General features: G+C 53.8%; 229 protein-coding genes, 1 tRNA gene, 1 other RNA gene, 1 pseudogene, 1 riboswitch and 1 other annotated feature (2 of these 234 cut by a window edge). Of the genes and pseudogenes, 104 read left to right on the forward strand and 128 right to left on the reverse strand.

All coding sequences use genetic code 11. The features are described 5' to 3' along the window. Positions 1–167, reverse strand: partial view of a cysteine--tRNA ligase gene (gene cysS / locus FY046_RS08585; protein WP_167864083.1) — the 5' end (the start) only. The gene continues 1,222 nt to the left of window position 1, outside the view; the window shows 167 of its 1,389 coding nt (coding positions 1–167); it begins with the start codon at positions 165–167; its stop codon lies beyond the left edge, outside the window. A 343-nt stretch (positions 168–510) separates the two neighbouring features. Between cysS and ppiB the strand changes: the two genes are divergently transcribed. The 5 genes from ppiB to FY046_RS08610 all read left to right on the forward strand — a co-directional run bounded on the left by ppiB (position 511) and on the right by FY046_RS08610 (position 4,567). Then, entirely contained in the window at positions 511–1,002 is a 492-nt protein-coding gene (gene ppiB, locus FY046_RS08590; protein WP_133845705.1) for a peptidylprolyl isomerase B, read from the forward strand. 2 nt (positions 1,003–1,004) lie between these two features. Continuing rightward, positions 1,005–1,721, forward strand: a complete 717-nt coding sequence (gene lpxH, locus FY046_RS08595) for a UDP-2,3-diacylglucosamine diphosphatase (RefSeq protein ID WP_133845706.1) — start codon at positions 1,005–1,007, stop codon at positions 1,719–1,721. A 148-nt stretch (positions 1,722–1,869) separates the two neighbouring features. Further along, complete coding sequence (gene purE, locus FY046_RS08600) at positions 1,870–2,379, forward strand: 5-(carboxyamino)imidazole ribonucleotide mutase (RefSeq protein ID WP_159337488.1); 510 nt, start codon at positions 1,870–1,872, stop codon at positions 2,377–2,379. Then, entirely contained in the window at positions 2,376–3,443 is a 1,068-nt protein-coding gene (gene purK, locus FY046_RS08605; protein WP_446185968.1) for a 5-(carboxyamino)imidazole ribonucleotide synthase, read from the forward strand. The genes purE and purK overlap by 4 nt, the downstream gene beginning before the upstream one ends. 371 nt (positions 3,444–3,814) lie before the next feature. Further along, positions 3,815–4,567, forward strand: a complete 753-nt coding sequence (locus FY046_RS08610; protein WP_446185969.1) for a helix-turn-helix transcriptional regulator — start codon at positions 3,815–3,817, stop codon at positions 4,565–4,567. Positions 4,568–4,608: 41 nt separating this feature from the next. On the opposite strand, the gene ybbP is transcribed toward FY046_RS08610, so the two are convergent. Then, positions 4,609–7,026: a putative ABC transporter permease subunit YbbP gene (gene ybbP / locus FY046_RS08615; protein ID WP_446185970.1), complete on the reverse strand. Its 2,418-nt coding sequence runs from the start codon at positions 7,024–7,026 to the stop codon at positions 4,609–4,611. Further along, a complete protein-coding gene (gene ybbA / locus FY046_RS08620) occupies positions 7,023–7,709 on the reverse strand; it encodes a putative ABC transporter ATP-binding protein YbbA (protein WP_133845711.1) in 687 nt (228 codons plus the stop codon). Before ybbA ends, ybbP begins: the two co-directional genes overlap by 4 nt. Between ybbA and tesA the strand changes: the two genes are divergently transcribed. The 9 genes from tesA to FY046_RS08665 all read left to right on the forward strand — a co-directional run bounded on the left by tesA (position 7,680) and on the right by FY046_RS08665 (position 14,734). Then, positions 7,680–8,303, forward strand: a complete 624-nt coding sequence (gene tesA / locus FY046_RS08625; protein ID WP_133845712.1) for a multifunctional acyl-CoA thioesterase I/protease I/lysophospholipase L1 — start codon at positions 7,680–7,682, stop codon at positions 8,301–8,303. The genes ybbA and tesA overlap by 30 nt on opposite strands. A gap of 31 nt (positions 8,304–8,334) precedes the next feature. Then, positions 8,335–9,105, forward strand: coding sequence for an SDR family oxidoreductase (locus FY046_RS08630; protein ID WP_159337495.1), 771 nt, complete (start codon positions 8,335–8,337; stop codon positions 9,103–9,105). A 69-nt stretch (positions 9,106–9,174) separates the two neighbouring features. Continuing rightward, positions 9,175–10,032: a co-chaperone YbbN gene (locus FY046_RS08635; RefSeq protein WP_133845714.1), complete on the forward strand. Its 858-nt coding sequence runs from the start codon at positions 9,175–9,177 to the stop codon at positions 10,030–10,032. 513 nt (positions 10,033–10,545) lie between these two features. After that, entirely contained in the window at positions 10,546–11,619 is a 1,074-nt protein-coding gene (locus FY046_RS08640) for a hypothetical protein (RefSeq protein WP_446185971.1), read from the forward strand. Positions 11,620–11,692: 73 nt separating this feature from the next. Beyond that, positions 11,693–11,962: a hypothetical protein gene (locus FY046_RS08645; RefSeq protein ID WP_159337498.1), complete on the forward strand. Its 270-nt coding sequence runs from the start codon at positions 11,693–11,695 to the stop codon at positions 11,960–11,962. After that, positions 11,959–12,204 carry a hypothetical protein gene (locus FY046_RS08650; protein ID WP_133845717.1) on the forward strand — a complete coding sequence of 82 codons (246 nt, stop codon included), beginning with the start codon at positions 11,959–11,961 and terminating at the stop codon, positions 12,202–12,204. The genes FY046_RS08645 and FY046_RS08650 overlap by 4 nt, the downstream gene beginning before the upstream one ends. Before the next feature lie 122 nt (positions 12,205–12,326). After that, positions 12,327–13,190: a hypothetical protein gene (locus FY046_RS08655; protein WP_133845718.1), complete on the forward strand. Its 864-nt coding sequence runs from the start codon at positions 12,327–12,329 to the stop codon at positions 13,188–13,190. 177 nt (positions 13,191–13,367) lie between these two features. Further along, entirely contained in the window at positions 13,368–14,285 is a 918-nt protein-coding gene (locus tag FY046_RS08660; RefSeq protein ID WP_133845719.1) for an SPFH domain-containing protein, read from the forward strand. Further along, complete coding sequence (locus tag FY046_RS08665) at positions 14,282–14,734, forward strand: NfeD family protein (protein WP_133845720.1); 453 nt, start codon at positions 14,282–14,284, stop codon at positions 14,732–14,734. Before FY046_RS08660 ends, FY046_RS08665 begins: the two co-directional genes overlap by 4 nt. Here FY046_RS08665 and cueR read toward each other — a convergent pair. Beyond that, positions 14,731–15,141 (reverse strand): Cu(I)-responsive transcriptional regulator, encoded by a 411-nt coding sequence (gene cueR / locus FY046_RS08670; RefSeq protein ID WP_133845721.1) that lies wholly within the window; start codon positions 15,139–15,141, stop codon positions 14,731–14,733. The genes FY046_RS08665 and cueR overlap by 4 nt on opposite strands. A gap of 186 nt (positions 15,142–15,327) precedes the next feature. Between cueR and FY046_RS08675 the strand changes: the two genes are divergently transcribed. Further along, a complete protein-coding gene (locus FY046_RS08675; RefSeq protein WP_238337077.1) occupies positions 15,328–15,807 on the forward strand; it encodes a DUF2938 domain-containing protein in 480 nt (159 codons plus the stop codon). Between the two features lie 34 nt (positions 15,808–15,841). Here the strand turns inward: FY046_RS08675 and FY046_RS08680 are convergent, their stop codons facing one another. Further along, a complete protein-coding gene (locus FY046_RS08680; RefSeq protein WP_446185972.1) occupies positions 15,842–17,620 on the reverse strand; it encodes a flotillin family protein in 1,779 nt (592 codons plus the stop codon). Between the two features lie 38 nt (positions 17,621–17,658). Beyond that, positions 17,659–18,294 (reverse strand): OB-fold-containig protein, encoded by a 636-nt coding sequence (locus FY046_RS08685; protein WP_446185973.1) that lies wholly within the window; start codon positions 18,292–18,294, stop codon positions 17,659–17,661. A 219-nt stretch (positions 18,295–18,513) separates the two neighbouring features. Between FY046_RS08685 and copA the strand changes: the two genes are divergently transcribed. The 3 genes from copA to ybaK all read left to right on the forward strand — a co-directional run bounded on the left by copA (position 18,514) and on the right by ybaK (position 22,588). After that, positions 18,514–21,036 carry a copper-exporting P-type ATPase CopA gene (gene copA, locus FY046_RS08690; RefSeq protein ID WP_446185974.1) on the forward strand — a complete coding sequence of 841 codons (2,523 nt, stop codon included), beginning with the start codon at positions 18,514–18,516 and terminating at the stop codon, positions 21,034–21,036. Positions 21,037–21,123: 87 nt separating this feature from the next. Beyond that, on the forward strand, positions 21,124–21,927 hold the full coding sequence (locus FY046_RS08695) for a TraB/GumN family protein (RefSeq protein ID WP_133845726.1): 804 nt from the start codon (positions 21,124–21,126) through the stop codon (positions 21,925–21,927). A 178-nt stretch (positions 21,928–22,105) separates the two neighbouring features. After that, entirely contained in the window at positions 22,106–22,588 is a 483-nt protein-coding gene (gene ybaK / locus FY046_RS08700; protein ID WP_133845727.1) for a Cys-tRNA(Pro)/Cys-tRNA(Cys) deacylase YbaK, read from the forward strand. A gap of 7 nt (positions 22,589–22,595) precedes the next feature. Here the strand turns inward: ybaK and FY046_RS08705 are convergent, their stop codons facing one another. Continuing rightward, positions 22,596–23,462 carry a LysR family transcriptional regulator gene (locus tag FY046_RS08705; protein WP_159337502.1) on the reverse strand — a complete coding sequence of 289 codons (867 nt, stop codon included), beginning with the start codon at positions 23,460–23,462 and terminating at the stop codon, positions 22,596–22,598. 88 nt (positions 23,463–23,550) lie between these two features. Here FY046_RS08705 and FY046_RS08710 point away from each other — a divergent pair, with 88 nt between their 5' ends. Continuing rightward, entirely contained in the window at positions 23,551–24,000 is a 450-nt protein-coding gene (locus FY046_RS08710; RefSeq protein ID WP_159337503.1) for a multidrug/biocide efflux PACE transporter, read from the forward strand. Between the two features lie 87 nt (positions 24,001–24,087). Here FY046_RS08710 and ushA read toward each other — a convergent pair whose 3' ends face one another. Next, positions 24,088–25,863 carry a bifunctional UDP-sugar hydrolase/5'-nucleotidase UshA gene (gene ushA / locus FY046_RS08715; protein ID WP_446186063.1) on the reverse strand — a complete coding sequence of 592 codons (1,776 nt, stop codon included), beginning with the start codon at positions 25,861–25,863 and terminating at the stop codon, positions 24,088–24,090. Positions 25,864–26,054: 191 nt separating this feature from the next. Between ushA and FY046_RS08720 the strand changes: the two genes are divergently transcribed. Together FY046_RS08720 and ybaL are read left to right on the forward strand one after the other, a co-directional pair. Continuing rightward, the gene (locus FY046_RS08720; RefSeq protein ID WP_446185975.1) at positions 26,055–27,254 is read left to right on the forward strand and encodes an MFS transporter; all 1,200 of its coding nucleotides are present in this window, start codon (positions 26,055–26,057) and stop codon (positions 27,252–27,254) included. A gap of 335 nt (positions 27,255–27,589) precedes the next feature. Next, complete coding sequence (gene ybaL, locus FY046_RS08725) at positions 27,590–29,272, forward strand: YbaL family putative K(+) efflux transporter (protein ID WP_133845732.1); 1,683 nt, start codon at positions 27,590–27,592, stop codon at positions 29,270–29,272. 134 nt (positions 29,273–29,406) lie between these two features. Here ybaL and FY046_RS08730 read toward each other — a convergent pair whose 3' ends face one another. The 7 genes from FY046_RS08730 to FY046_RS08760 form a co-directional block, all read right to left on the reverse strand. Further along, positions 29,407–30,711, reverse strand: coding sequence for an inosine/guanosine kinase (locus tag FY046_RS08730; protein ID WP_133845784.1), 1,305 nt, complete (start codon positions 30,709–30,711; stop codon positions 29,407–29,409). Between the two features lie 89 nt (positions 30,712–30,800). Then, positions 30,801–31,760: a ferrochelatase gene (gene hemH, locus FY046_RS08735; protein WP_133845733.1), complete on the reverse strand. Its 960-nt coding sequence runs from the start codon at positions 31,758–31,760 to the stop codon at positions 30,801–30,803. Positions 31,761–31,876: 116 nt separating this feature from the next. Beyond that, positions 31,877–32,521, reverse strand: coding sequence for an adenylate kinase (gene adk, locus FY046_RS08740; protein WP_133845734.1), 645 nt, complete (start codon positions 32,519–32,521; stop codon positions 31,877–31,879). A gap of 93 nt (positions 32,522–32,614) precedes the next feature. Beyond that, positions 32,615–33,517, reverse strand: coding sequence for a DMT family transporter (locus FY046_RS08745; RefSeq protein WP_133845735.1), 903 nt, complete (start codon positions 33,515–33,517; stop codon positions 32,615–32,617). Continuing rightward, entirely contained in the window at positions 33,514–34,389 is an 876-nt protein-coding gene (locus tag FY046_RS08750; RefSeq protein ID WP_133845736.1) for a DUF6024 family protein, read from the reverse strand. Before FY046_RS08750 ends, FY046_RS08745 begins: the two co-directional genes overlap by 4 nt. Next, positions 34,389–34,787 carry an NUDIX hydrolase gene (locus tag FY046_RS08755; RefSeq protein ID WP_212815877.1) on the reverse strand — a complete coding sequence of 133 codons (399 nt, stop codon included), beginning with the start codon at positions 34,785–34,787 and terminating at the stop codon, positions 34,389–34,391. The genes FY046_RS08750 and FY046_RS08755 overlap by 1 nt, the downstream gene beginning before the upstream one ends. A gap of 53 nt (positions 34,788–34,840) precedes the next feature. Then, a complete protein-coding gene (locus FY046_RS08760; protein WP_159337506.1) occupies positions 34,841–35,545 on the reverse strand; it encodes a hypothetical protein in 705 nt (234 codons plus the stop codon). Between the two features lie 207 nt (positions 35,546–35,752). Between FY046_RS08760 and FY046_RS08765 the strand changes: the two genes are divergently transcribed. Then, positions 35,753–36,628 carry a LysR substrate-binding domain-containing protein gene (locus FY046_RS08765; protein WP_133845739.1) on the forward strand — a complete coding sequence of 292 codons (876 nt, stop codon included), beginning with the start codon at positions 35,753–35,755 and terminating at the stop codon, positions 36,626–36,628. A gap of 238 nt (positions 36,629–36,866) precedes the next feature. Then, positions 36,867–37,313 (forward strand): transposase, encoded by a 447-nt coding sequence (locus tag FY046_RS08770; RefSeq protein WP_446185976.1) that lies wholly within the window; start codon positions 36,867–36,869, stop codon positions 37,311–37,313. Between the two features lie 157 nt (positions 37,314–37,470). Here the strand turns inward: FY046_RS08770 and htpG are convergent, their stop codons facing one another. The 4 genes from htpG to dnaX form a co-directional block, all read right to left on the reverse strand. After that, on the reverse strand, positions 37,471–39,345 hold the full coding sequence (gene htpG / locus FY046_RS08775) for a molecular chaperone HtpG (protein ID WP_171148777.1): 1,875 nt from the start codon (positions 39,343–39,345) through the stop codon (positions 37,471–37,473). Between the two features lie 101 nt (positions 39,346–39,446). Then, positions 39,447–40,052 (reverse strand): recombination mediator RecR, encoded by a 606-nt coding sequence (recR, locus tag FY046_RS08780; RefSeq protein WP_133845742.1) that lies wholly within the window; start codon positions 40,050–40,052, stop codon positions 39,447–39,449. Beyond that, the gene (locus FY046_RS08785) at positions 40,052–40,381 is read right to left on the reverse strand and encodes a YbaB/EbfC family nucleoid-associated protein (RefSeq protein ID WP_017799391.1); all 330 of its coding nucleotides are present in this window, start codon (positions 40,379–40,381) and stop codon (positions 40,052–40,054) included. The genes recR and FY046_RS08785 overlap by 1 nt, the downstream gene beginning before the upstream one ends. 52 nt (positions 40,382–40,433) lie before the next feature. Next, positions 40,434–42,362 carry a DNA polymerase III subunit gamma/tau gene (gene dnaX / locus FY046_RS08790; protein WP_446185977.1) on the reverse strand — a complete coding sequence of 643 codons (1,929 nt, stop codon included), beginning with the start codon at positions 42,360–42,362 and terminating at the stop codon, positions 40,434–40,436. Further along, positions 41,034–41,095, reverse strand: a sequence feature (DnaX frameshifting element). Its footprint overlaps the gene before it by 62 nt. Before the next feature lie 489 nt (positions 42,363–42,851). Here dnaX and FY046_RS08795 point away from each other — a divergent pair. Beyond that, positions 42,852–46,301 (forward strand): autotransporter outer membrane beta-barrel domain-containing protein, encoded by a 3,450-nt coding sequence (locus FY046_RS08795; protein WP_446185978.1) that lies wholly within the window; start codon positions 42,852–42,854, stop codon positions 46,299–46,301. Positions 46,302–46,349: 48 nt separating this feature from the next. Here FY046_RS08795 and FY046_RS08800 read toward each other — a convergent pair whose 3' ends face one another. The 3 genes from FY046_RS08800 to FY046_RS08810 form a co-directional block, all read right to left on the reverse strand. Next, complete coding sequence (locus tag FY046_RS08800; RefSeq protein ID WP_133845745.1) at positions 46,350–46,952, reverse strand: Ail/Lom family outer membrane beta-barrel protein; 603 nt, start codon at positions 46,950–46,952, stop codon at positions 46,350–46,352. 198 nt (positions 46,953–47,150) lie between these two features. Then, the gene (gene apt / locus FY046_RS08805) at positions 47,151–47,702 is read right to left on the reverse strand and encodes an adenine phosphoribosyltransferase (RefSeq protein WP_133845746.1); all 552 of its coding nucleotides are present in this window, start codon (positions 47,700–47,702) and stop codon (positions 47,151–47,153) included. Positions 47,703–47,858: 156 nt separating this feature from the next. Beyond that, complete coding sequence (locus FY046_RS08810) at positions 47,859–48,236, reverse strand: DUF454 family protein (protein WP_446185979.1); 378 nt, start codon at positions 48,234–48,236, stop codon at positions 47,859–47,861. A gap of 66 nt (positions 48,237–48,302) precedes the next feature. On the opposite strand from FY046_RS08810, the gene priC reads away from it, so the two are divergent. The 3 genes from priC (at position 48,303) to rsmS (ending at position 49,338) form a co-directional block, all read left to right on the forward strand. Continuing rightward, the gene (priC, locus tag FY046_RS08815) at positions 48,303–48,839 is read left to right on the forward strand and encodes a primosomal replication protein PriC (RefSeq protein ID WP_133845748.1); all 537 of its coding nucleotides are present in this window, start codon (positions 48,303–48,305) and stop codon (positions 48,837–48,839) included. Between the two features lie 67 nt (positions 48,840–48,906). Beyond that, positions 48,907–49,152 carry a GlsB/YeaQ/YmgE family stress response membrane protein gene (locus FY046_RS08820; protein WP_133845749.1) on the forward strand — a complete coding sequence of 82 codons (246 nt, stop codon included), beginning with the start codon at positions 48,907–48,909 and terminating at the stop codon, positions 49,150–49,152. Between the two features lie 36 nt (positions 49,153–49,188). Beyond that, on the forward strand, positions 49,189–49,338 hold the full coding sequence (rsmS, locus tag FY046_RS08825; protein WP_133845750.1) for a pleiotropic regulatory protein RsmS: 150 nt from the start codon (positions 49,189–49,191) through the stop codon (positions 49,336–49,338). A 7-nt stretch (positions 49,339–49,345) separates the two neighbouring features. On the opposite strand, the gene acrR is transcribed toward rsmS, so the two are convergent. Further along, a complete protein-coding gene (acrR, locus tag FY046_RS08830; RefSeq protein ID WP_133845751.1) occupies positions 49,346–49,984 on the reverse strand; it encodes a multidrug efflux transporter transcriptional repressor AcrR in 639 nt (212 codons plus the stop codon). 141 nt (positions 49,985–50,125) lie between these two features. Between acrR and FY046_RS08835 the strand changes: the two genes are divergently transcribed. From FY046_RS08835 to ykgO, 4 genes are all read left to right on the forward strand, one after another. Further along, positions 50,126–51,328, forward strand: a complete 1,203-nt coding sequence (locus tag FY046_RS08835; protein WP_133845752.1) for an efflux RND transporter periplasmic adaptor subunit — start codon at positions 50,126–50,128, stop codon at positions 51,326–51,328. A gap of 16 nt (positions 51,329–51,344) precedes the next feature. Then, a complete protein-coding gene (gene acrB / locus FY046_RS08840) occupies positions 51,345–54,497 on the forward strand; it encodes a multidrug efflux RND transporter permease subunit AcrB (protein WP_133845753.1) in 3,153 nt (1,050 codons plus the stop codon). A gap of 140 nt (positions 54,498–54,637) precedes the next feature. Beyond that, positions 54,638–54,898, forward strand: a complete 261-nt coding sequence (locus FY046_RS08845) for a type B 50S ribosomal protein L31 (protein ID WP_133845754.1) — start codon at positions 54,638–54,640, stop codon at positions 54,896–54,898. A gap of 9 nt (positions 54,899–54,907) precedes the next feature. Continuing rightward, positions 54,908–55,051, forward strand: a complete 144-nt coding sequence (gene ykgO, locus FY046_RS08850; protein ID WP_012442195.1) for a type B 50S ribosomal protein L36 — start codon at positions 54,908–54,910, stop codon at positions 55,049–55,051. A gap of 114 nt (positions 55,052–55,165) precedes the next feature. On the opposite strand, the gene FY046_RS08855 is transcribed toward ykgO, so the two are convergent. Genes FY046_RS08855 through FY046_RS08870 form a run of 4 tightly spaced genes read right to left on the reverse strand, consistent with a single transcriptional unit; the run spans position 55,166 to position 57,721 of the window. Further along, complete coding sequence (locus FY046_RS08855; protein ID WP_133845755.1) at positions 55,166–56,044, reverse strand: metal ABC transporter substrate-binding protein; 879 nt, start codon at positions 56,042–56,044, stop codon at positions 55,166–55,168. A 2-nt stretch (positions 56,045–56,046) separates the two neighbouring features. Then, positions 56,047–56,910, reverse strand: coding sequence for a metal ABC transporter permease (locus tag FY046_RS08860; protein ID WP_133845756.1), 864 nt, complete (start codon positions 56,908–56,910; stop codon positions 56,047–56,049). Next, on the reverse strand, positions 56,907–57,596 hold the full coding sequence (locus FY046_RS08865; protein WP_133845757.1) for a metal ABC transporter ATP-binding protein: 690 nt from the start codon (positions 57,594–57,596) through the stop codon (positions 56,907–56,909). Before FY046_RS08865 ends, FY046_RS08860 begins: the two co-directional genes overlap by 4 nt. Further along, positions 57,596–57,721, reverse strand: a complete 126-nt coding sequence (locus tag FY046_RS08870; protein WP_259151068.1) for a hypothetical protein — start codon at positions 57,719–57,721, stop codon at positions 57,596–57,598. Before FY046_RS08870 ends, FY046_RS08865 begins: the two co-directional genes overlap by 1 nt. A 286-nt stretch (positions 57,722–58,007) precedes the next feature. Between FY046_RS08870 and FY046_RS08875 the strand changes: the two genes are divergently transcribed. From FY046_RS08875 to FY046_RS08885, 3 genes are all read left to right on the forward strand, one after another. Continuing rightward, positions 58,008–58,361, forward strand: coding sequence for a hypothetical protein (locus FY046_RS08875; RefSeq protein WP_133845758.1), 354 nt, complete (start codon positions 58,008–58,010; stop codon positions 58,359–58,361). A gap of 147 nt (positions 58,362–58,508) precedes the next feature. After that, positions 58,509–58,889, forward strand: coding sequence for an Hha toxicity modulator TomB (gene tomB, locus FY046_RS08880; protein WP_133845759.1), 381 nt, complete (start codon positions 58,509–58,511; stop codon positions 58,887–58,889). A gap of 29 nt (positions 58,890–58,918) precedes the next feature. Continuing rightward, complete coding sequence (locus FY046_RS08885) at positions 58,919–59,137, forward strand: HHA domain-containing protein (protein WP_133845760.1); 219 nt, start codon at positions 58,919–58,921, stop codon at positions 59,135–59,137. Positions 59,138–59,196: 59 nt separating this feature from the next. Here FY046_RS08885 and ffs read toward each other — a convergent pair. Then, positions 59,197–59,293, reverse strand: an RNA gene (gene ffs / locus FY046_RS08890) — signal recognition particle sRNA small type. Positions 59,294–59,426: 133 nt separating this feature from the next. Here ffs and FY046_RS08895 point away from each other — a divergent pair. Beyond that, positions 59,427–59,741 carry an MGMT family protein gene (locus FY046_RS08895; protein WP_133845785.1) on the forward strand — a complete coding sequence of 105 codons (315 nt, stop codon included), beginning with the start codon at positions 59,427–59,429 and terminating at the stop codon, positions 59,739–59,741. 29 nt (positions 59,742–59,770) lie between these two features. Here FY046_RS08895 and FY046_RS08900 read toward each other — a convergent pair whose 3' ends face one another. After that, positions 59,771–60,328 (reverse strand): YbaY family lipoprotein, encoded by a 558-nt coding sequence (locus FY046_RS08900; RefSeq protein WP_133845761.1) that lies wholly within the window; start codon positions 60,326–60,328, stop codon positions 59,771–59,773. A 225-nt stretch (positions 60,329–60,553) separates the two neighbouring features. On the opposite strand from FY046_RS08900, the gene tesB reads away from it, so the two are divergent. Next, on the forward strand, positions 60,554–61,414 hold the full coding sequence (tesB, locus tag FY046_RS08905; protein ID WP_133845762.1) for an acyl-CoA thioesterase II: 861 nt from the start codon (positions 60,554–60,556) through the stop codon (positions 61,412–61,414). A gap of 94 nt (positions 61,415–61,508) precedes the next feature. On the opposite strand, the gene amtB is transcribed toward tesB, so the two are convergent. The 5 genes from amtB to FY046_RS08930 form a co-directional block, all read right to left on the reverse strand. Continuing rightward, entirely contained in the window at positions 61,509–62,810 is a 1,302-nt protein-coding gene (gene amtB / locus FY046_RS08910) for an ammonium transporter AmtB (protein WP_171148780.1), read from the reverse strand. Positions 62,811–62,829: 19 nt separating this feature from the next. Beyond that, positions 62,830–63,168 carry a P-II family nitrogen regulator gene (gene glnK / locus FY046_RS08915; protein ID WP_007886947.1) on the reverse strand — a complete coding sequence of 113 codons (339 nt, stop codon included), beginning with the start codon at positions 63,166–63,168 and terminating at the stop codon, positions 62,830–62,832. A 272-nt stretch (positions 63,169–63,440) separates the two neighbouring features. Continuing rightward, positions 63,441–65,204, reverse strand: coding sequence for a SmdB family multidrug efflux ABC transporter permease/ATP-binding protein (locus FY046_RS08920; protein ID WP_133845764.1), 1,764 nt, complete (start codon positions 65,202–65,204; stop codon positions 63,441–63,443). Continuing rightward, the gene (locus FY046_RS08925; RefSeq protein ID WP_167864069.1) at positions 65,197–66,972 is read right to left on the reverse strand and encodes a SmdA family multidrug ABC transporter permease/ATP-binding protein; all 1,776 of its coding nucleotides are present in this window, start codon (positions 66,970–66,972) and stop codon (positions 65,197–65,199) included. The genes FY046_RS08920 and FY046_RS08925 overlap by 8 nt, the downstream gene beginning before the upstream one ends. A gap of 24 nt (positions 66,973–66,996) precedes the next feature. Continuing rightward, a complete protein-coding gene (locus FY046_RS08930; RefSeq protein WP_133845766.1) occupies positions 66,997–67,470 on the reverse strand; it encodes an Lrp/AsnC family transcriptional regulator in 474 nt (157 codons plus the stop codon). A 105-nt stretch (positions 67,471–67,575) separates the two neighbouring features. On the opposite strand from FY046_RS08930, the gene FY046_RS08935 reads away from it, so the two are divergent. Further along, positions 67,576–68,505 (forward strand): DMT family transporter, encoded by a 930-nt coding sequence (locus FY046_RS08935; RefSeq protein WP_374760139.1) that lies wholly within the window; start codon positions 67,576–67,578, stop codon positions 68,503–68,505. 49 nt (positions 68,506–68,554) lie between these two features. Here FY046_RS08935 and cof read toward each other — a convergent pair whose 3' ends face one another. After that, positions 68,555–69,373, reverse strand: coding sequence for an HMP-PP phosphatase (cof, locus tag FY046_RS08940; RefSeq protein WP_171148931.1), 819 nt, complete (start codon positions 69,371–69,373; stop codon positions 68,555–68,557). A gap of 103 nt (positions 69,374–69,476) precedes the next feature. On the opposite strand from cof, the gene FY046_RS08945 reads away from it, so the two are divergent. Both FY046_RS08945 and queC read left to right on the forward strand, forming a co-directional pair. Continuing rightward, positions 69,477–71,177: an SgrR family transcriptional regulator gene (locus tag FY046_RS08945; protein WP_133845768.1), complete on the forward strand. Its 1,701-nt coding sequence runs from the start codon at positions 69,477–69,479 to the stop codon at positions 71,175–71,177. Positions 71,178–71,246: 69 nt separating this feature from the next. Continuing rightward, complete coding sequence (gene queC / locus FY046_RS08950) at positions 71,247–71,942, forward strand: 7-cyano-7-deazaguanine synthase QueC (RefSeq protein ID WP_133845769.1); 696 nt, start codon at positions 71,247–71,249, stop codon at positions 71,940–71,942. A 30-nt stretch (positions 71,943–71,972) separates the two neighbouring features. Here the strand turns inward: queC and FY046_RS08955 are convergent, their stop codons facing one another. The 6 genes from FY046_RS08955 to clpX (FY046_RS08980) form a co-directional block, all read right to left on the reverse strand. Continuing rightward, positions 71,973–72,371, reverse strand: coding sequence for an acyl-CoA thioesterase (locus tag FY046_RS08955; RefSeq protein ID WP_337707281.1), 399 nt, complete (start codon positions 72,369–72,371; stop codon positions 71,973–71,975). A 111-nt stretch (positions 72,372–72,482) separates the two neighbouring features. Further along, positions 72,483–72,812 (reverse strand): ComEA family DNA-binding protein, encoded by a 330-nt coding sequence (locus FY046_RS08960; protein ID WP_133845771.1) that lies wholly within the window; start codon positions 72,810–72,812, stop codon positions 72,483–72,485. Between the two features lie 139 nt (positions 72,813–72,951). Next, a complete protein-coding gene (gene ppiD, locus FY046_RS08965) occupies positions 72,952–74,823 on the reverse strand; it encodes a peptidylprolyl isomerase (RefSeq protein WP_133845772.1) in 1,872 nt (623 codons plus the stop codon). Positions 74,824–75,045: 222 nt separating this feature from the next. Beyond that, on the reverse strand, positions 75,046–75,318 hold the full coding sequence (gene hupB / locus FY046_RS08970) for a nucleoid-associated protein HU-beta (RefSeq protein WP_062744954.1): 273 nt from the start codon (positions 75,316–75,318) through the stop codon (positions 75,046–75,048). A 224-nt stretch (positions 75,319–75,542) separates the two neighbouring features. Next, the gene (lon, locus tag FY046_RS08975; RefSeq protein ID WP_133845773.1) at positions 75,543–77,897 is read right to left on the reverse strand and encodes an endopeptidase La; all 2,355 of its coding nucleotides are present in this window, start codon (positions 77,895–77,897) and stop codon (positions 75,543–75,545) included. Positions 77,898–78,086: 189 nt separating this feature from the next. Continuing rightward, entirely contained in the window at positions 78,087–79,361 is a 1,275-nt protein-coding gene (gene clpX / locus FY046_RS08980; protein WP_167864066.1) for an ATP-dependent protease ATP-binding subunit ClpX, read from the reverse strand. Positions 79,362–79,646: 285 nt separating this feature from the next. Between clpX (FY046_RS08980) and FY046_RS08985 the strand changes: the two genes are divergently transcribed. Then, positions 79,647–80,240 (forward strand): ATP-dependent Clp protease proteolytic subunit, encoded by a 594-nt coding sequence (locus FY046_RS08985; protein WP_133847037.1) that lies wholly within the window; start codon positions 79,647–79,649, stop codon positions 80,238–80,240. Positions 80,241–80,304: 64 nt separating this feature from the next. On the opposite strand, the gene clpX (FY046_RS08990) is transcribed toward FY046_RS08985, so the two are convergent. The 4 genes from clpX (FY046_RS08990) to bolA all read right to left on the reverse strand — a co-directional run bounded on the left by clpX (FY046_RS08990) (position 80,305) and on the right by bolA (position 84,584). Next, positions 80,305–81,579, reverse strand: coding sequence for an ATP-dependent protease ATP-binding subunit ClpX (clpX, locus tag FY046_RS08990; protein WP_159337676.1), 1,275 nt, complete (start codon positions 81,577–81,579; stop codon positions 80,305–80,307). A 106-nt stretch (positions 81,580–81,685) separates the two neighbouring features. Continuing rightward, positions 81,686–82,309 carry an ATP-dependent Clp endopeptidase proteolytic subunit ClpP gene (clpP, locus tag FY046_RS08995; protein ID WP_133846319.1) on the reverse strand — a complete coding sequence of 208 codons (624 nt, stop codon included), beginning with the start codon at positions 82,307–82,309 and terminating at the stop codon, positions 81,686–81,688. A gap of 332 nt (positions 82,310–82,641) precedes the next feature. Next, on the reverse strand, positions 82,642–83,946 hold the full coding sequence (gene tig, locus FY046_RS09000; protein ID WP_446185980.1) for a trigger factor: 1,305 nt from the start codon (positions 83,944–83,946) through the stop codon (positions 82,642–82,644). 323 nt (positions 83,947–84,269) lie between these two features. Continuing rightward, a complete protein-coding gene (gene bolA / locus FY046_RS09005; protein WP_133846317.1) occupies positions 84,270–84,584 on the reverse strand; it encodes a transcriptional regulator BolA in 315 nt (104 codons plus the stop codon). A 288-nt stretch (positions 84,585–84,872) separates the two neighbouring features. Between bolA and FY046_RS09010 the strand changes: the two genes are divergently transcribed. From FY046_RS09010 to FY046_RS09045, 8 genes are all read left to right on the forward strand, one after another. After that, complete coding sequence (locus tag FY046_RS09010; protein ID WP_133846316.1) at positions 84,873–85,451, forward strand: lipoprotein; 579 nt, start codon at positions 84,873–84,875, stop codon at positions 85,449–85,451. A gap of 43 nt (positions 85,452–85,494) precedes the next feature. Then, on the forward strand, positions 85,495–86,988 hold the full coding sequence (ampG, locus tag FY046_RS09015; protein WP_446185981.1) for a muropeptide MFS transporter AmpG: 1,494 nt from the start codon (positions 85,495–85,497) through the stop codon (positions 86,986–86,988). A 520-nt stretch (positions 86,989–87,508) separates the two neighbouring features. Next, complete coding sequence (cyoA, locus tag FY046_RS09020; RefSeq protein ID WP_133846314.1) at positions 87,509–88,447, forward strand: cytochrome o ubiquinol oxidase subunit II; 939 nt, start codon at positions 87,509–87,511, stop codon at positions 88,445–88,447. A 4-nt stretch (positions 88,448–88,451) separates the two neighbouring features. Then, positions 88,452–90,443 (forward strand): cytochrome o ubiquinol oxidase subunit I, encoded by a 1,992-nt coding sequence (cyoB, locus tag FY046_RS09025; protein ID WP_133846313.1) that lies wholly within the window; start codon positions 88,452–88,454, stop codon positions 90,441–90,443. Further along, positions 90,433–91,053 carry a cytochrome o ubiquinol oxidase subunit III gene (locus FY046_RS09030; protein WP_133846312.1) on the forward strand — a complete coding sequence of 207 codons (621 nt, stop codon included), beginning with the start codon at positions 90,433–90,435 and terminating at the stop codon, positions 91,051–91,053. Before cyoB ends, FY046_RS09030 begins: the two co-directional genes overlap by 11 nt. Then, positions 91,053–91,382, forward strand: a complete 330-nt coding sequence (locus tag FY046_RS09035; protein WP_133846311.1) for a cytochrome o ubiquinol oxidase subunit IV — start codon at positions 91,053–91,055, stop codon at positions 91,380–91,382. The genes FY046_RS09030 and FY046_RS09035 overlap by 1 nt, the downstream gene beginning before the upstream one ends. 13 nt (positions 91,383–91,395) lie before the next feature. Next, the gene (gene cyoE / locus FY046_RS09040; RefSeq protein WP_133846310.1) at positions 91,396–92,283 is read left to right on the forward strand and encodes a heme o synthase; all 888 of its coding nucleotides are present in this window, start codon (positions 91,396–91,398) and stop codon (positions 92,281–92,283) included. Between the two features lie 129 nt (positions 92,284–92,412). Continuing rightward, positions 92,413–93,780: an MFS transporter gene (locus FY046_RS09045; RefSeq protein ID WP_446185982.1), complete on the forward strand. Its 1,368-nt coding sequence runs from the start codon at positions 92,413–92,415 to the stop codon at positions 93,778–93,780. 134 nt (positions 93,781–93,914) lie between these two features. Here the strand turns inward: FY046_RS09045 and FY046_RS09050 are convergent, their stop codons facing one another. Further along, positions 93,915–94,406: a YajQ family cyclic di-GMP-binding protein gene (locus FY046_RS09050; protein WP_133846308.1), complete on the reverse strand. Its 492-nt coding sequence runs from the start codon at positions 94,404–94,406 to the stop codon at positions 93,915–93,917. A gap of 127 nt (positions 94,407–94,533) precedes the next feature. Here FY046_RS09050 and panE point away from each other — a divergent pair, with 127 nt between their 5' ends. After that, positions 94,534–95,454 (forward strand): 2-dehydropantoate 2-reductase, encoded by a 921-nt coding sequence (panE, locus tag FY046_RS09055; protein ID WP_133846307.1) that lies wholly within the window; start codon positions 94,534–94,536, stop codon positions 95,452–95,454. Then, a complete protein-coding gene (yajL, locus tag FY046_RS09060) occupies positions 95,408–96,004 on the forward strand; it encodes a protein deglycase YajL (RefSeq protein WP_133846306.1) in 597 nt (198 codons plus the stop codon). The genes panE and yajL overlap by 47 nt, the downstream gene beginning before the upstream one ends. Positions 96,005–96,157: 153 nt before the next feature. On the opposite strand, the gene thiI is transcribed toward yajL, so the two are convergent. Next, positions 96,158–97,606, reverse strand: a complete 1,449-nt coding sequence (thiI, locus tag FY046_RS09065) for a tRNA uracil 4-sulfurtransferase ThiI (protein WP_133846304.1) — start codon at positions 97,604–97,606, stop codon at positions 96,158–96,160. 255 nt (positions 97,607–97,861) lie between these two features. Here thiI and xseB point away from each other — a divergent pair, with 255 nt between their 5' ends. The 4 genes from xseB to FY046_RS09085 all read left to right on the forward strand — a co-directional run bounded on the left by xseB (position 97,862) and on the right by FY046_RS09085 (position 101,949). Next, positions 97,862–98,104, forward strand: coding sequence for an exodeoxyribonuclease VII small subunit (xseB, locus tag FY046_RS09070; RefSeq protein ID WP_133846303.1), 243 nt, complete (start codon positions 97,862–97,864; stop codon positions 98,102–98,104). Continuing rightward, positions 98,104–99,003 carry a (2E,6E)-farnesyl diphosphate synthase gene (gene ispA / locus FY046_RS09075; protein WP_133846302.1) on the forward strand — a complete coding sequence of 300 codons (900 nt, stop codon included), beginning with the start codon at positions 98,104–98,106 and terminating at the stop codon, positions 99,001–99,003. Before xseB ends, ispA begins: the two co-directional genes overlap by 1 nt. Positions 99,004–99,020: 17 nt before the next feature. Next, positions 99,021–100,886: a 1-deoxy-D-xylulose-5-phosphate synthase gene (gene dxs, locus FY046_RS09080; RefSeq protein ID WP_133846301.1), complete on the forward strand. Its 1,866-nt coding sequence runs from the start codon at positions 99,021–99,023 to the stop codon at positions 100,884–100,886. A gap of 88 nt (positions 100,887–100,974) precedes the next feature. After that, on the forward strand, positions 100,975–101,949 hold the full coding sequence (locus tag FY046_RS09085) for an aldo/keto reductase (RefSeq protein ID WP_446185983.1): 975 nt from the start codon (positions 100,975–100,977) through the stop codon (positions 101,947–101,949). Positions 101,950–101,992: 43 nt separating this feature from the next. Here FY046_RS09085 and pgpA read toward each other — a convergent pair whose 3' ends face one another. The 6 genes from pgpA to nrdR form a co-directional block, all read right to left on the reverse strand. Beyond that, complete coding sequence (gene pgpA, locus FY046_RS09090) at positions 101,993–102,499, reverse strand: phosphatidylglycerophosphatase A (RefSeq protein ID WP_166653760.1); 507 nt, start codon at positions 102,497–102,499, stop codon at positions 101,993–101,995. Continuing rightward, positions 102,477–103,454 carry a thiamine-phosphate kinase gene (gene thiL, locus FY046_RS09095; RefSeq protein WP_133846298.1) on the reverse strand — a complete coding sequence of 326 codons (978 nt, stop codon included), beginning with the start codon at positions 103,452–103,454 and terminating at the stop codon, positions 102,477–102,479. Before thiL ends, pgpA begins: the two co-directional genes overlap by 23 nt. A gap of 50 nt (positions 103,455–103,504) precedes the next feature. Next, the gene (nusB, locus tag FY046_RS09100) at positions 103,505–103,924 is read right to left on the reverse strand and encodes a transcription antitermination factor NusB (RefSeq protein ID WP_133846297.1); all 420 of its coding nucleotides are present in this window, start codon (positions 103,922–103,924) and stop codon (positions 103,505–103,507) included. Between the two features lie 16 nt (positions 103,925–103,940). Then, the gene (gene ribH, locus FY046_RS09105; protein ID WP_133846296.1) at positions 103,941–104,411 is read right to left on the reverse strand and encodes a 6,7-dimethyl-8-ribityllumazine synthase; all 471 of its coding nucleotides are present in this window, start codon (positions 104,409–104,411) and stop codon (positions 103,941–103,943) included. 87 nt (positions 104,412–104,498) lie between these two features. Then, positions 104,499–105,602 (reverse strand): bifunctional diaminohydroxyphosphoribosylaminopyrimidine deaminase/5-amino-6-(5-phosphoribosylamino)uracil reductase RibD, encoded by a 1,104-nt coding sequence (gene ribD / locus FY046_RS09110; protein ID WP_446185984.1) that lies wholly within the window; start codon positions 105,600–105,602, stop codon positions 104,499–104,501. A gap of 4 nt (positions 105,603–105,606) precedes the next feature. Further along, complete coding sequence (nrdR, locus tag FY046_RS09115) at positions 105,607–106,056, reverse strand: transcriptional regulator NrdR (RefSeq protein ID WP_133846294.1); 450 nt, start codon at positions 106,054–106,056, stop codon at positions 105,607–105,609. A 190-nt stretch (positions 106,057–106,246) separates the two neighbouring features. Here nrdR and FY046_RS09120 point away from each other — a divergent pair, with 190 nt between their 5' ends. Then, entirely contained in the window at positions 106,247–106,813 is a 567-nt protein-coding gene (locus FY046_RS09120) for a DUF3251 domain-containing protein (RefSeq protein WP_446185985.1), read from the forward strand. 70 nt (positions 106,814–106,883) lie between these two features. On the opposite strand, the gene secF is transcribed toward FY046_RS09120, so the two are convergent. The 5 genes from secF to queA all read right to left on the reverse strand — a co-directional run bounded on the left by secF (position 106,884) and on the right by queA (position 112,359). Further along, a complete protein-coding gene (gene secF / locus FY046_RS09125) occupies positions 106,884–107,795 on the reverse strand; it encodes a protein translocase subunit SecF (protein WP_234472242.1) in 912 nt (303 codons plus the stop codon). Positions 107,796–107,862: 67 nt separating this feature from the next. Continuing rightward, on the reverse strand, positions 107,863–109,710 hold the full coding sequence (secD, locus tag FY046_RS09130; protein WP_133846291.1) for a protein translocase subunit SecD: 1,848 nt from the start codon (positions 109,708–109,710) through the stop codon (positions 107,863–107,865). A 26-nt stretch (positions 109,711–109,736) separates the two neighbouring features. Continuing rightward, positions 109,737–110,066 (reverse strand): preprotein translocase subunit YajC, encoded by a 330-nt coding sequence (gene yajC, locus FY046_RS09135; RefSeq protein WP_062747803.1) that lies wholly within the window; start codon positions 110,064–110,066, stop codon positions 109,737–109,739. Between the two features lie 17 nt (positions 110,067–110,083). Then, complete coding sequence (gene tgt / locus FY046_RS09140; protein ID WP_133846290.1) at positions 110,084–111,214, reverse strand: tRNA guanosine(34) transglycosylase Tgt; 1,131 nt, start codon at positions 111,212–111,214, stop codon at positions 110,084–110,086. Between the two features lie 74 nt (positions 111,215–111,288). Next, the gene (gene queA, locus FY046_RS09145) at positions 111,289–112,359 is read right to left on the reverse strand and encodes a tRNA preQ1(34) S-adenosylmethionine ribosyltransferase-isomerase QueA (protein ID WP_159337695.1); all 1,071 of its coding nucleotides are present in this window, start codon (positions 112,357–112,359) and stop codon (positions 111,289–111,291) included. Positions 112,360–112,462: 103 nt separating this feature from the next. On the opposite strand from queA, the gene FY046_RS09150 reads away from it, so the two are divergent. The 5 genes from FY046_RS09150 to FY046_RS09170 all read left to right on the forward strand — a co-directional run bounded on the left by FY046_RS09150 (position 112,463) and on the right by FY046_RS09170 (position 117,732). Further along, a complete protein-coding gene (locus FY046_RS09150) occupies positions 112,463–113,044 on the forward strand; it encodes an ACP phosphodiesterase (protein WP_133846289.1) in 582 nt (193 codons plus the stop codon). 196 nt (positions 113,045–113,240) lie between these two features. Further along, a complete protein-coding gene (locus FY046_RS09155; protein ID WP_133846288.1) occupies positions 113,241–113,843 on the forward strand; it encodes a peroxiredoxin C in 603 nt (200 codons plus the stop codon). A gap of 134 nt (positions 113,844–113,977) precedes the next feature. Continuing rightward, on the forward strand, positions 113,978–115,276 hold the full coding sequence (locus FY046_RS09160; RefSeq protein WP_446186064.1) for a histidine-type phosphatase: 1,299 nt from the start codon (positions 113,978–113,980) through the stop codon (positions 115,274–115,276). Between the two features lie 63 nt (positions 115,277–115,339). Further along, positions 115,340–116,323, forward strand: coding sequence for a LacI family DNA-binding transcriptional regulator (locus FY046_RS09165; RefSeq protein WP_133846287.1), 984 nt, complete (start codon positions 115,340–115,342; stop codon positions 116,321–116,323). A 128-nt stretch (positions 116,324–116,451) separates the two neighbouring features. Continuing rightward, the gene (locus FY046_RS09170; protein ID WP_446185986.1) at positions 116,452–117,732 is read left to right on the forward strand and encodes a histidine-type phosphatase; all 1,281 of its coding nucleotides are present in this window, start codon (positions 116,452–116,454) and stop codon (positions 117,730–117,732) included. Positions 117,733–117,865: 133 nt separating this feature from the next. Here FY046_RS09170 and FY046_RS09175 read toward each other — a convergent pair whose 3' ends face one another. Further along, a complete protein-coding gene (locus FY046_RS09175; protein ID WP_238337089.1) occupies positions 117,866–118,462 on the reverse strand; it encodes a helix-turn-helix transcriptional regulator in 597 nt (198 codons plus the stop codon). A 180-nt stretch (positions 118,463–118,642) separates the two neighbouring features. Between FY046_RS09175 and FY046_RS09180 the strand changes: the two genes are divergently transcribed. Beyond that, a complete protein-coding gene (locus tag FY046_RS09180; RefSeq protein ID WP_212815870.1) occupies positions 118,643–120,040 on the forward strand; it encodes an MFS transporter in 1,398 nt (465 codons plus the stop codon). 66 nt (positions 120,041–120,106) lie between these two features. On the opposite strand, the gene proY is transcribed toward FY046_RS09180, so the two are convergent. From proY to phoB, 6 genes are all read right to left on the reverse strand, one after another. Further along, positions 120,107–121,459: a proline-specific permease ProY gene (gene proY / locus FY046_RS09185; protein ID WP_133846283.1), complete on the reverse strand. Its 1,353-nt coding sequence runs from the start codon at positions 121,457–121,459 to the stop codon at positions 120,107–120,109. Positions 121,460–121,514: 55 nt separating this feature from the next. Then, the gene (brnQ, locus tag FY046_RS09190; RefSeq protein WP_133846282.1) at positions 121,515–122,837 is read right to left on the reverse strand and encodes a branched-chain amino acid transporter carrier protein BrnQ; all 1,323 of its coding nucleotides are present in this window, start codon (positions 122,835–122,837) and stop codon (positions 121,515–121,517) included. Between the two features lie 416 nt (positions 122,838–123,253). Beyond that, a complete protein-coding gene (locus FY046_RS09195; RefSeq protein ID WP_446185987.1) occupies positions 123,254–124,354 on the reverse strand; it encodes a cobalamin-independent methionine synthase II family protein in 1,101 nt (366 codons plus the stop codon). A 385-nt stretch (positions 124,355–124,739) separates the two neighbouring features. Further along, on the reverse strand, positions 124,740–125,663 hold the full coding sequence (locus FY046_RS09200) for a PstS family phosphate ABC transporter substrate-binding protein (protein WP_446185988.1): 924 nt from the start codon (positions 125,661–125,663) through the stop codon (positions 124,740–124,742). A gap of 19 nt (positions 125,664–125,682) precedes the next feature. After that, positions 125,683–126,996: a phosphate regulon sensor histidine kinase PhoR gene (gene phoR / locus FY046_RS09205; protein ID WP_133846279.1), complete on the reverse strand. Its 1,314-nt coding sequence runs from the start codon at positions 126,994–126,996 to the stop codon at positions 125,683–125,685. 23 nt (positions 126,997–127,019) lie between these two features. Next, positions 127,020–127,709: a phosphate response regulator transcription factor PhoB gene (gene phoB, locus FY046_RS09210; RefSeq protein ID WP_133846278.1), complete on the reverse strand. Its 690-nt coding sequence runs from the start codon at positions 127,707–127,709 to the stop codon at positions 127,020–127,022. A gap of 212 nt (positions 127,710–127,921) precedes the next feature. Between phoB and sbcD the strand changes: the two genes are divergently transcribed. Both sbcD and FY046_RS09220 read left to right on the forward strand, forming a co-directional pair. After that, positions 127,922–129,145: an exonuclease subunit SbcD gene (gene sbcD, locus FY046_RS09215; RefSeq protein ID WP_167864059.1), complete on the forward strand. Its 1,224-nt coding sequence runs from the start codon at positions 127,922–127,924 to the stop codon at positions 129,143–129,145. After that, complete coding sequence (locus tag FY046_RS09220) at positions 129,142–132,501, forward strand: AAA family ATPase (RefSeq protein ID WP_446185989.1); 3,360 nt, start codon at positions 129,142–129,144, stop codon at positions 132,499–132,501. Before sbcD ends, FY046_RS09220 begins: the two co-directional genes overlap by 4 nt. Before the next feature lie 47 nt (positions 132,502–132,548). Here the strand turns inward: FY046_RS09220 and FY046_RS09225 are convergent, their stop codons facing one another. From FY046_RS09225 to FY046_RS09245, 5 genes are all read right to left on the reverse strand, one after another. Then, entirely contained in the window at positions 132,549–133,196 is a 648-nt protein-coding gene (locus tag FY046_RS09225) for a DUF799 domain-containing protein (RefSeq protein ID WP_446185990.1), read from the reverse strand. Continuing rightward, positions 133,196–133,540, reverse strand: a complete 345-nt coding sequence (locus FY046_RS09230; RefSeq protein ID WP_205945446.1) for a DUF4810 domain-containing protein — start codon at positions 133,538–133,540, stop codon at positions 133,196–133,198. The genes FY046_RS09225 and FY046_RS09230 overlap by 1 nt, the downstream gene beginning before the upstream one ends. A 24-nt stretch (positions 133,541–133,564) precedes the next feature. Continuing rightward, positions 133,565–134,239 carry a CsgG/HfaB family protein gene (locus tag FY046_RS09235; protein WP_133846273.1) on the reverse strand — a complete coding sequence of 225 codons (675 nt, stop codon included), beginning with the start codon at positions 134,237–134,239 and terminating at the stop codon, positions 133,565–133,567. A 301-nt stretch (positions 134,240–134,540) separates the two neighbouring features. Further along, entirely contained in the window at positions 134,541–135,608 is a 1,068-nt protein-coding gene (qhpR, locus tag FY046_RS09240; RefSeq protein ID WP_446185991.1) for an AraC-like transcriptional regulator QhpR, read from the reverse strand. 164 nt (positions 135,609–135,772) lie between these two features. Then, a complete protein-coding gene (locus FY046_RS09245; protein WP_159337647.1) occupies positions 135,773–136,777 on the reverse strand; it encodes a phosphotransferase enzyme family protein in 1,005 nt (334 codons plus the stop codon). A 284-nt stretch (positions 136,778–137,061) separates the two neighbouring features. Here FY046_RS09245 and eat point away from each other — a divergent pair, with 284 nt between their 5' ends. Both eat and FY046_RS09255 read left to right on the forward strand, forming a co-directional pair. Beyond that, positions 137,062–138,426 (forward strand): ethanolamine permease, encoded by a 1,365-nt coding sequence (gene eat, locus FY046_RS09250; protein ID WP_133846270.1) that lies wholly within the window; start codon positions 137,062–137,064, stop codon positions 138,424–138,426. Between the two features lie 126 nt (positions 138,427–138,552). Next, positions 138,553–138,807: a hypothetical protein gene (locus FY046_RS09255; RefSeq protein WP_431022498.1), complete on the forward strand. Its 255-nt coding sequence runs from the start codon at positions 138,553–138,555 to the stop codon at positions 138,805–138,807. Between the two features lie 84 nt (positions 138,808–138,891). Here the strand turns inward: FY046_RS09255 and FY046_RS09260 are convergent. The 4 genes and pseudogenes from FY046_RS09260 to FY046_RS09275 all read right to left on the reverse strand — a co-directional run. After that, positions 138,892–139,184: pseudogene (locus FY046_RS09260) on the reverse strand (DNA methyltransferase); the annotation flags it as partial. Between the two features lie 377 nt (positions 139,185–139,561). Next, entirely contained in the window at positions 139,562–140,545 is a 984-nt protein-coding gene (locus tag FY046_RS09265) for a saccharopine dehydrogenase family protein (protein ID WP_446185992.1), read from the reverse strand. A gap of 69 nt (positions 140,546–140,614) precedes the next feature. Continuing rightward, positions 140,615–141,016 (reverse strand): VOC family protein, encoded by a 402-nt coding sequence (locus FY046_RS09270; RefSeq protein ID WP_058691281.1) that lies wholly within the window; start codon positions 141,014–141,016, stop codon positions 140,615–140,617. Positions 141,017–141,031: 15 nt separating this feature from the next. Continuing rightward, positions 141,032–141,775, reverse strand: coding sequence for an SDR family NAD(P)-dependent oxidoreductase (locus FY046_RS09275; protein WP_119825947.1), 744 nt, complete (start codon positions 141,773–141,775; stop codon positions 141,032–141,034). 138 nt (positions 141,776–141,913) lie between these two features. Between FY046_RS09275 and FY046_RS09280 the strand changes: the two genes are divergently transcribed. Continuing rightward, on the forward strand, positions 141,914–142,804 hold the full coding sequence (locus FY046_RS09280) for an AraC family transcriptional regulator (RefSeq protein WP_431022496.1): 891 nt from the start codon (positions 141,914–141,916) through the stop codon (positions 142,802–142,804). 28 nt (positions 142,805–142,832) lie between these two features. On the opposite strand, the gene FY046_RS09285 is transcribed toward FY046_RS09280, so the two are convergent. Then, positions 142,833–143,234, reverse strand: coding sequence for a winged helix-turn-helix transcriptional regulator (locus FY046_RS09285; protein ID WP_431022495.1), 402 nt, complete (start codon positions 143,232–143,234; stop codon positions 142,833–142,835). A 97-nt stretch (positions 143,235–143,331) separates the two neighbouring features. Between FY046_RS09285 and FY046_RS09290 the strand changes: the two genes are divergently transcribed. Next, on the forward strand, positions 143,332–143,796 hold the full coding sequence (locus FY046_RS09290; protein ID WP_227535778.1) for a nuclear transport factor 2 family protein: 465 nt from the start codon (positions 143,332–143,334) through the stop codon (positions 143,794–143,796). A 279-nt stretch (positions 143,797–144,075) separates the two neighbouring features. On the opposite strand, the gene FY046_RS09295 is transcribed toward FY046_RS09290, so the two are convergent. Then, complete coding sequence (locus FY046_RS09295; RefSeq protein ID WP_431022494.1) at positions 144,076–144,939, reverse strand: IS110 family transposase; 864 nt, start codon at positions 144,937–144,939, stop codon at positions 144,076–144,078. 680 nt (positions 144,940–145,619) lie between these two features. Here FY046_RS09295 and FY046_RS09300 point away from each other — a divergent pair. Then, positions 145,620–146,843 (forward strand): colicin-like pore-forming protein, encoded by a 1,224-nt coding sequence (locus FY046_RS09300; protein ID WP_227535775.1) that lies wholly within the window; start codon positions 145,620–145,622, stop codon positions 146,841–146,843. Positions 146,844–146,858: 15 nt separating this feature from the next. Here the strand turns inward: FY046_RS09300 and FY046_RS09305 are convergent, their stop codons facing one another. Together FY046_RS09305 and mak are read right to left on the reverse strand one after the other, a co-directional pair. Continuing rightward, a complete protein-coding gene (locus FY046_RS09305) occupies positions 146,859–147,164 on the reverse strand; it encodes a hypothetical protein (protein WP_227535774.1) in 306 nt (101 codons plus the stop codon). 523 nt (positions 147,165–147,687) lie between these two features. After that, positions 147,688–148,593 (reverse strand): fructokinase, encoded by a 906-nt coding sequence (gene mak, locus FY046_RS09310; protein WP_446185993.1) that lies wholly within the window; start codon positions 148,591–148,593, stop codon positions 147,688–147,690. Between the two features lie 145 nt (positions 148,594–148,738). On the opposite strand from mak, the gene rdgC reads away from it, so the two are divergent. Then, positions 148,739–149,650 carry a recombination-associated protein RdgC gene (rdgC, locus tag FY046_RS09315; RefSeq protein WP_133846268.1) on the forward strand — a complete coding sequence of 304 codons (912 nt, stop codon included), beginning with the start codon at positions 148,739–148,741 and terminating at the stop codon, positions 149,648–149,650. Positions 149,651–149,717: 67 nt separating this feature from the next. Here the strand turns inward: rdgC and ppnP are convergent, their stop codons facing one another. From ppnP to aroL, 5 genes are all read right to left on the reverse strand, one after another. Continuing rightward, positions 149,718–150,008 carry a pyrimidine/purine nucleoside phosphorylase gene (gene ppnP, locus FY046_RS09320; protein WP_133846267.1) on the reverse strand — a complete coding sequence of 97 codons (291 nt, stop codon included), beginning with the start codon at positions 150,006–150,008 and terminating at the stop codon, positions 149,718–149,720. Between the two features lie 100 nt (positions 150,009–150,108). Continuing rightward, the gene (locus FY046_RS09325) at positions 150,109–150,786 is read right to left on the reverse strand and encodes an AroM family protein (RefSeq protein ID WP_227535772.1); all 678 of its coding nucleotides are present in this window, start codon (positions 150,784–150,786) and stop codon (positions 150,109–150,111) included. A 373-nt stretch (positions 150,787–151,159) separates the two neighbouring features. Beyond that, positions 151,160–151,951 (reverse strand): IclR family transcriptional regulator, encoded by a 792-nt coding sequence (locus tag FY046_RS09330; RefSeq protein ID WP_133846265.1) that lies wholly within the window; start codon positions 151,949–151,951, stop codon positions 151,160–151,162. A 316-nt stretch (positions 151,952–152,267) separates the two neighbouring features. After that, positions 152,268–152,459 (reverse strand): YaiA family protein, encoded by a 192-nt coding sequence (locus FY046_RS09335; RefSeq protein ID WP_133846264.1) that lies wholly within the window; start codon positions 152,457–152,459, stop codon positions 152,268–152,270. A 141-nt stretch (positions 152,460–152,600) separates the two neighbouring features. Beyond that, positions 152,601–153,125: a shikimate kinase AroL gene (aroL, locus tag FY046_RS09340; RefSeq protein WP_133846263.1), complete on the reverse strand. Its 525-nt coding sequence runs from the start codon at positions 153,123–153,125 to the stop codon at positions 152,601–152,603. A 306-nt stretch (positions 153,126–153,431) separates the two neighbouring features. Between aroL and FY046_RS09345 the strand changes: the two genes are divergently transcribed. Next, positions 153,432–154,118, forward strand: a complete 687-nt coding sequence (locus tag FY046_RS09345; protein ID WP_133846262.1) for a DUF2076 domain-containing protein — start codon at positions 153,432–153,434, stop codon at positions 154,116–154,118. Positions 154,119–154,160: 42 nt separating this feature from the next. Here FY046_RS09345 and FY046_RS09350 read toward each other — a convergent pair whose 3' ends face one another. Continuing rightward, on the reverse strand, positions 154,161–154,610 hold the full coding sequence (locus FY046_RS09350; protein WP_133846261.1) for a YaiI/YqxD family protein: 450 nt from the start codon (positions 154,608–154,610) through the stop codon (positions 154,161–154,163). 173 nt (positions 154,611–154,783) lie between these two features. On the opposite strand from FY046_RS09350, the gene proC reads away from it, so the two are divergent. Then, the gene (proC, locus tag FY046_RS09355; RefSeq protein WP_227535771.1) at positions 154,784–155,593 is read left to right on the forward strand and encodes a pyrroline-5-carboxylate reductase; all 810 of its coding nucleotides are present in this window, start codon (positions 154,784–154,786) and stop codon (positions 155,591–155,593) included. A gap of 40 nt (positions 155,594–155,633) precedes the next feature. On the opposite strand, the gene lpxO is transcribed toward proC, so the two are convergent. The 4 genes from lpxO to FY046_RS09375 all read right to left on the reverse strand — a co-directional run bounded on the left by lpxO (position 155,634) and on the right by FY046_RS09375 (position 157,825). After that, positions 155,634–156,545, reverse strand: coding sequence for a lipid A hydroxylase LpxO (lpxO, locus tag FY046_RS09360; protein WP_133846259.1), 912 nt, complete (start codon positions 156,543–156,545; stop codon positions 155,634–155,636). 187 nt (positions 156,546–156,732) lie between these two features. After that, complete coding sequence (locus FY046_RS09365) at positions 156,733–157,038, reverse strand: PsiF family protein (protein ID WP_133846258.1); 306 nt, start codon at positions 157,036–157,038, stop codon at positions 156,733–156,735. Positions 157,039–157,196: 158 nt separating this feature from the next. After that, positions 157,197–157,460 carry an anti-adapter protein IraP gene (gene iraP / locus FY046_RS09370; RefSeq protein WP_133846257.1) on the reverse strand — a complete coding sequence of 88 codons (264 nt, stop codon included), beginning with the start codon at positions 157,458–157,460 and terminating at the stop codon, positions 157,197–157,199. A 203-nt stretch (positions 157,461–157,663) separates the two neighbouring features. Next, complete coding sequence (locus FY046_RS09375; protein ID WP_166653759.1) at positions 157,664–157,825, reverse strand: hypothetical protein; 162 nt, start codon at positions 157,823–157,825, stop codon at positions 157,664–157,666. Positions 157,826–158,109: 284 nt separating this feature from the next. Here FY046_RS09375 and FY046_RS09380 point away from each other — a divergent pair, with 284 nt between their 5' ends. After that, positions 158,110–161,193 (forward strand): beta-galactosidase, encoded by a 3,084-nt coding sequence (locus tag FY046_RS09380; protein WP_446185994.1) that lies wholly within the window; start codon positions 158,110–158,112, stop codon positions 161,191–161,193. Here the strand turns inward: FY046_RS09380 and FY046_RS09385 are convergent. Both FY046_RS09385 and cspE read right to left on the reverse strand, forming a co-directional pair. Continuing rightward, positions 161,190–162,410, reverse strand: coding sequence for a multidrug efflux MFS transporter (locus FY046_RS09385; RefSeq protein ID WP_171148802.1), 1,221 nt, complete (start codon positions 162,408–162,410; stop codon positions 161,190–161,192). The two genes, FY046_RS09380 and FY046_RS09385, sit on opposite strands and share 4 nt — an antisense overlap. 219 nt (positions 162,411–162,629) lie before the next feature. Continuing rightward, positions 162,630–162,836, reverse strand: coding sequence for a transcription antiterminator/RNA stability regulator CspE (gene cspE / locus FY046_RS09390; RefSeq protein ID WP_133846254.1), 207 nt, complete (start codon positions 162,834–162,836; stop codon positions 162,630–162,632). 439 nt (positions 162,837–163,275) lie between these two features. Between cspE and FY046_RS09395 the strand changes: the two genes are divergently transcribed. The 3 genes from FY046_RS09395 to FY046_RS09405 all read left to right on the forward strand — a co-directional run bounded on the left by FY046_RS09395 (position 163,276) and on the right by FY046_RS09405 (position 165,187). Continuing rightward, positions 163,276–163,956: a MarC family NAAT transporter gene (locus tag FY046_RS09395; protein ID WP_133846253.1), complete on the forward strand. Its 681-nt coding sequence runs from the start codon at positions 163,276–163,278 to the stop codon at positions 163,954–163,956. A gap of 196 nt (positions 163,957–164,152) precedes the next feature. Then, entirely contained in the window at positions 164,153–164,398 is a 246-nt protein-coding gene (locus FY046_RS09400) for a biofilm development regulator YmgB/AriR family protein (protein ID WP_133846252.1), read from the forward strand. A 255-nt stretch (positions 164,399–164,653) separates the two neighbouring features. After that, on the forward strand, positions 164,654–165,187 hold the full coding sequence (locus tag FY046_RS09405) for a redoxin family protein (protein ID WP_238337086.1): 534 nt from the start codon (positions 164,654–164,656) through the stop codon (positions 165,185–165,187). A 60-nt stretch (positions 165,188–165,247) separates the two neighbouring features. On the opposite strand, the gene FY046_RS09410 is transcribed toward FY046_RS09405, so the two are convergent. Together FY046_RS09410 and FY046_RS09415 are read right to left on the reverse strand one after the other, a co-directional pair. After that, a complete protein-coding gene (locus tag FY046_RS09410; protein ID WP_133846251.1) occupies positions 165,248–165,544 on the reverse strand; it encodes an I78 family peptidase inhibitor in 297 nt (98 codons plus the stop codon). A gap of 281 nt (positions 165,545–165,825) precedes the next feature. After that, positions 165,826–168,450: a bifunctional diguanylate cyclase/phosphodiesterase gene (locus FY046_RS09415; protein WP_446185995.1), complete on the reverse strand. Its 2,625-nt coding sequence runs from the start codon at positions 168,448–168,450 to the stop codon at positions 165,826–165,828. A 235-nt stretch (positions 168,451–168,685) separates the two neighbouring features. Here FY046_RS09415 and FY046_RS09420 point away from each other — a divergent pair, with 235 nt between their 5' ends. The 7 genes from FY046_RS09420 (at position 168,686) to FY046_RS09450 (ending at position 176,137) form a co-directional block, all read left to right on the forward strand. Continuing rightward, entirely contained in the window at positions 168,686–169,345 is a 660-nt protein-coding gene (locus FY046_RS09420) for a CPBP family intramembrane glutamic endopeptidase (RefSeq protein ID WP_133846250.1), read from the forward strand. A gap of 134 nt (positions 169,346–169,479) precedes the next feature. Next, positions 169,480–171,048, forward strand: a complete 1,569-nt coding sequence (locus FY046_RS09425) for an ABC transporter substrate-binding protein (RefSeq protein ID WP_133846249.1) — start codon at positions 169,480–169,482, stop codon at positions 171,046–171,048. Further along, positions 171,048–172,103: an ABC transporter permease gene (locus FY046_RS09430; protein ID WP_133846248.1), complete on the forward strand. Its 1,056-nt coding sequence runs from the start codon at positions 171,048–171,050 to the stop codon at positions 172,101–172,103. The genes FY046_RS09425 and FY046_RS09430 overlap by 1 nt, the downstream gene beginning before the upstream one ends. After that, the gene (locus FY046_RS09435; RefSeq protein WP_133846247.1) at positions 172,100–172,960 is read left to right on the forward strand and encodes an ABC transporter permease; all 861 of its coding nucleotides are present in this window, start codon (positions 172,100–172,102) and stop codon (positions 172,958–172,960) included. The genes FY046_RS09430 and FY046_RS09435 overlap by 4 nt, the downstream gene beginning before the upstream one ends. Continuing rightward, positions 172,950–173,798, forward strand: a complete 849-nt coding sequence (locus tag FY046_RS09440) for an ABC transporter ATP-binding protein (RefSeq protein ID WP_133846246.1) — start codon at positions 172,950–172,952, stop codon at positions 173,796–173,798. The genes FY046_RS09435 and FY046_RS09440 overlap by 11 nt, the downstream gene beginning before the upstream one ends. After that, positions 173,791–174,456: an ABC transporter ATP-binding protein gene (locus FY046_RS09445; protein ID WP_133846245.1), complete on the forward strand. Its 666-nt coding sequence runs from the start codon at positions 173,791–173,793 to the stop codon at positions 174,454–174,456. The genes FY046_RS09440 and FY046_RS09445 overlap by 8 nt, the downstream gene beginning before the upstream one ends. A 103-nt stretch (positions 174,457–174,559) precedes the next feature. Next, entirely contained in the window at positions 174,560–176,137 is a 1,578-nt protein-coding gene (locus FY046_RS09450; protein ID WP_133846244.1) for an ABC transporter substrate-binding protein, read from the forward strand. Positions 176,138–176,194: 57 nt separating this feature from the next. Here FY046_RS09450 and FY046_RS09455 read toward each other — a convergent pair whose 3' ends face one another. Then, the gene (locus tag FY046_RS09455) at positions 176,195–176,389 is read right to left on the reverse strand and encodes a hypothetical protein (protein ID WP_133846243.1); all 195 of its coding nucleotides are present in this window, start codon (positions 176,387–176,389) and stop codon (positions 176,195–176,197) included. A gap of 348 nt (positions 176,390–176,737) precedes the next feature. Here FY046_RS09455 and FY046_RS09460 point away from each other — a divergent pair, with 348 nt between their 5' ends. From FY046_RS09460 to FY046_RS09470, 3 genes are all read left to right on the forward strand, one after another. Beyond that, the gene (locus FY046_RS09460) at positions 176,738–176,941 is read left to right on the forward strand and encodes a KTSC domain-containing protein (RefSeq protein ID WP_133846242.1); all 204 of its coding nucleotides are present in this window, start codon (positions 176,738–176,740) and stop codon (positions 176,939–176,941) included. Between the two features lie 202 nt (positions 176,942–177,143). After that, entirely contained in the window at positions 177,144–177,392 is a 249-nt protein-coding gene (locus tag FY046_RS09465; protein WP_133846241.1) for a hypothetical protein, read from the forward strand. 117 nt (positions 177,393–177,509) lie between these two features. Next, positions 177,510–178,523: an acyltransferase gene (locus FY046_RS09470; RefSeq protein WP_167864048.1), complete on the forward strand. Its 1,014-nt coding sequence runs from the start codon at positions 177,510–177,512 to the stop codon at positions 178,521–178,523. A 74-nt stretch (positions 178,524–178,597) separates the two neighbouring features. Here FY046_RS09470 and FY046_RS09475 read toward each other — a convergent pair whose 3' ends face one another. Together FY046_RS09475 and FY046_RS09480 are read right to left on the reverse strand one after the other, a co-directional pair. After that, entirely contained in the window at positions 178,598–178,828 is a 231-nt protein-coding gene (locus tag FY046_RS09475; protein WP_133846239.1) for a hypothetical protein, read from the reverse strand. A gap of 76 nt (positions 178,829–178,904) precedes the next feature. Next, the gene (locus FY046_RS09480) at positions 178,905–179,486 is read right to left on the reverse strand and encodes a class I SAM-dependent methyltransferase (RefSeq protein ID WP_133846329.1); all 582 of its coding nucleotides are present in this window, start codon (positions 179,484–179,486) and stop codon (positions 178,905–178,907) included. A 429-nt stretch (positions 179,487–179,915) separates the two neighbouring features. Here FY046_RS09480 and yjbE point away from each other — a divergent pair, with 429 nt between their 5' ends. Then, positions 179,916–180,158, forward strand: a complete 243-nt coding sequence (gene yjbE, locus FY046_RS09485) for an exopolysaccharide production protein YjbE (RefSeq protein ID WP_133846238.1) — start codon at positions 179,916–179,918, stop codon at positions 180,156–180,158. An 83-nt stretch (positions 180,159–180,241) separates the two neighbouring features. Here yjbE and FY046_RS09490 read toward each other — a convergent pair whose 3' ends face one another. Further along, entirely contained in the window at positions 180,242–181,132 is an 891-nt protein-coding gene (locus tag FY046_RS09490; RefSeq protein ID WP_133846237.1) for a dihydrodipicolinate synthase family protein, read from the reverse strand. Between the two features lie 299 nt (positions 181,133–181,431). Then, a complete protein-coding gene (gene iraP / locus FY046_RS09495; protein WP_133846236.1) occupies positions 181,432–181,725 on the reverse strand; it encodes an anti-adapter protein IraP in 294 nt (97 codons plus the stop codon). Positions 181,726–181,916: 191 nt separating this feature from the next. Here iraP (FY046_RS09495) and FY046_RS09500 point away from each other — a divergent pair, with 191 nt between their 5' ends. Both FY046_RS09500 and FY046_RS09505 read left to right on the forward strand, forming a co-directional pair. After that, entirely contained in the window at positions 181,917–182,114 is a 198-nt protein-coding gene (locus FY046_RS09500; RefSeq protein ID WP_133846235.1) for a hypothetical protein, read from the forward strand. Between the two features lies 1 nt (position 182,115). After that, positions 182,116–182,865: a hypothetical protein gene (locus tag FY046_RS09505; RefSeq protein WP_167864047.1), complete on the forward strand. Its 750-nt coding sequence runs from the start codon at positions 182,116–182,118 to the stop codon at positions 182,863–182,865. A 1-nt stretch (position 182,866) separates the two neighbouring features. On the opposite strand, the gene crcB is transcribed toward FY046_RS09505, so the two are convergent. Further along, a complete protein-coding gene (gene crcB, locus FY046_RS09510) occupies positions 182,867–183,244 on the reverse strand; it encodes a fluoride efflux transporter CrcB (RefSeq protein ID WP_133846233.1) in 378 nt (125 codons plus the stop codon). 83 nt (positions 183,245–183,327) lie between these two features. Further along, positions 183,328–183,399: riboswitch (Fluoride riboswitch) on the reverse strand. A 137-nt stretch (positions 183,400–183,536) separates the two neighbouring features. Between crcB and FY046_RS09515 the strand changes: the two genes are divergently transcribed. Beyond that, a complete protein-coding gene (locus FY046_RS09515; protein WP_133846232.1) occupies positions 183,537–184,244 on the forward strand; it encodes a helix-turn-helix transcriptional regulator in 708 nt (235 codons plus the stop codon). Next, entirely contained in the window at positions 184,241–185,164 is a 924-nt protein-coding gene (locus FY046_RS09520) for a pyridoxal-phosphate dependent enzyme (RefSeq protein ID WP_133846231.1), read from the forward strand. The genes FY046_RS09515 and FY046_RS09520 overlap by 4 nt, the downstream gene beginning before the upstream one ends. 3 nt (positions 185,165–185,167) lie before the next feature. Here the strand turns inward: FY046_RS09520 and FY046_RS09525 are convergent, their stop codons facing one another. Next, positions 185,168–185,800, reverse strand: a complete 633-nt coding sequence (locus FY046_RS09525; RefSeq protein WP_171148806.1) for an alanyl-tRNA editing protein — start codon at positions 185,798–185,800, stop codon at positions 185,168–185,170. A gap of 238 nt (positions 185,801–186,038) precedes the next feature. On the opposite strand from FY046_RS09525, the gene FY046_RS09530 reads away from it, so the two are divergent. Next, complete coding sequence (locus tag FY046_RS09530; RefSeq protein ID WP_159337626.1) at positions 186,039–186,860, forward strand: shikimate 5-dehydrogenase; 822 nt, start codon at positions 186,039–186,041, stop codon at positions 186,858–186,860. Between the two features lie 33 nt (positions 186,861–186,893). Here the strand turns inward: FY046_RS09530 and FY046_RS09535 are convergent, their stop codons facing one another. Genes FY046_RS09535 through proB form a run of 3 tightly spaced genes read right to left on the reverse strand, consistent with a single transcriptional unit; the run spans position 186,894 to position 189,909 of the window. After that, positions 186,894–187,520 carry a LysE family translocator gene (locus FY046_RS09535; protein WP_167864045.1) on the reverse strand — a complete coding sequence of 209 codons (627 nt, stop codon included), beginning with the start codon at positions 187,518–187,520 and terminating at the stop codon, positions 186,894–186,896. A 22-nt stretch (positions 187,521–187,542) separates the two neighbouring features. Further along, entirely contained in the window at positions 187,543–188,796 is a 1,254-nt protein-coding gene (gene proA, locus FY046_RS09540; RefSeq protein WP_159337624.1) for a glutamate-5-semialdehyde dehydrogenase, read from the reverse strand. A gap of 9 nt (positions 188,797–188,805) precedes the next feature. After that, positions 188,806–189,909 (reverse strand): glutamate 5-kinase, encoded by a 1,104-nt coding sequence (gene proB / locus FY046_RS09545; protein WP_133846226.1) that lies wholly within the window; start codon positions 189,907–189,909, stop codon positions 188,806–188,808. Positions 189,910–190,155: 246 nt separating this feature from the next. Here proB and FY046_RS09550 point away from each other — a divergent pair, with 246 nt between their 5' ends. Continuing rightward, complete coding sequence (locus FY046_RS09550; protein ID WP_272952614.1) at positions 190,156–191,310, forward strand: porin; 1,155 nt, start codon at positions 190,156–190,158, stop codon at positions 191,308–191,310. Between the two features lie 125 nt (positions 191,311–191,435). Here FY046_RS09550 and crl read toward each other — a convergent pair whose 3' ends face one another. The 3 genes from crl to gpt form a co-directional block, all read right to left on the reverse strand. Further along, on the reverse strand, positions 191,436–191,837 hold the full coding sequence (gene crl / locus FY046_RS09555; protein WP_133846225.1) for a sigma factor-binding protein Crl: 402 nt from the start codon (positions 191,835–191,837) through the stop codon (positions 191,436–191,438). Positions 191,838–191,894: 57 nt separating this feature from the next. After that, on the reverse strand, positions 191,895–193,145 hold the full coding sequence (gene frsA, locus FY046_RS09560; protein WP_133846224.1) for an esterase FrsA: 1,251 nt from the start codon (positions 193,143–193,145) through the stop codon (positions 191,895–191,897). A 146-nt stretch (positions 193,146–193,291) separates the two neighbouring features. Then, positions 193,292–193,750, reverse strand: a complete 459-nt coding sequence (gene gpt, locus FY046_RS09565) for a xanthine phosphoribosyltransferase (RefSeq protein WP_133846223.1) — start codon at positions 193,748–193,750, stop codon at positions 193,292–193,294. A 264-nt stretch (positions 193,751–194,014) separates the two neighbouring features. Here gpt and pepD point away from each other — a divergent pair, with 264 nt between their 5' ends. Beyond that, the gene (gene pepD, locus FY046_RS09570; RefSeq protein ID WP_446185996.1) at positions 194,015–195,472 is read left to right on the forward strand and encodes a beta-Ala-His dipeptidase; all 1,458 of its coding nucleotides are present in this window, start codon (positions 194,015–194,017) and stop codon (positions 195,470–195,472) included. Positions 195,473–195,591: 119 nt separating this feature from the next. Here pepD and dinB read toward each other — a convergent pair whose 3' ends face one another. Then, positions 195,592–196,647 (reverse strand): DNA polymerase IV, encoded by a 1,056-nt coding sequence (gene dinB / locus FY046_RS09575; protein ID WP_159337620.1) that lies wholly within the window; start codon positions 196,645–196,647, stop codon positions 195,592–195,594. Positions 196,648–196,860: 213 nt separating this feature from the next. Here dinB and dpaA point away from each other — a divergent pair, with 213 nt between their 5' ends. Beyond that, complete coding sequence (gene dpaA / locus FY046_RS09580) at positions 196,861–197,595, forward strand: peptidoglycan meso-diaminopimelic acid protein amidase (RefSeq protein ID WP_133846220.1); 735 nt, start codon at positions 196,861–196,863, stop codon at positions 197,593–197,595. Here dpaA and FY046_RS09585 read toward each other — a convergent pair. Continuing rightward, the gene (locus tag FY046_RS09585) at positions 197,566–198,333 is read right to left on the reverse strand and encodes a class II glutamine amidotransferase (RefSeq protein ID WP_133846219.1); all 768 of its coding nucleotides are present in this window, start codon (positions 198,331–198,333) and stop codon (positions 197,566–197,568) included. The two genes, dpaA and FY046_RS09585, sit on opposite strands and share 30 nt — an antisense overlap. Positions 198,334–198,483: 150 nt before the next feature. After that, positions 198,484–199,062 carry a D-sedoheptulose 7-phosphate isomerase gene (gene lpcA / locus FY046_RS09590; protein ID WP_133846218.1) on the reverse strand — a complete coding sequence of 193 codons (579 nt, stop codon included), beginning with the start codon at positions 199,060–199,062 and terminating at the stop codon, positions 198,484–198,486. Positions 199,063–199,278: 216 nt separating this feature from the next. Between lpcA and fadE the strand changes: the two genes are divergently transcribed. Both fadE and FY046_RS09600 read left to right on the forward strand, forming a co-directional pair. Beyond that, positions 199,279–201,726 (forward strand): acyl-CoA dehydrogenase FadE, encoded by a 2,448-nt coding sequence (gene fadE / locus FY046_RS09595; protein WP_446185997.1) that lies wholly within the window; start codon positions 199,279–199,281, stop codon positions 201,724–201,726. Between the two features lie 185 nt (positions 201,727–201,911). Then, the gene (locus tag FY046_RS09600) at positions 201,912–202,670 is read left to right on the forward strand and encodes a COG4705 family protein (RefSeq protein ID WP_446185998.1); all 759 of its coding nucleotides are present in this window, start codon (positions 201,912–201,914) and stop codon (positions 202,668–202,670) included. A gap of 76 nt (positions 202,671–202,746) precedes the next feature. Here the strand turns inward: FY046_RS09600 and mtnK are convergent, their stop codons facing one another. Beyond that, complete coding sequence (mtnK, locus tag FY046_RS09605; RefSeq protein ID WP_133846216.1) at positions 202,747–203,946, reverse strand: S-methyl-5-thioribose kinase; 1,200 nt, start codon at positions 203,944–203,946, stop codon at positions 202,747–202,749. A 115-nt stretch (positions 203,947–204,061) separates the two neighbouring features. On the opposite strand from mtnK, the gene mtnA reads away from it, so the two are divergent. Beyond that, positions 204,062–205,087, forward strand: coding sequence for an S-methyl-5-thioribose-1-phosphate isomerase (mtnA, locus tag FY046_RS09610; protein WP_133846215.1), 1,026 nt, complete (start codon positions 204,062–204,064; stop codon positions 205,085–205,087). Positions 205,088–205,220: 133 nt separating this feature from the next. Here mtnA and FY046_RS09615 read toward each other — a convergent pair whose 3' ends face one another. The 3 genes from FY046_RS09615 to FY046_RS09625 are packed head-to-tail and all read right to left on the reverse strand — an operon-like array spanning position 205,221 to position 207,060. Continuing rightward, a complete protein-coding gene (locus FY046_RS09615) occupies positions 205,221–205,763 on the reverse strand; it encodes a 1,2-dihydroxy-3-keto-5-methylthiopentene dioxygenase (protein WP_133846214.1) in 543 nt (180 codons plus the stop codon). Continuing rightward, complete coding sequence (mtnC, locus tag FY046_RS09620) at positions 205,760–206,449, reverse strand: acireductone synthase (RefSeq protein WP_133846213.1); 690 nt, start codon at positions 206,447–206,449, stop codon at positions 205,760–205,762. Before mtnC ends, FY046_RS09615 begins: the two co-directional genes overlap by 4 nt. Then, on the reverse strand, positions 206,446–207,060 hold the full coding sequence (locus FY046_RS09625) for a methylthioribulose 1-phosphate dehydratase (protein WP_167864041.1): 615 nt from the start codon (positions 207,058–207,060) through the stop codon (positions 206,446–206,448). The genes mtnC and FY046_RS09625 overlap by 4 nt, the downstream gene beginning before the upstream one ends. 140 nt (positions 207,061–207,200) lie before the next feature. Here FY046_RS09625 and FY046_RS09630 point away from each other — a divergent pair, with 140 nt between their 5' ends. Continuing rightward, positions 207,201–208,361 (forward strand): pyridoxal phosphate-dependent aminotransferase, encoded by a 1,161-nt coding sequence (locus FY046_RS09630; RefSeq protein WP_259150978.1) that lies wholly within the window; start codon positions 207,201–207,203, stop codon positions 208,359–208,361. After that, on the forward strand, positions 208,349–209,116 hold the full coding sequence (locus tag FY046_RS09635; RefSeq protein WP_212813771.1) for an amidohydrolase: 768 nt from the start codon (positions 208,349–208,351) through the stop codon (positions 209,114–209,116). Before FY046_RS09630 ends, FY046_RS09635 begins: the two co-directional genes overlap by 13 nt. A gap of 55 nt (positions 209,117–209,171) precedes the next feature. On the opposite strand, the gene uraH is transcribed toward FY046_RS09635, so the two are convergent. The 9 genes from uraH to hpxU all read right to left on the reverse strand — a co-directional run bounded on the left by uraH (position 209,172) and on the right by hpxU (position 216,848). Continuing rightward, entirely contained in the window at positions 209,172–209,504 is a 333-nt protein-coding gene (gene uraH, locus FY046_RS09640) for a hydroxyisourate hydrolase (protein WP_133846209.1), read from the reverse strand. Further along, positions 209,501–209,995: a 2-oxo-4-hydroxy-4-carboxy-5-ureidoimidazoline decarboxylase gene (uraD, locus tag FY046_RS09645; protein WP_133846208.1), complete on the reverse strand. Its 495-nt coding sequence runs from the start codon at positions 209,993–209,995 to the stop codon at positions 209,501–209,503. Before uraD ends, uraH begins: the two co-directional genes overlap by 4 nt. A gap of 245 nt (positions 209,996–210,240) precedes the next feature. After that, positions 210,241–211,512, reverse strand: a complete 1,272-nt coding sequence (hpxK, locus tag FY046_RS09650; protein WP_159337608.1) for an allantoate amidohydrolase — start codon at positions 211,510–211,512, stop codon at positions 210,241–210,243. Then, the gene (locus tag FY046_RS09655; RefSeq protein WP_339506334.1) at positions 211,509–212,747 is read right to left on the reverse strand and encodes a pyridoxal-phosphate-dependent aminotransferase family protein; all 1,239 of its coding nucleotides are present in this window, start codon (positions 212,745–212,747) and stop codon (positions 211,509–211,511) included. The genes hpxK and FY046_RS09655 overlap by 4 nt, the downstream gene beginning before the upstream one ends. A 143-nt stretch (positions 212,748–212,890) precedes the next feature. Further along, entirely contained in the window at positions 212,891–213,625 is a 735-nt protein-coding gene (locus FY046_RS09660; RefSeq protein ID WP_133846206.1) for an amino acid ABC transporter ATP-binding protein, read from the reverse strand. After that, positions 213,606–214,262 (reverse strand): amino acid ABC transporter permease, encoded by a 657-nt coding sequence (locus FY046_RS09665; RefSeq protein ID WP_133846326.1) that lies wholly within the window; start codon positions 214,260–214,262, stop codon positions 213,606–213,608. The genes FY046_RS09660 and FY046_RS09665 overlap by 20 nt, the downstream gene beginning before the upstream one ends. Further along, positions 214,262–214,927 carry an amino acid ABC transporter permease gene (locus FY046_RS09670; RefSeq protein ID WP_133846205.1) on the reverse strand — a complete coding sequence of 222 codons (666 nt, stop codon included), beginning with the start codon at positions 214,925–214,927 and terminating at the stop codon, positions 214,262–214,264. Before FY046_RS09670 ends, FY046_RS09665 begins: the two co-directional genes overlap by 1 nt. Before the next feature lie 13 nt (positions 214,928–214,940). After that, complete coding sequence (locus tag FY046_RS09675) at positions 214,941–215,723, reverse strand: transporter substrate-binding domain-containing protein (RefSeq protein ID WP_159337607.1); 783 nt, start codon at positions 215,721–215,723, stop codon at positions 214,941–214,943. A 285-nt stretch (positions 215,724–216,008) separates the two neighbouring features. Further along, complete coding sequence (hpxU, locus tag FY046_RS09680) at positions 216,009–216,848, reverse strand: MurR/RpiR family transcriptional regulator HpxU (RefSeq protein ID WP_159337606.1); 840 nt, start codon at positions 216,846–216,848, stop codon at positions 216,009–216,011. 216 nt (positions 216,849–217,064) lie between these two features. On the opposite strand from hpxU, the gene FY046_RS09685 reads away from it, so the two are divergent. The 4 genes from FY046_RS09685 to hpxZ are packed head-to-tail and all read left to right on the forward strand — an operon-like array spanning position 217,065 to position 220,643. Beyond that, a complete protein-coding gene (locus FY046_RS09685) occupies positions 217,065–218,651 on the forward strand; it encodes a gamma-glutamyltransferase family protein (RefSeq protein ID WP_446185999.1) in 1,587 nt (528 codons plus the stop codon). Positions 218,652–218,668: 17 nt separating this feature from the next. Next, positions 218,669–218,863 (forward strand): oxalurate catabolism protein HpxX, encoded by a 195-nt coding sequence (gene hpxX / locus FY046_RS09690; RefSeq protein WP_171148814.1) that lies wholly within the window; start codon positions 218,669–218,671, stop codon positions 218,861–218,863. After that, complete coding sequence (locus FY046_RS09695; RefSeq protein ID WP_446186000.1) at positions 218,860–220,257, forward strand: AtzE family amidohydrolase; 1,398 nt, start codon at positions 218,860–218,862, stop codon at positions 220,255–220,257. The genes hpxX and FY046_RS09695 overlap by 4 nt, the downstream gene beginning before the upstream one ends. Before the next feature lie 2 nt (positions 220,258–220,259). Next, complete coding sequence (gene hpxZ / locus FY046_RS09700; protein WP_133846200.1) at positions 220,260–220,643, forward strand: oxalurate catabolism protein HpxZ; 384 nt, start codon at positions 220,260–220,262, stop codon at positions 220,641–220,643. A gap of 78 nt (positions 220,644–220,721) precedes the next feature. On the opposite strand, the gene puuE is transcribed toward hpxZ, so the two are convergent. Genes puuE through FY046_RS09715 form a run of 3 tightly spaced genes read right to left on the reverse strand, consistent with a single transcriptional unit; the run spans position 220,722 to position 223,182 of the window. Next, a complete protein-coding gene (gene puuE / locus FY046_RS09705; protein ID WP_133846199.1) occupies positions 220,722–221,681 on the reverse strand; it encodes an allantoinase PuuE in 960 nt (319 codons plus the stop codon). A gap of 44 nt (positions 221,682–221,725) precedes the next feature. Further along, the gene (gene hpxA / locus FY046_RS09710) at positions 221,726–222,466 is read right to left on the reverse strand and encodes an allantoin racemase (protein WP_133846198.1); all 741 of its coding nucleotides are present in this window, start codon (positions 222,464–222,466) and stop codon (positions 221,726–221,728) included. A 2-nt stretch (positions 222,467–222,468) separates the two neighbouring features. Continuing rightward, positions 222,469–223,182 carry a GntR family transcriptional regulator gene (locus FY046_RS09715; protein WP_133846197.1) on the reverse strand — a complete coding sequence of 238 codons (714 nt, stop codon included), beginning with the start codon at positions 223,180–223,182 and terminating at the stop codon, positions 222,469–222,471. A 146-nt stretch (positions 223,183–223,328) separates the two neighbouring features. Here FY046_RS09715 and FY046_RS09720 point away from each other — a divergent pair, with 146 nt between their 5' ends. Next, positions 223,329–224,825 carry an NCS1 family nucleobase:cation symporter-1 gene (locus tag FY046_RS09720; RefSeq protein ID WP_133846196.1) on the forward strand — a complete coding sequence of 499 codons (1,497 nt, stop codon included), beginning with the start codon at positions 223,329–223,331 and terminating at the stop codon, positions 224,823–224,825. A 66-nt stretch (positions 224,826–224,891) separates the two neighbouring features. On the opposite strand, the gene FY046_RS09725 is transcribed toward FY046_RS09720, so the two are convergent. The 4 genes from FY046_RS09725 to dnaQ all read right to left on the reverse strand — a co-directional run. After that, a complete protein-coding gene (locus tag FY046_RS09725; RefSeq protein WP_167864036.1) occupies positions 224,892–225,446 on the reverse strand; it encodes a hypothetical protein in 555 nt (184 codons plus the stop codon). Next, positions 225,443–225,922 carry a hypothetical protein gene (locus FY046_RS09730; RefSeq protein ID WP_159337604.1) on the reverse strand — a complete coding sequence of 160 codons (480 nt, stop codon included), beginning with the start codon at positions 225,920–225,922 and terminating at the stop codon, positions 225,443–225,445. Before FY046_RS09730 ends, FY046_RS09725 begins: the two co-directional genes overlap by 4 nt. A gap of 241 nt (positions 225,923–226,163) precedes the next feature. Beyond that, a tRNA-Asp gene (locus FY046_RS09735) sits at positions 226,164–226,240 on the reverse strand. 131 nt (positions 226,241–226,371) lie between these two features. Next, positions 226,372–226,382, reverse strand: partial view of a DNA polymerase III subunit epsilon gene (dnaQ, locus tag FY046_RS09740; RefSeq protein ID WP_272952613.1) — the final stretch only. 745 nt of this gene lie beyond the right edge of the window; only the last 11 of its 756 coding nucleotides appear in the window; the start codon falls outside the window, past its right edge; it ends in the stop codon at positions 226,372–226,374.

Genomic DNA, 226,382 nt, shown 5'->3' on the forward strand with positions numbered 1-226,382 from the left:
TAACGCAGGTAACGAGCGACCACATCAAATGCCGCAAAGGTTCTGCCGTGTCCGATATGACAGAGGTCGTAAACGGTAATGCCACACACGTACATACCGATTTTACCGGCATGGATAGGTTTAAATTCCTCTTTTTGACGACTCAGGGTATTGAAAATCTTTAGCATTGAGACATTCCGTTTTAGCGTGTGCGGGATTAGCGATGAAGAGTTAATGCTTTATTCTGCCGTATTCTTCACGTTAGCGCCACGCTAATGCCAATGAGAGTGAGCCCCCCAAAATAATTCATGTTGCAGGAAGGCGGCAAGGACGCTTATCCCCGGGAACATAGATAACTTTGTGACCGGGGTAAGTGGATGCAGCCAACGCATCTGCAACGTGAAGAATGAAGGGGGAGGCTGACGAGCCATCACATTTTGTGATATAAGAGCCGTCTGTCGCACGGAACAGACGTGAGTCTCAGCTTCCGGCGCCCAATGTTAAATACTCCAACCCTGACAGGATGAGAATATGGTCACTTTCCAGACTAATCATGGCGATATCGTCATCAAGACTTTCGATGATAAAGCACCGGCTACCGTTAAAAACTTCCTTGAATATTGCAGCGAAGGTTTTTACGACAACACCATCTTCCACCGTGTGATCAACGGTTTTATGATCCAGGGCGGTGGTTTTGAACCGGGCATGAAGCAGAAAGACACCAAAGACGAGATCCGCAACGAAGCCAGCAATGGCCTGAAGAACACCAAAGGCACCTTGGCAATGGCTCGTACCCAGGCGCCACACTCTGCTACTGCCCAGTTCTTCATCAACGTGGCTGACAACGACTTCCTGAACTTCCGTGATGAAAGCCTGCAGGGCTTCGGTTACTGCGTTTTCGCTGAAGTGGTTGAAGGTATGGACGTTGTTGAGAAAATCAAAGCCGTATCTACCGGCCGCAGCGGCATGCACCAGGACGTACCAAAAGACGACGTGATCATCCAGAAAGTCACCGTCAGCTAATAATGTCGCACACGCTGTTTATCGCAGATCTCCATCTGTGTACTGAAGAACCGGCAATCACTGCCGGTTTTCTGCATTTTTTACGCCGTGAAGCACAGCATGCTGATGCGCTGTACATTCTCGGTGACCTGTTTGAAGCCTGGATTGGCGATGACGACCCGAATCCGCTGCATGCGGAGGTCGCGACGGCTCTGCGCCAGTTGGCTATCCCTTGCTACTTTATTCACGGCAATCGTGACTTCCTGGTGGGCAAGCGCTTTGCAACAGCCTGCGGTATGACGCTGCTGCCGGAAGAGCAGGTGCTGGATCTGTATGGCAGACAGGTGCTGATAATGCACGGTGACACGCTGTGTACTGATGACGAAGGCTATCTGCGCTTTCGTGCCAAAGTACAACAACGTTGGTTACAGACGCTGTTCCTCGCCCTTCCCCTGTTTGTGCGCCAGCGTATCGCGCTGAAAATGCGCGCCGGAAGCCGCGAAGCTAACAGCAGTAAATCCCAGTCGATCATGGATGTGAATCCCCAGGCTGTTGTGAACGTGATGGCCCGCCATCAGGTTCAGTGGCTGATCCACGGTCATACTCATCGCCCTGCAGTGCATCCTCTGCTGATCAACGGGAAAGCGGCTGAACGCCTGGTTCTGGGGGCCTGGCATGAAGAAGGCTCGATGATCAAAGTCAGTAGCGATGAAATAAGCCTGATTTCCTTCCCGTTCTGATTCAAAAACCTGGCGAAACCCGCCGCTATTTCGCGCCACGCAACCGTTTTCCTTGCCGCTCAGTCGTGATATTCTCTGTGCCCTTCCCACCTGGTAAGCCTACAGCGCCATTCAGGTGAAGTATCACAATCACAGGAGTCAGACCCGCATGTCATCCAACGCCGCACCGGCCCGCATTGCTATTGTTATGGGTTCCAAAAGTGACTGGGCAACCATGCAATTTACCGCGGAAATTCTCACCAGCCTTGATGTTCCGTTTCACTGCGAAGTGGTGTCTGCACACCGCACGCCGGACAAACTGTTCAGTTTTGCCGAACAGGCAGCGGATAATGGCTATCAGGTGATTATCGCAGGTGCAGGCGGCGCGGCGCACTTGCCGGGTATGCTGGCAGCAAAAACGCTGGTTCCGGTACTGGGCGTGCCCGTGCAGAGTGCCGCACTGAGCGGTGTCGACAGCCTGTATTCTATTGTGCAGATGCCACGCGGCATTCCTGTGGGCACGCTGGCGATTGGCAAAGCCGGTGCCGCCAATGCCGCCCTGCTGGCCGCACAGATCCTCGCGCTGCATGATGCCGAACTGGCAGGCCGCCTGAATCACTGGCGCCAGACCCAGACCGATGAAGTGCTGAATAACCCGGACCCACGGGTGGATGCATGAAGCCGGTCTGTGTATTAGGTAACGGTCAGCTGGGACGGATGCTGCGCCAGGCGGGTGAGCCGCTGGGCATTGCCGTCTATCCGGTGGGCCTGGATGCGGAACCCGACTCCCTGCCCATTGCGCAGAGCGTGATCACTGCCGAAATCGAGCGCTGGCCTGAAACGGCATTAACCCGTGAACTGGCCAGCCATAACGCCTTTGTGAACCGCGATATCTTCCCGCTGCTTGCCGACCGTCTGACCCAGAAGCAACTGCTGGACCGACTGGGTCTGGCAACCGCGCCGTGGCAGTTGCTCTCCAGTGCAGATGAGTGGGCGCAGGTGTTCACCACACTCGGTTCCATTGCCATCGTTAAGCGCCGCACCGGCGGCTATGACGGACGTGGCCAGTGGCGCCTGCGTGCAGATGAAACCGCATCACTGCCTGCTGATTGCTACGGCGAGTGTATTGTTGAGCAGGGAATTAACTTCTCTGGTGAAATGTCGCTGGTCGGCGCACGTGGCCACGATGGCCGCACGGTGTTCTATCCGCTGACGCACAACCTGCATCAGGACGGTATTCTGCGCACCAGCGTAGTATTGCCGGATGTGGATGCGCAGCATCAGCAGCAGGCCGAGCGTATGCTCTCCGCCATCATGAACGAACTGAACTACATCGGCGTGATGGCGATGGAGTGTTTCGTGGTACCGGAGGGTTTGCTGATCAACGAGCTGGCACCACGCGTACACAACAGCGGTCACTGGACGCAGAACGGCGCATCGATCAGCCAGTTTGAGCTGCATCTGCGGGCTATTCTGGACCTTCCACTGCCAACGCCTGTCGTCAACACACCCTCGGTGATGGTCAACCTGATTGGCACCGACGTCAATCTGGCATGGCTGGAGCAGCCGCTGGTGCACCTGCACTGGTATGAGAAGGAAGTGCGTGCCGGGCGTAAAGTGGGCCACCTGAACCTGTCTGACGTCAGCCCACTGGCCCTCAGCCATGCGCTGAACGCGCTGGTGCCGCTGCTGCCGGAAGAGTACGCCAGTGGGATTGCCTGGGCGGTTGAGAAGCTGGATTAATCCCTTTACCTTGCGGGCTGACCGAAACAGAAGGTCAGCCCCTACAGCCGCCTGCCCCATTAATGAATGCTAAATTCTGAAAATGGCGAGTGCCTGACTGTACTAAAGTACAGCTACATTCTCGGCACTTATGGTCTATGCTCCCTGCTATAAAAAATAGTACACATCTAGTCCCTTTTCAGTCTTTAGCCGCATACTTTGTCCACACCAGGGAACCCGTTTACAGGGTTTCCTTTACTTTTTGTTATACCTTTCACCTTCAATGAAGATCTCACTCTTCTTAATACTCCCCAGATTAGCCGGATAACAACAACCATGGTAATATCTTTACAGTAAATTAAGGATAAGGAATTTTACAGGGAGAGTATAATATGCGTGCTGATTTTTTTAACAATTCAACTATCAATTCCATTATAAAGCGTCATATTGAAAAAGAGCTATCGAGCTTCAATAAAATAAAATATGTTTACGCGATCATGAGCAAAAGCAATCCTGCCGATGTTTCTATTATTTCTAATCGACAAGAATGGTTCCGCATCTATAAACAAAACAACTTTCAGTTCATTGATCCGGTTGTCATCACCGCATTACACCGCATTACACCTTTTTCATGGGATGAAAATTTCCTACTCAGTCAGGGCATCAAGTCACTCAGCTTTTTTGACATGGCCCGAAATCATGACATTATCAATGGTTACACTTTTGTTCTCCACGATCAATACAACAACCTGGTTATGCTTTCGCTTTTTTCAGAAAATGAATATGACAATGACATCGAAGATATTGTCCTGGAAAATAAAAGTAAACTTCAGCTTCTGTTGATATTAACCCACGAGAAAACAACATACCTGTATCAGAAACTACAGATTGACAGTGATTTCGAAAAGATGAATAACAGAAATATATTTTCTCATCGTGAAAATGAGATCATATATTGGGTCAGCATAGGGAAGTCCTATCAAGAAATAGCGATTATTACCGGGGTGAAACTGACAACAGTGAAATATCATATTGCCAACGCTGTGAAAAAATTAGGCGTTAACAACGCAAAGCATGCCATCCGTCTTGGCGTAGAGATGAAACTTATTCGCCCTGTATTCCCTGACAAAGAGGATAATAACTAAGGTCCGCAGTAAACAGGCCGGCTTTCACCGGCCTCCTTTCACTATCCTGCGTAATACCCTCTGAACAGCGCTTTCCCTTTCAGCAAGCGCACACCCAACCAGCCGCCGCACAATGAGAGCAGCAGCGCGCCGGTCAGCGGCAGCACCAGCCACAGCACGAAATCAGGCTGCCACGGGAAGTCGAACACTTTGCGTTGCAGCCCCCACAGCGCCACTTCGGCACCAATAGCCGCTGCAATACCGGACACCACACCAAGTAGCGCAAACTCGCACCACAGCGTACCGCGCAGCAGCTTCTTACTGGCACCCAGCGTACGGTAGACCACCAGCTCCTGACGTCGCTGACGCATGCCCACCTGGATTTGCGCCAGTAACAGCAGCACGCCGCAGGCGGTCACCAGGATCACCATAATCTCCAGCGCCTGGCTGACCTGCGCCAGCACCTGCCCTATCTGCTTCAGGATACTGCCAATGTCCAGCAGACTGAGCGTCGGGAACTGACGATTAAGCTGTGCCAGCGTGGCATTGTCATTATCCATACGGAAGCTGGTCAGCCACGTTTGCGGCTGTCCATCAAGCGCGCCCGGAGGGAAGATAAAGAAGAAATTCGGCTTCAGGCTTTCCCAGTCGACTTTGCGCATACTGCTGATTTTCGCGCTGAACTCCTGAGTATCACCGGTAAAGGTCAGCGTATCTCCGAGCTTCACGCCCAGACGGTTTGCCAGCTCCTGCTCAATGGACACCTCCCCATTTTTTGGCGGCCAGCTCCCCGCTGTCATCGGGTTGTGATCCGGCAGATCCTTCAGCCAGGTCAGGTTCAGCTCGCGGTTCAGGGATTCATCCTGCGCCGGATCGGCAGGCTGCTGATTGATCCCGGTCAGGCGTACTCGCGCTACAGGATAGAAGGTTTCTGCCTTCACCTGATGCTGTTGCAGGAAGGCCTGCACCTGCGGCACCTGCGGCTCGGTAATATTTAACAGGAAGTAATTCGGGCTACCCGGCGGCAGTTGCTGCTGCCAGCGATCCAGCAGATCGCCACGCATCACCAGTAGCAATGCCAGCAGCATAAACGACAGCGAAAACGCCGCCAGCTGGCTGAGCGTGGTCCAGGGCTGACGCAGCAGTCGGTTCACCGCCAGACGAAAGGCCAGATTACGCAACGTCAGACGGCGCAGCAGCAGCAGGCCGCCCCAGCCAATGGCACCCAGCAGCAGCGACAACAGCACAATACCTGCCACCAGCGCCCACAACAGTTTGCTGCCCCCCACCAGCAGAGCCAGCAGGCCAATCACCACCACCGCCATCGCAGGCAGATACAGCTTCAGCGGCCAGATATTCGCCACGGCATCGCGGCGCAGGACGCGCAGCGGTTGGGTCGCCAGCAGTAAGCGATAAGGGCGTAACCCGACCAGCAGGGAGATGACAAACAGCGATCCCACCGCCCACAGCCACGGCCAGGCACTGGCGGCAGGAAGCTCACCCGGCAACACCGGACGCAGCATCCGCAGCAGCAGTGCTTCAAAACCCAGCCCAATGGCACTGCCCACCACCGCCGCCAGCAGCAGCACTGCCAGCCACTGGCCGATAATCAATTTACGCAGTGCCGTGCGGTTAGCCCCGAGCGTTTTCAGTACCGCCACCAGATCGTAGCGGCTGCGACAGTAATGGCTCATCGCCACGGCCACGGCGGCAATCGCCAGCATCAGCGTCAGCAGTGCTGACAGCAGCAGGAATTGCTGGGCGCGCTGCATGGATTTCCCCAGCGCATCCTCACTGTTTTCCACGCTGATCCAGCGCTGGTCGGGCGTCAGCCGCGCTTCAATATAACGGTCATAACGCGCCAGTTGCGCCGGAGTGCCGGAGAATTTATAGCGCCAGGTGATGCGGCTGCCGGGCTGGATAGCCCCGGTTTTCTCCACATCGGCCAGGTTCATCAGCAGACGCGGTGCGGTCTGGAACGGGTTAAAGCCCGCATCCGGCTCCTGGATCACTTCCCCCCCAATACGCAGAGTGGTATCCCCCACGTCGAGTTGGTCCCCGGCTTTACGCTCCAGCAATGCCAGCAGGCGTGGTGCGGCCAGCACGGTACCCGCTGCGGGTTTCAGCCCGACGGGTGCGGTCGTCAGCTGGCCGAACATCGGATAGAGATCGTCCACCGCCTTTACCGACGCCAGCTGCGGGGTCTCTCCGGCAAACGTCATGGTCATAAAGCTGAGCTGACGCCCTACCTGCAATCCGTCAGCACGCGCCTGCGCCAGCCATTCATCAGGCACGGCTTTGCTGCTGCGCAGCGTGCGGTCACCCGCCATAAAGTCACGGCTCTGTTGGCTTAAGCCTTTTTCCATACGGTCACTGAGTGAGCCCAACGCCAGCACGCAGGCCACCGCCAGCGTTAACGCCAGCCAGACAATCAGCAGCGAGGGCGATTTCCACTCACGCCAGAACCAGCGCCAAATCATGCTTCCTCCCACAGCTTGCCATCACGCAGCCGCAGCCGACGATCGCAGCGCGCCGCCAGCTGTTCATCATGAGTGACGAGGATCAGCGTGGTGGCATAATCACGGTTCATCGAAAAAAGCAGATCGGCAATACGGTCACCCGTTTTGCGATCAAGGTTACCGGTCGGTTCATCGGCAAACAGCAGCGCCGGGCGGCCGTTAAAGGCGCGGGCCAGCGCCACGCGCTGCTGCTCTCCGCCAGAAAGCTGAGCAGGAAGATGGCTGAGACGCTCGCCCAGCCCAAGTTGCGCCAGCAGTGCGGCTGCCTGCTCACGGCTCTGACGATCGCTTTCACCACGCAGCAGTGCCGGAAGCTGGACATTTTCCTGAGCATTCAGGGTCGGCACCAGCATGAACGACTGGAAAACAAAGCCGACATTCTTCGCCCGTAATTCAGCCCGCTGCTCCTCGTTCATCTTGTGCAGCGGCTGGCCGAGCATCATCACCTCTCCTTCGCTGCCGTCGTCCAGCCCGGCCAAAATTCCGAGCAGCGTCGACTTACCCGATCCCGATTCACCGATCAGGGCGAGGGTCTCAGCCGGTTTGACAACCAGCTCAACTCCGGTAAGGATGGAAAGCTGATGCTCACCCTGACCGACGGACTTACTAAGACGATGAACTTCAAGAATGTTTTCCGCTGGCATTACCCTTTCCTGTTCTTATTGGCTTTTATGACGCTGCGCGCAACGGCGGCAGATACGCTGCTGGTACTCGGCGACAGTCTGAGCGCCGGTTACCGCATGTCTGCCAGTGCTGCATGGCCTGCGTTACTCAATGATAAATGGAAAAAATCCCCCACCATTATTAACGGTAGCATAAGCGGTGACACCGCGACGCAGGGGCTGGCTCGTCTTCCTGCACTGCTGAAACAACATCAGCCGCGCTGGGTACTGATTGAACTGGGTGGTAATGATGCATTACGCGGTTTTGCCCCACAGCAGGTGGAGCAGGACCTGGATCAGGCGATTAAACTGGCGCTGGCCGCCAAAGCGCAGCCGATTCTGATGCAAATACGTATACCGCCAAACTACGGCAAGCGTTATACCGAATCCTTTGCGGCTATCTACCCCAAACTGGCTCAGGAACACGCCATTCCGCTGCTGCCGTTCTTTATGGAACAGGTTTATCTGAAACCGGAATGGATGCAGGACGATGGCATTCATCCTAACCCTGCGGCCCAACCGTTTATTGCCGACCTGATGGCTAAAAACCTGGCTCCCCTAGTTAAGCATGAGTGACCCGGCTCTGAGTGCCGTGACAGGTAAAGTTATGCAAAAAAGTATTGTTATTACGGGCAGTTCCAGCGGGATTGGCCTGGTGGCAGCCAACGATCTGCTGCGCCGTGGCTACCATGTTATCGCGGCCTGCCGTAAACCGCAGGATGTCGAACGCATGAACGAACTGGGTTTTAGCGGTGTCTTGCTGGACCTGGATGACGCCACCAGCGTCGAGCATGCTGCCGGGGAGATCCTTGCGCTGTGTGATGGCCGCCTGGCAGGCCTGTTTAATAACGGGGGCTTCGGCGTTTATGGTCCCTTGCAGTCGGTATCGCGTCAGCAGCTAGAACAGCAGTTCGCCACCAATCTGTTCGGTACCCACCAGCTCACTATCCTGCTGCTGCCTGCGCTGATCGCCGCCAGCGGGCGCATTGTGAATACCAGTTCGGTGATGGGACTGATCTCAACACCAGGGCGTGGTGCCTATGCCGCAAGTAAATACGCGCTGGAGGCCTGGTCTGATGCCCTGCGGATGGAGCTGCACAGCAGCGGTGTGCGCGTCAGCCTGATTGAACCAGGGCCAATTCATACCCGCTTTACCGATAACGTCCGGCAGGCGCAGCAGGATAAACCGGTGAAAAATCCCGGGATCGCCGCCCGCTTTACGCTGCCGCCGGAGGCGATTCTGCCGAAGCTGCGGCATGCGCTGGAGAGCCGCCACCCACGTTTGCGCTATCCTGTGACGATGGTGACCCATGTCATTACGCTGTTGCGCCGTTTGCTGCCAGGCTGGATGATGGATCGGTTTTTACGCCAGAATTAGTCGCCGGGCCTTGAAGCATCGCCCCTCGCCCCAATACAGTAAGAAACTTACGTGAAAAGAGACGAATTCATGTCACCACAAGCCGCTATTGTCGAAATTAATGAAGCCAACCTGCAACAGACGCTGGAACAGTCGATGCAGATCCCGGTGCTGTTTTACTTCTGGTCAGAACGCAGCCAGCACTGTCAGCATCTGACGCCGCTGCTGGATCGTCTGGCGCAGGAGTATGCCGGGCAGTTTGTTCTGGCAAGGCTGGACTGTGACGCGGAACCAGCGGTTGCGCAGCAGTTTGGACTGCGTTCCATCCCGACGGTCTACCTGTTCCAGAATGGTCAGCCGGTCGACGGTTTCCAGGGTCCGCAGCCGGAAGAAGCCGTGCGTGCCCTTTTAGAGAAAGTGCTGCCGAAAGAAGAGGAGCTGAAAGCCCAGCAGGCGATGCAGCTGATGGACGAAGGCAAACTGATTGAGGCTCTGCCGCTGCTGAAAGATGCGTGGGCACTGAGCAACCAGCGCAGCGACATCGGTTTCCTGCTGGCCGAAGTGCTGATCGGGCTGACCCGCAGCGAAGAGGCCGAAGCGGTACTGAAAGTGGTGCCTTTGCAGGATCAGGATACGCGCTACCAGGGTCTGGTAGCACAGATCGAGCTGCTGAAGCAGGCGGCGGACACACCCGAAATCCAGCAACTGCAACAGCAGATCGACGCTGATCCGGACAATGCCGAACTGGCTACCCAGCTGGCATTACAATACCACCAGGTCGGGCGCAACGAAGAAGCGCTGGAACTGCTGTTCTCTCATCTGAAGAAAGATCTCGCCGCGGCCAACGGTCAGGCGCGTAAAATTTTGCAGGACATTCTCGCCGCGTTGGGTACCGGCGATGCGCTGGCGGCGAAATACCGTCGTCAGCTCTACTCTCTGCTCTACTAAAACACAGCAGGCCGGTGGCACACCCATCGGCCTGCCGTATATCAATAACATCCCGGCTCCCCTTCCCTCTGCTCGTACTCTGTAGCACTCCCCACCATCATTAGTCTTAATCCAGTCTGAAAGAAAATATATCTCTGTTAAAACGGATACCTGGGCCTGATTTTTGAGTCACGCTATTTACCCTGCCATGAACTGACCTTGACTCACCTTCCCCGTGAAGAATGGCCTGCACCGCTGACGCCCACAAGACTAACTAAAGACTAATAAAATCAAACACTCACTATAAAGACTTATGGGCAATAAAAAATACCGTCAAAATATTGACTAAAGTCAATTAACAGAGACAACAACAAGACTAGCATTACTCACATAGCGAAGTCACAACAAGTGACACGCCACAGAAAAAAAAGCCACAACAAAGTCAAAAGGATAATGACAGTTAAATCTGCGTGGTCAGTATCAGAATTCTGATATCGCAACGTTATTAACCCTTCATATCTACTGGAAAAAATCATGAAACGCACGATGATCGCGCTTACTGCCCTGGCCGTTCTCTCCTCTTTTAATACATCTGCTGAAGATCAGTCCCACGCCTTTAATGATGCAGTATCAACTCTGCATCAGTTGCAGGAGCAAGAAAAAGACAATCTGGCACATTACAACGAAACGGACAGCCGGGACGGAACAGGTCGCTTTAACGCCGATGGATCTTTCAATAAAAAATTAGCGATGGACAGTGACAAGACCACCGCCGATCGTCGAGCTGCACAGAGACAAGTCAACGGAACAACGTATCGCAATCAGGTACAACGGCAGCAAGACAACGCTGAGGGCGCAGCACGAACCAAAATGAATCAACAGCGCACACGTCAGCAGGTGATCGCGGGCGGAGTGGCGGAAGTGTCCGCACAGATCCAGCAGCAGAAGGCTGCCGCCTTCGCAGCCGATCTTGCGAACAAGGCTGCCCGGCGTAATGAACGCGTCAACCATGATGACCGTTTACTGGGCGCAATGGCCCGCCAGCCAATGGCGACCCTGACCCCTTCTTTAGCGGCCATTGGCCCGAACCAGCGGAAAAACTCAGATATGGCAGTGGCGCTGGCGGATGCCCGTCAGGCTGATGCAGACAGAAGAGCCAAAGAGGCGACAGCCTATAACCGCAATGCCACTGCTGATAAACTGGGTCAGCAGATGCAGCAGCAGAAAATGGTGGATCACGCCCGGATTGCGCGTGATGCCGCCATTGCTAACTTCGATGCGCAGCAGGCGGTACGGGATCAGCAGGCCATTAAAATGTCCGGAATGGCCCGCCAGCCAATGGCGCCCCTGAGCCCGGCAGTGAACATCGGTGTCAAAACACCCGTCCAGTCGATGCCCTCAGTCATCTTAAATAAACCCGTCTCCGTCTCGAAAATCACGTTCGCTACCGGCAAAGGTAACGCCGGAGGTCAGGGCGGCCATGCTTCACACGGTGGTTCTGGCAATCGCGGTGGCGATAATGCGCACAGTGCCGCTTTTGGTGGTCACGGTTACGGCCATGACAACTCGCGCTCCGAAGGTTTCGGTGGTCATTCGCACTTCCACTAAAAGTGCACAGGCTTTTCCAATGGGTCAGGTCATCACCTGACCCCTTTCGAAACGACAATGGAGAGTGACTCAAATGATACCGGAACACCTGGCGCTGATTGCAGAAGCGCGTTCGATCTTGCTTAAGGCGCTCTCGGACAGCGAACAGTATCGAAAAGAACATCTTTCAGCCTGCCTGCAACTTTCACAGGCAGCGAGCCACGCACTCTCGCTTACGATAAAACTGGAGCGAGGGTCTGCTGCAGAACAGATTAATTATGCGGAACTGCTTGAACGACAGATGGTCTCTGTTCGGGCCTGTCAGGCAACATTAACGAAATTATCCCATGGGGTAACGCAATGACCCGATTTTCACAGCCGATTGAAGACAAGGTAAACGTTGAGAAACATCACCGGATGATGGATCACATCTCATCAGAGTTCGGGGATGAAATGTTAAGGACGATTCTGTTGCTGAATGCCCGTCTGATGACGTTGAGTATGGATGATCTGAAGTCAGTGGTGGTCAGCGTTGTTGCCCGGGATGATGCAAAGCTCACGATGAAACGTGACAGCACCGGAATTGACCTTAAAATCGGATTTTAACGAAGGTAGTCTGTTAAAAAGTCTCTGCATTGCGTTGCCCTGTTCTTCGCTCACAGGCCGCTGACTTTCACACTAGAAGATATGATATTATGACTTCCCCCGGGAAACAGGAAGTTAATAATATGTCACATATTTTCTTTGAGTTTGATCTTGAGCCTGGCGTGAAGTCAGTGGCCGATTTGAACTATGTCCTTCGTGATAGTGACAAAAAAACAGCATTTGTGATGAGTGCCGAGGTGGCAAAATTTGTCAAAGATGCGCTGATCATTAATGACACGATTATCAGTTTTAAACATTGCTGCTTCGCCTTCGATAAAGGCGCAGAGTTCGTCGAATTTGACCGCAAAGGTCAGTCGGTACGTTTCTCTGAACCTGTCCCCGCCTGGTTTATTAAGCCAGCCCTGTTTGCGCGGTCCGACTGGCTGGATAATCATGCGCTGGCCGATCTGCCTGCTCCTGAGTTCATCAAAGCCTTCAATGAGAAGTTCCCGGATCTGCAGGAGCGCAGAAAGCACGCGGATTACCTTTTTGACCTTCAACTGCACAAGATAACCTCGCCTCATCAGGAAGCCACCAGAACGGTGGGAAACACCAGCGGTAAATCAACCAAACCCAAAGTCACCGATCTGGGGTCATTCCAGCTGTTTCAGCAATTCTTTGACAGGCTTAAGTCTGCGGTAATGGCAGATGAGTTCCCCACCCTCAACGTTTTGACGGCATCTGAGAATGTGAATAACGTGCCAGGCAGCTATCGCCAGGCACTGCGTACCGCGATGAAAGCAGTGACCAACGAGTTGCCCGTCAACAATAAGCGCCAGGCCGCAGGCAATCCGGCCCTGTTCTGCGCCCCTATTCGCGACAAAATTGCCGAGATTGAAGCGATTGGGCTTGAGCCCTATTACCAGGCATTGTCAAAAGCGATCGCACAGGCCGAAGGCAGCTACATTGCTGATTTCTCTTTCCAGTTCGCCAGACAAAAGAGTTAAGCGCTAACAATACCAACAACAGCGGGATGGCGCTGTCATGGGTGTTACAATATCATCAGATAAGGTGCAACCCGGTAGCGCTGTGCTCTGGTGGACGGATTCGAGTGTCGAAAGGGCGTTCGGGCTAAAGGGTCGCCCAGTAAAGTGATGAATAATAACAATCTGGAGGTTATTTTTATGTTGGCTGTGATTCCCGTCATTATCATTCTGGCCCTGATCCTCGTCTGGTCAGGTATCAAAATCGTCCCACAAGGTTTTCAGTGGACCGTTGAACGCTTCGGCCGCTATACCAACACACTCCAGCCCGGCCTGAATCTGGTGATCCCGTTTATGGATCGCGTGGGCCGTAAAATCAATATGATGGAACAAGTGCTGGATATCCCCTCGCAGGAGATCATCTCTAAAGATAACGCCAGCGTCACCATTGATGCCGTGTGCTTTATTCAGGTGGTTGACCCGGCACGCGCCGCCTATGAGGTCAGCAATCTTGAGCTGGCAATCATCAACCTGACGATGACCAACATGCGTACCGTGCTGGGATCGATGGAACTGGATGAAATGCTGTCGCAACGTGACAACATCAATACCCGCCTGCTGCATATTGTCGATGAAGCGACCAACCCATGGGGCATCAAAATTACCCGTATTGAGATCCGCGATGTTCGCCCACCGGCTGAACTGATCGCCTCGATGAACGCCCAGATGAAAGCCGAACGAACCAAGCGTGCCGATATTCTGGAAGCGGAAGGGGTTCGCCAGGCCGCGATCCTGCGTGCTGAAGGGGAAAAACAGTCGCAGATCCTGAAAGCAGAAGGTGAACGTCAGTCTGCATTCCTTGCTGCGGAAGCGCGCGAACGTAGTGCTGAAGCCGAAGCGCAGGCAACAAAAATGGTATCTGAAGCCATTGCCGCCGGGGATATTCAGGCGATTAACTACTTTGTAGCGCAGAAATATACCGATGCCCTGCAAAACATCGGCTCCTCCAGCAACAGTAAAGTGGTGATGATGCCGCTGGAAGCCAGCAGCCTGATGGGATCCATTGCCGGGATCAGCGAACTGCTGGGCGAAAGCAAAGCGGAGCGTAACCGCCGATGATCGATGAACTGCTCGCTAACCCGTGGTGGCTATGGCTGACCTTCGGCGGCCTGCTGCTGGCGGCGGAGATGCTGGGTGCCAGTGGTTATCTGCTGTGGAGCGGCGTTGCTGCCGTGCTGGTCAGCCTGCTGGTATGGCTGGTGCCCATGCCATGGGAGTGGCAGGGGCTGAGTTTTGCAGTACTGACCATTCTCGCTGCACTGTGGTGGTATCGCTGGCTTAAGCACCGCGACCGCCGAAATCCTCCTTCGACGTTGAATCAGCGGGGTCAGCAGATGATTGGCCGCCAGCTGACGCTGGATGCCGGGCTGGTCAATGGCTTCGGGCATGTGCGTATTGGTGATGGTAACTGGCGCGTCCAGGCAGAGGAAGATTTGCCCGCCGGAACCCAGATCACCGTGGTAGCGGTCGAAGGGATCACGCTACGCGTTGTCCGTCGTGGGGTTTAACCCTGCTTAGCGCTGTGACAGCATCCGGCCAGGTGATTAATGATCGGGCACTCGGCGCTGTCATCGCCCGGGCAACTGGCGGCGAGATCGAGCAACTTCTGGCGCATTAGCTGGAGTTCACTGATATGAACTTCGATCTCCCGCACTTTGCTGAGCGTCCTCGCCTTCACATCGGCGCTGTGGCGTTCAGGATCGTTAAACAGGCCGACCATCTCGCGGCACTCATCCAGATTAAATCCGACCTGGCGGGCCTGGCGCAGCAGCGTCAGCTCCTCCAGGTGTTTGGCACTGTAGCTGCGATAGCCATTTTCCGTGCGCAGCGGCGGCGTCACCAGCCCTTTCTCTTCATAAAAACGGATCGCTTTGCTGGTTAATCCGGTTTTCTTTGCCACGTCGCTGATATTCATTATTCCTCCGGGCGGCTTAAGCAGGATCCATAACTAATCCAATTTTCTGTCTCAGTCAAACAACAGGTCTTCGTCCCCTCTACTTTGGTACAGGTTGCTGCCGTTTACTTTGACATCCTGCATGCCAATCACAGACAGTCGACAAAATAAACACGTGAAGAGGACGGCACGATGCAGGAGAGTTTAATGCTGGCAGGGCAAGCTGTTTTGTTGGGAACCGGCGCAACACTGGTAATGGATCTCTGGGCATTACTGCAAAAGCAGTTATTCAAAATCCCCTCTCTGGACTATCGGCTGGTCGGGCGCTGGCTGGGGCATATGCGTCATGGGACGTTTAGCCACTGCACCATTTTGCAAGCCACTCTGGTCAGGGGTGAAGTGGCCGTCGGCTGGGGAGCACACTACTTGACGGGGATAATGTTCTCTGTGCTGCTGATTGTCCTCGTCGGCCCACAATGGCTGTCGGCACCAACATTCCTGCCCGCGTTGCTGATGGGGATAGTCAGCGTAGTCGCACCGTATTGCCTGATGCAGCCTGCGTTTGGCTTCGGCTTTGCGGCGGCCAACACCCCTGCCCCCTGGACCGTACGCTGGCGCAGCCTGGTCGCCCATACCTCCTTTGGCATTGGCATCTGGCTGACAGCATTACTAATGAGTCAGAGTTAACAATCCCCCTGGTGGGTGACCAGGAGGATTGAGGTCAGATAAGGGGGGTAAATTTCGCGGATGTCAGTGATTCGACGGGAGGTGAAGAAGCCAAAGGAACGGCAACCTCCGCACTGGCAGGCGAAGAAGGTGCCTCATCGTTTGCTGCGGGTTGATCGCTGTCACTCGCCTGGGCCGCCACTAGTTCCGCCGTCAGATCGTTGAGCGATCCTCCTGCCAGACCCACTTCCTTCAGCAATGAGTCCAGAATGGGCGCATGGGCACGATAAGAGAGTGCAGCAGACAGCGCCTGTTCCGCCAGATTTCCCCCGGCCATCGTGGCAGTCCCCGAGGAAGCCCCACCGGAGGTGCGATTTAAACCATCCACCTGGATGATTTTAATGCCTTCTATGGCTTTCATCGGCTCCACGGATTTTTCAATAACCGCTGGCAGCGCCTGTAGGAGAGCAAGTTTAAATTTCAGGCTGGTCTGGTCGCTGGAGAGCATATTAACGGCATCATTCAGCGCACGCTGGGCTTCCGCTTCCGCCAGGCCTTTTCTGCGCGTTGCTTCTGCCAGCTGAATAATGGCCGCCGCCTGCAATTCTGCGGCTTCCTTCTCTGCCCGGGCACTCAGGGTTAACTGTACCGCTTTGGTTTCAGCGTCCTGAGTGGCCTCGATCAGGGCAACCTGTTTGGCACGATCGGCCTCCGCGGTTTCACGGGTGGTCACCACGTTTTGTTCGGCTTTCACGGCTTCTGACAGCGCAAGGTTAGCCTGCGCCTGGGCCTGAGATTGCTGTTCAGATTTTGCCGCAATCGCAATGGCTTTATCCTGCTGTGCAATTTCAGTGACACGGGTTTGTTCAATCTCTTTGACCTGAACGTCCCGGCTGGCTTCCACTTCGCGGGTTTTCAGCACCTGCTTACTTTCAATTTCCGCTTCCTGGATCTGACGTTCGGACATGATCCGGCTCTGCTCTGCTTCGCGGCGACGTTCGGCCTCATAGGTCGCAATTTTCGAGGACTGTTCGGCGCTGCGTGTCTTGATCTGCTGTTCCTGATCTAAAGACATGAAAGATTCCTGCTGTTCAATTTCCAGCTTGCGCGCCAGGGCATCACGGTTTTTTTCACGCACGGCAACTTCAACATCCTGCTCAACTTCGTTGCGTTCCCGGCGTCTGCGCTCCGTTTCCTGCGTCAGCTTGGTCAGACCCTCGGCGTCAAAGGCGTTATTCGGATCGAAAAACTCCTTCGAGGTCTGGTTAAAATTGGTCAGAGAAACGCTTTCCAGCTCAAGACCATTTTTGCTCAGATCTTCCGCCACCGTGTTTTGTACCCCCTGGACAAATTTTTCACGGGTATCCTGCAAATCCTGCATCGTCATCTGTGACGCGGTCGAACGCAGCGCATCAACAAATTTATCTTCCACCAGGATGCGCAGATCCTCAGGGGATAACGTCCGTTGCCCCAGCGTCTGAGCCGCGGTTGAAATACCTTCCACCGTCGGTTTTACCCGCACAAAAAAAGCGACAACGACATCAACACGCATACGATCTTTGGTGATCAGGCTGTCCACTTTAGAACGGCTCACCTCCAGTTTTAGCGTATTCATGTTAATCAGAATAATTTCATGAAATACCGGCAGAACAATGGAACCGCCGCTAAGAACCACTTTTAGTCCTCCCAGACCAGTTCTGACAAAGGATTGTTCCGCAGAGGCTTTTTTATACAGCCGGGAGAATATAATCCCCACAATAATAAGGACGACAAAAACGGCTAATGCAATTTCACCCCAGAAATACCAACTATCAATGTTTGTCACTTCTTCCATTACAATCCCTTAGTTAAAAATAGACGTGTGAGGCAGTGTTACCGATGTTCAGACCAGGGATGAGACATCCCTTCGAATAAAGATGAGGTGAGACGCGCCGTAATGATAATGGTCTCGCCAGGGGAGAAAATGTCATCCTCGCTGTCTGGCTGTACGCGTAAATAATGCGTTTGCTGAAACTTATCGACCAGCCGACACTGGGCAGGATGCCCCATGCTAGCCGTTCCTCCCACCACGGTCGCCATACAGCCAATAAAACTCTCTTCAGACAGTGCGCTGCTTTCGTATTGTGGTAAAAAACGCGCAAGGACGGCGCTTATTTTTCGCACGAAAAGCACAGAGATTACGCCCGCTGGTAACGCCACCAGCCCGCCAGGAAGAGGTTTGCCCAGCGCGTACAGCAGTGCCCACTGTAAAACCATTCCGCTGATAGAAAAGCAGGACAGCAAGAGAATAAACAGAATGAATAAAGGGACTTTGCCAATATTTAACCAGTCCAGCCCCTGAGAAAATAAAGACTCACCGGCATGAATATGCGGCGACAGCAGGGTGTCAGCATGTGAGAAAACACTCATGCCAAATATCATGGCAAGAATTTCCACCAGACCAAATAACAGGATCAACGCGAAGGTGATAAGAAAAAGGGCATTTTCAGGTAATAATATAAAATTCATTGCAGACGCCTCCCTGTCTGATAATACCCGGCTAAAGGTGACGCTGCGCCTAAGTAATAAGCTGAAACAGTTTACGTCCTCGGGATAGGCAGATCCAGATGTAAATCCGGTTATTTATGCCCTCAGGCCTGGGGATAAATATCGTTACACTGGCTTGACCTTACCCTTGCGGGAAGGTTTAACCTGAGCTTCGGTGACATATTCACTCAGGAGAAAATCATGACACACACGACTTTACTGGCGCTGGACGGACTGACCTGTGGCCACTGTGTTAAACGGGTTAAAGAAGCGCTGGAGCAGCGTGACGACGTGGAGCAGGCGGACGTCACGGTGACGGAAGCGCGCATTACCGGTGACGCCAGCGCCGATGCGCTGATTGCCGCCGTCGAACAGGCGGGTTATCACGCCAGCCTGCCAGAAGGGGCTTCTCACCCAAAGCCTGATACGCTGACAGAATCAGAACCTCAGCCGGAAGCGCTGACAGCGTCCCTGCCAGAGCTTCCGGCAACGACTCCCGCTTCCGATCCCGACAGCTACCAGCTGTTGATTGACGGCATGAGCTGCGCCAGCTGCGTTAGCCGCGTACAGAGTGCGCTGCAAAATGTCGCTGGCGTCAGCCAGGCGCGGGTTAACCTTGCCGAACGCAGCGCGCTGGTGCTGGGTTCGGCTTCCCCCGCCGCACTCATCGACGCCGTGAGCCGTGCAGGATATGGTGCGGAAATCATTGAAGATGACGTGAAACGTCGGGAAAAACAGCAGCAAACCGCGCAGTCTGCGGTAAAACGTTTTCGCTGGCAGGCGATCCTGGCGCTGGCGCTGGGTATCCCGCTGATGGGATGGGGAATGATCGGCGACAATATGATGCTGACCGCCGACAACCGCAGTGGATGGCTGGTGGTGGGCGTACTGACCCTGCTGGTCATGATCATCGCCGGGGGGCATTTTTACCGCAGCGCATGGCGCAGCCTGCTGAACCTTAGCGCCACCATGGATACGCTGGTCGCACTGGGTACTGCCGCCGCCTGGCTTTACTCCATCACCGTGAATCTGTGGCCCGATCTGTTTCCGATGGCGGCACGCCATCTTTATTACGAAGCCAGTGCGATGATTATCGGTCTGATTAATCTCGGCCATATGCTGGAGCAGCGCGCTCGCCAGCGCTCGTCAAAAGCACTGGAAAAATTGCTGGATCTGACCCCGCCCACAGCGCGTGTTGTCACGGAAAACGGTGAGCAGATCCTGCCGCTGAGTGACGTGCAGTTGGGGATGACGCTGCGCGTCACCACCGGCGATCGGGTACCGGTCGACGGCACGATCCTGCGCGGTGAAGCCTGGATGGATGAAGCCATGCTGACCGGCGAAGCCATCCCTCAGCAGAAGTCATCGGGTGATGCGCTGCATGCCGGGACGGTATTGCAGGACGGCAGCGTGCTGTTCAGTGCCACCGCCATCGGCAAGAACACCACCCTGTCGCGTATTATTCAGTTAGTCCGCCAGGCGCAAAGCAGTAAGCCGGAAATCGGCCAACTGGCGGATAAAATTTCAGCGGTGTTTGTCCCGCTGGTGGTGGCGATAGCCCTGTTCAGCGCTGCTGTCTGGTATCTGGTCGGCCCCGCACCGCAGATGGTCTACACCCTGGTGATTGCCACTACCGTACTGATCATCGCCTGCCCTTGCGCACTGGGGCTGGCTACGCCGATGTCGATTATTGCTGGCGTTGGTCGTGCCGCCGAGTTTGGTGTCCTGGTGCGTGATGCCGATGCCCTGCAACGTGCCAGCACCCTGAGCACCTTAGTCTTTGATAAAACAGGCACCCTGACCGAAGGTGCGCCGCGTGTCGTTGAAGTCCTGCTGTTTAACGGGGCTGACCGGCAGACCGTGCTGCGCCAGGCTGCGGCCCTGGAGCAGGGTTCGAGCCATCCGCTGGCACGCGCCATCATTGAGTACGCCGCTCTGGCGACGCTGCCCGAGATTGAGCAATTTCGTACAATACCGGGGCTGGGGGTCAGCGGCATACTCGCTGGCACTCCGCTGCTGCTGGGTAATCCACCGCTGATGGCGCAGCAGCAAATCGCGACCGGGGCGATCACCGGGCAGGTGGAACAGCAGGCAGCAAGCGGCGCTACCCCAGTACTGCTCGCAGCCGGAGGGGAAATTGTCGCCCTGTTTGCCATCCGTGATCCTCTGCGTAAAGAGAGCGTCAGTGCGCTACAAAGACTGCATAAACGCGGTTATCAGCTGGTGATGCTGACAGGCGATAACGCCATTACGGCCAATGCCATTGCGCGTGAAGCAGGTATCGATCGTGTGATTGCCGGGGTGTTGCCGGAAGGCAAAGCCGATGCGATCCGCGCCCTGCAACAACAGGGCCAGCAGGTGGCGATGATTGGTGATGGCATCAATGATGCTCCGGCCCTTGCGCAGGCTGATGTGGGGATCGCAATGGGTGGCGGCAGCGATGTGGCCATCGAGACAGCGGCGATTACGTTGATGCGTCAGGACCTGAATGCGGTGGCCGATGCTCTGGCGATTTCCCAGGCGACGCTTCGCAATATGAAACAAAATCTGCTTGGGGCATTTATTTATAACGCCTGTGGCATCCCGATTGCGGCCGGGGTGCTGTATCCCCTGACGGGGACCCTGCTCAGTCCCGTGGTGGCGGGCGCGGCGATGGCGCTTTCATCCATTACCGTGGTGAGTAATGCTAATCGTCTGATCCGCTTCCGCCCGCCGCAATCGTAAGTCGGCTAATGAGTGCTGCGTTTTGCCCTGTCCGTCAGCGACTTATCACGCTAGCATAGTGTGATTGACAGCATGAGGCAGAAAACGATGGCAAATCTTTTGCACAGATTTCAGATGTTGTGGCGCAGGCTGTGGTCGGTAAGTTACCGCTACCCGGCCCTCGATATCACGTTGGGTCAGCGACATCTGCATCTGGTGGGCAGCATTCATATGGGTACCCGCAATATGATGCCCCTGCCAGCGGTGCTGTATGAACGGCTACAGCAGGCCGATGCTCTGATTGTTGAAGCGGATATCACCGGCGGGGCATCCCCCTTCAGTGAAAGTGAGAGTTGTCCGCCGCTGGCTGAACGCCTCTCTGCAGAGCAGTGGCCACAACTGCAACGCCGCTGTGAAGAGTTAAGCATCGACCCGGAGCGCGTCGATACGCTGCCCGCCTGGCAGGTGGCGCTCATGCTTCAGGCGCAACAGGCGCAACGTCTTGGGCTACGCGCCGACTGCGGTATCGACTATCAACTGCTCCAGGCGGCGCGTGAACGGCAGAAAAAAGTGATTGAGCTGGAAGGGCCGGAAACCCAGCTGGCACTGCTGAAATCGCTGCCGGACAACGGCCTGCCGTTACTCGAAGATACGCTACAGCACTGGCAAACCAATGCACGCCTGCTGCAAACCATGGTGAGCTGGTGGCTGGAAGCCCCACCGGGCAGCATCGGAAAACTGGCCTTGCCCAGCACGTTCAGCAGCAGTCTGAATGACCTGTTAATGCATCAGCGTAATCAACAGTGGTGCCAGTTTTTACGCCAGCTGCCACCCGGGCGCTATGTGGTTGCGGTGGGTGCCCTGCACCTTTACGGCGAGGGAAATCTGCCAGGTCTGCTGATTCAGCGATAAAAAAAAGGCCGATATCTCTATCGGCCCGTCAATAAGGACATATTTATGATTTTTGTTATCGTCTCAGCGGTTACGCTGACGCGGGCAAGATTGTCGCTCAAAGCGTAATATTTCGCCAGCATTTTTGTTCATCAATTGTTCACTCGTTCATGGAAAATACGACAGAAGGTTAGTGACTATGACACCTGCGGTAAAACTGCTGGAAAAGCAAAAAGTCGCCTTTACGCTGCATTCTTATGAGCATGACAGCAGCGAAACCCACTTCGGAGACGAAGCAGTACGCAAGCTGAATCTCGATGCGGATCAGGTGTATAAAACCCTGCTGGTCGCGCTGAATGGCGATAATAAAACGCTGGCCGTGGCGGTGACGCCGGTGGCCGGGCAGCTCGATTTAAAGAAAGTCGCCAAAGCGCTGGGAGCGAAAAAGGTCGAGATGGCTGACCCATTGTTTGCCCAGCGCAGCACGGGTTATTTACTTGGCGGCATCAGTCCTTTAGGGCAAAAAAAGCGCCTGCCAACGGTGATTGACCACCTTGCGCAGCCGTTTGCTACGATCTTCGTCTCCGGCGGCAAGCGCGGGCTGGATATTGAACTGAAGCCGCAGGATCTGGCGCAACTGCTTAATGCCAGCTTTGCCGATATCGCCAAACGCGGCGATTAACACGGCTTTACGCAGAGCGCTGGGCCAGCAACTGATCGATCATCCAGCGCCCTGCAGGGCCGGGTGGCGTACGGCGTGACCAGATCACATCAACCTGAATACTCTGCGGCCAGCCGTCCACCGGCAGTTCACGCAGTGTCTGGTGACCAAACTGCTGGGTCAGCCAGCGCGGCAGAATACTCCAGCCGAATCCCTGCTCAGCCATTTCCAGCAGTAACAGATAAGACTGCGCCAGCCACACTTTTCCCGTCGGTGCAGGCGTGCGCTCCACCCACGTATTTAGCCGAAGCTGACGCAGCGCTTTCAGCTCCTCTTCAGTCACCTTGTCCTGCTGCGCCAGCGGGTGATCCTGATGGAGGAAAATCGCCATTTGTGCCTCCACTTGCAGGCGCTTCACGCAGATATCAGACGGATAATGATCCTGTACCCGCACCACGCCAATGTGGGCTCGCTGGCTATGTAACAGGTCAATCACGTCGGCATCTTCGGCGATCATGCATTCAAATTCAATATCCGGATAGCGACGATCAAAGCGTTGTAGCAGTGACTCATGATAATCAGCCTGCCAGAAATCGGAGATCGCCAGCCGCAGACAAGGTTCGATCTCACCGGAAAGCCGAATAGCCAGCTCGTCCAATTTTGCTGATGCATTGAGGATCTCTTTGACCTGCGCCAGCGCACGCTGCCCGTTTTCAGTCAATACCGGGTTACGTAGCTCACGGCTGAACAGTGTAAAGCCCAGATCGTTTTCAAGATTCGCTATCGCCGTACTGATGGTTGACTGGCTTTTGCGCAGCGCACGCGCCGCCGCCGAGAAGGATCCGCTTTCCACGGTTTGCACAAAAGCTTCCAGTGATTCCGGTGAGTAACGCAAAGATGTATCGCTTTTATCGATGGATAGTCATTTTATCTTAGCAAATAAAACGTGGAAAATAGCGTCCATAGAAAATTAAGGAGGATGTATGTCTGGTCGTACGCTAAAAGAACGTTTTTTCCATGCCGCAGGTTTCGAAGTGCTGGCGATTGCACTGGTGTCACCTTTAGCCGCGTGGATTATGGATAAACCCCTGTTTCAGATGGGTGCGCTGGCCATCATGCTGTCGACGGTAGCCATGATATGGAACATGATTTATAACGCCGGATTTGACCGTCTGTGGCCGCGCGAAAAAGTGACTCGCGGTATCGGACTGCGTATTCTGCATGCACTGGGCTTTGAGGGCGGCTTTATTCTGATCGGTCTGCCACTGGCAGCCTGGATGTTGGGTATCAGTCTGTGGCAGGCGTTGATCATTGAAATCGCCTTCTTCCTGTTCTTCCTGCCGTACACCATGGCGTATAACTGGGTCTATGACAAAGTCCGTGAGCGCATAGTGAACTCACACCAGCCACAGCCAGTGAACAAACATGGTTAATGGCACTGTGCAGGCGTTGTTGCTGGGGTCGATCGGAAAAGTTGCTGGGGTCGACCAGAAAAATAGTCGACCCCATGGGTAACACCGTTATTGCTTCGCCGTATCCAGTTTCGCCGGACGCCACTGTTTAGGGTCTGCCGGTTTCTCGCTTTCTGCTGCTTTCTCCGGTGCCTTCTCTTCTGATTTCGCTTCTGCTTTAGCTTCTGCTTTAGCTTCTGCTTTCTGATAGACAATTTCCCCGGCAGGCTGATACTTTGCCACATCGAGCGGAGAGTGACTCTGGATGTACTGTTTCAGCACTTCGGCATCCACAAAACCGGTATTCACATAGCCAGGCAGCTTATCCACCAGCGGATAACCATCACCGCCCGTGGCATTAAAACTCAGGGTGGCCATGCGATAGGTTTTATCCGCTTCCAGCGGTTTACCGTTGATGAGGATGTTACTGACGCCGGTGCCGTCTGCCGTCAGGCTGACGCGCGCAAACTGTGCATAGGCACCTGAATCAACCTGTTTATTGGCCACTACTGCGAGATACTTCTCAACTTCGCTGCCTTTCATATCGACATACACCAGCGTATTACCAAAAGGCTGCACTTTCAGGACATCTTTATAAGTGATGGCACCGCCCTCAATCGAGTCACGCACACCGCCGCCGCTCATGATGGCAAAGTCAGCTTTGGTCCGTTCGATCTGTCCTTCCAGAATCAGACGCGCCATGCTGGTCTGCACAAAACGCACTTTGCTGCGATCGCCCTCCAGCCGTCCGTTAACACTGCCGATTTTCACGCCCAGTTGCGCCTCACCCTTTTTCTGGAACGGAGTCAGCAGTTTTTGCATGGCCGGGTTTTTCGCGATCTCGGGGGTGTAATTGACCCAGGTGGTGCTGCCGTCAGCATTCTTCACTTTATGCTTCAGGTTAATCGGCACCAGCTCATAGTGATCCAGCGTCAGCTTGCCGTTCAGGAAGGTGAAGTCCGCACGGCCGATGTATTTCCCCCACTCGTGAGCCTGGACAATCCAGGTACCGTTCTGGCGATCGGGCGTACAGGGTGTTCCGGGCACATAGTCAGCCTGCTTCACATTCTCTTTCGCCATGCACACCGGATCCTGCGAGTGCCCTCCCACGATCATATCGAGGTAACCGGCTGGCAGTTCACGCGCCATTTCCACATCACCCGGCGCATTCGATCCGTGATGACCGTTGTCGTAATGGCCCATATGTGTGGCCGCGATAATCACATCGGGCTTCTCTTTCGCCCGCAGCTGTTCGACCACCGCTTTTGCTTCGGTTGCCGGTTTATGGAACAGGATGTCGGTAAAGTTTTCCGGGTTGCCGATTTTCGCCGTATCGTCGGTGGTGAGGCCAATAACGGCAATTTTCAGCCCCATACGGTTAAACAGGGCGTAAGGCTGGAACAGCCGCTTTCCGGTGCTTTTCTGATAAATATTGGCGGAGAGCAGCGGGAATTTAGCCCATTTCTGCTGCTGACGCAGCACGGAGAGCGGATTATCGAACTCATGGTTTCCAATCGCCATTGCGTCATAGCCAATCAGATTCATCCCGCGAAAATCGGGTTCCGCGTCCTGCAAATCAGATTCCGGCACGCCGGTATTAATGTCACCGCCCGAGAGGATCAGGACAGCACCGCCGTGCGCCTGCACGTCATAACGGATCTGGTCCATCATGGTTTTTTGCGCCGCCAGGCCATATTCGCCCTGTTCGTTATTCCAGAAACGCCCGTGATGATCGTTGGTGTGAAGCACCGTGAACTTATAAGTCCGGTCTTTCACCCACGCCTGGGCCATCAATGGGGTGCTTAATAACGCCACCGTCAGAACGCTGGCGAAACTTCTTTTCAATAATGGCACTGTGACCCTCCTTGTTGAACAACTCTGACAACAGAAAATGAATGGCTGATACCCAAAATATTTGACGGGTATGATTATGCCGCAGGCTTAACGCTAAAAGATAATTACTGTACCTTATGTTATTAGCAAGCTAAGGGCTTTCTGCACCCTATAAAAACACAAGACAATGACAGGTTAACTTAATGGCAAGCGAACACACCCTTTCCTCTTCAAAGACGCCGGTCCGGCGTACCTCATTTGGCATACTTGGCGCGATCAGCGTTGCCCATTTGCTTAATGATATGATTCAGTCGTTGATTCTGGCGATTTATCCTCTGTTACGCGAAGACTTTTCGCTGAGTTTTGTGCAGATCGGTATGATCACCCTGACCTATCAGATGACAGCCTCGCTGCTACAGCCACTGATTGGCCACTTTACCGATAAACACCCGCAACCCTGGTCGTTGCCTGTGGGTATGGGATTCACCCTTTGTGGGCTGGTGCTGCTGTCGATGGCCAGTACTTTCCCGATGATCCTGGTGGCAGCAGCGCTGGTTGGCACTGGCTCCTCGGTGTTCCATCCAGAATCTTCGCGCGTGGCAAGAATGGCCTCCGGTGGACGCCATGGGCTTGCACAGTCACTGTTTCAGGTAGGCGGTAACTTTGGCAGTTCTCTTGGGCCGCTGCTGGCTGCATTGATTATCGCCCCTTATGGTCGCGGTAATATCGCCTGGTTCTCGCTGGCCGCCCTGCTGGGGATTGTCGTACTGTTGCAGATCAGCCGCTGGTATCAGAACCAGAACCGCGTTGCCAAAAATCAGACTGCCCCGGCAGTGAGCCTGCTGCCTCGTCGTCAGGTGGCCTTTGCCATCACGATTTTGCTGGTGCTGGTTTTCTCAAAATATTTCTATCTCACCAGCCTGAGCAGCTACTACACCTTCTATCTGATGCATAAATTCGGGCTTTCCGTGCAGAATGCCCAGCTACATCTGTTTATCTTCCTGTTTGCCGTCGCGGCGGGCACGTTCATTGGCGGCCCGATTGGCGATAAAATCGGTCGAAAAAGAGTGATTTGGGTGTCTATTCTTGGCGTTGCCCCCTTCACGTTGATGTTACCTTATGCCAACTTGTGGTGGACCGGTGCGCTGTCAGTCGTGATTGGCTTTGTACTGGCGTCGGCGTTTTCCGCCATTCTGGTCTACGCCCAGGAATTGATGCCGGGCCGTATCGGTATGGTTTCAGGGCTATTTTTCGGTTTTTCCTTTGGCATGGGTGGGCTGGGTGCCGCCGTATTGGGTGTGGTCGCCGATCATCAGGGCATTGAACTGGTCTATCAAATCTGCGCTTATCTGCCACTTCTTGGCATTCTGACGGCTTTCCTGCCTGATAACCGACATAAATAGTCCCATCCCGGTGCGAATCAATGCAATTGGCACCGGGTCACCGGCTTGTAACGTCTGACCTGCACACTGATAACTGTCTAAAATCGCACTCTGTGCGAACTTTCTCTCAATGATTCAGATTTTTTGCCGTTATAACCAATAATGACAAGCGTCATCCTGTAATATGCCATACACTGAAAACTTACAACTGGACACATTTACACTCTGGATAATTTAAGTTGCTGAAAAACGGCAAGCCTGCGGGTCTCCTGGAGCATAGTCAGTCCTGTGAGCCGGCACTGCCAACGTCGTTACAACTTGAAGTCTCTTGAGTATGCACACAAAAGGAGACAGGCATGCACCACACCACCCCGCTTATCACCACCATTGTAGGAGGCTTAGTTCTGGCCTTCCTCTTCGGTATGCTGGCTAATCGCCTGCGCATCTCTCCTCTTGTCGGTTATCTGTTAGCTGGCGTGCTCGCCGGGCCCTTTACCCCAGGTTTTGTTGCTGATACCAATCTGGCACCGGAACTGGCCGAACTGGGTGTGATCCTGCTGATGTTCGGTGTGGGTCTGCACTTCTCCCTGAAAGATCTGATGGCTGTAAAGTCCATCGCCATCCCGGGTGCCATTGCACAAATCGCCGCTGCCACACTGTTAGGCATGGGGCTGTCGTGGGCACTGGGGTGGCCAATGATGACGGGTCTGGTATTCGGACTCTGCCTTTCAACCGCCAGTACCGTGGTGCTGCTGCGTGCGTTGGAAGAGCGACAGTTAATTGACAGTCAGCGCGGACAGATTGCTATCGGCTGGCTGATCGTGGAAGACCTGATGATGGTGCTGGCACTGGTGCTGCTGCCTGCGATTGCCGGGCTGTTTGAAGAAGGTAAAGCCAGCGTCACGATGGTGCTGTTCGACCTGCTGATTACCATCGGCAAGGTGGCGGCGTTTATGGTGCTGATGATGGTGGTGGGAAAACGCGTGGTGCCGTGGATCCTTGCGCGCAGTGCTGCGACCGGTTCACGCGAACTGTTCACTCTTTCCGTGCTGGCGCTGGCGCTGGGTATTGCCTTCGGTGCCGTCGAGTTCTTTGATGTCTCCTTTGCACTTGGGGCTTTCTTTGCCGGTATGGTGCTGAACGAATCGGAGCTGAGCCACCGGGCCGCGCACGATACGTTGCCGCTGCGTGATGCTTTCGCCGTGCTGTTCTTCGTGTCCGTTGGCATGTTGTTTGACCCAATGATCCTGATCCAGCAGCCACTGGCGGTGCTGGGTGCGCTGGCGATTATCGTCTTAGGCAAGTCATTAGTGGCGCTGTTCCTGGTGATGCTGTTCGGTCACTCCAAGCGCACCGCGCTGACCATCTCCGTCAGCCTGGCGCAGATCGGTGAATTCGCCTTTATTCTTGCCGGCCTGGGTATCTCCCTGAATCTGCTGCCGGACAGCGGGCGCAATCTGGTGCTGGCAGGGGCAATTCTGTCGATTATGCTGAATCCGATTCTGTTTGTGCTGCTGGAACGCTACCTGAAAAAGACTGAGACCATTGAAGAACAGACGATGGAAGAAGCCATCGAAGAAGAGAAGCAGATCCCGGTGGATTTGTGCAATCACGCGGTGATTGTCGGTTTTGGTCGCGTAGGCAGCCTGCTGGGCAGCCGCCTGATGGAAGCCGGTATTCCGATTGTGGTAGTGGAGAACAGCCGTCCACGCGTCGAGGCGTTGCGTGAGCAAGGGATCAAAGCGGTACTGGGCAATGCCGCGCGTGGCGATATTATGGAGCTGGCGCGTCTGGACTGTGCACGCTGGCTGTTGCTGACCATTCCTAACGGTTATGAAGCCGGAGAGATTGTCATTGCTGCTCGCGAAACGCGCCCGAATATTGAGATTATCGCCCGTGCGCATTATGACGACGAGGTGGATTATATTATGGAGCGTGGCGCAGACCGTGTGGTGATGGGCGAGCGGGAAATTGCCAACAGTATGCTGAATTTGCTGCTGTTGAGCCCGGTGGAAACCCCGGCTGAGTGCCCTATTTAAATACTACGGGCCGATCGATGTAGAAGATCGGCCCCTACAGAGTATTGTCGGGTGCGACCCTTTTTTCCGGTCGCCCCCTGCCAATGATTGGCATCCGACGAAATGCGTTTTCAGCCGTTTGGTTTTTCCCTGCCCTATCGTTCCCAGTATGACTCTTCCAGACTGTCTTCCCGCTCCGGCAACCCACGGGTTAAGCGCGGTGCATGCTGGTTCAGCACCTGATAGCTTACCCGGTTAGCGTATTTACATACCTGTGCCAGCGAGGAGTAGGTGAGGTAACTCCGTCCATGCTTGCTGGAGTTCGGCACATTCGAACGGTGGAAGTTGTTGGCGGTAATATCGTGCAGCAGCGCCGCCAGTGCGCCATCCCCGGCACCATTGGTATTCATGATCTTTTCCGGCCCACCCATATAAGGTGCGATATGGGAAAAAATACGCAGCGGCTGTGTGCAGTCCTGATGGCGCATGGCGCGGCTGAACTCATACTGGTTAAACTCCGGGATCGCCCCCGGCAACAGCGGATGCTGCGTGGTACGCTTACCAGATTCCTCAGTAAAGGCCGCCATATACAGGCCGTTTGGTCCGGCAGTACACAGCACCAGATCCACCCAGTCGAGGGCACTATTCGCCGCCTGCAACGGATCGCGTTCACCGGTCAGCTCGAAAGCTTCATCTTCATTCATGGCCACCACAGAGACATGATCACGCAGGAAATCACGCCAGAACTGCGGATTATCGGCAATCACATACTTGGTTCCCAACGTCAGCACCACCGGGACGTTATGTTTCTTTGCCCAGTGGATGGCCTGCATGGTCGCTTCCGGCATCGGCTCGCCAGGCTTGCAGCGCACCAGATAAGAGGTCAGCACCAGTGCAGATGCTCCGGCAATCACCTCTTCGGGAATGCTTTGTGGGCGCAACTGGTTCATCATCCCCGGGCTGATGGCGAAGGTACGCTCACCGTTATCGCCGATAAGCGTGAAACAACGGCCGATCGCCCCGTCCACACCCTGCAAATAGTTCAAATCGGTTCGGCTGGAGGTATTACACAGATAACGGTAAGCGTAACCGCCAATCTGCACGTTATTACACATCACGCCCAGCAGTACCGAGCGGTCATCCGCCAGTACCGAATAGTTGTGCAGCGTATTGCCAATCGTGCCACCGGCAAACTGATGGGTGATCAGGTTATTATCAACCAACTCGGCATACAGCGCCTCGGCCACATCATCCTCAATCACCAGCGAATGCCCAAGGCTCAGGCCATAACGCGCCACAAAGCCATCATCCACTTTGGCTTCAATATCGACGAGAATCTGATCAATACCTACAATCCAGCTGTTGGCCGCATCGTTTTCCGGCTGAACCGGCTGTAGTAAGGGATCACGCGCACTGACGGGGAAATAATGTTTGGATTTACGTTTACCGGGGAATTTCATCATTGCAGGCTACAGAAGGGGCTCAGAGCGCAATCATAGCACAATTGCGCTCTGTGACGATCACAGAGGAGGACATGGCCTCCCCTGTTTTAGCGGTACTGGTTGACCAGCTCCAGCATCATGGTGATATGAGCTTCATCATCATTCAGCGCCGGAATGTATTCAAAACGCGTCCCCCCCGCATGGAGGAAGATCTCACGGTTCTCACCGTTAATCTCCTCCAGCGTCTCCAGGCAGTCAGATGAAAAGCCCGGGCTCATAATCTGCACATGCTTCACGCCTTTGGCGGGCAGGGATTTCATGGTTTCATCGGTATAAGGCATCAGCCACGGCTCACGTCCAAAACGTGACTGGAACGTCAGCATCGCTTCGCTGCTGCCCAGCCCCAGTGAGGCCGTAAGCGCGTTAAAGGTGTCATAGCAACGCTCGGGATAATCATCACCTTCATCGGCGAAGCGTTGCGGGATACCGTGGAACGAGGTGACCAGCAGGTCAGGCTTGCCGTGCTGGGCAAAAGAGCGTTCTACCGAGGCTTTCAAGGCAGCAATATAGGCCGGATGTTCCGCATAATCACGGATAAACTGCACGGTTGGCAGGCTGCGGTAACCGGCGAACACGTCGGTAATACCATCCCATACCGCCGCGACGGTCGAGCAGGAGAACTGCGGATAGAGCGGAAGGACAATAAGGCGATTCACCCCTTGCTGCATCAGGCTATCGATAGCACTTTTCAGGCTCGGATTGCCATAGCTCATCCCCAGCTCCACCGGCATATCCAACCGCGCGGCCAGTGCTGCTTTCTGACGCTGACTGTAAACCATCAGCGGAGAACCTTCGTCCATCCAGACGGAAGCATACAGTTTTGCTACTCGCGGAGAGCGCAGCGGCAGAATGCCAATATTCAGGATCGGCCACCACAACCAGCGCGGGGTATCGACCACTCGTCTATCGCTAAGGAACTGTTTAAGATAACGTTTTACGGCAGGTGTCGTTGGGGCATCAGGTGTGCCTAAGTTAACCAGTAATACGCCAGGCTTATCTTGCCTCATTGTTATTCCTTTTTACGGCATCGTCGGAGATGAAAACGAGACTTATTCTAGCGGAAAAAAGCGGGGGATAAACCAATTGCTGTCATTGAGCCAGGTTATCCCTGGCTCAAAAAGCACTAACCGAGGATTTTGGCCAGCTCTGCGCTAACTTCAGCCACTTTACGGGTGCCATCGATCTTGTGGTAAGCCGTGTTACCTTCGGCCGCTTCTTTGCTGTAGTAAGCAATCAGCGGAGCCGTCATCTCATGGTATTCCACCAGACGTTTACGTACGGTCGCTTCCTGGTCATCTTTACGGATGGTCAGTTCTTCGCCGGTCACATCGTCTTTACCTTCCACTTTTGGCGGATTGTAGGTGACGTGGTAGACACGACCAGACGGCGCATGGACACGGCGACCGACGATGCGATCAACGATCAGTTCGTCAGGGACGGCGAATTCCAGCACGTTGTCAACTTTAATGCCCGCTTCCTTCATGGCATCAGCCTGAGGAATGGTGCGTGGGAAGCCATCCAGCAGGAAACCATTACGGCAGTCTTCCTGAGCAATACGCTCTTTGACCAGCGCGATAACCAGTTCGTCAGTCACCAGTTTACCGTCGTCCATAATCTGTTTGGCTTTCTGACCCAACTCCGAGCCCGCTTTAACAGCGGCGCGTAGCATGTCACCCGTAGAGATCTGCGGAATACCGTATTTCTCCATAATGAACTGAGCCTGAGTCCCTTTACCTGCACCCGGAGCTCCGAGCAGAATAATACGCATTGCGTAAATCCCCTTGCGAATCGCTTAATTGATCACTTTATCTGAGGGCAAGAACATACCATTTTGGCCCGCTATCCACAAGGAAGGGCGCGGTTATCCTGCATCCGCGTAACGTTGTAGCGATACCTGTCGGCGGGCATACAGCGTTTGAGAAATCACCGCAACGATAATAATTGCACCACCAATAACTGCCTGAATTGTTGGGATTTCGTCCATAAATAGAAACATCCACAATGGCGCCAGCGCAGTTTCAAGCAGTAAAAACAGCCCGGCATTGGCCGGAGAGACAAAACGCGTGGATAACGTGATTAACCCCATCGCCAGCGGCATAATTAACGCCCCTTCCGCGATCACCCACCCATATTGCGCAGCCGACAACACTTTCAGACTATCGACCATGTTTGAGTCCGGCCACAGCACAATCAACACCGATGCCAGCACCGCCCCCAATGACGGTAAACCCGCCGAGCCACCACTAACGCGTGAGGTAAAGATAAACGCCAGTGCCATAGAGACTGCCGTGCCCAGCGCATAAACATTGGCGATGCCATTATGGCCCAGACCACGGCCTGACATCACAATCACCACGCCAACAATGCCCGCCAGTGATGCCAGCATCACGCTGCGATCGATAGCCACTTTGAAGAACAGCCGGGTAATCAGGGCCGAAATAAACGGCGTTGAAGAGATAATCACCAGTACCGTGGCCACATTGCCCCGGTTCAGTGCATTAACGAAGCAGGCGGAAGCGATGCAAAAAAACAGCGCCGACAGCACATTGTCTTTGGTCAGCCACGGCGTGCCAAGAGTGGAGCGGCTCTGGCGCCAAAAGGCCCACATCAGCAGGCAGACACCCCACATGCAAAGGCCGCGCAGGGCCACAATCAGCCAGGAATTTTCAATGCCCATCATGCGGATAAACACCGAATCCGTACTGAGAATCACACCGCCCATGATGCCAATCATATTGCCATTCACGGCAAAGGTACTTTTCATTTTGCCTCCCACAGGGTGCTCAGTTTGTTTTCTACCTGTTCCGTCATATCGACAGGCTCACTGCCGTCACCCCTTACCCAGCACGACAAACGCAGGGTTTTGGCATGAGGGAAATAGCTGGCCCCTGCTGCTTTCACCTGCTGTTGCAGACTCTCGCTGAGCGCAGGTACCGGGAAACAGCTAAAGGGCAAATCCGGTGCACTGATTGAGGTGAAATCCATACCTGCGACATCGTTCAGCTGCACAGGCCCAACCTGCGCCACGTTATACGGCTGCCATTGGGTGCTACGGATGTTTTGCAGTGCTTCTTCCAGTGGTTTTGCCGACGAGGTGGACTCTTCAAACAAACGCAACTCACTGCGCATCAGGGTACTAAAGTCCTCGGGACGCAGGGCAATAATCGCCAGACCGATAGTTAACGAGGCATGTTTATGGAGAGGGGCGACAAAAATGGAACTGTCCGCAATCAGCTCACCGTGGCGGTTGGTGGCAAAACTGTGCGAGGCATCCACTACGCCTTTACCTTTACTGTTTTTCAGACTGTTGAGTTCACCGGTATACGGATTGACGTGAGTAATGATACGCACGCTGCCAGGCTCGGTAAAATGTGAGGCCGGAGGGCTGAACAGCTCAGTGATGGGCTGATAGTGCGCATGTTTGGCCAGGCACAGCGTGGTTTCCTGCTTATGAAACAGATGCGATAAGATCACCAGTCCAACGCGAACCGACTGAACAAAAAACAGATCGTACTCTTGCAGCTGATATATGCGGGTTAACTCTTCCCGGAGTTCATCTTTCAGCATAGAAACTCGCTTATAAAACCGATCGCCATGGATCTGCTGTAACTGAGGGGAAAGTGAGGATGCGTCCATTAATTTATCAACTCTTGCTGGAAAAGCAGTGGCATAACGTTGTCACGGAAGATCGATCCAACCGCGATTTCACAGGGGGGCCTGCGATAATTCACCCAGGCAATCTCTTCGATTTCGTTGCCTGCGCGCGGCTGCCCGTCGATTTCAACGTGGTAGACATGGTTCTCTATCGCCATGGCTTCAAATTCGGCCTGACCATGAAACAGGCCAAAAGGCCGGAAGCCTTTAATCTGCACACCCAGCTCTTCCTGAAGCTCACGCTTCAGGCAACTCAGATGGTCTTCTCCCGCATGTGGCTTACCGCCGGGGGAGATAAAAATCTCGGTGCCGCGTTTACGGGTCAATAACAGCGAACGCTGATAAATAATAATGGCCGCGCATTTAACGATTATTTTCATCTCAGACTCCGGGTGACGTAACCCGCAGGCTACGCCACCTCTGACGTTCAGATTCAGGCAGCAGCGCTGGTTTTCAGCACAGGCGTCATCAGGGTTTCACCTGACAGGAAACGGACGATGTTGTGTGCCAGTGGCGCTTTGTCATGCAGATATGCGAGGATCACCTCATCATTCGGCGTCGAGAAGCTGTCGGCGAAAATGCTGATCCCTTCCAGCGATTTGGTCGAAATCCCCAGCTGCAGCAGGCGGTATTTCACGTCATCCGCTGACTGAGCAAACTCATAAATCGGCGACTGATAGTTGATGTCGTACTGCGCCATCATCTCCATCAGGAAGGTTTTCGCTACCTGACGCTGCTCCGGGAATTCCATCTGATAATGGGTGATGCCATCATTAATGGTGTTAATGTCGTTGCGGTGGCAGAAATCGACCAGATGGGCATGGATTGCCAGTTTCTCTCCCAGCAGCACCAGGTTTTTACGATATTTCAGAATGTCACTTTCCAGGTGTTCAATCGCAATTGAACGGAAAGCACCGCTGATATCGGCAATGGTATGGGCGACGACTAAGTCGCCAAACCGGCTTTTCAATTCATCAACACGGTGCGACAAAATGCCACGATGCAGTGAACATCCGCTGTTTCCTGACCAGAGGTGTACAGGGATACCCTGTAACATCAGATAACACGCTGCCAGGGTGCTATCACGACCGCCGGTAAACATGACGAGCTGTGTTTTTACAGAATGCTGATTTGTCATTTTCCTTTCCTTCGCATTGATGATGAATGTAATCGTGGGCTGACAAGGGGAAAATACGGCTGTGTAACGAGAGAAACCAGAAGGGGGCGTTTGCTGGTGGCTGACAGGACAGCACCCCGACCTGGAAGCCAGAGTAGGGAAATTATGCTGGACTTGAAAATGATATAAACAGACACTCCTTGTTAGTTTTTCTAACAAGGTATGATTATGTCTGGCCTTCCTTCACTGCGTGCCCTGCGCTACTTTCATCAGGCAGCACAGCATCAAAGCTTCAGCCTGGCGGCGCAATCGCTAAACGTGACGCACAGCGCTGTTAGCCACCAAATCAAACAGTTAGAAGAGTGGCTAGGCAAACCGTTATTTTTACGGGTGAACGGACGGGTGCAGTTGACCCCGGATGGCGAACGGCTAAAAGTGTGTTGCATACAGACCTTTCGCGAGATCGAATTGACCTGTGAGAAAATTCGCGCACGCAATTTGCACAGCCTGACCATCTCCTGTGCCCCCAGCTTTCTGGCACAGTGGCTGATCCCGCGTATCAGTCGTTTCTCAGAACGGCACAGCGATATTGCCCTCACCTTTCAGACCCATGTTGATATTGAGCGGGTGCGCAGCGAGCATACCGATGTGCTGATTGTCAGCCACGAGCAGCCGTTGCAGGAGGATATTACCGCCACGCTGATTACCGTCGACTATATTGGTCCGGTATGCGCCCCGAAGTTCAGTCATCGCTTTACCTACGAGACAGATTTTTCCACTCTGCCACTGCTACATGCCGATACCAAACTGCATGCCTGGGCGGAGTGGGCAAAGAAAACCGGGGCAAGAGGCGATTTTTGGGCGGGACGTCATTTCGATAATCTGACGCTGGCGATTCAGGCGGCACGTAACGGAATGGGAATTATTATGACCCCGCAGATTCTGGTCAAAAAAGAGATACGTGACGGGTCTTTGATTGCTCCGCTGGGGTTTGCAGAGGTGGATCGCGCGACATGGATGATGGTCAAAACCGCCCGTAAAGAAGAAGCTGAGATTGAGTTGTTTCGGCGGTGGTTGTTAGAAGAGGCGTCGATCGCGGGATAAAACGGGTCAGGCATGCCTGACCCCTACAAAAATCATCAACAACATCCGGCCGGGTCGGGCATGCCCGACCCCTACAGATTATTGCGGCTTAACGCACGCCTCGCCCGAGACAACATCGCAGCATAGCGTAGGGGTGAGGCACGCCTCGCCCGTTTTTTTGCGAGCCGTGCTGACGATATTTACTCCGAAAATACGCAATATATCCGGTACTGATATGCTCCCCAAAAAGGAGGATGTCATGCAACAAAGGAAATCTCTGCGCCTTAAACACTACGATTATCGCCAGCCCGGATACTACTATCTGACACTGTGCTGTCAGCAAAGAAGGCCACTGTTCGGCCACTGCTTAGAGTACCGCAGCTATCTTAATCCATACGGTATCATCGCCCGAGACTATCTTTACGCATTACCTCACCATTTTCCCGGTTGCCAGATCGACAGCAGTATCATTATGCCCGACCATCTGCACTGTATCTTAGTGATACCGGAAAGGTATCAGTTTTCGGTGGCGACACTCGTGGGCAGCTATAAATCGGCAGTGACGAATAGAGTACGTCGAATACATGTGGGGTTAACGGTATGGCAGCGAGGATATTGGGATCGGGTGATTCGCGACAAGGATGAGTTGTCTAACGTGCGGGAGTATATGTTGAATAACCCATTGCGTTGGTGTTTACGGGAATAAAACAGGGTCGGGCATGCCCGACCCCTACAGATTATTGCGGCATAACGCACGCCTCGCCCGAGACAATATCGCAGCATAGCGTAGAGGTGAGGCACGCCTCGCCCGATACAGCATCACGGCATAGCGTAGGGGCGAGGCATGCCTCGCCCGTGGCTCGTTATCCCAGCAGCAGCTGATTCATACGGCGGATAAACTGGTTAGGATCCTCCAGCGATCCCTTCTCTGCCAGCAGTGCCTGCTCCAGCAGCAGCTCAATCCACTCGGCAAAGCGAGCTTCGTCCTGAGTATCGGCAGCACGTTTCACCAGCGCATGGTCTGGATTCAGCTCAAACAGATATTTCACCTCAGGCACGTCCTGACCCGCAGCAGCAAACAGTTTTGCCATCTGAGTGGTCATTTCGTTAGCTTCAGTGGTGACGATGGCCGGAGTATCGGTCAGACGGTGTGTCAGACGCACCTCCTTGACGCGCTCACCCAGCAGCGTTTTCACACGTTCTACGAACGGCTCCAGCGCTTTTTCCGCCTCTTTCTGCTCTTCGGTTTCTTCATCAGCCAGTTTGCTTAACGCGTCATCCGCTTTGCTCACTGACTGGAAGGTTTTCCCGTCAAACTCAGTCAGGTAGCTCATCATCCATTCGTCGATACGATCGGAGAGTAACAAAACCTCGATACCTTTCTTACGGAACAGCTCCAGGTGCGGGCTGCTTTTCGCGGCGGCATAGCTGTCGGCAGTGATGTAGTAAATCTTCTCCTGCCCTTCCACCATGCGGCTGACATAGTCTTCCAGCGACACGGTTTGCGCCGGGCCTTCGCTGCTGGTGCTGGCAAAGCGCAGCAGTTTCGCGATGGTTTCAGCATTGCTGCTGTCTTCTGCCGGGCCTTCTTTCAGGACCAGACCAAACTGCTGCCAGAATGACTGATATTTTTCCTCGTCATCCTTCGCCACTTTTTCCAGCATTTGCAAGGAACGCTTGGTCAGCGCACCGCGCAAGCTCTGAGTTATGCGGCTGTCCTGCAGGATTTCACGCGAGACGTTCAGCGGCAGATCGTTAGAGTCAATCAGCCCTTTGACGAAGCGCAGATAGTTCGGCATAAACTGTTCGGCATCGTCCATGATGAACACGCGCTGCACGTACAGTTTCAGCCCATGTTTGTGGTCACGGTTCCACATATCCCACGGCGCCTGGGCAGGGATATAGAGCAGGCTGGTGTACTCCTGCTTGCCTTCTACCCGGTTGTGGCTCCACGTCAGCGGATCGGTGAAGTCATGGGCGACATGTTTGTAGAACTCTTTGTATTCGTCAGCACTGATCTCAGACTTGTTGCGCGTCCACAGCGCCTGCGCCTTGTTGATTTTTTCCCACGTGGTGGTGTTGTCTTCTTCATTGTGGGTTTCGATCTCAACCGGCAGTGCAATGTGGTCTGAGTATTTGCTGATGATGCTGCGCACGCGCCAGGCATCGAGGAACTCATCTTCGCCTTCGCGCAGATGCAGAGTGATTTCGGTGCCGCGATCGGCTTTTTCAATGTCGGCGATGGTGTATTCACCTTCACCGGCTGACTCCCAGAACACACCTTCTGACGCGGCAGCGCCTGCGGCGCGAGTCCGTACGGAGACTTTATCGGCGACAATAAACGCAGAATAGAAGCCAACACCGAACTGACCGATCAACTGGCTGTCTTTCGCCTGGTCAGAACCCAGCGATTCAAGGAAAGATTTGGTGCCAGATTTCGCAATGGTACCGAGATTTTCAATGACTTCATCACGACGCATACCGATGCCGTTATCACTCAGCGTCAGCGTACGATTTTCCTTGTCGACAGAGACGCGTACACGCAGTTCGCCATCACCTTCATAGAGATCCGGGGTGGATAACGCGCGGAAGCGCAGCTTATCAGCAGCATCTGAAGCGTTAGAGATTAACTCACGCAGGAAGATTTCTTTGTTTGAATAGAGTGAATGGATCATCAGGTGCAGAAGCTGTTTTACCTCTGACTGGAAGCCACGTGTCTCTTGTCCTTTCATGGTCATTGCTACCCTCAACTAAAAAACAGATGATGAACGTTGAGGTATTAAATGGGGGTGACATAAAGGATTTCAAGACGGCACGAAGGACTCGTGCCGTTGATTGCTCAGAATTTAAACTTTTGACGCCCGGCCAGTGAGTGCGAAAGCGTCGTACCGTCAACCATTTCCAGCTCTCCGCCCACGGGAACACCGTGAGCAATACGGCTGGCTTCCACGCCATACTGTTCACACAGGCTGGCAATGTAGTTAGCGGTCGCCTCCCCTTCCACCGTTGGGTTGGTGGCGAGGATAACTTCAACAATCGTCTCTTTTTCCAGACGCTGTTCCAGGCGGTCGAGGCCAATATCATTCGGCCCGATGCCATCCAGCGGTGACAGATGCCCCATCAGCACAAAGTAACGCCCGGCAAACTGCCCGGTCTGTTCAATGGCATGGATATCCGCCGGGCTTTCCACCACACAGATCAATCCATTCTGCTGCCGTCGTGGGTTGGCGCAGATGGTGCAGATTTCCTGCTCGGTGAAAGTACGGCAATCAGAACAATGGCCGATTTCCGACATCGCCCGCGTCAGCGCCTGTGCCAGACGCATGCCACCGCTGCGGTCACGCTGTAACAGCTGGAACGCCATGCGCTGCGCCGACTTCGGCCCAACGCCTGGCAGGCAACGCAGCGACTCCATTAATGTTTCAAGGAGTGGGCTGGTTTGCATCAGAATGGCATCTTGAAGCCAGGTGGCAACTGCATACCGCTTGATACCGCCGCCATTTTCTCTTTCTGGGTTTCAGCAACGCGGCGCGCCGCATCGTTGAAGGCCGCAGCCACCAGGTCTTCCAGCATGTCTTTGTCATCTTCCAGCAGGCTTGGGTCTACTTCCACACGACGGCAATTGTGAGCGCCGTTGATGGTGACTTTCACCAGGCCTGCGCCTGATTCACCGGTCACTTCCATGGCAGCAATCTCTTCCTGCACCTGGGCCATTTTATCCTGCATTTGCTGGGCCTGCTTCATCAGGTTGCCCAATCCGGCTTTACCAAACATAAGTTCTCTCTCTTCAGCTCAGGCCGCATCAACGTAACTGCGATGCGGCGGGTTAAACAGGTCGGATACTTTCTTCATCCACATCGGCATCGAAAAACCGACGCAGCGTCTGAATATGAGTATCAGTGATAATCGACTGACGCGCCTGCGCCAGCTTCTCTTCATAAATTTTTTGCCGCCATTCCAACGGTGTCAGCACCGAAGGATTATCATCTTCCACCACGGTTAATTCAATGGGGTGCCCGGCAGCAGCATTCAAGGCATCATTTAGCGCTTTTTGCGCAGAAGGGGAATTCAGGTGACGCTGGCTGGAGCGCAAATGCAGGCAAATACCACTCTCGGTCTGCTCTTTCCAGGCATTTAACGCAAGCTGTTGAACCAGTTTTGGTATGACCAGCACCGCAATTTCGCCAGCCCACGGGTCGCGTTCTAGCGATTCCGCCACCAGCTTCACCATCAGCTCAGGATTCTTCTCATGTTCCAGTGCCGTACGAAGCGCCTTTGGCGTTGCAACCGCTTCTGCCTTCACTTCCGTTGGGTTTTGCGCTTTCCAGCGATACGCCTCTTCTTTTACAGGAACCGCTTCTGCCGCTGCCTGTTGCAGACGTTGCTGCCCGCGTTCGGTAACCGCAGCAAGACGCTCCAGTGCCGAACTTGCCGGCCGCGCACCCTGCGCTGCCGGCTCAGTCTTTTTTGGCTTACTCGCCCCCTGATGGCGCAGCAGTTGCGTTCGCGCCTGTAGGAGCTGGCTGGTAGAGTCAGATAATCCCTGGTGAGGTGGTGGCGCGTCCTGAATCGGGGACGCCGATGCCGTATGGGGTACAGGCTCTGCTGAGGGTGCTGCCGGGGTCTGTAATGCCATGGTTGGGCGTGCAACCGGGTCAGCGATCACGGCTTTGGGGTGAAAAGCCAGTGCGCGCAGCAGCGTCATTTCCACACCCATACGGCGGTCCGGTGCCAGCGACAACTCTTTGCGGCCAACTAGCAGCGTCTGGTAATAAAGCTGAACATCTGCGGGCGGAAGTACCCGTGCCAGTTCACGCAACCGCTGTTCAATGGCGGCCATATCGTCGCCCAGCGCAGAAGGCAGTAGTTGAATCATTGCCACACGATGCAGCAGCGTAAGCATTTCTACCAGCAGCGCTTCCCACTCCACACCCCGCGCAGCGGCCTGGTTGAGCAACGCCATGACTTCTGCACCATCGGCATGGACCAATGCTTCGATCAACGCCAGTGGCTGTTCATCGTCTAGCGTGCCCAGCATGTCATTAACCGTGGAGGTCGTTACCTGCCCCTGCCCCATCGCAATTGCCTGATCGGTCAGGCTCAGCGCATCACGCATACTGCCGTCAGCAGCGCGTGCCAGTAATTGCAATGCGCGGGTTTCAGCACTGATCTGCTCAGCTTGCAATACATGCTCAAGCTGACCACGGATCTGCTCCTGATCCAGCGCTTTCAAATGGAATTGCAGACAGCGCGATAAAATCGTTACCGGCAGTTTTTGCGGGTCGGTGGTCGCCAGCAAAAATTTTACATGTTCTGGTGGCTCTTCCAGCGTTTTCAACAGCGCGTTAAAGCTGTGACGCGAGAGCATGTGGACTTCATCGATCAGGTAAACTTTAAAGCGGCCACGTGCCGGAGCGTACTGCACGTTATCCAGCAGATCGCGCGTATCTTCCACTTTAGTTCGGGAAGCTGCGTCAATTTCAATCAAGTCGACAAAACGGCCCTGCTCAATTTCACGGCAGTTATCACACTTCCCACAAGGGGTAGCGGTAATGCCTGTTTCACAGTTCAGTCCTTTTGCCAGTAGACGGGCGATGGTGGTTTTTCCGACGCCACGGGTGCCAGAAAAAAGATAAGCGTGATGGATGCGGCCAAGGGACAAACCATTAGCCAGCGCGGTCAGAACATGTTGCTGACCGACAACCTCAGTAAACGCTTGCGGACGCCACTTGCGGGCCAGTACCTGATAGCTCATTAAGACTTCATCATTTTTTAAAAAATTACTTACCCAAACCGTGATAAACCGCAGTTTAGCCTGTTGACGAGTATCGGCAAGATCAACCGTGTTCACGGCCAATAAGCGGATTAAGGGAAGGTACTATAACAGAAGGTCTACCTGTCGCCATGCTGTTACACGCTTATTTTGCCACGCAGACTTGCTCTTTTTCGATGAAAACGGGTGAATAAAACCCATCAATTCATAAAATATCCAAAAATCGTTTTACCGCTACACGTAACACGAAATGCTAATTTCCCCCTCCGAAGTATGTGGCAAATTGCCCATGTTTTCCGCAAAAGCACAGGATGTGCTTTCTCCCAGCATTAAAGGAATAACAGTGCAAAAACGTTCACCACGCCTCTGATACGCAATCATCCGGGTTTCCATTTTCCGGCGAATTGGTGCCGCCTTTTTTTCAAAAAATTGCAGCGCCACAAGGATCTCCACTGATTAACGGATTAATTTATGAAACATACAACAGCTAAACAGCTCGTGGATCTTCCGCTTAAAAAGCACCGTCTGCGTTCTTCCATTTCTACACTGGCCTTGCTCTCACTGCCGATATTCAGCGCCGTCCCTCTTGCATCGGCTGCCGCTGCACCTGGCACGAACGAAACCCAGCCCCTCAGCGAGATGACAGGACGTCACACTATTACGCAAGGAGATAAAGGTGGTAACGGCAGTGATGGCGCCGATGCAGGCCAGAGCGGCAGTGCAGGTAATGGAAGTAACGGGGGCAACGGTGGTGATGGCTACGATGGCCAGAACGGTAGCTCCTCTGCCGGTGGCAATGGCAACCCGGGATCACCAGCCGGACTGGCAACGAATGGCACCAGTGGCACTAGCGGCCCCCAGGGAAGTGATGGTTCTTCGGGTCAGGCGGGGGGATCAGGAACACTGATCGTCGAGGGTGATGATGCCTCCTTGGGTTCAGTCACTCTGGGGGGGAATGGCGGAGATGGCGGTGTGGCGGGTCAGGCCTCCGCGGGAAGTGCTGGAGGAATGGGCGGCAAAGGGGGGAGCGGCGGCAACGCTGGCGATGGCGGACAGGGCGGCGCAGGGAGCAACACCGATATCGACGGCTATGGTGGTAACGGCGGCAGAGGTGGCGATGGAGCAGCGGGTGCTGCAGGCGGCCTCGGTGCCGCAGGTGCGTCAGGATCACTCGGTGGCCAAGGCGCTCAGGCTGCAAGCGGGGGGAACGCAGAACTCACGCTGACTAACGGTAATTTTTATGCTGACACGATCCTACTTGGCGGCACGGGTGGAAAGGCAGGCGCTGCCAGTAACGGGTCTGCGGGGGGCCGGGGTGGCGACGGTGGCAGCGCGGGCTCCCGGGGCCAGGATGGCATTCAAGGTGAGAACGGCTCTGACGGACTGGCCAGCAGCGGTGGCCTGGGTGGTCAGGGCGGCACCGGGGGGACCGCAGGTCGCGGTGGCAACGGCGGAGACGGGGGTGCCGGTGCCGCGGGAAGCAACGGCGGCAACGGAGCGCAAGGTGGCTATGCTGAACTGAGCCTGAACAATGCCGATTTAACAGTCAAAAACAACCTGCAGGCAGGGGGGGCTGGCGGCCAGGGTTCTCGCGGCGGTAATGGCGGAGAAACCGGCCTCAATGGCGCATCATTGTCCGGTATCGGTGGTATTGGCGGCGCAGGAGGGGATGGTGGTACAGGTGCCATTGGTGGTGATGGCGGAAACGCAACCATCAACATCGCTACCAGCCACCTTTCTATTCATTCGATAACGCTTGGGGCTGATGGAGAACGTGGTGGGGCTGGTGGTAATAGCGCATCCGATGCTATCGGTGGCCAGGGAGGTGCAGGCGGTCACGGGGGCAGCGGCACCTTGAATGTTGAGGATAGTCATATCACCAATAGCAGCTTCCTCCAGCTGGGGGGGAACGGCAGCCAGGCAGGAACCAGCGGCACCACTTCTGGCGGCACTGGTCCAGGTCTCGGTGGCAAGGGTGGCAATGGGGGCACCGGTTCTGCTCTGTTTAAAAACAGTCGTGGCCATATCGCTACTGATATCGTGCTCGGCGGCAACGATGGCGGACAGGAGAATGAATCAGGCCTGGCGGGCAATGGGCAGCTCACCATCGAAAGCGGTAACTACACCGCAGACAGCTTAACCATCGGCCAGGCAGACACCCGCTACGGTAGTGAAAACCAGTACCTGCAAACTGGCGGCATCTTCACGGCCGACAATACCGGGTTGCGCTCCGGTGCACTACGCGTTAACGGTGGAATGTTTGCCAGTACGCACCTTGATGCCTCACGAGGGCAGATGGATGTCATGGGCAAAGGCACCGCGATTATCGGAACACGTGAACTGAACGCTGAACTCTGGCAGCAAGGCGCCGGATGGATGACACAGCAGCAGTCTGAACCGTTTGCCGGAACGCTGGCTATTGCAGCAGGTGAAACCGTCGATTTGTCCAGCCCGGATCTGCACTGGAGTATTGGTAGCGACAGACATCTCAATCGATTCGATGATGCATCACTGACGATCGTTTCCGCAAAAACCTACGTGGACCAGGGTTCATCCGCCCTGCTGATCGGGGACGGGAGCGTGGCCCTGACGGCGAAAATGCTGGTCATCACCGATGACAATCTCAAAACGGGGGAACGCTTCATCGCCAGCGAAGGAGGCAATACGACGGAGGGTTTCTGGCAGCAGCAGAATATTACCAGCAGTAGCCGTCTGTTTAAGATGGGCAGCAGCGTGGAGGGCAATGCCCATCATCTGACCGCTGCACAGACCAGCCAGCCGCTTTTGCCACCGGACACACAGGACCTGATGGCCAATATGGCTAAAACGCAGGGTGTTAATACTCACTCTGACGATGCAGGCCAGCGCTTTATTTCGCAGTCGATGGATATTCGTTATATCCGCGAAGAGGTTCTCGCCAGTAAAGTCGTGCAGTCAGCATTACATATCGCCTCTGTGGTGGGTGTCCAGCACAGCACCTTTATGGCGCTGTCAGCGGCTCGTCATGCGGTTGAGCATCATCTCTCTGGCATTGCATCAATGCCCGGGGCACAGGCTGCGACAGGCGTTAATCTATGGGCGACGCTGCTGTCTGATAACAGCCGTTCTCATGGGTTTTCTTCAGGACGTTGGCAGGCTCGCTCTTCTGCAAATCTCGGTGGACTGGCATTAGGGAGTGATTTCCGTTTTGATGCCGGCGACTTCGGCATGATGACTACCGGTATGGCGCTGAATACGGGCGGGGGCAAAAGTACCAGCCATGGAAACGTGAGCCCAACGCGTAATGACTTCAACTTTTGGGGAAGCTCACTCTACAGCAGTTGGCAACGGGGCGCGCTGAATGTGATGGCAGATGTCAGTTACACCGGCAGCCGTAACAGAATGAAACAGCAAAGTCCGGCTGAGATTGAGGGTGGGTCGCTGCGGGCCAGAATGAACAGCTGGGCGCTGAGCAGTGGTATCACGGCCAGTTACCAGTGGAATAACAAACTGGCCGATGTGACGCCACATGCAGGAATACATTATACGCGACTGAAAAGCGAGGCCTTTACGACGCATAACGAGCTGGGAACGATGTTTGAAACAGCGGGTGACTCACAGAAAATCTGGTCATTCCCGCTGGGCGTTTCGCTGTCCAGGACGTTCACAGCCAGTAAAGGCTACCAGGTTAAGCCTTTACTGGACCTGACGTGGACCGGCAACAGCGGGGACGTCAAAGCGAAAAGCCGTAGCTGGCTTCCGGGCGAGGAAGCCAGCTACTCAATGACCGATTCAAGTATTACCGATCATTCCGTGTTCACCAGTAACATTGGCATTGAGCTGTCGCACGACGCATTGTCTTACAGTCTTAACTATCAGTTGAATGCGTCATCGCACATCACCGACAACACCATTTATGCCGGGATCAGGTTCGCGTTCTAATGATTATCAGGGGCAGCTTCGCTGCCCTTTCTACTCTTCGTATCCCCATCAGAATCGATAACCTATCCCAACATTAAACCCGTTGCTGGACGTTTTCTGCACGTGCCCGGCCTGGTAGCCAACATCCACCGCTACGTTATCAATCAGGTTGAACTGCACCCCTGCTCCCCAGGCAAAACGCGCATCAAATATTTTATAGCGCCCGGTACTGTCCCGGCCTGGGTTATGGTAGTCAGTCTGGTTGCTGCTGCTTTCCCAGCCCGCCCCTCCCAGCAAGTAAAGGCTGGCCCAGCTCGTCGCCCGCCAGGCAGGCCCGACCATCAGGCTATAGTAACGCACGCGGTGGTGCTTCACTTCTCGGGCATCGCTTCCTCCGACACTCTGGCTACCCCTGCCGCTCATGCCGCTGAAAGAGACCATCGCGCTCAGAGGTAATTCCGGGATTTCATAGCGATACTTCGCATTGACCCCTTTCATGGCTTTGAAATGTGAGATGTGGCTTTCAGTGTAACCCAGCGTGAAAGTATGCCGCCCGCTAAAGCTTTCCGGTGGGTAGGCCTGCTGTAACGGCTTTTGTGTGGTGCTGGCAACAACGTCTTCAGCCCCGGCAAGCAGAGGAAAAAACAGCAATACAGTCATGGTTTTTTTCATTTCACTCTTCCCTGACGCCTGTGAAATCACAGCTTGATGTTGGCTGTCGTATTTTAGAGCAGAGAATCAACCGTTCGCCGCGAATCGTGCCGAACAGCGGGCGAGCGCATTTTTAGTATTGATAAAGGGGCGGGAAGCGAAAAGCGGGAAAAAGAAGAGAGTCGTAACAAGGCCGGGGTTAACCCGGCCTGATCAAGCTTAGTGACCGGGGAAGTTCACCAGGCTGTAGCTTTCAATACCCTGCGCTTTCAGGCGAGATTCGCCGGTCAAATCAAACAGGTTAATGATAAATGCAGCGTCTTTTACGCTGCCACCTGCACGGCGAATCAGCTTCACCGTTGCTTCAATAGTGCCACCGGTTGCCAGCAAGTCATCGATCACCAGAACAATATCACCCGGCTGAATCGCATCACAGTGCAGTTCCAGCGTGTCTGTGCCGTATTCCAGCTCATAGGTTTCAGCAAAGGTTTTACGTGGCAGTTTGCCTGGCTTACGTACCGGCACAAAACCTACTCCCAGTCCTAGCGCAACCGGTGCACCGAACAAAAACCCTCGCGCTTCAGTGCCCACTACTTTGGTGATGCCAGCGTCACGATAGCGTTCAACCAACAGTTCAATGCTCAATGCAAACGCTTTCGGATCTTCCAGCAGGCTGGTCACGTCACGAAAGAGAATACCCGGCTTTGGGTAATCCGGGATGCTTTTGATACTGTTTTTAATCAATTCAAGCTGCTGCGCAGTCGCGGTCATAATGTTATGCCTGGTAAATACAAATCTGACTCGCGCAGCTTCATTCCACTCTGCGGCAGGGTTGCCGGGTGAAATTCAGACGTTGAGGGGAAGCCGCGCACGAAAACGACCAAATCTATGCAAACCGCCGGACAATTGCAACCGTGTTAAGCAAAATCACCGCTTTTCTTGCCCTTCATCAACCACGGGTATACGAATCATAAAGACCAGCAGCGCGCAGAGGATCGCCAACAGTAACAGACGCACCCAAAGGAGCTTGACCATCCACAGCGAAAAAGCAAAAGTGATCAGAATAAACAGGATCGCCCTGCCCTTAGCACCTGGAGGCATCGCCCGGTGTTGCTGCCAGTGACGCAAATATCGACCAAATACCGAGCGGTGCAGCAGCCAGTAATGAAAACGCGGTGAAGAACGGGCAAAACACCAGGCGGCCAGCAGTAAGAATGGCGTGGTGGGCAGCAACGGCAACACCACTCCCAACGTCGCTAACACCACAGCAAGCCAGCCTAAAACAATAAGAATATAACGTTGCATGGCACACCCGGAAAAATGTCTCAGAATCAGGGTATCATACAGAGCATTACCGCCACGGAGAATAAGATGAAAAGCGCAGGTTTACTGCAACAACTCGATATGCAACTCGAACAACTTGCGCACGCCGTGGAACCTCATGCCAATAATCGCACTGCACAGGCACGCTTCGATATTAAATTGTTTCACTGCCACACCACCCGACTGGGCGATTATTTACTGGAAGTTCGCCAGACGATGGCACAGCTGAAACAAAGCGTACGTGATAACCGTATGGAGAGCGTGGCCTGGATGGCTGAACGGGTAGTGATGCAGATGAGCGCCCTGCAACGTGAGCTGGCAACGCAGAAAATGCGTCGCAGTGAGTCTCGCCCTGTTCCGGTCAAAGAGAATTTATATGAGAAACTGGCCGAGCATCAGGATTTCGAACGTCGCTTACGTGCCATGATTATCGACCGGGAGAGTTTGCTGGCCGTGCAGGAAACCCTGGCACAACAGCAACAGTTGCAACGGGAAGTCGCTGCTCTGGAAGGACGGTTACAGCGATGTTTGCAAGCCCTCAAGCGAATTGAACGCGCCATTGAAAATCGCGAACGTAGCAGCTAGCCTCGTCTCATCCCCTGCCGAATCGGGGACTATAATAGTCACATTGCCCTGTAACTGGAGAGCGAAAATGGGTCTGATTTCCTGGATAATCATCGGTCTTCTGGTGGGTTTTATTGCACGCTATTTTTTTCCTGGCCGCCCGGGCGGGCTGGTGCCCACATTAGTACTTGCCGCCGTGGGAGCGTTGATTGGCGGCTATATCAGTACCTATATGAATAACGGCACGCTGGCCACCCTCGACCCACATACGATGCTGACTTCACTTATAGGTGCACTGGTGATGACGGGTATCGTCAAAATTTTACGTATCTGACCGCTGATTGTCTGCATTCAGAAATAAGGAGCAAGTATGTCACTGGAAACCGCGCCGGAAGAAATCAAACTCGCCGTCGATTTGATTATGCTGTTGGAAGAAAATCATGTTGCACCAGAAACCGTTCTGGCTGCGCTGGCGATCGTACAGCGGGATTTTGAACAGAAAGTCGCCAGCCAGTCATAATCGGCGGTTAAACTGACTGACGTAACGTCGGACAGAGCGCCAGCATATCAATGAGCGTTTCCACTAATTGCGGCGCATCACCGGCTAAATCAAAACTGCCCGGCATAAATAACCAGTTTTCCATGATGCCACTGATGTAGCCACGCATCACAACGGCAGCACGCCGGGTATCCAGATTTTCGGGGAGTTGTTTTGCATCAATGCACTGCGATAAAACCTCTTCTATCTTTTCATAACATTCAAGATAGAGATTTTGTTGCATCAGTTGTAGGGTAGTCATTTCTCCAACAAACTCACATTTGTGGTAAATAATTTCCATAAGTGCACGCCTTCTTGGGTCACTGGCTGCTGCGTCAAGGACATACAACAACATTGCGCGCATTACAGATAGTGGATCAGAAGGATATTTTGATTGATACTCAAGCTCCAGGTCCGCCATTCCGGATTCGGATTGCGCCCAGATTTCATTCAGCAAATCAGTTTTATTTTTGAAATGCCAGTAAATAGCACCCCGCGTCACGCCAGCACTTGAGGCAATATCCGCCAGTGACGTTTTGGATACGCCATGTTCAGAGAAGCGCTTAATTGCGGCATCAATGATGTGATTGCGCGTTTCCTGCGCCTGTTGTTTGGTATTTCGTGCCATGAGGGTGTGATTTACAAAGAGTTAGACTTACATACATTTCCGAATGTATGTACCATATCACGACCATAATTTAAACGCAGCAATGGGTTTATGGGTTTGTAATCCATTGAACAATCGATATCGGACACTCGAGGTTTATTTATGAACAAAAACAGAGGGTTAACGCCTCTGGCGGCCGTTCTGATGCTCTCAGGCAGCTTAGTGCTAACGGGTTGTGACAACAAAGAATCTCAGCAAGCCGGACAGCAACAGCAGGCACCTGAAGTGGGTATCACAACGTTGAAAAGCGCCCCGCTTAAAATTACTACCGACCTGCCAGGTCGAACCTCATCGTTCCGTATTGCAGAAGTTCGCCCACAGGTATCTGGCATTATTCTGAAACGCAACTTCGTTGAGGGTAGCGATATCAAGGCTGGCGAGTCTTTATATCAAATTGACCCCGCCACATATCAAGCTGCTTATAGCAGTGCGAAAGGTGATCTGGCACAGGCACAAGCCAATGCACAGATTGCCGCATTGACGGTAAAACGCTACAAGCCCCTGTTGGGTACTAAGTACATCAGCCAGCAGGACTACGACCAGGCAATGGCAACGCAAAGCCAGACCGCCGCTGCCGTTCAGGCTGCTCAGGCCACTGTAGAAACAGCACGCATCAACCTCGCCTATACTCGAGTGACCTCACCTATCAGCGGTCGCATCGGTAAATCGTCGGTGACGGAAGGCGCTTTAGTTGCCAGTGCGCAAACCACTGCGTTGGCAACCGTACAGCAACTTGACCCTATCTATGTTGATGTGACCCAATCCAGCGAAGATTTCATGCGCCTGCGTGATGAACTGAATTCCGGCAAACTTCAGCAGACCAATGGTAAAGCTGAAGTCAAACTACTGATGCAAAATGGTAGCGAATACGCGCAGAGCGGAACATTAGAATTCTCTGATGTCACTGTGGATGAAACCACAGGTTCGATCACATTACGTGCCGTGTTCCCTAACCCTGATCATAGTCTGCTGCCGGGTATGTTTGTGCGTGCCCGTCTGGATGAAGGCACCAACCCGAATGCACTGTTGGTTCCTCAACAGGGTGTGACCCGTACGCCAACCGGTCAGGCAACTGCCATGGTTGTGGGCGCGGACAATAAGGTTGAAGTCCGTAATCTGACTGCCGACCAGGCATTTGGTGATAAGTGGCTGGTGTCTGCCGGTCTGAAAGATGGCGATCGTGTGATTGTGACCGGTCTGCAACGCGTGAAACCTGGTGCAGCGGTAACGCCTCAGGAAGTCAGCGATGACAGCGCCAAAGCAGGTTCCGAGTCTCAGGCGAAGTCTGAACAACCGAAGTCTTAACAGGAGCCACTGAGACATGGCTAAGTTTTTTATCGATCGCCCCATCTTTGCCTGGGTAATCGCCATCATTATTATGTTGGCGGGTGCGCTGTCGATTCTTAAACTACCGATCGAGCAATATCCAAACGTTGCTCCAACGGCAATTGAGATCACAGCAACCTACCCTGGCGCTGATGCGAAAACACTGCAAGACTCCGTCACGCAGGTTATCGAACAAAACATGAACGGCATCGACGGCCTGATGTATATGGGCTCCAGCAGTGACTCCTCCGGGACGCTGCAGCTGACGCTGACCTTTGAATCAGGGACTAATGCTGACATCGCTCAGGTACAGGTGCAGAACAAACTGCAACTGGCGATGCCGCTACTGCCGCAGGAAGTGCAACAACAGGGGATTAAGGTTCAGAAATCCTCGAGCAGCTTCCTGATGGTCGCCGGTTTCATCAATGACAACGGCACCATGACCCAGAACGATCTCTCCGACTATGTCGGGTCGAACATTAAAGACCCTATCAGTCGAGTGTCAGGCGTGGGTGATACACAGCTGTTCGGTGCACAGTACGCCATGCGCATCTGGATGGATCCTCACAAGCTCAACAACTACTCGCTCACGCCCGTTGATGTCATTAGCGCCATCAATACCCAGAACGCCCAGGTGGCGGCGGGTCAGCTCGGCGGTTCTCCGCCTGTTGCCGGCCAGCAGCTTAACGCGTCTATTATTGCGCAGACACGCCTGACCTCGGCGGAAGAGTTCGGCAAAATTCTGCTGAAGGTGAATACCGACGGTTCGCGTGTTCGTCTGAGTGATGTCGCGCATATTGAGCTGGGTGGTGAAAACTACGAGATTATTGCCCGTTATAATGGACAACCGGCTTCCGGTCTGGGGATCAAGCTGGCAACCGGCGCTAACGCACTGGATACCGCCGCCGCCGTTAAGGCAGAACTCACCAAGCTGGAGCCTTTCTTCCCTGCCGGGATGAAGGTGGTTTATCCGTATGACACCACGCCATTCGTTAAGATTTCGATTAACGAAGTGGTGAAGACGCTGGTCGAAGCTATCGTGCTGGTATTCCTGGTCATGTATCTGTTCCTGCAAAACTTCCGCGCAACGCTGATCCCAACGATCGCCGTGCCAGTCGTACTGCTGGGAACGTTTGCCATTATCAGCGCCTTCGGATACTCGATAAACACGCTAACGATGTTCGGGATGGTGCTGGCCATCGGCCTGCTGGTGGATGACGCCATTGTGGTGGTGGAAAACGTCGAGCGCGTCATGGCCGAAGAGGGCCTGCCACCGAAAGAAGCCACACGTAAGTCAATGGATCAGATCCAGGGGGCGTTGGTTGGTATTGCCCTTGTACTGTCGGCTGTATTTATCCCGATGGCATTCTTCGGCGGCTCTACCGGCGTTATCTACCGTCAGTTCTCAATTACCATTGTTTCTGCGATGGTGTTGTCGGTAGTGGTGGCGTTGATCCTGACCCCGGCACTCTGTGCAACGATGCTGAAACCGATTGCGAAAGGCGATCACGGTAAGACGACTGGATTCTTCGGCTGGTTTAACCGCCTGTTCGACAAGAGTACCAATCATTATACCGAAAGTGTTGGCCACATCGTTCGCAGTACCGGTCGTTATCTGGTGATTTACCTGCTGATTTTCGTGGGCATGGCTTTCCTGTTCCTGCGTCTGCCGACCTCCTTCCTACCGGAAGAAGATCAGGGTGTGTTCCTGACGATGGCCCAGCTCCCTGCTGGTGCGACTCAGGAGCGTACTCAGAAAGTGCTGGACCAGGTGACGGATTACTACCTGAATAAAGAAAAAGCTACGGTTAACTCTGTGTTTACTGTTAACGGCTTTGGCTTTGCAGGTCGTGGTCAGAACACCGGCCTCGCCTTTGTCAGTCTGAAGCCGTGGGATGAACGTCCAGGTGCCGACAATAAGGTTCCTGCAATTGCCGGGCGGGCAATGGGCGCACTTTCCGTCATTAAAGATGCGATGGTGATTCCTTTCAACCTGCCAGCCATTGTTGAACTGGGTCAGGCAACAGGCTTCGACTTCCAGCTAATCGATCAGGGCGGTTTAGGCCATGAAAAACTGACTGCCGCACGTAACCAGCTGCTGGGTATGATTGCCCAACATCCGGATGTACTGGTGGGTGTGCGTCCTAACGGACTGGAAGACACCCCGCAGTACAAACTGACTATCGACCAGGAAAAAGCACAGGCGCTGGGGGTATCGCTGTCTGATATCAACACCACACTGGCAGCCGCCTGGGGTGGCTCCTATGTCAATGACTTCATTGACCGTGGTCGCGTTAAGAAAGTCTACGTGATGGGTGAAGCACCTTACCGTATGTTGCCTGGTGATATCGGCAACTGGTATGTGCGTTCTACCAGCGGCGAAATGGTGTCATTTAATGCCTTTGCGTCAGCCAACTGGGTTTATGGTTCGCCACGTCTGGAGCGTTATAACGGCCTTCCATCCATGGAGCTGTTAGGGCAACCAGCACCGGGTAAAAGCTCCGGTGAAGCCATGGACCTGATGCAGGATCTGGCCTCTAAGCTGCCAACCGGTATCGGCTATGACTGGACGGGCATGTCTTACCAGGAGCGTTTATCTGGTAACCAGGCTCCAGCGCTGTACGCCATCTCACTGATTGTGGTGTTCCTGTGTCTGGCAGCGCTGTATGAGAGCTGGTCAATTCCGTTCTCTGTCATGCTGGTGGTGCCATTGGGTGTGGTCGGTGCGCTGATCTTCACCACCCTGCGCGGGTTAAGTAATGACGTTTACTTTGTTGTGGGGCTGCTAACAACCATAGGGTTGTCGGCGAAGAACGCCATCCTGATAGTCGAGTTTGCTAAAGACCTGATGGAAAAAGAAGGCAAAGGGCTGGTTGAGGCCACGCTGGAAGCGGTGCGCATGCGTTTACGTCCGATTCTGATGACCTCTCTGGCCTTTATCCTGGGTGTTCTCCCGCTGGCTATCAGTAGCGGTGCAGGCTCCGGTGCTCAGAACGCCGTTGGTACGGGCGTAATGGGCGGTATGGTCACTGCAACCGTCCTGGCAATCTTCTTCGTTCCTGTGTTCTTCGTGGTGGTCCGCCGCCGCTTCAGTAAGAACAAAGAGGAGCTGGAACACAGCCATCCGGTTGATTCACAGCATCACTAATCAACGCTGAGTTGATGTGAATAAGAGGCTGCCTTCGGGCGGCCTTTTTTTTGCTATTTCCCTGCCCTTTCTGCGGTTGCAATTTAAAAAGCGGCAGCGCATACTATTGTTATAGTATAACATTACATTAAGGGTAGAAAATGAAACAGGGTATTCATCCTGCTTACCGCCAGGTGGTATTCCATGACACCACGGCTGATGCTTACTTTGTGGTGGGTTCCACCATCAAAACTGACCGTACAATCGAACACGAAGGCAAAGAGATGCCATACGTCCTGCTGGACGTCTCTTCTGCCTCACACGTTTATTACACCGGTAAACAGAAAGATTTTGCTAAAGAAGGCAGTGCAGCACGCTTCAGCCAGCGTTTTGGCGGTTTTCTTGGCGCGATGAAAAAATAAGGAGCCATCATGCAGGTATTAAGTTCTCTGGCTTCGGCCAAAAAGCGTCACAAAGATTGCAAAATTGTTCGCCGTCACGGCCGTGTATTTGTCATTTGTAAGAGTAACCCCCGCTTCAAAGCCGTACAGGGCCGGGGCGGAAAGAAACGCTGATTGCTGTAGCCATGTCGTCATGCCAAAGGGGATAGCTTGCGCTATCCCTTTTTTTATCTTTTCGACCAACAGTATCAGCCAAACTACCGTGGCCGGGCGTACCCGGCACACGGTTTACTTCATACTGTTGACCATCGCATTCACATTGTGTTTGAACGCTGCGACATAACTGTCAGCAGCACCGCCCTGAGCAGTCAACGCCTCAGGATAAAGCTCTCCGCCTGATGTGGCGCCACCCGAGGCCGCAATCTGCTTCACCAGGCGCGGGTCGGTCTGGTTTTCAATAAAGTACACGTGGATTTTTTCGTGCTTCAGCTGGGTAATCAATCCGGCAACATCAGAGGCGCTGGCTTCTGACTCCGTGGAGAAACCCACCGGCGACAGGAACTTCACGCCATAACGCTGGCCGAAATAACCAAACGCATCATGGCTGGTCAGCACCTTACGCTTCTCTTGAGGGATCGTACTGAACGCCTTCTGCGCCCAACTATCCAGCTGTTTCAGCTGCTCAATATACGCGCTCCCCTGTTGACGGAAATAATCCGCATCCTCCGGATCAGCGGCAATCAGCGCATTCATCACATTGGTGGCATAGGTCACACCATTCTGCATACTGTTCCATGCATGCGGATCGGTAATAGTCTGTCCATCCTCTTCCATTTTACGGGTATTGATGCCACTGGATGCCACCACAGTCTGGCCTTTATAGCCAGATGCCGTGATCAGGCGGTCCATCCACCCTTCCATCCCCAGGCCACTCACAAAAACCACATCAGCATGGGCAAGCGCCTGGCTGTCTTTCGGCGTTGGTTCAAAGCTGTGCGGATCGCCATTTGGCCCTACCAGGCTTTTGACGACAACATGCTCACCGCCAACATTTTTCACAATATCAGCCAGCACGGTAAAGCTGGCTACCGCCTCAACTGTTTTTGCCATCGCCAGTGGGGTGGCCATTAATGCTGATAATGCCAGCGCTACAGGTAACTTCTTCATGCTTACTCCTTCACCATAGACAATGTTTTGCGTGAGGAAAAAATTCCGCCGCAAGGTCCGATTAAAATAGAAATAAAGAATAAAATTGCCGCACTGAGCACCACAGCAGGCCCGGCGGGTAATGAGAGATAAAATGAGGCGTACAGACCGCCAAAGCTGGCGAGGGTCGCCAGTAGCATTGCAGCTGCCAGCGTGCCGGAAAGATGCCGACTCCAGAAACGGGCGCTGGCAGCGGGCAGCATCATCAGCCCGACACTCATCAGCGTGCCTAGGACCTGAAAACCTGCCACCAGATTGACTACAACCAGTACAAGGAAAATACCGTGAACCAGTGGTGAGGCCCAACGGTTCTGAGCGCGCAAAAAAGTGGGGTCAAATGCGTCAATCACCAGCGGCCGATAGATCAGGGAAAAAATGAGCAGAGAAACGCCACTGATGGTACTGACCAGCACGATAGAGGGAACATCCACCGCCAGCAGCGAGCCAAACAGCACGTGCAGCAGATCCACGCTGGAACCGCGTAATGACACCAGCGTAACGCCCAGCGCCAGTGAGCCGAGATAGAAACCGGCAAAGCTGGCATCCTCGCGCAAAGGGGTATAACGACTCACTGCACCTGATAAAAGCGCCACCGTCAGTCCGGCAATGGCACCACCAATGCCCATCGCCACCAGTGAGAGACCGGAAAGCAAATAGCCAATCGCCGCACCGGGAAGAACCGCGTGGGACAACGCATCCCCGACCAGGCTCATGCGGCGTAGTAAAAGAAAGACTCCCAGCGGAGTGGCACTGAGAGACAACGCCACACAGGCAACCAGCGCACGACGCATAAAACCAAATTCAATAAACGGGTGTAGCAACATCATGCGCTGGCTCCTCCGCTGCGTCCGAAGTTCAGCCCGGTCACCCCACAGTCGCGGCATGACCACTCGCTGTGCTGTTCTTTCAGGCGTAATACCTGAGGAAAATGCTGTGCCACCGTCGCCATATCATGCAGAACGACGATGAGTGTGCAGCCCGCGTGATGGCGCTCTGCTAACAATGCCAGTAGTAGCGCAATGGTGTCGCTATCAACGCCGCTAAAGGGTTCGTCAAGTAACAGCAATTCCGCATCCTGCACCAGCAGTCGGGCAAACAGTACACGCTGGAGTTGCCCCCCTGATAGGGTCCCAGGTGCCGCTTCCGCAAAGGGAAGCATGTTGACACGATCCAGCGCCGACAGAGCCTGTTGACGCTGCTGACGGGAGATCCCTCTGAACCAGCCGCAGTGCCGCCAGAACCCCATCACCACCAGATCAAACACCGTAAGCGGAAAACTTTTTTCAATGTCAGAATGCTGTGGCAGCCAGGCTATGGAAGGGCGTGGCGTGGTAAAACTGACCGAGCCACTGACAGCAGGCAGCATCCCACATAAGGTTTTCAATAGTGTTGACTTGCCACAGCCGTTTGCGCCGACCAGCGCCGTCATACTGCCACGGGCAAATTCACCGCCCAGCACGGGGCTCACTGCACGGTGCTGATAGCCAACAACGAGTTGATTGAGTACGATCATCAGATAATGGCCCACCAGGTTAGCAGAACCAGCAGACTCACCAGCAGCGCGGTGAGGACCATGCGCAGCCACGCCGGGCAACTCAACAATGTGCCAAGACGTAAAAACACGGGGGAGGAATTCATGGAAATGACACTTTAATGTTATAACATAACAACAAAATAGCGCGAATCGAGCGGTAACGGTAAAGCAAAAATGTATCTAAGTATTTCACTTTACGATAAGGAATATGTCCCTATATATATTAAAAAAACTCAACAAGTCTTTACGCTAGTGACAACCAGAGCATTTAGCGACAAAATAATTAACTGACAAATCATCACCATAGACTACACTTCATTTATACAGCGGTCTATTTTACCATCAGAAGCAATTACCCTGATTAGTAAACATTAACTCTGTGGAGAAAAAATGCGCAAAACCTTACTGTTAAAATATCGTCAAGACGAGCTTAATCCACTAGAATTAATGCAAGAGATACAACAGATAATTCCCAAAATAGAAGATGACCTTGTGGGATCTCTTCAATGGTATTCATCAAATGCGCGATATGTTCCCGACAGTATCAGAATTATTTCCCTGGAACATTTGGAGCAATCGCGTTATAAACTTAACTATAGTTTTCACTGGAACGTGTTCAATGCCTGCCTGGATATTGATACGTTTGAAACAACCAACCAGTCAGTCAATTTTAGCTGGAACGCAGATGCGCTGGTGTTTGATTTCATTGATAACGATCGTAATGCAATGTCAGATGAATTGTAATAATGAGTCAAACATCTAACGTTTATTTTAATTTTAGTTATATTTTGTATAGATAAATTTAGTTGAGATGTATTTATCACTTCCTGGCACACCATGTTTAAAAGTGCAGTCAAATAGCATGTTTCGCAAGCTTAGGAGGGGAAAAAGATGGACGAATACTCGCCGAGAAGGCATGATATTGCCCAGCTTAAATTCTTGAGTGAAAGCCTGTACGATGAAAGCCTTGCAACGTTAGGCGACAGCCATCACGGCTGGGTTAATGATCCTACCTCTGCTGCCAATCTACAGCTTAACGATCTGATTGAGCATATTGCGGCATTCACGATGAATTACAAAATTAAGCACATTGAGGATAGTGATCTGATAACTCAGGTTGATGAATATCTTGATGACACCTTCATGTTGTTCAGTAATTACGGCATTAATGCTCAGGACTTACAGCGCTGGCAGAAATCAGCAAAGAGGCTGTTCAATATTTTTGCAGAAGAATGTGCAACAAGTCGGACCCAGGCCAGCCATTCCTTTTAGCAACCCATTACTTTTTCTACGGTTTAATAATGACAGACAAACTTTTAACGAAAACTGATTATCTTATGCGCCTCAGACGTTGTCGTTCTATCGACACGCTTGAGCGCGTGATTGAAAAGAACAAGTACGAATTATCTGATGACGAATTAGCCATATTTTATTCTGCTGCCGATCACCGTTTGGCGGAACTCACAATGAATAAGCTTTATGACAAGATACCGGTAGCGGTCTGGAAGTTTGTGCGTTAATGAGTGTGGCTGGTTTGAGTCAGGCGGGAAAAGCTGGTAAGGGCAGAATTGGGTGGGGGCCCTGCCAGCTACATCCCGGCACACGCGTCATCTGTTACGGCTGCTTCCTTCCGGATCTGACCGAGTTCACAAATTAGCATTGCGGGAGAACCAACCGGGCCCCCATTGAGTGCCCTGGGTAACCAGAGCGCAGGCATTATCAATGATGCCCCTGCCAATTGCAAGCAACCCCGGGATGACCGTTGGTTTCTTGCACGATCTGCAGTTTATTTCCCCGGTACGGAACACCATGACCTTCGAAGACGATAGCTTTCAACAACGCATCTACACTATTGTCGCCGCCATTCCTTTTGGCTATGTGACCACTTACGGTGAAATCGCTCAGCTAGCCGGTTCTCCTCGTGCCGCACGTCAGGTTGGAGGCGTACTGAAACGCCTGCCTGCGGGGAGTAAACTTCCCTGGTATCGCGTGATTAACCGTAAAGGAGAAATCTCGCTGGTGGGGGACGATCTCGGTCGACAGCGCAGAGCACTAATAGACGAAGGGATTGAAGTCTCCCAGGAAGGAAAGGTCGATCTTAAACGTTATCGCTGGCAACCATGATAACGCCCCTTTCGGGGCGTAAAACTACGTTACAGTGAGGTGGGTGCCGGTACGGCAGAAGAAGGGGAAACCTGCGTTGGCGATGTTAATGGCACCGTCGTGGCGGCTCCGCTCTGCGTTGGCACGGCAACGGAAGGTACTGGCACCAATGTCAGATCCTGATGTGTTCCACCCGTGGTCACTACCTGCTTCACCGTATCAGTAATAAACAGCATTTTACCGTCGACCGTCACGGCGGCACTCAGCAGAATGCGTGCATTGGGTTGAATGTCTGCCGGATTAAACGGCAAGGTAAACTTGAAAGGCGCCTGCTTACCTTCAGTACGAACAGCACGCTGGGATAGCACCTTCGATGGTGCATCCGCCAGCGAAGCATCCGACAGTGTCACTGTCAGTACCGCATCCGGCGGCAGAGCCACCTTTTGGCGGATCCATACTGTACCGCTCACGTTAGGCTGTTTCATCGTCGTCTGCTGGCCCGCCACCTGGGAGCCGAGCGTCGGCGTCGGCACATCTTTGCTTTTATCAGCACAGCCTGAAATTGCTACAACCAGCGCCGCACCACTTAATACATGCCAAAATTTCATTGATAGTTTCTCCTTCCGATCAATGCTTACGGCAGTCACTTCGCCGCACAAAGACAGTTTTTACTGTCTGCGTAGCTTTAATTCTGGCACAAGTTGCTGATTTTTTCCTGGAAGCACCGCAAGTCTGGCTTTATCAGCTTCCCACACAGATCGCATAAACAGTCGTTGACGCTAACTGGTCGGATCTCGCAAACTGGTGGCGATAAAACTATTGAGGAACAGAATATGGGCCAGGCGTTACAAAACTTGTTAAATCTTCTGGACCTGGAGACGCTGGAAGAGGGTCTGTTTCGTGGGCAGAGCGAAGATCTGGGTTTGCGCCAGGTGTTTGGTGGACAGGTGGTCGGCCAGGCGTTGTATGCGGCCAAACAAACCGTTCCACAGGATCGCATTATCCACTCCTTCCATAGCTATTTCCTGCGCCCGGGCGATAGCCAGAAAGCGATCATTTATGATGTGGAAAATCTGCGCGATGGCCAGAGCTTTAGCGCCCGCCGGGTAAAAGCCGTGCAGAACGGCAAGCCCATTTTTTATATGACGGCTTCATTCCAGGGGCCAGAAAGCGGCTTTGAACATCAGAAAACAATGCCTGAGGTTCCAGGGCCGGATAACTTGCCCTCTGAGACAGACATTGCTCGCCAACTGGCGCAATACATTCCAGAGAAGGCTCGTGATAAGTTTTTATCCGAAAAACCCTTTGAGATCCGCCCGGTGGAGTTCCATAACCCACTCAAAGGACATGTCAGTAAACCCGCCCGCTATACCTGGCTACGCGCCAACGGCAGCATGCCGGAGGATAAACGCATTCATCAGTATCTGCTGGGCTATGCGTCTGACTTCAACTTCCTGCCTGTTTCATTGCAGCCTCACGGAAAAGGTTTTCTGGAGCCAGGTATGCAAGTCGCCACCATTGACCACTCGATGTGGTTCCACCGTCCCTTTGACCTCAACGAATGGCTGCTGTACAGCGTAGAGAGCACTTCTGCCTCCAGTGCCCGTGGTTTTGTGCGCGGTGAGTTCTGGAACCAGCAGGGTGTGCTGGTGGCATCGACGGTGCAGGAAGGGGTGATCCGCCAGCGTTCGTAATCAGAGGCATAAAAAAGCGGGCCATGATGGCCCGCTTCGTCTTTTATTATTTTTTAGCGCACTACTTTTCTTCAGCCTTCAGCACAGCAATCACTTACTGGTTGTAAGCATTCTCGCCATGGCTATTGACGTCCAGACCTTCACGCTCCTGATCTTCCGGAACACGCAGGCCCACAATCATATCGGCAACTTTGAAACCGATGAAGGCAACAACCGCAGTCCAGACGATGGTCAGACCGACGCTGAACAGCTGTACCCAGACCTGATGGCCCATGGTGACGCCTTCGGCATAACCCACGCCGCCCAGTGAAGAGGAGGCAAATACGCCGGTCAGGATGCAGCCTACGATACCGCACACACCGTGAACACCGAACACATCACAAGGGTCATCAACACGCAGCCATTTCTTCAGGATGGTCACACCCCAGAGACCGGCTAATCCACCAACCAAACCAATAATCAGTGCACCGCCCACACCCACATAGCCGCAGGCTGGGGTGATAGCCACCAGGCCGGCAATCACGCCAGAGCTGACGCCCAGCAGAGATGGCTTACCGCGCAGCGCCCACTCACCGAAGGTCCAGCTCAGCATCGCACCTGCTGTAGCAATCACGGTGTTGAGGAAGGCCAGACCCGCGATTTCGTTAGCAGCGCTGGCAGAACCTGCATTGAAGCCGAACCAGCCAAAGTACAGAATAGCCGTACCGGTGAACACCATCGGCAGGTTATGGGGTTTGAAAGCTTCTTTACCGAAACCAGCACGTTTACCCACCAGGTAAGCACCCACCAGGCCTGCTACCGCGGCGTTAATGTGAACAACAGTACCGCCCGCAAAGTCCAGCGCGCCGTCAGCCGCCAGGAAGCCGCCTGCCCATACCATGTGTGCAATTGGCAGGTAAGCGAAGGTCAGCCAGATTACAACGAAGATCAACAATGCAGAGAAACGAATACGTTCTGCGATGGAACCGACAATCAGACCCACGGTGATACAGGCGAAGGATGCCTGGAACGCCACGTGGATGTACTGATAGTAAGACCCCATCACCGCAGTAGGGGTGATATTTTTCAGCATTGCCCAGTTGAAGCTACCGAAGAAGGCGTTGCCCTCGCTGAACGCCAGTGAGTAGCCGTAAACCATCCACAGCACACAGACCATCGCGAAGGTCATGGCAACCTGAGTCAGCATCGACAGCACGTTCTTGGCGCGAATCAGGCCGCCGTAGAACAATGCAATACCAGGGATTGTCATAAACAGCACCAGCGCGGTGCAGATCATCATAAAGGCGTTATCAGCTTTGTCGGCTACTGCAGGAGCAGCGGCCATTGCCAGCGACGGTAAAAGAGCAACACCGGCGAGGCCTAACTTAGCGAGTTTTTTCATTTTGTCCCATCCCATCACAATTCTGAGCCCCGAATTACAGTGCTGCTTCGTCAGTTTCGCCGGTGCGAATACGGATGACACGTTGCAGTTCTGCAACGAAGATCTTCCCGTCACCAATTTTGCCTGTGTAGGCCGCTTTACTAATCACATCAACCACTTCATCAAGCTGGTCGTCAGCAATAGCAATATCAATTTTTACTTTTGGCAGGAAGTTCACGCTGTATTCAGCACCGCGATACAGTTCTGCATGCCCTTTCTGGCGGCCGAAGCCTTTGACTTCAGTGACGGTCAGACCCTGAATGCCGATTGACGACAGTGCTTCACGCACGTCTTCCAGTTTGAACGGTTTGATTACCACGGTAACCAGCTTCATACGATCCCCTCCAGGTAAAAAAATAGGTTGTTTCAGCGACACGAAATGATTAAAGCAAAGGCTGTGCCAGAGTTTAAAAATCTGAATTTTTCAGACGATTAGTCAGAGCTGGTCTGAGTCGTAGCTGAGACGCAGATCACAGAGAAAAGAAAGGCACAGAAAGGAGCATAGAAAAAACGCACCAGAAAGGTGCGCTATGCGTTAGAGCGGTGCATTTGTAGGGTTATTGAGTGGTTATTCGCCTGAATTTGGTGCAGCGCAACGGCAGCGATTTAGCTGCTCTCTGCCACTGCCAGCTCCTCACCCGCAAGTTGTAGTTGGTACATCTGCCAGTAGCGCCCTTGTGCAGCCAGCAGTTGCTGATGGCTGCCACGCTCCACTGCCTGCCCACGGTGCAATACCATAATGGTATCGGCTTCGGTGATGGTTGACAGTCGGTGAGCAATCACCACCAGCGTAGTACGCTGACGCACGATCTGCAGGGCTTTCTGGATAGCCTGTTCCGTACCGGAATCGATATTCGCGGTCGCTTCATCCAGGATCAGGATCTGAGGTGTGGCCACCAGCACCCTCGCCATTGCCAACAGCTGTTTCTGTCCAACGGAGAGATTATTGCCCTGCTCCCCTAAGCGCGTATGGATCCCTTCAGGTAACTCACGTGCCAGTGCCGCCAGCTGTACCGTTTCCAGCGCCTGCCAGACGGCATCCTCGCTAATATCCCGTCCCAGCGTGACATTGGCAAAGAAAGTATCGGCCAGCACCACTGGATCCTGTTGTACCATCGCCACACTCCCCCGCAACGCGGCATGGCTGAGGGAGGCGAGTGGACGTCCGTCCAGTTTGATCTCGCCCTGGCTGAGCGGGTAATACCCCATTAGCAGGTTAGCGAGCGTACTTTTTCCACTGCCGGTGTGCCCGACCAGCGCGACAAAATGGCGCGATGGCACAGACAGGTTAATATCCGTTAACACCGGGCGGCCAGTGCGATAAGCAAAGGTCACATCACGAATATCGATACTGCCGCTGGCAAGTGGCGTGTTGTCATCGCCATATGGCTGACGTGGCGCATCCATCAGTTCAAAGATACGCTCACCCGCCACCACCGCCTGTTGCAGCATCGATTGCTGGGTCGTCAGTTCGATTAGCGGCTCATTCAGGCGCCCGAGGTAGTTGATAAAGGCATATAACACGCCGACCTCAATCGACCCTACAGAAGAAAAACCGAACAGCATCATCAATCCGCACAGGATCATGGCAGAAAACAGGCTGAGCAGCGGTCGCAGGAGAAAACCATCCAGCCTTAGCGTCTGCATACGCGCCATATAATGAGAGCGGCTGGCCTCCCCCATACGTTCACCGAAACGAGCCTGCTGGCGAAACTGCTGGATCACACTCATGCCATTGATGACTTCATTGAAGCCGTTATTGATTTCTGCCAGATAGCTGCGCACCCGGCGCACAATCGGCGTGCTGTAACGCTGGTAAATCAGCATAACGATCAGTACCGCCGGGAAAATGGTGATGGCAACCAGCGCCATGCGCCAGTCAAGACTGAACATCGCCACCAGCATCGCCCCCACCAGCGCTGCACTGCGCAATACAGTGGCAACAACGGTCACGTAGAGATCACGTACCACCTCGGTATCATTGGTAACACGCGAAATAATCTGCCCGACCGGCTGGGTATCAAATGCGCCCAAAGGCTGGCGAAGTGCAGCATCCATCACATCAGTACGCAGGCGCTGTACCACGCCAACGGCGGCCTGATTAAATAACAGTGCCTGACAATAATGCAGCGCCGCCGCCAACAGTTGCAACAGCAGAAAACTGACTACAAGGCCAGCGGCCAGTCCAACAGGCATACGGTGTTTTGCCACCATATTGTCGATAAAGTAGCTGACTAAAACAGGTCCCAACACTTCGGCGGCAGCGGCCACCCACAGCATCAGCACGGCCAGGCTCAGGGACTTACGCCACGGCGCACCGTAGGAGAGCAGCCGTTTAATGGTTGGCCACAATTGAGTGACATTAGCCATGCGCAGCTCCCTGTTCTGTTTCATCTTCATCGTCGTCCAGTGCCGCTTCCAGCTGTTGGTAACGGTACATATCGCGATACCAGCCTGAAGCGGCGGCCAGTTGCTCATGATCGCCACGCTGCGCAACCTGCCCGTGTTGCAGGACCAGAATTTCACTGGCCTCGGTCAGGGCAGAGAGACGATGAGCGCTGATAATAATCGTACGTCCTTCGCCCCAACTGCGCAGGTTATGCAGGATTTGGTGTTCAGTGCGGCCATCTACCGCAGAGAGGGCATCATCCAGCACCAGAATCTCGGCATTCAGCAGCAATGCCCGGGCAATGGAGATACGTTGTTTCTGCCCACCCGACAGCATCACACCACGTTCGCCCACTTCAGTTTGATAGCCCTCAGGGAGCCGTAAAATGTCGTCATGAACAAAGGCAAGCTGTGCAGCGTGCTCAATCTCACTTTGCGTTGCACCAGGACACCCCAGCGCAATATTGTTAGCGACGCTGTCGGAGAACAGGAATGGCGTCTGACTGACTACCGCCAGTCGGCTACGCCAGCCATCGAGCTGCAACTGCGGCAGAGGGATATCGTGGTAACGAATATCGCCCTGATCAATATCGAAGTGACGCTGGATCAAACTGAGTAAAGTGCTTTTACCCGATCCCGTTGGGCCACAAAGCCCCAGCATTTGCCCTGGATTAACCTGAACCTTCAGATTACGCAACGCAGGTTGCTGCGCCCCGGGGTAACAAAACTCCCGCACCGAAATCTGCAACAGGCCGCGCCCCTCTGGCAACGGTTTGTCTCCATCAACCACGGCAGGCGCTTCTGCTAACAATGCCTGGATTCGTGTCCAGGCGGCGCTGCCACGCTCGACAATATTAAACATCCACGCCAGCGCCAGCATGGGCCAGATCATCAGCCCCAGATACATGACAAAGCTGGTGAGCTGCCCGAGGGTCATTGTGCCGTGCCAGACCATCCAGCTGCCGCCGCCAATCGCCAGCAGATTTGACATGCCAATAGCGATGTAGATCGTCGGATCGAAGCGTGCATCCACCCGCGCCACGCGCAGATTCTTCTCTCCGGTGTCTTTAGCAATCGCCGCAAACTGGCCTGACTGATGATCTTCCAGCCCGAAGGCTTTAATCATACGGATGCTGCTCAGGCTTTCCTGCGTCTGGTCGTTTAGCGAGGAGAAAGCAGCCTGGGCTAGCTTAAAGCGATGATGTAACTGGTCGCCGTAACGTTTGATCACCAGCGCCATGATCGGCATCGGTAACAGGGCAAGCAGGGTTAAGGTACCGCTAATCTGGGTACTCATCACAATCAGTACGGCCATGCCCATCACCAGTGAATCCACCAGCGTCAGTACGCCTTCGCCTGCCGCGAACACCACCCGGTCAACATCGTTAGTGGCACGGGCAATCAGATCACCGGTACGATGGCGTAAATAGAATCCGGGGTGCTGACGGCTGAGCTGGCGATAAAAATCTTCACGCAGTTCTACCGCCAACTGATAGGAGGCACCGAACAACAGCACGCGCCAGACATAACGCAATAAATAGACGATGATTGCCGTAGCCAGCATCACGCCAACCCACATCATCAGTTGGCCGTTGCTCATCCCATCGCGACTGACGCCATCGACGATCTTTCCCACCACATGTGGTGGCAGGAGTTGCAGCAAGGCAATCACGATTAACAGCAAAACCGCACCGAGATAGCGGCGCCATTCGCGCAAAAAATACCAGCTTAGTTGGCTAAAAAGTCGCAAAAAAATGTCCTGATTATCGGCTGGTTAAAGGGCAACCGGCAAAGCGGTGGTGTATTTTATCTCTTCCATCGCAAAACTCGAAGTGACATCGATCAGACCCGGTACGCCGTTCACCAACCGTTTGTAAAAACCATCGTAGCTTTTCATATCTGCAACCTGCACGCGCAGCAGATAGTCATACTCTCCGGCCATCCGGTAGAAACCCATGACTTCCGGCATCGCCTGTACCACATCAACAAATTGCTGATACCACAGGCTGCTGTGCTGCTGAGTTTTGATTAGAACAAAGGCGGTAAGACTCAGTCCAAGCTTTTCACCATCGAGTAAAGCAACCCGGCCGCGAATATAGCCTTCATCCTCCAGTCTTTTCAAGCGCTTCCAGCAGGGAGTGGTGGTCAGGCTGACGGCATCAGCCAGCGCCTGCAGAGAGAGCGTGCAATCCTGCTGGAGCAGGTTTAACAGCAAGCGATCTTTTTTATCCAGCGGTATTGGTAGCAAAATTTTCTCCTACAAGCCAAAAATGCAGCACTATTATAGCAACCTTTTCCCCTGCCGTTTGGTTAATCTGGTGACTCACCATTAGCTCATTCAGGGATGACCATGATGCATACCAACACTTACCGTAACCTGTTGATCATAGCTTTATTCAGCGCCGTAGCTCTCACATGGGGGACCACATGGATGGCGATGAAAATGACCGTTGCTACCGTTCCCCCTGTCTTTGCCACCGGTCTGCGCTTTCTCTGCGCCGCCCCGCTGCTCCTGCTGCTGGCGCGTTATAAAAAAGCCCCGCTATTGTTTCCGGCAGGCCAGCGAAGTTTTCAACTCTGCGTTATGCTGTTCTATTTCGCCATTCCATTTACGCTGATGATCTATGGCGAACGCTATACCTCTTCCAGCCTGGCGGCGATTATCTTTGCTACCATGCCCGCCGCCGTCCTCGCGGCTTCCCTGCTGTTTCTGCGCGAACGAACCTCGCGTCAACAGCTGCTCGGGCTGGCCATCAGTCTTGGCGCATTAAGCACGATCCTGTGGCATGAAACCCGCGACAGCGGCGAAAGCCAGATACGTGGAATTCTGGCCCTGGTCGCTGCCGTGCTTATTCACGCAGTGATGTACGTTCAGTGTAAAAAGCGCTGTGGCGGAATTTCAGTGCTGAGCTACAACGCGCTGCCCTGCCTCGGTGCGGGATTAATACTGACGCTGGCAGGGCTGACGGAAGCTCCCGATGTCACTACCTTTGCTCCGCAGGCGCTGCTGGCTATCGCTTATTTGGGTGTCGTCGCTGGCGTGGGCGGTATTCTGGCCTACTTTGCTTTGCAGCAGGTCGCCCGGCCGTTTCAGGCATCACTGGTTTTTCTGGTGTTCCCGCTGATCGCCATCACGCTGGAAAGTGAAATCAATGGCAGTAGTATCAGCCGCGAATCGTTACTACTGCTGTTGCCATTTTTACTGGGGATTTTACTCACACTGTATCGTGGTGCGCGAAGCCACCCGCCTTCACGGGTGGCAAATCCCGTCTTGCGCCGTTAAAAACGAAAAAGCCGGACATCCTTGTCCGGCACACTGACCAATGAACTGATTATTCGGGGGAATAGACCAGGTGTGGTGTGGTAAGCCAGTGGTTGAGGTAATGAGACACGCCCTGTGTCGCACAATCGCCAATAACCGGTAAATGGGGCAGTTGTGATTTCAGTTCATGCATCGCATTGCGCATAACGAAACCGTGACCCACGCGCCCCAGCATCTCCAGATCGTTCATTGCATCACCAAACGCCATGCACTCCGCCATCGACACGCCGAGCCTCGCAGTCAGATGTGCCAGCGCCGCCCCTTTGTTACAGTCCAGAGGCAGTACTTCGAGACAATCCTGCGCGGAAAAACAGAGGTGAGCGCTGTTTCCCAGAGCCTCGCGCAGCTGAATTTTTAGCGCGCACAGCTCCTGATAATCAGCGATAAAGCAGACTTTAGTCACCTGGTGTTCGGGAAGAGTACGCAGATCAATGACCTGATAACAGAAATCAGACAGCTGATGGGCTTGTAAAATCTCCGGGAGCTCGTCGTGAGTAAACCAGCCGCTGTCGTTAAAAACGTGAAGGCTGGCACGCGTATCCCAGTGGCTATGGATCACCCGCCTTGCCACCGCCGGTGGCAAATCGCTGGCATAAAGCAGCTCACCGAACGGATCATGAATACGTGTGCCGTTACCACTGATAAGAAAAGCCGGCAGATCGTAATTCCGCATGAGCGGCTGCATCTCCATAAAGTGACGCCCGGTGGCAAAAGTGAGCTGTACCGGGTGCGCCTGGAGCGCGCGCAAACTGAGCAGGGTTTGTTGCCCCAACTGATGGTCAGGCATCAGCAACGTACCATCCATATCAAATGCAGCAAGACGCACCATTTTCTCTCCGGTTGATGGGTTTTTCATCTGCACTGAGTATCCTCTGGCATTTACGGAACTAATAGTGAATACTTTTTTTAAACTGTTCCGGGTTTAAGGTGAGATGAGACAACTCAATCGTTTGAACCAGTATCAGCGTTTGTGGCAACACAGCGCCGGGCAACCTCAGTCAACCAGTGTCGCTGATATCGCTCAGTGCTGTTTTTGCAGTGAGCGGCATATACGCACCCTGCTGCGCCAGTGGCAGTCATGCGGCTGGCTGACGTGGCATGCCTCATCCGGGCGTGGAAAACGTGGCCTTCTGACCTTTCTGCAATCTCCCGCCACGCTGCGCAGTGAACTGATGTTGCAGCAGCTCGATAACGGCCATCCACAACACGCTCTGCAACTTGTGCCTCTGGCCCCGGAGCAACTCAGTCAGCTCCTCCAGCCTTTTATGGGCGGACAATGGCAGAACAACCAGCCAACGTTACGTATTCCCTATTACCGCTCGCTTGACCCCCTGCGCCCGCTTATGCAGCCCGGCCGTGCTGAACAGCATCTGGCCCAGCAGGTCTTTGCCGGATTAAGCCGCCTGTCAGGAGATGACGCCGTGCCGGATCTGGCCCATCACTGGCAAGTCAGTGATGATGGCCTGAGTTGGTTCTTTTTTTTGCGCCCGCAGTTGCGCTGGCATCATGGCGAAGCGGTCACCACCGGGCAACTGCAACAACGGCTACTCATGATCCTGGACAGCCCGGTCGGTCAGCGTCTGCTGTCCAGCGTCAAAACGGTTATCCAGGCCCATGCACTGTGCGTGCGCATCGATCTGCATACGCAGGACAACTGGCTGGCACATCGTCTGGCAAGTGTCCCCTGCCTGCTGCCGCACCCGGATAATCCGGATATTGGCACCGGGCCGTGGCGGTTGATGGTCAATTCGCCTGCTTTGCTGCGTCTGGAAAGTCACGGCTGGTATCACGCTACACATCCACTAATGCAGGCGATTGAATACTGGATTGCACCACAGCTTTTCGACCCCGGACTGGGCACCAGCTGCCGCCATCCTGTTCAGATCGCCATTGGTGCGCAGCAGGATTTAAAAGCCCTTCAACCGGTTAGCCAGCGTATCAGCCTCGGATTCTGTTATCTGGCGATAGGTGAACGCGCGGGGCTCTCGCCCGCTCAGGCCCGGCACATTATGTCGCTGGTACATCAGTCCGGCATTATTGAACAGCTGCCATTAGAAGAAGGACTCATCACGCCCAGCAGTGAAATGCTGCCGGGCTGGCACATACCTGACTGGCAACCCGAACCCGATATCATCCTGCCTGCACAACTTAGCTTGCACTACCACCTGCCGGTGGAGCTGCACGCTATGGCGGCAAAGCTTCAGCAACTGCTTGCCACTCAGGGATGTCAGTTGACGCTGCATTTTCATCCACAAAAAAACTGGCAAGATTATCCGTTACTTGCACAGGCTGACCTGATTATGGGCGACAGGCTAATTGGCGAAGCGCCGATGTTTACGCTGGAGAGCTGGCTGCGGCTCGACCCGATGTGGCCGATATTATCCGGTGCCGCAGGTTGGAAAATGCTGCTGACACAGTTAGATGACCTGCAGCGTTACCCGGATCTGGAGCAACGCCACCAGCGGTTAAAAACGTTGTACCAGCAACTGATGTTGGATGCGGTGATCACCCCGCTGTTTAACTATCGTTATCAGGTCAGTGCACCGCCGGATGTTGAAGGCATACGATTAAACGCCTGGGGCTGGTTTGATTTCTCCCGTGCGTGGATACCGCCGCCCGTCGACATCGTCTGAAGAGGGGATACCTTTCTGTGTGGCAAGGTATTACCATAGCTGGCAGAAACTAACCGGGAAAGATTAAGTATGAAACGTGCAGTGGTGGTATTCAGCGGTGGACAGGACTCAACAACCTGTCTGATTCAGGCCTTACAGCAGTACGACGAAGTACACTGCGTGACTTTTGATTACGGCCAACGTCACCGTGCGGAAATCGACGTTGCCCGGACACTGTCACTATCGCTGGGCGCCCGCGCGCACAAAGTGCTGGATGTGACCATGCTCAACGAGCTGGCTGTCAGTAGCCTGACACGCGATAACATCCCGGTCCCGGCTTACGACCCGACAGCCAGTGGCCTGCCAAGCACCTTTGTACCAGGCCGTAATATCCTGTTTTTAACCTTCGCAGCAATCTATGCTTACCAGATTGAGGCCGAAGCGGTGATCACTGGCGTCTGTGAGACAGACTTCTCCGGCTATCCCGACTGCCGTGACGAATTTGTTAAAGCACTGAACCATGCGGTTAACCTCGGTATGGCGCGGGATATCCGTTTCGAAACGCCGCTGATGTGGCTGAATAAAGCGGAAACCTGGGCACTGGCAGATTACTGGCAGCAACTCCCTCTGATTCGTCACCAGACACTGACCTGTTATAACGGCATTCAGGGTGATGGTTGTGGTGAATGTGCCGCCTGTCATCTGCGTGCCAACGGCCTGCATGACTACCAGCAAAACACGGCTGCCGTTATGCAGGCAATGAAAACCAAAACCGGACTGGTTTGATTTCTTCCAGGAGCGACGTATCTCTCGCTCCTACTGATTAATGGTTTCCAGCTGCAACCGAAGTTCGCCCTCCAGCGGCAGGGCTTTCTTCGAGTTCAGATCGATGCAGACAAAGGTGAGCAATGCATCGGCGATGGCACTGCCATCAGATTGCAGGGAAACCCGCTGATCAATGACGCCACTCTTCCCCCCCAGTGTCATCAGTTGACTGTCGATAACCAGTACATCCCCCATGACCGCCGGGCGGCGATAATTGATATTGATATTCACCACCACAAACGCCATGCCGAGCTTATTCATCCAGTGAAACGCCTCGCTCTCTTCCAGCCAGGCCCAGCGGGCTTCTTCAAGGAACTCAAGGTAGCGGGCATTGTTCACATGCTGATAAACATCCAGATGGTAGCCGCGTACTTTAATGGTGGTCTGCATCGTGCTGCGTCCTCTGTCATAAAAAAAGGCCACACCAACTGGTATGACCTCATCAATATTAGCAGTCAGACAGATCGACTTGCAGTAAGACTTGCCGACCCTGGATGCAGATCACAATTTAAGATTCGCAATATTCCGTTCCACCAACGTGTTACCCATGCCAGGCACTTCCTTTAATTGCTCGAGATCGGTGAAGGGGCCATATTTCTCTCGATAACTGACAATAGACTCCGCCTTTTTTATCCCAACGCCGTTCATCACCGCCATTAATTCCTGGGCGCTGGCGCTATTGATACTGACCTGCGCTGCATTTTCAGCCGGCACTTTCGCAGGCGCCATTTTAGTGGCAGGTGCAGCAGTGGGAGCGGCACTGACACTGATGGGCAACGTCAGTCCGATGGCCAGAGCGAGCGAGAGAGCCTGTAAGGTACGATTAATCATGCTGTTTTCCTCCATGTGTTTGACAGCAACGCTACCCTAACGCCCCACCGCCACACCGGCAAACGGCTGTTTTCAAAAATGGAAAAGGCCGCATAAGCGGCCTTTTGTGTTGCAAGCAGTTGCAGTAGAACTGCGAGGCTTACTGTGCTTGAGCGGCGGCACCGTATTTGATTTTGGCGTCCTTACGCAGGTTGCTCAACATGGCTGCGAAAGCCAGCTGTGCATTGTTCTGCGTAATGCCCTGAACCAGAGCCTGCTTCTGCGCTTCAGGCATGGTGCCCTGCTGCACTTTATCAAGTGCCATCACGACGACGTTGCCCTGCGCATCTTCACTGACACCGAATGAAGGTTTACCTTCTGATGGCAGAGGAAGGGTAAAGGCTGCCTGAGACAGCGCATCCTGACCGGTACGTGACAGCGTCTGCTGTGCACCAAAGGTCAGGCCTGCCGCTTTCAGAGCTTCATCACCTTTGCCTGCTTTCAGTTCAGCCAGCAGTTTGTCAGCCTGTGCTTTCGCTTCCTGCTGTGCTTTCTGCTGCTTCAGGGTATCGGTAATCTGTGCAGTCACTTCATTCAGTGCTTTCACGGCTTCCGGCTTGTGTTCGCTGATGCGCAGCACAAAGGCACGGTCACCATCAACGGTGATGATGTCTGAATTACTTCCCGGCGTACCGTTTCCACCCACCAGATTACCGCTGAAGATCGCATCCTGTACGGCTTTAAAGTTCAGCTCGGCAGGCAGGCTGTCATGACCAAACCAGCCTGTTTCAACAGCTTTAACACCGGCAACCTGCTCAGCACTGGCCAGAGACTCGTTATCGTTACTTGCGGCATCGCTCACTTTCTGCTGCAGTTTGTAGTAAGCGTCGACCGCTTTTTCCTGCTTCACTTTTGCGGCAATATCATCATGCACTTCTGCCAGCGCTTTGATTTTTTCAGGCTGAATGTCATCCAGACGAGCCACGATAAAGCCAACCGATGACGAGATCACACCCGATAACTGACCTTTCTCTTTCAGGCCTGCATTCGTCAGCTCATCCGGCGTGGTGGCCGGTTCAAGCCAGCCCATATCACCACCGTTGCGGGCAGAAATAGGATCAGATGATTTCTCTTTCGCCAGAGCAGCAAAATCACCGCCCTTCTTCAGTGCATCCAGTACTGACTGCGCTTCGGCTTCAGTTTTGGTCTGAATGATGCTGTAGCGATTGCGCTGCGGCTGGGTGTAATCCTGCTGATGTTGATCGTACCAGCTCTGGATGTCGCTCTCGCTCACCGGTTGCTGCATGCTCGCCGCATCCAGTTTGATGTAGCTAACGCGGAACTGCTCAGGCGTCATAAAGCTATTTTTGTTCTGCTGGTAGTAGTTGTTGATCTCTTCCGGGGTCACGGTTTGCTTTGCCACCAGCGCGTTGACGTTAATCGTCACTTCACGCACCAGACGCTGCTGAGAAACCAGTGCCGCCAGAGAATCGGTTTCATTAGCCAGCACAAAATCTGTTCCAGTAACGGACTGGATAAGCTGCTGAGTGGTCAGTTGCTTACGCAGGGCTTCAGCATACTGATCGGCAGAGAAGCCCATGTTATTAATGATGCCCATGTACTTGGCATTATCAAATTTACCCTCAGTCTGAAACGCAGGCTGAGTAAAGATGGCCTGTTTGATTTGCTCGTCACTGATGGCCAGGCCGATATCTTTGGCATACTGGTCCAGTAACAGTTCATCAATCAGCTGTGAGAGCGCCTGTTGACGGATCTGCTGCATGTAACCTTCGTTACCTGCCAGAGCCGAGAACTGTTCGCCCAGCATCTGCTGCTGACGCGCACGTTCGCTGCTGAAAGCACGTTCAAGCTGTGCACGACTGATTTCCTGGCCGTTGACTTTGGCTGCGTAATCACCGGAACCGCCTGTCAGATACCCGCCTACGCCGGTAAGGACAAAAGACAGGATGATCAGGCCCAGTATAATTTTGAGCACGACATGGTTCGACGCCGCGCGTAAATTGTCCATCATGGTGTGACAACACTCCGCTGTAGTGTGAATGTAAAACCTTGCGCTGCCGTCCCGCGTTCCCGAGGACGCACTTAGCCATTTTAGACAACCGCAGCACGCGTTTGTCATTGAAACATAAAAAAAGGCACATCAAGTCGCTGATGTGCCCCGTATGTTACATGAGAACGCGTTGGCGATCCTCAATACGCCGAAGAAATCTGCTCCTGCGGCGGCTTAATGCACTTAATTTACAGAGTCTTTCAGCGCTTTACCGGCACGGAAGCCAGGTACTTTACCCGCTGCGATAGTAATTTCTTTGCCGGTTTGCGGGTTACGGCCGGTACGCTCGGCGCGTTCACGCACGGAGAAAGTACCGAAGCCGACCAGCGCAACTTCATCGCCAGCCTGCAGAGATTCAGTAACTGAACCGATAAAAGCATCTAATACACGTCCCGCTGCAGCTTTAGAAATATCGGCGTTTGCAGCAATTTTGTCGATCAACTGTGACTTATTCACTCACTCATCCCCTCTTTTATTTTTACACCGTGAACAGGCTTTCTGCCGGACACGTACGTGCGTGATTTGTTATGGCTGTTTAGCCCGAGCTTGTTGAGCCTCAGCAACCCGCAACCTTTGCCGTCACTGGCTTAACAGCATCCTAACTTAGCGGCACAAAAAAAAGCTGGCAAGCACCAATTCACTTACCAGCCTTAGTTTTACAGTGAGTTTGCCTTAAATCACTATTTTGCCGTAACAACCTGCATGCCATACGGGGCATTTTGCAGGGCCAGGGCTAATACTTCTTCAATGCGTTTCACCGGATGAATCTCCAGGTCGGCAATCACGTTATCCGGAATTTCTTCCAGATCGCGCTTGTTCTCGTCCGGGATTAAGACCGTCTTGATGCCACCACGGTGTGCGGCAAGCAGTTTTTCTTTCAAACCACCAATCGGCAGAACCTGACCACGCAGCGTAATTTCGCCCGTCATCGCCACGTCTGCACGCACCGGGTTACCGGTCAGACACGAAACCAGCGCGGTGCACATTGCAATACCGGCACTTGGACCATCTTTCGGCGTTGCCCCTTCAGGCACGTGAACGTGGATATCACGCTTCTCATAGAAGTCAGCGTTGATGCCCAGTTTCTCTGCACGAGCACGCACCACCGTCAGCGCCGCCTGGATGGATTCCTGCATCACTTCGCCCAGTGACCCCGTATAGGTCAGCTTGCCTTTACCCGGCACACAGGCGGTTTCAATGGTCAGCAGATCGCCCCCAACTTCCGTCCATGCCAGACCAGTCACCTGGCCTACGCGGTTTTCGCTATCGGCACGGCCATAATCGAAGCGCTGCACGCCGAGATAATCTTTGAGGTTATCGCCGTTAATTTCGATGTGTTTAATGGATTTGTCCATCAGCAGCGTTTTGACGGCTTTGCGGCACAGCTTGGACAATTCGCGTTCAAGGCTACGCACGCCCGCTTCACGAGTGTAATAGCGAATAATGCCAACAATGGCGCTATCGTCCACGGTCAGTTCATTTTTCTTCAGTGCATTACGCTCAATCTGCTTCGACAGCAGGTGCTGTTTGGCGATATTGAGTTTTTCATCTTCGGTGTAACCCGACAGGCGAATCACTTCCATACGGTCCAGCAAGGGGGCTGGAATGTTCATCGAGTTAGACGTTGCGACAAACATCACATCGGAGAGATCGTAATCTACTTCCAGATAGTGATCGTTAAAGGCAATATTCTGTTCTGGATCAAGTACTTCTAACAGAGCAGATGCCGGATCACCGCGCATATCCGAAGACATTTTGTCAATTTCATCCAGCAGGAAAAGTGGGTTTTTAACGCCAACTTTTGCCATCTTCTGGATCAGTTTGCCCGGCATGGAACCGATATAGGTACGACGGTGACCACGGATTTCTGCTTCATCACGTACCCCACCCAATGCCATACGCACATATTTACGGCCAGTGGCTTTGGCGATGGACTGCCCCAGCGAGGTTTTACCCACGCCAGGAGGCCCTACCAGGCACAGGATTGGGCCTTTGATTTTGCTGACGCGGCTCTGTACTGCCAAATATTCCAGGATGCGGTCTTTGACGCGCTCAAGGCCGAAGTGGTCCATATCCAGCGTTTCTTGCGCCTTCAGCAGATCTTTCTTCACCTTGCTACGTGCATTCCATGGCACCTGAACCATCCAGTCAATATAACCACGTACAACGGTGGCTTCGGCAGACATCGGCGACATCATTTTCAGCTTCTGCAGCTCAGCTTCCGTTTTATCACGCGCTTCTTTCGGCATTTTTGCCGCATCGATTTTGCGTTTCAGCGCTTCGTTTTCATCCGGCGCATCGTCCATTTCGCCCAGTTCTTTCTGAATGGCCTTCATCTGCTCATTCAGATAGTACTCACGCTGGCTTTTTTCCATCTGCTTTTTGACACGATTACGGATGCGTTTCTCAACCTGTAACAGGTCAATCTCCGACTCCATCATCGCCATCAGGTATTCCAGACGCTCGTTGATATCTGACATTTCCAGAACAGACTGTTTATCAGCCAGTTTCAGCGGCATATGGGCAGCAACGGTATCTGCCAGACGGGCAGCATCATCGATGTTGTTCAGTGAGGTCAGGACTTCTGGGGGGATCTTTTTGTTCAGCTTGATATAGCCTTCAAACTGATTGATCGCCGTACGCACCAGCACTTCCTGCTCACGCTCTTCAATTTCAGGCGACTCCAGGTACTCTGCCTGGGCAGTAAAGTGGTCGCCGTTATCGGATAAGGTGGTGATGTGTGCACGCTGTAAACCTTCAACCAGCACTTTAACGGTGCCGTCGGGGAGTTTCAGCATTTGCAAAATAGAGGCAACAGTCCCGACTGAGAAGAGATCGTTGATGCCAGGTTCATCCGTTGAAGCTTCTTTCTGAGCGACCAGCATGATCTTTTTGTCATGATCCATGGCGGCTTCAAGGCAGCGAATTGATTTTTCACGACCAACAAACAACGGAATGACCATGTGCGGATAAACCACTACGTCACGCAACGGTAACACAGGGATTTCAATGCGTTCAGAACGCTCAGGATTCATAGAGCTCTCTCTTAGTTTAATTTCCGCCAGGGTAAGGGGAACCGCATCATCCAGAAAAAGTGCAGTTTGACCCACAGGTATCTGAGTATATGGGGATGAACGGAATAGATTCAATGTTGGGGTAACGAGAAAAGTAAAAGGGGGAACATTTTCCCCCTTTTCGATAACTGACTGGAATGATTTGGTTATTTATTCGCCAGACGCCTGCTGTGCTTCGGGCTTGCCATAAATCAGCATCGGCTCGCTCTCACCACCAATGACCGATTCATCGATCACCACTTTCTCGACGTCATCCATCGACGGCAGGTCGTACATGGTGTTCAGCAGTGCGCCTTCCACGATAGAACGCAGCCCGCGGGCACCCGTTTTGCGTGACATTGCCTTTTTGGCAATCGCCGTCAATGCTTCCTCACGGAACTCCAGCTCCACGCCTTCCAGATTGAACAGCGCCTGATACTGCTTGGTCAGCGCATTTTTCGGCTCACGCAGGATCTGAATTAACGCATCTTCACTCAGCTCCGTCAGCGTCGCCACCACCGGCAGACGGCCGATGAACTCCGGGATCAGACCAAACTTGATCAGATCTTCCGGCTCCACCTGTGCCAGCAGCTCGCCTTCTGTCGCTTTCTCAGACTTGCCCTTCACCGATGCGCCAAAACCGATACCGGTGCCGGTATCCACGCGCTGTGACACCACTTTATCCAGGCCGGCAAACGCACCGCCGCAGATAAACAGAATTTTCGAGGTATCCACCTGCAAAAACTCCTGCTGCGGATGCTTGCGCCCGCCCTGCGGAGGAACTGCCGCCACCGTGCCTTCGATCAGCTTCAGCAGCGCCTGCTGCACGCCTTCACCGGAGACATCTCGGGTGATAGACGGGTTGTCTGACTTGCGTGAAATCTTGTCGATCTCATCGATGTAGACAATCCCGCGCTGCGCTTTCTGCACGTCGTAGTCACACTTCTGCAGCAGCTTCTGAATGATGTTTTCCACATCCTCGCCCACGTAACCGGCTTCGGTCAGCGTGGTGGCATCGGCCATGGTGAACGGGACGTCCAGCAGGCGGGCCAGCGTTTCGGCCAGCAGGGTTTTACCGCTACCGGTCGGGCCAATCAGCAGAATGTTACTTTTCCCCAGCTCAATACCGTTGCTGGTGTCGCCGTTGCGCAGGCGCTTGTAGTGGTTATACACCGCCACTGCCAGCACCTTCTTCGCCCGCTCCTGGCCGATAACGTAGTCATCGAGGTGGTGGCGGATTTCGTGCGGCGTGGGCAGTGAGTTGCGCTCACGATGTGGCACAACTTCTTTGATCTCTTCGCGAATAATGTCGTTACATAAGTCGACACATTCATCGCAGATGTAGACTGACGGGCCGGCAATCAGCTTACGCACTTCATGCTGGCTTTTGCCGCAAAAAGAGCAGTACAGCAGTTTACCTGAACCGTCTTTGCGCTTATCTGTCATCAGTTAACCTCATGCCTTACTTAATTTACGCGTACCAGTCCTTAATATAGCCCATTTCCCGCTGTAATTGGGAGTAAAAGTCCGATGCGTGTCATGTTCACAAGACTTAATCATGGACACACACACTCCGGACAAAAAACAGCCAGTCACTTTATTTACAGGTGAAAATGTCATTTAACGTACTGTTTTAAATAACAAAGACTGCCTACTATTCCTGTTGATTTAGCTGGTAATTGGATTATGCTAAACTCTGGTCACTTATGATTATCCGATGGAGTGTAAAGCATGCCTCAAGAGCCAACTAAAGAAGAAAACGGGCAGGAAGAGAAGAACTCATCGCTGGCAGTCAATAAACTGCTGCAGTCACGCTCTATTATCATTTCAGGTGAGATTAATCAGGCGCTTGCTGAGAAAGTGACCGCACAGTTGCTGATCCTGCAAGAAATGGGCGATGAGCCAATCAAGCTGTTCATTAACAGCCAGGGTGGCCATGTTGAAGCTGGTGACACCATCCACGACATGATCAAATTTGTGAAACCTAAAGTACTGGTCATTGGTACTGGCTGGGTGGCCAGCGCCGGTATCACCATTTTCCTTGCAGCTGACAAAGATGACCGTTACTCACTGCCGAATACTCGCTTTATGATTCACCAACCCCTGGGCGGCGTGCGCGGTAAAGTCTCTGACATTGAGATCGAAGCGAAAGAGCTATTGCGTGCACGTGCACGTATTAACCAGCTGATCAGCAAAGCAACGGGCCAGCCTCTGGAAAAAGTAGAGAAAGACACTGACAGTAATTACTGGATGAGTCCTGAGCAAGCCGTTGATTACGGTATCACTACCCACGTCATCAGCCAGTGGGACGAACTGAAAGGTTAATCGCCCGACAGTAACAAAAAAAGGCCCGCATCAGCGGGCCCTTTTTTGTCTGCATAACATCAGGTTACTCGCCAGATGCCTGCTGAGTTTCTGGCTTGCCGTAGATAAGCTTAGGTTCGCTGTCACCGTCGATGACCGGTGCATCCACCACGACTTTCTCCACGTCATCCATCGACGGCAGGTCGTACATGGTGTTCAGCAGTGCGCCTTCCACGATAGAACGCAGCCCACGAGCACCTGTTTTGCGTGACATTGCCTTTTTGGCAATCGCCGTCAGCGCATCTTCACGGAACTCCAGCTCCACGCCTTCCAGATTGAACAGCGCCTGATACTGCTTGGTCAGCGCATTTTTCGGCTCACGCAGGATCTGAATTAACGCATCTTCACTCAGCTCCGTCAGCGTCGCCACCACCGGCAGGCGGCCGATGAACTCCGGGATCAGACCAAACTTGATCAGATCTTCCGGCTCCACCTGTGCCAGCAGCTCGCCTTCTGTCGCTTTCTCAGACTTGCCCTTCACCGATGCGCCAAAACCGATACCGGTGCCGGTATCCACGCGCTGCGACACCACTTTATCCAGGCCGGCAAACGCACCGCCGCAGATAAACAGAATTTTCGAGGTATCCACCTGCAAAAACTCCTGCTGCGGATGCTTGCGCCCGCCCTGCGGAGGAACTGCCGCCACCGTGCCTTCGATCAGCTTCAGCAGCGCCTGCTGCACGCCTTCACCGGAGACATCTCGGGTGATAGACGGGTTGTCTGACTTGCGTGAAATCTTGTCGATCTCATCGATGTAGACAATCCCGCGCTGCGCTTTCTGCACGTCGTAGTCACACTTCTGCAGCAGCTTCTGAATGATGTTTTCCACATCCTCGCCCACGTAACCGGCTTCGGTCAGCGTGGTGGCATCGGCCATGGTGAACGGGACGTCCAGCAGGCGGGCCAGCGTTTCGGCCAGCAGGGTTTTACCGCTACCGGTCGGGCCAATCAGCAGAATGTTACTTTTCCCCAGCTCAATACCGTTGCTGGTGTCGCCGTTGCGCAGGCGCTTGTAGTGGTTATACACCGCCACTGCCAGCACCTTCTTCGCCCGCTCCTGGCCGATAACGTAGTCATCGAGGTGGTGGCGGATTTCGTGCGGCGTGGGCAGTGAGCTACGCTCACGGTGTGGCGCAACTTCTTTGATCTCTTCGCGAATGATGTCATTGCACAAATCAACACATTCATCGCAGACATACACAGACGGGCCGGCGATCAGCTTGCGCACTTCATGCTGGCTTTTGCCGCAAAAAGAGCAGTACAGCAGTTTACCTGAACCGTCTTTGCGTTTATCAGTCATTTACTTCCCCCTCATTGTCACACTCACCTTCCCACCAGGGGTTAGTTACGCGGCCGCCACCAGAGCTATCCGCGGAGGCAACGGCACCATGTCACAACATGTTTAATCAGTTACGCTGGGACAGCACAGAATCCACTAAGCCGTACTCTACGGATTCGCTGGCCGACAAGAAACGGTCGCGGTTGGTATCGCGCTCAATGGTTTCGATCGTCTGCCCGGTATGTTTTGCCATCAGTTCGTTCATCATCTGCTTAGTCTTGATGATTTCACGGGCATGGATGTCAATATCTGACGCCTGCCCCTGGAAACCGCCCAGCGGTTGGTGAATCATCACGCGTGAATTCGGCAGGCAGTAACGCTTGCCTTTCGCTCCCGCGGTCAGCAGGAAAGCGCCCATCGAACAGGCCTGGCCCATACAGATGGTGCTAACGTCAGGTTTGATAAACTGCATGGTGTCATAAATTGACATCCCTGCGGTGATGACGCCACCAGGAGAGTTAATGTACAGGTGGATATCCTTTTCTGGATTCTCCGCTTCCAGAAACAGCATCTGCGCAACGATCAGGTTGGCCATGTGGTCTTCGACCTGGCCGGTCAGAAAAATAATGCGCTCTTTCAGCAGGCGCGAGTAGATGTCGTAAGAACGCTCTCCACGAGAGGTTTGTTCGACCACCATTGGCACCAGAGCCATATGAGGTGCAGTTAGTTCACGTTCGCCGCTGTATGACATTATCGTCTCCTGGATAAATTTCATTTGGCAACACTCTGTAGCGATTCTACTTGAGAGCGATCAGGAACACTATGATTCCAGGCCTTACACCCGATGCCGTCCGGACAGTTATCGGGCCTGATGACTTCGTTGTACCAATTTGGGGATGATCCCCTGCTGTTTCAAGCATAACAACGTTTTTATCAACTGCTAACCAGGAAAAGTAGCTTAGTCGATAATTTGCAGATTAAATGCGCAAATAGCCTATAAAAGCAGTGGGATTTTACCCCATAAACGACAAAAGCCCGCTGCCAGAAGGCAGCGGGCTTAACGTCAACTAACAGAGTTCAGAATCAGGCCGTAGCAGTCTGGTTCATCAGTTCCTGGAAGTTAGTGGCTTTTTCAGTCACTTTCGCTTTTTCCAGCACGGCTTCAACAGCCTGCTCTTCCAGCGCTACGTTACGCATGTTGTTCATCAGCTCGTTATTTTTGCTGTAGAACTCGATCACTTCTGTTGGATCTTCGTATGCAGAAGCCATCTCTTCGATCAGCGCTTTAACACGGTCTTCGTCAGCTTTCAGCTCGTGAGTACGAATCACTTCGCCCAACAGCAGACCGACAACTACGCGGCGTTTAGCCTGCTCTTCGAACAGTTCACGAGGCAGCTCCAGAGCTTGCTTTTCGTTACCACCAAAGCGCTGTGCAGCCTGACGCTTCAGCACGTCAATCTCACCGTCAATCAAAGCAGCAGGAACATCGATGTCATTGGCTTTCACCAGACCTTCGATTGCCTGAGATTTCACGCGGTTACGCACGGCACCTTTCAGCTCACGCTGCATGTTCTTGCGCACTTCTGCACGCAGACCCGCGACAGAACCATCTTCAACGCCGAAACGCTTGATGAACTCTTCAGTGAACTCTGGCAGCTCGCGCTCTTCAACTTTCTTCAGTACGATTTCAAACTTCGCTGCTTTACCTTTCAGGTTCTCAGCGTGGTAATCGTCCGGGAAGTTAACGTCGATAGTAAAGGTCTCGCCCGCTTTGTGGCCAACAACACCTTCTTCGAAACCAGGGATCATACGACCCTGGCCCATTGCCAGTACGAAGTCAGACGCTTTGCCGCCTTCGAACTCTTCACCATCTACAGAACCGGAGAAATCGATGGTTGCACGATCTTCAGCAGTCGCTGCAGCGTCGGTTTCTTTCCAGGTGGCCTGCTGCTTGCGCAGAGTGTCCAGCATGGTATCAACGTCAGCATCAGTCACTTCAACAACCGGTTTTTCAACTTCGATTGCTTCCAGACCCTTCAGCTCAACTTCCGGGTACACTTCAAATTCAGCTGAGAATGTGAAGTCTTCACCGGTTTTGTATTCGCCTGGTACGTACTGCGGTGCGCCAGCCGGATTAATTTTTTCTTTGATGATCGCATCGACAAAGCCGCGCTGCATCAGATCGCCCAGGACGTCCTGGCGAACAGAAGCACCGTAACGCTGTTCAACAACAGTCATCGGTACTTTTCCTTTGCGGAAACCGTCGATGCGCACTTTCTTAGCTACGCTGACCAGCTCACTTTTCACCGCGTTTTCGATCACATCTTTATCTACGGTAATCGTTACGCGACGGCCCAGGCCCTGAGTTGTTTCTACTGAAACTTGCATCTTATTACCTCAAAAAATCACGTGCTCGGTCAACTTCAGACAAACACCACTGGATGACCAGGGTGTATCTAAGAACCGGGACGGCTTCTGATGTCAGAACCACATTCCCTGTTTCACAGAAGCATCCCGAAGACATTCCGGAAAAAAATAGACGCAGCATTATAGCGGCAACGTCTTAATGAGTCGAGGCTACACTCTCGCCCGGACCCCGCTACTTTTTACATTTTTGCTGCCAAATCGCAAGAATTTGCTGACTGCCACATTTTTCTGGCTCTATAAATGAAAAAACGGCCAACAGGCCGTTTTCAGTTTTTTGCGTCGGGTCAGGCCAGCGTACCGGCACCACGGCAGTTAGGTGAGGATGGAACGGTATCTTGTAAACCCTCCCACTCTTTCAAGGTATAACTGTGAAGTGCCAGTGCGTGCACACTGCCGGCCAGCTCATCCGCCAGCACCCCGTAAATAGCCCGGTGGCGGGTTAGAAAACGCTGATCGTTAAAGCTGTCACTGACAATCACCACCTTGAAGTGACTCTCAGCGCCCGCAGGCACATTATGGCGATAGCTTTCATCATGCACCTCAAGATGCACAGGAGAAAACGCCGTTCGTAACTTTTCTTCTATTTGTTCACGGATCATACCTGGACTCCTTTGATGCAGAGAACTGCGCCCCATCCCTTTAAATCGTAGTCGGTTTTTGTGTAAAACCGACGCACTTTAGCGTTTTTTTCCTGATGGCATTTACTTTTCAATCACCGCCATGCAACACATCGCCTATCACGAGGTCGAATGCCTGAGTCTCATTAAGTCTGAAAATTCCGCAACGCGATGAATTTACGCTCGATCGGGGCTTCCCCTGCCGACAGGCAATGATATGATGACCGCAGTTTTGTCAGCAATACTACTCACGTAATCGAGAAAATAAGCATGTTAAAAAAATTATTTTTCCCTCTGCTGGCCGTGTTAATTCTGGCTGGCTGCGCAGGGAGCAGCAATACGCTCGACATTTCACCAAAAATTCAGCTGCCACAGCGTGATCCAAGCCTGATGGGCATCACTATCAGCATCACGGGTGCCGATCAGCGTAGCGATCAGGCGCTGGCGAAAGTTAACCGCGACGGCCAGCTGATCACCCTGACCCCGTCTCGCGATCTGCGTTTCCTGTTACAGGAAACACTGGAGAAGCAGATGACCGCACGCGGTTATATGGTCGGCCCAAGCGGCGCTGTTGATCTGCAAATCGTGGTGAATGGCCTGTACGCTGACGTTACCCAGGGTAATGTGCGTTACAGCATCACCACTAAAGCGGATATTTCTATCATCGCTACGGCTAAAAATGGCAGTAAGCAGGTGAAAAACTACCGCCAGACCAGCAGTGTTGAAGGTGCGTTCGCCGCAAATAATCAGAAAATCACGAATGTCGTCAACAGCACCCTCGGTGACGTGATTGCCGATATGGCGCAGGACACCAGCGTTAACGACTTCATCAAGCAAAACGCGCGTTAATCCCTCTGGCCCGGCAGGACGCCGGGCCTGATGTAAGGTCCGTATGCCTAACCACTATCTGCACATCTTTACCCGACGCAACTCTGCCCTTCTTTTATTCCTCGGCTTCGCTTCTGGTCTGCCGCTCGCGCTCACATCGGGTACGCTTCAGGCGTGGATGGCCGTTGAGAATATCGATATTAAAACCATCGGATTCTTTTCCCTCGTCGGACAGGCTTACGTCTTTAAGTTCCTCTGGTCACCGCTGATGGACCGTTACACGCCGCCATTTCTTGGGCGCAGACGTGGCTGGTTGTTAGTCACTCAGTTGTTGCTGATCGTCGGGATCGCACTGATGGGCTTTATGCAACCTTCACGCGATTTGACTCTGCTGGCAGCGCTGGCGGTGCTGGTCGCATTTTGTTCGGCCTCTCAGGATATTGTGTTTGATGCCTGGAAGACGGATGTGCTGTCCGCCACTGAGCGCGGTAGCGGTGCGGCAATTAGCGTACTGGGCTATCGGCTGGCAATGCTGGTCTCCGGCGGGCTGGCACTGTGGCTGGCAGATCGTTTTATCGGCTGGCAGGCGATCTGGTGGCTGATGGCCGCAATGATGCTGCCGGGTGTGATAGCCACCTTACTGGCTAAAGAGCCAGATGCTACCGTTGATCGCCCACAGACACTGGAAGAAGCCGTTATTGCCCCACTGCGCGATTTCTTCAACCGCAATAATGCCTGGCTGATTCTGTCACTGATTGTCCTTTATAAGCTGGGCGATGCTTTTGCTGCCAGCCTGACCACCATTTTTTTGATCCGTGGCGTCGGATTTGATGCAGGTGATGTTGGATTGGTCAACAAAACACTCGGCCTGGTCGCCACCATCATCGGTGCACTGGCAGGCGGTGTGCTGATGCAACGTCTTAACCTGTTTCGCGCCCTGATGCTGTTCGGTATTTTACAAGCGGTGTCCAATCTGGGTTACTGGATCCTGTCAGTCACTGACAAGCACCTTTACAGCATGGCAGCCGCAGTGACCGTGGAAAATCTGTGCGGTGGGATGGGTACTGCTGCCTTCGTGGCGCTATTGATGACGTTGTGTAACCGTTCGTTTTCGGCGACTCAATTTGCCCTGCTCTCTGCGCTCTCAGCGGTGGGTCGCGTCTATGTGGGACCTGTGGCGGGATGGTTTGTTGAGTCCTGGGGCTGGCCGACGTTTTATGCCTTCTCTGTGGTGGCAGCACTGCCCGGACTGCTATTACTGCTCGGATGCCGTTCGACGCTGGAATATGCACAAACTCATCCTGACTTTCTGCCGCGAACCGCCTATCGCTCCGGCTATCGCTGGGCAGTGCGCGGACTGATTGCTGGCTGTGCACTGCTGGCTGTCTGGCTGCTGGTGCTGGCGATGGATGCGCTGGACTGGTTCTCCTACCCCGAGTTGAGTACCCGTCTGTTTGAAGCAGGTATTCTGCTGGTACTGGGCGGGATTGTGACGGGAACACTGCTGGACTTCCTGGCGCTGCGGAAATCCCATGCAAACATCGTAAATCAGCGATAATGTCTTTGCATTCGAGAAATGTTAAGAAAATTATTTAACCAACAATGGGTTAACAATTCGAGTGACTTTTGCCGCACAGGGAGTGCGGCACGCAGGTAACACATCAGAAAAGTTGATGGCTTGACGAGAAATATTATTTTTATCCTTTATTAAGTCGTTTAAAAAAAATCCTGACGAATCTTCCCCCTCATTTTCAGGTATTAAAACCCGGTGCGTAATTAAATTTAGTTAATCAATATCACACAATTGATAATGAGATGTTAAATAAATGGTGCATTAAATGCCTGGTTATAGCAGATACAATTTTTGTACGGTTTTTTCTATTGGATTTTGTTATATTGATGCCAACCCTTTGCCAGCATTCATATTTTGTCACTTACGGCAACATATGTGACAGTCTTTGCAAAAGGTGTCAACACCCCGCTGACACAACCTGTTGCAGGTTTACAGTACTGAAACCTTCCCGTAAAATGCCGCCACACTTAAACGACAATAGAGCCCTTGTCATTGAGGTCGTTAAATGAGACTCAGGAAATACAATAAAAGTTTGGGGATTTTGTCATTAATCGCAAGCATGATTTTGTTAAGTGGTTGTGATAGTGCGTTATTAAATCCCAAAGGACAGATTGCAATGGAGCAACGTTCGCTGATTTTGACGGCCTTCGGCCTGATGATGATCGTCGTGATCCCCGCAGTCTTGATGGCCGTGGTGTTCGCCTGGAAATATCGGGCATCTAACACCAATGCGAAGTACAGCCCAAACTGGTCCCACTCGAACAAAGTGGAAGCCGTAGTATGGACTGTGCCGATCTTGATCATTGTCTTCCTTGGCATTCTGACGTGGAAATCAACCCATGCACTGGAACCAAGCAAGCCACTGGCATCTGACGCGAAACCTGTCGTGATCGAAGTTGTCTCTCTTGACTGGAAATGGATGTTCATTTACCCGGAACAGGGTATTGCCACCGTTAATCAGATTGCTTTCCCGGCTAACCGCCCTGTGAGCTTCAAGATTACCTCGAACACCGTCATGAACTCCTTCTTCATCCCTACCCTCGGTAGCCAGATTTACGCTATGGCGGGCATGCAGACAAGATTGAACTTGATTGCTAATGAAGCCGGCACCTTTGACGGTATTTCCTCGAACTTCAGTGGTCGTGGTTTCTCTGGTATGAAGTTTAAAGCGATTGCTACTCCTGACGAAGCGTCTTTCGAGCAGTGGGTTGCTAAAGCAAAACAGTCACCAGACACCCTCATGACAATGGATGATTTTAATAAGCTGGCTGCGCCTAGCGAAAATCACCCGGTTGAATTCTTCTCAAGTGTGAAACCTGGACTGTTTAAAGACATTATCGGTCAGTTCAAGATGAACCACGGTGGAAGCATGGACATGTCCCACGGCGAAGGCCATGAAGGCATGGATATGAGCAATGCCGCTCACGCGGGAGCCGAGGAATAATACGATGCTTGGAAAATTAACACTGGATGCAGTGCCGTATCATGAACCGATTATCATGGTTACGGTTGCCGCCATTATTCTTGGCGGTCTGGCGCTGGTCGCCGCACTGACTTACTTCGGTAAGTGGAAATATCTGTGGACCGAGTGGCTGACCTCAGTTGACCACAAAAAACTCGGTATCATGTACATCATTCTGGCATTTGTCATGTTGCTACGTGGCTTTGCCGATGCGGTAATGATGCGTACTCAGCAGGTGCTTGCCTCCGCGGGTGAAGCCGGCATTTTGCCACCACACCACTACGATCAGATTTTCACCGCCCACGGCGTGATCATGATCTTCTTCGTAGCGATGCCGTTTGTTGTTGGTCTGATGAACATTGCTGTTCCATTACAGATCGGCGCACGCGATGTGGCCTTCCCGTTCCTCAACAACCTGAGCTTCTGGTTCACCATGGTTGGTGTGGTTCTGGTTAACCTGTCACTGGGTGTGGGCGAATTCGCACAGACCGGCTGGCTGGCATACCCACCACTTTCGGGGGCGGAATACAGTCCGGGGGTCGGTGTTGACTACTGGATATGGAGTCTACAGCTTTCCGGTATCGGTACGACCCTGACAGGTATCAACTTCTTCGTGACCATCATGAAGATGCGTGCACCTGGCATGACCATGTTTAAAATGCCGGTGTTCACCTGGGCTTCCCTGTGCACCAACGTGCTGATCATCGCCGCGTTCCCGGTTCTGACCGTGACCCTGGCTCTGCTGACCCTTGACCGTTATCTTGGTTTCCATTTCTTTACCAATGATATGGGCGGCAACATGATGATGTACGTCAACCTGATTTGGGTTTGGGGTCATCCGGAAGTTTACATCCTTGTGCTGCCGGTCTTCGGTGTGTTCTCGGAAGTTGTTGCTACCTTCTCGAAAAAACGTCTGTTTGGCTATACCTCACTGGTTTGGGCTACGGTAGTTATTACCATCCTGTCCTTTATCGTGTGGCTGCACCACTTCTTCACCATGGGTGCAGGTGCCAACGTTAACGCCTTCTTCGGTATTATGACGATGATCATCGCCATTCCGACCGGTGTTAAAATCTTCAACTGGCTGTTCACCATGTACCAGGGCCGCATTGAAATGCACTCCTGTATGCTGTGGACCGTTGGCTTCCTGGTCACCTTCTCTGTAGGTGGTATGACCGGGGTACTGCTTGCCGTGCCAGGTGCAGACTTCGTTCTGCACAACAGTCTGTTCCTGATTGCCCACTTCCATAACGTGATTATCGGTGGTGTGGTGTTCGGTTGCTTTGCTGGTGTGACTTACTGGTTCCCGAAAGCATTCGGCTTCAAACTGAATGAAACCTGGGGTATCCGCGCGTTCTGGTTCTGGATTATTGGCTTCTTCGTTGCCTTTATGCCGCTGTACGTGCTGGGCTTCATGGGCATGACCCGTCGTATTAGCCAGGACATCGATCCTCAGTTCCACTCAATGTTGGTTATTGCCGCATGTGGTGCTGGTCTGATTGCTTGTGGTGTTATTTGCCAGATCACTCAGTTCTATGTTTCGGTCCGTGACCGTGAGCAGCTGCGTGATGTGACCGGTGACCCGTGGGGCGGACGTACTCTGGAGTGGGCAACCTCTTCACCACCACCGTTCTATAACTTTGCTGTTGTTCCTGAAATTCACGAGCGTGATGCGTTCTGGGAAATGAAGGAAAAAGGCGAAGCCTATAAGCAGCCGGCTCACTATGAAGAAATTCATATGCCGAAAAACAGCGGTGCTGGTGTCGTCATTGGTTTCTTCTGTGCGGTCTTTGGTTTTGCAGCAATCTGGCACATCTGGTGGCTGGTAGGCCTGTCATTCCTGGGCATGATCGTGTCCTGGATCGTCAAGAGCTTTGACGAAGACGTGGATTACTACGTTCCTGTTGCTGAAGTTCAGAAAATCGAAAATCAGCACTTTGACGAAATTAGCAAAGCAGGTCTGAAAAATGTCGACTGAAACTGTGACTAAACACCACGACGCCCATGCGGAGCATGGGCATCATCACCACGATACAGGCGCCAACAAAGTCTTCGGCTTCTGGATCTACCTGATGAGTGACTGCATCATCTTCGCAACGCTGTTTGCGACGTATGGTGTGATGGTTAATAACACTGCGGGCGGCCCGGCAGGCAAAGACATCTTTGAACTGCCCTTCGTCCTGGTGGAAACCGCCCTGCTTCTGTTGAGCTCCATTACCTATGGTATGGCTGTTATCAACATGAACAACAAGCAGAAAGGTGCAGTTATCGGCTGGCTTGCGATGACCTTCCTGTTTGGTCTGGGCTTCATCGGTATGGAAATCTATGAATTCCATCACCTGATTAAAGAAGGCTTCGGTCCGGATCGTAGTGGCTTCCTCTCCGCGTTCTTCACGCTGGTGGGCACCCACGGTCTGCACGTGACTTCAGGCCTGATCTGGATGCTGGTGTTGATGTATCAGATTGCTAAACGTGGTCTGACTGATAGCAACCGCACCCGTATTATGTGTCTGAGCTTGTTCTGGCACTTCCTGGATGTGGTGTGGATCTGCGTATTCACCATTGTTTACCTGATGGGGGTTATGTAATGAGCCATTCAGCAACTGAGCATGGCGCTTCTCATGGTAGCGTGAAGTCTTATATGATCGGCTTTATCCTGTCGATCATTCTGACGGGTATCCCATTCTGGATGGTCATGGACGGCGGCGCTTCTAAAGCGACCATCCTCGCCGTTGTTCTGGTGTGTGCGGTAGTCCAGGTGCTGGTGCACCTGGTCTATTTCCTCCACCTGGACAGCAAGTCTGAGGGCGGCTGGAACCTGATTGCTATCGTGTTTGCAGCACTTATCATCCTGATTGTTGTTGTCGGCTCGCTATGGATTATGTGGAACCTCAACTACAACATGATGAGCCACTAACAGAGCTACTGTGATGATTAAGCAATACCTGCAAGTAACAAAACCAGGAATTATTTTCGGAAATTTAATTTCTGTCATCGGGGGGTTTCTGCTGGCTTCTAAAGGCAGCATTGACTATTCCCTGTTTCTCTTCACCTTAGTCGGCGTCTCGCTGGTGGTTGCATCAGGTTGTGTTTATAACAACTTTATCGACCGTGATATCGACAAAAAAATGGAGAGAACCAAGAATCGGGTGCTGGTTAAAGGCCTTATATCTCCGAAATTAAGCCTGGTTTATGCAACCGTTTTGGGTATTGCTGGCTTCGCAATGCTGTATTTCGGAGCAAATCCGTTGGCCATGTGGCTGGCGGTGATGGGTTTTGTGGTTTATGTCGGCGTTTACAGCCTGTACATGAAGCGCAACTCCGTATACGGCACTCTGATTGGCAGTCTTTCCGGAGCTGCGCCTCCAGTGATTGGCTACTGCGCCGTCACCAACCAGTTTGATGCTGGTGCATTGATTCTGCTGGCTATCTTTAGCCTGTGGCAGATGCCGCATTCTTATGCGATTGCTATCTTCCGCTTTAAAGATTACCAGGCGGCCAATATCCCGGTTCTGCCGGTGGTGAAAGGTATCTCTGTGGCGAAGAACCATATCACGCTGTATATCATCGCGTTTATGGTTGCCACACTGATGCTGACGCTGGTGGGCTATGCCGGGTATAAATACCTGGTTGTGGCAGCTGCGGTCAGCGTCTGGTGGCTGGGTATGGCACTGTCAGGTTACAAAACTCAGAACGATCGTGTCTGGGCGCGTAAGCTGTTTGTGTTCTCGATTGTTGCCATCACCGCGTTAAGCGTGATGATGTCTGTCGACTTCATGACCCCCGCCTCCAAAGACCTGCTGACGTACATCAGGTAACAGTAAGCACATCACTACTAAGGGCGCGATTTCGCGCCCTTTCTTTTTGTTACGACTGAATAAAAAGTAATGTTTTACCCGCCCTCCCCTCACACATAAACTATGTGCATACGACAGACTGAGGTAGTAATGAACGATAATAAAATGACTCCGATCGAGCTGCGCGCGACCTGGGGTTTGGGGACGGTTTTTTCCCTGCGGATGCTGGGAATGTTTATGGTATTACCCGTTCTTACCACTTATGGCATGGCATTACAGGGAGCCAGTGAGGCATTAATTGGATTCGCCATTGGCATCTACGGTTTAGCACAGGCCATATTTCAAATTCCCTTTGGACTTCTATCTGACCGCATTGGCCGTAAACCGCTGATTGTGGGTGGGTTATTGATTTTTGTTTTGGGTAGCGTGATCGCTGCCATGACTACGTCAATCTGGGGGGTTATCCTCGGGCGTGCCTTACAGGGCTCCGGCGCCATTGCTGCTGCGGTAATGGCTCTGCTGTCGGACCTGACGCGTGAACAGAACCGCACCAAAGCGATGGCGTTTATCGGTATCAGCTTCGGCGTTACCTTTGCCATTGCGATGGTACTCGGCCCAGTGATTACTCACGCTTTTGGCCTGCACGCATTGTTCTGGATGATTGCATTGCTGGCTAGCGCTGGGATCGTTATCACCCTTCTGGTGGTGCCATCGACGTCAAACCACATGCTTAATCGTGAGTCCGGCATCGTTAAGGGCAGCATCCGTGATGTATTGACCAACAGCCGCCTGGTGAAGCTGAATATCGGTATTCTGTGCCTGCACGTTCTGCTGATGTCGAGCTTCGTTGCCCTACCCGGGCAATTTGAGCAAGCAGGGCTTCCTCCTGCCGAGCACTGGAAAGTATATCTGGTCACCATGCTGATCGCCTTTGCCAGTGTGCTACCGTTCATTATCTATGCTGAAGTCAAACGCCGTATGAAGCGCGTCTTTGTCGGCTGCGTGGTATTAATGCTGATAGCCGAGGTGGTGCTGTGGGGTGCCGGTAATCATTTCTGGACGTTAGTGATTGGTGTACAGCTGTTCTTTATCGGCTTTAACCTGATGGAAGCGATTCTGCCTTCTCTGGTAAGCAAAGAGTCCCCTCCTGGTTACAGAGGGACAGCGATGGGGCTTTACTCCACCAGCCAGTTCCTCGGTGTGGCGATTGGTGGCAGCATGGGCGGCTGGGTGTATGGTCACATTGACGCACAAAGCGTCTTTCTGATTGGCGCGTTGATAGCCGTCGTCTGGTTGCTGGTCAGCCTGAGTATGCAGGAGCCGCCTTACGTCAGTAGCCTGCGCATTACTCTGGAAGCGAGTCATGAAGACAAAGAGGTTCTGGAGCGACGTTTGAAAGCCCAGCCGGGCGTGGCCGCAGTGTTTATCGTGCCGGAAGAGCGCAGTGCTTACGTGAAAATTGACAGCAAGGTGACCAGCCGCGCCGAAATAGAAAAGCTGATTGCCACCGCGGCATAATACGCAAACGGGCGGACCGAAAGAGAAGGCCCGCCCCTTATATCGACAATGATCAGCTAAAAAAGACCCGTTGTGGTCGACCCTTTTTCCGCTCTACCTCTCTGGATAATCGTTTTTCCCGACCGGTCAGATCACTAGTCGCGGAAGTTTTTGAACTGGAACGGCTGCCCCAAATCCGCTTTACGCACTAATGCCATCGCGCCCTGCAAATCGTCACGAGATTTACCGGTTACGCGCAGTTCATCACCCTGGATCTGCGTCTGTACTTTGATTTTGCTGTCTTTGATCTGCTTAACCAGTTTCTTAGCGATGTCGCTTTCGATGCCTTTTTTCATTTTGGCCTCGACGCTCCAGCTCTTACCGCTGTGTACAATCTGCTCAGGAACGTCCAGTGCAGCCCCTTCAATCCCGCGCTTCAACAGCTTTTCACGCAGAATATCCACCAGCTGCTTCACCTGGAAGTCAGACTCACTTAATACTTTGATGGATTCGTTCTTCTCAATCAGCTCAAAGCTGGCTTCTACACCGCGAAAATCGAAACGGGTAGCGATTTCACGGTTAGCAGTATCTACTGCGTTACGCACTTCCTGCATATCAATTTCAGAAACGATATCGAAAGATGGCATGATCTATTCTCCTGATACTAAAGTGACAGGCATAATACCTGCTTGCAGCAGGTAAATAAAACCGCTGGCGCTGAAAGCTATAATAATGAGCAGGACGGTTAACTCAACCCGCACGCGGGGAGGAACAATGAAAATTACCGTACTTGGATGCGGAGCTTTGGGGCAGATCTGGCTGGCTGCACTTGAACAACAGGGACATGACGTTCAGGGCTGGTTGCGGGTTCCGCAGCCTTATTGCTCGGTGAACGTAGTCGGCCTGAATGGCGAGACAGCGAATAAAACATTCATTGCTAATGACCCCACCTTTCTCGCTGACAGCGAATTACTGATTGTCACGCTAAAGGCCTGGCAGGTTTCAGAATCGGTAAAGAATATGCAGTCTGTCCTGCCCGCGCACTGTCCGGTGCTGCTGTTGCATAACGGCATGGGTACGCTGGACGAGTTGAAAGGCCTGCCGCAACCCCTTTTACGAGGTGTCACCACCCATGCCGCCAGACGCGATGGCACTGTCATCGTGCATGTCGCTTCCGGCATTACCCATATTGGCCCCGTCACGACTGCGGGAGCCGACATGAGCGAACTGGCAGAAGTGCTACATCGCGCATTGCCTGACGTTGCCTGGCACAATAACGTTGCCTCCGCCGCCTGGCAAAAACTGGCAGTTAACTGTGTGATCAACCCACTGACTGTCTTCTACGACTGCACAAATGGTGAACTGGCCGAACATCGCCCGGAGATCGAAGCCTTAAGCAATGAGGTTGCCGCCGTCATGGAGCGCGAAGGCCAGCACACCTCACGTGAGTGGTTGATCGACTATGTGCTGGAAGTGATTCGCAGTACGGCGGGTAACACATCGTCTATGTTGCAGGATATTCGCGCACAACGGCGCACCGAAATTGACTACATCAATGGCTATGTTATCCGTCGTGCGCGCGCACAGGGGATCACTACCCCGGAAAATAGCCGTCTTTACGAATTTATTAAGCGAAAGGAACAAGATTATGACCGCGAATCCATCGGTTCTGGTTTGCCTGGCACCTGGGAGTGAAGAGACCGAAGCCGTCACCACCATAGATTTACTGGTGCGTGCCGGGATCAAGGTGGTCACTGCCAGCGTCGCTGACGATGGCAACTGCGAAATCGTCTGTTCGCGCGGCGTCAGACTGCTGGCCGATGCACCGCTGGTGGAAGTGGCCGACGATGACTATGCCGCCATTGTGCTGCCCGGTGGCTTGAAAGGCGCGGAATGCTTCCGCGATAGCCCACTGCTGGTAGAGACCGTACGTCATTTTAATCAGGCGGGAAGAATTGTGGCCGCGATCTGCGCCGCCGCAGGCACCGTGTTGATACCGCACGATCTGTTTCCCGTCGGCAATATGACGGGGTATCCGGGTCTGAAAGAGACCATTCCGGAAGAGAAATGGATGGATCGTCGCGTGGTGTGGGACAGGCGCGTTAATCTGCTGACCAGCCAGGGGCCAGGCACCGCGATTGATTTTGCACTGAAGCTGATCGATTTAGTGGCAGGAAAAGAGAAAGCGCGGGAAGTGGCAGAGCAGATGGTGCTGGCTGCCGGGATTTACGATTACCGCGATTAATTTTTTGTAAGTGTGCGACCGGACACACCAGACGTCGGCGGCGCAGCCAGTTCGCGTCCGGCCAGCGCACAGCCACCGCAGCGTACATCAGTACGTGAGGATGGCGAGCACTGCCCGGACGCGAAATGGCAAGTAAGCCAGGATGGAACAACCTTAAGGACGATACACTTTAACGTTTTTAAAGCCCTGCTCATGCAGGTAGAGTGCCTGCAAGCGGCTCATCACGCCACGTTCACAGTACAGCAACCAGGTTTTACTCTGATCGAGGTCGCCAAACTGCGTCCCCAGTTTATAGAACGGCAACGGTTTCACTTCCACGCCATCCAGCGCCAGCGGTCGTGCATCCTGCTCATCGTTAGAGCGGATATCCAGAATCACATCGTTGTCAGAGAAAGAAGCCACAGTTTCGACTTCAACCACTTCTTCTTCTGTCTTCTCCGCGATCTGGCGAATATCGACGTTGGTCGCTTCATCCACCATACGATCCAAAATACTGAAGTCAAAATTCTGCTCTTCAGCTTCGATCTTCGCTTTAACGGCTTTCACTGTCGGGCTTTTAGAGATCACACCGCAATATTCCGGCATCGTCCGGGCGAAATCTTCCGTTCCGATTTCACGAGCAATCTTGATGATGTGTTCTTTGTCATGTGAGATCAGCGGACGCAGGATCAGCGTATCGCTGGCGTTATCGATCAGACGCAGGTTGGTCAGCGTCTGACTGGATACCTGACCTAAGGCCTCACCCGTTACCAGCGCCTGAACACCGTAGCGCTCTGCGACTTTCGATGCCGCACGAACCATCATACGTTTCAGCACCACGCCCATCTGACCATCATCGACTTTTTCGAGGATCTCGCCTACCACCGGCTCGAAGTTAATCGCGACAAAACGCACGCGGTGCGAGCTGCCGTAACGCTTCCACAGGTAGTGCGCCACCTGGCGAACACCAATTTCATGGGCAGCGCCACCGAGGTTAAAGAAGCAATAATGCACGCGACACCCACGGCGCATCAGCATATAGCTGGACACGCCGGAGTCAAAACCACCGGAAATCAGCGATAACACATCTTCCTGGGTGCCGATTGGATAACCACCGATCCCTTCATAGCGAGCAGTCACCAGAATCAGGCGATCGTCTTCAATTTCCAGATTCACGGTCACTTCAGGCCGGTTAAGCTGGACCTGAGCCGTTGCGACATGCTGATTCAGACCACCGCCGACGTAGCGTTCCACATCTTGCGAGCTGAACTCATGCTTTCCACGGCGTTTCACACGCACGCTGAATGTCTTGCCTTCAATGCGCTCGCGGTTCATTTCCAGAACCTGCTCAAAAATATGATGCACATCGGTGTATGAACGGTCTTCCACCGCCAGCACATGATGAATGCCGGGGATGCGCGTCAGTTCAGCGACAATCGCCGCTCGCTGGTTTTCATCTTTGGCACGGACTTCGATGTTGTCCCAGTGGCGAACCACGGCGAGGGTTTCATCGTAATGTTTGAGAACGTTGCGGATGTTACCGGTGAGGATTTTGATAAAGCGCAGGCGTACAGACTGACTTTTGATCGTAATTTCAGGGAATAACTTAATGATAAACTTCATGGCGGCATGTATTCGTCAGGTAATTAAGTGCTGAAAAGGAGGGCACTTAACTGATAAAATCAGAGTCTTGCAAATTGGCTTACGCCCTTTGCATCCAGGCGCAGTAGTATATCATCTTTGTACAGTGGCTGCTTCTTCATCTGCGGCCCTGATTCCCCTTCCCGGCAACACGAAAAATGCAGGGATATTTTGCTAATCATTTAGAGTCAGCTACCATGAGCGCTCACTGATGAAAATGATAAGTCAGGACCCAAAATGCCGAAAAAAGCCGAACAGCCCGTCAGTTTCGAAACCTCACTGCAACAGCTTGAGCAGATCGTCACCCGCCTCGAAAGCGGTAACCTGCCGCTGGAAGATGCGCTGAATGAATTTGAGCGGGGCGTACAGTTGGCCCGTACCGGGCAACAGACGCTGCAACAGGCTGAACAGCGCGTACAGATTTTACTGAGCGATGACAAGAACGCCGACCTGACGCCTTTCACGCCGGAAAATGACTGATGGATTTCAACGTGTTACTCACCGCGCACTATCAGCGGGTGAATGCCGCACTGCAACGATTTATTGCGCAACTTCCCTTTCAGAGTACTCCTCTGGTGAATGCCATGGAATATGGTGCATTATTGGGGGGTAAGCGGTTGCGCCCATTCCTGGTGTATGCCACGGGTGAAATGCTGCATGCTGACGATGCTGCGCTCGATGCGCCAGCCGCTGCCGTTGAATGTATTCACGCGTATTCCCTGATCCACGACGACCTGCCAGCAATGGATGATGACAGTCTGCGACGTGGCCAGCCCACCTGCCATATTAAGTTTGGCGAAGATTCAGCCATTCTTGCAGGGGATGCGTTACAGACTCTGGCCTTTTCTATCCTTGCCGATACACCGATGCCCGGTGTGGCGGCTGAAGCGCGTATTGCTATGCTGTCGGAGCTGGCTCAGGCCAGTGGTGTGGCAGGCATGTGCGGGGGCCAAGCGCTGGATCTCGCCGCCGAAGGCAAGCAGGTCAATTTACATGAGTTGGAGCAGATTCATCGCCATAAGACGGGCGCGCTGATCCGCTCTGCCGTTCGCCTGGGTGCACTGGCTGCTGGCGAACCCGGGCGTGCAGCACTGCCCGCGCTTGATCGCTATGCTAATGCGATCGGCCTCGCCTTCCAGGTGCAGGATGATATTCTCGATGTTATTGGCGATACTGCCGTACTCGGCAAACGGCAGGGAGCCGATCAGCAATTAGGTAAGAGCACCTACCCGGCACTGATGGGACTTGACAGTGCGCGGGCAAAAGCATGGGATCTCTATCAGGAGTCCCTCAGCGCATTAGAAACGCTTGCCGCACAGTCTTACAACACGGCCCCACTGCGGGCGTTGGCAGGCTTTATAATTGAACGCGATAAATAACTTCAAATGAGTCACTGATGAGTTTTGAACCTGCAAAATACCCGACGCTTGCTCTGGCAAGCACGGTGCAAGAATTACGTTTGCTACCGAAAGAGAGCCTGCCAAAACTCTGTGACGAGCTGCGCCAGTATCTGCTCGACAGCGTCAGCCGCTCCAGCGGTCATTTTGCGTCTGGTCTTGGCGTGGTGGAACTTACTGTGGCACTGCACTATGTCTATAACACGCCGTTCGATCATCTGGTGTGGGATGTGGGCCATCAGGCCTACCCGCATAAGATCCTGACCGGACGACGCGACCGTATCGGTACTATTCGCCAAAAAAATGGCCTGCACCCGTTCCCATGGCGCGATGAAAGTGAGTTCGACGTTCTCAATGTCGGCCACTCATCCACCTCGATCAGTGCCGGGCTGGGAATGGCGGTGGCAGCAGGTAAAGAAGGTAAAGATCGCCGTACCGCCTGTGTTATCGGCGACGGTGCCATCACCGCAGGTATGGCTTTCGAAGCCATGAACCATGCGGGCGATATCAAAGCTGATTTGCTGGTGGTACTGAACGACAACGAAATGTCGATCTCAGAAAACGTCGGCGCGTTAAACAATCGCCTGGCGCAGATCCTCTCCGGGAAAACCTATTCACGCCTGCGTGAAGGGGGCAAAAAGGTGCTGGGCGGTCTGCCACCCATCAAAGAGCTGGTCAAGCGCACGGAAGAACACCTGAAAGGGATGGTGGTGCCAGGCACGTTATTTGAGGAGCTGGGCTTCAATTATATTGGCCCGGTCGATGGTCACGACGTACTGGCGTTGGTGCATACATTGCGTAATATGCGTGCCCTGAAAGGCCCGCAGTTCCTGCATGTGATGACCAAAAAAGGCAAAGGCTACGCTCCGGCAGAGAAAGATCCCATCAGCTGGCATGCCGTACCAAAATTCGACCCGGCCAGTGGCCTGCTACCAAAAAGTGCCGAAGGCCTGCCAAGCTATTCGAAAATTTTTGGCCAGTGGCTGAGTGAAACCGCCGCTGAAGACAGCAAACTGATGGCGGTAACGCCTGCCATGCGTGAAGGCTCCGGTATGGTCAGCTTCTCGCGTGACTATCCACAGCAGTATTTTGACGTGGCGATTGCCGAGCAGCACGCGGTAACCTTTGCCGCCGGGCTGGCGATTGGTGGTTACAAGCCGGTGGTGGCGATTTATTCCACCTTCCTGCAGCGAGCCTACGATCAGCTGATTCATGATGTCGCCATCCAGAAGCTGCCCGTGCTGTTTGCTATCGACCGTGGCGGCATTGTCGGTGCCGATGGCCAGACCCACCAGGGGGCATTTGATATTGCCTTCCTGCGATGCATTCCCAATATGGTCATCATGACCCCAAGCGACGAGAACGAATGTCGCCAGATGCTTTACACCGGCTATCACCACAACAGCGGTCCAAGCGCAGTACGTTACCCGCGTGGTAACGGCACGGGAGCAACCATTGAACCACTGGCGGCTCTGCCTCTGGGCAAAGCTCGTAAGCTGCGTCAGGGTAGCTCACTGGCTATCCTCAACTTCGGGACATTACTGCCAGAAGCGGCGGCAGCGGCGGAAGCCCTGGATGCCACGCTGGTGGATATGCGCTTTGTAAAACCGCTGGATGACGCGTTAATCCTCGAACTGGCGGCCAGCCATGACGCACTGATTACTCTTGAAGAGGGCGCAATCAAAGGCGGTGCTGGTAGCGGCGTCAACGAATTACTGATGGCAAAACGTACGCTGGTGCCGGTGCTGAATATTGGTCTGCCGGATGAATTTATTCCGCAGGGGACTCAGGACGAGGTCCGCACGGATTACCTGTTGGACGCTGCCGGGATCCGTCAGCAAATCGACGCCTGGCTGGCACAGTAACTCGCCCCCTGTGATACAAAATGCTCCTTTTACCGGGAGCTTTTTTTTGCCTGCTATGATTACCACAGGACAAATAGCAGGAGCCAATATGAAAACCCTACAGTTAGCCAATACGGATTTGACCGTTTCCCGCCTTTGCCTGGGCTGCATGACCTATGGTGAACCCGATCGGGGCAAGCACGCCTGGACACTACCCGAAGAGAGCAGCCGCCCGCTGATTAAGCAGGCCCTGGATGCGGGAATCAACTTTTTTGACACTGCCAACAGCTACTCTGACGGCAGCAGCGAAGAGATCGTGGGCCGTGCACTGCGAGATTTTGCCCGCCGTGACGAAGTGGTGGTAGCCACCAAGGTCTATTTCCCAATGAGCAACCTGTCTGGTGGTCTGTCGCGTGCCAATATACTGCAATCCATTGATGACAGTCTGCAACGCCTGGGCATGGAGTACGTCGACCTGCTGCAAATCCACCGCTGGGATTACGACACGCCGCTGGAAGAGACGCTGGAAGCCTTGCACGACGTGGTGAAGGCCGGTAAAGCGCGTTATATCGGGGCCTCCTCCATGCATGCCAGCCAGTTTGCCACGGCACTGAGTACCGCCGATCGCCACGGCTGGACTCGCTTCGTCAGCATGCAGGATCAGTACAACCTGATCCAGCGAGAGGAAGAGCGGGAAATGCACCCCCTGTGCCTGAAAGAGAAGATTGCTGTTCTGCCGTGGAGCCCACTGGCACGTGGCCGCCTGACACGCCCGTGGGGCGAAACGACCGCCCGTTCCGTCTCCGATGAATACGGTCAGACGCTCTACAGCCAGAGCGAGGAAAATGACGGTGAGATCGCCCAGCGCGTGGAGAATATTGCCAAAGATAAAGGCGTGAGTCGTGCGCAAGTTGCTCTGGCCTGGTTGCTGAGCAAACCCGCGGTCACCGCACCGATTATTGGCGCATCGTGCAGCGAACAACTGGAGGATCTGGTGAAAGCGGCAGAGGTGGAATTAAGTCAGGAAGAGATTATTGAACTGGAAAGTGTTTATAAGCCGCATCCGGTGGTGGGATTCGAATAACGGATAACGGCTCGTAGGGGTCGGCATGCCCGACCCGATACATTCACATCAGCCAGTAGTGCGCGGCGGCAAACAAAATTCCGGCGGAGATAACCCCGGCGATAATATCGTCGACCATTATGCCCATGCCGCCGTGGACGTTGCGGTCAAACCAGCGTATAGGCCAGGGTTTCCAGATATCCAGCACTCGAAACACCAGGAAGCCCGCCAGTACCCACTGCCAGCTGTTCACCGGGATCGCCATCAGCGTGATCCACATCCCGATAAACTCATCCCAGACAATGCTGCCATGGTCATGTACGCCCATATCCTTCGCCGTGCGATGGCAAAGATAGACGCCAATGCTGATACCCAGCAACAGCGCCAGGGAATAGAGATCCTGCGGCAGTAAATTGAGCAGATACCAGAAGGGGATGGCCGCCAGTGAACCTGCTGTTCCTGGCATCCACGGGCTCAGGCCACTACCAAAACCGGTCGCCAGCAGATGCCACGGATTACTCATCTTCAGGCGACTTTTCGCCACATCTTTAGCGCGAGCCAAAATGGTCAAATCCTTTCAGGTTCATCTCTACCGGCTTATCACCCTGCAACAGCGTTAGCCCTTCCGATTGCGGAGCAATCTGTCCGATACAGGTAAACGGCACGCCCAGATAGCCCAGCGCCACGTCCAGCGCACCACGGTTAATCTCAGGAACGGTAAAGCACAGCTCATAATCTTCGCCGCCGCTCAGCGCCCAGTGCAACGCCTGCTGAGGTTCAAAATGCTGTTTCAGCACGGTCGAGAGCGGTAGTGCATCAAGATTCAGACGTGCCCCACAGTCGCTGGCTTTGAGAATATGGCCCAGATCGGAGATCAGTCCATCGGAGAGGTCGATCGCGGAACTTGCCAGATCGCGCAGCGCCTGCCCCTGAAGGATGCGCGGCATCGGCCGCAGATGGCGTTTGATCAACACTTCATGAGCAGCCGGATCGTTAATCTTGACATGATGCTGCAACAGCTCAAGACCCGCAGCGCTGTCGCCCAGCGTACCGGTCACATAGATCCAGTCACCGACGCGTGCACCACTGCGTTTCAATGCCCTGCCCTGCGGCACCAGACCGTGAATGCCCAGCGTCATACTGAGGGGACCGCGCGTGGTATCACCGCCAATCAATTGCATATCGTAGTAATCGAGCAGTTCAAACAGGCTGTCGCTAAAGTCTTTCAGCCAGTCTTCATTAATGTCTGGTAACGTCAGAGCCAGCGTCAGCCATGCAGGATCGGCGCCCATGGCAGCCAGGTCACTCAGGTTTACGGCAAGCGCTTTGTATCCGAGGTCGGCGGGATGAATATCACGCAGAAAATGCACACCTTCTACCAGTGTGTCAGTGCTAATAGCCAGCGTCTGTTTTTCCGGTACGCTGAGTAATGCGCAGTCGTCACCGATGCCTTTTTCAACATCACGACGGGAACTGGTCACACGGTCAAAATAACGCGCGATCAGTTCAAATTCGCCACAGGCCATAATGCATTCCGGGAGTAAAAAAACAGGCCGTGATTAGCGGCCTTAGAGAATTATTTGCGGTTTGGGCGGATGAACGGGCCAGCTTTATCCAGCACGCCGTTGACAAACTTATGGCTGTCTTCAGCGCCGAACACTTTAGCCAGTTCAATCCCTTCATTAATCGCAACTTTGTAGGGAACGTCTGAACGCTTGCTGAGCTCAAACAGAGAGATACGCAGGATAGCCTTCTCAACCTGCCCCAGCTCTTCCAGCTGACGTGACAGGTAAGGTTGCATCAGGCCGTCGAGGTATGCACTGTTAGTTGCAACGCCGCCGACCAGCTCACGGAAGTAAGTAATATCGACGTCTTTAACGTCCTGTTCCGCCAGAAACTGGTATTCGACATCAGCGATGTCGTTTTTGGAGATTTGCCAAGAGTAAAGTGCCTGAACAGCACATTCACGGGCGCGGCGACGAGCAGCAGGTTTCACGAAATTCCCCTTAAAATCAGGCTTTGATGGCTTTCAATACGTTAATCATTTCCAGAGCGGTCAGGGCTGCTTCAGCACCTTTATTACCCGCTTTGGTACCGGCGCGTTCAATGGCCTGCTCGATGTTTTCGGTGGTCAGTACGCCAAAAGCAACCGGGATATCGCTGTTCATGGCAACGCTGGCCAGGCCAGAGCTGGCCTCACCTGCCACATATTCGAAATGGGCTGTACCACCACGGATTACGGTGCCAAGTGCAACAATCGCATCATGTTTGCCAGCGTTAGCTAGCGCACGTGCAGTCATTGGCAGCTCATAGGCACCTGGAACCCAGACAACGGTGATGTTTTCATCTTTGACCTGACCAATACGCTTCAGGGCATCGATTGCACCGCTCAGCAGGCTGTCGTTGATAAAGTTGTTGAAACGCGCAATAACCAGAGCAACGCGCGCATCAGGGGTAGCAACAGCAGCTTCAATAACGTTCATAATCTTCCTTTCAGGGTTCTGTTTGGCCCCGCAGGGGGGCGGATTCTATCACACTCTTTACCGGTCTGCTTGTTTTTGCGCAAACCGCTATAACGGGGTCAGCGTCAGGCGTAAGTCCGGCCCAACCTGACGAACATCACTAAAGGCAAAGGCAGGCGCATCGGTAAGATGCTCAAGGCCCGGCAGTTGACAAAGGCCGCGCCCATTATCGCCCAGAAGTTTGGGGGCGAGATACACAATCAGCTCATCCACCACACCGGCCTGCAACAATGCACCTGCAAACTGCGCTCCGGCTTCCACCCAAACGCTATTAATGTGTTTTCTTCCCAGCAGCATCATCATCGCCACCAGATCAAGCCGCCCGTTATGACGGGGCACGCTGAATTGAGTGACGTTATCAGGCCACGTCTGTTCATCGCAGTCGGTACGCGCCAGCCAGGTTTCCCCGGATTGTGCAATAAGTTGATGCTGCGGTGTGACGCGATTCTGGCTGTCGACAATAATTCTTACTGGCTGACGCAACAGGTCTGCTGGGTAATCGGCCTGGGTTGCGCTATCCAGCTCGTGGTAGCGCACCGTCAGCGACGGATTATCAGCCAGCACCGTTGCGCTGGTGCTGAGAATGGCAGAACTTTGCGCACGCAGACGCTGAACATCGCGTCGCGCCTGTGGCGACGTGATCCACTTGCTTTCACCACTGGCCAATGCGGTGCGGCCATCCAGCGATGCGCCCAGCTTCAGCTGTACCCAGGGGAATCCGGTACGCATACGCTTCAGGAAACCACGATTAAGCGCTTCCGCTTCCTGCATCATCAGACCGTGGCTGACGTCAATTCCTGCCTGCTGTAAACGGTACAGACCGCGACCCGCCACTTCCGGGTTCGGATCCTGCATTGCCGCCACGACCCGGGTCACACCGGCGCCGATCAACGCATCGCAGCAGGGCGGCGTGCGCCCGTGATGGCTGCACGGCTCCAGCGTGACGTACGCGGTCGCTCCCTGCGCTTTATCACCCGCCATACGTAGCGCATGCACTTCCGCGTGGGGTTCACCGGCACGCAAATGATAGCCTTCACCCACTATCTCGCCGTCGCGCACGATGACACAGCCGACATTCGGGTTGGGGGTTGTAGTAAAACGGCCACGGCTCGCAAGGGATAGCGCACGTGACATAAACACTTCATCACGCATCGCGTCAGTCCTGTAAACGGGCGATTTCTTCGCCAAATTCGCGGATATCTTCAAAGCTGCGGTAGACCGAAGCAAAGCGGATGTAGGCCACTTTATCCAGTTTTTTCAGCTCATCCATCACCAGACTACCGATCAGTTTACTAGCCACTTCACGCTCGCCCGTAGCGCGTAACTGACTTTTGATATGGCTGAGGGCTGTTTCCACCGCGTCTGAATTCACCGGGCGTTTCTCCAGTGCTTTCATCAGACCGCTGCGCAGTTTGTCCTCATTGAAAGGTTCACGCACGTCATTGCTTTTCACTACGCGCGGCATCACCAGTTCCGCGACCTCAAACGTGGTAAAACGCTCATGGCACATCAGACACTGACGACGACGGCGTACCGAGGTGCCCTCCCCGACCAGGCGGGAGTCGATCACTTTCGTATCCACGGCAGAACAGAATGGGCAATACATGACGCGTCCTGATTATCCTTAATAGTGTCAGCTAGTGTACCGCGAACCCGGCGATGTGCCAAAGGTGCGTCAGAAAAACTGTCCTGATTTTATGGGGCTTACGCAACAAAATGCCGTATTTCTTTGCAGGCGATCAAGACCCGTTTGCTCTAAGATAAAGTCATTCGCGTTAATCAGAAGGAAATGAACAATGACAAGCGCTTATCTCAAATTGTCACTGGGATCACTGTTACTGCTGGCGGGCTGTGCCAGTACGCCACCGCAACCGAAACTCAATCAGTTGCATAACGAAGTCGGGAAACTGACCCAGGAAATGCGCCAACTGACCAATCAGGCCGCCGCGCTGGAGCAGCAGGGGAATCTTAACAGCGGGTCGGCACAGGGTGCATGGTTACTGCCAGCGGCGAATACCGGGGTGATACTGAAAAGCCAGGCGGGTGAACTGAAGCTGTCATTGAGTCATGTCCAGGCGGAAGCCAACGGCACGCGCGCCCTTCTACATATACGCGCCACAGGCGATGCGCCGCTACCCGCGTTTACCGCTCAGGTCGAATGGGGTGAGTTGGATAGCACGACCAGCAAGCCACTGACGGTAAACAGTCAGGTGCAACGTATTGAGGTCACCCGCGCGCTGCTGGCGAAAAGTGAAGCCACGGTGCCATTACGTTTAAGCAACCTGCCGCCGGAACAATTGGGATATGTGCGGGTACATGATGTAGTGCTCAGCACTGAGCCGCAAGCGACCAGCACACCATAAAAAAAGGGCCACGCAATGCGTGGCCCTTCCAATCGGCTCCAGGGGGACACCTGTTTTGGTCCGCCCGGGATTAAGGCAGAATCGAAGGCTGATCTGCGCCCTCTTTTTCCACTTTCTGCTGCAGCATATGCTCGCGTTTCATGCCCAGCTTCAGCGCCAGCGCGGAAGAGACATAAATCGACGAGATGGTACCGATAGTAATACCGATCAGCATGGTCAACGAGAAGCCTTTCAGCAACGCGCCACCGAACACAAACAGAATCGCGACCATCGCCAGGGTGGTTACCGAGGTGATAATGGTACGGCTCAGCGTCTGCGTCAGGGAGACGTTGGTGATATCGTAAGACGAACCGCGACGGATCTTGCGGAAGTTCTCACGAATACGGTCCGAGACCACGATTTTATCGTTCAGCGAGTAACCGATAACCGACATCAGTGAGGCGATGATCGTCAGGTCGATTTCAACCTGGAACAGCGCCAAAATGCCGGCGGTTATGATCACGTCATGGGCCAGTGCCAACACAGTACCCAGTGCCAGACGCCACTCAAAACGGAAACCAATGTAGATCAGGATGGCAATCAGCGCAGATAATAGCGCCATACCGCCAGCCTGAGCCAGATCGCTACCCACGCTTGGGCCGACGAACTCAATACGTTTTACCGTTGCCTGCTGCTGGGTTGCCTCGTTGATCGTTGCCAGCACTTTCGCGCCCAGCTCCTGACCGGCATTCCCTTCGCGCGGTGACATACGAACGATCACGTCACGGCTGCTGCCAAAGTTCTGTACCTGCGGCTCATCAAAACCTGATTTTTCCAGGCTGGTGCGCAGCATATCCAGTTCTACGGGTTGCTCAAGGTTAATTTCAATCACCGTACCACCGGTGAAATCCAGACCCCAGTTAAAACCACGCACGCCCATAATGGCAACGGATGCAATCAGCAGCAGTACCGAGATGGCAAACGCCAGCGTGTCCCAGCGCATAAAGTCATAGACTTTACGGCCGTGGTTCAATTGTTCAACACTATGTTCCTGTGACACAACGCACTCCTCAGATAGACAGCTTGTTGATGCGTTTGCCGCCGTACAACAGATTGGCAATGGCGCGAGTACCAATAATTGCGGTAAACATCGAGGTCGCAATACCGATTCCCGTGGTGATCGCAAAGCCTTTGATTGAGCCAGTACCGACTGCGTACAGGATCAACACTTTAATCAGCGTCGTGACGTTAGCATCAACGATACTGGAGAACGCGCCTTTATAGCCTTCATGGATCGCCTGCTGAACGGAACGTCCGTTGCGCAGCTCTTCCTTGATACGTTCGTTAATCAGTACGTTAGCATCCACCGCAACCGCCAGCGTCAGCACAATACCGGCAATTCCCGGCATGGTCAGCGTAGCACCCGGCAGCAGCGACATGATACCGACAATCAGCACCAGGTTAGCCAGCAGCGCACTGGTCGCAATCAGACCAAATTTCTTGTACCACACCACCATAAAGATGATGGAAGCGATAAGGCCCCACAGGCAGGCTTCCAGACCCTGAGTGATGTTCTGCTGACCCATTGTCGGGCCAATAGTACGCTCTTCAACAATCTGGATCGGTGCAATCAGCGCCCCGGCACGCAGCAGCAGAGACAGCTGGCGCGCTTCGTTCGGGTTATTGATGCCGGTGATACGGAAGCTGTTACCCAGACGAGACTGGATATTCGCCACGTTAATCACTTCTTCCTGCTTCTCAAGGATTGAGCGACCGTTGGCGTCTTTCTTCCCGCTGTCTTTGTACTCAACAAACAGGGTTGCCATCGCTTTACCGACGCTGTCCTTGGTGAAGTTGGACATGATGTTACCGCCAGCGCTGTCCAGGGAGATATTAACCTGAGGCTGATTGTATTCATCGGTGCTTGAGGTGGAGTCGGTGATGTGGTCGCCGGTGAGGATCACACGCTTGTACAGCACAACAGGCTGGCCATCACGGGTGTCTTTCACTTCAGAGTCGCCCGGAACGCGGCCGTTCGCAGCGGCAGTGGCATCCACAGAGGTATTCACCAGACGGAATTCCAGCGTTGCGGTTGCGCCGAGGATCTCTTTCGCGCGTGCAGTATCCTGAATACCCGGCAATTCCACGACGATACGGTCAGAACCCTGACGCTGTACCAGTGGTTCTGCAACACCCAGCTGATTCACACGGTTACGCAGAATATTAATGTTCTGCTGTACCGCGTATTCACGGGCTTCACGCAGTCGCTCATCAGACATGACAGCCGACAGGGCATTGCTGCCACTGCTGTTGATGACCATATCGCGGTGACGGCCTGCCAGATAGCTGACGGCTTGATCACGTGCTGCGGCATCACGGAAACGAATTTCCAGACCGTAATTATTGATTTTGCGAACATTAACGTAAGGGATGCTTTTATCACGAAGGTCACTTCGCAGGTTATCGATGTTCTGTTCCTGGAGTTTACTCAGAGCAGTATCCATATCGACTTCCATCAGGAAGTGAACGCCACCGCGCAGATCGAGACCGAGTTTCATCGGTTCCGCATTGAGCATGGCTAACCAGGACGGTGTTGCGGGAGCGAGGTTAAGCGCCACGACGTAGTTATCGCCCAGCGTTTTAGTAATCGCTTCACGCGCGCGCATCTGCACGTCCGTGTTGGCGAAACGCGCCATAATAGCGCCATTTTCCAGCGCGAGTGATTTGCTCTGGATATTATCTTGTTTTAATGCGGTCTGGATCTGAACCAGCGTTTGCTCACTGGCGGCGCTTCCGCGCGCACCAGTGATCTGAACGGCCGGATCCTCACCATACAGGTTAGGAAGTGCATACAGCAGACCGACGAGTAACACGACGATCAGCATGATGTACTTCCACAAAGGATAACGGTTTAACACGGCAGTTCCCTTAGGGAAATCGAAAATTAAAGCGCTTTCATTGTACCTTTCGGCAGAACGGCAGCGACGAAGTCACGTTTGACCACAACTTCAGTGGTTTCGTTCAGTGCGATAGCAACATAGCCGGTTTCAGCAACTTTAGTCACACGGCCCACCAGGCCACCGGTGGTCAGCACTTCATCACCTTTAGAAATTGAGTCCATCAGTTTCTTGTGCTCTTTCGCACGTTTCTGCTGAGGGCGCAGGATCATAAAGTAGAAAATCAGACCAAACACAACCAACATAATCACCAGAGAGTAAGGACTTCCCTGAGATGGTGCTGCGGCTGCTACGGCATCAGAAGTGAAAAAGCTCATTAAATTTCCCTCATTGTTTAATTATCAGACGGTAAAGGCGGAACCGCCAATCCTGTCCGTTGGTAGAATTCGGTCACGAAGAGCGCTAATTTACCCTCTTCGATTGCCTGGCGTAAACCAGCCATCAGGCGCTGATAGTAACGCAGATTGTGGATGGTGTTCAGACGCGCACCCAAAATTTCGTTACAGCGATCAAGATGATACAGGTAAGCACGGCTGTAGTTGCGGCACGTGTAGCAGTCGCATTCAGCATCGAGCGGAGACGTGTCATCTTTATACTTCGCATTGCGGATTTTTACCACGCCGTCGGTCACGAAAAGATGTCCGTTACGTGCGTTGCGGGTGGGCATCACACAGTCAAACATATCAATACCACGGCGCACGCCTTCCACCAGATCCTGCGGCTTACCGACGCCCATCAGGTAGCGCGGTTTATCCTCAGGTAACTGTGGGCAAACATGCTCCAGAATACGATGCATATCTTCTTTCGGTTCACCGACCGCCAGGCCGCCCACAGCGTACCCATCAAAGCCAATATCTACCAGTCCTTTAACGGAGACATCACGTAAATCTTCGTAAACCCCGCCCTGGATAATACCGAACAATGCGTTCTTATTTCCCAGAGAATCAAAGCGATCGCGGCTACGTTGTGCCCAGCGTAGAGACATCTCCATTGAACGCTTCGCGTAATCCCAGTCAGCCGGATACGGTGTACATTCATCAAAGATCATCACGATATCAGAACCGAGATCGTACTGAATCTCCATTGATTTTTCGGGATCGAGGAAGATCGCATCACCGTTGATTGGGTTACGGAAATGGACGCCCTTCTCGGTGATCTTACGGATGTCACCCAGGCTGAACACCTGGAAACCGCCGGAGTCCGTCAAGATCGGGCCTTTCCACTGCATAAAGTCATGCAGATCGCCGTGCAATTTCATGATCTCCTGGCCCGGACGCAACCATAAATGGAAGGTATTGCCGAGGATGATCTGTGCACCGGTATCGATCACTTCTTCCGGGGTCATGCCTTTTACCGTGCCGTAGGTCCCCACTGGCATAAATGCCGGGGTTTCTACCACGCCGCGCTCAAAAACCAGACGGCCACGGCGTGCGCGACCATCAGTAGTGTCTAATTCAAACTTCACATTGCCTCCACCAGAGAAACAGTCTGATGTAATGGTTAAAAGAGGGTCAGGCATGCCTGCCCCCTGCGGGAAAATTACTGGCCCGGGATCTCGGCGTACGCCTCAGGATTACGGGTAATAAACATCGCATCACCATAACTGAAGAAACGATATTTTTCAGCCACGGCCTGCTGGTAAGCCTGCATCGTGTGTTGATATCCGGCAAACGCCGACACCAGCATAATCAGCGTCGATTCTGGCAGGTGGAAATTGGTCACCAGCACATCAATGACTTGATAGTGATATCCAGGGTAGATAAAGATTTTCGTATCGCCGAAGAACGGGGCAATCAGCGCATCCTGCGCCGCCTGCGCGGCGCTTTCCAGCGAACGCACCGAGGTGGTGCCGACCGCGATCACCCGGTTGCCGCGTGCTTTACAGGCGAGCACTGCATCCACCACATCCTGCGGCACTTCGGCGTATTCCGCGTGCATAATATGATCTTCGATGGTGTCAACGCGCACCGGCTGGAAGGTCCCCGCGCCAACATGCAGGGTGACAAACGCTGTCTCAATACCTTTCTCACGCAGCGCAGCCAGCAAAGGCTCATCAAAATGCAGGCCCGCTGTTGGGGCAGCTACCGCCCCTGGTTTCTGGCTGTACACCGTCTGATAAAGTTCGCGGTCGGCGTCTTCATCCGGGCGATCAATATACGGCGGCAGCGGCATATGGCCAATGGCGTTCAGAATATCGAGAACCGGCCGCTCATCATGAAACTCAATTTCAAACAACGCATCATGACGTGCCACCATGGTGGCCTGCACATTTTCATCATCACCCAGCAGCAATTCAGTGCCTGGCTTAGGGGCTTTCGAGGAACGTACATGTGCCAGCACGCGTTTATCATCGAGCATGCGCTCAATCAGCACCTCGATTTTTCCACCGCTGGCCTTACGGCCAAAAATACGTGCCGGGATCACCCGGGTATTATTAAACACCAGAAGATCGCCGGGATTGAGCTTATCCAGCAAATCGGTGAATACCCCATGCGTCAGTTCGCCATCCGGGCCATTCAGCGATAGCAGGCGGCACCCGCTGCGCTGGGCTTGCGGATAGTGGGCAATCAAAGATTCGGGCAACTCAAAAGTAAAATCGGCAACGCGCATGGTCATTCACAGTCTGGGAAATCAGGGCGCACATTCTAGCTGAAAACTGCTCATAGCTAAACAATCTGCTTAATATCGACAGAAACTACGCTAGAATCGCGCCATGAACTATCTTGCTCACCTCCATATGGCCACCCTTGCCAACAGCTCGCTGCTGGGCAATATGATGGCAGACTATGTGCGCGGCAACCCGCATCAGCAATGGCCTGAAGCTATCGCTGACGGTATTGCACTTCACCGCCGGATTGATGCACTGACCGATTCCTTGCCGGAAGTGCGCAGCGCCCGCCAGCTTTTTCGCAGCAATACTCGCCGGGTGGCACCGATTACGCTTGACGTCATCTGGGATCATTTTCTGTCATCTCACTGGGATAAGCTGGTGCCGGAAATTTCTTTGCCAGCTTTTTTGTCACAGGTGAAAAGTGTGATCGAACCGCAACTTGGGACAACCCCGGAGCGATTCCAGAATCTTAATCACTACTTATGGACCGGACGCTGGATGGAGCGTTATGCCGATGCTCCTTTTCTGCAAGAGGTGCTGCGCGGGATGGCAAGCCGCCGTCCTAAACTGGCAGCACTGGAAGACAGTTATCAAGATTTCGTTGATAACTATCAACAGCTTGAAGTGTTATTCTGGCAGCTTTACCCGCGTATGATGGCGCAAGCTGTTCAGCGGAAGTTGTGAAACATCTTGCCCAGTTTTACACCTTGCCCTTTTTTTAAAAAAGGTTATTGTATGAAACTGCTTGATAATTACTACGATTTTGATAGGTATAGCCTATCTTAATAATCGGTACAGCACGCTGGTCCCTGATGGGGCACGCCCCGTATACTGCCCGCGTATTGTCACCTTATTTCAACTTACTTTTACAGGAGTGAACATGGTCCTGGTAACTCGTCCAGCCCCTGATTTTACCGCCGCAGCCGTACTGGGCAACGGTGAGATCGTAGAAAACTTCAACTTTAAAAAACACACCGCTGGTAAAGCCACCGTTGTGTTCTTTTGGCCAATGGACTTCACCTTCGTATGCCCTTCTGAGCTGATCGCTTTCGACAAGCGCTATGCAGAATTCCAGAAACGCGGCGTGGAAGTGGTTGGTGTTTCCTTCGATTCAGAGTTCGTGCACAACGCATGGCGTAAAACTCCGGTTGATAAAGGCGGCATCGGCGAAGTTCAGTACGCAATGGTTGCTGATATCAAACGTGAAATTCAGAAAGCCTACGGCATCGAGCACCCGGATGCAGGCGTGGCTCTGCGTGGTTCTTTCCTGATCGACAAAGCCGGTGTGGTTCGCCACCAGGTGGTTAACGATCTGCCACTGGGCCGTAACGTTGACGAAATGCTGCGCATGGTTGACGCGCTGCAATTCCACGAAGAGCACGGCGAAGTGTGCCCGGCTCAGTGGGAAAAAGGAAAAGAAGGTATGGGCGCATCTCCAGAAGGTGTTGCTAAGTACCTGACTGAGAACGCCTCTAAGCTGTAATTGCTTGTGCGTTTTCCAGGAAAGCTCGCTTCGGCGGGCTTTTTTTTCACCTCAATTTCCCGCCCCCCATCTTTCGTCACACCTTTAGACGAAATTTTGTCATGATGCCCACTGACCTGTCCCCCATCACAAGGATGATCCCGATGAAAAAGAGTGCTCTGCGTTTTTCCCTCGCCACCCTGTTCAGTTCACTGAGCCTGATGGCCCAGGCCGCGCCTCACTATGTGCTGGAAAAAGTGGTGGAAATCAGCCGCCACGGCGTTCGCCCGCCAACGGCGGATAACCGTAAAGAGATGGAGACCGGCAGTGATCGCCCCTGGATAAGCTGGTTAACCGCCGACGGTCAGCTCACTGGTCACGGCTACAGCGCGGCATGGCTTAAAGGCCAATATGAGGGAAACCAGTATCGTCAGCTTGGCCTGCTTGGCGCAGGCTGCCCGACAGAGAAAGATATTTTTGTCTGGGCCAGTCCGTTACAGCGTACCCGTGCCACTGCTGAAGCCCTGACTGACGGGGCCTTCCCCGGCTGTGGCATCACTATTCATCACTCCCCGGAAAAAAACGATCCGCTGTTTCAAAACCAGGGTCCGGGATATGCCACCCTCGACCAGGAGCAACAGCGTCAGGGGGCACTGACCGCCCTGGGCGGCACGCCAGCCGATGCACAAAAACGGCTGCAACCAGAGATCTCCCTGCTGAAAAAGGCCGTCTGCCAGCCAGATAAGCCCTGCCCAATCTTTGATAAAATGTGGGAAATAAAATTCGCCTCCGATGGCCGTATTATGATCACCGGTCTGGATACCCTGGCGGCTATGGCAGAAACCCTTCGTCTGGAGTGGAGCGATAATAAACCGCTGAGTCAGGTGGCGTTTGGTCACGCCGACAGTGCCGCACAGATCGGCAAGCTCATGGCATTACTGACACCGAAATACGATGCCACCAACGATCAACCCTACGTCGCCCGGCGTGGCGGTTCCTTATTGATGGAGCAGATTGCCAAAGCATTGCAACAGGGCGTGATGCCGCAACAGGATGCACCGCCGGAGGCTCGCTGGCTGCTGTACGTCGCTCATGACGTCAATATCGCCTATCTGCGTACGTTGCTGGATTTCAGCTGGCAACAGGGTGACTATCCTCGTGGCACTGTCCAGCCAGCAGGAAGCCTGGTATTTGAACGCTGGAAAGAGACACAAAGCGGGAAACGTTTTATCCGCATTCTGTTCCAGGGGCAGAGTCTTGATCAGATTCGTCAACTGACGCCCATCGACCGCCACCACCCGCTACTGATCACCGAGTTAAAATTTTCCGGCTGTGAGAAAACCGAAGCAGGTACTCTGTGCCCTTACGACAGCGTACTGCAACACCTTAACCAGAATATAGACCGGTCACTGATTCGCCCGGTAAGCTATCAGAATCAACCCGCATCACACTGAGAAACGCCATGACTTTCCGCAGTATTGCGGTAATACTCAGCGGCACATACAGAGGGAGTGCCGATGGCGTCTGAAAACAAAAGTTGGGTTACTGCGGCCGATGTTGCTCGCCTTGCCGGTGTATCACGTTCTGCCGTCTCGCGTACCTTCACCCCTGGCGCTTCCGTTTCTGAACCGACGCGCCAGAAGGTGATGGCCGCCGCCAGTGAGCTGGGCTACCAGGTGAATATCATTGCGCGCACCATGATCACCGGTAACAGTAATTTTGTCGGGATCATCACCGCCGGCTTCGATAATCCTTTTCGCAGTAAACTGCTGGCCCCGCTGGTACATCATCTGGCGTTACAGGGGTTTATTCCTCTGCTGATGAATGCCGACGATCCCCAACAGTTAGAACCCTCACTTCGCCAGCTGCTCAGCTACCATGTGACGGGAGTAATCATCACCTCCGGCGCGCCTCCACTGTCGCTGGCCGAAGAGTATCTGGCAAAAAAGATCCCCGTGATGTTAATCAATCGTCACGCCGACCTGCCCGGTGCCGATCGCATTTGCAGTGATAATGCGCAGGGTGCAAAGCTGGTAGCCGCCCTGTTCAGGGAACAGGGCCTGCAACGGCTGGCCTTTATCGGGGAAGAGGCGGAAAACTTCAGCACTGACCAACGCTGGCAGGCCTTTCGTGAACAGGCGCCGCAGGCCATTGCCCTTTTCTGCCCACGAGGCGGTTATCAGGCGGGTTGGGACGCCGCAGCTAAACTGCTTGCTGATTATCCCAATTTACAGGCGATCTTTTGTGCCACCGATATGCTGGCGATGGGCACCCTGGATTATTTGCACCAGCATCCTGCTTTCTCTGCGATTAAAGTCGCAGGATTTGATGACATCCCACAGGCCGCATTCGCTGCGTATCAACTGACGACGATCCAGCAAGATACCGACAAACTGGCGCAACTTGCCGTTCATTCTCTACTGGAAAGGCTGAAAAACTTCACCCAGCCTTCGCAGCAAAAATCTGTTCCTGTCACACTTATCCGCCGTCACTCCGCCTGATTTGGACAATTTGTTTTATGTTATAACGATCACGGAATCATTTTTTCATTCTGGTCATTATTCTGTCACAACGTTGTAACACGCCTTTTTTACACTTGTAATTGCACACGTGTGCATAGAGGATCATTATGTTAACGATACAGACGGTATTGCCACGCCTGGTGTTTGCCCTGGCCATGGTGCCGGTATTCAGTAGCCAGATAGTGCAGGCAGAAACATTTCACCTGGAAAAAGTCGTGGAGATCAGTCGCCATGGGGTCCGCCCGCCCACGCCGGATAACACCAAAGCAATGGAGGCAGGGACAGATCGCTCCTGGCCACAGTGGCTGACCGCCGATGGCGAACTGACCGGGCACGGTTATGCCGCTGCGGTATTGAAAGGCGGGTATGAGGCAAACGGCTGGCGTCAGGCCGGGTTGCTGACGTCGGGATGCCCTGACGGCAAGACACTGTATGTCTGGGCAAGCCCGCTACAGCGCACAAAAGCGACGGCGAAAGCATTAACTGATGGCGCATTCCCGGGGTGTGATGTGACGGTGCACAGCGTCAGCGGTGACAGCGATCCCTTGTTCCAGAGCGATAAGATGGGGCTGGCACCACTGGACGAAGCACAGGCCCGGGCGGGAATTGAAAAGGCAATGGGCGGGAGCGTTCAGCAGGCAGAGCAGCGTGCAGCCCCGGAGATCGCCCGTTTGAAAGCAACCGTCTGTCAGGCGGACCATCCCTGCCCTATCTTCGATCACCCATGGAGTATCAAGCGTAGCAAGGACGGGCGTTTTGAGGTCGAGGGACTCGCAACGCTGGCGAATATGGCAGAGACTTTCCGCCTGGCATGGAGCGAAAATCAACCTTCTGCCAACGTGGCTTTTGGCCACGTTCACTCCGCCGCTGACGTGGCAAAACTGATGTCGCTGCTAACCACAAAATACGATTATATCAACGATGTGCCTTATATCGCGCAGCGTGGCGGATCGATATTAATGGATCAAATCGCCAAAGCGCTGGCAACCCAACCGGTAAAAGGGGGGCCGCCCGACGTGCGATGGCTGCTGTATGTCGCGCACGACACCAACATTTCCTGGCTGCGTACCATGCTGAACTTTAGCTGGCAGCAGGCCAGTTATCCGCGAGGCAACATTCCTCCGGCGGGCAGTCTGGTGTTTGAACGCTGGCGCGAGACGCAGACCGGAAAACGTTATATCCGTCTCTATTTCCAGGCGCAGACACTCGATCAAATTCGTTATCTGACACCGCTCAACGCCACTCAGCCACCGCTGATCAGCGAGCTGGGATTCGACGGCTGTAAAATCACCAAGGTCGGTACGCTTTGCCCTTATGAATCAACGCTAAACCGTATCAGGAAAAATATCGATCACGAGGTGCTGGCACCGGTCAGCTACGAACAGTAAGAGATAGCGACAATCATCAGGGTGAACGTATATCGTTGCGTTCAGCGTTCCCGATTACACCAGCCTGACTCCTGACACCGGAATAAATACGTTAACTTTTTATTTATTCCGGTTGACTGGAAAAGCCAGGGAATTATTCGTCCTGATACGGTTTCACACGATAAGCACAGCGCCGTGACTGGCTGAGAATATGTTCCACGCGGACCACCTCGGCCTCCAGCACCTCAGTGAAAATGGCCTGTTCTGCACGACAAAAGCCCTGACAGGTCGCCGCGGCAGCGCAGATGGGACAGTGGTTTTCAATCAGCAGCAGGCTGCCATCATCCATTGTTTCGTATTCCGCCATATAGCCTTCAGCGGAGCGTATCTCTGCCAGTCGTGCAACCCGTGCGGTTAAACCTTTCAGATGACCAAGCTCCTGCCAGTAAAGCTCCCGGGATTTCTGCTCACGTTTCGCAATCAATATCTCAATGGCCTGTTCACCAAACGAATCGCGAACCACTTCCAGCAGTTGTACGGTCAGTTCAGGGTGTGTATCAGGAAATTGCTTTTCCCCTTCTGCGGTAAGCTGCCAAAACTGCGAAGGCCGCCCAACACCTTGTGACCGGGAAACAGCGGTCACCAGTCCCTCTGTTGCCAGTTTGGTGAACTGTTGGCGCGCGGCTTCTGCTGTCATTCCCAGCGCCTTTCCCGCCCCGGAAGCCTGCTGAGGCCCACGCGTTTTCAGCATGTACAACAGACGCTGTGATGACGATAAGTGCTCTTCAGACGTGGCAGGCAAGTGATTTATTGACAAGTTTTTCTTTCCCCCCCTTAATATTCAAAGTATTTACTTGTTTTATTATTTTACCTCAGGGCTGTGCGGCCGACAACCCCAGGGTGACTCACTGCAGGGTTTAAAGGAGCCATTATGTCATCACATGAAGGAAACTGGGGAGATCTTCTCTCCGGAAAGAATGCCGCACGCTCGATTGCGCTGTCGGGAGGAGTGGCACTGCATGCCATTAATATTTACATCGCGACCACCGTGCTACCTTCGGTCGTCAAAGAGATTGGCGGGCTACATCTTTACGCATGGAATACTACGCTGTTTGTGGTGGCCTCCATACTTGGCTCGGCGCTCACCAGTCGGACGTTGAGCCGGACCGGGTCTCGCGGCACCTATGCTATTGCTATTCTGTTGTTTATCGCGGGTTCTCTGCTGTGTGCCCTGGCACCGAGTATGCTGATGATGTTGCTGGGACGCACCGTTCAGGGGCTAGGTGGAGGGTACCTGTTTGCACTTGGCTACAGCATGATTTATTCAGTATTTGAACGTTCGCTCTGGACACGTGCCTTCGCGCTCATTTCGGGTATGTGGGGAGTGGCGACCCTGGTCGGTCCGGCTATTGGCGGAATTTTTGCCGATATCGATGCATGGAGGCTGGCTTTTGGTTTTCTGCTACCGGTGACATTCATCTACGCATGGGTCGTCTGGCGGGCTTTACCCGATGATAGCGAGGAGCGCAGGCCCGCCACTCGCCTGCCGTGGGTACAGCTGATGCTGCTTACCGCTGCGGTGCTGGCAATCAGCATTGGCAGCACCAGCTCAGCACTCACTGACAATCTGATCGGTGTCGGGCTGGCAGTCCTGATGATGGCACTATTAATCCGCCAGGAGTTGCGCAGTGATGCCTGCCTGCTGCCACGTAACGCACTGCGCCTGAGTTCCCCTCTGCTACCACTTTATCTGACTATCGGCCTGCTGGTTGTCGGCATGACCAGTGAAACCTTTGTGCCCTACTTTCTACAAAATCTGCACGGGCAGACTCCGCTGATGTCCGGCTATCTGGCGGCACTGATGGCGGCGGGCTGGACGCTGGCCGAAATCTGGAGCTCCGGCTGGCGCGCCAGGCGTGTTTCGCTGGCGATCATTACCGGACCCATACTGGTTCTGGCCGGAATGGCGATACTGTCATTCTCCCTGCCGGTACAAAGCGACTATGGGCGAACGCTGGTGGCCATCATTTCGCTGGGATTACTGCTGGTTGGCTTTGGTATCGGGCTGGGCTGGCCCCATCTGCTGGCACGGGTGCTGGATGTCACACCGGAAGAGGATCAGGATGCCGCAGCGACCTCAATCTCCACGGTACAACTGTTTGCCACTGCGCTGGGCGCCGCACTGGCCGGGATGTTGGCGAATCTGGGAGGGCTGAATATACCCGGTGGAATAGAAGGTGCCAGCAATGCAGCATGGGTGATGTTTAGCGTACTGGCTGTTGCTCCGCTGTTGGCGATCTTTAGCGCAAGACGATCAACACCAGCTTAAAAAGAGACAGAAGATAATGCTGGCCATCTTACTGGCCAGCATTAACAAACGTCGCTCACATGCTGTCTAACGATTCTTACGTTTCACCCATTGCCAGCTCACCAGCAGCAACAGGATCCACCCCATCCCGACGTAAAGTGAAATACGGGTATCCGGGAAATAACCAATCAGCCCAATCACAAACATCAGAAACAGAATCCCCACTACGGCAGTGGCCGTGCCACCCGGCAGCGAAAACTTCAGCGCTTTCTGTTGCTCAGGCGTCAACGTACGACGGAAGCCGATCTGCGAGAAGAGGATCATAATCCACACCCAGACGGTAGCAAACGTGGCCAATGAGGCGATCACCAGGAACACTTTCTCTGGCATCAGGTAGTTGAGGTATACCGCCACCAGCATCGCCATCATCATCGCCAGCACCGTGACCCACGGCACGCCTCTGCGTGATACGGAAGCAAACACTTTCGGCGCATGTCCCTGCTCTGCCATACCGTGGAGCATACGCCCCACGCCAAACACATCGCTGTTAATCGCCGACAGCGAGGCGGTAATCACCACAAAATTAAGAATTGTTGCGGCGGCGGCTATGCCCAAATTCTGGAAAGTCAGTACAAACGGACTACCGTTCGTCCCCACCTGGTTCCAGGGGTAAATGGACATAATCACAAACAGCGTACCGACATAGAACACCAGAATACGCAGCGGTACCGTATTAATCGCCAAAGGAATCGACACCTGCGGATCTTTCGCTTCACCGGCTGTGATGCCGATAATTTCAATACCCCCGAAGGCAAACATCACTACCTGCAATGACAGCACCACGCCTATCCAGCCATTGGGGACAAAACCGCCGTGGGTCCACAGATTACTGATCCCCGTTGCCTGGCCACCGTTGCCAATGCCCCAGAAAATAATGCCAAAACCGGCCACGATCATCACGATAATGGTGGCCACTTTAAACAGTGACAGCCAGAATTCGACCTCACCAAACACCTTTACCGTCGCGAGGTTAAGCGCGCCGATAATCAGCACCACGCTCAATACCCAAATCCAGTGCTGAACGTCCGGGAACCACACGCCCATATAAATGCCGAAAGCGGTGACATCGGCAATGGCAACAATCAGGATTTCAAAACAGTAGGTCCAGCCGGTGATATACCCTGCGAGCGGGCCGAGGTAATCACGTGCGTAGCGGGAGAAAGAGCTGGCCTGTGGGTTGTTAACGGACATTTCACCCAGGGCGCGCATAATAATATAGGCCGCGAGCCCACCCACCATATAGGCAATCAAAACGCCAGGACCAGCCATTCTGATGGCGTCAGCCGAACCATAAAACAGTCCGGTGCCAATGGCAGAACCCAGAGCCATAAACCGGATATGGCGGGTACTCAGTCCCTTTTTGAGTGTTGTACTTGTCATATTTACACCTGTCGGCCCCTTACCGGCAAGGAGGTAAGGGGGAGTTTTTACAACGCTATTGCTGATGCGCAGTAACCGACTGGCGGCCTGTAACGCGATCGTACACGGCTACCAATACCAGCATCACCAGTGAAGGTGGCAACCATGCCAAACCTTGGTCTGCCAGTGGCAGATTCTGGGTTACTGCTGGCAGAAGTGCCTTTAAGTTCGTACTTTTGATTGCATCAACAATGCCGAAAACCAGGCTAACCAGCATCGTTGGCGCAATAATCCTTGAGCTTTTTTTCCACCATTTTAAAGTGAAGCTCAACAGTACCAGTACGATGCAAGGTGGGTAAATCGCAGTTAACACTGGAATTGAAATTTGAATCAAATGACTCAGACCCAGGTTAGACACCACCATCGAGAACAGACCAAGAATAAACACCAGCTGACGATAGCTAAGAGGCAAGTAGTGCTCAAAGAACTCCGCGCAGGCACAGGTCAGGCCGACAGCGGTCACCATGCAGGCAACAAAAATCAGCGCCGCCAGGAAGAAGCTGCCCATACCGCCAAAGGTATGCTGTACGTAGGCATGCAGAATGGCCGCACCGTTAGCGTTCTGGTCAACAATGGATGCACTGTCGGAACCCAGTTTAAACAGTGCCAGGTATACCAACGTCAGACCCACACCCGCAATCAAGCCGGCTATCACGGTGTAACGCGTGAGTAACTTCGCTTCTGTGATGCCGCGTGAGCGTGCTGCATTGACGATAACAATACCGAACACCAGCGCGCCGAGGGTATCCATGGTCAGATAACCGTTCACAAAGCCGCTCGAGAACGCCGCACGCTGATAATCAGCCGTTGCCGGTGCAAGACCGCCCGCAGGCCACAGCAGCGCGGCCAGGCCCAGAACGGCCAGTGCGAAAATTTTCAGTGGTGCCAGTACGTGCCCCACGGTATCCAGCAGTTTGCCAGGATAGAGGGAAATGCCAATCACCAGGGCGAAGTAGACGACGCTGTAGATCATCAGCGGCAACGCACCATCACCGGTCAGTGGGGCAATCCCCACTTCAAACGACACGGTCGCCGTACGCGGTGTGGCAAACAGCGGGCCAACGGCCAGATAGCAGACGGTGGCCAGCACGATGCCAGCCGCCTTGCCAATCGGTGAGCTGAGGGCATCAATGCCACCGCCCACGCGCGCCAGCGCAATCACCGTAATCACCGGCAGACCCACAGCCGTGATCAGAAAACCGATAGCGGCCATCCAGACATGTTCGCCAGACTGAATCCCCACCATAGGGGGGAAAATGATGTTTCCCGCACCGACGAACAGGGCAAACGTCATAAAGCCCAGCGCCAGGATATCTTTCGAAGTTAAACGATGTGTCATAAGAAATTGTGTTGCCCGTGATGGTGTGAAAAGTCGTAATGTCAGGCTCAAATTGAAAACCTGTCCCCCTGCTCGCTCTAAAAACGCCGCCGAATCAAACCAATACAGTGGAATGCACTTTGTAATACCGGGTTGACAGCGAATGTGAGCTGATTATTTTCTGTATGCAGGGGGATGACGAAAAAACGGGGGTAAGTAGAACGTTTATAGCGAAGAAAGGCAATACGGGATCGGAAAAGCAGGATGATATAGCGCAAAAGACTGCATAACCAGTGCATATATTTAGATCTGATGAAGAATGCCTTACATGATTTGTATCTTTTTCGTCCGACACAACGTTAATTTCTGCAATAAACCCTCGTAATATGCACAAAAGGCGCGGAAAACCGCGCCCTGTACACAAAATGATGCAGTCATTACCAGATGCGGCTGGCGACATCCACCACCAGGCGCAGCTTAGCCCACTGCTGCTCTTCCGTCAGGCTATTGCCCTCTTCCGTTGAAGCAAAGCCGCACTGAGGGCTCAGGCAAATTTGATCCTGGGGGACAAACTGTGATGCCTCGCGAATGCGTTTTTCCACCGTTTCAGCGGCTTCCAGCTCCCCTGTTTTCGTGGTGATCAGGCCCAGAACCACCTGCTGTTTGCCCGGTTTGATAAAGCGTAATGGCTCAAATCCACCAGAACGCTCGTTATCGTACTCCAGGAAAAAAGCATCAATGTTGACGCCGCCAAACAGGATTTCGGCCACCGGCTCATAGCCACCTTCGGAGATCCAGGTGGATCGGAAGTTGCCACGACAGACATGCAGGCCAATGACCAGGTCATCCGGCTTCCCTTCGATGGCTTTATTCAGTACACGGGCATAGGTGCGGGCCAGCTCTTCCGGGTTATCGCCACGTTCGCGGATCTGCTGTTTCTGATCGTCAGAACACAGATAGGCCCAGACAGTATCATCCAGTTGCAGATAACGGCAGCCAGCATCATAGAAGGCTTTAATGGCGTCACGATACGTCTGCGCCAGATCGTCAAAATAGACATCCAGATCAGGATAAACCTCAGCATCAATCACTTTACGCCCACCGCGGAAGTGCAACACACTGGGGCTTGGAATGGTCATCTTAGCCACGGCATCGCCACTGATGCTTTGCAGGAAACGGAAATCTTCCAGCATCGGATGATTGCTAAAGCCCAGCTTACCGGTCACTTTCACACCCCGTGCTTTTGTCTGCACACCGTTAAACTGAATACCCTGCTCGGCCTCATAACGCTCCACGCCATCCAGACCATCGAAGAAGTCGAAATGCCACCAGGCGCGGCGGAATTCGCCATCAGTCACCACCTGCAAACCGTTTTCACGCTGATGGGCTACCACCTTACGGATCGCTTCATCTTCCACCGCACGCAGTGCCGCAGCATCTATCTCACCAGCCTCAAACTGCTTACGAGCCTGTTTAATCTCAGCCGGGCGCAGGTAGCTGCCAACCACTTCGGCACGGTATGGGGTAAATGTTGTCATGATGAAAACTCCTGGCCTGCACGCGGCGCATAATTTAGTGACGTAATAATTACATCAGGTTACCTCTAGACATCTGGACGTCTACATGTCTGTTGAGCTAAGAGTCTCATGAGAAACCTTCAGCGGCAACCGAAGAAATTTCACGGCAGATGAATAATTTTCATGATGACTGAGTGAGGGTCAGGCGTGCCTGACCCCTACAAGGTGGGAGCAATATATTGTAGGGGCGAGGCACAGTGACAGGGTCAGGCGTGCCTGACCCCTACGAGATGGGAGCAATATATTGTAGGGGCGAGGCACGGGTACAGGGGCAGGCGTGCCTGACCCCTACGAGACGGGGACCCATGTATTGTAGGGGCGAGGCACGCCTCGCCCGAAGGCACGGTTACTCGGCCAGCATCGCACGGGCGCGCTGCATCTGCTGCTCAGACAGGGGCAGATACCCCGCCTGGCTGACCAGCGCCTGGCCCTGTGGAGAAAGCGCTAAACGCAAAAAGGCAGCCGTCAGAGGCTCCAGTGGTTTATCGGGCGCTTTATTGACATAGATATAAAGAGGACGGGCATAAGGATAGCGGCCGCTGCGAATATTCTCGGCGCTTGGCGCGATCCAGTCATTGCCATCACGCGCCACCGGCACGGTTTTGACGCCGCTGATATGAAACCCGGCACTGGCATAACCAATGCCATTCAACGTTCCCGCAACGGCCTGCACCACAGCGGCAGAGCCGGGATATTCTCCGACATCATTACGGAAGTCACCGTTACACAGCGCCTGCTGTTTGAAGAATCCCCAAGTCCCGGAGGCCGAGTTACGGCCAAAGCGCTGTAATCCCCGCGTCGCCCAACCGGGCTGAGTTAACTGTAAATCCCCCCAGGTTTTGGGCACGGATAACCCGCCACAGCGACGCGTCACCGAGAAAATGGCGTCCAGCTGCTGGGCATTCAGGCCGGTTAACGGGTTATCCTGATTGACCACCACCACCAGCGCATCCATCGCCACCGGTACAGCCAGCGGCTGATAACCGTAACTGTCTTCAAATAACTGGCGTTCTACCGCCTGCATCGGGCGGCTCATCGCACCTAGCTGAGCAGCCCCCGCGGCAAGCGCAGTCGGCGCAGTCGACGAACCGGCCGCCTGGATCTGCACATTCACACCGGGATACTGACGATTAAAACTCTCACCCCACAGCGCCATCAGGTTACCCAGCGTATCCGAGCCAACGCTGGTGAGATTCCCCGCCAACATGCCCTGCTTCGCCAGGACCTGCGAACTGACCAGCAGCAGCGCCAACGCGATTAACAATTTCATTGCATGGGTTCCGTGAGACTTAATGCAACGCATTCTCGACCAGTTCGGCACTGACAATCAACCTTGGTGGCAATTGAAAGCTGAAACAGGTTTCAGCGCCGGGCGTGCTGCTGATATCCAGGCGCGTATTGTGGTGGCTGAGCGCATGCTTCACGATAGCCAGCCCTAATCCGCTACCGCCCGTCTGTCGGGAACGCGCTTTATCAACCCGATAGAAACGCTCGGTCAGACGAGGCAGGTGTTCCGGTGCAATCCCGGGTCCATTATCTTTAACCTTAAACTGTGCCCCCTGCGGGCTGCGCAGCCAGCTGATATCAATACGCGTGCCATCCGGCGTATGGTTAACCGCGTTATACACCAGATTGGAGATCGCACTGCGCAGCTGCTCGTCGTTGCCAAACACGCGCAAATGCGGGTCGGTATGGAAATAAATATCATGGCGGCCGTTACTGAGCGTTTCCGCTTCACGCTGCAACACCCGCAGCATCATCGGCACATCCACGGTTTCCTGCAAATCGATCGCCGGAGCAGCTTCAATGCGTGACAAGGTCAGCAGCTGTTTCACCAGGCTGTCCATGCGTTTAGTCTGCTCCTGCATGGTGTGCAGCGCCTTATCGCGCAGACTGCCCTCCAGCACGGAATCGTTCATCATCTCCAGATACCCCTGCAATACGGTGAGCGGCGTACGCAGTTCATGGCTGACATTAGCAAAGAAGTTACGCCGGGCCCCTTCCAGCTGATGCATCTGGGTGACATCACGCGCCACCAGCAACCATTGCCCTTCACTGTAAGGCATCACACGAAATTCAAGATGGCGATGGCTGTTCAGCACCAGCGTAAGCGGGCGAGAAAAATCACGCTGACGCAGATAGCGGGTAAACTCGGGGTAACGCAGCAGATTGAGGATATTCTGCCCGTTATCTTCCGGCCAGCGCAGCCCCAGCATCTGCTGTGCGAGGCCGTTGCACCAAAAAATCGTCCCCTCTTCGGTGGTCAGTACCACCGCATCAGGCAGAGATTCTGCACCGCTACGAAAACGTTTGATCAGATGACCGAGTTCACGGCGGCGGCGGCGGTTACGCGCCTGCATTTGATACAGGCCGTAAAACAGCGGTTCCCAGCTGCCACGGCCGCTGGGAGGTGTCATGCTGCGGTCAACCCACAGCCAGTGAGAGAGTCGAAGTAAGTTGTTGAAATGAAAGCCCAGCACACAGAGTACTGAGATTAACAGCAGCCAGGGGAGCCAACCCACCAGCAGCCCGAGCAGTAACGCGGGCAAACCGGCAAGCAGCAGCTCAAACAATAATCTCTTCCAGGAGAGGCGTTCCAACACGGTTCAGACTCCAGCGCGAACAATCAATAGCGTGCAGAGAAACGATAACCTGTTCCGCGAACCGTCTGCACCATACGATCGTGCCCGGTCAGTTCCAGCGCCTTACGTAAGCGACGAATGTGCACATCAACGGTACGATCTTCGACGTAAACGTTAGTTCCCCAGACATGGTTTAGCAACTGCTCACGGCTGTAAACACGCTCAGGATGCGTCATAAAGAAGTGCAGCAATTTATATTCGGTCGGCCCCATTTCCAGCGGTTGCGTGTCAGACATCACGCGATGCGATGACGGATCAAGACTCAGCCCCTGCATTTCAATCACCTCTTCCACCGCCATCGGTGAAATACGGCGCATCACCGCTTTAATACGGGCCACCAGCTCTTTGGGTGAGAAGGGTTTCGTAATGTAATCGTCGGCACCCACTTCCAGGCCACGGACGCGATCTTCTTCTTCGCCACGCGCGGTCAGCATCATAACCGGAATATCCCGGGTCATGGCTTCACGCTTCAGATGCTTAATAAACTGAATGCCGGAACCACCCGGGAGCATCCAGTCCAGCAGGATTAAATCCGGCCACGGCTCAATGAGCATACTTACTGCGCTGTCATAGTCCTCGGCTTCGATCGGTTGATAGTCATTTTGTTCCAGAACGAAACACAACATCTCACGGATTGGGGCTTCATCTTCAACCACCAGAATGCGCTTGGCCATTATTGCTCCTGCTACAGTGACAGGTTGTCACGGGGATATGCGGCGCCATTATGCGTCAGTTTTATGACACTTTTATGAAAAAAGCACCCCCTAAAAGCATTGATGGAATTAAATAAAATCCCCTCCTCATCAATATGTTTATCTGCTCTGAATAATTCGGGATGCAGGACAGGTATAATACTCCCCACGCTTTCTGCCATGAAAGGACCCCCATGCGCATCATTCATACTGCCGACTGGCATCTTGGCCAGTTTTTCTACACCAAAAGCCGGGCAGCCGAGCACCAGGCATTTCTTGACTGGCTGCTGGTGAACGCAGAAGCACAGCAGGCGGATGCGATTATTGTGGCAGGCGATATCTTTGATACTGGCTCTCCGCCGAGCTACGCGCGTGAGCTGTATAACCGCTTCGTGGTCAATCTGCAGCAGACCGGCTGTCAACTGGTGGTACTGGGCGGCAATCACGATTCAGTCGCCATGCTGAATGAATCCCGCGAGCTGCTGGCCTGCCTGAACACTCGGGTGATCGCCGCCGCCTGCGACGATGTTCGTCAACAGGTTCTGGTTCTTAATCGCCGCGATGGCCAGCCAGGAGCACTGCTGTGCGCCATTCCATTTTTGCGCCCGCGCGATATTCTGCGCAGCCAGAGCGGGCAGTCAGGGCGTGAAAAGCAGCAAAGCCTGCTGGAAGCCATAACTGAACACTATCAGCAGTGCTGGCAGGAAGCGCTGAAACAACGTGATGCGCTGGGCCTGCCGCTACCCATTATTGCCACCGGCCATCTGACAACGATGGGCGTGACCAAAAGCGATGCGGTGCGTGATATCTATATCGGCACGCTGGATGCCTTCCCCGCCGATTGTTTTCCCCCTGCGGACTATATCGCCCTGGGGCATATCCATCGCGCTCAGCGCATTGCCGATAGCGATCATATTCGCTACAGCGGCTCGCCGATCCCGCTCAGTTTTGATGAGCTGGGTAAAGCCAAAAGCGTGTTTCAGGTCGACTTCAGCAACGGCAAACTCAGCGCGGTCGAAGCCTTACCGATCCCGTTATTCCAGCCAATGCAGATGATCAAAGGCTCTCTGGAACAGATTGAGCAGCAGTTGGCGGCTCTCACGGCCGATCCACAGGGTGGCACCATCTGGCTGGACATTGAAATCGTCACCGATGCTTACCTCAGTGAGTTACAGCGCCGTATCCAGGAGCTGACCGAATCCCTGCCCGTAGAAGTGGTGCTGCTGCGTCGCAGCCGCGAACAGCGCGAACAGGTGATCGCCCGACAGAACAATGAAACGCTGAATGAATTGAGTGTTGAAGAGGTGTTTTCCCGCCGTCTGGCGCTGGAGGCCGAGGAACCTGAACGGCTGGAACGCGCCAGAGTGCTGTTTGCTCAAACGCTGGAAGCCGTTCGCCATGAGGAGCAGCCATCATGAAAATTCTGACGCTGCGCTTTAAAAACCTCAACTCGCTGAAGGGTGAGTGGAAAATCGACTTCACCGCAGAACCTTTTGCCAGCAACGGCCTGTTCGCTATTACCGGCCCGACGGGCGCAGGTAAAACCACCCTGCTGGATGCCATCTGCCTCGCGTTGTATCACGAAACACCGCGCCTGAAAGGCATCACTCAGTCGCAAAATGATCTGATGACCCGTGACACCGCCGAGTGTCTGGCAGAAGTCGAATTTGAGGTGAAAGGCGTTGCCTGGCGCGCCTTCTGGAGCCAGAGCCGCGCACGCGGTGCTGCCGATGGTAACCTGCAGGCACCGCGGGTTGAGCTGGCACGCTGTAGCGATAATCACATCGTGGCCGACAAGGTCAAAGATAAGCTGGAGAGGGTAGCCAGCCTGACCGGGCTGGACTTCGAACGCTTCACCAAATCGATGATGCTGTCACAAGGGCAGTTTGCCGCGTTCCTCAATGCCGATGCCAATAAACGTGCCGAGCTACTGGAAGAGCTGACCGGCACCGAAATATACGGTCGACTGTCGGCGGCGGTGTTTGATCGCCATAAACAGGCGAAGGTGACGCTGGATACCCTGCGCGCCCAGTCCAGCGGTATGAGTTTGCTCACCGAAGAGCAGTGCGCCCTCCTTAACAGCCAGCTGGCACAAAGTGTGGAGCAGGAGCAGGTGCTTACTTCACAACAGCAGATCCAACTGAAAAAAAGTCAGGAACTGCAACAGATTGAACGCTTGCAACGGGAGCAGCAACAGCTGACCGTCAGCGCGCAGCAGCTGGATCAACAGCAGGAGCAGGCACAGCAGGCGCTGGTTCTGGCCACGCAGCAGCAAGAGCAGATCGTGCAGGCGCAGGCGCAACACCAGACGCTGCGTTTGCAACAGGAAACCCTGATCGCCGAACAGGTCCTGCCGCTTGATTTGCAACTGGCCACATTGCGCGAACAGCAACAGCAGCTGGAGCGTGAGCGAAGTGAACACCAACTTGCACTCACCACGCGCCAGCAGGAAAGCGCTAAAAACCAGCAGACTCAACAGGAAAAACAGGCGCAACAGCAGCAGTTAAGCACCTGGCGTGAGGCACATCCGTCGTATACGCACTATGGCGAGCATCTGCCGCTGTGGCGTGAACGCTTTAGCCAGCAGCAGGATAGTGAGCAGTCACTGACCGCACAACGCTTGCGACTCCAGGCCCAGCAGCGCCAGGTACAGGAGTGTGAGCAGTCCAGCCAGCAGCTCCAGCAGCAGCAGGCCCCGTTACAGCAGCAGCTGGCCGCCGCACAGACCAGCCTCGATCAAGTGCAGCAACAGCTGGCCTCGCTACAACAGCTGCACCCCGAAGAGACGCTGCGCGCCGCACTGGAGCAATTTGCCCGCCAGCGCCCGCAGCGGTTATTGCTGGCCACCCTGCTCCCGCAGTGGCAGCAGTTGAACATACGCCTCACGCGCTTACAGCAGGAGCGCCAAACGCTAACGCAACAGATCCAGCAAAACAGTGAGCAGTTACTTACCCTGCGGGCCAGCTGGAAAGAGAAATATCAACATCAGCAGGACCTGGAAAAGCGCTGTGAGCTGGAGCGGCGTATTGCCGATCTGGAACAGCACCGGGCACAGCTGGAAGCGGGCCAGCCCTGCCCGCTGTGCGGTTCAGAAAACCATCCGGCCGTACAGCAGTATCAGGCGTTACAGCTGTCGGAAAATCAGCAGCGGCTGGACGCATTAAAGCGTGATGTTGAACAGCTTAAAGATCAGGGCAGTACCTGCGCCGCGCAGCTTAAACAGGCGCAACAGCAGGATGAGCGCCAGTTGCAGGAAGAGGCCGAACTGAACCGTCAGATGCAGCAACTGGAGCAGCAATGGCAGTCCGCCACCGCCGCCCTGGCGCTGTCACTCAGCCCGCAGCAGGATCAAAAGACCAGCGACTGGCTGGCACAGCAGGATGAGCAGGAAACGGCAAAGCAGCAGCAGTTACAGCAGCTGGAGCAAGCGTTGCGCCACTGCCAGCAGCAAAAAGAGGCGCTGTATCAGCATCAGCAGGCCTGGCAGGCCCTGCAACAGCAGATCCAGCTTCAGCAGCAGCAGTTTACTGCCGCCACGCAGACGCAGAGCGAACAGCAGCAACAGCTCACCCTGGATGAACAGCGCGCACAACAGTTGCGCATCAAGCTGGCAGAAGGGGTTGCACCGCTGGGGCTGACACTGCCGCAGGATGGTGATTACCAGCGCTGGTTGCAGCTGCGCGAAACGGAGTGGCAACAGTGGCGCAGCAACAGCGAGGCGCTGGCTGCGCTGGTCCCTGAACTGGCGACACTCTCCAGCCGCCAACAGGCGCTGGAAGAAGAGTTACAACAACAACAGGCACGCCTGGCTCAGCTCGACCAGCGTCTGCAACAACAGCAGGAAACGCTGAAGCACTGCCAGCAGCAGCGCCAGGCATTGTTTGGCGATCGCGACGTTACGACTGCACAGCAGCAGCTGCGAACAGAGACGGAACAGCATGCGCAGGCCGTTCGCCAGGCGCAGACTGCGTGGCAACAGCAGCAGGACAGGATAAATACCCTGACCGGACAGCATAAATCACTAAATGAGCAGTTGATTAATCTACAATCGCAATTAGACGAAATGGTGAACCAATCAGGCCATTTTGATGACCTGCCTGCACAACGGATACTACTGGAAAGCCAGCTGAGTGAGTTAAATCAGCAACTGCGCGAGCTGGCCAGCCAGCAGGGTCAGCTACGTCAGCAGCTGCGAGATGACAGCGAACGGCGCACACAACAGCAGACATTGCTGGCTGAGATCGCCGCTAACGAACAGCAGCTGGAAGACTGGAGCTACCTCAATCAGCTTATCGGTTCCAAAGAAGGGGATAAATTCCGCCGCTTTGCCCAGGGGCTGACGTTAGATCATCTGGTGTGGCTGGCCAACAATCAGCTTAACCGTCTGCACGGTCGCTATCTGTTGCAGCGCAAATCGCAGGAAGCGTTAGAGCTTCAGGTTGTTGATACCTGGCAGGCTGACGCACAGCGTGATACCCGCACGCTGTCCGGCGGCGAAAGCTTCCTTGTCAGTCTGGCGCTGGCGCTGGCCCTTTCCGATCTGGTCAGCCATAAAACCCGTATTGAGTCACTGTTCCTGGATGAAGGCTTTGGCACGCTGGATGCGGAAACACTCGACAGTGCGCTTGATGCGCTGGATGCGCTCAATGCCAGTGGCAAAACGATTGGGGTAATCAGCCACGTTGAGGCAATGAAGGAACGTATTCCGGTGCAGATAAAGGTGAAAAAGATTAACGGACTGGGTTACAGCAGACTGGAAACACCGGGGCAATAGCAGCAAACAGGGGCGATCCTCTGCGATCGCCCCTGTTTGCATCAGCGTTATAACGCCGTTTTCACTTTGGCGCGCGGCCCTGGCAGGATACTGCCGTTGCGACCATCGGCAGAGAGCATCGTGCTCCCGGCAATAATCGCTATATCATGACTTTTGTCGGTCATATTGTTGGAGATTTGCTTCACCGCTGCCGTTATCAACATGCCCACCAGGCCGTTGTTACTGTTGTCCTGAGCATCGGACGCAAAGCCTTTACCCGCCCAGATCTGTTTACCGGTACGCAGGTCAACCAGACGTGCTACTGCGCTGACCTGAGTCGCACTGTCCACGACCCTATATTGGGTGCCGTAGCTGATCACTTCAACATACAGCGCCGCATCAGCATGGAAAATCTCCTGTAGTTTAGCGGTGCTGACACCCTGAGCATCATCGGCACTGGCCAGGCCGTTCTGCTCAAAGGTTTTATCTACCACCGCCACCGGGAACACATAATAACCGGACTCGGCCAGCGGCGCGGTTATCACCGACACCAGACTGTGGGCAGCCTGAATATCCGGGCTGCTGTTCTTCGCAGGCAACACCACAATCGAGGTAGGTTTGCTGGCACGAAAAGCCGTATAGTCATAAGGCGTCTGTTTAGCACAACCACTCAGTACCAGCGCCACAGCTGCGGCAATAAAGATCCGTAATTTCATTATTTCTTGTCCTTATTGCGCATCAGAAAATCCATATAAGCGGCTGATTCCGGGAACTGTGATTTTTCGGCATTGAACTGCTGAAAAGCCAGGTCTGGACGGCTGGTTTCCACATATAGCAATCCTATCTGGGCATGCAAGCCAGGAGGTACGGGTTTATTTTTTGCTTTCGCCTGCTCAACCACCGCGTTCAGCGATTCAATCTGTTGTTCAGGTGATTTGTCACGTTTGTAATAGCTATAAAGTGAGGACTGGTAATCCCCCCAGTAATAGACCGTTTCTTTTTTTTGGGCACAGGCCGTCATTAGCAGCGCGGCGGCAGCCACGCAGACAACGTTAATCATCTTCACTGTTAATTCCTTATTATTTTATTTAACCGGACGCCATGCGCCAGATTCGATTCCATTCACCAGATGATTCACTGCTTCGCGTACCGCTAAATCCATCACTTTACCATTCAGCGTGGAGTCATAGCTGGCGGTACCACCAAAGCCAATCACTTCGCGATTAGACAGAGTGTATTCACCTGCGCCCTGAACGGAATACACCACTTCTGAGGTGGTGACATCCACCACATTCAGGTTCACTTTGGCATAGGCGACCTGAGACTTACCGCGGCCAAGAATGCCCCACAGCTGCTGGTCGCCCACTTCTTTACGACCAAACTCGGTAATATCGCCGGTGATAACATAGTTGGCACCTGTAATGGACTGCTGGCTGCCTTTGTACTGCGCTTCGGCTTTCAGCTCATCAAGGTTAGCGCGGTCCAGCACATTAAAACGGCCAGTCTGCTGCAAATGGGTAATCAGGATGGTTTTCGACTGGTTACCTAACCGATCGACACCGTCAGAAAATATGCCATTCATATACGCAGAGCGGTTATCAAACTTACCGACAGCAATCGGGCTTTTTACGCCCTGATAGTGTGGCTGAGTCGCAGCTGCAACCTGAGGGGCTTCAATAGAACGTGAGGATTCCGTCGCGCAGCCGGTGATCACCGACGCGCTTAATAAGGTTAAAACAACAAGGCATTTGGATTTCATTTCATATCCCTGAATGAATTCATAACTCAAATAAAAACCCTGATCCGGAATGAATATCCAGAATATAATCAGCACGGGTTATTATAAAATAAAGGCAGGACGCCTTTGGCACGGAAGACTACCACAGAGAAATTATAAAAATAAACTGAAATGTTTAATTATTTTAATTTATCACGGTAACAAATCACATGGGGGATGTGAATCATAGTCATTTAACTAAAATAAGCCACGTCATCTTGATGCAAATATAAGGATTATCCGAGCCTTCAGTGATACCTTACTCGTGACCTCATACGATGGCTCATCCTGTCAGCTCATCCTGTCGCCACTGACGTGGGCTGATGCCAAACCAGCGACGAAAGGCACGGGAGAATGCACTGACCTCAGAATATCCCAATAACAGGGCCATTTCGGAAATCGGCAGCTGACGCTGCTGCAAATAGTGTTTCGCCATTTCGCAGCGTACGTTATCCACCAGCGTGGTAAAACTCAGCCCTTCCTCGCGCAGGCGTCGCTGTAATGACCAGCTCGACAACCCCATTTTTTCCGCCACATCATCCAGTACAGGGTCCCCTTGCAGGATCACCAGATGAACCTGCGCCCGCGCCTGATCGACGATATTCTGCTGCGGCGTACTGCTGTTCAGACGCTGGATAGCATCCTGCATTACGCTCAGTAATAAGGGATCGCTGTCCGGCATCGCACGGAGCAAATCGCGTTTCGGGATCAGTAAGGAGTTGAAAGGTTGATCGAAATAGACAGGGGCATCGAACACTTTACAGTGCTCATGCCATTGTGAGGGACGTGGGTGTTCGAAATGCACCTCACGCGGCGCCCAGTTTTTTCCTGCCACATGGCGGATCAGGTTAAGGAACATGCCGAGCGTGAGTTCCGCATCCTGGCGACGGCAGAGGATAGCACCGTGACGCACCTGATAATCCAGCCGCCAGCAGTCCCCCTTATCCACCAGCCGCGTCAGCGTATCGTGCTGGTGCCACGGAAACGCATTCGCCACATTGTGCAGTGCCTGTTCCAGCGTGGCGCTGCACAGACCGATGTAGCCAATCAGACCTAATGACTGCGGTTTAAACTGCCTGCCGTAATGTAAACCGAAGTTATCACAACCTGAATACCGTGCCGCTTCTTCCATCACCCGGCAATAGTTGATTAAGCCCAGACTGAGCGTGGGCTGTGCCAGCAACTCCGGGTCGATACCGCTGACGCCAAAAATTCGATCAACGTCACCGCCGCTGTGGCAGATAAACTCGCTCAGTCCACTGGCAGCAGCAGCCAGGACCCCACGATTGCAGGCGCTGGCACTGTGCAGAACATGGCTGGTTTCTGAACGGGCCAATGGGTTGGGTAACATGATTAATGCCTCCTGCTGCGGTGTGGGCTCTTTACTCCTCTTTACACAGCAAATTGCGTACCAACCACAACATCGGACAAAATCAGCGTGTTAGCCTACGGCTCAGTGCGAATAAGCACTGTGGAGGCGCAGCGTTGCCCGTCCACAGTGCAGTAACATGAGGGTTATACGCCAACAGGCAGATCGCGCGTCTCCAGGTAGCGGTGGCACAAACGCACAGAATGATCCGCCCACTGTGGCCCAAGACTTTGCGCCATCTCCGTTTCCGCATGCGATCCCGCCCAGGCCAGCAGCTGGATCCGGCGCTGGATCAGTAGCGCGGGTATCCTTTCCATCTCAGCATCGGTGATATGTGCAACCTGCTCGTAGCCCCGGATCCAGTGTTCAACCCATTCTGCGGCACGCGGATGGTGCTCGACAAAACTGATCGCCGCCGCCAGATCGTGCAGATACCAGCCGAAACCGCAGTCATCAAAATCGATCACCCGGGTTTCGCCTTTATACAGCAGCAGATTCGTCAGTCGCAGATCGGCGTGGATCAGCCCGTAGTTGCGGGGCTCCTTGCCGAACTCTGCCAGCGTCGCTCCCACTCGCGCGATCGTCTCCTCCACAATGCCGTGATCCTGGACGCGCAAATTCGGCGCATCGCGCCAGTCGCCCCAATGGCTTTGCGGGCTGACCATGGTGTGATGATCCCAGATGATACGCTGAAAACCCGCCGGGCGCTGCCATCTGCGGCTGTGCTGATGCAGGCGAGCGGTAATATTCCCCAGTTGCTGAAAGGCACGCGGATCAACATCGGTCCCCGGCATCTCCCCCTCGATCCAGTGGAACAGCACGGCATGACGTACCGAACCCTCCTCCAGCATCAGCGTTTGTACGCGTTGTCCTTCACGATCGACGACCGCCTGCGGCACATCAATGCCGGTTTCACGTAGGGCATCCAGCCACTGCAACTCACTTTCAATATCGGCACGCTGGTGATAATCCGCCCGGTGCAGGCGCAAGGCATAACGTTTGCCACCCGCTTCGAGTAAAAAGGTCGCGTTTTCTGAACGGCACAGCAGGCTAAGTTTGCCCTGTAACGCTGCCGGATAGCGCAACAGTGTCATTTCGGCGAGGCGCAGCAGTGCGGTATTGTTCAGGGTGTCATATTGTTTTGCGGTCATAGTCTGGCTCCGGAGTCAGTTTCAGGCAGTGCTTCTTTGCCTGACAGCATCCTATCGCTTGCCCTCTTCCGGCTTGACAGCAGACGACCCTGTTTTGACCGCAGCGTACACCTGGCACTTTTTTTGCGAGTGAGTTGACCCGCGAGCACAAAAATCATCATGCCCGCGTCAAGTTTCCCCCAACGGGCAACGGCATTATCGAATAACGCTCTCCAACCGCCTCTACGCCACAAACATCTGCGGCGTAGGGGATGAAGGGGAAACACACTCACGGGGATAACGACATGACAACGAAATTAAAGCCCACGCTGGGCACCATACATTTGTGGGGCATTGCAGTCGGTTTGGTCATTTCAGGGGAATATTTTGGCTGGAGCTACGGCTGGGGCGTGGCGGGAACACTCGGCTTTTTGCTGACAACGCTAATGATCGCCACCATGTATACCTGTTTTATCTTCAGCTTTACCGAGCTGACCACCGCGATTCCACATGCGGGTGGCCCGTTTGCCTACAGCCGTCGTGCATTTGGTGAGACCGGCGGCCTGATTGCCGGTATGGCCACGCTGATTGAATTCGTCTTTGCTCCTCCGGCGATTGCGATGGCCATCGGTGCCTATCTCAACGTTCAGTACCCGGAACTCAACCCGAAGTACGCAGCGGTGGGTGCCTATATTGTCTTTATGACGTTGAATATTCTGGGGGTGAAACTGGCGGCGATGTTTGAGTTAGTGGTCACCGTACTGGCGGTGTTCGAACTGCTGGTGTTTATGGGCGTGGTCGCACCGGGCTTCAGTATTGCCAACTTTGCCGCTAACGGCTGGGCAGGCGGTGAACACTTCGGCATGCCGGCACTGTCAGGTATCTTTGCCGCGATCCCATTTGCCATCTGGTTCTTCCTCGCCATTGAAGGCGCAGCGATGGCAGCAGAAGAAGCGAAAGATCCGAAACGTACGATCCCGCGTGCCTATATTGCCGGGATCCTGACGCTGGTGGTGCTGGCCCTCGGGGTGATGCTGATGGCCGGGGGGGCTGGAGACTGGCGCGTACTGTCTAACATTAACGATCCGCTACCGCAGGCAATGAAAATGATCGTGGGTGAACACTCTAACTGGATGCACATGCTGGTGTGGATCGGTCTGTTCGGTCTGATTGCCAGTTTCCACGGTATTATCCTCGGCTACTCACGCCAGTTCTTCGCTCTGTCTCGCGCTGGCTATCTGCCTGCGGGCCTGGCGAAGCTGTCACGTTTTCAAACCCCTCACCGTGCCATTATTGCGGGTGGCGTGATCGGCATCGCCGCTATCTTTAGCGACAGCTGGATCAACCTGCAGGGCATGTCACTGACCGCAGCGATGATCACCATGGCGGTATTTGGTGCCATCGTGATGTACATCATGAGTATGCTGAGCCTGTTCCGTCTGCGCCGCACTGCCCCGGAGCTGGATCGCACCTTCCGCGCACCAGGTTACCCGATCGTTCCCGCGATTGCGCTGGTACTGGCTGTGGTGTGTCTGATTGCGATGCTGTGGTTTAACGCCCTTATCGGTGTGCTGTTTGTGGCGCTGATGCTGGCAGGTTACCTGTGGTTCCTGATGACCAAAAGCCAGCGTGACAACGCACCACATGATGCGATGCTGCATGGCGAATAGCCGTTGCATGGGCAACATCCAGGTCAAGGGCGTTTCGCTTTGCCGCTACGCGGGCTGAGCGCCCCAGGGCCGGAGCGCTGTCGGTCCCAGATCGGTTGCCTTACATGCCTGTGTAACGGTATAGCCATGATCGAGTACCAGCTCGGCGCATTCGCGTTTGATCTTTTCGGGTTCCGTACATCAGCATTCTTCGTTTATCGTTATCAGGCCGGGCGGTCCCGGCCGTTTCAGTCAGTCTTTAAAGCAGGCATCCAGAGCAAGTGCCTCGCGGTACGCCTTCATGTACAGGTCTATGATGCGGCAGAACGCATTCCGGGCAAGCCTCTCCGCAAGCGTTTCAGAATCTTGGTGCTTTTACGATTCCAGGGCTTTCAGCCTTGAAAGCAGCTCGTATATGTCGTTTGCCAGCTTCACCACGTCTTCGCGCAGCGGTTCCAGCCCAGCGTAATTCGTCATGCGGCCTCCGGCAGCCAGTCGCTGTCGCCCTGCGCGGTGGTACTGCTCCAGCAGCTCGATGCCGATATAGCGACGTCCGGACTGGAGTGAGGCGACGCAGGTCGATCCGGATCCGGCAAACGGGTCGGAAATGATGGCACCCGGGTGCGTGAAGGACTCAATCAGGGGTTGCAGGCTGGTGACCGGCCAGCGCGGTCGCGGAAATCAACGAGATACGGCGGATCGGTGAGAATGAAATCCACGGCCTTATCGGGAAAGCCGGACATAATCTGGATGCAGTTACCCTGAATGAAACGTGACATGCGCGCACCCTCTCTCTGGTACCGTGACCTCCACACAGACGAGCGGCCAGCTGAGTAAACAGGGGCGGATACGCAAGCCGCACGCGCCGCCGGAGCGGACTGAATGTCCCGAGAACGGTGGGGAACGGGTGAGCAGTTGTGTTTGTAGTCAACCAAGAAGAGGGATAATAAATGCGCAGCGAGGGTAAACGATAGGTGTCCGCTTTGAGCGATCAGCAGACGCTGAAAATCTTATGAGGCAGGCGTTTAACAATGAATGTTCCTGGAAGTGCTAAAGCTCAGGAATAAGAAGTACATCAAAAATGTTTAGGATATGAAGACAGGACATTTAAATGGGCCAACATTAATTGACCCCTTAACTCAACCAGACAGAGGACTTACACCTCAGAGATCCGCGTATCTGCGATGGTTTCTGAGAAATGTTTCCCAAACAAATCTGCGGGCGTCTGAAAACCTGGTTTTACTTCCCCCGCCAGCACTCTACGCACTGCCTCCACTGCAGCCATGGCGGTAAAACTATAGCCATTCACTGTTTCGAGCAACATCCGCACAACATCTCCCTTCGCATTGACGACCTCAGCCACAGCCTGATATCGGTTATCCAAGCGTTCCTGTTCTGTTGGGCCATCCGCTAAAAGTGACAGATCCCCTTGTGGAAATTCTGTGCCGCTAAGATGCACAAAAGTCTCAATGTCTGGAATGTTTGTAGACATCCATATCGTTGTCAGGTCTGGTAGGCTTACCGGGAAACACTCTACGGGTCCAACGCCAAAATCAAAACGTCTTGTTTGGGTAGGTTCCTGAGGTATTAATCTGCCGTTTGAGCGTTTCAGACACTGCGGCGAGAGATTTTCAGTCGCGCTGATGGCGGATCCTCGCGACATCGGCCCGGCGACATTCAAAGCAAGGGCGATTTTTTTCGGGGCAGATATCCGCTCTGCTGCATGGGCGGCAAGGCAACCCAGCATGGCCACGCTGCCACCACATCCCGGTAAGAGCATGACGCCTGCAGCCGCTGCATCAGCATCAAGGATCTCAGCAAGCCTGTAGCTGTCGGGTTCAGCAGCAACATCCAGATAATGGGTTTTACTGTTAACCGCCGCCCTCATCAAAGCACTGGCCGTATACATAAAGGGGCCGGCACAGTTCAGCACAACGGCAACATCCTTAAGCGCCGCACTGACTGTTTCTACATCTGCAAGAGAGAAGGTCCGATAAGGGATACCTAACTCTGCGGCCATAGCGGCGAGTTTTCTTTCGTCTCGTCCGGCTAAAATAAGCGGGACGCCGCAAATCAGAGCATGAGCAGTTATCAGACCGCCTGTGTAACCGGTTGCGCCGTAAATCATGATGCTTTTCATGAAGTTTCTATACCTGAATTTGAAGGATTCATTGTGGAGATGAGCGGATAGGAATTCGTCATCACAGTCTTACTTACCGTGCTGCCAGCTTTTATAGACAAATTCCAGGCTGTAGCCGTCGGGGTCCCTGACCTGGGCCGCGTAATAGCGGGGATCATAATGAAGTTGTGGGCCGGGAGGATGAATCACGGTGGCACCCGCCGACAGGGCCGCTGCGTAAGCCTGATTGACAGCAGATTCGGAATCGCCTGCGAAGCCTACGTGGATGGCATCCGGAAACACCGTTCCCTGACGCAGCCAGAAGAATATTTTCCCGTTAGAACCAAATCCTTTAAGGTCGGGATGTCCGGCAGGTCCCTCTTTACCGTCATAATCGTGACGGACAGAGATACCAAGTTCAGGTAATACGCGTTCATAGAAGCTGACCGAACGATCAACGTCACTGACGGAAAGAAAGAGATGGTCAAGCATAGCGTGCTCCTGAAATCAGATGTTATATCCGCCCGCGACTTCAATCGTCTGAGCATTAATCCAGCCGCCATCGGAAGAAAGTAAAGAGGCGATGACGCGCGCTACCTCCTCCGGTTCACCGACCCGGCCCAGTGCCGTTTGGGAGGCAAGCAGATTTTCAAATTCCTCGTTCAGTCCTCCTCCCAGTTCAGTCCTGATTGCACCTGGCGAGACGGCATTTACCCGGATCCTCCGTTCCCCAAACTCCTTAGCCATATAGCGGGTCAGAACTTCAAGTCCGCCTTTAAAGGCAGCGTAAGGGGCGACGCCTGAAGTGGCTACTCGCGTGGTGGCGCTCGTCATGTTGATGATGCACGCATCGTGGCGCAGCAGGGGCAGTAGCGTCTGCGTCAGAAAGAAAGGTCCCTTCAGATGCACATTCATCAGGCTGTCGAACTGGTTCTCTGTGACGGTTTCAATCGGGTTAAAAAGTCCATATCCGGCATTATTCACAAGGCCATCCAGGCCGCCATCTTCCCAGCGGGATTTCATCACCTGCTCAAGCTCAGCACGAAAATGACTGAAAGAACCGGTATTTCCGACGTCCAGCTGCAATGCGATGGCTTCGCCACCTTCCGCCTCAATACGTTCCACCACACGGGTGGCAGCTTCAGACTGGCTGTTCCAGGTCAGTATGACGCGATACCCGAGCCGGGCACATTTCAGGGCGGTGCTTGCACCGATGCCCCGGCTGCCGCCGGTAATCAAAACATTTTTCATATTAGCCTCTGCAAGTAAGTGTTGACTGAACAGAGGTTACGCTTTTGCAGGTCGTAAGGCTGATGCGATCCTCTTCGCTATTTGCCTAATCCTGCCTTTCTCTTGTTGTGCTTACAGCGACGTGATATCAATCTGGGGATGGAAAAACAATTACAGAAGTTACGAGAGCTCGCATCCGGCGCGGGTAATCAGCGTACCGAAACCGGCATTCCACGAGTTGCAATGGTGCAGGGAGTAATCCCTGAACATCGCCTGTCTGCGGTTTATGAGCCTATGATTAATCTTATCCTGACAGGTTCAAAAAGCATGACTGTCGGCGGAAGGACATTAAACTACAATCCAGCTACTTATTTTGTCATGTCAGTAGACTTACCCGCAGTAGGAAATGTGTTCCCTGATAACGTTACAAATGCACCTTATCTGGCTGTCAGCCTGACGCCCAAGCCTGAAATTATTGCCGATCTGCTGGACAAGATTCCCGGCACTGGTGAGGCTTCTCTCTATCATTCAGGATTTTCAGTAGCGCCAGTCACCCGGGAATTACTGGATGCATGGATTAGAATGCTGTCCCTTATCAGAAAGCCCGATGAAATTGCCGCTCTGGCTCCGGCGTATGAACGGGAAATTCTTTTTCGTGTTCTACAGGGCCCCCTTGGATGGATGCTAAGGGAGATCGCAATGCCTGAAACCCACCTTGCAAGGATTTACAAGGTGATCAACTGGATTAAGACAAACTACACACAAGCCATACGTGTAGAGGATCTGGCTGAAATGGCAGCGCTTAGCGTATCCGCTTTTCACCGCCACTTCCGCGCCATAACGGCTTTAAGCCCCGTGCAATACCAGAAACAAATTCGCCTGATGCATGCCCGGCTTAAGCTCGCCACATCGGGCGAAAATATTATGAATGTCGCGCTATCGGTAGGCTATCAAAGCCACACTCAGTTTAGTCGGGAATACGCAAGACAATTTGGATTACCGCCCTCAGCTGATTTGAAAAAAATATCCCTCAGCCATGCCCGCAATTAGCACAATGTGAAGATTGCCTGCCAGAATTTTATTCGGTTGTCCTGGCATCAAACGCAGCCTGAGCAAGTGTCACGTCAGAACTGTACTCAATGGTCCAGTTAAATAGCGCCTGAAACGGCGCTTCCAGAGTGCGCCCCAGAGCGGTAATGCTGTATTCAACTGCAATCTGAGACGATGGAATGACGCGACGGGCAATTATGCCGTTTCGTTCAAGACGGCGTAAGCATTGAGTCAGTGACTTCTGGGTAATGCCATCCATGCACCGCTTTATCTCGTTAAATCGCAATGGCTTGCTGCACAGAGCGAAAAGGATTGAGACAGACCACTTGTCAGTTATTTGATCCAGTAATAACCGGCCTGAAGCCTTGTCCTCGCATGAATGACCGGGGTAATACTCCGGCCTGTGAGCTTCCCTGTTGTTTGCTGACATACAGTTTACCTCCGTATACCTGGGTGAAAAAAGGTGCCTAATTGACATCAGGTATCCACAGTATACCTTATAAATCACCAATCATAAGGAGCAAATTATGTCAGTATCACTCAGTGAAAATGTTGCAAACAAGCTTGCTATCGTCGATTCGCTTTACCGATATGCGGCAGGAATTGATCTCAAAGACCCGGAGTTAATTAAAGGGGCCTTTACTGAAGATGCAGTGTCTGACTTCCGCCCTGCGGGAGCTAAAGCGGGTTTTGAATATCCTGTCCTGGAGGGTAAAGAAACGATAGCTGATGCATTGCTGACTTCGCTTAAGCCGATTGTCACCACTCATTCAGTGACGAATCCACGTGTAACTATCGATGGAGATAAAGCATATCTGGAGGCGATTGTGGAAGCACAGCACTTGCCTGAATCCGATCCCTCACGCCATTATCTGATGAAAAATCGTTATGACGTTGAACTTTTAAAGCAACAAGACGGCTGGTTCATATGCCGGGTCACAGTTGATAATATCTGGAGGACTGGTGACCCGACAGTGCTGGCAGGAGTGTAAGGTTTACCGGAACATTGGATAACCAGAATTTCTGAGATATGCAAATGTACTGAAATATTTATTGTGTGTGTCTTATCTTAAAACAATGGTGGATGAAGGAGCATTAATTCATCCATCGTTAAAAGAAAAGAAGGATGTTTCATATTCCAGGTGAATGACACCATCAGGGCCACTTCAATAGATTTTGATATCTATATAATCATTCTGATGTGCGCTCCTGGCACAGAGCAGACATCAGCCACTGACCTCGGCATCAGATACAACTACCCGTTTATAGCATCAGTTTTCAGTGAGGCAAGGACGCTGCGTAAAGATTGCCTGCCCTGAGATCTGCTTTTTCTCACCATCCCGGATTATTGCATTTATGATGGTTATCAGCTTCCGCATACATGCCGTCATGGCAACTTTGAAAACTTTGCCTCTGGTAGTCAGATTTTCATAAAATGCTTTAATTTCGGGATTGTAGCGTACAGCAGAAAGCACAGCCATATACAACTTTGAACGGATATCAGATCGACCGCCCCATATCATTCTACGCCCGCTGAAACTCCCACTATCCCTGGAGTATGGGCATAGTCCAATAAGTGAACTTATCTTAGGTCGATCAAGCTTTCCTAATTCAGGCACCTGAGTAAGCAATGCCGCCATCACAACTGGCCCTCCCCCTTTCAAGTCCCTGAGCAATTCCACTTTCTCTTTCAGTACAGGGATTTTCCCAATCCTTTCAGCGAGAGCTTCGTCGATGCGCTTTATTTCGGATGTCAGCCACTGGATGTAGCGACGTATATCGGTCTTAATCTCCTGTTCTGTTTGTGCTTCGAGTCGGTTTGTTTCCATTGTGCGATTAGCGACAAGTTGACGCCGGCGGCTGACCATTGCTTTAAGCTTAAACAGCTCCTTATCATGCTTCTCTCTGACCGGCGGTTCCACACGCATGCCATATTCACAGATTAGTCTGGCATCCTGCACGTCAATTTTTGACCAAAGTCCCAATGCACGACTGAAGTTCTTTATCAAACGGGGATTGACGACAGCAATGTCGAAACCATGCAGTTCCAGTGCATCTACCAGTGCTCTATGGTAATTACCTGTTGCTTCAACCACGAATAAACTGATTTCATGGCTGCTGACTAATTCCAGCAACTCCTTAAACCTTTGGCAGAATTTTCAAAATGATATGTGACAGAACATCCACTGACGCACACGTCAAAATTGTTCTTGGCTATATCTACACCCACAACGACTTTCATGTTCATTTCAGTTCTCCCAATCTTGCAAAATTCGGGCTGGAATTAACCGCCCAGGCAGTTGTTCGGGCTGGTGCTGAAAAAATGCTGCGCTGTTCAGCTCACCCTCGGGCTTGTAAACCCAGCAGGCCGGTCGTGCAGCAGCATCGCATTGCCAGTTTAATGAGGCTTGCTCAACATACACGCATGTCGCGAAGCTTCTCTTGTTTGCGAAGCCGCTCAGCTACAGTGAGGGCACGGCACTCCATGCCCTCCGGCTTACGGCCACAGGACGTACGACTTCTTAGAAGCGGAGCGCAGCGACTTCTTTATCTTTTTTTAGAATATTTTCTATTGATTAATAATTTACCGCGAAAATAAAACTCAAATTCTGACGCAGACAGTTTGACCTTAAAATATGACATATGTCTGCTAGTCCCTTAACAAACACCATCACCATGACGCCTTATCATGACTCCTTCAAACTACAACACTATATGAGAAGGATATAAATTATTTAAATAATTTAATGCCATTCAAAATCATATATTTCAAGTTCAGAGTAATAATTTAAACGCCTTAAAAATGGAGATAACAATGAGCGAAGCAAGAAACAATACAATCCCACATATTATTATTACCGGCGGCGCGGAACAGCTCCCTAAAAACCCTCCAATTGGAGGAGGTATTTATCGTGCTGAACCTGCTTTTCCCAGAGAGAGCTATGCAGGATGGGGAGGGGTTCAGGTTGCTTACGTACCTGGGCAGTTTGTATCATATAACTCTGTAACCGCATTAGGTAAAGAAACGGATGGAAATATTGCTACTGCGCGAAAAAACCGAAGCGTGGATCCGGCAATCAGTATCAATTCGGCAAATGACTCAATCAATGCCAGTTCGGCAGTTTCAAGCGATCCCCGTATCGTGACTTCTGTACTAGAAGTAAAAAAAGCGCTCGAAGAGTTTAATCAAGCAGAGTCACAAAGAGTGGCGGCAGAAAAAAAACTCGGAACCATTTCGAAAGCGACTGCCATTTCAATTAAAAAAGGAATCAAAGAGTGTGGCCTTACAAAAGTCCATCCCAATGATTATGACGCTGTTCTAAGAATGCTACAACGCGTTACCAATAAAGCATGGGAAAGGGATGTAACGGGTCCAATTATAAAAGAAATCAATGCAAAACAACGGCTTCTTTCGCAGATCAACAAGTCCAATGCTGCTCAGGAAACACTAAACGTTAAATCCGGGGAACTACGAAAAGTTACAGTCAAAGCAACGGAGGATAATGATGTTAAAGAAGCCATTAAAGTATCCTCGGAGTTTCTGAAAGAGGTCACTGGTAAATATGGTGAAAATGCGTCAAAAATCTCGCAGGAATTGGAAGATGCTGCGAAAGGTAAAAAATTAAAAAATGCTACAGAAGCGTTGGAAGCATGGAATAAACATCAGGGTGACATTGATAAAAAGTATAGTAAAGCAGACCGCGCTGCCGTCACTAAAGCTCTGGAATCAGTAAGTTATAGCGACGTAGCGAAACAAATGAATAAATTCAGTAAAGTATTTGGATTTATTGGAAATGTTAATGACGCAACAGATTTGCTTTTGGAGTTGAATAAATCCAATAAGACTGGTGACTGGAAACCATTTTTCGTCAAGGCTGAAACCATTGTCGCCAGCAGGGTTGCAGGTGTAATGGTTGCCTTTGCTTTTGGTCTTGTGGCCGCAACTCCAATCGGGCTTATTGGATTTGCGGTTATTATGGGGGTGACAAGCGCTCTTATTGATGAAGAACTCATCAATAAATTTAACAGCATGTTCTGATAATCAACACCCCGCTTACTTTTTCGGGGTGTTTTTTTTCATACGAATGACCAGCCAGACCAACCCCATTGGCACTGAAAAAATGATGCATATCAGATCAAAACCTCGATTCCAGTACGCATGCGTTATTAATTTCATACTGATAGCTTCAGCCAGAGACACAGCAAAAGGGAAAAAAACGGAGTTCACTACGGAAACCCAAAGAAAGTAAGTTAAAACATTATCATCTAACTCACCACCTGAAACCCGAAATATTAAGTAAATACAGATATAGAATAATGCAGAATATGAAAAATATTTTGCATAAAATTTATTATCCATTTTTCACCTTAATAAAAATTCCAATAAAAAACCTTCAATAATTGTTATAAGCATATCAGATTATCAACTCGTTCGCTCGCCACAGGAACGGCTGACGCGTACCGCAGCGAAGCGAGGAACGAACAGCCGGGGCGAGGAAGCGTCAGTTAACCATAATAGCGGGGGAGCACAGTCACTCAGCAGGAGGCTCTCAGCGTCCATCTCTCGTTCACTGCTTTTGTTTCTTCCCGTTGTATGTCAGTAAAAAACCGGCGGCAATCATCATTTTGAAATGGGCCATTTCTCTTGCCAGCGCAGTCTGCGGATCGTGGATGACCTGGTTAAGAAAAGCGCGGTCAGCGCGCTGCCGTACGACGGTATCTCCCACAAACGGGCTGGTTTCACTTCCGGCCGCACCCGTGAAACGGGCGTGGCGCCTGTCGCAAGCGCGGATTCCAAAGGTCGGTGCGACTGCCGCCCTTTGGTCTCTTCGCCCACGAAGTGGGAAAGCGAAACGCCCTTGACGTTGCCCTGGCCATCGCCGTTACAACGGCCACAACCAGGCCGCACCGCGCACGCCGCTGGAATCACCGTGAACAGCCTGCCGGATGGGCGTTTCAAACTCTCCGCCAAACACCCAGTTTTTCACCAGCAGCGGCACCGTCTGATACAACCGCTCGACGTTACTCATTCCCCCTCCCAGCACAATCATGTCCGGATCAAGAATATTCACCACGTGGGCCAGCGACTTCGCCAGGCGCAGTTCATAGCGGCTCATCGCCAATTCGGCCACCGGGTCCTGTTGTGCCACCCGCTGCATAATATCCGCGCCTTTTAATGACACGCCGCTCAGGCGCTGGTAATCCGTGGCAAACCCGGTTCCGGAGATAAAGGTTTCAATGCAGCCTGCCTTACCGCAGTAGCAGGGAACCTCTTCCCGGTAGCGCAGCTCATCTTCATCCATCCACGGCAGCGGGTTATGACCCCACTCCCCCGCATTGCCGTTGCCACCACTGTGTGCCTGGCCATTCAGCGCGACTCCCGCACCGCACCCGGTGCCAATAATCACCGCGAACACCGTTTGTTTGCCTGCGGCCGCACCGTCCACGGCTTCAGACACCGCCAGGCAGTTGGCATCATTGGCGATACGCACCTCACGGCCCAGTCGCTGCTGTAAATCTTTATCCAGCGGCTGACCGTTGAGCCAGGTGGAGTTAGCATTTTTTACTCGCCGGGTATAAGGCGATAGCGTACCGGGGATCCCCAGCCCCACTGTGCCCTGCTGGCCCGTCACTTCTTCTGCGCGGCGTACTAACCCGATAATGTTTTCCAGGGTTTTTTCATAGTCGTCACGCGGCGTGGGGACGCGATAGCGGAACAGTTCCTCCCCCTGGTCGGATAAGGCAATCACTTCTGTTTTCGTGCCACCTAAATCGATACCGATACGCACTTGTTATTCCTCATGATTTGACGGTGAGATTATTACCTTAGAAGGAGCGGTGCGGAAAGGCAATGAAACCCCGCCGCCGATTCGCTATCATGCGCGCTGACTTTGAACTCGCGCGCCTTTTGCGCGTCCGGAGAGGGAATGCAGCATGCTGTGGTTTAAAAATTTGATGGTTTATCGTCTTAATCGCGACATTCCGCTGGTAGCAGACGAGATGGAAAAACAGCTCGATGCCTTCTCTTTCACCCCCTGCGGTAGCCAGGATATGGCCAAGACCGGTTGGGTTTCTCCCATTGGTCCACGTAGCGACGATCTGACGCACGTCACCAACGGTCAGATTCTGATTTGTGCGCGTAAAGAAGAGAAAATGCTGCCATCGCCGGTGATCAAGCAAGCACTGGAAGCGAAAATAAGTAAACTGGAAGCTGAGCAATCGCGCAAGCTGAAAAAAACAGAAAAAGACTCTCTGAAAGATGAAGTGCTGCACAGCCTGTTGCCACGCGCCTTCAGCCGTTACAGCCAGACCTATGTGTGGATCGACACCGTTAACAATCTGATTATGGTCGACTGCGCCAGCGCGAAAAAAGCAGAAGATACGCTCGCCCTGCTGCGTAAAAGCCTCGGCTCACTGCCCGTGGTGCCGCTGACGCTGGAAAGCCCGATTGAACTGACGATGACAGAATGGGTGCGTTCCGGTGAACTGCCGGCAGGATTTGCGCTGATGGATGAAGCTGAACTGAAAGCGATTCTGGAAGATGGCGGCGTGATCCGCTGCAAGAAACAGGATCTGGTGTGCGACGAGATCGCCAACCATATCGAAGCCGGAAAACTGGTGACGAAACTGGCTCTCGACTGGCAGGAACGTATTCAGATGATCTTGTCTGATGATGGTTCGATCAAGCGCCTCAAATTCTCAGACATCCTGCGCGAACAGAACGACGATATTGATCGGGAAGATGTGACAGGACGTTTTGATGCTGACTTTATTCTGATGACGGGCGAGCTGGCTGCGTTAATCAGCAATACTGTGGAAGCGTTAGGCGGCGAAGCAGAGCGTTAATGCTGTTGCGGGCGACGCATGCGTCGCCCCTACACGTAGGGGTCGGGCATGCCCGACCCTGCTTAAATCAATCTTTCAGATAACGGCACAGATACGCAGAAGGCTCAGCCACCTGCAAATGAAACTCACTGTGGCCCGGCACGTTAAAGATCTGGCCTGGCTGATAGAGTTTCCACTCAACTTCCCCTGGCAGTAACACTTTCAGGGAACCACTTACCACGGTCATCTCTTCTGCCTGAGCCGTACCAAAAGTGTACTCGCCTTCAGCCATCACACCCACACTGGCACGACCTGTGCTGGCGCTCTCATAACCAATCGACTTCACTTTACCGTCGAAATACTCACTAACATTGAGCATATAATTTCCTTAAAATCAGAGACAAAGGTAAGTTTGCAGTGTAGAGCCATAATTAACAGGCTGTCACGCACTATTGCGTACCACGCACTGCAATCGTGACTTATACCAACAGTTCTGCCGCCAAACGGGCAATCAGCATGTTAGACAACAGAACCGGAATACCGAGAAGTGCCTGTAAAAAATCGCGATGACGCGGGTGATAGCCCATGCAGTCCAGCACCACCACATCGGCACCTTGCTCCTGTAATGATAATGCGGCCTCAATAAGCGGCTCATCATTGGCATGATACGGGCTGGCAACGGCAAAACAGGGGGGATGCTTCAGGTTTTTCCATTTATTCTTCTGAGCATGAATTTGCCCGGCAACCGATACCACGATCCCGACCTGATGCCCGCCAACAATGGCCTTCACCAGCGGAGGGACCAGACGGTCAGGCTCCAGCAGCACAGCGGTACTGGCGTAAAGGGGGCCGCAGTCACCCGAACACAATAGTAGGATAGTGTCGTACCCGCACTCTTCTAACAGCAGAATGCGCTGCTGCAATTCCGTTGTGATTTTCTCAGCCGACACGCAGACCTGGCTACCGTCATTCAGCCGGATAACCTGCATTTTGCCCCCTGTGTCGGGCGCATATTGCCGCTCAATTTGCGCATGCGTCAGGTCATCAAGCAGCCCGACATGAACGATTTGCTCTTCAGGAAGATGCTCCAGCAGCAGCGGCAGAATGTCGGTGCGTGGAGACTGCCCACAAGAGAGAGTAACCAGAGATGGCTTCATAGTGCATAGTTCCACTGACAACAGGCTATCATCCTGCTTAATCTTTGGCGGCTGCTTAACCTCTCCCCCTGGGGCGAGGGCGCAATGGCCTTTGGTATTCTCTACTGAATAATAGCAGTAACCCCCCGACACCCTTTGATTATCCTTGAACCTGATCTCATCAATGTGCGACCCCACACAGAAACAGGGGTTAGATCACATTGAGCAACGTCAGTTTCAGGCAAAAAAGAGAGATCCCCTGAGGTATCAGGGGACCCCTTCTGGGGATGATCATCCTGCCTCTGACGGGCTGTTTCAGATAATCATGTCACTACGTGGTACTGCAGGTGCCCTGGTGGAGGCGTACTTCATATCCGAAAAGGAGATGAGGTAATTACTGCAGGGCAGAGGTCATATTGCCTCCCTGCCCTGCGCGGTCACCGTATTTCCCCGCCAGCTCACGCGTCACAATCTGTAATGCGTCCAGCGCGGAGGAAGAATAAGGTGACGCATGATGCTCAGACGGAAACGACAGGCAAAGTGCGACCGTTTCCCCCCGATGTTTATTGGTAATCGTGGTGGATACCGCACTGATCCCCTGTAAGGTTTCATTGCGGGCCAGCGCCCATCCTTGTTGACGAATACTGGCCAGTTCAGTGAGCAATTCATCCAGCGTCTGCGGTGAATTCGGCGAGTTCACCTGCCAGCTTCCGGCATAAAGTTTTCGGACATAATCATCGCTATAACGGGAGAGGATCGCCCGACCAACCGACGTTTCTGCCGCCGGCAGACGGCTCCCTGGCGGAGTAACAACCTGAATGAACATTCGGCCCTGGAACATGCGCATCACCATAATCTCACGCCCTTCCAGCACGGAGATATAGCCCGTACAGCTGGATTCCGCAGCCAGCCTCGCCATCATTGATGACGCACCATCCACCAGCGGCGTGGAGAGATAGTTACTGGCCAGCGTCAGCAGCATATGCCCGACATGAAAGCAGCGGGTATCGGGATCGCGCTCCAGCAGACCTTCGCTTTCCATGGTAGATAGCAGCCGCGAAACGGTGCTTTTCGGCAGCCCCAACGCCTGGGCAATATCGGTAAACGTCAGGCCTGGCTGGCCCTGGCTCACTCCACTTCGATTAAAAAGTTTCAGTACCGCCGTCGCATTCTCTAAGGTGGTCATACCTTTTGTTCCACTATTAGGAACTCCTGTTCCTGTTTTACCGTTTTGATAAACCTACGGCCAGGGTGAATCAGGGTCAAGCATTAATTTGGGTGCAGGAGGAAGGTCACCGATGTGATCATTTTGTCAGGACTGAAGGTGATACTTCAATATGCCAGAGAGGGCGAAATAGTGAATATTTATGGCGATAAATCCCGTAGCAGCAGGCATTTATGCTGTGACGGCGCGAGGTTAAAAGTAAGATTATTCGTAAGAAATTGCGACAATAGTGCGGAGTAAAACGGATGTCGGCATCCTTGCCTGTACACACCATTTTTTATTCTTTCGACTGGTCTTCATAGCGTTTTTTAGCATCCAGCGCTTCCTGCTCGGTTTTGTGCTCGCTGATCAAAGAATCAGGTTTCGGATGGTCGGCACGGAGTTCATACCAGATCACCGATTTGCCGGGCGCGCCCTTCTCGACCGGTATGATGTTCGCTTCTCGTGGATATGGTGGTCTGCCTGGCATAGTGCCCCCTTTTGATGTCAGTAAACGTGCGCGGCCAGTATGATGACCTTACCTGAGTATAGACAATCGAAACGGTTTATCTGCGGGACAAGGGAGAAAGCAGGCAAGAGGGGTGCAGGCAACGCTGCACCAACAGAGAATTTAGCTGGCGCGGGCGAGAGACAGCACGCTGAGGATCTGGCTGACGACGCCGTCAGGGGACTGCATAGCGTTAATAATATGGTGCGCAGTCTGGCGATATAACGCATCACGCGCCGCCAGCACTTCAACCATCTCTTCCGCAATCGGCCGCCCGGTCAGTGTCGGACGCTGTTCGGCTTCAGGATAGGCTTCAAGACGATCTGCCAGAACAGCGGCATCGGCATTCAGATAGATGACCTGGCCATGTTCACGCATAAACTGACGATTTTCTTCGGATAAGACCATGCCGCCACCCGTGGCGATCACCGTTGAGGGTGCAGTGACGGTTTTCAGCGATGCGGTTTCACGCAGGCGGAAGCCCGGCCATCCTTCACGAGTCACAATATCCGCAACGGTTTGCCCACTGGACTGCTGCAATGCGTGGTCGGTGTCAAAGAAGGCGTACCCTAATGCCAGCGCCAGTGCATGTCCAACGGTTGTTTTTCCGCAGCCACGTGCGCCGACCAGATAGATGGGTAATGACATAACAGGCACTTCCTTTAGCAAACGCCGACGCCGATAATTAGGCGCAGCAGGCCAACCAATGAATAACGTTGCAGCGCATAATACCCGACATTTTCCCGGCGGGCCAGCAGTAACGTTTTATTTACAGCAGTGCATGCACACCAACCCATTAAGCTTTTGTTTAATAATCAATTATTGGTGTAATAATTTATTTACACATAGTGAACACACGCCTTTCTTGCCGCAACATTTCCTTACGCCAGCATGATTTACTTTCCCTGCGGTCTTGCCACTATAAACGCTGTCGCCCGTTTCCGGAGAATCCTTATGCAGAACGAAGAACAGCAGTTAATTGACAGCCTGTTTACCCGATTGAAACAGGCGGAGTCACAGTCCGGCCCCCGTGACAGTGCGGCAGAGAAACTGATCCAACAGCAGGTGCAGCAGCAACCCGGAGCGCCCTACTACATGGCGCAAGCCCTTCTGATTCAGGAGGCGGCGATGAAACAGCTAAACGCACGCGTTACTCAGCTGGAAAGCGAGCTGACGCAGGCCCGGCAACAACCGCAGCAGAGCAGCGGAGGTTTTCTCTCCGGTCTGTTTGGCGGGGGGAACCGTGCGCAACCCCTACAGCAGCCCCCCGCGCCCACACAGCCCTGGAATAATACGCCAGCCCAGCCACAGCAACCCGCTTATGCCGCAGCGCCTGCTGCGGGTCGGGGTTTCCTCGGCGGTGCATTACAGACCGCGGTTGGCGTGGCCGGCGGGGTCGTCATGGCCGAGATGCTGACCAGTATGTTCCATCACCAACAGCCGGAAGAGATCGTCAATATTATTAACGAACCGGCGCTACCAGACCCTGATCTCAGCAATAACCTCGACACGTTTAATAACGGCAGCGACAATTCGTCGTTCCTGGGGCAGGACAACGGTCTGCAACAGGATTATGCCAATGACGATTTCAGTAATGACAGTTTTGATGACAACGATTTTGATGATGACAGTTTTGTCTGACGACTGATTATGCCTCTCCTGCAATGCGGGAGAGGCTATCGATCATTTACGCTGTTGTTGTAACCATTTGTCCAGTTCATTGGCAAACTGCTGGCGGTCACGCTGGTTAAGCGTGGGCGGTCCCCCCGTCTGCACGCCACTGGCGCGCATCGTATCCATAAAGTCACGCATCGTCAGACGCTCACGAATAGTCGCTTCGCTGTAGCGTTCACCGCGTGGATTCAGCGCTATCGCGCCTTTCTCCATGACTTCCGCTGCCAGCGGGATATCCGCCGTGATCACCAGATCGCCTGCTTCCGCACGCTGCACAATTTCATTATCTGCCACGTCAAACCCTGCCGGAACGCGTAGAGTCCGCAGAAAACGCGACGGCGGCACGCTCAGTGACTGATTAGCGACCAGCGTTACCATCATCTGCTCGCGCTCTGCTGCACGGTACAGCACTTCTTTAATCACTTTCGGGCACGCATCGGCATCCACCCAGATTGGCATCGCCTTCTCCTTTTACTGAGAGTCGAGAATAATCACGATCTTCAACATTGTTTCCCACAATGGCAACCAAAAATTCAGGCATCCTTTGAGGTTTAAGCCAGACTGAAGCTGAGTTAAGGTGGAGGAATGGCATCAGCCAGATTCTGACAGACTGAATAACCAGGGAGATCGTCATGGATAAGAAAGTAGGCTTTATTGGCTGCGGTAATATGTCTAAAGCCATCATTGCGGGCCTGGTCGCTGCGGGTCAGGTCAAACCTGAAAATATTCTGGTTTTCGACCGTAAACCCGCCACCAACCAGGCGATGCAACAGCAGTACGGCATCACCCCGGCAGAGAGTGCCGAAGAGGTCGCCCGCCAGTCCGATATCCTGTTTGGCGCGGTGAAACCCAATGTGATCCTGTCTGTATTGAAGGATATCGCTGGCAGCCTGCACAAAGAGACGGTGATCGTCTCCATCGCTGCAGGTGTCACTTTGGACTCGCTGGCCACGGTGCTGGGGCATGATCGTAAAATTATACGTGTGATGCCAAATACCCCGGCGCTGGTCAACGAAGGCATGACCTCGGTAACACCCAACGTGCTGGTCACCGCCGAAGAAGCCGATGAAGTGGTGCAAATATTCAACGGCTTCGGTAAAGCCGCGCTGGTGCCGGAATATCTGATTCATGCAGTGGTCGGCGTCAGTGGCTCAGCGCCAGCCTACGTGTTTATGTTTATTGAAGCGATGGCGGATGCCGCCGTGCTGGGGGGAATGCCGCGTGCGCAGGCCTATCAATTTGCCGCGCAGGCGGTAAAAGGTGCGGCGCAGATGGTGCTTGAAACCGGTAAACACCCTGGCGAGCTGAAGGATATGGTGTGCTCTCCGGGCGGTACGACCATCGAAGCCGTAAAAGTGCTGGAACAGAAAGGTTTCCGTTCTGCAGTGATTGAAGCGATGCAACAATGTATGGCGAAATCTGAGCAGATGAGCAAACAGTAATTGACCTGGTGCCGTACCTGCGGCGGCACCGTTCCCTTTCTTAACTCATCACGCCAGGCAAAATAATCAGCAGAAAAATCACCACAATCAGCATGCGCTTCACCGCGTAATACAGTGTGCGATTGCGTTTTTTCAGGTTCTGCCCTGCATCCCGGGCACGGTTAACGTATTTAAAGATACGGTTGATGCCGCCAACACGATCCCCATCATCATTCGGTGAACTGGCCGCCGACATAATTTTTGCCCCAACCCAACGATTCACTGCCTGCGCCCAGGGCCATTTCATCGGGCGTTCCACGTCACAGAACAGAATAATGCGTGTCTCCTCACTCGCATTTTGCGCCCAGTGCACGTAGGTTTCATCGAAGAACACCGCTTCGCCATCACGCCAGCTGTGCCGTATTCCATCCACCTCAATAAAACAGCGGTTATCATTTGGCGTTATCAGCCCAAGGTGATAGCGCACCGATCCAGCGTAAGGATCGCGGTGTTTACCCAAATGGCTCCCCGCGGGAAGTTCGGCAAACATGGCCGCTTTAACACCGGGGATCTCACTCAGTAATGCACTCGTTAGCGGGCAAAGTTGTTGCGCCGAAGGATGCGCATCGCCGTACCATTTAAGATAGAAGCGTTTCCAGCCGCGCTTAAAGAAGGTATTGAATCCGGCGTCATTAGGCGACTGCGCGGCTTTAATATGATCCTGTAAACGCACCGCCTCCTCCCGAATAACCTGCCAGTTATCGGTCAGCTTTTTTAATTCGGGAAAAACGTCATGATCAAAATAAGGCTGCTTACGCGGCAGCAGGCACAGCCCGGTCATAAACATATTGATGGGTGCCATAAAGGTTGAGTGGTCGAATAACTGTCGTGAGAACTTCAGCTTTATCCGGCCACGCGAGTGGGCATAGATCACGCTAATAATAAAAATACCGATAATGATGAAAGCCACCATACAACACATCCTGTAGTTGTTAGTGAATAACGCACAACAAAGGCCCGGCAGACCGCTGAGGCGTTGGAGAGGAAATAGAGTTTAGGAAAAGAAAATGGCACTGACATTAACAATCAGTGCCACTGATAACCTGAGGCGATAAAAAAGGCTCAGGCGGCCCATCCACGGGACGGTAGCCCACGATGTATTAGCTTTTTTTCAGGCAATTGCTCATAAAGGTTTTGCGCTCGTCGCCTTTCAGGTTTTTTTCACCTGCCCCGGCATTACAGGTTTTCATCTTCATTTGCTGCGGCGTCATGCCATCCATCTTGCTGTCTTTCTTCAGACAGTTGCTCATAAAGGTTTTGCGCTCATCCCCTTTCAGGGCCTTATCTCCTGCCTGCTGATTACAGACGGTCATTTTTTGCTGCTGTGCGGTTTTCTCTGCGGCGCCAGCATAACCGGCAGCCGTCAGTGAGAACAGGGCAGCCGCTATCAGTAACTGAACTTTCATTCGCATACCATCCCATTATTGTTATAAGCACAATGATCAGTGTGGCACGGCTTTTGTTTTCAGCGAGTGGGTAAACAGGAATATTTTCAAAAAGTGATATGAAAGCGCCCATCACCACATACATGTGAGTTCGATGTGCGTTTAATTGAATCGTGGAACTACTGTCGGGGATGGTGTAACAGGCGATGAATATAACTTTCCAACAAAGAAGCGTCTTTCTTATAATCTGGAGCCATTGCGGTTGATGCCGTCTGCATCGCTTCAGAAATATGGGTATTAATTTGCTGAAGCTGTTCGCCATCCAGTTTACGCAGCAGTGCCGTCACGACGATTTCCAGCGCTTCGACCTGAGCCACCAGTTCTTTCGACTCTTCTTCTTTTTCCGCCAGCCTTACCAGTAATTCAGCAATGAGGTTTTTCATGCGACTGTCTCAGCGAGTTAAAGCAAGACGTTATCATCCACATCAAAAAAAGAAAACTGATATTCGCTTTATATTTTCGTGAGTTATGCCCCAAAACAGAGCAATTAAAGCGATGTTTTTTTCGAAACGTTTCGCTGGTGCTCTTCCTGTTTAAACGCTGGCACTCACTTTCGGGGACCTGTCGGCCCCCGAACTGTCAGGTTTTAGCGCCCCTGTTCCATAAAGCCACCGCGAGGCCCACCGCCACCGTGTCCTCCACCGCCGCCATGTCCTCCTCCCCAGCCACCGCCTGGAGGTGGGAACAGGCATCCGCTTAATGCTGCAACCAGCGCAATGATACTTACCGCTTTAATGACACGAATCATGTGAATCCCTCGTACAACTGTGAATGACAACTGGCGCTGATAGTAAGCGTCGCGTATGCCCCTCACAATGCAGAATTCTCTGGTTCCGGGGCCTTTTTACCCGGCGTAACGACGCTTAACGTTTTCCTGCTATTTCCCCGCTACAACCCTGCGAACGGCGGGCTATTTACAGATTTTCTTTACCCATAAATGTTGCGACCAGCATCGCATTCCCTACTCTTTTTGCTTTACTTCATTCCGTTTCAGCATCAATGTGAGCGCATAACATTTATAAGGAATCTGGCATGACCGACTCTGCACAACTCACTCTGCAACAGCGACTTTCTCAGCGTCACTGGGAAAACCCGGCGGTCACGCAGCTCAACCGTCTGCCCGCTCATCCGCCTTTTTCCAGCTGGCGCCAAAGCGATGCTGCACGGGACGATCGTGCCAGTGAGAGTATTCAGTCACTGAATGGAGAGTGGCGCTTTAGCTATTTCACTCGCCCGGAAGTGGTGCCTGATGAGTGGGTGGCTGCCGATCTGCCCCTGGCTGATTGCTTAGCCGTTCCGGCGAACTGGCAGCTGGCGGGATATGACGCCCCGATCTATACCAACGTGCAGTACCCCATCCCGGTTGATCCTCCCCGCGTTCCTGCCGATAACCCTACGGGATGTTACTCGCTCACATTCGAGTGTCAGCCTGAGTGGCTGGCGACGGGACAGACGCGAATCATTTTTGATGGCGTGAACTCTGCCTTTTATCTGTGGTGCAACGGCGAGTTTATCGGTTACTCGCAGGATAGCCGTCTGCCGGCAGAGTTTGACCTCAGTACCAGCCTGCATGAGGGTGAAAACCGCATTGCGGTGTTGGTGCTGCGCTGGTGTGACGGCAGCTATCTGGAAGATCAGGATATGTGGCGCATGAGCGGGATTTTCCGTGATGTCAGCCTGCTGCATAAACCGACCGTACAGCTATGTGATGTCCAAATTGAGACCGTTCTCAGCCCGGAATATCGTTCTGCACAGTTAAACATCCTGGCACTCACCTCACTGATGGACGCCAGCAATTATCAGCTCCAGGTAGCGCTGTGGCGTGAAGGTCAGGAAATCGCGCATCATCATCAGCCATTTGGCACGCCAGTCATCGACGAGCGCGGACGTTATCTCGACCGCACCCTACTGACATTGCATGTTGACCAGCCCCTGCTGTGGAGTGCCGAAACGCCCCATCTTTATCGCGTTGTCGTTTCCCTTCTGGACGCCAGCGGTACGCTGATTGAAGCAGAGGCGTATGACGTCGGCTTCCGCAAGGTCGAAGTGAGTGGCGGCCTGCTGAAACTCAACGGCAAAGCGCTACTGATCCGCGGGACTAACCGCCATGAACATCACCCGGACTTCGGCCAGGTGGTCGATGAAGCCACCATGATCAATGATATCCTGCTGATGAAGCAGCATAACTTTAATGCGGTGCGCTGCTCACATTATCCAAACCATCCATTGTGGTATCGCCTGTGCGACCGTTTTGGTCTGTATGTGGTGGATGAAGCGAATATTGAAACCCACGGAATGCAACCGATGAATCGACTGTCGGATGATCCAACATGGTTTAACGCCTTCAGCGAACGCGTCATCCGCATGGTGCAGCGCGATCGTAACCACGCCTGCATTATCATCTGGTCACTGGGCAACGAATCTGGCCATGGCAGCACCCATGATGCGCTCTATCGCTGGATCAAGAGCCAGGATCCGAGCCGTCCGGTGCAGTACGAAGGCGGAGGGGCCGATACCGCCGCGACCGATATTATCTGTCCGATGTATGCCCGCGTCGATCAGGATCAACCCTTCGATGCTGTGCCAAAATGGTCAATTAAAAAATGGATCGGGCTGCCGGAAGAAAACCGACCGCTGATCCTGTGTGAATATGCGCACGCCATGGGCAACAGTTTTGGCGGTTTTGATCGCTACTGGCAGGCTTTCCGCCAGTTCCCCCGTCTGCAGGGCGGTTTTGTCTGGGACTGGGTAGACCAGAGTCTGACGCGCCTGGACGAAAACGGTGAGCGCTTCCAGGCTTATGGCGGTGACTTTGGCGACACACCCAACGATCGTCAGTTCTGTATGAATGGGCTGGTGTTTGCGGACCGCACGCCTCATCCGGCACTGTTTGAAGCCCAGCGCGCCCAGCAGTTCTTCCAGTTTGAACTGACCTGCACTGCGCCATTAACCGTACGTATCGCCAGCGAATACCTGTTCCGCCACAGCGACAATGAACATTTGCACTGGCGTATTGAGCATCAGGGAAAAGCAGTAGCAGAGGGACAACATACGCTGGATGTCGCCCCGGAAGGCAGCATTGAATTAACGCTGGGCGCTCTGCCCTCGCTGACCGGCGAGCTGTGGCTGCGGGTTGAGGTGATTCAACCTCTCGCCACCGACTGGTCACCTGCCGGTCAGCGTGTAGCATGGGATGGCTGGCGCCTGCCTGCGGCCCTGGCTCTACCTGAACCGCAGACCGCGGGGGAAATGCCACAACTGAGCCAGGAGCCGCAGTGGATTGAAGTTCGTCGTGGCGAACAATGCTGGCAATTCTGCCGCCAAAGCGGTGAGCTGGTACAGTGGCTGAACGGCAGTGAACCCCAGTTACTCTCTCCACTGCGCGATCTCTTTGCCCGCGCCCCCATTGATAATGATATCGGCATCAGCGAAGTGACACGTATCGATCCGCACGCATGGGTAGAACGCTGGAAACGAGCAGGCCATTATCAGCTGGAAAGTCAGTTGCTGCGTTTGCAAGCCGATGCGCTGAGTGATGGGGTGCAGATCAGAACAGAGCACGCCTGGTTGTCTGCCGGAGAGTTACGTTTCCTCAGCCGTAAATGCTATCGGATTGATCCGCAGGGCGTAATGCATATTGAAGTTGAAGTGGACATTGCCGCCGGACAGCCGGAACCCGCACGCATTGGTCTGCGCTGTCAGCTGGCAGAAGTGGCCGGCAATGCAAGCTGGCTGGGCCTTGGCCCACATGAAAACTATCCTGACCGTCAACTGGCAGCCGAGTTCTCCCGCTGGCAGTTGCCGCTTGACCAATTGAGCACGCCGTATGTCTTCCCCGGTGAAAATGGCCTGCGCGGCGGCACTCAGCAGCTGGCCTACGGTCACTGGCGGCTCAACGGTGAGTTCCATTTCTCACTCAGCCGCCACAGCCTGGAACAGCTACGCGAGACTTCACACCGTCATCTGCTCCGTGACGAACCAGGGTGCTGGCTGATTGTTGATGGCTATCATATGGGCGTTGGTGGCGATGACTCCTGGAGCCCGAGCGTCAGCCCGGACTTCCTGTTGTCTGAACGCCAGTATCGTTACCAGATGAGTATGTCGCTCGCCCGCTAGACCTTCCCATCCCGGCGCAGCACTGCGGTGCGCCGGGACTGACGATAAACCCAAATCAGTTGCACGCTGTTCACCAGGACCACCACCGCCGTCGCGGCAAATACCCAGCGAAAACCGCCGACAGCGGAGATAGCCGACCCCATCAGTGGCCCGATGACGTTACCGAGGTACATGAAAGACTGGTTATAGCCAAAAATACGCCCGGTCACCTGGTCACTGGAATAGCGCAGCAGCAGCGTCTGCACCGCGGGCATCATCGCACCATCGGCGAAGCCGAGCAGGAAACGGAATATCCCTAACTCCACGGCACTGTCTGCCCACGACATCCCCACAAACAGCACCACGGAAAAAATCAGCGCTGCAAACAAAATACGTTCGGCACCTATTCGGTCACCGAGCTTGCCCAGCGTTGGCGCTGAGAGCAGCGCGGACACACCGGGGATAGCAGCAACCATTCCGCTGACAAAAGCAATATTCTGTACGTTCGGCTCCAGTTCACGCACAAACAGCGTCAAAATGGGGCTAATCGAACCATTACATAACTGGATCACCAGCGTGGTAACGAACAGGCTGATCACTAATCCCGGGCGACTGAGGGTATGAAATACCATGCTGCCAGTAAGCTTGTCCTCTTTCTTCACCCGTGGCGGGCCGCCCTCTTTAATCAGAAACAAGGTGATGAGGAAACTGATCAGCAGCAGCCCGGAGGTGATCAGGAAGACCGCCTGTAGCCCAACCCAGTCCGCCAGCAGTCCCCCCATCAACGGCCCCATAATAACACCGCAGATTTGCGCGGTACTGACCATACTCAGTGCCCAGCCACTGCGTTCACGCGGTACCTGCGCGGCGACCAGCGCCATTGCATTAGGGATATAACCGGAAGTCAGCCCCATCAGCGCCCGCAGGGCCAGAAGCTGCCACACGTTGGTGACAAAAGCCTGCAACAGGATCACCACCCCCATTCCCAGAGAAGCACGCAGCAGCATCAGCTTGCGGCCTTTACGGTCGGCAAGGCTGCCCCACATGGGCGAGACAATGGCGGAAACGAGGAAGGTGATGCTGAAAATCAGACCTGACCATAATGTCAGTGCGCTGGGATCCGTAACGCCCAGTTGCTCAACGTACAGCGGGAGAAACGGGATAATCTGGCTGATGGCCAGCCCGGTAAATAAACAACCGAACCAGACGGAGATGAGGTTAACTTTCCAGGATTCCATCGTGCTGTGCGTATAACCTGTCGCGGAGAGCTGAGATTCGAGTGTAACAACACTCCCCTGAGTCGTCAGGTTATTCTCGGTATGTGTCTGATAAAAAGTGTGAGTAAAAAAAATCGGCCGGTATTCAAACGCAAAAAACCCGCCATAAGGCGGGTTTTTTGATTTCGTTTCGTATGATTCAGGTTTAACGCTGTATCATACTAACGAACATTCACTATCTTACAGAGCAGTTACGTTAGCAGCTGCTGGGCCTTTCTGGCCATTTTCGATAGTGAAAGATACTTTCTGACCTTCTTCCAGCGTCTTGAAGCCGCCGTTCTGGATTGCAGAGAAATGTACGAATACATCTTTGCTGCCGTCAGTTGGGGAAATGAAGCCGAAACCTTTCTCAGCGTTGAACCATTTTACTAAACCAGTCATTGACATGGGTCTTTCCTTCAAAATTGTAGTAAGCCACAGTGGGCACAGGGTTTGTCAACAGGGGTTACTATGAGGCACTCAGAAGGAAGTCAGGAAGAAGCTTAGGCTAACGCTTGAACTGAAGACTGCTTTACTAAAATTGCTCGCATACGTGGGTCTGTATCAAAACCGACAGGAGCATTTACTCATAACCCAGGCCTGAGTACAAGTGCTGCTATAATAAAAACGAGATAAAAAACACAACAAATTGATTTTAAACAAAAAATAATTTTAACTTTTTGTTTACCTCAACCGAACTCATACCTCTCATACTGATTTCCATCCGGCCTTCTTACCACGCAGAGTCAATTCTGCCTGTTGTAATTCAGTTACGCTTCGCATCACGGCGGGTATAATGCATCATGGTCTACTCCCCCCTATTTAATTGCATGCAAGGATCCCAGCAATGTTAGAACTGATGAAAGCCATTAGCCTTGGCCTGGTGGTACTGCTGCCTTTGGCAAACCCACTCACGACGGTGGCACTGTTCCTGGGACTGGCAGGCGACATGAACTATCAGGAACGCAACCGTCAGGCCGCGCAGGCCTCACTTTATGTCTTTCTCATTATGGCCATCGCCTATTACGCCGGAAATGTGGTGATGGATACCTTTGGTATTTCCATCCCAGGGTTGCGTATTGCGGGTGGCCTGATTGTGGCATTTCTGGGTTTCCGCATGTTATTCCCGCAGCAACACATCGAGCACTCGGTGGAAGCTGAGCATAAAAAGGATGAGTTGAGCGAACATAAAGCGGTGAATATTGCGTTTGTCCCGCTGGCGATGCCCAGCACTGCGGGTCCTGGTACCATTGCCATGATTATCAGTAGCGCCTCAACAATTCATAATGGCACCACATTTTCCCCCTGGGTGGTTACTGCGGCGCCACCGCTGGTCTTTGCTGCCGTCAGCCTTATCCTCTGGGGATGTCTGCGCAGTTCTGGTGCGATCATGCGTCTTGTCGGTAAAGGCGGTATTGAAGCTATTTCTCGTCTGATGGGCTTTTTGCTGGTGTGCATGGGGGTGCAGTTTATGATTAATGGCATCCTGGAAGTCATCAGCACTTACCACAGCTTGCCGATTTCGTGATAACAGCAGTAAAAAAAAACTGTTTGTGACTGGCGTTCCAGCGCGCGCCATCTAGAGTAATTAATAATCTTATCTGTTTATTTTCCAGGCAACTGGCGGACTGTTGTTCTGACAGTCCGGTTCAATGTCGATGACGTCATTATCTCACCCTTCAGTGGCCATGTGGCCACAGACGGCGCGTTTGTGGAGGTTAGCCATGAGTCAGCCACTACCCGGCGCCGGACGCGCCATCACCGATTATTTTAATAGTCCGTCATTTCATGCACCGAAAGAGAGCGAATTGCTGGAAGCGATCATGCAGGAGTTGATGCAGTCAGGCAGGACGCCAAGTAATAAAGCCATTATTGCGAATGTCATTGACCGTCTTGAACGGGAAGTCGACGAATCCGTACTGGAAGGATATCGCAACCTGCTGGCACAGATTTTGGAAGGCACGGGATAGCATTATTCATGCATGGCATCGCAGGCAAAAAAAATCCCGCACAGGGCGGGAGAAGACGAACATTGCATATTTTCAGAGTGACGAGGAGATCACTTTTCAGCTGCCTTACCCTACCCCACTGAAGTTGCAGCAAGATGACAGTCCACCGTCTCGACCCGTGATTCATTATTCCCTATACGAATGTTTACACGCCAGGCGATTGCCATTCGTCATGGCCTCGTTAAGATAAGCGCCGTACGCAGGCGGAGACGGGCAATGCGCAACTGGCACAACACACTGATAAACCAATTTAAGAAGGTCAGCTTTTATCTGCTGCTTCCCCTCTTATCCCTGATTCTATTTATTCGTCTGATAGATGGTATTCGTGCCCCGGATCTTCCCGCTGATATCGCCGGACAAATGCTGCATACCATTGACGGTCAAAACCTGACGCTTGCGGAGCTCAGTGAGAAAACCCCGTTACTGGTCTGGTTCTGGGACCGCTGGTGCGGAACCTGTCATGACACCCTCCCACTACTGATGAGTCTGAATGACAAACGGACACGTGTACTGACTATTGCCAATCGCTCAGGTGGCGACATCAACATTGTGCGTTACCTGAACGGACAACATCTGACGTTACCGGTCGTCAATGATCGAAACGGCGAGCTCGCCGCGAGCTGGGGAGTGACGACAACGCCAACACTGTTGATCGTGGCAAATGGGGACGTGGTGGGGACGACCAGCGGCTGGACCAGCTCAGTCGGCATTAGTTTACGACTCTGGTGGGTTAGAAAATGGCACTACTGACGCAGGGCGACCGTATCATCAGGCCGCCCGCACTGAACGGGATAGCGATTTCAACCACAGTTACCCGCAGTAAACCTTGCTGATCGCGCCCTGCTTATCACCCATGAAATTGATCCGATTAAGATTAAAGTCCATTGTCACTGCAGAGTTATAAGGGATGGCACGCACCGCGTGTTCAAAACGGAGAGATTCAATGGCTGACAGCGGTTTACCCACATACTGCTGATACTGCGATGCACCACACTGGTCCATCTCCGGATCGACCGGCGTTGCTGACACCGTTTTTTCACTGGCCGACTGACAACCCGACAACGCCATTAGTGCGGCAATCACGGTTATTTTCCCATAATGTTTCACGGTTATTTCTCCTTTCAAAGCATAGATAAAACGACAATGCCTTTGAAAGGTTAACAGATTATACCGTTAATGCGCAGCCAGATTTACCCAGGAGACAGTGTGCTTTACCCGTATCAGGCGCACACCCTGTTTATAAAGAAATTCATCATTAGCTATAATTTTAGGACTAATCCTTACAGAGGAGCGTCCTGTGGAACTCGTTATCTTTGTCGCCTTTGCAGTCTTCATGACTCTGGTTGCAGTCAGAGTCCGTTAACCCTCTGCCCGCGCTTCTGCCTCACTCAGGAGCGCGTCAAATCATCCCTCCCGCTGCCGTCACTCTCTGCTACAGGCTTATCCAGCAGCAAATTGAATGCCTCCAGCGGAACGGGCCGCCCGAGCAGATACCCTTGTCCTGCATAACAGGCGCTGCGTTTTAACTCTTCCAGTTGCTCCTGGGTTTCAATACCTTCGGCGGTGACCTCCAGAGAGAAAGCCCTACCCAGCCCGATAATTCCCTCCACGATAGCGTGCGCCTGCGCATCCTGTGGATACCCTTCCATATAGGATCGATCCATTTTCATGCTGTCAAAAGGAAAACTCTTGAGATAGCTCAGTGAGGCAAAACCCGCGCCAAAATCATCCACGGCGATTTTCACCCCCATCGCTTTCAGCTCACCCATTATTGCCAGGGCGCTTTCCGGGTGATCCATCGTAATATTTTCGGTAATTTCCAGCTCCAGTCGGGAAGCCTCAAGCCCACTGTTTTCCAGCGCGGCGGCAACCCTCAACGCCAGGTTACCCGTGCGAAACTCAATCGGTGAAATATTCACCGAGACGGAGAGCGCCTGAGGCCAAGATGTGGCATCGTGGCAAGCGCGATGCAGCACCCAGTTGCTGATTTCGACAATCAAGCCGGTTTGCTCTGCCAGCGGAATAAAACTGTCCGGCATCACCAGAGCGGGCGGCTGCTGTGCCCAGCGAATCAAGGCTTCGGCACCTTCCAACTGGCCACTTTCCAGATGGTAACGCGGCTGATAGTGCAGCCGTAACTCACCGGCAGCTATGCCCCGACGCAGCTTACGCTCCAGATCGCTGCGACGTGCCAGCAGTTGCGACATCTCTCCGGTGTAAAACACCCAGCGGTCGCGGCCCTGGCGTTTCGACTTATACAGGGCGATATCAGCCAGACGCAGCAGTTCATCCGCCTCCATGGCATCCTGTGGCGCCCGCGCAATACCGAGGCTGGCACCGATATACAGCTCCTGATCCCCAATAAAGAAGGCGCGGTGCAAATCGTCCAGCAGCCGCTGACAGCATGCTTCAATATCTGCCGTTGTCCTGAGATCGGTCGCAATCAGAATAAATTCATCGCCACCGAGGCGTGCCACCAGATCGCCGGCAGTGAGGCAAGCGCGTAAGCGACGCGCGACGTCAATCAGCACGCTGTCACCTGCCGCATGTCCCCAGGTGTCGTTGATCGGTTTAAAACGGTCGAGATCGAGGCTGATCATCACCAAAGGATGCGAAAATGTGGGCTGTGAACGCAATTTTTCCTGAAGAAACTCCTGCATAAACAAGCGATTTGGCAGCCCGGTCAGTACATCATGTTGTGAAAGATAGTGAACCCGTGCCTGCGCCTCCACTTCATGCGAGATGTCCGACACCGTGCCGCGATACCCCAACAGCTTGCCACGCAGCATGATCGGCTTCGCGACCAGGCTACAAGTGCGCAGCCCGTGATGTACAGATTGCAGATAACAGCGTAGCTGGCTGCGTGGCCCTCCGCTGCGCTGCTGCGCCACCCACTCACTGATCGCCAGCGCGTCGTGACATAAAATTTCGTCAAGCAAGCGGCCTGTAGACATATTCAGACCAAAACCCGTCACAATGGAAAAGCGCCGGGAAAGATAGGTAATACGGCACGAGGCATCCGTTTCCCAAATCCAGTCGGACGTCGCTTCAGCCACATCACGAAAGCGCGCCTCACTGGCTGCCAGCTCACGCTGACTGTGCATCAATTGCAGGAAACGCGTATCCGATAACATCGCCGTATTCATGGCATGATTGATGACACGCCGCGTGACCACGCCAATAACCAGCGCCGCCAGTGCCAGCAGCGGCAGCAGGAATAACAACAAATTCCGCCCAGGCTGGCTCGGGTCCCAGCGCAGCACCAGCGGCTCTCCCTGACTGACATTTTCTTCAATAAAAGGTGAGGTGTAGCGATCGTGTGCATCGTCCGGCACGCGCGCATTTTCCACGCCGACCGCATTACCGAATGCACGCAGTTTGTCGGGGGTAAAACGATAAACGAAGACCATCACTGAAGGTGTGGCTGACAATGTCTCTTCATGGGGCATTTTCCCTCGGGTGATCGGTGCCGCTGCTACCAGCGCCGGGGTTTCACCCATCATGATATTTTCACTGATGACTTTTTGCCCACGCATCTGCTGGCGCGCCCGTTCGACCAGCAGGAACGCCCGATCGCCCAACCACGCTTCCAGAGTGAGAGAAGACAGCTTGCCATCGATCATGGCATAGCGCGTGCGGTTGTCGACATCAACGACAAACACGCCGTTGTAGTGATGCTCACTGAACAAACCGGGGCCCAGATTTTGCTGATGCCACGCCCAGTCAGGGTCAATGGTCAGGTACATATGCAGCCAGGCTTCCTGCCAGAAAGCATAGTCACGCAGTTCCGTCACCTGCGTACGCTGCTGCTCCTGCCAGGCATTGTGCAAGAGCTGGCTTTCCCGAGCGACAGATTCCTGATTCTGATTCCAGGCCACGCCCACGACCATCAGCATGGAAAGAAACAGGGCACTGATGAGCAGCAGCGCCAGTGCCATCAACGTTCTGCGGGCGGCTAGCGTGGCTTTTTGCCCATCGGCTAATTCATACGCCAGCACAGGAGGATGATTCATAATGAAAACCCCTTTATGAAACCACTCGAACCCTTCCTTGTTCGTTTGACGCGCTTATGGCGCTGTACGTTGAACGTCAGTGCCTGTCCCCAGAAAAAAGCTATTCATTAATATCGGCAACAATAGGAAACTATTTAGATATTTTGATGTAAACCGCCATAACTGGCGTATCTCGACAGCCTCTGTCGTGCTTGCTAACATCGCACTCCTTCAGACGCTAAAGAGCCTTACGACCATGACACCATCGACCGACCGGGTCAGCCACACTCTGCTTTGTGCAGGCGTATTTATGGTCTGGTATGCCATTACGGTGATGGTCAGCAGTTTTCCTCATTTCGAGATGCTGAAAAGTCGCGGCCTGCTGATGCCGATCCTCTGCCTGCTGGAGTTCGCCGCCCTCGTGCCGCTTTATCGCTGGTATCAGCAGCATCATAAGGATATTCCTCTGGGCAAGCTGAAACTGCGCCAGATGCTGTTATTTACGGGTCTGTTGCTGGCGGTGATTGCCAGCCAGTCACTCTATCTGCGCCAGGAGGGCTGGATCGGCGAGCAGCTCAGCCATAGCGATCTGACCCTGGTATGGTTTGCCTTTGCGGTGGTGATACTGGCTCCGGTATTTGAAGAGATCCTGTTTCGCGGTTTTATCCTGCAGGCATTCCTGCTGTGGGCGCCGCGCCAGCGCATCGCCTGTGCTCTGCTGGCCTCGATTATTTTCTCCGCGATGCACACCCAGTACGCCCATCTGCAAACCGTGATTGCCCTGATGGTGCTTTCGCTACTGCTGTGCGCCGCACGCATGGTATCCGGTGGTCTGAAACTGCCGATTTTTCTGCATATGCTTAACAATCTGCTGAGTATCGCTCCGTTGCTGTGGCAAATGTTCAGCCAGCCATGATGCCTGGTACACATTAGTTCTATAACCGTTTCCTTCAACTTATAACTTTCAGGCATAACGATAGCGAATAATCTACTATTGTTCTTATCCCCTGTTCCCTTACACTCGCGAAAAACGTCACTTCAGGAAACGTCATGAAAATTGCAGTCCCTTCTGTTATCGCCCTGGCACTGGCAGCATCGTTTGCTGCGTCAGCTGCGACCCCTGCTGACACACTGGTGATCGCCCAGTCTATTGATGATGCAAAAAGCTTCGATCCGGCCGACGGCTTTGAACTGACCTCCGTACAGGCTTTCACCAACCTTTATCAGCGCCTGGTGCAGTCTGACCCGCAAAACCCGATTGACCTGAAACCAACGCTGGCCAGCAGTTGGACACCGGGCAGCGATAACCGCAGCATGACCTTTACTTTGCGCGAAGGGGCAAAATTTGCCTCCGGCAACCCGCTGCGCCCTGAAGATGTGATCTTCTCACTGTCACGCGTTGTTAAACTGAACCTTGATCCGTCCTTTATTCTGACTCAGCTTGGCTGGACCAAAGAGAACGTTGACGCCCAGTTCAAGAAAATCGACGATACCCATGTGCAGATCAGCTGGAGCGCAGACGTCAGCCCGACCTACGTTCTGAGCCTGCTGGCAGCGCCAGTGTCGTCTATCGTTGACGAAAAAACCGTGATGGCCCACGAACAAAAAGGCGATTTTGGCAACAAATGGCTGGCACTGAATTCTGCAGGCAGCGGCCCGTATCAGATCCGTAAATATATTCCGCATGAAGTGGTGTTATTCAGCGCGAACCCGACCTCTCCGGCCGGCGCACCGAAGCTGAAGAATGTGTTAATCAAAAACGTACCGGAACCCGCGGCGCGGCGACTGCTGCTGGAACAGGGTGATGCCGATATCGCGCGTAACCTGGGCGCCGATCAAATGGCCTCTCTGAAAGATAAGCCGGGTGTAAAAACCCTCGCGGTGCCGATGGCGTCCCTGTATTACATTCAGTTCAATATTGATGCCAACCCGGTGCTGAAAAACCCGGCATTGTGGGAAGCATCGCGTTACCTGTTCGACTATAAAGGCATTGCCAACGACCTGCTGAAAGGCCAGTTCCAGGTACATCAGTCGTTCCTGCCGGAAGGTTTCCTCGGTGCGCTGAACGAAAACCCGTACAGCTACGACCCGGAAAAAGCCAAAGCAATTCTGAAGAAAGCAGGCCTGAGCAACGTCAGCTTTAAGCTGGCCGTCAGCAACCAGCCACCGTACCTGGACATTGCCCAGGCCTTGCAGGCCAGCTTCGCTAAAGGTGGCGTGAAAGTTGAAGTCCAGCCTGGCATCAGCTCTGAAGTGGCTACCCGCGTGAAATCACACCAGTACGAATCCACGCTGAACGCCTGGGGTGCCGACTATTTCGATCCGAACACCAATGCCGCCGCCTTCGCCTATAACCCGGAAGACGGTAGCAAAACGCTGGCATGGCGCTCTAACTGGCACATTCCGGAACTCAGCAAGCAGACGCTGGCGGCCACGGCAGAAACCGACAAAGCGAAGCGCGTTGAACTGTATGAAAAAATGCAGCGTGAAGTGCAGAAAAATTCACCGTATGTCATCGGTATGCAGGCCCGTAATCTGGTGGCATTGCGCGATAATCTGAAAGGCTACGTGCAGGGGATTAATCCGGATATGGTTTACTACAGCCAGGTCACCAAGTAATGGCAGCAGCCGAAAACAATGCCGGGCCTTCTGCCCGGCTTTTCTGGCGTCGCAGCGGTGGGGCACTCGGTGCCCTGCTTTCGCTGGTGGTGACATTGCTCGGACTGCTGGTTTTCACCTTTGCGTTGTCCCATCTTTCCCCGGTTGATCCGGTGCTGCAAATTGCCGGCGATCACGCCAGCGAATCGACCTATGCCCAGGTGCGTGCCAGTCTTGGGCTGGACCAGCCAGTACCAGTGCAATTCTGGCACTATCTGGAACATTTAGTCCGTGGCGATCTCGGTATTTCCAGCATCACCAATCAGCCGGTGGCCAGCGATCTGCTGCGTACCTTCCCTGCCACTATTGAACTGGCCACCTGCGCGATGATCTTTGGCGCGGTGTTTGGCATCCTGCTGGCCCTGCTGGCCGCATGGAAACCCGGCAGCGTGCTGGATAACGTGGCGCGTATGATCTCCCTGCTCGGTTATTCGGTGCCGGTATTCTGGCTCGGCCTGCTGGGTCTGTTGCTGTTTTACGCCGTGCTGCACTGGTCTGCCGGGCCTGGTCGTCTGGATGATATCTGGATTTATACCCTTGAACCGAAAACCGGGCTGGTGCTGATTGACAGCTGGCTCTCCGGGGATATGGAGATGTTCCGCAACGCCATTGCCCACCTGTGGCTGCCCGTGGTGGTGCTTGGCCTGCTATCGATGGCGACCATTACTCGTCTGCTGCGCGCAGCATTGCTGGAAGAAAGCAGTAAAGAGTACGTCACTCTGGCCCGCGCTAAAGGTGCCAGCCGTGGACGCATTCTGCTGCTGCATATTTTTCCTAACGTACGTGGCACGCTGATCACTGTACTGGCGCTCTCTTACGCTACCCTGCTGGAAGGCTCAGTGCTGACGGAAACCGTCTTCGCCTGGCCTGGCGTCGGGCGCTACATGACCACGGCGCTGTTCGCCTCCGATACCCCGGCGATCCTCGGCTCCACTCTGCTGATTGGTAGCTGCTTTATTGCCATCAATGCACTGGCCGATGCGTTAACCTATTTGACCGACCCGAGAACACGATGACGCAATCTCTCTCTGATGCTGAAAGCGTCAAACCGCGCACGCGGCGACCACGTCGTCATATCACATTGACCCTCGGGCTGAGCCTGGTGGGTCTGCTGATTTTTGCTGCGCTGTTTGCCCCACTGCTGGCCCCGTTTGATCCTAACGCCCAGGAAATGGGCATACGTCTGATGCCGCCGTCCGCCAGCCACTGGCTGGGCACGGACGGTTTTGGCCGCGATCTGCTTTCCCGGGTGATTTATGGTGCCCGCCCTACGCTGCTGCTGGTCTCGCTGATCCTGGTGCTGACCATCCCCGTTGGCATGCTTATTGGTATCAGCGCCGGTTATCTTGGCGGCTGGAGTGAGCGTGTACTGATGCGCATCACTGATATTTTCCTGTCACTGCCCAATCTGGTCATTGCACTGGCACTGGTCGCCATGATGGGGCCTGGGCTGATGAACGGCGCGCTGGCGCTGGCACTCACCAGTTGGCCGCCGTTTGCGCGCCAGGCACGTGCTGAAACGCTGGCGCTGCGCCGCAGCGACTACCTTGCCGCTGCGCGCATGCAGGGAATTAATGGTCTGCGTCTGATGTTTGGTCATATTTTACCGCTCTGCCTGCCCACCGCCGTGGTGCGTGCAGCTCTCAGCCTCGGCGGGATTATTCTCTCGGCGGCGGGCCTGGGTTTCCTTGGCATGGGCATTCAGCCCCCGACCGCCGAGTGGGGTTCTATGGTCGCCGAAGGCAGTAAAGTGATTTTTGACCAGTGGTGGGTCGCCGCCGTTCCCGGTGGTGCGATTCTGTTTGCCAGCCTGGCATTTAACCTGACAGGCGATGGCCTGCGTGACCGACTGGATACCCGAAATGGCAACTGATTCTTCTGCACCCATCGTGGCAGACGGTTTGACGATCCGCAGCGCTGACGGTACGGCGCTGGTGAAAAATATCAGCTTTACGCTTGGCCGCGAGCGCGTGGCGCTGGTCGGGGAATCCGGTTCCGGCAAATCCCTGACCGCGCGTGCATTAATGGGGCTGCTGGCACCGTCTCTTCAGGTACAGGCGAATACCCTGAGCATCGCCGGAGAAAACGCCCTGACGCTGAACGAACGGCGCTGGAGCCAGCTGCGCGGAAGCCAGCTTGGCATGGTGATGCAGGACCCGAAATATGCCCTGAATCCACTGCGCACCATCGGCTGGCAGGTGGCAGAACCGCTTAAGCTACACGGCCATTTCAGCCGGGCGGAAATCAAAGAGAAAGTCTGCGACATGCTGGATGCTGTTGGCCTGCCACAGCCCGCAGAACAGATGAAGCGCTACCCACACCAGCTCTCGGGGGGGATGGGCCAGCGTGTGATGCTGGCAATGGCGCTGATTGCAGAACCGCGTTTTCTGATTGCTGATGAACCTACTTCCGCACTCGATCACGCCATGCGCGATCAGGTACTCAGCCTGATCCGCAACCTGGTGGAACAGCGTGACATGGGACTGCTGCTGATCAGCCACGATCTACAACAGGTTTCCGAACATTGTGAGCGTGTGATGGTGATGTATCAGGGTGAAGTGCTCGACCAGCTGGCAGCGGCCGAATTACCGCATGCTACGCATCCTTATACCCGTACGCTGTGGTCCTGCCGTCCAAATAAATCGACCCGGGGTAAACCCCTGCCGGTGCTGGATCGCGCGGCGCTGACACAAGGGCAACAGCATGATTGAGTTATCCCAACTGAGCGTGGCTCACAAACAGGGCTACGACCTGCGTACCGTCGTGCATGATGTCACGCTGTCGGTCAATCCGGGTGAATGCTTTGGCCTCGTGGGTCCCTCCGGCTGTGGCAAATCATCACTGCTTTGGGTCATGGCCGGTCTGAACCCACACTGGCAGGGTGAGATGCAGCTTGCAGGCCATCAGGCGCTGCCGGGTAAGCCGTTTACCGGACAACTTCGGCGCGACGTGCAGATGGTGTTTCAGGACCCTTACGCCTCCCTGCATCCGCGTCATCGCCTGCGCCGCACCCTTGCAGAGCCGCTGAAACTGATTAAAGCGGATAATATTAATGACCGTATCGATCAGGGTTTCCGTCACGTTGGGCTGGATCCGGCGCTGGCCGATCGCTACCCGCATCAGCTTTCGGGCGGCCAGCGTCAGCGCGTTGCGATTGTGCGTGCCCTGCTGCTTGAGCCGAAAATTCTGCTGCTGGATGAGCCCACCTCAGCGTTGGATATGTCGGTACAGGCGGAGATCCTCAACCTGCTGAATCAGCTCAAGCAGCAGGACAATCTGACGATGGTACTGGTCAGTCACGATCCTGACGTGATCGACCACATGTGTGACCGCGCCGTACAGATGGATCAGGGCCGCATCGTCGGTTAAAGCAGGTTGTGTTTTTAACAGCTAACCATAGTCAGATCTGGCATTTCTGATCCACAGTTATACGCCTATAGTCCTGATATCGCTCCCGATTCAGGACTCCATCATGCACAAGATTCTTCCTTTATTAATCGCCAGTACCCTGGCATTGACCCATGGCGCCCAGGCTGCCACTCCGGCCGATACGCTGGTGGTGGCCATCTCGCTCGACGGGATTATCAGCTTTGATCCGGCGGAAAGTTTTGAAACCGTCAGTAACAGCAGTCTGCGCAACGTCTACCAAACGCTGGTCTCCCCGGAGATCCGCCATGAACGTAATCTGGTCCCGGAACTCGCCAGCAAATGGGAAGCAGGTAGCACCGAACACAGTCTGCTGTTCACGCTCAACGCCGGGAAAAAATTTGCCAGCGGCAATCCGGTCACCAGCGACGATGTGATTTACTCGCTAACGCGTGCGGTGAAACTGAACAAAACGCCGGTCTTTATTCTGGGTGAGTTTGGCTGGACCCCGGAAAATATTGATGCGCAGTTTACCAGGAAGAGCGATACGCAGTTTGAGCTCCGGTGGCAGTCAGCTATCGGCCGCGACCTGGCACTGAGACTGCTGACCTCTGCCGTCGCTTCAACAGTCGACAGCAAACTGGTGAAACAGCACGTCAGCCAGCAGGATTACGGTAATAACTGGCTGAGGACACATTCGGCAGGCAGTGGCCCTTATGCCATCAGCAAGTACGTGCCGCAGCAGGCGCTGGTGCTGGAACAGAATCCTAACGCACAGCCAGCCCCGCATCTGAAACGCGTGCTGCTGAAAAGCGTTGCCGATGCCGGTTCACGCAGACTGTTGCTGGAAAAGGGCGATGCAGATGTGGCATACGATCTGGGCGCAGACCAGTTCGCCACGCTGAAAAAACAAACCAACGTGCGTGTTGCCAGCTATCCCTCCGCACTGATTTACTACCTCGGTTTCAACACTCAGGATAAACAACAACCTGCGCTGGGTAACCCGGCGCTGTGGCAGGCCGCACGCTGGCTGGTCGATTACAACAGCCTGTCCACGCAGCTGTTAAAGGGCCAGTATCAAACACATCAGACCTTCCTCCCTGCTGGCTTTGACGGCGCGCTGGACAACCAACCTTTCCACTACGATGTGGCAAAAGCGAAAGCGATTCTGGCGAAAGGAGGGATCAAGCCCGGCACCCGCTTCTCTCTGACCATTATCAATCAGCCACCGTACAGTGACGTGGCGCAGGCGTTGCAGGCCAGCTTTGCCAAAGCGGATATCCAGATTGATATCCAGCCCGTGGCAGAGTCTGAGCTCTGGGGAAAAATGCGTGGACGTAACTTCCAGTCCATCTTTATCTACTGGGGCGCGGATTACGTCGATGCCAACAGCAACGCCAGCACCTTCGCCTACAACGTTGAGGGCGGGCCGAAAACACTGGCCTGGCGCGTCGGCTGGACTATTCCTGAGCTGAGTGCCAAAACACGTGCGGCCGCCGCAGAGAGCGATGTGAAAAAACGCACGGCGCTTTATCAGGAACTGCAAACCGACATCCAGCAAAACTCGCCGTATGTGGTGTCATTACAGGGGCAGAAACAGGTGGGGCTGGGCAACAATGTCCAGGGCGACTATCAGGGCGTGGGCAACAGCCTGCTCTATTTCGATCTGGTCAGTAAAAAGTAGTGCATTTCAGCTACGGGCCTTGCCCGTAGCTGAACGTCTGGTTATCTGAAACGAGTCTCAGGAAATCGCGGAGTCAGACGCGTGCTTATGTTTTTCAGCTTCAAAATGCGTCTTAAACTGCTCATAGATCGAGATCATATTGGCCGCATCGCCCTGCAACGGGCTCAATTTCCCGGCGCGAACCAGTTCAATCACCAATTGTAAGGCAGCCTGCTTCGGGCTGTTGGACGGGTGTGCAATTTCATTCGACATATCAAATTCCGCTAAACCAGTGAAAAAAAGCACTTTAGCAAGTTTGATCGTCCTCCGTCATCCTTTTTGCCTATCCATACAAATCACCAAATCTATGCAAAAAAAATATCCTTGTACAAGTTTGGCGAGGCATGTACAGTAGCCCTGTAACGAATCATGCATTTGCATGGCCTCAGGAAGTGTTGCTGGGTTTCCCACTTCCCGAGGCTCATTTTTATCCGCTTCTCTCTGTCGCTCCCCGCCTCGCTTGTCTTAATGTGCCTAAACCTCAATGAATTTGATTCAGGACAAGATGAACTCGTGTTTATAGGTTAAATTTTAATCACACGATTTGGTTCAGGAGGGGATATGAAACGACAAATTGTTGCCTCATCTGCAATTCACTCTGTCGGCTACGATGCTGACAAACGGATACTGGAAGTTGAATTACTCGGTCATGGGACGTCGACTTATCGCAATGTCCCTCTGACGACCTGGCATTTTTTTATGGCGGCTCCCTCTAAAGGCGCCTTCTTCTACAAACACATCAAGCATCAGTTTTTACAGCATTAATCGCTGTGTCTTCGCGCGGGAACGCAATTGTTTCCGCCTTTACTTCAGATCCAGATAAAATGAGAGTATTCTCATAGAGAAGCGCCCCCATTAACACCGATATTGCCTCCGGTTTATAACAGGTTACGGTCGTAGTGCGAAAAGGTCATGGTGACCTGCGCTTATTGGCTACGACCTAACACAGGCTAATGGAGGGCACGCTATGTCGCAATTTAGCGACAAAATAAAATTCACTGAACGCTACCCGCTATTTCTCTTGTTTGCGGGTTTGATCCTTTTGACGCCTTTTTCCATGGCAGAGAAAACCGTTATTTCTTTATCACAGGAGCAGGATGGCGGTGATGCGGGCCGGGCTTGTATCTATGTTCATAAGGGTAAAGCAGAGTTCCGCATCGTCAAACCGGGTGAATCCTGCGCCCCGGAAATTATCATCAATAATCAACGCAGTTAAAACTGCGGGCGTTTTTGCAGGTAAAACATCAGACTTGCCCCAAAATATGTTACCTTTAAGGCAGTGAATACCTGCAGATGCCATGCAGTGTAGCCCTCTGGCAAAGGAAACCGTTGTTTGAAAACCCTCAATATTAAACTGTTGACGATCATCGCTACTTATCTGGTCGTTCTGTTGCACACGGCGGCGGTACCGTTCAGCACATTTCATAGCGCCTGGTCAGTCGCGGTGATGTACGATGCGCTGGGACGAATTTCATTTCCCTTGTTTTTGCTGATCGCCGGTTATATCTCACTGAATAAAAATGAATCATTGTTAAGCACGCTGAAAACTCGCGTGTTGAATTTGTTGTTACCCCTGATTGCCTGGACAGGTATTTATTTTATTTACGACCGCTTAATCAACGACAGCACGACCCTTTTCAGCTTACTGGATCTGCTGAGCACCCCAGCCTACGAGCATTTGTGGTTTATCTATACCCTGATTCTGCTGTTCCTGGTGACGCCGCTGCTGAATACGTTTATTCAAAACGGAAGTCAGAAGAGAATTAACTACATTATTGCCGTCTGGTTTGCGCTGGCCTCCGTGTATATGTTATTTGATAACTTCAAAGAGACCGTACTGGAAAACCGGATAGCACCCACGCCCAGCAATATCGACATGGTGGTTTATCTCTCCGGATTTTATATTATTGGCGGGGTGGTTCGTCGTTATAAGCTGTCGCCCAAAGTCACCATTGCGGCGATTATATTTATCCTCAGCGCAGTATTAACGGCAGTGATGGGGTATTCGCTGTCGAAAAGCATTGGTCAACCTAATGAGATTTTCCTGTTTTATTCAGCACCCACGATTGTCACACTCGCATTGGCCTGCTTCTTTATGCTGCTGCATGCTCCTTTGCAGTTTTCACGGCGCGTGAATCTGATCATCCGCAATCTGGCCAGGCTTAGCGTAGGGGTTTACTTTGTGCACATGCTGGTACTGGAAACGCTAATGCGGTTGTATCCCATCAGCTTTGATAACTATTCTTCGGTACTGACGATCCCAGCCATAGCGCTGGTCAGCTATCTGCTGTCAGTACTGCTAATCTCGTTGATAGACCGCGTTCCGGGGCTGAAACGTCTTATCTGATGCAATGACCGTTCAGGTATTGCCTGAACGGCCGTTGTCGTCCGGTAGCAAATGTACCGTTTACAAGGCAAGTATCAGAACCTTGCCTCCGCAAATTTATGCGGTTGATTGATGGCCCTGCGGGCAATCCAGTAGAGTAAAATACGTTCGTCATCCTGATCCTGATCGGCCATCGCCAGCAGCTTTAAGCCCAGCGTGGATTTGTTAACCGGCTGACCCGTAATACTCAAGTCAACCACGGCTTTACCGATGATAGTACACACTTCTTCTTCACTCGAAATTGGTACTGCTTCTTCAGTGCTCATCTTGTCCTCCTCTTGGGTTAAAGATTAAGCATAGCAAAGCTGCACCAATAACAAGCCAGAGTCAGATCAATCTCATTTAACGTCCACGACTGGCCCAGGGTAACTGCGCCAGCGAATGGCCACGATAGACCCATGCCGGGGGCAGATTCGCCAGTACTCGCGTGCGATTCCAGGCGAAATACCCGGAGAGCAACGGCTCGCAAAGCGAGGTGTACTGGAACTGGATAAAGACACCATTGGCACTCAGCTGTGAGGCTGCCTGCTGCAAAATACGATGACGAACCTCATGCGGCAGCGATAACAGCGGCAGGCCGGAAAAAATCGCATCAAACTCTCCGCACAACGTCTCCGCTGATTCGCCACTCACCTGCAAACGCGCATCCTCAAGTGCCGCCAGCCGAGGATGAAAACGTGGGTTCGTTTCAAACGTCAGCAGGCTGGCATCCGGGCGCATTCGGGTCAGCAGGTGACGGGTTAACACACCGTCCCCTGCCCCCAGTTCTGCAATTCGCAGGCAATGCTGCCAGTCGACGGCATCTGACATGGTTTTACACAATGCCTTAGACGAAGGGGCAATCGTGCCCGTTTTACGGGGGTCTGCAATAAACTCCTGGAGATACCCGGTTTTATTTTTGATATAGGACAGTGCAGATAGCAACATAAACCCTCGCTTCAATACGGCAATCTTCAGTAGGCCATAACTGGCTTAACAAGTTCTTAAAAGCTGGGCTATTTGGCAAAAACCAGGATTAATCGCACACTGCGCGGGCATCCAGGGAAGGAATAATGATGCTAAGAGGATATTCTGAAAATAAGTGCGGTTTTCCAGCCACAGGCGGCCACGTTTCACAGCCAGTATTAATCGTACTCAGCGCGAGAAAGTTCTCATCGCATTTTCGCCGCTGCGCTAATCCCCACTATGACAGTATTGTGACAAGAAGACAGAACAGTTATGACTGGATCTTTTTTCCTGCCACTGCGACTGGAGTCCCGCTGAAACCGCTGTGAGATGCCCATATCACAACACAATAAATCTCATTATCCTTCTCTGGCAGCACCTGCTGTCTCCAGACCTTAGGATAATAAAATGAAATATGTTAAATCAGTTTTTCTGCTGGTATTACTGGCAGGCAGCGCCAACACCTGGGCCGTTACTGGGGCAGGTGAGGCAGCAGGTAGTAGCGCATCATCCATGTCAGATGGCACTTCAGATGCCGTCGGCGTGGGCGCAGTCGCTGCTCTGTTAGGCGTGGCTCTCGCGACTTCCGGCGGCGGTGATGGCTCCAATACCGGAACAACGACCACCACAACCTCTACCGTTTCACGTTAATTATTCTTTCACACAGCAAGTAGAAAGCCGGTCTCATAAAGCTTTCAATGGCCCTGCGAACCCGCAGGGCCATTTCTGCTACATCACTCCACATCCGGTAATGCATGCAACACCTGCTCAACCTGTCGACACTCGGCACTGTTCAGCCCCAATAACGGCCGTGGCAATACGGGCTGGCAAATCCCCAGAATATCTGCGGCGGCATACATCACTCGCAGGCTACTCAGCGTCTGAAACAATTGCCACAACGGCGCCAGCTGCTGGTTGAGTTCTGCAACGCGATCCACCTCTCCCCCCTGCGCAGCACGGGTTAGCGCCAGAGCCTGTTGCGGTAATAATCCTCCCAGCACGCTAAACCACACATCGCCCCCGGCCAGCAATGCCCCTGCCGCATGCCAGTCACCGCTGTAGCCGACGGCAAACGTTGTTGGAAACAACGCTCGCAGCTCCGCTACATCGCTCTGACGCATATCGGCCTGTCCGGGCTGCTTCAGCGCCTGTATCTGCGGCAATGTTGCCAGCCGCTGTAGTAAGCCCTGCGTGAAGGTAAAGTGCGTCGTGCCAGGATTGTTATAGATACAAATGGGCAGATGACTGGACTGCGCCACGGCAGAATAGTGCTGGAAAACTTCCTCTTCACGCAGTGGCGTATAGGAAACCGGCGCCAGTAAAATTCCCTGAGCGCCGGCGCGTTCAGCATCCTCAGCCAACAGGCAAGCCTCATCAGTACGCAGCGCTCCCGCGCTGGGAATCACCGGGATGTCCGGGCCAAGACAGGCCACTGCAGCCTCAATGGATCGCTGCTTCTGTTCACGACTGAGATAGGCATACAACCCGGTACTGCCGTGTAACCCCACTGAATCGACCCCCGCTCGTTTCAGCCTGAGCAGCAGTTTTTCCAGAGCAGGAATATCAACCACGCCAGACGTATTTAGAGGCGTTATGGGGAAAGCAGAAAGTCCGCGAAACAGCATGACAAAAGCTCCTGAAGTTGCAGAAATGGTGCAATAACAGTAACCCAAACAGCTCAGCACAAGCGGATTACACGCACCTTAACTTGTCGCCTATACTGAATATCAGTCCCTGATCGGTCAAAGGAGTGAGTGATGTTAATCGGCTTCGTATTACTCGTCAGTGCCTGTGGATATGATGCTTGTGACGCACTTCCGGTTTCCGAGCATATTTATCCCACCCGATACGCCTGTGAAGAGATGGCCGAACGGATCTTAAAGCGGCGCCCCAATGTGGTGCTGCTGTGTGGGGAGGTTTATCGTTAGCTGTCTTCTGTTGATGCAGCATCATCCACATAACGGGTCACCGCCAGCAGGCGGTTGACATGGGTCAACAGCAAATCCACATCAGTTTGTAGAAAGCCATCGCCACTGCGTGACGCAGTGAGTACTGCATTCTGAATATTTTCAGAGATCGAGGATGATCCCTCTTTGCCTGCGGTCAACAACAGCGCGGCAATCAGCAGGGATTGTGCTTCAACCTGGGCTGTCAGCTCTTTCGTATCCACATCCATTTTGGCGAGCTTCATTAAAATATCGATGACCAGTTGCTTCATGTCGCTATTATCCTTATCAGATTATCCGTATGAAATTACCACTCTCCCCAATCCGGGTAAACAGGACAGACCGCAAGATAAGGCAAATGATCGCGATTTCCAGATAATCCCTCAGTGTGTTTTCGCCTTCATCTGATAGCGGAAATGCCACTCTGCTGCCAGGCTTCCCCGACACCCGTTGAGGAGAAACTATGTTCCGCTTTATTTGCTCTTTGTTTTCCAGCCCCGAGTCCCTGTTGCAGGTGATGAGTCAACGCGATATTGCTGAGTCGATCGAAGAGGGTGAACGTATTCTGATTGATGAAGATGGCAGCGCGATGGTCAATTTTTCCAGCCCGGAAGTCCATGAAGACTTTGCCCGACACGTTAATGCACTGAAGAGGGCCTGAGATGGGAACGGCGATCTTTATGGTGTTAATGGTCTGCGGCTACTGGTACACCAGCCGCGACCTCTCTACACGTTTCAAAATCAAACGTTCATTTGGCTGGGATGTTTACTTCCTGGTGGCGCTGTATGGCTGCATTTTTGTCCTGCAGGGTGTTTTGGCCACCGGACTGATCTGGTTAGTGCTGCTGGCCGTATCGGCAACCTTTAACGCCATTCCGTCACTGGCAGATGGCCTGCATCATCAGTGGCAAATCGAATTTATGACCTGGAGCTTTTTAGGCATTCAGGCACCCGTGGTCATCATGCTCACCTTTGCTGTGGCCTTTTGCATTTACCGTTCAAGCTGGTCAGGCAGCGCCCGACTGGATAGCTTTGGCCGCAAAAAGCTGTACAAGAAGCTCTCCCGCGCCAATGGCGTTGAGGGATTACTGTTTCAGTGCATGGAAGAAGGTGAGCTTGCCTGGATCACGCTGAAATCGCGGCGTATTTATATCGGTATGATCCACGCCGCCTCTTATGACAATGTCGCGACAGCCAATGTCGTGCTGATCCCGATGCTGAGTGGTTACCGCGATGGCAAAAGCCTGAATTTATGCATTGAGCATAATTACAGCCGCTGGTATGCCGAACATGGCATCACGCTTGATTCAGAACCGAAATCGGCCATGGCTTTTCGCAAAGTGATCATGCTGGAGCAGATAGAAAGCCTGTCATTGTTTGATGAGGCCAGCGCCAGTGCGCTGGCACGCTAAATCAGAACAAAAGAGACATCAGCCAGAACCCGGCGAAGGTCATCAGCAGCGATCCGAGCACATGCACCAGAATCGAGGTCATCGCCCACAGATAATTTCCTGCCTGCAATAGCGTCACCACCTCCAGCGAGAAGGTGGAAAATGTCGTCATGCCGCCGCACAGTCCGGTGGTGATCAGCAGTTTCCAGGCCGGATCAATCCCCGGGTGGCGCACAAACCAGGCCACCGTTGCGCCAATAATAAAGCCACCCACCAGATTCACCAGCAGCGTGCCCGGTGGCAGGTTGGGGAACAGGCTATTCAGACGCACGGCCAGCAACCAGCGGATCACGCAGCCCGCACAGCCGCCAATCATGACAGCCAGTAATGGTTTCAACATAAAATCCTCAGAAATGGAGAGGAAGGTGCCAACAGGCAAATAATACACGGCCTGATACACCGACCTCTGGTTAAACAGAGTCAGGGTTATCAGGCGTCATCAGCCCTTACAGTCAGGGCGGTTGGGAAAGGTGGAACACCATCACCTTATGGCATTTAAGATAATCAGCGCCTACAGGTTTTGCAAGTGGCCTGTTAAACGATACCCTCGCTTAAAATCAACAAAATGTTGATAGCTAAACATCCTGTTGATAACCTACTGCATTCTGTTCTCTTACCCTCGTTGAGTCATTATGACAGCACATTCCCCAGATATTGCCCGCGAACGCGCACTGATCCTGCAAACCCTGAACGCCGCAATCACAGCCCTGGGCAGTGTGGTTGGGCGTAATACAGAAATCGTTCTGCATGACCTGGAACACCCGGAAAAATCAGTGCTGGCCATCACTCACGGTCATATCACCGGCCGCGTGCCAGGCAGCCCGGTACTGGCTGTTCCCTTAGAGGATCAGGGGCTGCGCGCGCTGCTCAACGATAACGCACAGGCGAGCAATACGACGCCGACAGTGATCCCTGACTATCCAACCCGGGGTAAAAACGGCCAGACCCTGCGCAGCGCGACCGCACTTTATCGTGACAGCAATGGTCAGCCGTTTGCCGCACTCTGCATCAATACTGATAACAGCGAACTGTTGGCGGCGAAACGCTGCCTTGATAGCCTGCTCAACGCAGACGCGCCGCCCCCTCAAACAGAAGAGAGCGTGGATATGGGGCAGCTAATGGCGGATATCATTGCTGACTCGCTGAGTGAACTGAATGGCAACCTGCGCGTGTCGCGTAAGCAGGCCAAACTGGCGGCGGTTCGAAAAATGCAGGATCGCGGTATGTTTATCGTCAAGGGCGGGATTGAGAAAGCCGCAGCAGCGCTGGGCGTCACCCGCTACACCATTTACAACTATCTGGATGAAATCCGCGACGAACAATCAGGGAGCACCTTATGAGCCTGCATATCACCACCCCGCTTCTCTCTTCACGCCCGTTAAGCCTGCTGGCAGGCCGCGAAGTGATGCTGAAAATGGAGGCGTTACAGCCGCCCGGTTCCTTTAAAATCCGTGGTATTGGCCTTGCCTGCGAAACCTGGCAGCGCCGGGGGGCACAGCGTTTTGTCTCTTCGTCAGGGGGCAATGCCGGTTTGGCCGTGGCCTGGGCCGGGCGCCATCTCGGTGTGCCCGTCACCGTTGTGGTGCCGGAAACCACCCCGTTGCGGGCACAAGAACTGTTGCGGCAGGAGCACGCTGAGGTGATCGTACACGGCAGCTCCTGGCAGGAAGCGAATCAATATGCACAGTCACTGACGGGCAAACAGGATGCGTTTCTGCATCCGTTCGACGATCCGCTGCTGTGGCAGGGGCACGCAACGATGATTGATGAAGTGGCGCAGAGCGGGATGAAACCTGACGCCGTGCTGCTGTCGGTGGGCGGTGGCGGCCTGCTGGCGGGCGTGGTGGCCGGGCTACAGCGTAATGGCTGGCAGGACGTTCCTGTGCTGGCCGTTGAAACAACAGGCGCCGCATCTTTCCATGCGGCGCAGGCCGCCGGGAAGAGCGTCGAACTGGCGGAGATCCGCAGTATTGCCTCTTCGCTGGGCGCAAAGCGGGTGTGCGACCAGGCGCTACGCTGCGCCGGTGAACATCCGATACACAGCCTGCTGGTGTCAGATCTTGCCGCCGTCACCGCCTGCGAACGCTTTCTTGACGATCACCGGGTGCTGGTAGAACCGGCCTGCGGGGCCAGCCTTGCCGTGGTTTATGACCAGCATCCGCAGATCGCCGCTTATCAAAACCTGCTGGTCATTGTCTGCGGCGGTGCCACCAGCAGCCTTGAACACCTGCAAAAAATGGCCGCCGCACTGCGCGGCTGACCCTCAGTCCAGTTCGTACTGAACGGATAACTGCCCTTTCTTCTCTTTGGCACTGGTGATGCGCACCAGGCCAACCTGCGCGGTCGACAATACGTGCGTACCGCCGCAGGCGTAAGCAGGCAGCGCTCCCCAGGTGACTTTACGCATCCCTTCCTGCTCACTCAGCACGCGTGGCAAATCTGCCGCCACCAGCGCCTGGGTCAGGCGCTCCAGTTCTGCCACGTCCACGGCTTTCACAGGCTGTTCTCCCGGTGCAAAAACAATGCGCCCGGCACCGGGGCGATGATCACCTTTGGTGGCATACCAGCCAAACTGCTCGCCGACGACACCGATCAGATGCCCGGCCGAGTGCATGCGGGTATGGTGCACGCGCACCTGCCCATCAACCTTGATCGCCACCGGCCCGAGCGGCACGCTGGTTGCCAACAGATGGATCACCTGCCCCTCTTCCTGGCTGGCTTTCACCACCTCAATCCCCCCGAGCGTTCCCTGGTCAGAGGGCTGCCCACCGCCCTGCGGATGAAACAGCGTTGAAGAGAGGATCACCCGGTACTGACCATTGTCATCCGGCTGGCAGCTGATCACTTCGCTGGTCATTTCGAGGCTGTCGTTGTGGTAATACGCTCTGTCCGTCATCAATCAGGTTCTCAACAGTGAGGAGATTATCGCCCAGAAGGTTAGCATTCCACTCCAGAAAACTAAACGAAATGTTGAAATTTAATCTCTGAAATCTTGATTAATCAACAAAATAGATAAATAGCGTCTTTGACGCTCTGTTCTGCTTAAAAGGGGAAATTTGTCAGCGAATTCAGCAGTTTTTTATCTCGTGATTTTAGTCCATGCTGGATGCCACTCCCTTCACAGAGACAACCCGATGACCAAAAATCTGAATAAAGACACCCAGGTCTGCATGTCACTGGCGGCACGGCCCGGCAATTTTGGCACCCGTTTCCATAACTATCTCTATGACGCCCTCGATCTCGATTACCTCTACAAAGCCTTCACCACCAAAGACTTAAGCGCGGCGATTGGCGGCGTGCGGGCGCTGGGTATCCGTGGCTGTGCCATTTCAATGCCATTTAAAGAGGCCTGCATTCCCCTGCTGGATGAGCTGGACGCCTCCGCCAAAGCCATCAATTCGGTGAATACCATTGTCAATACCGAGGGTTACCTGAAGGCTTATAACACCGACTATATTGCCATCCATAACCTGTTGAAACAGTATCAGGTCCCCACCGGACTGACCTTCGCTCTGCGTGGCAGCGGTGGCATGGCAAAAGCGGTGGCCTGCGCCTTAAAAGACAGCGGTTTCCATCAGGGCTATATTATTGCACGCAACGAAACCAGTGGGCGCGAACTGGCGGAGCTGTACGGTTTTGAATGGCGTGCTGACCTGGAAGGGCTACAGCCTGGGCTGCTGATCAATGCCACGCCTACCGGAATGGCGGGCGGTGCAGATGCCGATGCATTGTCATTTGATCGTGCGACTATTGATGCTGCCAGCGTGATTTTTGAAGTGGTGGCGTTACCGGAACTGACACCGCTGGTACAGTACGCGCGCAGCCAGAAGAAGACTGTCATTACTGGTTCTGAAGTGTTTGCTATTCAGGCAGTGGAACAGTTTGCGCTGTATACCGGCGTTCGGCCCGATGATGCCCTGTTCCGCAAAGCGGCGGCGCATGCACGACAGGGATAGATGACGTGTGGGCTGCCCTGCCGGGCGGCCCGTTCAGCGTTTATCCATCACCATTTTGACCGCCAGCCCCGCCAGTACCGTTCCCATCAGCCAGCGCTGGGCTTTCTGCCAGCCGGGGCGGCCGGCAAGGAAGGTAGCAATAGTGCCAGCGGCAAAAACAATCAGGCTGTTCACCAGCATACTGGTGACGATCTGCGTGAAGCCCAGCGTCAGGGATTGCGCCAGAACATTGCCCTGCTCCGGGTGGATAAACTGTGGCAACAGGGTGAGATAGATCACCGCCGTTTTGGGATTCAGCAGATTGGTCAGCAGCCCCATAGTAAACAGCTTACGCGGGCTGTCCGGCGGCAGATCGCGCAGTTGAAACGGGGATTTCCCCCCGAACAGTGCCTGCCATGCCATCCACAGTAAATAGGCCGCACCGGCTAAGCGCAGTGCGTCATAAGCCATCGGCACCGCCATCACCAATGCCGTAATCCCCAGCGCAGCGCAGACCATGTAAAACATAAAGCCCAGCGCCACACCGCACAGAGAGATGTACCCGGCCCTGCGTCCCTGGCAAAGAGAGCGCGAGATCAGGTAAATCATATTGGGGCCGGGGGTTAACACCATCCCAAGGGCGATGGCGGCAAAGGGTAAAAGCTGGGAAAGCGTAACCATTTCAACCGCCTCTTTTTATCCGTTAAACACGCACCGTATCGTCGCCATACGCCACCCACTTATAGGTGGTCAGTGCTTCCAGGCCCATCGGGCCGCGGGCATGCAGCTTCTGGGTACTGACCGCCACTTCAGCGCCAAGACCAAACTGGCCGCCATCGGTAAAACGGGTGCTGGCGTTGACGTAGACGGCCGATGAATCCACTTCGTTAACGAAGCGGTCAGCATTCTGGATGGTGCGCGTCAGAATCGCATCAGAGTGCTGCGTGCCGTACTCACGGATATGGGCAATGCCCTCATCCAGTGAGTCCACCAGCTTGACGTTCAAATCCAGTGCCAGCCACTCATCGCGATATTGCGCTTCAGTGACCGCACTGACGCTGGCCAGACCGTTGCTTAACAGCGGCAGCGAGCGCGGATCCGCATGCAGGCTGATGCCTTCCTGCGCCATCCGGGCGCTCAGGGCAGGCAGGAACGTGTCGGCAATCGCCGCATCAATCAGCAGGGTTTCCACCGAGTTACAGGCGCTTGGACGCTGTTTTTTGGCGTTAACGATCACCTTCAGTGCCGCATCCTGTTCAATGCTGCGATCAACATAGATATGGCAAACGCCGATACCGCCGGTGATCACCGGAATGGTGGACTGCTCACGGCACAGCTTATGCAGCCCGGCACCGCCGCGTGGGATCAGCATATCCACGTAACGGTCGAGCTTCAGCAGTTGATTCACCAGCTCACGGTCCGGGCTTTCAATCGCCTGCACCGCACCTGCTGGCAGACCATGCTGTTTCAGGGCATCCTGAATCACCCGCACGGTGGCACCGTTGGTGCGATACGTCTCTTTGCCACCGCGCAGGATCACCGCATTACCGGTTTTCAGGCACAGGCTGGCAACGTCCACGGTCACGTTCGGACGCGCTTCATAAATCACGCCGACCACACCCAGCGGCACGCGGCGGCGCTCAATACGCAGCCCACTGTCGAGCTTACCGCCGTCGATCACCACACCCACCGGATCGGCCAGACGGCACACCTGACGCACATCATCGGCAATCCCTTTCAGGCGCGTCTGATCCAGCATCAGGCGGTCCAGCAGTGCGGCACTCATGCCGTTCTGGCGTGCATCTGCCAGGTCGAGTTCGTTGGCGGCCAGTATGGATGCGCTCTGCGCTTCCAGATGGTCAGCAATCGTCATCAGCACCTGATTTTTCTGTGCGGTCGACAGCACCGACAGCTGATACGAAGCGGCCTTGGCGGCCTTACCCATTTGTTCAAGCATGCGTATTCCTTAAGAAACAATCATATCGTCACGATGTATCGCCACCGGACCATATTCATAACCTAAAATTTCGCTGATCTGCTGGGAGTGATGTCCGGCAATCATACGCATGGCATCGCTGTTATAGCGCGATACGCCGTGGGCAACATCGCGCCCCTGCAAACTGCGAATACGGATCACTTCACCACGGGAAAAGTTACCGCTAATTTCACGAATACCTTTTGGCAACAAGGAGCTACCGCGTTCCAGAATGGCTGACAGCGCCCCATCATCCACCACCAGCTCACCGGCCGGAGGCGCACCGAAGATCCAGCGTTTGCGATTTTCCAGCGGGGTTTCAAAGGCGTGGAAGCGAGTGCCAACCGGGTTGGAGGCAATCACATCACCAATCACACCAGGACGGTTACCGGCCGCAATAATGGTATCAATACCGGCGCGACAGGCCACATCTGCCGCCTGAAGTTTGGTCGCCATACCGCCCGTTCCCAGGCCTGAAACACTGTCACCCGCCAGCGCACGCAGCGCATCGTCAATACCGTGAACATCGCGGATCAGTTCGGCTTCCGGATTATTACGCGGATCGGCAGTAAACAATCCCTGCTGATCGGTGAGCAGCAGCAGCTTATCGGCACCAGCAAGGATAGCCGCCAGCGCAGAGAGGTTGTCGTTATCACCCACTTTGATTTCAGCGGTGGCGACCGCGTCATTTTCGTTGATGACGGGCACGATATGGTTATCGAGCAGCGCGCGCATGGTGTCACGGGCGTTAAGGAAACGCTCGCGATCTTCAAGGTCTGCGCGGGTCAGCAGCATCTGGCCGATATGAATACCGTAGATCGAGAACAGCTGTTCCCACAGCTGGATCAGACGGCTCTGCCCCACCGCAGCCAGCAGCTGCTTAGAGGCGATGGTCGGGGGCAGTTCAGGATAGCCAAGGTGCTCACGTCCTGCCGCCATCGCGCCAGAGGTCACAATCACAATCCGATGGCCCGCGGCATGTTGCTGTGCGCACTGACGCACCAGCTCCACAATATGGGCCCGATTCAGCCGACGCGATCCGCCGGTCAGTACGCTGGTCCCCAGTTTCACCACCAGGGTCTGGCTGCTGCTCATTATTTCCTGCCATTTCGTAAAAAAGAGTACAAAGAAACGTTTTAGCAGGTGTGGTGCCCGAAGCCAACAGCCAGCGCGGGAAAAGGGCGAAAAAGCCCTGACCACTTGCTAGTCCAAAAGTTCGCAATTAACAAGAAGTGTTGAAAACTGTAATAAAACTTTAATGGAGAAAGGGTAAAAAGTCCGTGCTTCGAACAGAGCCTTCGGGCCGTTTATTACTTTTACTCTTTCGGGATTGATAGCAAAATGATGAAGAAAAGCGCACTGGCAATCTTAACCGCAGCTCTGGCCCTGTCCACCGCTGCACAAGCCGCAGAAGTCTATAACAAAGACGGCAACAAACTGGATTTCTACGGTAAAGTTAAAGCAATGCGTTACATGAGTGAAGCGGACACCAATGCCAGCAACAACGCTGACAAGTCCTACGTCCGTATCGGCTTCAAGGGCCAGACCCAGATTAACGACCAACTGACCGGTTACGGCCAGTGGGAATACAACTTCAGCGCCAGCAACTCAGAAGGCGGTGCTGATGCGCAAGCCGGTAACAAAACCCGTCTGGGCTTCGCCGGTCTGAAACTGAACGATTTTGGTTCTATCGACTACGGCCGTAACTACGGTGTGATCTACGACGTGGAAGCCTGGACCGATATGATGCCTGAGTTCGGCGGCACCGGTTACACCCGCGCTGACACCTATATGCTGACCCGTGGTAACAGCATGCTGACCTACCGTAACAACGACTTCTTCGGTCTGGTCGATGGTCTGAAATTTGCCTTGCAGTATCAGGGTAAAAACGACGCTTCATCAACACGTGCGGGTAACGTGAGTAACGGCGATGGTTACGGCGCATCTCTTTCTTATAAAATCATTGATGGTCTGAGTGTCAATGGGGCATTTTCTTCTTCTAACCGCCTGATCGCCAATGAGACTACACCAGGCCTTGGCCAGAAAAATGCGGCATTCGGTTCTGGTGACAAAGCGGAAGCCTGGGCAACCGGTCTGAAATATGACAACAACGGTGTATACCTGGCAACGACCTACGCTGAAACGCGTAACATGAACCCAATCAACAGCGGCGCAACCTTCACTCAGGCTAACGGCACAACAACCGCCGTGTCAGGTTATGTGAATAAACTGTCGAATTTTGAAGTTGTGGCACAGTACCAGTTCGACTGGGGCCTGCGTCCATCACTGGCCTATGTGCAGACGAAAGGCAAAGATATGGAAAATGGCGTTGGTGATGCTGATCTGTACAAATTTGTTGATATCGGTGCGACGTACTACTTCAACAAAAACATGTCTACCTTTGTCGATTACAAAGTTAACCTGTTGAGCGATGACAACAAATTGAACCTGAACACCGACGATATCGTTGCTGTAGGTGTGATGTACCAGTTCTAATCCCTTTGACGCTGTGACACGCCACTGCCACAGCGATAAATGATTTACCCCTCGTTATGTGTCTAAAACAAAGGCTGGAGCAATCCAGCCTTTTCTTATGGGGGGTCAGGAATGAACAGGCAGGACTACGCGGTCAGTTTAACCGGCTTGTCAGCAAAACCGGCTGCCGGGACCAGGCCCAGCTCGATCTCTGCTAACTGCGCCTTTAAACGCTCATGGAAGTTACGTAACGTCTCTTCAAGACGGGCATTATTATCCTTACCCTTTACCGTGCTCGGCTTCCAGTTGCCTTCTTTATCAAACAGACCAAAGTGATACTCATAGGTGAAATGGTCAGTCTGGGCTTCCAGCTCCATCCACCAGCCCCAGAACTCACGCAGTTCCGGTTCAGGTTTCACATTGACGCAAACGGCCAGGCAATCAAAGAAGAAGCGGTCGCCTTCACATTTGCCTTCACGGATGTAAGGACCCAAAGAGTGAAAGCGCTTGATCAGCCGACTCTTAGGATGTCCACTCGGTAACGTCATCGTTAAAACCTCCATAATTGAGTCTATAGTTGTAGCAAACTATTGAATATTAGCAACTCATACGTCTAAGCGCTGCGCCAGCCAGTCACAAATGTCACGCAGGCCTTTATCAAAATTCGCCATCGCCGGGGAGGTGTTAATCTTTAACAAACGCCCGGCGCTGGAGGAATTGGTGATCAGCCGTGATTCTTCTTCCGGGCTAAACGGGTCATGAGCCCAGTAACCGGACAGCATCGGCGTCGGGCAACGGCGGCCCAGCAGTCCCTGAATTTTCAGTGAGAAACGGCTCAGTTCAGTGCGTAATGCACTGTCGGATGTCCCTGACATGCCAAGGCGACTGGCCAGCATATCCATATACATTTCAGGTACGCGATCCTGTAAGTTGGTATCGCTAAGCAGGCTGTGTACCACTGGCCCAAGGCAGGCTACGCCGCGCAAGCGCTGGCTTTCCAGATAGGCCAGTCTGACCGCCACGTTAGCCCCAAAACGGAAACCAAAGGCGGCGACGCGCGTGTGATCAACCCAGGCCACATTTTCCAGCTGACGCAGTACCTGTTGGTGCAGGAAGCTGGAATCCTGGGTCAGTTTCCATTTAGAGGAAAAGCCCACCGATGGCATATCCAGCGTCAGCATCGCAATGCCACGCGGGGCAAGGTAGTCATGAAAAAGACGGTAATGGTCGCTTTGCAGCGCATCCAGGCTACCACACAGCAGCACCGTCGGATAAGGGGCTTTCACGTCCGGCGGCATATGCAGGAAACCGGTCACCGGGCTGCCACCAGCAATAGCAAACTCCAGTGCTTTCAGTTCGCCAGGCAGACGGTGGGTGGCTTCTTCATAAGCGCGGCTGGCCAGCACCTGCGCCTGCTCTGCCAGTTCATCCTCTTTCAGATGCGGATAGCCCGCCACGCTGTAAAGGTGTGCCGCATGGAGCCAGTACTGGCCCGCTTGCGCGTCATCATCACATTCGGTGGCCTTCTGCTGCCAAAGCGCCGCCTGCTTTGACCACTCATAGATCCAGTTGCCGCCGCGATAGCCAATCACCGTATCCAGCAGTTGATCATCGGTATGTTCAACGGTGCTGACGGCGATACGTGCCAGCACTTCACTCACTTCCTGCGGCGTCAGTCCACGCCAGGTCCACAGCAGGCGGTTAATCATCCGATACCAGCCGGCATGGGTTTCGCCATCCAGCGCAGACTGGATGCTCAACGGGCGATGATGATGCAGACGTCGCACCAGCGATGAGGTTTCCGGGTGTTTAAAACGCGGCTTGAAGAGTTCTTCGCTGAGGTTTTTCGGCGACATAACAGGGCGTTCCTCTGGCGTACGGGTAGGATTTGAGTCTACCGTAGCAGGGAGTTTCACGCGAAGGGTAAAAACAAACACGCCCGACAGAATCGGGCGTGTTTTGATCTAACACACTAAATGTCTCTGATGACAGAGTGAATCAATCAGCTTTTTACCAGCGGGGGAAGGTAGGCAATGCCCATGTCCCACGGCTGTTCAATCCAGGTGTTTTGCGGGATGTCGATAACATAATCATCCACCAGTGGGCGTCCGGCTGGTTTAGCGAAAATCGTCACGAAATGCGCTTTCGGGTACATCTCACGGATAGCCTGTGCAGTGCCGCCGGTGTCCACCAGGTCATCGATCACGATGAAACCTTCACCATCCCCTTCTGCACGCTTCAGCACGGTCATTTCGCGCTGGTTATCGTGGTCGTAGCTGGAGATGCAAACCGTGTCGACGTGGCGGATACACAGCTCACGCGCCAGTAAGGCGGCAGGTACCAGACCACCACGGCTGACGGCAATAATGCCTTTCCACTGTTCAGCGGGCAGAAGGCGCTCGGCCAGTTTACGGGCATGGATTTGCAGCATGTCCCAGGTGACGATGTATTTTTCACTCATTAAAAGAATCCCGGCCAATGAAATTGGCTTAAAAATTGTGCAAGGGGAGCGGTTGCGCGAAATTATAGTGATCTGAGGCGCTAAAAACCAGCCCGCTGCACCTTGTATCCCCCTTTTTTCCTGGGGCATCGTGAGCATGTGTCAGAAATCGGTGATATTCTTTTGCCATCGCGTCAGATTCGCTGACGGGAATTTTCCAACCGATATCAGCGCATGCTTCCTGCCTGCACGGCAGAAAGGGAGTGCTGACACAGGAGAGTTATCGTGTCTGAATTGTCTCAATTATCCCCACAACCCTTGTGGGATATTTTTGCCAAAATTTGCTCCATTCCCCATCCTTCTTATCATGAAGAACAACTGGCTGCCCATGTGATCGCCTGGGCGACGGAGCAGGGTTTCTGGAATGAGCGCGACCAGGTGGGTAACATCCTGATCCGTAAACCTGCCACGCCGGGTTATGAAAATCGTAAACCCGTGGCGCTTCAGGCGCACCTTGATATGGTGCCGCAGAAAAACAACGACACGGTGCATGACTTTACCCAAGACCCGATTCAGCCCTGGATCGATGGCGAGTGGGTAAAAGCACGCGGCACCACGCTGGGTGCCGATAACGGTATTGGTATGGCTTCAGCTCTGGCCGTGCTGGCTGATAACAGCCTGGAACATGGTCCGCTGGAAGTGCTGCTGACCATGACCGAAGAGACCGGCATGGTCGGTGCCTTCGGATTGAAAGCAGGCTGGTTGCAGGCCGATATTTTGATTAACACCGATTCCGAAGAGGAAGGTGAGATCTATATGGGTTGTGCTGGCGGTATCGACTTTACCAGCACACTGCCGCTGACCCGTGAAGCGGTTCCGGCCGGTTATCAGACGGTGAAACTGACGCTGAAAGGCCTGAAAGGCGGTCACTCCGGTTGTGATATTCACGTGGGTCTGGGGAATGCCAACAAACTGCTGGCGCGCTTCCTGTTCTCCCATGCGGCGGATCTTGACCTGCGTCTGGTGGATTTCAGCGGCGGTACGCTGCGCAATGCGATCCCACGTGAAGCCTTCGCCACGCTGGCGGTTCCTGTTGCCAGCCTCGATAAGCTGAAGTCACTGGCAGCCGGCTATCTGCTGACGCTGCAAAATGAGCTGAGCCTGAAAGAGAAAAACATTGCCGTGGTGGTCGAGGATCTGGCCCATGCGGAGCAGGCTCTGAGCACCACCAGCCGTGATGCGTTTATCGCCCTGCTGAACAGCATGCCGAATGGCGTGATCCGTCAGTCAGACGTGATGAAAGGCGTGGTGGAAACCTCACTGAACGTCGGTGTGGTGACGTTTGAAGGCAATGAAGCGAAGATCAACTCACTGATCCGTTCACTGATCGACAGCGGCAAAGAGTACGTGGTGGAAATGCTCACTGCGCTCGGCCAACTGGCCGGGGCGAAAACCCTCGCCAAAGGCAGCTATCCAGGCTGGCAGCCGGATGCCACCTCACCGGTGATGGCGCTGGTGCGTGAAACCTATGAAAAACTGTTCGATAAAACCCCGAACATCCAGGTTATCCACGCCGGTCTGGAGTGCGGTCTGTTTAAAGAACCGTACCCACAGATGGACATGGTATCGATTGGCCCGACCATCACCGGACCCCACTCCCCGGATGAGCAGGTGCATATTGGAAGCGTTGACCTGTACTGGCAGCTGCTGACTGCGCTGTTGAAGGCGATCCCGGTTAAGTAATGCTGCGCATATGATACGGGCGAGGCCTGCCTCGCCCCTACGACAGCCTCTATACAGGCATGCCCCGCGCCCTGTCACAATCGCGACACTCGCAGGGGTCAGGTATGCCTGACACGCTCTTACAATCCCAATAACAATTGCCTTTCCAGCTGCGGGTCCAGCAGCGTCACATGCAATCCCACCAGCCTCACGCCGCGCCCTGCACGCCGTTCATCCCAGCTTTTTCGCGCAATCTCAATCAGATCGGCCTTATTCAGTACCTGCCAGACATGCTCCTGCGTGGTCTGCTGGAAATCATTAAACTTCAGTTTTACGCCCTGACGGGCAATCTGGCGATCCGGCTTAATGTTATCCAGCCGTCGTGCCAGCTCATCGTACAGCAGGTCGATAATTTCCAGGCAGGCTTCCCAGCTATGAATATCCTCCGACAGCGTCCGCTCCACGCCAAGAGATTTACGCTCACGGGTAGTGATGACTTCCCGGTCATCAATGCCATTACTGCGCTCCCACAGCACGCGGCCAAACTTACCAAACCGCCTCAGCAAGGTGACCAAATCGGTTTTTTGCACATCGGCACAGGTGTTCAGCCCCATCTCTTCTAACTTACGCGCCGTGACTTTTCCCACGCCGGGAATTTTCGCCAGCGGCAGGGCCAGCAGGAAGTCAGGCATCTGCTGCGGCGTAATGACAAACTGGCCGTTAGGTTTATTCATATCGGAGGCGATTTTTGCCAGGAATTTAATCGGCGCTATCCCGGCTGATGCGGTGAGATTCAGCTCCTGCTGGATCGTATCGCGGATCTCACGCGCGATCAGCGTGGCCGATCCATGGCAATGCTGGCTGTCAGTGACATCCAGGTAAGCTTCATCAAGCGACAGGGGTTCAATCAGGGCAGTATAGCGGGAAAAGATGTCACGAATATGGGCGCTGGCTTCTTTATAAGCGTCATAGCGGCCCCGAATCACCGTCAGGTGCGGGCAGAGCTTAAGCGCCATCGCCGTTGACATCGCACTGTGCACACCAAATTTCCGCGCAGGATAATTCGCCGTGCTGATGACGCCGCGCTGTTTTTCGCTGCCGCCAATCGCGATGGGGATATCACGCAGGCTGGGGTTATCGCGCATTTCCACTGCGGCAAAAAAGCAGTCCATATCCACGTGAATGATTTTACGCATAGCCCCCTCCGATAATACTGTATAAGTATACAGTCAAAAAGCCAGAGTTCAATACGCAACGGAACGCACATAAATTAAGGTTTTTATTCTTCGCTATCTTGATAAAAAAATAGACAATGCTAAGGTGACGCAGCGATAGCGGAATTATCCGATATTGTCAGTACAGACGCCTTCCGGCGTTGCTTTCAACCCCTACATTTCAAGGGAACCAGAATGGGCAAAATCGCACTGCTGTTTGCGATGATTTTTCTGCCAGCCGTTGTCTTCGCCAGCGTACCGGATTCGGTTACCCCACTGGCCCCGGTAAGCAAAGAGTTAAAGAAACAACTGATTGGTACCCCCGTGTACCTGCAAATCTTCAAAGAAGAACGCACGCTGGAACTGTACGGCAAAATCGGCAACGAATTCCGCCTGCTTAACAGCTACCGCATCTGTAATTTTTCGGGTGGATTGGGGCCAAAACGCGTACAGGGCGACTTCAAAAGTCCGGAAGGTTTTTACAGCGTGGGACTTTCCCAGTTAAAACCAGACAGCCGCTTTTATCGTGCGATTAACGTCGGCTTTCCGAACGAATACGATCGCCAGCAGGGTTATCAGGGGAAATATCTGATGATCCACGGCAACTGCGTGTCAATTGGCTGCTATGCCATGACCGATGCCTATATGGATGAAATTTATCACTATGTGGAAGCCGCGCTGCGCAATGGCCAGCCACGTGTTGAAGTCAGTATTTATCCGTTCCGCATGACCGACAGCAACATGCAGCGCCATCGCTACTCCACTTACATCAATTTCTGGAAGCAATTGCAGCCGGGTTACACGCAGTTCGTGCAGACCAAACAGCCTCCGGCGGTCAACGTTAGCGATGGCAAGTACGTACTGAGCCGCCCGATGACAGGCAACTCAGCCGTACAGGAATCAGCGCTCGCGCTCACCCAGGCAAAATAACGCCCATTCACCTGGCTCAATCTTGTGCCAGGTTTCATTCGCCGTCAGCGGCTGAGTGGCCACCACTGTGACCACGTCATTTGGCGTGGTCTGCTTCTGAAAATCAATTTCCACATCCTGATCCAGCAATTTGGCTTTGCCGAACGGGGCACGTCGGGTGATCCAGAACAGATTGGTCGAACAGAACGCCATCAGATAGCGGCCATCTGACAGCAGCATGTTAAACACCCCTTTCTCACGCATCTCTGCCGCCAGTTCCGCAATGTAGCGGAAGACGGCTGGCCAGTTGCCCGGCGTACGCGGATAGCGAGTGGTCAGCTTATGCAACAACCAGCAGAAGGCAATCTCACTGTCGGTTTCACCCACGGGGCGATAAGGGCCGGTATCCAGGTTTTTATAGCCTTTAAGCTGCCCGTTGTGCGCGTAAGTCCAGTTACGTCCCCACAGTTCGCGGGTAAACGGGTGCGTATTTTCCAGCGATACTTCACCCCGGTTCGCCTGGCGAATATGCGCCACCACCGAACAGGACTTAATCGGATATTCCTGCACCAGTCGGGCAATCGGCGATTGAAAACTGGGTTGCGGATCTTTAAATGTGCGGCAGCCTTTCCCTTCATAAAAGGTAATGCCCCAGCCATCTTTATGCGGGCCCGTTCCGCCACCGCGCTGCACCAGCCCGGTAAAACTAAAACAGATGTCCGTCGGGACGTTCGCGCTCATCCCAAGTAGTTCGCACACAGGATTACCTCGTGAAAATAGATTCTATCCCCAATGGATTTCACGTTGCAGGAAGGCGGCAAACGAGTGAATCCCCGGGAGCTTACACGAGTAAGTGACCGGGGTTCACGAGAGCAGCTAACGCACCTGCGGCGTGAAAGATGAAGGGGATTATTTGACCATTTCTTTTTCGATGAGCAGCATCAAGATATGAATCACTTTGATGTGAATCTCCTGAATACGGTCAGCATAACCGAAGTGCGGCACACGAATTTCTACGTCGGCCACGCCATCCATTTTGCCGCCGTCTTTACCGGTCAGGGTGATTACTTTCATCCCTTTGGCACGCGCAGCTTCAACCGCTTTAATAATATTACCGGAGTTACCCGATGTGGAGATCCCTAACAGCACATCCCCTGCTTTCCCCACCGCTTCAATGTAGCGTGAGAAAACAAAATCATAGCCAAAGTCATTACTGACGCAGGACAGGTGGCTGACATCAGAAATCGCGATCGCCGGATAGCCAGGGCGGTTTTCACGGTAGCGCCCCGTCAACTCCTCAGCAAAATGCATCGCATCGCAGTGGGAACCGCCATTACCACAGGAGAGAACCTTACCACCTGCTTTAAATGAATCAGCCAGCAGCACGGCCGCACGCTGGATCGCCTCGATGTTTGCATCTTCACTAAGAAATTTATTCAGCGTCTCTGCCGCTTCGTTCAGCTCGGCGCGAATGATGTCCTGATACATAGGGATGTCCTTTTAGGAAAGAGTTACTGTAGGAGTTTATCAAGTTGCCAGAGAGCCGGGAAGCGATCTCCCCGCCCCCCAGAGGGATTAACGCTTCGTGCCACCGCTTTGTGAGCCAGGTTGTAATTATTATGTAAACAGATTGCACCTGACGCCGTGGTAATCTAAACATATACCCAACAGGTCGGACCTCTTACTACTTACGGAGCACATGTTATGATGGTTCTCAGTATTGTGGCGACGATCGTGCTGATTGGCGCCCTGTTTTATCACCGTATTAATCTGCTGGCTGCCAGTGCTGCGTTGCTGCTCTGGACCGCTGTGCTCGGACTGGCAGGGCTGTGGACACTTTGGCTGCTGGTCCCGCTGGTGCTTATTCTGCTGCCATTTAATCTCCTGCCCATGCGCCAGGCGCTGTTCAGCAAACCCACGCTGAACACCTTCCAGAAAGTGATGCCGCCGATGTCACGCACCGAAAAAGAAGCCATCGATGCCGGTACCACCTGGTGGGAAGGCGATCTGTTCCGTGGTACACCGGACTGGAAAAAACTTCATGCCTATCCGCAGCCGCGACTGACGCCGGAAGAGCAGGCGTTTATTGACGGTCCGGTAGAAGAAGCCTGCCGTATGGCAAATGACTTCCAGATCACCCATGAAATGGCCGATTTGCCGCCTGAGCTGTGGGCGTATCTCAAACAGCACCGCTTCTTCGCCATGATTATCAAGAAAGAGTACGGCGGCCTTGAATTTTCGGCCTACGCTCAGGCGCGCGTGCTGCAAAAATTGTCAGGGGTTTCCGGGATTCTGGCGATCACGGTGGGTGTGCCTAACTCCCTTGGCCCGGGCGAACTGCTCCAGCATTACGGGACCGAAGCGCAGAAAGATCACTACCTGCCTCGTCTGGCAAGCGGCCAGGAGATCCCCTGCTTTGCCCTGACCAGCCCGGAAGCGGGTTCCGATGCCGGTGCCATCCCGGATGTTGGCGTGGTATGCATGGGTGAATGGGAAGGTCAGCAGGTGTTGGGTATGCGCCTCACCTGGAACAAACGCTATATCACCCTCGCCCCTATCGCCACTGTGCTCGGCCTGGCGTTTAAGCTTTCTGACCCCGACCATTTGCTGGGCGAAACGGAAGAGTTAGGGATCACCTGTGCGCTGATCCCCACGCAGACACCGGGCGTGGAAATTGGTCAACGGCATTTCCCGCTCAACGTACCGTTCCAGAACGGCCCGACACGCGGCCAGGATATCTTTGTGCCGATTGATTTTATTATCGGTGGCCCGGAAATGGCCGGACAGGGCTGGCGAATGCTGGTTGAGTGTCTGTCAGTGGGCCGTGGCATTACTCTGCCGTCCAACTCCACCGGCAGCCTGAAAAGCATTGCACTGGCGATTGGCGCGTATGCGCATATTCGTCGTCAGTTCCGCCTGCCGATTGGCAAGATGGAGGGGATTGAAGAACCGCTGGCACGCATCGCCGGGAACACCTATGTGATGGATGCCGCCGCCACGCTGATCACCAGTGGCATTATGCTTGGTGAAAAACCGGCGGTGCTGTCCGCCATCGTGAAATACCACTGTACTCATCGCGGTCAGCGGGCAATTGTTGACGCCATGGATATTGCGGGCGGTAAAGGCATTATGCTCGGCAGCAACAACTTCCTTGCCCGCGCTTATCAGGGGGCGCCGATTGCCATTACGGTGGAAGGCGCCAACATTCTGACCCGCAGTATGATTATCTTCGGCCAGGGTGCTATTCGTTGCCACCCTTACGTGCTGGAAGAGATGGCGGCAGCGCAGAATAATGATGTGACAGCCTTTGATAAGGCGCTGTTCAGCCATATCGGCCACGTGGGCAGCAATACGCTGCGCAGCCTGTGGCTGGGACTCACGGGTGGCCGCACCAGCGCCTCGCCGACTCGCGATGCCACCCGTCGTTACTATCAGCATCTGAACCGCGTCAGTGCCAACCTTGCACTGCTGTCGGATGTCTCAATGTCCGTGCTGGGCGGCAGCCTGAAACGCCGCGAGCGCATTTCGGCGCGCCTTGGCGATATCCTGAGCCAGCTCTATCTGGCCTCGGCAGCGCTGAAGCGTTATGAGGATGAAGGACGTAACGAAGCCGATTTACCGCTGCTGCACTGGGGCGTTCAGGATGCGCTGAATCAGGCAGACACGGCTATCGACGACCTGCTGCGCAACTTCCCGAACCGCCTGGTGGCGGGCCTGGTACGCGCCGTGGTGTTCCCGACCGGCCGTCACAGCCGGGCGCCGTCCGACCGCCTGGATCATCAACTGGCGCTTATTTTGCAGGTGCCATCCGCCACCCGCAACCGCCTGGGGCGCGGTCAGTATCTCGCACCGAGTGAACACAACCCGGCAGGCCAGCTGGAAGAAGCGCTGCACGATGTGATGGCCGCAGAAGCGATTCATGACCGCCTGTGTAAACAGCAGAAAAAAAATCTGTCGTTTACCCGTCTGGATGCACTGGCAGCACAAGGGCTGGAGGCGGGATGGGTCACCCAGGAAGAAGCCGATATTCTGATCCGTGCTGAAGTCAGCCGCCTGCGCTCAATTAACGTGGATGAATTTGACGCCGATGCGCTGGCAACTCAACCCGTCAAATCCCCAGCGGCCGAGCCACGTAAGATTGAAGCCGCATAATATCAACAGGGTGGCCAGAAATGGGTCACCCTTTTTTATTTCATCAATCATACCGATGTTAAATATTAGCGTACTATTGATCCGTTCCCTCTTTTTATTCCCTCTGCTCCTGCTCTTAATTTTAAACTAATAAAACTCGCTTATATTTTCCCGTAAAGCACATCGCTTTCCTCTGGGGAATAATAATGACTGAAATGCAGCGCAACTTAAGTAAAATCCCGGCGATAACCGCCATCTTTTGGTTAATCAAAATTGCGGCAACGACACTGGGTGAAACCGGTGGTGACGCGGTGACCATGTCAATGGATCTGGGTTATCTGACGGGCACACTGATCTTTGCAGTGATATTTATTGCAGCAGTGATTGTTCAGATTAAATCACCGCGTTTTAACCCCTATATTTACTGGTTCACCGTGATTGCCACCACCACGGTGGGTACAACGCTGGCCGACTTTGCCGACCGCTCTTTAGGTATAGGTTACCTGGGCGGCTCCATTATCCTCAGTCTACTGTTACTCACTTCCTTATTATGCTGGCGTGCAGTGTGCGGCACGGTGTCGGTATATTCCGTGAATAATCGCCAGTCAGAGATCTTTTACTGGATCACGATTATGTTTTCCCAAACGCTGGGGACGGCGCTGGGCGACTGGACCGCTGATTCGGCAGGAATGGGTTATCTTGGTGGGATAGTCATTTTTGTTGTGGCACTGGTGGCTTTACTGGGATGTTATCTGTTTACCAGTTGGTCACGCACGGCGATTTTCTGGGCTGCCTTTATCCTGACGCGTCCACTCGGGGCAGTGGTCGGAGACTTCCTGGATAAACCACTGGCACACGGCGGACTGGCGCTGAGCCGTTACGGAGCCTCATTCACGCTGATGCTGTTTATAGCCGTCTGCATTCTTCTGCTGCCACAACGTTCAGCACAACGCGAAACGGCGTAACAAGAGCGCGGCGATCTGAAAGGCAAAGGGCCTAGTCGTAAAAACGATTGGCCCTTTGCTAATGCCAGCCGTATCGTTAACCGTTCTGGCGGATACGTGCAATCAGTGCTTCCACATCCGGCACATGATCAGCCAGCAGGATCAGGCTGCGCCCCAGGATTATCGCCTGGCGCACGCATTCGATGCGCATCGCTTCATCTTCAATCTTCTTGATATCTGCGACCTGCGACATCCCCACGGTACGGCGGATAAGTTCAGTGCCGCAATAGCCGATGGTATCGCTCCACACCTTACGCAGGAATTCGCGGGAGTAGCCCGGCACGGCCAGCGCACGATCGCGGCTCTTCTCTGCCGCCAGCGCCAGGAAACCCTCGGTGAAACTCAGCCATACTTCACGCACATCGTTAAGACGATTTTCACGCGCGGCGGCCGCTTCACGCGGTGGCAGCAGGCCCGGTGCTGCACAGTAGCTGATCAACAAATTGCCCAGTGCGCTGCCAATATCAAAGCCCATCGGGCCGTAGAAACCGAACTCCGCATCAATCACTTTCAAGCGGCCTTCTTTCACAAAGATCGAACCGCTGTGAACATCCCCATGCAGTAAGGCTTCTGCGTGGCAGTAGAAGCGATGCTTCAGGCCGCCAACGGCGAGCCTTAAGGCCTGATCATCCCGCAGGGATTCAGCCAGCGGCTCCAGCGCACGCGGATAAGCATTTCGCTCATGAACTTCGTAGGGTTCGTTGAAGAACAGCTCTTCAGTGATATCGCACAGCTCCGGGTTAGTAAAACGGATCACGTCCGCTTTTTTCTGGTACGGATGCTGGAAAAAATCAGAGGTATGGAACAGGGTTTGCGCGAGATACTCACCCAACTGCCCTGCCGCCTGCGGATATTCAACACCGTTCACCAGCTCGGTACGCCAGATCGCATGGTCAGAGAGATCTTCCATCACCATCACCGCCAGTTCCGGATCGTAGTGAAGGATGTTGACCGTATGCTGCGGGCAGAATTTTCCGTGCTCAATCAGCACTTCCGCTTCCAGACGCGCACGGTCAAGGGTGAGAGGCCAGGATTCGCCCACGCAGCGCACATAAGGTAGTGCCTGCTTGACGATCACCCGGCTGACGCCTGCCGTATCAAAAATCTTGAACACCAGGTTGAGATTACCATCGCCGACTTCCTGCGAATCAACCAGCGTTTCGGGGTTCGCCACGCCGCCAAACTGGCGAGCATATTCCACGGCATCCGCTGCGGTGAACGTACGGTATTGCGACATTGATCTGCCCCTCAAAAATAACCCATGTTTCGTTGTAATAAGCCGTTCAGACGTCTATACATCCGTTAACCATGTTGGCACAATATGATGCATTAAAGCAACCAGGATTTAACTCATGCAAACACTCAGTACCACCAGCTTACAGGTTCGTGATAATCAGCTCTGGATCCTCGACCAGCAGGCCCTGCCGCAGCAGAAAATCTGGTGCCCGACGCCGGACGTTGCCGGGCTGGTGGGTCATATTAAAGCCCTGCGTGTGCGCGGCGCTCCGCTGATCGGGCTGTCTGCCAGCCTGTTGCTGGCCCTGCTGGCCGAAAATGGCATGGCAAAACCGCAGCTGGCTGAGGCGCTGGAGGTGTTGCGTGCTTCGCGCCCGACGGCGGTGAATCTGATGAATAACCTTGATCGCATGAAGCTGGCCCTGGCGCAGGATGATTTCGTTAGCGCGCTGGGCACAGAAGCACTGCGTCTGATCGATGAAGATAAAGCACTGTGCGACAGCATTGCTGTTGCCGGTAGCGCACTGATTACGCCCGGTAGCCGTTTGCTGACCCACTGCAATACCGGCGGGCTGGCCACCGCAGGCGTTGGCACGGCGTTAGGAGTGATTGCACGTGGCTGGCAGGAAGGCACGGTCGCCAGTGTCTGGGTGGATGAAACCCGCCCCCTGTTGCAGGGTGGCCGACTGACCGCCTGGGAGCTGGGTGAGCTGGGTATCCCTTACCGCCTGATTTGTGACTCGATGGCCGCCAGTCTGATGGCTCAGGGACAGGTTGATGCTATCTGGGTAGGCGCTGACCGCATTGCTGCCAACGGTGACGTGGCCAACAAGATTGGCACTTACAGCCTGGCGGTACTGGCGAAGTATCACAACATTCCGTTCTACGTTGCGGCACCGCATACCACCCTGGACCGTGAATGCCCGAACGGAGAGGCCATCCCGATTGAACAGCGCGCTGCCCGCGAAGTGACCGGTGTAGCCGGAAGCTTTGGTGATGTGCAGTGGGCGCCAGACGATGCGCAGGTGTATAACCCGGCGTTTGATGTGACGCCTGCCTCACTGATTAGCGGCTGGGTGCTGGATACCGGGGTCGTCACCCCTGTGCAGGTAGAAGCGGGTGAGTTTCAGCCACGGCTTTAAGAACGATGAATTCCCTAAATTATTCGAGTTGCAGCAAGGCGGCAAAGCTGTGAGTCCCTGGGAGCATAGGTAGCTATGTGACCAGGGTGAGCAGCTGCAGTCAACGCAGCTGCAGCTGGAAGAATGACGGGGATTACGGTAAACGCGGATACGCATCGGCGATGGTGTCACCGGTAAACTTCGCGACCCAGCCTTCCTGGTTATCGAAAATACGGATAGCAGTGAAGTTGGGTGACGATCCCATATCAAACCAGTGCGGCGTTCCGGCGGGTACCGAAATCAGATCATTCTTCTCACACAGGATCTGGTAGATGTGCCCGTCAAGGTGCAGACAGAAAAGCCCCGCCCCTTCCACAAAGAAACGCACTTCATCTTCACCGTGGGTGTGCTCAGAAAGAAACTTGGTGCGCAGCACCTCTTTCTGCGGGTTATCTGCACGCATGCTGATGACATCCCAGCTCTGATAGCCTTTTTCTGCCACCAGACGATCAATGGCATGCTGATAGGCGTTGATCACCGTTGCGGCATCCGGATTTTCACCCAGGTCACGGTCCGCTTCCCAACGCTCAAAGCGCACCTCTTTACTGTGCAACTTGTCGGCAATCTCTGCCGCATCGGTGCTGTGCCAGACCGGTGTGGTCGCTTCGGTATCGGTAAAAATAGTCAGTGCACTCATGAGTTCAACAGCTCCTGGTTAATCTGATCAAAACCTGCAACCTGACGATGACGGCTCTCAGTGTCCGCGTCGCCGCGTATTAACTGCACGGTGTTCCAGCCTGCATCCTGTGCGGCGTCCAGCTCCTGATGAATATCGGATAAGAACAGCAAATTCTCTGCGGGCAACCCAATCTGGCTGGCAATGTTGCGATAAGCATCGACTTCACGTTTGGCACCCACATGGGTATCAAAGTATCCGCTAAACAGGCCAGTGATATCACCGGCGTCGCTGTAGCCAAATAACAATTTCTGCGCAGCTACGGAGCCAGATGAATAAACATACAGCGCCACGCCCTGCTGCTGCCACTGTTTTAATGCAGGCAGCACGTCGGCATACAGATGGCCGGTAAAACTGCCATTCTCATAGCCCGCACGCCAGATCATGCCCTGTAAGGCTTTCAGCGCGGTGGATTTACGATCCTGATCCATATAACCGAACAGCACCTGCACCAGTTCATCCGGTGTCGCCTGCGGATTGCCGGCCTCCACACGCAGATCGTCAAGCGCCTGGGCCACCGCCGGTTGCTGCTGATGTTCAGTAATAAAAGCGGGAAGATGCTGACGCGCATAAGGGAACAGGACGTTATGCACAAAGCGAATATCGCTGGTGGTGCCTTCAATATCAGTGATGATGGCGCGGATCATGATTTCTCCAGAACGCGACGTTGTAATTCACACTGGAATAAAAACTCCAGCCCTTCAAGATGACGGCGCGCGTCATTGACGTCTTTGCCCCAACAGGTCAGCCCGTGACCGCGCAGCAGAAAACCATAACGCAGCGGGGTATGGGCCGCAAACTGTTCAATACGCTGTGCCAGCGCGTCAATATCCTGGTCGTTATCGAACAGGGCAATCGGCACCGCATCAAGATGCGAGTGTTGTCCGGCCAGCGTCTTCTGCATCTCATAGCCCTGCAATGTCAGCGCCGCACTTTTCTCCACACGCGACAGCACGGTGGAATTCACCGTGTGGGTATGCAGCACCGCTCCCGCATCAGGAAACAGGCGGTAGATCAGCGTATGCAGACCCGTTTCCGCCGATGGCTTACGCCCGGAGGGGACAAGATTGGTAGCAATATCGACCTGGATAAAGTCGTCACGCGTCAGGCTGCCTTTGTCTTTGCCGGACTCACTCAGCAGGCAGAACTGCGCATCCTGGCGCACGGACATATTACCGCCCGTGGCCGGGGCCCAGCCGCGAGCACCAATCCAGTGACAGGCAGCAACTAATTGATCTAACTGAGAGCTTTGCGTCATCTCTTTCCTTAGTGTGAAAGATGATAAAGGTAGATATAGACGTCTAAGCGTCTTGATTGCCAAATAGTAACATCGTGTTATATTGGCAGCAATACAGGACTCCAACATCACATTTCTGCGTTGCAAAAGGGTTATTACTGATGAGCCAGACGCCGTTCACCCCAGAGAGCAAACTGCCTGCGCTGGGCACCACCATTTTCACTCAGATGAGCGCGCTCGCGCAGCAGTACAACGCCATCAATCTGTCCCAGGGTTTTCCCGACTTTGACGGCCCGCAGTATCTGCAACAGCGTCTGGCACATCATGTCAGCCAGGGCGCAAATCAGTATGCCCCGATGACAGGAGTCGCCCCGTTACGTGAAGCGATTGCGAAGAAAACCGCCGGGTTGTACGGCTACGCGCCGGATGTAAACACCGAAATTACTGTGACCGCTGGCGCTACCGAAGCCCTTTATGCTGCAATTACCGCGCTGGTCCGTCCGGGCGATGAAGTGATCTGCTTTGACCCGAGCTACGACAGCTATGCGCCCGCCGTTACGCTGGCTGGCGGCGTGATGAAACGCATCGCCTTGCAGCCACCTGGCTTCCGCCCTGACTGGCAGGCGTTTGCCGCACTGCTGTCGCCAAAAACGCGGCTGGTGATCCTCAATACCCCACATAATCCGTCAGCCACCGTGTGGCAGCAGAGCGACTTCGCCCAGCTGTGGCAAGCCATTCGCCAGCAGGAAATCTACGTTCTCAGCGACGAAGTGTATGAACACATCTGTTTCGATGAGAACGGTCACGCCAGCGTGCTGGCACATCCTGAGCTGCGTGCCCGTGCTATTGCAGTGTCTTCATTTGGTAAAACCTTCCATATGACCGGCTGGAAAGTGGGTTACTGCGTGGCCCCGACGGCAATCAGTGCTGAAGTGCGCAAAGTCCACCAGTACCTGACCTTCTCGGTGAATACGCCTGCACAGCTGGCCATCGCGGATATGCTGGAGGTTGAACCGCAACACTATCGCGAACTGCCGGACTTCTACCGTGCGCGCCGTGACCGCTTTGTGAAAGCCCTGTCGGGCAGTCGTTTCGAACTGCTGCCGTGCGAAGGCACCTATTTCCTGCTGGCCGATTACAGCGCAATCTCCGATCTGGATGATGTGGCATTCTGCCAGTGGCTGACCAAAGAAGTGGGCGTGGCCGCCATACCGCTGTCGGTATTCTGCGCTGATGCCTTCCCCCATAAACTGATCCGCCTGTGCTTCGCCAAACAGGAAGCCACGCTGGACGCTGCCGCGGAGCGCCTGTGTCAACTTTAAACATTACCGTCCTTCAGCAGCCGCTGGTATGGATGGATGGCCCGGCTAACCTGGCCTTTTTCGACGGTCTGCTCGCCGATATTCAGGATCGTGACCTGATTATCCTGCCGGAAATGTTCACCACCGGATTTGCCATGGAGGCGGCGGCGAGCTCACTGCCCGAAAACGAGGTGATTGCCTGGCTGCAGGCGAAAGCCGCCGCGGCCCATGCGATGGTGGCTGGCAGCGCCGCGATTCAGGTGGAGAAAGGCGCGGTGAACCGCTTCTTCCTCGTGGAACCTGAGGGCAAGGTGCATTTCTATGACAAGCGCCATCTGTTCCGTATGGCCGGGGAACATGAACACTATCTGGCGGGCGATCGCCGTGAGGTGATCGAGTGGCGTGGCTGGCGTATTCTGCCGCAGGTCTGTTACGACCTGCGCTTCCCGGTGTTTTCCCGCAATCAGAACGATTACGACCTGGCGCTGTATGTCGCCAACTGGCCAGCGCCGCGTGCGCTGCACTGGCAGACGCTGTTACAGGCGCGCGCCATTGAAAACCAGGCGTATATCGCCGGATGTAACCGCGTGGGCACCGATGGCAACGGCCACGCCTACAGCGGTGACAGCCGGATCATCAGCCCGCAGGGAGAAATCTTAGCCCAGGGTGAACCGCATCAACCTGCCCGTCTGGATGCTACGCTGTCGCTGGAGAACCTGCGCGAGTACCGCGAGAAATTCCCGGCATGGCGTGATGCGGACAGTTTTCGTTTGTGATTGTCACGGGCCGATGAAAACAGAGTGGGCGACCCTTTTTTCCAGTCGCCCCAATTTATGAACCGCGATAGGTGGACCACGACCACGGGGTGATCAAAAAGGGTAAGTGGTAGTGGCCGGTGGTGGCAATCACGAAATCAATCTGCGCGTTGACGTACAGGGTTTCACGCCCGTCGGCAGCAAAATAGTCGCCGATTTCGGCCGTCAGACGATAGTGGCCCGGTGCCAGCGGCTGCGGCGTCAGATCGCCAATGCGGCCGTCAGCATTGGTGACACCAGAGGCCAGGAGCTGCCAGCCTGTCGGGCTGTTTTGTTCAAGGGCAATCGTCACACCTGCCGCCGGTTTCCCCAGGGCAGTATCAAGAATATGCGTGGTTACTGTGCTCAACGGAACGTCTCCTCTAAGCGTAATAACGTGATGTCGCGTAGCTGTTGCAGCGCTTCGTGCTGTTCCTGCTGCGCATCGTTTTGCAGGCGGCGTTGCAGCTCCGTAAGGATCTGCTCACCGCTGCGGCCTTTGGCGCGGATCAGAAAGACCTGGCTAAAGCGCTGTTCATAGATGGCGTTACCTGCCTGTAATGCCTGCGCCAGTGGAAGGTCCGCAGCATTGACCTGCCCCTGTTCACCGCGGGACAGTGCAGCCTCTTTGCCTGACCCGCCCGCACGCTCGCCAATACGCGGATGAGCAGTGAGTGCCTGGGCTAGCGCAACGCTATCCCAGGTCTGCGACAGTGATTCAGCCTGCGCCAGTAGCGCCGCCAGCGAAGCATAAGGCCGGGCATCTACCACTGCCGCAGCCCACTCAGGTAGCGCGACACAATGTTCAATACTGTGCTGCGCATCGGCAGCGCTGACCTGGTTGAACTGCGTCAGGTTCATAGTCATCACTCCACCAAGCCGGGTCGGGCATGCCCGACCCCTACGAAAGCCTGCCCCCTTACGAAGACCAGGCCGTATGTCCGACCCCTACGAAAGCATGCCCCCTTACGAAGGCCAGGCCGTATGTCCGCCCCCTACGAAAGCCTGCCCCCTTACGAAGACCAGGCCGTATGTCCGACCCCTACGAAAGCCTGCCCCCTTACGAAGGCCAGGCCGTATGTCCGACCCCTACGAAAGCCTGCCCCTTACGAAGGCCAGGCCGTATGTCCGACCCCTACGACAACCTCTACGTAGGCCTGCACCGCCAGCGCCACGTCTTCCGTCATCACGGATTCCGCCGGATGGTGGCTGATACCCCGATCGCAACGCACAAACAGCATCCCTACTGGCCAGCGTTCGGCAATGGCAATCGCATCATGCCCGGCACCGCTCGGCAGCGACAGACTGCGCCCCTGGACGGTGGTCACCGCACGGCTCAGCGCCGCCTGCAAACCGTCATCACAGCGTGTGGCCGGGATCTGATAATACTCTTCAGCGCTAAAGCTCAGTCCGCGACGCAGCGCAATGGCTTCGCCCTGAACAAGCAGTTCAGAGAGCAATTCGGCCAGCGGCCGATCTTCCGGTCCACGCACGTCCAGCGTCAGGGTCACCTCTCCCGGGATCACATTGACCGCACCCGGATGGCACTGGAGTGTCCCGACGGTCGCCACCAGCTGCGGGTTATGCTCCGGGGTGCGTTGCTCAATAAACACCATCCATTCGGCGGCGGCGGCCAGTGCATCTTTCCGGTGGCTCATCGGCACCGTGCCGGCATGTCCGGCTTCGCCGGTAAAACGACAGTTCAGGCGGCGGGCACCGTTAATGGCCGTAACCACCCCCAGCGCCAGCTGCTCCTGCTCCAGGCAAGGCCCCTGTTCGATATGCAGTTCCAGGTAGGCAACGAAATCTTCGACGTCACGCGCAGCCTGCCACAGCAGATCCGGGTTAAAGCCGATATCCCTCATCGCCTGCCCCACGGTAATGCTGTTGCCGTCCGGGTGCGTCAGCCAGCTGTCGGGCCAGGTGCCTGTCAGACCACGGCTGCCGAGCAACGTGATGCCGAAGCGTGTCCCTTCTTCGTCGGCAAAACCGATGATCTCAATCGCCAGCGGCAGGCGTTCGCCGCGATCGTGCAGATACTGCACGGTTTCAATCGCCGCCAGCACGCCGAGCATACCGTCGTAGCGCCCGGCATTACGCACGGTATCCAGATGCGAACCCAACAACAGCGCTTTCGCATCCTGCCGCTCGCCTTCATAACGCCCGCAGATATTACCCACGCTGTCTTGCCACACCTGCATTCCGGCGGCTTTCATCCACTTGCCCACCATGGCATTGGCACGCAGATGCTCCGGCGAAAGGTAAACGCGGGTCAGGTATCCCGGGGTTTCACTGATTTCTGCCAGCGCATCACAGCGTGCCATCACGCGCGCAGCGGCGGCGGCGGCGGCAGTGGCATTCATCAGGCTCTCACTCATCCGCGGCTCCCGTTGTAGTGATCCCAGGCCGCCTGCATCGCTGCACCCTGAGTACTGCGGAAACCGAGGTAGTTCAGCACCGATTCCAGTGCGCTCAGGGTCTGCATCACGCAGTCTTTACGCGCGTTGTACCCCATGGTGCCGATGCGCCAGACCTTGCCGATCAGTGGGCCAAATGAGGTGCCGATCTCGATGCCGAAATCTTCCAGCATCAGCTTACGGACCTGATCGCCGTTGACACCCGGCGGTATCATCACGCCGAGCACGTTATTCATTTTGTGTTCGAGGTTACCGAAGGTGTCCAGCCCCATTCCCTGGATGCCCTTAAGCAGCGCATCGCCGTGCAGCTTGTGGCGGGCAATGCCGTTATCCAGCCCCTCTTCAAGGATCAGACGCGCACATTCACGGGCGCCAAACAGCGCCGAGGTGGCTTCCGTATGGTGATTCAATCGCTCAGGGCCCCAGTAGTCCATGATCATGCCGAGATCGAAATAGTTGGAGTAGATCATCTCGTCATCGCCGTCCTGATGCGCATCAGTGCGGATCCCGGCTTCCACGCATTTGCGTTGGCGGATCACCTCTTCCATTGCCGGACTCAGCGTGATCGGCGAGGTGCCGGACGGGCCACCGAGGCATTTCTGCATCCCGGCGGAGACAGCATCTAATCCCCAGGCATCGGTTTCCAGCACATTTCCGGCGAACGAAGCGGTAGCATCGGTATAGAACAGCACGCCATATTTGCGGCAGATGGCACCCAGTTCTTCCAGCGGTTGCAGCATCGTGGTGGAGGTATCGCCCTGCACAGTCAGCAGCAGGCGCGGCTTCACTTTTTTAATGGCATCTTCGATCTGGTCCGGGGTGAATACTTCGCCCCACGGCACGTCAATGGTGTGGACTTCAGCGCGGCAGCGGCGGGCGATTTCACACAGCAGATGGCCGAAACGACCAAATACCGGCACCAGCACTTTATCGCCAGGGCGGATCGCCGACAGCAGGATGGCTTCGATCCCGGCGCGTGACGTGCCGTCGATCAGCATCGTCCAGCGATTTTCAGTGCGAAACACGCCGCGATACAGCGCCATCACTTCGTTCATATATTGCGTCATCGCCGGATCGTACTGGCCCAACAGCTGGCTGGACATAGCACGCAGCACACGCGGATCGGCATTGATCGGTCCCGGCCCCATCAGCAGGCGCTGCGGCGGGTTAATTTGGGTAAATGTAGAGAGATCCATCATCGATTCCTATATTGAAATAACCCCTTAGGCGTTACTGGTGCAGGCAGTTTGAACACGGACAGCGCACAAGAACCGGAGCGTACACCTAGTACGTGAGGATTCTGAGCACTGCCCAGGTTCAAAATGACAAACAAAGTAGCCTAAAGCCCACGCACCGAGGAGATAAACTGTTTTAATTCATTCGTTTGTGGGTCAGAGAAGACTGTTTTACTGTCGCCCTGCTCCCATACCCGCCCCTGGTGCATAAACACCACGCGGTCACCGACTTCACGGGCAAAATTCATTTCGTGCGTCACGAGGATCAGCGTCATGCCCTCTTTGGCCAGCTGCTCAAGCACTTTCAACACTTCACCCACCAGCTCCGGGTCCAGCGCGGAGGTGATTTCATCACACAACAGCACCTTGGGTGACATCGCCAGGGCACGGGCGATCGCCACGCGCTGCTGCTGGCCACCGGACAGATTGGCAGGATAGTAATCCATTCGGTCGCCCAGACCGACTTTTTCCAGCATCCGGGCCGCCAGCTCTCGGCACTCGGCGTCTTTTTTCTTCAGTACCCGGCGCGGTGCCAGCATCACATTTTCCAGCGCAGTCATGTGCGGGAACAGGTTGAAGTTCTGAAACACCATGCCGACGGAGCGGCTGATATCGCGGGCCTGGGTATCCCGATCGGTGATGGTCATCCCGCCCAGCTTGATACTGCCTTCCTGGTAACCTTCCAGCCCGTTGATGCAGCGCAACAGGGTACTTTTACCCGAGCCACTGCGACCAATGATGGAGATCACTTCACCCATTTCGATATCGAGATCCACGCCTTTCAGTACGTGGTTGTCGCCATAATATTTCTGCACCTGATTAATGGTGATGAGCGGCATTGAATTTCTTCTCCAGATACTGGCTGTAGCGTGACAGCGGGTAACACATCAGGAAGTAGCCGAGGGCGACTAATCCGAACACTTTGAAAGGTTGATAGGTGACGTTATTCAGAATGGTGCCCGCCTTGGTCAGCTCGATAAAACCGATAATCGAGGCCAGCGCCGTTCCTTTCACCACCTGTACGGCAAAGCCCACCGTGGGGGCAATGCCAATGCGCAGCGCCTGCGGCAGCACCACGCGGTAAAGCGTCTGGCCAACACTCAGACCGAGGCAGCGGCAGGCTTCCCACTGGCCTTTTGGCAGGGCTTTGATGCTGCCGTGCCAGATATCAACTAAAAAGGCACTGGTGTAAAACGTCAGGGCCAGCGAGGCCGCCGTCCAAGGCGACACATCTATGCCGAACAGCGCCACGCCGAAGAAGGCAAGGAACAGCTGCATCAGCAACGGCGTCCCCTGGAACAGTTCGATATAGCAGCGGATAATGCGGTTCGGCCATTTACGCCCGCTGAGGCGCACCATCACCAGCGGCATCGCCACCAGCGTGCCACCGAAAAAGGCGGTCAGGGAGAGCGCAATCGTCCAGCGCGCCGCCAGCAGCAGGTTGCGCAGGATGTCCCAGTCAGTAAAGGTTGTCATCATGGCTGCTCTCCAAACCACTTACGGCCCGCGGCCAGTAATAACTGACGCATGGCAATCGACAGCGCCAGATACATCAGCGTGGTCACCAGGTAGACTTCAAAACTCAAAAAGGTGCGCGACTGGATCAGGTTGGCAGCAAAGGTCAGCTCTTCATAAGAGACCTGCGACACCACCGATGAACCGAGCATCACGATAATGCACTGGCTGACCAGCGCCGGATAAATACGCTTCATTGACGGTGGCAACACCACCCGAATAAAGGTCTGCGTGCGCGTCAGGCCCAGCACCCGCCCTGCTTCCCACTGCCCTTTTGGCGTCACCTGTATTCCGGCGCGGATAATTTCCGTGCTGTAAGCGCCCAGGTTAATCAGCATCGCCAGCAGCGCCGCTTCCCCTGCCGTGAGTTTCAACCCCAGATTGGGCAAGCCAAAGACGATAAAAAACAGCTGGACCACAAACGGCGTATTGCGGATCAGCTCGACATATACACCCCAGATACGGCTCAACGTCGACGGTTTACCGCTGCGCAGCGCCGCGCCGAAGATACCCAGCGCTACCCCGCCCACCGTTGCCATCACCGTTAGCTGGATCGTCACCCACAGGCCGGAGAGAAGCTCCGGCCAGAAGGGCCACAGTGCAGGAAAATTCAGTTGCCCCATCATCAGTCAGCCCCAACTAGCCCAGATCGGCTGGCAGTGGTGCTTTCAGCCACTGCTCAGAGAGACCGTTCAGGGTTTTGTCCTGAATCGCCTGCTCAATCAGCGCATCGACTTTGGCCTTCAGTGCCGGTTCATTCTTCTTCATGCCGATAAAGCACGGTGAATCCTTCAGCATAAATTTCGCCACGGGCGCTTTATCCGCGTTCTGACGAGCAATGGCTGCTACCACCAGGTTGCCGGTGGCCACATATTCCACCTGACCCGACAGATAAGCCGACAGCGTGGTGTTGTTATCTTCATAACGTTTCACCTGTGCCTCTTTCGGCGCGATGCCGGTCAGCACCATATCTTCCACCGCCCCACGGGTGACGCCGATCGATTTGCCGCTCAGTGCAGCCGCATCTTTCAGCGTGCCGTCTTTCGGGCCAAACACACCGAGGAAGAACGGCGCGTAGGCACGGCTGAAGTCGATCACTTTCTCACGTTCCGGGTTTTTGCCCAGGCTGGAGATCACCAGATCCACTTTATCGGTTTGCAGATAAGGGACGCGGTTGGCGCTGGTCACGGGCACCAGCTGCAACTTAAGTTTCATCTGTTTCGCCAGGTACTTCGCCATATCGATGTCATAGCCCTGCGGCTGTAAATCGGTACCGACGGAACCAAACGGTGGGAAGTCCTGAGGGACCGCGATGCGGATAACGCCACGTTTTTCAATGTCCTGTAACTGATCGGCATGCGCCGTGATGGCCTGAGAAAACAGCACGGCACCTGCCAGTAATGCGATTAAACCTTTTTTCATCTTCACTTCCCCGGTTAATACATCATGAAACGAAAGATTCTTAAAGAATTTAATTGCAACTAATGTGCCAGCGCGTTATCTGCCTCACATTTTTTACGCGATGGTAAAAACGCAGAAAACAAAAAGTGTGTTAAATCCAAACATTAAGCGTTATTACAGGCCAAAAAACTGATATTCAGTACAGAAAAACCGGGCAAAAGAGGGAAACACTGGCGGGAAAAAGGGTCCGAAAAAGGGCGCCCTGCGGCGCCCCAAAACCATGCAATGCACCAGAATAGCGCCCCATTAGCGCTGTTCCAGCTCATCCAGCTGGGTGTAGAGGTCAGCAATCTGATGAATACGCTGACGACCGTCACTGAGCAATTCGTGCAGTAATGCGTTGGCCAGCAGGTTGATCAGGCTGTTAGCCGCTGCATAGCTGTCGAAGGCAGAGACACTGTCCAGCGGCGCGCACAGCTGCCAGCGCGCCAGGGCAATCACCGCCTGCGCCTGGGGTTCACACAGTGCCAGCACTGGAATGCCGTTGTGCTGTAGCTGCTGTAACAACGGGCGGATAATGCGTGGGCGGCGCCGGAACGCCATCACCACCACCATATCCTCCGGTGTCAGATCCACCAGCTCTTCAGAGAGCGTCTGCCCCGGCTGTGGCAGCACCTGCACCTGTGTTCTGGCCTGCAATAACTGCTGGCGCAGGTGCAGCGCCACCGGGTATGCATTACGCATCCCAATGATAAAAATACGTTTACTGTTTGCCAGCGCCTGAACGACCTCGCCAAAGTGCGCCGCATCAATCCCGTTCACCCACTGGGTGAGGTTGGCCATCTCCTGCTTATAGTGACGGGCCAGCAACGTGTTGCCCTGCACCGCATCACGGTGGTCAGTGAGCGGCATCCCGCTCTGGCGCAGGGTGCGCAGTTCGTCGCGCATATCTTTATATTTTTCATAGCCCAGGCGCTTAAACAGACGGCTTACCGTGGCCTTGGACACCCCGCTGAGACGTGCCAGATCGGCACTGTTGTAGCTGATCAGGTCATCGAAATGATCGAAGGCAAAATCAGCGATACGTTGTTCCTGCGGCGAAAGCTGCGCGTAGTGGCTGCGCAGGCGTTCATCAAGCTGCATCATGTGATTAACCCTGTAACGTTTGTTTCATCCTCAGAATGATATACAAATAACGTGCCTGTCTGTAGCGCGCACCGTTGCGGGCTGAAAATCGGCCGGTTTTGAATCAATAACCGGAGCCATACGACAGATATTCAATTGTTAACATTCTGCCGCTCGACAAACTGGAACGGCTATTGCTTTAGTCAACCTATCAGCTATCTGAACGACGGGAATGGAATGAATCAAAGTAATATGGCCCCGCTGGGCATGGCGGTGACGCCGCACCATCTGGCCAGTGAAAGCGCACTGGGTATTTTACGCGAAGGGGGGAATGCCATTGAAGCGATGGTAGCTGCTGCCGCGACGGTTGCCGTTGCCTATCCTCATATGAATGGCCTGGGAGGCGATGGCTTCTGGCTAATTGTCCCGCCGAAGGGTGACCCGGTGGCGATCGATGCCAGCGGTGCGGCAGGTTCGCTGGCGACAATCGACTTTTATCAGGGCAGCAGCAGCATTCCCCATCGCGGCCCGAAATCGGCCCTGACGGTGGCGGGTACGGTCAGCGGCTGGTCAGAAGCGCTGGACATCTCCCGCGAACTGGGCGGCCAGCAACTGCCGTTGCCGCGCCTGTTGGCGGATGCGATCCGCTATGCCGCCGATGGCATTCCGGTCACCGCCTCCCAGGCGACCGCCACCGCCAGTAAACAAGCCGAACTGGTGAATCAACCGGGATTTGCCGCCACCTTCTTACCCGATGGCGAAGTGCCGTCGTGTGGCAGCCGTTTTACCCAGCCCGATCTGGCAAACACCCTCATTCATCTGGCCGAAGCCGGGCTGGACAGCTTCTATCGCGGCCCGCTTGCCCGTCAGCTCGCCAGTGAGATGTCACGGCTGGGAATGCCGGTCACGCTGGAAGACCTGAACCGTCAGCAGGCGAAACGCCGGACGCCGCTGCGTATCCGCCATCAGTACGGCGATGTCTTTAATATGACACCGCCCACGCAGGGCCTGGTATCACTGGCGATCCTGGGGATCACCGACCATCTGAATATGGCCGATGCCGATGAGGCACAAACCATTCACCGCATTGTGGAAGCCACCAAGCTGGCCTTTGGCCTGCGCGACCGTTACATCACCGACCCACAGCATATGCGTGAACAGATGCAAACGCTGCTCGACAGCGATCGTCTGCAACAGATGGCGGCGCAGATCGATGTCAATCAGGCGGCGCCGTGGGGCACGGGTAAAGGGCCGGGCGACACCGTGTGGATGGGCGTGATGGACAGCAGCGGGCTGGCCGTCTCCTTTATTCAGAGCATTTATCACGAATTTGGTAGCGGTGTGGTGATCCCCGGCACGGGTATTACCTGGCAAAATCGCGGCGCGGCTTTCAGCCTCGATCCCGATCACCTGCTGGCGCTGATGCCGGGTAAACAGCCATTCCACACGCTGAACCCAGCGGCAGCACGGTTGAACGATGGCAGGACGATGGTATACGGATCGATGGGCGGCGATGGCCAGCCACAGACTCAGGCGGCCATTTTTACCCGCCATGTGGTACAGGGCATGGGACTGCAGCAGGCGGTGAGTGCGCCACGCTGGCTGCTGGGGCGCACCTGGGGCCAGGCCTCCGATTCACTCAAACTGGAAGGTCGCTTCCCGCCAGAAACCATTGCCACGCTGCGGGCGCTGGGCCATGAAGTTGAGCTGTTGCCTGATTTCAGCGAAGCCGTGGGCCATGCGGGCGCGATTGTGCGTCACAACAACGGGATGCTCGAAGGGGCATTCGATCCGCGTAGCAACGGCAGCGCGGCCGGGTTTTAAAAAAGAGGGAAACTGAGATGAGTATCAAGCAAACGGCGCCCGACTGGGCAGCCTATGTCACACAGATGGAGCAGGTGCTGGCACTGGAACTCGACGACGCACGCCGCGCCGAGCTGCTAACCCAGTTCAACCGCATTGCCGGCATGGCCGCGCCGCTGATGGCCTTCCCGCTGGACGATCGCCTGGAAGTGGCTGGAGTGTATAAAGCATGAATCTGGCCGCACTGTCGATTGCCGAACTGACCCAATTGCTGGCTAAAGGTGAGTTGAGTGCACGCGAGATCGCCCTGCATACGCTGTCGGCGATCTCGCAGCATAACCCTGAGCTGAATGCCTGGACCCAGATTACCCAGGAGCGCATGTTGCAGGAGGCGGACCGGGTTGATCGCCTGAAACAGGGCAACCTGCCGCTCCCCCCACTGGCAGCGGTGCCTTACGCAGTCAAAAATCTGTTTGATGTGGCCGGACACGCGACGCTGGCCGGGGCCAGTTTATTCAGCGATCGTCCGGTGGCATGTCAGGATGCCTGGGCCGTGCAGAAGCTGGCAGCCGGCGGCGGACTGCTGTCCGGGATGCTGAACATGGATGCGTATGCCTACGGTTTCACCACCGAAAACAGCCATTATGGTGCCACGCGTAATCCACACGATCTGGCGCGGATTGCCGGGGGATCCTCGGGGGGTTCGGCCGCCGCCGTGGCCGCCGGGCTGGTCCATTTCTCCCTCGGTTCGGATACCAACGGCTCGATCCGCGTTCCGGCCTCACTGTGCGGAATCTTTGGTCTGAAGCCGACCTACGGTCGCCTGTCGCGCAGCGGCAGTCATCCGTTTGTCGCCAGCCTTGACCATATTGGTCCGTTTGCCCGCCGCGTCAGCGATCTCACCCACGTCTACGATGTATTACAGGGCAGCGATCCTGCCGATAGCTTCCAGGCTGATAAAGCCATGCAGGCGGTCAGCCCTCTGCTGGAGCGCGGTAGTGAAGGGCTGCGCTTTGGCGTGCTGGGCGGTTACTTTCAGCAGTGGTGCGATGACGACGCCCGCGCTGCGGTGGCGGTTGCAGCCAGCGCACTGAATGCCAGCGAAGAGGTCGTGCTGCCGGAGGCCGAACTGGCACGTACGTCGGCGTTTATTATCAGCGCATCTGAGGGCGGGAATCATTACCTCCCCGCCCTGCGCCGTGCACCTGAGCGCTTTGAGCCTTTGTCGCGTGAGCGCCTGCTGGCCGGGGCGATGATCCCCGCCGCCTGGTACATTCAGGCCCAGCGCTTCCGCCGCTACTTCCAGCAGCAGGTGCTGCCGCTGTTCGATCATGTGGATGTGTTGATTGCACCGGCTACCCCCACCAGCGCCACGTTGATTGGCCAGGAGACCATGCACATTAACGGCACTGACCTGCCGATCCGCGCCAGCATGGGCATGTTAACCCAGCCCATTTCGTTCCTCGGCCTGCCGGTGACCACGGTGCCATTACGTACCCGTAGCGGGTTACCCATCGGTCTGCAACTGATTGCCGCCCCGTTTAATGAAGCCGCCTGCCTGCGTGCCGCCAGCGCGCTGGAGCAAATGGGCATTACGCACGCGGCCCCTGCGGATAGGGAGCATTGATCATGAAAAGTGAACATATTGACCGCCCGGCGATCCTCGCCGAAGTTACCGCCGCGTTTTATCGTTACGAAGAGGCGTTAATCAGTAATGACATTGCGGTGCTGGATGAACTTTTCTGGCACGACGAACGCACAGTGCGCCTGGGTGCGGGAGAGAACTTGTACGGTATCGATGCGATTCGCGAATTTCGGGCTGCACGTCCTTCAGCCGGGTTATTCCGTCAGTTACAGAATACGGTGATCACCAGCTACGGCGATGATTTTGCGGTGTGCAGCACAGAGTTCACCCGCGAGGGCAGCGACAAAATCGGCCGTCAGCAGCAGACCTGGGTCAGGCTCCCCTGTGGCTGGCGCATTGTGGCGGCGCAGGTCAGTTTGATGAGCTGACAGGTACGCAGAGACCTGGTGGTCTCTGCGATAATACAGGACGGGCTCAGGGCAGCGAGGCAAGCCTCGCTGTCAGCATTACGCTTTCGGTGCCGGGTGGGTTTTCACCCAGTGGTCAGCGATTTGCTGGCGGGTACAGATCCACACCCCTTCATGCTGCTGGATATGGTCAAGGAAGCGCTGTAAGGCGCGGAAACGGCCAGGGCGGCCCAGCAGACGGCAGTGCATACCAATCGACAGCATTTTCGGTGTGCTGTCCCCTTCTTCGTACAACACATCAAAGCTGTCTTTCAGGTAGGTGTAAAACTGCTCCGCGGTGTTAAACCCCTGCGGCGTGGCAAAACGCATATCGTTAGTTTCTAGCGTATAAGGGATGATCAGATGCGGTTTCACCGTGCCATCCTGACAGGTGACCTGCGTCCAGAACGGCAGATCGTCGCCATAATAGTCGCTGTCATAGGTCAGGCCGCCCTGTTCCACGACCAGACGCCGGGTGTTGGGGCTGTCGCGACCGGTATACCAGCCCGTTGGCGTCTTGCCAAACAGGTCGGTCAGGGTATCCAGAGCCAGCTGCATATGCTGGCGTTCTGTTTTTGCATCCATGCCTTGATAGTGGATCCAGCGCCAGCCATGACTGACGACATCGTAATCAGCGGCTTTGATCGCCTCGACGATCTCCGGGTGCCGTGCCAGCGCCATGGCCACGCCAAAGACCGTCAGCGGCAGGCCACGTTTTTGAAATTCGTTATGGATGCGCCAGAATCCGGCGCGTGAGCCATATTCATACAGTGAGTCCATCGACATATGGCGCTCAGGGTAGCTAGCCGCCCCAATGATATCGGAGAGGAACTGCTCGGAGCCTGTATCACCATGCAGCACATTATTTTCGGCGCCCTCTTCGTAGTTGAGGACAAACTGCACCGCGATCTTCGCGTTACCCGGCCAGGCCGCATGGGGCGGGTTGCCCGCATAGCCGCGCAGGTCACGGGGATAGTTTTTGTTGAAGCTGTACTCTTTTTTTTCCGAAGTGTTGCTCATCGTCTCAGTCCTTAACGTCGCAAAAAGAAATGGGACCCGACTGTTCAGTTTAGGCGCTCAAACTGGCCCGACAGGTTTTTTCGTATCGGGTAGTCAAGATCGCCGTGCTTACTGGTGTTCAGACCTAATGCTACCAGCGACTCCACCATTTTCACGGCAGCCGTCACGCCATCGATCACCGGTACGCCCAGTTCACGTGTCAGCGATTGCGCCAGATCGGCCATACCACCGCAGCCGAGCACGATGGCACCGCAGCCATCTTCGCGGATGGATTGTATACAACGCTGGCGCACTTTCTCCTGCGCCAGCCCGCTGCCATCTTCCAGTGCCAGCACCGGCAGGTCGATGGCGTGCAGGGCTGCACAGTGATGCTCAAAGCCATATTGCTGAAGCAGATGGCGGGCAATAATCAGGGTACGCGGCAGCGTGGTGACGATGGAAAATCGTGTGGCCACCAGGGTTGCCATATGCATCGCGGCTTCGGCAATCCCGACTACCGGTCCCTGCGCCATCTCGCGTGCGGCCAGTAATCCCGGATCGCCGAAACAGGCAATCACATGGCCACAGACGCCCTGCTCACGGCCGATTTTGATCTGCTCCAGCACGCCAATGGCAGCGATAGCCTCATCAAAATGCCCTTCAATCGACGGCACGCCCTGCGTCGGGCACACCGCCAGGATCTCGGTATTCCCTGCCGCCACCGCACGTGCCGCTGCACCGATGGTTTCCGTCATTGCCAGGCTGGTGTTGGGGTTGATCACCTGAATGACCTGTTTGCTACTCATCATCATGCTCCTTTTGACGCAAACAACCGGGAAAAGTCCGGCAGCGTTTCGCCGCTGCGTTCAAAGCGCAGACTGGCGACGATATGATCGAAATGTTGCCGTAGTGCGTCAGTCAGCTGAGTCAGTGATTTTTCCCGTAGCAGCACCACCAGCCGATCGTGATCGTCACAGCGGCAGCCCTGCTGCCAGGGCGCACCATATGCCGCAACCACCAGCGAGGAGCGCTGGGTCAGCCGCGTCACGATTTCGGTCAGCACCTGGTTGCCCGAAATCGCCTGTAACTGAATATGGAATGCCGCTGAGAGGCGGATCGCCGCTGCACCATCGTGATTTTCGTGGGCCTGCTGCTCCTGGAGATTGAGTTTCTCCAGGGCAGCAAGATGAGGGGCCTGGCAGTGCATTAATACCTCAGACAGGTTCGCGCACTCAATCAGGCTGCGAGTACGGAAGATATCCTGCGCCTCCTCAACGGTTGGCGTGGCGACCTGCGCACCACGTTTGGGCGTCAGCGTGATCATTTGCACTGCGGCGAGGCGTTGCAGCACTTTACGAATGCCGGTACGGCTGACGCCGAACACCTCGGAGAGTGCCTCCTCCGGTAATTTACTGCCCGGTGGTAACTGATGTTCCACGATTGCCGTCATCAGCGCCTGATAGATAGGCTCATCCTTGTCACTCAGGTCGGAGGCCGTTTTCAGCCCGGTTTCACTCTTCATTCCCTACTCCGGTAAACATCATTTCCGTCAAGAATCGTACACATGAAAACTGACTTTTGTATACATGAAATTACATTCTGGCCTGGATCCTGCAATGTCTCCTGTAACCCGGTTTATTGATAACTGTATTCACAGGAGCAGGTTTCATGCCAAATAGTCATGGTTCTTCCCCGGCAGCGGCGTCAGACGCCACCGTCAACTACAGCCCACGGCTGTGCAATGAGGATCTGGCGCCAACGCGTGACCAGAACTGGAGTTGGTACAATATCTTTTCTTTCTGGATGTCCGATGTACACAGCATGGGTGGCTATGTGGTGGCCGCGAGCTTCTTCACGCTGGGCCTCGCCAGCTGGCAGGTGCTGCTGTGTCTGCTAGTCGGCATCTGTATTGTGCAGGTCTGTGCCAACCTGGTGGCGAAACCCAGCCAGATGGCGGGCGTGCCCTATGCGGTGATCTGTCGTCAGGCATTCGGCGTATTTGGTGCCAATATCCCGGCGGTGATCCGCGGGTTAATCGCCTTTGCCTGGTACGGCATTCAGACGTACCTTGCAGCGAATGCACTGATGCTGGTCTCGCTGAAGTTCTGGCCTGCGCTGTCGTCACTGACGCACGCCTCCTGGCTGGGATTATCGCAGCTCGGCTGGATCTGCTTCGGTATTATGTGGCTGTTGCAGGCGATGGTGTTCTGGCACGGAATGAGCGCGATTAAGCGTTTCATTGATGTGGCTGGCCCGGCGGTGTACGTGGTGATGGTGGCGCTGGCAGGATGGATTGTATACAAAACCGGGTTTGACGGTATCTCCTTCACCCTGGCAAGCAAGACGCTGACGGGCGGCGAGCAGGCATGGCAGATGCTGACGGCTACCGCGCTGGTGGTGTCGTACTTCTCTGGCCCGCTGCTGAACTTCGGTGATTTCTCTCGCTACGGTAAAAGTATGGGTGAAATCCGCCGGGGAAACCGCTGGGGCCTGCCGTTTAACTTCCTGCTGTTCTCGCTGGTCACCGTAGTGATTGTTTCGGGTACACAGTCGCTGTTTGGCCGAATGATCACCGACCCGATTGAGACAGTGAGTATGGTCGGTAACGATCTGGCAGTGGCGATTGGTCTGCTGACAATGATTACCGCCACCATAGGCATCAACATCGTGGCCAACTTTGTTTCTCCGGCTTTCGATTTCTCCAACTGTTCGCCACAGAAGATCAGCTTCCGCACCGGCGGGATGATCGCAGCGGTCGGTTCCGTGCTGCTGACGCCGTGGAATCTGTTCCAGTCACCGGAGCTGATCCACTATACGCTGGATGTGCTGGGCGCGTTTATCGGGCCACTGTTCGGCATCCTGCTGGCCGATTTCTATCTGATCAAACGCAGCCAGATCTCCGTTGATGATCTGTTTGATGCCACGCCAAAAGGTAAATACTGGTATCGCGGTGGTTTTAACCCGAAAGCGATTGTGGCGCTGCTGCCATCGGTAGCCATTGGCCTGGTGATCAGCTTTATTCCTTCGCTGCATGCGGTGGCAAACTTTAGCTGGTTTATCGGGGTGGCACTGGGCGCAGGCAGTTATCGCTGGATCGCCCGTGGCGATGTGGAGAATGCCGCAACACAAGGCTATAACGCGAAAGTCGCGATGCAGAAAGAGTGATATGACCAGGGGCCAGAGATTTTCTGGTCCCTGGGCTTTCTTGTTGTACCGTAAGCCTGCCCGCAGTTACGGATACAGGGTATACAGAATGCGCTCATGGCTTAATGAAAAAACAGCAAGTTCAGCCTTTGTCATTTTATTAGCGTTAATAAGTTTCTCTTTCTCTGCCAAGAAACGTTGATCGTCCGCAAAATACAGCGCGGTAAGATAATCACTATCCAGGATGTTTTTCTCTTCAGCGATCGCAATGACAGACTGGTAACACCCTTTGTCTTTCTTACCCACCCTTTCTTTCAACATACATTCCGGTAGTAAGAGCACCGGGCGCGGATTTTTTTTATTCAGCATTTCATATTGTGAGATGGCACTATCATATTTTCTGTCAGAGACTAGCAGGTTGGCATACATCCGTCTTACGTTAACATTATCAGGGTGTTTGGTAGAGAGCACTTCCAGTCTGTGCAGAACCTCAGCACGCTCCGCCACCGACGACATGACATATTGCTTCATGAGATCCGATGCTTCAGCAGTAGGTTTATCGGCATAAACGGGGGCCGCTTGTAATCCGGATGCGAGTGTAACGATCAGTAGTACGGTGAAGAGAAATATCGGCTTTATCATCGCTCCTCCTTGAACGGTTTAAGTCTGACTATTTTGCTTAGCTCAGATGGGAAGGGCGTAGCAAGCCCGGTATAACCCGAATCAAAAATATAGCCTGCTTTGACTTGTATAGAAGGTGGATGATTAATTTTTTTTGGAATAAATAACACAGCACTCCCTATCAAAATATCATAAAAACCCACTGCAAAACTTTCTCCTTTCCTTCTATCTAAAACATACTCACGACCATCAGTTAAATTTATCACCTTACACCAAAACAAAAGACTCCCATTACCTGCTGCCTTTGCAGCGTTACTCCTCCCCGTCGCTGAAACATAAAGATGCTTACCCTCTTCTACATTTTCTTCTTTCACTATTAGAGAAATAGAAAAACCACCATTAGCTAACCCAACACCTTCCACACCTAAATGAGCTAACGTTGAAAAATCAAAACTCTTAATTACGGTTGAATTATTGGAAAATTTTCTTATTGTCATTTTCTATCGAACTCCTCCATGAGTAGGAAATAAAACTTGGTATTTATCCCCAACTAATGCTTTTACATTTATTTTCATAAATTATCCATAGTATTTTTACTATATAGTGGAATCACAAAGGGGAATTACGAAATTTATCGTAAAAAAGTGCATAGAGGATATTGAAAGAATAAGAGGGGGAGAGATCCTGACGTAAAACGAAAAAGGCCGATTCTTTCGAATCGGCCTTTCTCTAAATGCTTGGCGGAACGGACGGGGCTCGAACCCGCGACCCCCTGCGTGACAGGCAGGTATTCTAACCAACTGAACTACCGCTCCACCGATGTTCCCCGTCGGGAACGAGGCGCATATTACGGGGCGGCCTGCGCTGCGTCAACGCTTTTTCTGTGGAATTATCTCAACTGCTCTCTTTTTCACCGAAAGTGCGTTTTCGCCTGCTTTTTAATCACTTATATATCAC

The organism is Erwinia sp. 1181_3, assembly GCF_052824965.1.

What these genes read in the sequence shown, in the direction of transcription:
- FY046_RS09050 (WP_133846308.1), bottom strand. Translation starts at nt 94,406, where the DNA reads ATGCCATCTTTCGATATCGTTTCTGAAATTGATATGCAGGAAGTGCGT.
- FY046_RS09170 (WP_446185986.1), top strand. Translation starts at nt 116,452, where the DNA reads ATGTTAACGATACAGACGGTATTGCCACGCCTGGTGTTTGCCCTGGCC.
- FY046_RS08920 (WP_133845764.1), bottom strand. Translation starts at nt 65,204, where the DNA reads ATGGCTAATGTCACTCAATTGTGGCCAACCATTAAACGGCTGCTCTCC.
- FY046_RS08855 (WP_133845755.1), bottom strand. Translation starts at nt 56,044, where the DNA reads ATGAAGAAGTTACCTGTAGCGCTGGCATTATCAGCATTAATGGCCACC.
- FY046_RS08935 (WP_374760139.1), top strand. Translation starts at nt 67,576, where the DNA reads ATGCATACCAACACTTACCGTAACCTGTTGATCATAGCTTTATTCAGC.
- recR (WP_133845742.1), bottom strand. Translation starts at nt 40,052, where the DNA reads ATGCAAACCAGCCCACTCCTTGAAACATTAATGGAGTCGCTGCGTTGC.
- clpP (WP_133846319.1), bottom strand. Translation starts at nt 82,309, where the DNA reads ATGTCATACAGCGGCGAACGTGAACTAACTGCACCTCATATGGCTCTG.
- FY046_RS08710 (WP_159337503.1), top strand. Translation starts at nt 23,551, where the DNA reads ATGTCTGGTCGTACGCTAAAAGAACGTTTTTTCCATGCCGCAGGTTTC.
- FY046_RS08770 (WP_446185976.1), top strand. Translation starts at nt 36,867, where the DNA reads ATGCAACAAAGGAAATCTCTGCGCCTTAAACACTACGATTATCGCCAG.
- ribH (WP_133846296.1), bottom strand. Translation starts at nt 104,411, where the DNA reads ATGAACGTTATTGAAGCTGCTGTTGCTACCCCTGATGCGCGCGTTGCT.
- FY046_RS09220 (WP_446185989.1), top strand. Translation starts at nt 129,142, where the DNA reads ATGAAAATTCTGACGCTGCGCTTTAAAAACCTCAACTCGCTGAAGGGT.
- FY046_RS09625 (WP_167864041.1), bottom strand. Translation starts at nt 207,060, where the DNA reads ATGACGCAAAGCTCTCAGTTAGATCAATTAGTTGCTGCCTGTCACTGG.
- ispA (WP_133846302.1), top strand. Translation starts at nt 98,104, where the DNA reads ATGGATTTCAACGTGTTACTCACCGCGCACTATCAGCGGGTGAATGCC.
- FY046_RS08760 (WP_159337506.1), bottom strand. Translation starts at nt 35,545, where the DNA reads ATGACAAATCAGCATTCTGTAAAAACACAGCTCGTCATGTTTACCGGC.
- nrdR (WP_133846294.1), bottom strand. Translation starts at nt 106,056, where the DNA reads ATGTATTGCCCATTCTGTTCTGCCGTGGATACGAAAGTGATCGACTCC.
- FY046_RS09165 (WP_133846287.1), top strand. Translation starts at nt 115,340, where the DNA reads ATGGCGTCTGAAAACAAAAGTTGGGTTACTGCGGCCGATGTTGCTCGC.
- FY046_RS09460 (WP_133846242.1), top strand. Translation starts at nt 176,738, where the DNA reads ATGAAACGACAAATTGTTGCCTCATCTGCAATTCACTCTGTCGGCTAC.
- FY046_RS09270 (WP_058691281.1), bottom strand. Translation starts at nt 141,016, where the DNA reads ATGCTTGACCATCTCTTTCTTTCCGTCAGTGACGTTGATCGTTCGGTC.
- FY046_RS09225 (WP_446185990.1), bottom strand. Translation starts at nt 133,196, where the DNA reads ATGAAATTACGGATCTTTATTGCCGCAGCTGTGGCGCTGGTACTGAGT.
- FY046_RS08945 (WP_133845768.1), top strand. Translation starts at nt 69,477, where the DNA reads ATGAGACAACTCAATCGTTTGAACCAGTATCAGCGTTTGTGGCAACAC.
- FY046_RS09630 (WP_259150978.1), top strand. Translation starts at nt 207,201, where the DNA reads ATGAGCCAGACGCCGTTCACCCCAGAGAGCAAACTGCCTGCGCTGGGC.
- FY046_RS08885 (WP_133845760.1), top strand. Translation starts at nt 58,919, where the DNA reads ATGACAGACAAACTTTTAACGAAAACTGATTATCTTATGCGCCTCAGA.
- FY046_RS09525 (WP_171148806.1), bottom strand. Translation starts at nt 185,800, where the DNA reads ATGACGGACAGAGCGTATTACCACAACGACAGCCTCGAAATGACCAGC.
- FY046_RS08870 (WP_259151068.1), bottom strand. Translation starts at nt 57,721, where the DNA reads ATGAATTCCTCCCCCGTGTTTTTACGTCTTGGCACATTGTTGAGTTGC.
- xseB (WP_133846303.1), top strand. Translation starts at nt 97,862, where the DNA reads ATGCCGAAAAAAGCCGAACAGCCCGTCAGTTTCGAAACCTCACTGCAA.
- FY046_RS08895 (WP_133845785.1), top strand. Translation starts at nt 59,427, where the DNA reads ATGACCTTCGAAGACGATAGCTTTCAACAACGCATCTACACTATTGTC.
- cyoE (WP_133846310.1), top strand. Translation starts at nt 91,396, where the DNA reads ATGATTAAGCAATACCTGCAAGTAACAAAACCAGGAATTATTTTCGGA.
- FY046_RS09675 (WP_159337607.1), bottom strand. Translation starts at nt 215,723, where the DNA reads ATGAAAAAAGGTTTAATCGCATTACTGGCAGGTGCCGTGCTGTTTTCT.
- FY046_RS09430 (WP_133846248.1), top strand. Translation starts at nt 171,048, where the DNA reads ATGGCAGCAGCCGAAAACAATGCCGGGCCTTCTGCCCGGCTTTTCTGG.
- FY046_RS08745 (WP_133845735.1), bottom strand. Translation starts at nt 33,517, where the DNA reads ATGAAAAGTACCTTTGCCGTGAATGGCAATATGATTGGCATCATGGGC.
- ppiD (WP_133845772.1), bottom strand. Translation starts at nt 74,823, where the DNA reads ATGATGGACAATTTACGCGCGGCGTCGAACCATGTCGTGCTCAAAATT.
- lpxO (WP_133846259.1), bottom strand. Translation starts at nt 156,545, where the DNA reads ATGGTGGCTTTCATCATTATCGGTATTTTTATTATTAGCGTGATCTAT.
- FY046_RS08795 (WP_446185978.1), top strand. Translation starts at nt 42,852, where the DNA reads ATGAAACATACAACAGCTAAACAGCTCGTGGATCTTCCGCTTAAAAAG.
- glnK (WP_007886947.1), bottom strand. Translation starts at nt 63,168, where the DNA reads ATGAAGCTGGTTACCGTGGTAATCAAACCGTTCAAACTGGAAGACGTG.
- FY046_RS09325 (WP_227535772.1), bottom strand. Translation starts at nt 150,786, where the DNA reads ATGAAGCCATCTCTGGTTACTCTCTCTTGTGGGCAGTCTCCACGCACC.
- qhpR (WP_446185991.1), bottom strand. Translation starts at nt 135,608, where the DNA reads ATGTTACCCAACCCATTGGCCCGTTCAGAAACCAGCCATGTTCTGCAC.
- lon (WP_133845773.1), bottom strand. Translation starts at nt 77,897, where the DNA reads ATGAATCCTGAGCGTTCTGAACGCATTGAAATCCCTGTGTTACCGTTG.
- hpxK (WP_159337608.1), bottom strand. Translation starts at nt 211,512, where the DNA reads ATGAGTGAGAGCCTGATGAATGCCACTGCCGCCGCCGCCGCCGCTGCG.
- FY046_RS08675 (WP_238337077.1), top strand. Translation starts at nt 15,328, where the DNA reads ATGCTGGCAGGGCAAGCTGTTTTGTTGGGAACCGGCGCAACACTGGTA.
- FY046_RS09150 (WP_133846289.1), top strand. Translation starts at nt 112,463, where the DNA reads ATGAACTATCTTGCTCACCTCCATATGGCCACCCTTGCCAACAGCTCG.
- mtnA (WP_133846215.1), top strand. Translation starts at nt 204,062, where the DNA reads ATGCAAACACTCAGTACCACCAGCTTACAGGTTCGTGATAATCAGCTC.
- ybbP (WP_446185970.1), bottom strand. Translation starts at nt 7,026, where the DNA reads ATGATTTGGCGCTGGTTCTGGCGTGAGTGGAAATCGCCCTCGCTGCTG.
- FY046_RS09120 (WP_446185985.1), top strand. Translation starts at nt 106,247, where the DNA reads ATGACAAGCGCTTATCTCAAATTGTCACTGGGATCACTGTTACTGCTG.
- FY046_RS09160 (WP_446186064.1), top strand. Translation starts at nt 113,978, where the DNA reads ATGATCCCGATGAAAAAGAGTGCTCTGCGTTTTTCCCTCGCCACCCTG.
- FY046_RS09180 (WP_212815870.1), top strand. Translation starts at nt 118,643, where the DNA reads ATGTCATCACATGAAGGAAACTGGGGAGATCTTCTCTCCGGAAAGAAT.
- sbcD (WP_167864059.1), top strand. Translation starts at nt 127,922, where the DNA reads ATGCGCATCATTCATACTGCCGACTGGCATCTTGGCCAGTTTTTCTAC.
- FY046_RS09350 (WP_133846261.1), bottom strand. Translation starts at nt 154,610, where the DNA reads ATGCCAATCTGGGTGGATGCCGATGCGTGCCCGAAAGTGATTAAAGAA.
- FY046_RS09305 (WP_227535774.1), bottom strand. Translation starts at nt 147,164, where the DNA reads ATGGATAATAAATTTTATGCAAAATATTTTTCATATTCTGCATTATTC.
- fadE (WP_446185997.1), top strand. Translation starts at nt 199,279, where the DNA reads ATGATGGTTCTCAGTATTGTGGCGACGATCGTGCTGATTGGCGCCCTG.
- acrB (WP_133845753.1), top strand. Translation starts at nt 51,345, where the DNA reads ATGGCTAAGTTTTTTATCGATCGCCCCATCTTTGCCTGGGTAATCGCC.
- FY046_RS08695 (WP_133845726.1), top strand. Translation starts at nt 21,124, where the DNA reads ATGGCAAATCTTTTGCACAGATTTCAGATGTTGTGGCGCAGGCTGTGG.
- adk (WP_133845734.1), bottom strand. Translation starts at nt 32,521, where the DNA reads ATGCGTATTATTCTGCTCGGAGCTCCGGGTGCAGGTAAAGGGACTCAG.
- purK (WP_446185968.1), top strand. Translation starts at nt 2,376, where the DNA reads ATGAAGCCGGTCTGTGTATTAGGTAACGGTCAGCTGGGACGGATGCTG.
- FY046_RS09475 (WP_133846239.1), bottom strand. Translation starts at nt 178,828, where the DNA reads ATGAGCACTGAAGAAGCAGTACCAATTTCGAGTGAAGAAGAAGTGTGT.
- hemH (WP_133845733.1), bottom strand. Translation starts at nt 31,760, where the DNA reads ATGAGGCAAGATAAGCCTGGCGTATTACTGGTTAACTTAGGCACACCT.
- ppiB (WP_133845705.1), top strand. Translation starts at nt 511, where the DNA reads ATGGTCACTTTCCAGACTAATCATGGCGATATCGTCATCAAGACTTTC.
- thiL (WP_133846298.1), bottom strand. Translation starts at nt 103,454, where the DNA reads ATGGCCTGTGGCGAATTTGAACTGATCGCGCGTTATTTTGACCGTGTG.
- FY046_RS09420 (WP_133846250.1), top strand. Translation starts at nt 168,686, where the DNA reads ATGACACCATCGACCGACCGGGTCAGCCACACTCTGCTTTGTGCAGGC.
- hpxZ (WP_133846200.1), top strand. Translation starts at nt 220,260, where the DNA reads ATGAAAAGTGAACATATTGACCGCCCGGCGATCCTCGCCGAAGTTACC.
- secF (WP_234472242.1), bottom strand. Translation starts at nt 107,795, where the DNA reads ATGCGCTGGGACACGCTGGCGTTTGCCATCTCGGTACTGCTGCTGATT.
- amtB (WP_171148780.1), bottom strand. Translation starts at nt 62,810, where the DNA reads ATGGGATGGGACAAAATGAAAAAACTCGCTAAGTTAGGCCTCGCCGGT.
- copA (WP_446185974.1), top strand. Translation starts at nt 18,514, where the DNA reads ATGACACACACGACTTTACTGGCGCTGGACGGACTGACCTGTGGCCAC.
- FY046_RS09535 (WP_167864045.1), bottom strand. Translation starts at nt 187,520, where the DNA reads ATGGTTACGCTTTCCCAGCTTTTACCCTTTGCCGCCATCGCCCTTGGG.
- FY046_RS09505 (WP_167864047.1), top strand. Translation starts at nt 182,116, where the DNA reads ATGGGAACGGCGATCTTTATGGTGTTAATGGTCTGCGGCTACTGGTAC.
- FY046_RS08800 (WP_133845745.1), bottom strand. Translation starts at nt 46,952, where the DNA reads ATGAAAAAAACCATGACTGTATTGCTGTTTTTTCCTCTGCTTGCCGGG.
- FY046_RS09010 (WP_133846316.1), top strand. Translation starts at nt 84,873, where the DNA reads ATGTTAAAAAAATTATTTTTCCCTCTGCTGGCCGTGTTAATTCTGGCT.
- FY046_RS09405 (WP_238337086.1), top strand. Translation starts at nt 164,654, where the DNA reads ATGCGCAACTGGCACAACACACTGATAAACCAATTTAAGAAGGTCAGC.
- tig (WP_446185980.1), bottom strand. Translation starts at nt 83,946, where the DNA reads ATGCAAGTTTCAGTAGAAACAACTCAGGGCCTGGGCCGTCGCGTAACG.
- tesA (WP_133845712.1), top strand. Translation starts at nt 7,680, where the DNA reads ATGAACTTCAAGAATGTTTTCCGCTGGCATTACCCTTTCCTGTTCTTA.
- htpG (WP_171148777.1), bottom strand. Translation starts at nt 39,345, where the DNA reads ATGACCATGAAAGGACAAGAGACACGTGGCTTCCAGTCAGAGGTAAAA.
- FY046_RS09375 (WP_166653759.1), bottom strand. Translation starts at nt 157,825, where the DNA reads ATGATTCGTGTCATTAAAGCGGTAAGTATCATTGCGCTGGTTGCAGCA.
- acrR (WP_133845751.1), bottom strand. Translation starts at nt 49,984, where the DNA reads ATGGCACGAAATACCAAACAACAGGCGCAGGAAACGCGCAATCACATC.
- FY046_RS09450 (WP_133846244.1), top strand. Translation starts at nt 174,560, where the DNA reads ATGCACAAGATTCTTCCTTTATTAATCGCCAGTACCCTGGCATTGACC.
- proA (WP_159337624.1), bottom strand. Translation starts at nt 188,796, where the DNA reads ATGCTTGAACAAATGGGTAAGGCCGCCAAGGCCGCTTCGTATCAGCTG.
- FY046_RS08860 (WP_133845756.1), bottom strand. Translation starts at nt 56,910, where the DNA reads ATGATGTTGCTACACCCGTTTATTGAATTTGGTTTTATGCGTCGTGCG.
- panE (WP_133846307.1), top strand. Translation starts at nt 94,534, where the DNA reads ATGAAAATTACCGTACTTGGATGCGGAGCTTTGGGGCAGATCTGGCTG.
- bolA (WP_133846317.1), bottom strand. Translation starts at nt 84,584, where the DNA reads ATGATCCGTGAACAAATAGAAGAAAAGTTACGAACGGCGTTTTCTCCT.
- FY046_RS09175 (WP_238337089.1), bottom strand. Translation starts at nt 118,462, where the DNA reads ATGCTGAAAACGCGTGGGCCTCAGCAGGCTTCCGGGGCGGGAAAGGCG.
- FY046_RS08835 (WP_133845752.1), top strand. Translation starts at nt 50,126, where the DNA reads ATGAACAAAAACAGAGGGTTAACGCCTCTGGCGGCCGTTCTGATGCTC.
- FY046_RS08785 (WP_017799391.1), bottom strand. Translation starts at nt 40,381, where the DNA reads ATGTTTGGTAAAGCCGGATTGGGCAACCTGATGAAGCAGGCCCAGCAA.
- FY046_RS08680 (WP_446185972.1), bottom strand. Translation starts at nt 17,620, where the DNA reads ATGGAAGAAGTGACAAACATTGATAGTTGGTATTTCTGGGGTGAAATT.
- FY046_RS09275 (WP_119825947.1), bottom strand. Translation starts at nt 141,775, where the DNA reads ATGAAAAATGTTTTGATTACCGGCGGCAGCCGGGGCATCGGTGCAAGC.
- clpX (WP_167864066.1), bottom strand. Translation starts at nt 79,361, where the DNA reads ATGACAGATAAGCGCAAAGACGGTTCAGGTAAACTGCTGTACTGCTCT.
- yjbE (WP_133846238.1), top strand. Translation starts at nt 179,916, where the DNA reads ATGAAATATGTTAAATCAGTTTTTCTGCTGGTATTACTGGCAGGCAGC.
- FY046_RS09415 (WP_446185995.1), bottom strand. Translation starts at nt 168,450, where the DNA reads ATGAATCATCCTCCTGTGCTGGCGTATGAATTAGCCGATGGGCAAAAA.
- thiI (WP_133846304.1), bottom strand. Translation starts at nt 97,606, where the DNA reads ATGAAGTTTATCATTAAGTTATTCCCTGAAATTACGATCAAAAGTCAG.
- ybbA (WP_133845711.1), bottom strand. Translation starts at nt 7,709, where the DNA reads ATGCCAGCGGAAAACATTCTTGAAGTTCATCGTCTTAGTAAGTCCGTC.
- FY046_RS08655 (WP_133845718.1), top strand. Translation starts at nt 12,327, where the DNA reads ATGTCACATATTTTCTTTGAGTTTGATCTTGAGCCTGGCGTGAAGTCA.
- FY046_RS08645 (WP_159337498.1), top strand. Translation starts at nt 11,693, where the DNA reads ATGATACCGGAACACCTGGCGCTGATTGCAGAAGCGCGTTCGATCTTG.
- hpxX (WP_171148814.1), top strand. Translation starts at nt 218,669, where the DNA reads ATGAGTATCAAGCAAACGGCGCCCGACTGGGCAGCCTATGTCACACAG.
- FY046_RS09725 (WP_167864036.1), bottom strand. Translation starts at nt 225,446, where the DNA reads ATGATAAAGCCGATATTTCTCTTCACCGTACTACTGATCGTTACACTC.
- uraD (WP_133846208.1), bottom strand. Translation starts at nt 209,995, where the DNA reads ATGAACCTGACGCAGTTCAACCAGGTCAGCGCTGCCGATGCGCAGCAC.
- queA (WP_159337695.1), bottom strand. Translation starts at nt 112,359, where the DNA reads ATGCGCGTTGCCGATTTTACTTTTGAGTTGCCCGAATCTTTGATTGCC.
- FY046_RS09550 (WP_272952614.1), top strand. Translation starts at nt 190,156, where the DNA reads ATGATGAAGAAAAGCGCACTGGCAATCTTAACCGCAGCTCTGGCCCTG.
- hpxU (WP_159337606.1), bottom strand. Translation starts at nt 216,848, where the DNA reads ATGATGCAGCTTGATGAACGCCTGCGCAGCCACTACGCGCAGCTTTCG.
- dinB (WP_159337620.1), bottom strand. Translation starts at nt 196,647, where the DNA reads ATGCGTAAAATCATTCACGTGGATATGGACTGCTTTTTTGCCGCAGTG.
- FY046_RS09200 (WP_446185988.1), bottom strand. Translation starts at nt 125,663, where the DNA reads ATGAAATTGTTAATCGCGTTGGCGCTGCTGCTGGTCAGTTCGCAGGTC.
- FY046_RS08685 (WP_446185973.1), bottom strand. Translation starts at nt 18,294, where the DNA reads ATGAATTTTATATTATTACCTGAAAATGCCCTTTTTCTTATCACCTTC.
- FY046_RS08765 (WP_133845739.1), top strand. Translation starts at nt 35,753, where the DNA reads ATGTCTGGCCTTCCTTCACTGCGTGCCCTGCGCTACTTTCATCAGGCA.
- FY046_RS08900 (WP_133845761.1), bottom strand. Translation starts at nt 60,328, where the DNA reads ATGAAATTTTGGCATGTATTAAGTGGTGCGGCGCTGGTTGTAGCAATT.
- ribD (WP_446185984.1), bottom strand. Translation starts at nt 105,602, where the DNA reads ATGCGTGATGAAGTGTTTATGTCACGTGCGCTATCCCTTGCGAGCCGT.
- cspE (WP_133846254.1), bottom strand. Translation starts at nt 162,836, where the DNA reads ATGTCAATGACTGGTTTAGTAAAATGGTTCAACGCTGAGAAAGGTTTC.
- ybaL (WP_133845732.1), top strand. Translation starts at nt 27,590, where the DNA reads ATGCACCACACCACCCCGCTTATCACCACCATTGTAGGAGGCTTAGTT.
- FY046_RS09290 (WP_227535778.1), top strand. Translation starts at nt 143,332, where the DNA reads ATGTCAGTATCACTCAGTGAAAATGTTGCAAACAAGCTTGCTATCGTC.
- FY046_RS08660 (WP_133845719.1), top strand. Translation starts at nt 13,368, where the DNA reads ATGTTGGCTGTGATTCCCGTCATTATCATTCTGGCCCTGATCCTCGTC.
- dxs (WP_133846301.1), top strand. Translation starts at nt 99,021, where the DNA reads ATGAGTTTTGAACCTGCAAAATACCCGACGCTTGCTCTGGCAAGCACG.
- FY046_RS08865 (WP_133845757.1), bottom strand. Translation starts at nt 57,596, where the DNA reads ATGATCGTACTCAATCAACTCGTTGTTGGCTATCAGCACCGTGCAGTG.
- crcB (WP_133846233.1), bottom strand. Translation starts at nt 183,244, where the DNA reads ATGTTGAAACCATTACTGGCTGTCATGATTGGCGGCTGTGCGGGCTGC.
- FY046_RS09285 (WP_431022495.1), bottom strand. Translation starts at nt 143,234, where the DNA reads ATGTCAGCAAACAACAGGGAAGCTCACAGGCCGGAGTATTACCCCGGT.
- FY046_RS09615 (WP_133846214.1), bottom strand. Translation starts at nt 205,763, where the DNA reads ATGAGTGCACTGACTATTTTTACCGATACCGAAGCGACCACACCGGTC.
- FY046_RS09155 (WP_133846288.1), top strand. Translation starts at nt 113,241, where the DNA reads ATGGTCCTGGTAACTCGTCCAGCCCCTGATTTTACCGCCGCAGCCGTA.
- proB (WP_133846226.1), bottom strand. Translation starts at nt 189,909, where the DNA reads ATGAGCAGCAGCCAGACCCTGGTGGTGAAACTGGGGACCAGCGTACTG.
- FY046_RS09425 (WP_133846249.1), top strand. Translation starts at nt 169,480, where the DNA reads ATGAAAATTGCAGTCCCTTCTGTTATCGCCCTGGCACTGGCAGCATCG.
- FY046_RS09720 (WP_133846196.1), top strand. Translation starts at nt 223,329, where the DNA reads ATGCCAAATAGTCATGGTTCTTCCCCGGCAGCGGCGTCAGACGCCACC.
- FY046_RS09300 (WP_227535775.1), top strand. Translation starts at nt 145,620, where the DNA reads ATGAGCGAAGCAAGAAACAATACAATCCCACATATTATTATTACCGGC.
- FY046_RS09395 (WP_133846253.1), top strand. Translation starts at nt 163,276, where the DNA reads ATGTTAGAACTGATGAAAGCCATTAGCCTTGGCCTGGTGGTACTGCTG.
- ampG (WP_446185981.1), top strand. Translation starts at nt 85,495, where the DNA reads ATGCCTAACCACTATCTGCACATCTTTACCCGACGCAACTCTGCCCTT.
- FY046_RS08820 (WP_133845749.1), top strand. Translation starts at nt 48,907, where the DNA reads ATGGGTCTGATTTCCTGGATAATCATCGGTCTTCTGGTGGGTTTTATT.
- FY046_RS09365 (WP_133846258.1), bottom strand. Translation starts at nt 157,038, where the DNA reads ATGAAAGTTCAGTTACTGATAGCGGCTGCCCTGTTCTCACTGACGGCT.
- FY046_RS08730 (WP_133845784.1), bottom strand. Translation starts at nt 30,711, where the DNA reads ATGAAATTCCCCGGTAAACGTAAATCCAAACATTATTTCCCCGTCAGT.
- FY046_RS09715 (WP_133846197.1), bottom strand. Translation starts at nt 223,182, where the DNA reads ATGAAGAGTGAAACCGGGCTGAAAACGGCCTCCGACCTGAGTGACAAG.
- iraP (WP_133846236.1), bottom strand. Translation starts at nt 181,725, where the DNA reads ATGAAGCAACTGGTCATCGATATTTTAATGAAGCTCGCCAAAATGGAT.
- brnQ (WP_133846282.1), bottom strand. Translation starts at nt 122,837, where the DNA reads ATGACACATCGTTTAACTTCGAAAGATATCCTGGCGCTGGGCTTTATG.
- proY (WP_133846283.1), bottom strand. Translation starts at nt 121,459, where the DNA reads ATGACAAGTACAACACTCAAAAAGGGACTGAGTACCCGCCATATCCGG.
- FY046_RS08635 (WP_133845714.1), top strand. Translation starts at nt 9,175, where the DNA reads ATGTCACCACAAGCCGCTATTGTCGAAATTAATGAAGCCAACCTGCAA.
- FY046_RS09455 (WP_133846243.1), bottom strand. Translation starts at nt 176,389, where the DNA reads ATGTCGAATGAAATTGCACACCCGTCCAACAGCCCGAAGCAGGCTGCC.
- ykgO (WP_012442195.1), top strand. Translation starts at nt 54,908, where the DNA reads ATGCAGGTATTAAGTTCTCTGGCTTCGGCCAAAAAGCGTCACAAAGAT.
- FY046_RS09730 (WP_159337604.1), bottom strand. Translation starts at nt 225,922, where the DNA reads ATGACAATAAGAAAATTTTCCAATAATTCAACCGTAATTAAGAGTTTT.
- FY046_RS09695 (WP_446186000.1), top strand. Translation starts at nt 218,860, where the DNA reads ATGAATCTGGCCGCACTGTCGATTGCCGAACTGACCCAATTGCTGGCT.
- cyoA (WP_133846314.1), top strand. Translation starts at nt 87,509, where the DNA reads ATGAGACTCAGGAAATACAATAAAAGTTTGGGGATTTTGTCATTAATC.
- yajL (WP_133846306.1), top strand. Translation starts at nt 95,408, where the DNA reads ATGACCGCGAATCCATCGGTTCTGGTTTGCCTGGCACCTGGGAGTGAA.
- FY046_RS08640 (WP_446185971.1), top strand. Translation starts at nt 10,546, where the DNA reads ATGAAACGCACGATGATCGCGCTTACTGCCCTGGCCGTTCTCTCCTCT.
- ppnP (WP_133846267.1), bottom strand. Translation starts at nt 150,008, where the DNA reads ATGCTCAATGTTAGTGAGTATTTCGACGGTAAAGTGAAGTCGATTGGT.
- rdgC (WP_133846268.1), top strand. Translation starts at nt 148,739, where the DNA reads ATGCTGTGGTTTAAAAATTTGATGGTTTATCGTCTTAATCGCGACATT.
- purE (WP_159337488.1), top strand. Translation starts at nt 1,870, where the DNA reads ATGTCATCCAACGCCGCACCGGCCCGCATTGCTATTGTTATGGGTTCC.
- lpxH (WP_133845706.1), top strand. Translation starts at nt 1,005, where the DNA reads ATGTCGCACACGCTGTTTATCGCAGATCTCCATCTGTGTACTGAAGAA.
- FY046_RS09280 (WP_431022496.1), top strand. Translation starts at nt 141,914, where the DNA reads ATGGAAAAACAATTACAGAAGTTACGAGAGCTCGCATCCGGCGCGGGT.
- hpxA (WP_133846198.1), bottom strand. Translation starts at nt 222,466, where the DNA reads ATGAGTAGCAAACAGGTCATTCAGGTGATCAACCCCAACACCAGCCTG.
- FY046_RS08630 (WP_159337495.1), top strand. Translation starts at nt 8,335, where the DNA reads ATGCAAAAAAGTATTGTTATTACGGGCAGTTCCAGCGGGATTGGCCTG.
- FY046_RS09245 (WP_159337647.1), bottom strand. Translation starts at nt 136,777, where the DNA reads ATGACCGCAAAACAATATGACACCCTGAACAATACCGCACTGCTGCGC.
- proC (WP_227535771.1), top strand. Translation starts at nt 154,784, where the DNA reads ATGGATAAGAAAGTAGGCTTTATTGGCTGCGGTAATATGTCTAAAGCC.
- FY046_RS09045 (WP_446185982.1), top strand. Translation starts at nt 92,413, where the DNA reads ATGAACGATAATAAAATGACTCCGATCGAGCTGCGCGCGACCTGGGGT.
- FY046_RS08810 (WP_446185979.1), bottom strand. Translation starts at nt 48,236, where the DNA reads ATGCAACGTTATATTCTTATTGTTTTAGGCTGGCTTGCTGTGGTGTTA.
- mtnK (WP_133846216.1), bottom strand. Translation starts at nt 203,946, where the DNA reads ATGTCGCAATACCGTACGTTCACCGCAGCGGATGCCGTGGAATATGCT.
- FY046_RS09445 (WP_133846245.1), top strand. Translation starts at nt 173,791, where the DNA reads ATGATTGAGTTATCCCAACTGAGCGTGGCTCACAAACAGGGCTACGAC.
- lpcA (WP_133846218.1), bottom strand. Translation starts at nt 199,062, where the DNA reads ATGTATCAGGACATCATTCGCGCCGAGCTGAACGAAGCGGCAGAGACG.
- FY046_RS09600 (WP_446185998.1), top strand. Translation starts at nt 201,912, where the DNA reads ATGACTGAAATGCAGCGCAACTTAAGTAAAATCCCGGCGATAACCGCC.
- FY046_RS09435 (WP_133846247.1), top strand. Translation starts at nt 172,100, where the DNA reads ATGACGCAATCTCTCTCTGATGCTGAAAGCGTCAAACCGCGCACGCGG.
- FY046_RS09330 (WP_133846265.1), bottom strand. Translation starts at nt 151,951, where the DNA reads ATGACCACCTTAGAGAATGCGACGGCGGTACTGAAACTTTTTAATCGA.
- aroL (WP_133846263.1), bottom strand. Translation starts at nt 153,125, where the DNA reads ATGTCATTACCCATCTATCTGGTCGGCGCACGTGGCTGCGGAAAAACA.
- tomB (WP_133845759.1), top strand. Translation starts at nt 58,509, where the DNA reads ATGGACGAATACTCGCCGAGAAGGCATGATATTGCCCAGCTTAAATTC.
- frsA (WP_133846224.1), bottom strand. Translation starts at nt 193,145, where the DNA reads ATGTCGCCGAAAAACCTCAGCGAAGAACTCTTCAAGCCGCGTTTTAAA.
- eat (WP_133846270.1), top strand. Translation starts at nt 137,062, where the DNA reads ATGACAACGAAATTAAAGCCCACGCTGGGCACCATACATTTGTGGGGC.
- FY046_RS09400 (WP_133846252.1), top strand. Translation starts at nt 164,153, where the DNA reads ATGAGTCAGCCACTACCCGGCGCCGGACGCGCCATCACCGATTATTTT.
- FY046_RS09515 (WP_133846232.1), top strand. Translation starts at nt 183,537, where the DNA reads ATGACAGCACATTCCCCAGATATTGCCCGCGAACGCGCACTGATCCTG.
- cyoB (WP_133846313.1), top strand. Translation starts at nt 88,452, where the DNA reads ATGCTTGGAAAATTAACACTGGATGCAGTGCCGTATCATGAACCGATT.
- FY046_RS08875 (WP_133845758.1), top strand. Translation starts at nt 58,008, where the DNA reads ATGCGCAAAACCTTACTGTTAAAATATCGTCAAGACGAGCTTAATCCA.
- rsmS (WP_133845750.1), top strand. Translation starts at nt 49,189, where the DNA reads ATGTCACTGGAAACCGCGCCGGAAGAAATCAAACTCGCCGTCGATTTG.
- FY046_RS08960 (WP_133845771.1), bottom strand. Translation starts at nt 72,812, where the DNA reads ATGATTAATCGTACCTTACAGGCTCTCTCGCTCGCTCTGGCCATCGGA.
- iraP (WP_133846257.1), bottom strand. Translation starts at nt 157,460, where the DNA reads ATGAAAAACCTCATTGCTGAATTACTGGTAAGGCTGGCGGAAAAAGAA.
- FY046_RS09655 (WP_339506334.1), bottom strand. Translation starts at nt 212,747, where the DNA reads ATGGATCTCTCTACATTTACCCAAATTAACCCGCCGCAGCGCCTGCTG.
- crl (WP_133846225.1), bottom strand. Translation starts at nt 191,837, where the DNA reads ATGACGTTACCGAGTGGACATCCTAAGAGTCGGCTGATCAAGCGCTTT.
- gpt (WP_133846223.1), bottom strand. Translation starts at nt 193,750, where the DNA reads ATGAGTGAAAAATACATCGTCACCTGGGACATGCTGCAAATCCATGCC.
- FY046_RS09195 (WP_446185987.1), bottom strand. Translation starts at nt 124,354, where the DNA reads ATGACAACATTTACCCCATACCGTGCCGAAGTGGTTGGCAGCTACCTG.
- mtnC (WP_133846213.1), bottom strand. Translation starts at nt 206,449, where the DNA reads ATGATCCGCGCCATCATCACTGATATTGAAGGCACCACCAGCGATATT.
- FY046_RS09685 (WP_446185999.1), top strand. Translation starts at nt 217,065, where the DNA reads ATGAATCAAAGTAATATGGCCCCGCTGGGCATGGCGGTGACGCCGCAC.
- FY046_RS09490 (WP_133846237.1), bottom strand. Translation starts at nt 181,132, where the DNA reads ATGCTGTTTCGCGGACTTTCTGCTTTCCCCATAACGCCTCTAAATACG.
- FY046_RS09385 (WP_171148802.1), bottom strand. Translation starts at nt 162,410, where the DNA reads ATGGAATCCTGGAAAGTTAACCTCATCTCCGTCTGGTTCGGTTGTTTA.
- FY046_RS09030 (WP_133846312.1), top strand. Translation starts at nt 90,433, where the DNA reads ATGTCGACTGAAACTGTGACTAAACACCACGACGCCCATGCGGAGCAT.
- FY046_RS09465 (WP_133846241.1), top strand. Translation starts at nt 177,144, where the DNA reads ATGTCGCAATTTAGCGACAAAATAAAATTCACTGAACGCTACCCGCTA.
- FY046_RS09235 (WP_133846273.1), bottom strand. Translation starts at nt 134,239, where the DNA reads ATGAAATCCAAATGCCTTGTTGTTTTAACCTTATTAAGCGCGTCGGTG.
- FY046_RS09520 (WP_133846231.1), top strand. Translation starts at nt 184,241, where the DNA reads ATGAGCCTGCATATCACCACCCCGCTTCTCTCTTCACGCCCGTTAAGC.
- FY046_RS08845 (WP_133845754.1), top strand. Translation starts at nt 54,638, where the DNA reads ATGAAACAGGGTATTCATCCTGCTTACCGCCAGGTGGTATTCCATGAC.
- yajC (WP_062747803.1), bottom strand. Translation starts at nt 110,066, where the DNA reads ATGAGCTTTTTCACTTCTGATGCCGTAGCAGCCGCAGCACCATCTCAG.
- FY046_RS09035 (WP_133846311.1), top strand. Translation starts at nt 91,053, where the DNA reads ATGAGCCATTCAGCAACTGAGCATGGCGCTTCTCATGGTAGCGTGAAG.
- FY046_RS09440 (WP_133846246.1), top strand. Translation starts at nt 172,950, where the DNA reads ATGGCAACTGATTCTTCTGCACCCATCGTGGCAGACGGTTTGACGATC.
- FY046_RS09255 (WP_431022498.1), top strand. Translation starts at nt 138,553, where the DNA reads ATGATCGAGTACCAGCTCGGCGCATTCGCGTTTGATCTTTTCGGGTTC.
- puuE (WP_133846199.1), bottom strand. Translation starts at nt 221,681, where the DNA reads ATGAGCAACACTTCGGAAAAAAAAGAGTACAGCTTCAACAAAAACTAT.
- FY046_RS09530 (WP_159337626.1), top strand. Translation starts at nt 186,039, where the DNA reads ATGACCAAAAATCTGAATAAAGACACCCAGGTCTGCATGTCACTGGCG.
- ybaK (WP_133845727.1), top strand. Translation starts at nt 22,106, where the DNA reads ATGACACCTGCGGTAAAACTGCTGGAAAAGCAAAAAGTCGCCTTTACG.
- FY046_RS09085 (WP_446185983.1), top strand. Translation starts at nt 100,975, where the DNA reads ATGAAAACCCTACAGTTAGCCAATACGGATTTGACCGTTTCCCGCCTT.
- FY046_RS08650 (WP_133845717.1), top strand. Translation starts at nt 11,959, where the DNA reads ATGACCCGATTTTCACAGCCGATTGAAGACAAGGTAAACGTTGAGAAA.
- FY046_RS09670 (WP_133846205.1), bottom strand. Translation starts at nt 214,927, where the DNA reads ATGATGGGGCAACTGAATTTTCCTGCACTGTGGCCCTTCTGGCCGGAG.
- clpX (WP_159337676.1), bottom strand. Translation starts at nt 81,579, where the DNA reads ATGACTGATAAACGCAAAGACGGTTCAGGTAAACTGCTGTACTGCTCT.
- apt (WP_133845746.1), bottom strand. Translation starts at nt 47,702, where the DNA reads ATGACCGCGACTGCGCAGCAGCTTGAATTGATTAAAAACAGTATCAAA.
- FY046_RS09265 (WP_446185992.1), bottom strand. Translation starts at nt 140,545, where the DNA reads ATGAAAAGCATCATGATTTACGGCGCAACCGGTTACACAGGCGGTCTG.
- FY046_RS09335 (WP_133846264.1), bottom strand. Translation starts at nt 152,459, where the DNA reads ATGCCAGGCAGACCACCATATCCACGAGAAGCGAACATCATACCGGTC.
- dnaX (WP_446185977.1), bottom strand. Translation starts at nt 42,362, where the DNA reads ATGAGCTATCAGGTACTGGCCCGCAAGTGGCGTCCGCAAGCGTTTACT.
- queC (WP_133845769.1), top strand. Translation starts at nt 71,247, where the DNA reads ATGAAACGTGCAGTGGTGGTATTCAGCGGTGGACAGGACTCAACAACC.
- FY046_RS09665 (WP_133846326.1), bottom strand. Translation starts at nt 214,262, where the DNA reads ATGACAACCTTTACTGACTGGGACATCCTGCGCAACCTGCTGCTGGCG.
- FY046_RS08985 (WP_133847037.1), top strand. Translation starts at nt 79,647, where the DNA reads ATGCCTCAAGAGCCAACTAAAGAAGAAAACGGGCAGGAAGAGAAGAAC.
- FY046_RS08955 (WP_337707281.1), bottom strand. Translation starts at nt 72,371, where the DNA reads ATGCAGACCACCATTAAAGTACGCGGCTACCATCTGGATGTTTATCAG.
- phoB (WP_133846278.1), bottom strand. Translation starts at nt 127,709, where the DNA reads ATGGCCAAGCGCATTCTGGTGGTTGAAGATGAAGCCCCAATCCGTGAG.
- tesB (WP_133845762.1), top strand. Translation starts at nt 60,554, where the DNA reads ATGGGCCAGGCGTTACAAAACTTGTTAAATCTTCTGGACCTGGAGACG.
- cueR (WP_133845721.1), bottom strand. Translation starts at nt 15,141, where the DNA reads ATGAATATCAGCGACGTGGCAAAGAAAACCGGATTAACCAGCAAAGCG.
- FY046_RS09230 (WP_205945446.1), bottom strand. Translation starts at nt 133,540, where the DNA reads ATGATTAACGTTGTCTGCGTGGCTGCCGCCGCGCTGCTAATGACGGCC.
- FY046_RS09345 (WP_133846262.1), top strand. Translation starts at nt 153,432, where the DNA reads ATGCAGAACGAAGAACAGCAGTTAATTGACAGCCTGTTTACCCGATTG.
- FY046_RS09660 (WP_133846206.1), bottom strand. Translation starts at nt 213,625, where the DNA reads ATGCCGCTCATCACCATTAATCAGGTGCAGAAATATTATGGCGACAAC.
- FY046_RS08755 (WP_212815877.1), bottom strand. Translation starts at nt 34,787, where the DNA reads ATGAAAATAATCGTTAAATGCGCGGCCATTATTATTTATCAGCGTTCG.
- priC (WP_133845748.1), top strand. Translation starts at nt 48,303, where the DNA reads ATGAAAAGCGCAGGTTTACTGCAACAACTCGATATGCAACTCGAACAA.
- FY046_RS08750 (WP_133845736.1), bottom strand. Translation starts at nt 34,389, where the DNA reads ATGGACGCATCCTCACTTTCCCCTCAGTTACAGCAGATCCATGGCGAT.
- dpaA (WP_133846220.1), top strand. Translation starts at nt 196,861, where the DNA reads ATGGGCAAAATCGCACTGCTGTTTGCGATGATTTTTCTGCCAGCCGTT.
- FY046_RS08665 (WP_133845720.1), top strand. Translation starts at nt 14,282, where the DNA reads ATGATCGATGAACTGCTCGCTAACCCGTGGTGGCTATGGCTGACCTTC.
- FY046_RS09380 (WP_446185994.1), top strand. Translation starts at nt 158,110, where the DNA reads ATGACCGACTCTGCACAACTCACTCTGCAACAGCGACTTTCTCAGCGT.
- cof (WP_171148931.1), bottom strand. Translation starts at nt 69,373, where the DNA reads ATGGTGCGTCTTGCTGCATTTGATATGGATGGTACGTTGCTGATGCCT.
- FY046_RS08610 (WP_446185969.1), top strand. Translation starts at nt 3,815, where the DNA reads ATGCGTGCTGATTTTTTTAACAATTCAACTATCAATTCCATTATAAAG.
- FY046_RS08720 (WP_446185975.1), top strand. Translation starts at nt 26,055, where the DNA reads ATGGCAAGCGAACACACCCTTTCCTCTTCAAAGACGCCGGTCCGGCGT.
- FY046_RS09500 (WP_133846235.1), top strand. Translation starts at nt 181,917, where the DNA reads ATGTTCCGCTTTATTTGCTCTTTGTTTTCCAGCCCCGAGTCCCTGTTG.